Annotated in this window: 206 protein-coding genes, 10 tRNA genes and 38 pseudogenes (2 of these 254 running past the window's edge); 125 read left to right on the top strand and 129 right to left on the bottom strand. The window is 28.3% G+C overall.

Annotated features, from left to right (window positions below):
• The 6 genes and pseudogenes from JJC03_RS18315 to JJC03_RS15190 form a co-directional block, all read right to left on the bottom strand.
• Positions 1-1,250 carry the 5' portion of a M1 family metallopeptidase gene (locus tag JJC03_RS18315; RefSeq protein WP_258931969.1) on the bottom strand. Its footprint begins 82 nt before the window's first position, so only the first 1,250 of its 1,332 coding nucleotides appear in the window; its start codon is at positions 1,248-1,250; the stop codon falls past the left edge of the window.
• Between the two features lie 101 nt (positions 1,251-1,351).
• Complete coding sequence (locus tag JJC03_RS18310; RefSeq protein WP_258931968.1) at positions 1,352-1,606, bottom strand: thioredoxin-like domain-containing protein; 255 nt, start codon at positions 1,604-1,606, stop codon at positions 1,352-1,354.
• Between the two features lie 20 nt (positions 1,607-1,626).
• Positions 1,627-2,181, bottom strand: coding sequence for a hypothetical protein (locus JJC03_RS18305; protein ID WP_258931967.1), 555 nt, complete (start codon positions 2,179-2,181; stop codon positions 1,627-1,629).
• 44 nt (positions 2,182-2,225) lie between these two features.
• On the bottom strand, positions 2,226-2,732 hold the full coding sequence (locus tag JJC03_RS18300) for a hypothetical protein (protein WP_258931966.1): 507 nt from the start codon (positions 2,730-2,732) through the stop codon (positions 2,226-2,228).
• Positions 2,733-3,302: 570 nt separating this feature from the next.
• Positions 3,303-4,687 (bottom strand): annotated as a pseudogene (locus tag JJC03_RS15195) (radical SAM protein).
• Positions 4,688-5,404 (bottom strand): prolipoprotein diacylglyceryl transferase family protein, encoded by a 717-nt coding sequence (locus JJC03_RS15190; protein WP_088399969.1) that lies wholly within the window; start codon positions 5,402-5,404, stop codon positions 4,688-4,690.
• Positions 5,405-5,501: 97 nt separating this feature from the next.
• On the opposite strand from JJC03_RS15190, the gene JJC03_RS15185 reads away from it, so the two are divergent.
• Both JJC03_RS15185 and recG read left to right on the top strand, forming a co-directional pair.
• Positions 5,502-7,121 (top strand): ABC-F family ATP-binding cassette domain-containing protein, encoded by a 1,620-nt coding sequence (locus JJC03_RS15185; RefSeq protein WP_088399971.1) that lies wholly within the window; start codon positions 5,502-5,504, stop codon positions 7,119-7,121.
• Positions 7,122-7,517: 396 nt separating this feature from the next.
• On the top strand, positions 7,518-9,623 hold the full coding sequence (gene recG / locus JJC03_RS15180; protein WP_235873590.1) for an ATP-dependent DNA helicase RecG: 2,106 nt from the start codon (positions 7,518-7,520) through the stop codon (positions 9,621-9,623).
• Positions 9,624-9,642: 19 nt separating this feature from the next.
• On the opposite strand, the gene JJC03_RS15175 is transcribed toward recG, so the two are convergent.
• Positions 9,643-9,978, bottom strand: a complete 336-nt coding sequence (locus JJC03_RS15175) for a helix-turn-helix domain-containing protein (RefSeq protein WP_088399975.1) — start codon at positions 9,976-9,978, stop codon at positions 9,643-9,645.
• Positions 9,979-10,071: 93 nt separating this feature from the next.
• Here JJC03_RS15175 and JJC03_RS15170 point away from each other — a divergent pair, with 93 nt between their 5' ends.
• Both JJC03_RS15170 and JJC03_RS15165 read left to right on the top strand, forming a co-directional pair.
• A complete protein-coding gene (locus JJC03_RS15170) occupies positions 10,072-10,446 on the top strand; it encodes a hypothetical protein (protein WP_088399977.1) in 375 nt (124 codons plus the stop codon).
• 291 nt (positions 10,447-10,737) lie between these two features.
• A tRNA-Tyr gene (locus JJC03_RS15165) sits at positions 10,738-10,818 on the top strand.
• Between the two features lie 128 nt (positions 10,819-10,946).
• On the opposite strand, the gene JJC03_RS15160 is transcribed toward JJC03_RS15165, so the two are convergent.
• The 17 genes and pseudogenes from JJC03_RS15160 to JJC03_RS15090 all read right to left on the bottom strand — a co-directional run bounded on the left by JJC03_RS15160 (position 10,947) and on the right by JJC03_RS15090 (position 24,992).
• Positions 10,947-11,192: a DUF6755 family protein gene (locus JJC03_RS15160; protein ID WP_088399979.1), complete on the bottom strand. Its 246-nt coding sequence runs from the start codon at positions 11,190-11,192 to the stop codon at positions 10,947-10,949.
• A 10-nt stretch (positions 11,193-11,202) separates the two neighbouring features.
• Complete coding sequence (locus JJC03_RS15155; protein ID WP_258931965.1) at positions 11,203-11,553, bottom strand: Rieske (2Fe-2S) protein; 351 nt, start codon at positions 11,551-11,553, stop codon at positions 11,203-11,205.
• The gene (locus JJC03_RS18295; RefSeq protein WP_258931964.1) at positions 11,532-11,711 is read right to left on the bottom strand and encodes a hypothetical protein; all 180 of its coding nucleotides are present in this window, start codon (positions 11,709-11,711) and stop codon (positions 11,532-11,534) included. The genes JJC03_RS15155 and JJC03_RS18295 overlap by 22 nt, the downstream gene beginning before the upstream one ends.
• A gap of 11 nt (positions 11,712-11,722) precedes the next feature.
• Positions 11,723-12,295, bottom strand: coding sequence for a 4Fe-4S dicluster domain-containing protein (locus JJC03_RS15150; RefSeq protein WP_088399983.1), 573 nt, complete (start codon positions 12,293-12,295; stop codon positions 11,723-11,725).
• A 13-nt stretch (positions 12,296-12,308) separates the two neighbouring features.
• Positions 12,309-14,524 (bottom strand): annotated as a pseudogene (locus tag JJC03_RS15145) (molybdopterin oxidoreductase family protein).
• 12 nt (positions 14,525-14,536) lie between these two features.
• Complete coding sequence (locus JJC03_RS15140) at positions 14,537-15,589, bottom strand: MFS transporter (RefSeq protein ID WP_088399987.1); 1,053 nt, start codon at positions 15,587-15,589, stop codon at positions 14,537-14,539.
• An 18-nt stretch (positions 15,590-15,607) separates the two neighbouring features.
• Positions 15,608-17,200 (bottom strand): MFS transporter, encoded by a 1,593-nt coding sequence (locus tag JJC03_RS15135; RefSeq protein ID WP_088399989.1) that lies wholly within the window; start codon positions 17,198-17,200, stop codon positions 15,608-15,610.
• A gap of 18 nt (positions 17,201-17,218) precedes the next feature.
• Positions 17,219-18,690 (bottom strand): annotated as a pseudogene (locus tag JJC03_RS15130) (MFS transporter).
• Between the two features lie 87 nt (positions 18,691-18,777).
• Entirely contained in the window at positions 18,778-19,767 is a 990-nt protein-coding gene (moaA, locus tag JJC03_RS15125; RefSeq protein ID WP_088445287.1) for a GTP 3',8-cyclase MoaA, read from the bottom strand.
• A gap of 3 nt (positions 19,768-19,770) precedes the next feature.
• Positions 19,771-20,682 (bottom strand): bifunctional molybdenum cofactor biosynthesis protein MoaC/MoaB, encoded by a 912-nt coding sequence (moaCB, locus tag JJC03_RS15120; protein WP_088400015.1) that lies wholly within the window; start codon positions 20,680-20,682, stop codon positions 19,771-19,773.
• A 1-nt stretch (position 20,683) separates the two neighbouring features.
• Positions 20,684-21,123 (bottom strand): annotated as a pseudogene (locus JJC03_RS15115) (molybdenum cofactor biosynthesis protein MoaE).
• Positions 21,104-22,195, bottom strand: coding sequence for a ThiF family adenylyltransferase (locus JJC03_RS15110; RefSeq protein ID WP_088445288.1), 1,092 nt, complete (start codon positions 22,193-22,195; stop codon positions 21,104-21,106). Before JJC03_RS15110 ends, JJC03_RS15115 begins: the two are co-directional and overlap by 20 nt.
• Before the next feature lie 11 nt (positions 22,196-22,206).
• On the bottom strand, positions 22,207-22,449 hold the full coding sequence (locus tag JJC03_RS15105; protein ID WP_088399997.1) for a MoaD/ThiS family protein: 243 nt from the start codon (positions 22,447-22,449) through the stop codon (positions 22,207-22,209).
• A complete protein-coding gene (locus tag JJC03_RS15100) occupies positions 22,439-23,026 on the bottom strand; it encodes a molybdenum cofactor guanylyltransferase (protein WP_088445289.1) in 588 nt (195 codons plus the stop codon). Before JJC03_RS15100 ends, JJC03_RS15105 begins: the two co-directional genes overlap by 11 nt.
• Positions 23,026-23,307 carry a TSUP family transporter gene (locus tag JJC03_RS18285; RefSeq protein ID WP_258931961.1) on the bottom strand — a complete coding sequence of 94 codons (282 nt, stop codon included), beginning with the start codon at positions 23,305-23,307 and terminating at the stop codon, positions 23,026-23,028. The genes JJC03_RS15100 and JJC03_RS18285 overlap by 1 nt, the downstream gene beginning before the upstream one ends.
• A gap of 79 nt (positions 23,308-23,386) precedes the next feature.
• Positions 23,387-23,758 (bottom strand): sulfite exporter TauE/SafE family protein, encoded by a 372-nt coding sequence (locus JJC03_RS18280; protein WP_258931960.1) that lies wholly within the window; start codon positions 23,756-23,758, stop codon positions 23,387-23,389.
• A gap of 70 nt (positions 23,759-23,828) precedes the next feature.
• On the bottom strand, positions 23,829-24,992 hold the full coding sequence (locus JJC03_RS15090; protein ID WP_088400003.1) for a molybdopterin molybdotransferase MoeA: 1,164 nt from the start codon (positions 24,990-24,992) through the stop codon (positions 23,829-23,831).
• Positions 24,993-25,221: 229 nt separating this feature from the next.
• Here JJC03_RS15090 and JJC03_RS15085 point away from each other — a divergent pair, with 229 nt between their 5' ends.
• Entirely contained in the window at positions 25,222-28,215 is a 2,994-nt protein-coding gene (locus JJC03_RS15085; RefSeq protein ID WP_165624171.1) for a M4 family metallopeptidase, read from the top strand.
• Between the two features lie 200 nt (positions 28,216-28,415).
• Positions 28,416-30,270: pseudogene (locus tag JJC03_RS15080) on the top strand (DUF349 domain-containing protein).
• 148 nt (positions 30,271-30,418) lie between these two features.
• Here the strand turns inward: JJC03_RS15080 and JJC03_RS15075 are convergent.
• Complete coding sequence (locus JJC03_RS15075) at positions 30,419-30,886, bottom strand: glycosyl-4,4'-diaponeurosporenoate acyltransferase CrtO family protein (RefSeq protein WP_235873589.1); 468 nt, start codon at positions 30,884-30,886, stop codon at positions 30,419-30,421.
• Positions 30,887-31,312: 426 nt separating this feature from the next.
• Here JJC03_RS15075 and JJC03_RS15070 point away from each other — a divergent pair, with 426 nt between their 5' ends.
• The 9 genes from JJC03_RS15070 (at position 31,313) to JJC03_RS15030 (ending at position 38,203) form a co-directional block, all read left to right on the top strand.
• Positions 31,313-31,564 (top strand): acyltransferase family protein, encoded by a 252-nt coding sequence (locus tag JJC03_RS15070; protein ID WP_235873588.1) that lies wholly within the window; start codon positions 31,313-31,315, stop codon positions 31,562-31,564.
• A complete protein-coding gene (locus JJC03_RS19310; protein WP_235874396.1) occupies positions 31,560-32,378 on the top strand; it encodes an acyltransferase family protein in 819 nt (272 codons plus the stop codon). The genes JJC03_RS15070 and JJC03_RS19310 overlap by 5 nt, the downstream gene beginning before the upstream one ends.
• Before the next feature lie 219 nt (positions 32,379-32,597).
• The gene (locus JJC03_RS15060; RefSeq protein WP_165624168.1) at positions 32,598-33,050 is read left to right on the top strand and encodes a DUF2750 domain-containing protein; all 453 of its coding nucleotides are present in this window, start codon (positions 32,598-32,600) and stop codon (positions 33,048-33,050) included.
• A gap of 467 nt (positions 33,051-33,517) precedes the next feature.
• Positions 33,518-34,054, top strand: coding sequence for an SGNH/GDSL hydrolase family protein (locus JJC03_RS15055; protein ID WP_235873587.1), 537 nt, complete (start codon positions 33,518-33,520; stop codon positions 34,052-34,054).
• Positions 33,942-34,754 (top strand): T9SS type A sorting domain-containing protein, encoded by an 813-nt coding sequence (locus JJC03_RS15050; protein ID WP_235873586.1) that lies wholly within the window; start codon positions 33,942-33,944, stop codon positions 34,752-34,754. The genes JJC03_RS15055 and JJC03_RS15050 overlap by 113 nt, the downstream gene beginning before the upstream one ends.
• Before the next feature lie 252 nt (positions 34,755-35,006).
• Complete coding sequence (locus tag JJC03_RS15045; RefSeq protein ID WP_235873585.1) at positions 35,007-36,038, top strand: acyltransferase; 1,032 nt, start codon at positions 35,007-35,009, stop codon at positions 36,036-36,038.
• Between the two features lie 95 nt (positions 36,039-36,133).
• The gene (locus JJC03_RS15040) at positions 36,134-36,472 is read left to right on the top strand and encodes an MliC family protein (RefSeq protein ID WP_235873584.1); all 339 of its coding nucleotides are present in this window, start codon (positions 36,134-36,136) and stop codon (positions 36,470-36,472) included.
• A gap of 278 nt (positions 36,473-36,750) precedes the next feature.
• The gene (locus JJC03_RS15035) at positions 36,751-37,464 is read left to right on the top strand and encodes an AAA family ATPase (RefSeq protein WP_088401136.1); all 714 of its coding nucleotides are present in this window, start codon (positions 36,751-36,753) and stop codon (positions 37,462-37,464) included.
• A gap of 4 nt (positions 37,465-37,468) precedes the next feature.
• The gene (locus JJC03_RS15030) at positions 37,469-38,203 is read left to right on the top strand and encodes a YggS family pyridoxal phosphate-dependent enzyme (RefSeq protein WP_235873583.1); all 735 of its coding nucleotides are present in this window, start codon (positions 37,469-37,471) and stop codon (positions 38,201-38,203) included.
• A gap of 117 nt (positions 38,204-38,320) precedes the next feature.
• Here JJC03_RS15030 and JJC03_RS15025 read toward each other — a convergent pair.
• Positions 38,321-38,973: pseudogene (locus JJC03_RS15025) on the bottom strand (HAD family hydrolase).
• A gap of 92 nt (positions 38,974-39,065) precedes the next feature.
• On the opposite strand from JJC03_RS15025, the pseudogene JJC03_RS15020 reads away from it, so the two are divergent.
• The 3 genes and pseudogenes from JJC03_RS15020 (at position 39,066) to JJC03_RS15010 (ending at position 42,168) form a co-directional block, all read left to right on the top strand.
• Positions 39,066-39,607, top strand: a pseudogene (locus tag JJC03_RS15020) (RNA polymerase sigma factor).
• Between the two features lie 433 nt (positions 39,608-40,040).
• Positions 40,041-40,493 carry a sensor of ECF-type sigma factor gene (locus JJC03_RS15015; protein WP_088399287.1) on the top strand — a complete coding sequence of 151 codons (453 nt, stop codon included), beginning with the start codon at positions 40,041-40,043 and terminating at the stop codon, positions 40,491-40,493.
• Positions 40,494-40,685: 192 nt separating this feature from the next.
• Positions 40,686-42,168, top strand: a pseudogene (locus JJC03_RS15010) (aminotransferase class V-fold PLP-dependent enzyme).
• 104 nt (positions 42,169-42,272) lie between these two features.
• On the opposite strand, the gene JJC03_RS15005 reads toward JJC03_RS15010, so the two are convergent.
• The 3 genes and pseudogenes from JJC03_RS15005 to JJC03_RS14995 all read right to left on the bottom strand — a co-directional run bounded on the left by JJC03_RS15005 (position 42,273) and on the right by JJC03_RS14995 (position 44,550).
• The gene (locus JJC03_RS15005; protein WP_088399283.1) at positions 42,273-43,043 is read right to left on the bottom strand and encodes a patatin-like phospholipase family protein; all 771 of its coding nucleotides are present in this window, start codon (positions 43,041-43,043) and stop codon (positions 42,273-42,275) included.
• Between the two features lie 113 nt (positions 43,044-43,156).
• Complete coding sequence (locus tag JJC03_RS15000) at positions 43,157-43,855, bottom strand: SIMPL domain-containing protein (RefSeq protein WP_088399281.1); 699 nt, start codon at positions 43,853-43,855, stop codon at positions 43,157-43,159.
• Positions 43,856-43,909: 54 nt separating this feature from the next.
• A pseudogene (locus tag JJC03_RS14995) lies at positions 43,910-44,550 on the bottom strand (rhomboid family intramembrane serine protease).
• A 105-nt stretch (positions 44,551-44,655) separates the two neighbouring features.
• Between JJC03_RS14995 and JJC03_RS14990 the strand changes: the two are divergent.
• Positions 44,656-45,525 (top strand): lysophospholipid acyltransferase family protein, encoded by an 870-nt coding sequence (locus tag JJC03_RS14990; protein ID WP_088399277.1) that lies wholly within the window; start codon positions 44,656-44,658, stop codon positions 45,523-45,525.
• Between the two features lie 106 nt (positions 45,526-45,631).
• Here JJC03_RS14990 and JJC03_RS14985 read toward each other — a convergent pair whose 3' ends face one another.
• The 3 genes from JJC03_RS14985 to JJC03_RS14975 all read right to left on the bottom strand — a co-directional run bounded on the left by JJC03_RS14985 (position 45,632) and on the right by JJC03_RS14975 (position 50,559).
• The gene (locus JJC03_RS14985; protein WP_088401338.1) at positions 45,632-46,834 is read right to left on the bottom strand and encodes an IS256 family transposase; all 1,203 of its coding nucleotides are present in this window, start codon (positions 46,832-46,834) and stop codon (positions 45,632-45,634) included.
• Between the two features lie 113 nt (positions 46,835-46,947).
• Positions 46,948-48,408: an aminoacyl-histidine dipeptidase gene (locus JJC03_RS14980; RefSeq protein ID WP_088399275.1), complete on the bottom strand. Its 1,461-nt coding sequence runs from the start codon at positions 48,406-48,408 to the stop codon at positions 46,948-46,950.
• Between the two features lie 174 nt (positions 48,409-48,582).
• Positions 48,583-50,559 carry an alpha-ketoacid dehydrogenase subunit alpha/beta gene (locus JJC03_RS14975; protein WP_088445430.1) on the bottom strand — a complete coding sequence of 659 codons (1,977 nt, stop codon included), beginning with the start codon at positions 50,557-50,559 and terminating at the stop codon, positions 48,583-48,585.
• 172 nt (positions 50,560-50,731) lie between these two features.
• Between JJC03_RS14975 and JJC03_RS14970 the strand changes: the two genes are divergently transcribed.
• From JJC03_RS14970 to JJC03_RS14930, 9 genes and pseudogenes are all read left to right on the top strand, one after another.
• Positions 50,732-51,685: an isopenicillin N synthase family dioxygenase gene (locus JJC03_RS14970; RefSeq protein ID WP_088399295.1), complete on the top strand. Its 954-nt coding sequence runs from the start codon at positions 50,732-50,734 to the stop codon at positions 51,683-51,685.
• A gap of 79 nt (positions 51,686-51,764) precedes the next feature.
• On the top strand, positions 51,765-52,100 hold the full coding sequence (locus tag JJC03_RS14965; protein WP_235873582.1) for a translation initiation factor: 336 nt from the start codon (positions 51,765-51,767) through the stop codon (positions 52,098-52,100).
• Positions 52,101-52,163: 63 nt separating this feature from the next.
• Positions 52,164-53,030, top strand: coding sequence for a nucleoside phosphorylase (locus JJC03_RS14960; RefSeq protein WP_088399270.1), 867 nt, complete (start codon positions 52,164-52,166; stop codon positions 53,028-53,030).
• A gap of 21 nt (positions 53,031-53,051) precedes the next feature.
• Entirely contained in the window at positions 53,052-53,576 is a 525-nt protein-coding gene (locus JJC03_RS14955; RefSeq protein WP_088399268.1) for a GNAT family N-acetyltransferase, read from the top strand.
• 12 nt (positions 53,577-53,588) lie between these two features.
• Positions 53,589-53,921, top strand: coding sequence for a GNAT family N-acetyltransferase (locus tag JJC03_RS14950; RefSeq protein WP_235873581.1), 333 nt, complete (start codon positions 53,589-53,591; stop codon positions 53,919-53,921).
• A gap of 11 nt (positions 53,922-53,932) precedes the next feature.
• Positions 53,933-54,190 (top strand): annotated as a pseudogene (locus JJC03_RS14945) (GNAT family N-acetyltransferase); the annotation flags it as partial.
• Complete coding sequence (locus tag JJC03_RS14940) at positions 54,183-54,722, top strand: hypothetical protein (protein WP_088399264.1); 540 nt, start codon at positions 54,183-54,185, stop codon at positions 54,720-54,722. The pseudogene JJC03_RS14945 and the gene JJC03_RS14940, both read left to right, overlap by 8 nt.
• 19 nt (positions 54,723-54,741) lie before the next feature.
• Positions 54,742-55,588: pseudogene (locus JJC03_RS14935) on the top strand (substrate-binding domain-containing protein).
• Between the two features lie 18 nt (positions 55,589-55,606).
• Positions 55,607-56,559: pseudogene (locus tag JJC03_RS14930) on the top strand (transglutaminase-like domain-containing protein).
• 2 nt (positions 56,560-56,561) lie between these two features.
• Here the strand turns inward: JJC03_RS14930 and JJC03_RS14925 are convergent.
• Complete coding sequence (locus JJC03_RS14925; protein WP_235873580.1) at positions 56,562-57,227, bottom strand: uracil-DNA glycosylase; 666 nt, start codon at positions 57,225-57,227, stop codon at positions 56,562-56,564.
• Between the two features lie 88 nt (positions 57,228-57,315).
• Here JJC03_RS14925 and JJC03_RS14920 point away from each other — a divergent pair, with 88 nt between their 5' ends.
• The 4 genes and pseudogenes from JJC03_RS14920 to JJC03_RS19305 all read left to right on the top strand — a co-directional run bounded on the left by JJC03_RS14920 (position 57,316) and on the right by JJC03_RS19305 (position 60,173).
• Entirely contained in the window at positions 57,316-57,507 is a 192-nt protein-coding gene (locus JJC03_RS14920; protein ID WP_235873579.1) for a hypothetical protein, read from the top strand.
• 197 nt (positions 57,508-57,704) lie between these two features.
• The gene (locus tag JJC03_RS14915) at positions 57,705-57,908 is read left to right on the top strand and encodes a hypothetical protein (protein WP_235873578.1); all 204 of its coding nucleotides are present in this window, start codon (positions 57,705-57,707) and stop codon (positions 57,906-57,908) included.
• A gap of 242 nt (positions 57,909-58,150) precedes the next feature.
• Positions 58,151-58,684 carry an SGNH/GDSL hydrolase family protein gene (locus JJC03_RS14910; RefSeq protein WP_235873577.1) on the top strand — a complete coding sequence of 178 codons (534 nt, stop codon included), beginning with the start codon at positions 58,151-58,153 and terminating at the stop codon, positions 58,682-58,684.
• A gap of 554 nt (positions 58,685-59,238) precedes the next feature.
• Positions 59,239-60,173, top strand: a pseudogene (locus tag JJC03_RS19305) (MBOAT family O-acyltransferase).
• A 126-nt stretch (positions 60,174-60,299) separates the two neighbouring features.
• Here JJC03_RS19305 and JJC03_RS18275 read toward each other — a convergent pair.
• Positions 60,300-60,803: a GDSL-type esterase/lipase family protein gene (locus JJC03_RS18275; protein ID WP_258932635.1), complete on the bottom strand. Its 504-nt coding sequence runs from the start codon at positions 60,801-60,803 to the stop codon at positions 60,300-60,302.
• Positions 60,804-61,093: 290 nt separating this feature from the next.
• On the bottom strand, positions 61,094-61,525 hold the full coding sequence (locus JJC03_RS14895) for a hypothetical protein (RefSeq protein WP_235873576.1): 432 nt from the start codon (positions 61,523-61,525) through the stop codon (positions 61,094-61,096).
• A 168-nt stretch (positions 61,526-61,693) separates the two neighbouring features.
• On the opposite strand from JJC03_RS14895, the gene JJC03_RS14890 reads away from it, so the two are divergent.
• The 4 genes and pseudogenes from JJC03_RS14890 to JJC03_RS14875 all read left to right on the top strand — a co-directional run bounded on the left by JJC03_RS14890 (position 61,694) and on the right by JJC03_RS14875 (position 65,992).
• On the top strand, positions 61,694-62,065 hold the full coding sequence (locus JJC03_RS14890) for a glucosaminidase domain-containing protein (RefSeq protein ID WP_258931959.1): 372 nt from the start codon (positions 61,694-61,696) through the stop codon (positions 62,063-62,065).
• A 176-nt stretch (positions 62,066-62,241) separates the two neighbouring features.
• Positions 62,242-64,409, top strand: a pseudogene (locus tag JJC03_RS14885) (endonuclease MutS2).
• Positions 64,410-64,486: 77 nt separating this feature from the next.
• On the top strand, positions 64,487-64,900 hold the full coding sequence (locus JJC03_RS14880; RefSeq protein ID WP_103715723.1) for a thiol-disulfide oxidoreductase DCC family protein: 414 nt from the start codon (positions 64,487-64,489) through the stop codon (positions 64,898-64,900).
• A 9-nt stretch (positions 64,901-64,909) separates the two neighbouring features.
• Positions 64,910-65,992, top strand: coding sequence for a DUF3810 domain-containing protein (locus tag JJC03_RS14875; protein WP_235873575.1), 1,083 nt, complete (start codon positions 64,910-64,912; stop codon positions 65,990-65,992).
• An 86-nt stretch (positions 65,993-66,078) separates the two neighbouring features.
• Here JJC03_RS14875 and rpe read toward each other — a convergent pair whose 3' ends face one another.
• Complete coding sequence (gene rpe / locus JJC03_RS14870; RefSeq protein ID WP_103715285.1) at positions 66,079-66,741, bottom strand: ribulose-phosphate 3-epimerase; 663 nt, start codon at positions 66,739-66,741, stop codon at positions 66,079-66,081.
• Positions 66,742-66,835: 94 nt separating this feature from the next.
• A pseudogene (locus JJC03_RS14865) lies at positions 66,836-67,814 on the bottom strand (LuxE/PaaK family acyltransferase).
• A 374-nt stretch (positions 67,815-68,188) separates the two neighbouring features.
• Here JJC03_RS14865 and JJC03_RS14860 point away from each other — a divergent pair.
• From JJC03_RS14860 to JJC03_RS14750, 24 genes and pseudogenes are all read left to right on the top strand, one after another.
• The gene (locus JJC03_RS14860) at positions 68,189-69,046 is read left to right on the top strand and encodes a helix-turn-helix domain-containing protein (protein ID WP_088445305.1); all 858 of its coding nucleotides are present in this window, start codon (positions 68,189-68,191) and stop codon (positions 69,044-69,046) included.
• Between the two features lie 54 nt (positions 69,047-69,100).
• Positions 69,101-69,562, top strand: a complete 462-nt coding sequence (locus JJC03_RS14855) for a TlpA family protein disulfide reductase (RefSeq protein WP_088399240.1) — start codon at positions 69,101-69,103, stop codon at positions 69,560-69,562.
• Between the two features lie 221 nt (positions 69,563-69,783).
• Positions 69,784-69,891: a peptide-methionine (R)-S-oxide reductase gene (locus tag JJC03_RS19300; RefSeq protein WP_374226270.1), complete on the top strand. Its 108-nt coding sequence runs from the start codon at positions 69,784-69,786 to the stop codon at positions 69,889-69,891.
• Positions 69,878-70,561, top strand: a complete 684-nt coding sequence (gene msrA, locus JJC03_RS14850; RefSeq protein WP_258932633.1) for a peptide-methionine (S)-S-oxide reductase MsrA — start codon at positions 69,878-69,880, stop codon at positions 70,559-70,561. Before JJC03_RS19300 ends, msrA begins: the two co-directional genes overlap by 14 nt.
• 145 nt (positions 70,562-70,706) lie before the next feature.
• Positions 70,707-71,966, top strand: a complete 1,260-nt coding sequence (locus JJC03_RS14845; protein WP_235874393.1) for a beta-propeller fold lactonase family protein — start codon at positions 70,707-70,709, stop codon at positions 71,964-71,966.
• 21 nt (positions 71,967-71,987) lie between these two features.
• Positions 71,988-72,233 (top strand): antibiotic biosynthesis monooxygenase family protein, encoded by a 246-nt coding sequence (locus JJC03_RS14840; RefSeq protein WP_235873574.1) that lies wholly within the window; start codon positions 71,988-71,990, stop codon positions 72,231-72,233.
• A 52-nt stretch (positions 72,234-72,285) separates the two neighbouring features.
• Positions 72,286-73,011, top strand: a complete 726-nt coding sequence (locus JJC03_RS14835) for a hypothetical protein (RefSeq protein WP_088399232.1) — start codon at positions 72,286-72,288, stop codon at positions 73,009-73,011.
• A gap of 12 nt (positions 73,012-73,023) precedes the next feature.
• Positions 73,024-73,467: a hypothetical protein gene (locus JJC03_RS14830; RefSeq protein WP_235873573.1), complete on the top strand. Its 444-nt coding sequence runs from the start codon at positions 73,024-73,026 to the stop codon at positions 73,465-73,467.
• 150 nt (positions 73,468-73,617) lie between these two features.
• Positions 73,618-73,785: a DUF427 domain-containing protein gene (locus tag JJC03_RS19500; RefSeq protein ID WP_309597809.1), complete on the top strand. Its 168-nt coding sequence runs from the start codon at positions 73,618-73,620 to the stop codon at positions 73,783-73,785.
• A gap of 365 nt (positions 73,786-74,150) precedes the next feature.
• Positions 74,151-74,684, top strand: coding sequence for a uracil-DNA glycosylase family protein (locus tag JJC03_RS14820; RefSeq protein ID WP_309597680.1), 534 nt, complete (start codon positions 74,151-74,153; stop codon positions 74,682-74,684).
• Positions 74,685-74,724: 40 nt separating this feature from the next.
• Entirely contained in the window at positions 74,725-74,979 is a 255-nt protein-coding gene (locus JJC03_RS18965; RefSeq protein ID WP_309597679.1) for a DinB family protein, read from the top strand.
• Positions 74,980-74,996: 17 nt separating this feature from the next.
• Complete coding sequence (locus JJC03_RS14815; protein ID WP_309597678.1) at positions 74,997-75,878, top strand: SUMF1/EgtB/PvdO family nonheme iron enzyme; 882 nt, start codon at positions 74,997-74,999, stop codon at positions 75,876-75,878.
• A 13-nt stretch (positions 75,879-75,891) separates the two neighbouring features.
• Positions 75,892-76,062 (top strand): hypothetical protein, encoded by a 171-nt coding sequence (locus tag JJC03_RS14810; RefSeq protein ID WP_235873572.1) that lies wholly within the window; start codon positions 75,892-75,894, stop codon positions 76,060-76,062.
• A 103-nt stretch (positions 76,063-76,165) separates the two neighbouring features.
• The gene (locus tag JJC03_RS14805; RefSeq protein WP_235873571.1) at positions 76,166-77,389 is read left to right on the top strand and encodes a bifunctional alpha/beta hydrolase/OsmC family protein; all 1,224 of its coding nucleotides are present in this window, start codon (positions 76,166-76,168) and stop codon (positions 77,387-77,389) included.
• 25 nt (positions 77,390-77,414) lie between these two features.
• On the top strand, positions 77,415-77,708 hold the full coding sequence (locus JJC03_RS14800) for a GNAT family N-acetyltransferase (RefSeq protein ID WP_103715282.1): 294 nt from the start codon (positions 77,415-77,417) through the stop codon (positions 77,706-77,708).
• Between the two features lies 1 nt (position 77,709).
• Complete coding sequence (locus JJC03_RS14795) at positions 77,710-78,066, top strand: peptide-methionine (S)-S-oxide reductase (RefSeq protein ID WP_309597677.1); 357 nt, start codon at positions 77,710-77,712, stop codon at positions 78,064-78,066.
• Positions 78,067-78,387: 321 nt separating this feature from the next.
• Positions 78,388-79,155, top strand: coding sequence for an aldo/keto reductase (locus JJC03_RS14790; RefSeq protein WP_235873570.1), 768 nt, complete (start codon positions 78,388-78,390; stop codon positions 79,153-79,155).
• 49 nt (positions 79,156-79,204) lie between these two features.
• Positions 79,205-80,566 (top strand): mercuric reductase, encoded by a 1,362-nt coding sequence (locus JJC03_RS14785; protein WP_235873569.1) that lies wholly within the window; start codon positions 79,205-79,207, stop codon positions 80,564-80,566.
• A gap of 206 nt (positions 80,567-80,772) precedes the next feature.
• Complete coding sequence (locus JJC03_RS14780; protein WP_088445313.1) at positions 80,773-81,318, top strand: hypothetical protein; 546 nt, start codon at positions 80,773-80,775, stop codon at positions 81,316-81,318.
• Positions 81,302-82,770, top strand: a pseudogene (locus JJC03_RS14770) (BCCT family transporter). The gene JJC03_RS14780 and the pseudogene JJC03_RS14770 overlap by 17 nt, the downstream one beginning before the upstream one ends.
• 144 nt (positions 82,771-82,914) lie before the next feature.
• The gene (locus JJC03_RS14765) at positions 82,915-83,859 is read left to right on the top strand and encodes an L-histidine N(alpha)-methyltransferase (RefSeq protein ID WP_088399200.1); all 945 of its coding nucleotides are present in this window, start codon (positions 82,915-82,917) and stop codon (positions 83,857-83,859) included.
• On the top strand, positions 83,856-84,524 hold the full coding sequence (locus JJC03_RS14760; RefSeq protein WP_235873567.1) for an aspartate/glutamate racemase family protein: 669 nt from the start codon (positions 83,856-83,858) through the stop codon (positions 84,522-84,524). The genes JJC03_RS14765 and JJC03_RS14760 overlap by 4 nt, the downstream gene beginning before the upstream one ends.
• 244 nt (positions 84,525-84,768) lie before the next feature.
• Positions 84,769-85,125 carry a VOC family protein gene (locus JJC03_RS14755; RefSeq protein ID WP_235874391.1) on the top strand — a complete coding sequence of 119 codons (357 nt, stop codon included), beginning with the start codon at positions 84,769-84,771 and terminating at the stop codon, positions 85,123-85,125.
• A 185-nt stretch (positions 85,126-85,310) separates the two neighbouring features.
• Positions 85,311-86,138 carry a helix-turn-helix domain-containing protein gene (locus JJC03_RS14750; protein ID WP_235873566.1) on the top strand — a complete coding sequence of 276 codons (828 nt, stop codon included), beginning with the start codon at positions 85,311-85,313 and terminating at the stop codon, positions 86,136-86,138.
• Positions 86,139-86,536: 398 nt separating this feature from the next.
• On the opposite strand, the gene JJC03_RS14745 is transcribed toward JJC03_RS14750, so the two are convergent.
• Together JJC03_RS14745 and JJC03_RS14740 are read right to left on the bottom strand one after the other, a co-directional pair.
• Positions 86,537-86,866 carry a transposase gene (locus JJC03_RS14745; RefSeq protein ID WP_235873565.1) on the bottom strand — a complete coding sequence of 110 codons (330 nt, stop codon included), beginning with the start codon at positions 86,864-86,866 and terminating at the stop codon, positions 86,537-86,539.
• Positions 86,863-87,684: a hypothetical protein gene (locus JJC03_RS14740; RefSeq protein ID WP_235873564.1), complete on the bottom strand. Its 822-nt coding sequence runs from the start codon at positions 87,682-87,684 to the stop codon at positions 86,863-86,865. The genes JJC03_RS14745 and JJC03_RS14740 overlap by 4 nt, the downstream gene beginning before the upstream one ends.
• Positions 87,685-87,809: 125 nt before the next feature.
• Between JJC03_RS14740 and JJC03_RS14735 the strand changes: the two genes are divergently transcribed.
• Positions 87,810-88,364 (top strand): REP-associated tyrosine transposase, encoded by a 555-nt coding sequence (locus JJC03_RS14735; protein ID WP_088445539.1) that lies wholly within the window; start codon positions 87,810-87,812, stop codon positions 88,362-88,364.
• Positions 88,365-88,411: 47 nt separating this feature from the next.
• Here JJC03_RS14735 and JJC03_RS14730 read toward each other — a convergent pair whose 3' ends face one another.
• Both JJC03_RS14730 and JJC03_RS14725 read right to left on the bottom strand, forming a co-directional pair.
• Positions 88,412-89,560, bottom strand: a complete 1,149-nt coding sequence (locus tag JJC03_RS14730) for an IS4 family transposase (protein ID WP_235873494.1) — start codon at positions 89,558-89,560, stop codon at positions 88,412-88,414.
• Positions 89,561-89,854: 294 nt separating this feature from the next.
• Positions 89,855-90,505 carry a DUF3828 domain-containing protein gene (locus JJC03_RS14725; RefSeq protein WP_235873563.1) on the bottom strand — a complete coding sequence of 217 codons (651 nt, stop codon included), beginning with the start codon at positions 90,503-90,505 and terminating at the stop codon, positions 89,855-89,857.
• A 198-nt stretch (positions 90,506-90,703) separates the two neighbouring features.
• On the opposite strand from JJC03_RS14725, the gene JJC03_RS14720 reads away from it, so the two are divergent.
• Positions 90,704-91,852 carry an IS4 family transposase gene (locus JJC03_RS14720; RefSeq protein ID WP_235873562.1) on the top strand — a complete coding sequence of 383 codons (1,149 nt, stop codon included), beginning with the start codon at positions 90,704-90,706 and terminating at the stop codon, positions 91,850-91,852.
• Positions 91,853-91,960: 108 nt separating this feature from the next.
• On the opposite strand, the gene JJC03_RS14715 is transcribed toward JJC03_RS14720, so the two are convergent.
• From JJC03_RS14715 to JJC03_RS14675, 9 genes are all read right to left on the bottom strand, one after another.
• Positions 91,961-92,140 carry a hypothetical protein gene (locus tag JJC03_RS14715; RefSeq protein ID WP_235873561.1) on the bottom strand — a complete coding sequence of 60 codons (180 nt, stop codon included), beginning with the start codon at positions 92,138-92,140 and terminating at the stop codon, positions 91,961-91,963.
• Positions 92,141-92,431: 291 nt separating this feature from the next.
• Complete coding sequence (locus tag JJC03_RS14710) at positions 92,432-92,785, bottom strand: hypothetical protein (protein ID WP_235873560.1); 354 nt, start codon at positions 92,783-92,785, stop codon at positions 92,432-92,434.
• Positions 92,786-92,795: 10 nt separating this feature from the next.
• Positions 92,796-93,107, bottom strand: coding sequence for a hypothetical protein (locus tag JJC03_RS14705; RefSeq protein WP_235873559.1), 312 nt, complete (start codon positions 93,105-93,107; stop codon positions 92,796-92,798).
• 244 nt (positions 93,108-93,351) lie between these two features.
• Positions 93,352-94,302, bottom strand: a complete 951-nt coding sequence (locus JJC03_RS14700; protein WP_235873558.1) for an endonuclease V — start codon at positions 94,300-94,302, stop codon at positions 93,352-93,354.
• Entirely contained in the window at positions 94,238-94,639 is a 402-nt protein-coding gene (locus tag JJC03_RS14695; protein ID WP_235873557.1) for a hypothetical protein, read from the bottom strand. Before JJC03_RS14695 ends, JJC03_RS14700 begins: the two co-directional genes overlap by 65 nt.
• A 3-nt stretch (positions 94,640-94,642) precedes the next feature.
• On the bottom strand, positions 94,643-99,526 hold the full coding sequence (locus tag JJC03_RS14690; RefSeq protein WP_235873556.1) for a hypothetical protein: 4,884 nt from the start codon (positions 99,524-99,526) through the stop codon (positions 94,643-94,645).
• Positions 99,527-99,567: 41 nt separating this feature from the next.
• Positions 99,568-100,584, bottom strand: coding sequence for a hypothetical protein (locus JJC03_RS14685; protein WP_235873555.1), 1,017 nt, complete (start codon positions 100,582-100,584; stop codon positions 99,568-99,570).
• A gap of 69 nt (positions 100,585-100,653) precedes the next feature.
• A complete protein-coding gene (locus JJC03_RS14680; RefSeq protein ID WP_165624426.1) occupies positions 100,654-100,830 on the bottom strand; it encodes a hypothetical protein in 177 nt (58 codons plus the stop codon).
• A gap of 45 nt (positions 100,831-100,875) precedes the next feature.
• Positions 100,876-101,265: an acyl-CoA thioesterase gene (locus tag JJC03_RS14675; protein WP_088401352.1), complete on the bottom strand. Its 390-nt coding sequence runs from the start codon at positions 101,263-101,265 to the stop codon at positions 100,876-100,878.
• 265 nt (positions 101,266-101,530) lie between these two features.
• On the opposite strand from JJC03_RS14675, the pseudogene JJC03_RS14670 reads away from it, so the two are divergent.
• A pseudogene (locus tag JJC03_RS14670) lies at positions 101,531-101,924 on the top strand (glyoxalase).
• 84 nt (positions 101,925-102,008) lie between these two features.
• Here JJC03_RS14670 and JJC03_RS14665 read toward each other — a convergent pair.
• The 5 genes and pseudogenes from JJC03_RS14665 to ric form a co-directional block, all read right to left on the bottom strand.
• A complete protein-coding gene (locus JJC03_RS14665; protein WP_235873529.1) occupies positions 102,009-103,403 on the bottom strand; it encodes a tetratricopeptide repeat protein in 1,395 nt (464 codons plus the stop codon).
• Positions 103,404-103,497: 94 nt separating this feature from the next.
• A pseudogene (locus JJC03_RS14660) lies at positions 103,498-104,704 on the bottom strand (aspartate aminotransferase family protein).
• A gap of 167 nt (positions 104,705-104,871) precedes the next feature.
• Positions 104,872-105,459, bottom strand: a complete 588-nt coding sequence (locus JJC03_RS18960; RefSeq protein WP_309597676.1) for a hypothetical protein — start codon at positions 105,457-105,459, stop codon at positions 104,872-104,874.
• Positions 105,456-106,388, bottom strand: coding sequence for an OstA-like protein (locus JJC03_RS18955; RefSeq protein WP_309597675.1), 933 nt, complete (start codon positions 106,386-106,388; stop codon positions 105,456-105,458). The genes JJC03_RS18960 and JJC03_RS18955 overlap by 4 nt, the downstream gene beginning before the upstream one ends.
• A 375-nt stretch (positions 106,389-106,763) precedes the next feature.
• Positions 106,764-107,489, bottom strand: coding sequence for an iron-sulfur cluster repair di-iron protein (ric, locus tag JJC03_RS14650; RefSeq protein WP_174658974.1), 726 nt, complete (start codon positions 107,487-107,489; stop codon positions 106,764-106,766).
• 201 nt (positions 107,490-107,690) lie between these two features.
• Here ric and JJC03_RS14645 point away from each other — a divergent pair, with 201 nt between their 5' ends.
• The 12 genes and pseudogenes from JJC03_RS14645 to JJC03_RS14600 all read left to right on the top strand — a co-directional run bounded on the left by JJC03_RS14645 (position 107,691) and on the right by JJC03_RS14600 (position 118,028).
• A complete protein-coding gene (locus tag JJC03_RS14645) occupies positions 107,691-108,125 on the top strand; it encodes a c-type cytochrome (protein WP_088397819.1) in 435 nt (144 codons plus the stop codon).
• A gap of 14 nt (positions 108,126-108,139) precedes the next feature.
• The gene (locus tag JJC03_RS14640; RefSeq protein WP_235873554.1) at positions 108,140-109,471 is read left to right on the top strand and encodes a cbb3-type cytochrome c oxidase subunit I; all 1,332 of its coding nucleotides are present in this window, start codon (positions 108,140-108,142) and stop codon (positions 109,469-109,471) included.
• A 74-nt stretch (positions 109,472-109,545) separates the two neighbouring features.
• Complete coding sequence (locus JJC03_RS14635; RefSeq protein WP_235873553.1) at positions 109,546-110,796, top strand: alginate export family protein; 1,251 nt, start codon at positions 109,546-109,548, stop codon at positions 110,794-110,796.
• Between the two features lie 36 nt (positions 110,797-110,832).
• Positions 110,833-112,272 (top strand): annotated as a pseudogene (nirK, locus tag JJC03_RS14630) (copper-containing nitrite reductase).
• A 27-nt stretch (positions 112,273-112,299) separates the two neighbouring features.
• On the top strand, positions 112,300-113,139 hold the full coding sequence (locus JJC03_RS14625) for a formylglycine-generating enzyme family protein (RefSeq protein WP_235873552.1): 840 nt from the start codon (positions 112,300-112,302) through the stop codon (positions 113,137-113,139).
• A 54-nt stretch (positions 113,140-113,193) separates the two neighbouring features.
• A pseudogene (locus JJC03_RS14620) lies at positions 113,194-113,726 on the top strand (SCO family protein).
• A gap of 99 nt (positions 113,727-113,825) precedes the next feature.
• Positions 113,826-114,605 carry a CbbQ/NirQ/NorQ/GpvN family protein gene (locus JJC03_RS14615; RefSeq protein ID WP_088397813.1) on the top strand — a complete coding sequence of 260 codons (780 nt, stop codon included), beginning with the start codon at positions 113,826-113,828 and terminating at the stop codon, positions 114,603-114,605.
• A gap of 3 nt (positions 114,606-114,608) precedes the next feature.
• On the top strand, positions 114,609-114,827 hold the full coding sequence (locus JJC03_RS18265; RefSeq protein ID WP_258931958.1) for a hypothetical protein: 219 nt from the start codon (positions 114,609-114,611) through the stop codon (positions 114,825-114,827).
• Between the two features lie 13 nt (positions 114,828-114,840).
• A complete protein-coding gene (locus tag JJC03_RS14610) occupies positions 114,841-116,367 on the top strand; it encodes a nitric oxide reductase activation protein NorD (protein ID WP_258931957.1) in 1,527 nt (508 codons plus the stop codon).
• 248 nt (positions 116,368-116,615) lie between these two features.
• On the top strand, positions 116,616-117,017 hold the full coding sequence (locus tag JJC03_RS14605; protein WP_258931956.1) for a cytochrome c oxidase subunit 3: 402 nt from the start codon (positions 116,616-116,618) through the stop codon (positions 117,015-117,017).
• A gap of 26 nt (positions 117,018-117,043) precedes the next feature.
• Positions 117,044-117,196 (top strand): hypothetical protein, encoded by a 153-nt coding sequence (locus JJC03_RS18260; protein ID WP_309597808.1) that lies wholly within the window; start codon positions 117,044-117,046, stop codon positions 117,194-117,196.
• 328 nt (positions 117,197-117,524) lie between these two features.
• Complete coding sequence (locus JJC03_RS14600) at positions 117,525-118,028, top strand: c-type cytochrome (protein WP_088397809.1); 504 nt, start codon at positions 117,525-117,527, stop codon at positions 118,026-118,028.
• Positions 118,029-118,239: 211 nt separating this feature from the next.
• On the opposite strand, the gene JJC03_RS14595 is transcribed toward JJC03_RS14600, so the two are convergent.
• From JJC03_RS14595 to rpsF, 47 genes and pseudogenes are all read right to left on the bottom strand, one after another.
• Entirely contained in the window at positions 118,240-119,211 is a 972-nt protein-coding gene (locus tag JJC03_RS14595; RefSeq protein ID WP_235873551.1) for a hypothetical protein, read from the bottom strand.
• A gap of 262 nt (positions 119,212-119,473) precedes the next feature.
• Entirely contained in the window at positions 119,474-119,638 is a 165-nt protein-coding gene (locus JJC03_RS14590; protein WP_235873550.1) for a helix-turn-helix domain-containing protein, read from the bottom strand.
• Positions 119,638-120,060, bottom strand: a complete 423-nt coding sequence (locus JJC03_RS14585; protein ID WP_235873549.1) for a Crp/Fnr family transcriptional regulator — start codon at positions 120,058-120,060, stop codon at positions 119,638-119,640. The genes JJC03_RS14590 and JJC03_RS14585 overlap by 1 nt, the downstream gene beginning before the upstream one ends.
• 21 nt (positions 120,061-120,081) lie before the next feature.
• Positions 120,082-120,297 (bottom strand): hypothetical protein, encoded by a 216-nt coding sequence (locus JJC03_RS18255; protein WP_258932631.1) that lies wholly within the window; start codon positions 120,295-120,297, stop codon positions 120,082-120,084.
• Between the two features lie 222 nt (positions 120,298-120,519).
• A pseudogene (locus JJC03_RS14580) lies at positions 120,520-121,598 on the bottom strand (L-aspartate oxidase); the annotation flags it as partial.
• Positions 121,595-122,161 (bottom strand): quinolinate synthase NadA, encoded by a 567-nt coding sequence (gene nadA, locus JJC03_RS14575; protein WP_088397805.1) that lies wholly within the window; start codon positions 122,159-122,161, stop codon positions 121,595-121,597. The pseudogene JJC03_RS14580 and the gene nadA, both read right to left, overlap by 4 nt.
• A 2-nt stretch (positions 122,162-122,163) precedes the next feature.
• Positions 122,164-123,477, bottom strand: coding sequence for a cbb3-type cytochrome c oxidase subunit I (locus JJC03_RS14570; protein ID WP_088444596.1), 1,314 nt, complete (start codon positions 123,475-123,477; stop codon positions 122,164-122,166).
• On the bottom strand, positions 123,474-123,887 hold the full coding sequence (locus JJC03_RS14565) for a c-type cytochrome (RefSeq protein ID WP_235873548.1): 414 nt from the start codon (positions 123,885-123,887) through the stop codon (positions 123,474-123,476). The genes JJC03_RS14570 and JJC03_RS14565 overlap by 4 nt, the downstream gene beginning before the upstream one ends.
• A gap of 69 nt (positions 123,888-123,956) precedes the next feature.
• Positions 123,957-124,391 carry an RrF2 family transcriptional regulator gene (locus JJC03_RS14560; protein ID WP_235873547.1) on the bottom strand — a complete coding sequence of 145 codons (435 nt, stop codon included), beginning with the start codon at positions 124,389-124,391 and terminating at the stop codon, positions 123,957-123,959.
• A 191-nt stretch (positions 124,392-124,582) separates the two neighbouring features.
• Positions 124,583-126,652 (bottom strand): OmpA family protein, encoded by a 2,070-nt coding sequence (locus tag JJC03_RS14555; RefSeq protein ID WP_235873546.1) that lies wholly within the window; start codon positions 126,650-126,652, stop codon positions 124,583-124,585.
• A gap of 101 nt (positions 126,653-126,753) precedes the next feature.
• Positions 126,754-127,689, bottom strand: coding sequence for a PorP/SprF family type IX secretion system membrane protein (locus tag JJC03_RS14550; RefSeq protein WP_088444598.1), 936 nt, complete (start codon positions 127,687-127,689; stop codon positions 126,754-126,756).
• 22 nt (positions 127,690-127,711) lie between these two features.
• Positions 127,712-130,369 (bottom strand): T9SS type B sorting domain-containing protein, encoded by a 2,658-nt coding sequence (locus JJC03_RS14545; protein WP_235873545.1) that lies wholly within the window; start codon positions 130,367-130,369, stop codon positions 127,712-127,714.
• Between the two features lie 490 nt (positions 130,370-130,859).
• Positions 130,860-130,934: transfer RNA gene (locus JJC03_RS14540), tRNA-Val, on the bottom strand.
• A gap of 34 nt (positions 130,935-130,968) precedes the next feature.
• A tRNA-Val gene (locus JJC03_RS14535) sits at positions 130,969-131,043 on the bottom strand.
• Positions 131,044-131,076: 33 nt separating this feature from the next.
• A tRNA-Val gene (locus JJC03_RS14530) sits at positions 131,077-131,151 on the bottom strand.
• 33 nt (positions 131,152-131,184) lie between these two features.
• Positions 131,185-131,259, bottom strand: a tRNA-Val gene (locus tag JJC03_RS14525).
• Positions 131,260-131,293: 34 nt separating this feature from the next.
• Positions 131,294-131,368, bottom strand: a tRNA-Val gene (locus JJC03_RS14520).
• Positions 131,369-131,402: 34 nt separating this feature from the next.
• Positions 131,403-131,477, bottom strand: a tRNA-Val gene (locus JJC03_RS14515).
• Positions 131,478-131,511: 34 nt separating this feature from the next.
• Positions 131,512-131,586 (bottom strand) — tRNA-Val (locus JJC03_RS14510).
• 84 nt (positions 131,587-131,670) lie between these two features.
• A pseudogene (locus tag JJC03_RS14505) lies at positions 131,671-132,887 on the bottom strand (bifunctional folylpolyglutamate synthase/dihydrofolate synthase).
• Positions 132,888-132,901: 14 nt separating this feature from the next.
• On the bottom strand, positions 132,902-133,570 hold the full coding sequence (locus JJC03_RS14500) for an energy transducer TonB (RefSeq protein ID WP_258931954.1): 669 nt from the start codon (positions 133,568-133,570) through the stop codon (positions 132,902-132,904).
• 102 nt (positions 133,571-133,672) lie between these two features.
• Positions 133,673-134,062, bottom strand: a complete 390-nt coding sequence (locus JJC03_RS14495) for an ExbD/TolR family protein (RefSeq protein ID WP_088397796.1) — start codon at positions 134,060-134,062, stop codon at positions 133,673-133,675.
• Between the two features lie 2 nt (positions 134,063-134,064).
• A complete protein-coding gene (locus JJC03_RS14490) occupies positions 134,065-134,769 on the bottom strand; it encodes a MotA/TolQ/ExbB proton channel family protein (RefSeq protein ID WP_088397795.1) in 705 nt (234 codons plus the stop codon).
• Between the two features lie 193 nt (positions 134,770-134,962).
• Entirely contained in the window at positions 134,963-135,520 is a 558-nt protein-coding gene (locus JJC03_RS14485) for a DUF6642 family protein (protein ID WP_088397794.1), read from the bottom strand.
• A gap of 163 nt (positions 135,521-135,683) precedes the next feature.
• Positions 135,684-136,037, bottom strand: a complete 354-nt coding sequence (locus JJC03_RS14480) for a hypothetical protein (RefSeq protein ID WP_235873544.1) — start codon at positions 136,035-136,037, stop codon at positions 135,684-135,686.
• Between the two features lie 200 nt (positions 136,038-136,237).
• Positions 136,238-136,567 carry a hypothetical protein gene (locus JJC03_RS14475; protein WP_088397792.1) on the bottom strand — a complete coding sequence of 110 codons (330 nt, stop codon included), beginning with the start codon at positions 136,565-136,567 and terminating at the stop codon, positions 136,238-136,240.
• 139 nt (positions 136,568-136,706) lie between these two features.
• The gene (locus tag JJC03_RS14470; RefSeq protein WP_309597674.1) at positions 136,707-137,480 is read right to left on the bottom strand and encodes a DUF5655 domain-containing protein; all 774 of its coding nucleotides are present in this window, start codon (positions 137,478-137,480) and stop codon (positions 136,707-136,709) included.
• An 80-nt stretch (positions 137,481-137,560) separates the two neighbouring features.
• The gene (locus JJC03_RS14465) at positions 137,561-137,983 is read right to left on the bottom strand and encodes a 5-methylcytosine restriction system specificity protein McrC (protein ID WP_235873543.1); all 423 of its coding nucleotides are present in this window, start codon (positions 137,981-137,983) and stop codon (positions 137,561-137,563) included.
• Between the two features lie 23 nt (positions 137,984-138,006).
• Positions 138,007-138,873 (bottom strand): 5-methylcytosine restriction system specificity protein McrC, encoded by an 867-nt coding sequence (locus JJC03_RS14460; RefSeq protein ID WP_235873542.1) that lies wholly within the window; start codon positions 138,871-138,873, stop codon positions 138,007-138,009.
• Positions 138,857-140,311, bottom strand: a complete 1,455-nt coding sequence (locus tag JJC03_RS14455; RefSeq protein ID WP_235873541.1) for an McrB family protein — start codon at positions 140,309-140,311, stop codon at positions 138,857-138,859. Before JJC03_RS14455 ends, JJC03_RS14460 begins: the two co-directional genes overlap by 17 nt.
• A 26-nt stretch (positions 140,312-140,337) precedes the next feature.
• Positions 140,338-140,880, bottom strand: coding sequence for a P-loop NTPase family protein (locus JJC03_RS18950; RefSeq protein WP_309597819.1), 543 nt, complete (start codon positions 140,878-140,880; stop codon positions 140,338-140,340).
• A gap of 84 nt (positions 140,881-140,964) precedes the next feature.
• Positions 140,965-141,945 (bottom strand): hypothetical protein, encoded by a 981-nt coding sequence (locus JJC03_RS14445; protein WP_235873540.1) that lies wholly within the window; start codon positions 141,943-141,945, stop codon positions 140,965-140,967.
• Positions 141,946-142,063: 118 nt separating this feature from the next.
• The gene (locus JJC03_RS14440) at positions 142,064-142,480 is read right to left on the bottom strand and encodes an AAA family ATPase (protein WP_235873539.1); all 417 of its coding nucleotides are present in this window, start codon (positions 142,478-142,480) and stop codon (positions 142,064-142,066) included.
• Complete coding sequence (locus JJC03_RS14435) at positions 142,444-143,442, bottom strand: hypothetical protein (RefSeq protein WP_235873538.1); 999 nt, start codon at positions 143,440-143,442, stop codon at positions 142,444-142,446. Before JJC03_RS14435 ends, JJC03_RS14440 begins: the two co-directional genes overlap by 37 nt.
• 44 nt (positions 143,443-143,486) lie before the next feature.
• Positions 143,487-143,687, bottom strand: a complete 201-nt coding sequence (locus JJC03_RS19290) for an AAA family ATPase (protein ID WP_374226236.1) — start codon at positions 143,685-143,687, stop codon at positions 143,487-143,489.
• A gap of 158 nt (positions 143,688-143,845) precedes the next feature.
• Positions 143,846-144,652 (bottom strand): restriction endonuclease subunit S, encoded by an 807-nt coding sequence (locus tag JJC03_RS14430; protein ID WP_235873537.1) that lies wholly within the window; start codon positions 144,650-144,652, stop codon positions 143,846-143,848.
• Positions 144,653-144,911: 259 nt separating this feature from the next.
• Entirely contained in the window at positions 144,912-145,298 is a 387-nt protein-coding gene (locus tag JJC03_RS14425; RefSeq protein WP_235873536.1) for a restriction endonuclease subunit S, read from the bottom strand.
• Positions 145,295-146,506, bottom strand: a complete 1,212-nt coding sequence (locus JJC03_RS14420; protein ID WP_258931953.1) for an HsdM family class I SAM-dependent methyltransferase — start codon at positions 146,504-146,506, stop codon at positions 145,295-145,297. The genes JJC03_RS14425 and JJC03_RS14420 overlap by 4 nt, the downstream gene beginning before the upstream one ends.
• Before the next feature lie 35 nt (positions 146,507-146,541).
• Complete coding sequence (locus JJC03_RS18250) at positions 146,542-146,865, bottom strand: type I restriction-modification system subunit M N-terminal domain-containing protein (RefSeq protein WP_258931952.1); 324 nt, start codon at positions 146,863-146,865, stop codon at positions 146,542-146,544.
• A gap of 1 nt (position 146,866) precedes the next feature.
• Complete coding sequence (locus JJC03_RS14415; protein WP_258931951.1) at positions 146,867-149,113, bottom strand: type I restriction endonuclease subunit R; 2,247 nt, start codon at positions 149,111-149,113, stop codon at positions 146,867-146,869.
• A 2-nt stretch (positions 149,114-149,115) separates the two neighbouring features.
• Positions 149,116-149,664, bottom strand: a complete 549-nt coding sequence (locus JJC03_RS18245) for a type I restriction endonuclease (protein WP_258931949.1) — start codon at positions 149,662-149,664, stop codon at positions 149,116-149,118.
• A gap of 880 nt (positions 149,665-150,544) precedes the next feature.
• On the bottom strand, positions 150,545-151,243 hold the full coding sequence (locus JJC03_RS14410; RefSeq protein WP_088397785.1) for a hypothetical protein: 699 nt from the start codon (positions 151,241-151,243) through the stop codon (positions 150,545-150,547).
• On the bottom strand, positions 151,237-153,234 hold the full coding sequence (gene ligA, locus JJC03_RS14405; RefSeq protein WP_088397784.1) for an NAD-dependent DNA ligase LigA: 1,998 nt from the start codon (positions 153,232-153,234) through the stop codon (positions 151,237-151,239). Before ligA ends, JJC03_RS14410 begins: the two co-directional genes overlap by 7 nt.
• Positions 153,235-153,297: 63 nt before the next feature.
• Positions 153,298-153,768 (bottom strand): DUF6495 family protein, encoded by a 471-nt coding sequence (locus JJC03_RS14400; RefSeq protein ID WP_088397783.1) that lies wholly within the window; start codon positions 153,766-153,768, stop codon positions 153,298-153,300.
• A gap of 83 nt (positions 153,769-153,851) precedes the next feature.
• Complete coding sequence (gene rplI, locus JJC03_RS14395; RefSeq protein WP_088397782.1) at positions 153,852-154,295, bottom strand: 50S ribosomal protein L9; 444 nt, start codon at positions 154,293-154,295, stop codon at positions 153,852-153,854.
• A gap of 67 nt (positions 154,296-154,362) precedes the next feature.
• Entirely contained in the window at positions 154,363-154,659 is a 297-nt protein-coding gene (rpsR, locus tag JJC03_RS14390; RefSeq protein ID WP_014164395.1) for a 30S ribosomal protein S18, read from the bottom strand.
• A 5-nt stretch (positions 154,660-154,664) separates the two neighbouring features.
• Positions 154,665-155,007, bottom strand: a pseudogene (rpsF, locus tag JJC03_RS14385) (30S ribosomal protein S6).
• Between the two features lie 171 nt (positions 155,008-155,178).
• Between rpsF and JJC03_RS14380 the strand changes: the two are divergent.
• Entirely contained in the window at positions 155,179-155,853 is a 675-nt protein-coding gene (locus tag JJC03_RS14380) for a LytR/AlgR family response regulator transcription factor (RefSeq protein WP_235873535.1), read from the top strand.
• 21 nt (positions 155,854-155,874) lie between these two features.
• On the opposite strand, the pseudogene priA reads toward JJC03_RS14380, so the two are convergent.
• The 4 genes and pseudogenes from priA to nadC form a co-directional block, all read right to left on the bottom strand.
• A pseudogene (priA, locus tag JJC03_RS14375) lies at positions 155,875-158,321 on the bottom strand (replication restart helicase PriA).
• 3 nt (positions 158,322-158,324) lie between these two features.
• Positions 158,325-158,744, bottom strand: coding sequence for a DUF2147 domain-containing protein (locus tag JJC03_RS14370; RefSeq protein ID WP_165624323.1), 420 nt, complete (start codon positions 158,742-158,744; stop codon positions 158,325-158,327).
• 1 nt (position 158,745) lies between these two features.
• Positions 158,746-159,672 (bottom strand): YihY/virulence factor BrkB family protein, encoded by a 927-nt coding sequence (locus JJC03_RS14365; RefSeq protein WP_088397777.1) that lies wholly within the window; start codon positions 159,670-159,672, stop codon positions 158,746-158,748.
• Positions 159,673-159,731: 59 nt separating this feature from the next.
• Positions 159,732-160,589 (bottom strand): carboxylating nicotinate-nucleotide diphosphorylase, encoded by an 858-nt coding sequence (gene nadC, locus JJC03_RS14360; protein ID WP_088397776.1) that lies wholly within the window; start codon positions 160,587-160,589, stop codon positions 159,732-159,734.
• Between the two features lie 300 nt (positions 160,590-160,889).
• On the opposite strand from nadC, the gene JJC03_RS14355 reads away from it, so the two are divergent.
• From JJC03_RS14355 to JJC03_RS14335, 5 genes are all read left to right on the top strand, one after another.
• Positions 160,890-163,169 carry a T9SS type B sorting domain-containing protein gene (locus tag JJC03_RS14355; protein ID WP_088397775.1) on the top strand — a complete coding sequence of 760 codons (2,280 nt, stop codon included), beginning with the start codon at positions 160,890-160,892 and terminating at the stop codon, positions 163,167-163,169.
• Between the two features lie 31 nt (positions 163,170-163,200).
• Entirely contained in the window at positions 163,201-167,652 is a 4,452-nt protein-coding gene (locus tag JJC03_RS14350; protein WP_235873534.1) for a T9SS type B sorting domain-containing protein, read from the top strand.
• 330 nt (positions 167,653-167,982) lie between these two features.
• Entirely contained in the window at positions 167,983-168,477 is a 495-nt protein-coding gene (locus JJC03_RS14345) for an RNA polymerase sigma factor (protein ID WP_088397773.1), read from the top strand.
• Between the two features lie 13 nt (positions 168,478-168,490).
• The gene (locus tag JJC03_RS14340) at positions 168,491-168,730 is read left to right on the top strand and encodes a DUF8845 family protein (RefSeq protein WP_235873533.1); all 240 of its coding nucleotides are present in this window, start codon (positions 168,491-168,493) and stop codon (positions 168,728-168,730) included.
• A complete protein-coding gene (locus tag JJC03_RS14335) occupies positions 168,706-169,131 on the top strand; it encodes a DUF8845 family protein (RefSeq protein WP_508623379.1) in 426 nt (141 codons plus the stop codon). Before JJC03_RS14340 ends, JJC03_RS14335 begins: the two co-directional genes overlap by 25 nt.
• 126 nt (positions 169,132-169,257) lie before the next feature.
• Here the strand turns inward: JJC03_RS14335 and JJC03_RS14330 are convergent, their stop codons facing one another.
• A complete protein-coding gene (locus JJC03_RS14330) occupies positions 169,258-170,247 on the bottom strand; it encodes an aspartate-semialdehyde dehydrogenase (protein WP_088397771.1) in 990 nt (329 codons plus the stop codon).
• A gap of 388 nt (positions 170,248-170,635) precedes the next feature.
• Between JJC03_RS14330 and yaaA the strand changes: the two are divergent.
• Positions 170,636-171,393 (top strand): annotated as a pseudogene (gene yaaA / locus JJC03_RS14325) (peroxide stress protein YaaA).
• Positions 171,394-171,950: 557 nt separating this feature from the next.
• Here the strand turns inward: yaaA and JJC03_RS19450 are convergent.
• The 9 genes and pseudogenes from JJC03_RS19450 to JJC03_RS14280 form a co-directional block, all read right to left on the bottom strand.
• Positions 171,951-172,775: pseudogene (locus JJC03_RS19450) on the bottom strand (IS982 family transposase); the annotation flags it as partial.
• A gap of 424 nt (positions 172,776-173,199) precedes the next feature.
• Positions 173,200-174,672, bottom strand: a complete 1,473-nt coding sequence (gene guaB, locus JJC03_RS14315) for an IMP dehydrogenase (protein ID WP_088445006.1) — start codon at positions 174,670-174,672, stop codon at positions 173,200-173,202.
• A gap of 288 nt (positions 174,673-174,960) precedes the next feature.
• Positions 174,961-175,149, bottom strand: coding sequence for a hypothetical protein (locus tag JJC03_RS14310; RefSeq protein ID WP_088400833.1), 189 nt, complete (start codon positions 175,147-175,149; stop codon positions 174,961-174,963).
• A gap of 17 nt (positions 175,150-175,166) precedes the next feature.
• Positions 175,167-175,352, bottom strand: coding sequence for a signal peptidase II (locus JJC03_RS14305; protein ID WP_088400831.1), 186 nt, complete (start codon positions 175,350-175,352; stop codon positions 175,167-175,169).
• Positions 175,353-175,356: 4 nt separating this feature from the next.
• A complete protein-coding gene (trxA, locus tag JJC03_RS14300; protein ID WP_235873531.1) occupies positions 175,357-175,659 on the bottom strand; it encodes a thioredoxin in 303 nt (100 codons plus the stop codon).
• The gene (locus JJC03_RS14295) at positions 175,652-175,852 is read right to left on the bottom strand and encodes a hypothetical protein (protein ID WP_088400827.1); all 201 of its coding nucleotides are present in this window, start codon (positions 175,850-175,852) and stop codon (positions 175,652-175,654) included. Before JJC03_RS14295 ends, trxA begins: the two co-directional genes overlap by 8 nt.
• 9 nt (positions 175,853-175,861) lie before the next feature.
• Positions 175,862-177,274, bottom strand: a complete 1,413-nt coding sequence (locus JJC03_RS14290; RefSeq protein WP_088400825.1) for an MBL fold metallo-hydrolase — start codon at positions 177,272-177,274, stop codon at positions 175,862-175,864.
• Between the two features lie 30 nt (positions 177,275-177,304).
• On the bottom strand, positions 177,305-178,777 hold the full coding sequence (locus JJC03_RS14285) for an MBL fold metallo-hydrolase (RefSeq protein ID WP_235873530.1): 1,473 nt from the start codon (positions 178,775-178,777) through the stop codon (positions 177,305-177,307).
• Positions 178,778-178,841: 64 nt separating this feature from the next.
• Positions 178,842-179,467: pseudogene (locus tag JJC03_RS14280) on the bottom strand (Crp/Fnr family transcriptional regulator).
• 107 nt (positions 179,468-179,574) lie between these two features.
• Here JJC03_RS14280 and JJC03_RS19445 point away from each other — a divergent pair.
• From JJC03_RS19445 to JJC03_RS14270, 4 genes and pseudogenes are all read left to right on the top strand, one after another.
• Complete coding sequence (locus JJC03_RS19445; protein WP_445297848.1) at positions 179,575-179,679, top strand: hypothetical protein; 105 nt, start codon at positions 179,575-179,577, stop codon at positions 179,677-179,679.
• A gap of 55 nt (positions 179,680-179,734) precedes the next feature.
• Positions 179,735-180,267: pseudogene (locus JJC03_RS19440) on the top strand (class I SAM-dependent methyltransferase); the annotation flags it as partial.
• A gap of 24 nt (positions 180,268-180,291) precedes the next feature.
• Positions 180,292-181,173 carry a class I SAM-dependent methyltransferase gene (locus JJC03_RS19435; protein WP_258931944.1) on the top strand — a complete coding sequence of 294 codons (882 nt, stop codon included), beginning with the start codon at positions 180,292-180,294 and terminating at the stop codon, positions 181,171-181,173.
• 49 nt (positions 181,174-181,222) lie between these two features.
• Positions 181,223-181,597 carry a YchJ family protein gene (locus JJC03_RS14270; RefSeq protein WP_088400817.1) on the top strand — a complete coding sequence of 125 codons (375 nt, stop codon included), beginning with the start codon at positions 181,223-181,225 and terminating at the stop codon, positions 181,595-181,597.
• A 219-nt stretch (positions 181,598-181,816) separates the two neighbouring features.
• On the opposite strand, the gene JJC03_RS14265 is transcribed toward JJC03_RS14270, so the two are convergent.
• The gene (locus JJC03_RS14265; RefSeq protein WP_088400815.1) at positions 181,817-183,076 is read right to left on the bottom strand and encodes a mechanosensitive ion channel family protein; all 1,260 of its coding nucleotides are present in this window, start codon (positions 183,074-183,076) and stop codon (positions 181,817-181,819) included.
• Between the two features lies 1 nt (position 183,077).
• Positions 183,078-183,356, bottom strand: a complete 279-nt coding sequence (locus JJC03_RS14260) for a DUF3817 domain-containing protein (RefSeq protein ID WP_088400813.1) — start codon at positions 183,354-183,356, stop codon at positions 183,078-183,080.
• Between the two features lie 195 nt (positions 183,357-183,551).
• Here JJC03_RS14260 and JJC03_RS14255 point away from each other — a divergent pair.
• The 6 genes and pseudogenes from JJC03_RS14255 (at position 183,552) to JJC03_RS14230 (ending at position 190,779) form a co-directional block, all read left to right on the top strand.
• Positions 183,552-185,091: pseudogene (locus JJC03_RS14255) on the top strand (DEAD/DEAH box helicase).
• Positions 185,092-185,822: 731 nt separating this feature from the next.
• Complete coding sequence (locus JJC03_RS14250) at positions 185,823-186,275, top strand: nuclear transport factor 2 family protein (RefSeq protein WP_088445010.1); 453 nt, start codon at positions 185,823-185,825, stop codon at positions 186,273-186,275.
• A 224-nt stretch (positions 186,276-186,499) separates the two neighbouring features.
• Positions 186,500-187,795, top strand: a complete 1,296-nt coding sequence (locus JJC03_RS14245) for a TIGR00341 family protein (protein ID WP_088400807.1) — start codon at positions 186,500-186,502, stop codon at positions 187,793-187,795.
• A gap of 166 nt (positions 187,796-187,961) precedes the next feature.
• Positions 187,962-189,356 carry a tetratricopeptide repeat protein gene (locus JJC03_RS14240; protein ID WP_235873529.1) on the top strand — a complete coding sequence of 465 codons (1,395 nt, stop codon included), beginning with the start codon at positions 187,962-187,964 and terminating at the stop codon, positions 189,354-189,356.
• A gap of 15 nt (positions 189,357-189,371) precedes the next feature.
• Complete coding sequence (locus JJC03_RS14235) at positions 189,372-190,109, top strand: shikimate dehydrogenase family protein (RefSeq protein ID WP_235873528.1); 738 nt, start codon at positions 189,372-189,374, stop codon at positions 190,107-190,109.
• A gap of 112 nt (positions 190,110-190,221) precedes the next feature.
• On the top strand, positions 190,222-190,779 hold the full coding sequence (locus JJC03_RS14230) for a DUF4494 domain-containing protein (RefSeq protein WP_088397824.1): 558 nt from the start codon (positions 190,222-190,224) through the stop codon (positions 190,777-190,779).
• Between the two features lie 259 nt (positions 190,780-191,038).
• Here JJC03_RS14230 and capA read toward each other — a convergent pair whose 3' ends face one another.
• Both capA and JJC03_RS14220 read right to left on the bottom strand, forming a co-directional pair.
• The gene (capA, locus tag JJC03_RS14225) at positions 191,039-192,076 is read right to left on the bottom strand and encodes a cysteate synthase (protein ID WP_088397825.1); all 1,038 of its coding nucleotides are present in this window, start codon (positions 192,074-192,076) and stop codon (positions 191,039-191,041) included.
• A gap of 49 nt (positions 192,077-192,125) precedes the next feature.
• Positions 192,126-194,183, bottom strand: a pseudogene (locus JJC03_RS14220) (S9 family peptidase).
• 81 nt (positions 194,184-194,264) lie between these two features.
• Here JJC03_RS14220 and JJC03_RS14215 point away from each other — a divergent pair.
• The 7 genes and pseudogenes from JJC03_RS14215 (at position 194,265) to JJC03_RS18940 (ending at position 198,767) form a co-directional block, all read left to right on the top strand.
• Positions 194,265-194,590: pseudogene (locus JJC03_RS14215) on the top strand (YbaB/EbfC family nucleoid-associated protein).
• Between the two features lie 386 nt (positions 194,591-194,976).
• A complete protein-coding gene (locus tag JJC03_RS14210; protein WP_235873527.1) occupies positions 194,977-195,399 on the top strand; it encodes a DUF4377 domain-containing protein in 423 nt (140 codons plus the stop codon).
• 536 nt (positions 195,400-195,935) lie between these two features.
• Positions 195,936-196,720 (top strand): annotated as a pseudogene (locus JJC03_RS14205) (DUF4184 family protein).
• A gap of 127 nt (positions 196,721-196,847) precedes the next feature.
• Entirely contained in the window at positions 196,848-197,240 is a 393-nt protein-coding gene (locus JJC03_RS14200) for a hypothetical protein (protein ID WP_235873526.1), read from the top strand.
• A gap of 77 nt (positions 197,241-197,317) precedes the next feature.
• Entirely contained in the window at positions 197,318-197,488 is a 171-nt protein-coding gene (locus JJC03_RS14195) for a hypothetical protein (protein WP_235873525.1), read from the top strand.
• Between the two features lie 243 nt (positions 197,489-197,731).
• Entirely contained in the window at positions 197,732-198,211 is a 480-nt protein-coding gene (locus JJC03_RS18945; RefSeq protein ID WP_309597673.1) for an LD-carboxypeptidase, read from the top strand.
• A complete protein-coding gene (locus JJC03_RS18940; RefSeq protein WP_309597672.1) occupies positions 198,168-198,767 on the top strand; it encodes a S66 peptidase family protein in 600 nt (199 codons plus the stop codon). Before JJC03_RS18945 ends, JJC03_RS18940 begins: the two co-directional genes overlap by 44 nt.
• Before the next feature lie 237 nt (positions 198,768-199,004).
• Here the strand turns inward: JJC03_RS18940 and JJC03_RS14185 are convergent.
• The 4 genes and pseudogenes from JJC03_RS14185 to JJC03_RS14170 all read right to left on the bottom strand — a co-directional run bounded on the left by JJC03_RS14185 (position 199,005) and on the right by JJC03_RS14170 (position 204,324).
• Positions 199,005-200,173 (bottom strand): annotated as a pseudogene (locus JJC03_RS14185) (MFS transporter).
• A gap of 478 nt (positions 200,174-200,651) precedes the next feature.
• A pseudogene (recJ, locus tag JJC03_RS14180) lies at positions 200,652-202,341 on the bottom strand (single-stranded-DNA-specific exonuclease RecJ).
• Positions 202,342-202,476: 135 nt separating this feature from the next.
• Positions 202,477-202,808, bottom strand: a pseudogene (locus JJC03_RS14175) (HopJ type III effector protein).
• A 91-nt stretch (positions 202,809-202,899) separates the two neighbouring features.
• The gene (locus JJC03_RS14170; RefSeq protein WP_088400773.1) at positions 202,900-204,324 is read right to left on the bottom strand and encodes an L-serine ammonia-lyase; all 1,425 of its coding nucleotides are present in this window, start codon (positions 204,322-204,324) and stop codon (positions 202,900-202,902) included.
• 122 nt (positions 204,325-204,446) lie between these two features.
• Between JJC03_RS14170 and JJC03_RS14165 the strand changes: the two genes are divergently transcribed.
• Together JJC03_RS14165 and JJC03_RS14160 are read left to right on the top strand one after the other, a co-directional pair.
• Positions 204,447-206,369, top strand: a complete 1,923-nt coding sequence (locus tag JJC03_RS14165; RefSeq protein ID WP_088400775.1) for an LTA synthase family protein — start codon at positions 204,447-204,449, stop codon at positions 206,367-206,369.
• Positions 206,369-207,034 carry a dual specificity protein phosphatase family protein gene (locus JJC03_RS14160; protein WP_258931941.1) on the top strand — a complete coding sequence of 222 codons (666 nt, stop codon included), beginning with the start codon at positions 206,369-206,371 and terminating at the stop codon, positions 207,032-207,034. The genes JJC03_RS14165 and JJC03_RS14160 overlap by 1 nt, the downstream gene beginning before the upstream one ends.
• Before the next feature lie 196 nt (positions 207,035-207,230).
• Here JJC03_RS14160 and sucC read toward each other — a convergent pair whose 3' ends face one another.
• Positions 207,231-208,424: an ADP-forming succinate--CoA ligase subunit beta gene (gene sucC / locus JJC03_RS14155; protein WP_088400779.1), complete on the bottom strand. Its 1,194-nt coding sequence runs from the start codon at positions 208,422-208,424 to the stop codon at positions 207,231-207,233.
• 250 nt (positions 208,425-208,674) lie between these two features.
• On the opposite strand from sucC, the pseudogene lysA reads away from it, so the two are divergent.
• Both lysA and JJC03_RS18225 read left to right on the top strand, forming a co-directional pair.
• Positions 208,675-209,879, top strand: a pseudogene (gene lysA, locus JJC03_RS14150) (diaminopimelate decarboxylase).
• Between the two features lie 175 nt (positions 209,880-210,054).
• Positions 210,055-210,201, top strand: a complete 147-nt coding sequence (locus JJC03_RS18225) for an SsrA-binding protein (protein ID WP_088400783.1) — start codon at positions 210,055-210,057, stop codon at positions 210,199-210,201.
• Here JJC03_RS18225 and JJC03_RS14145 read toward each other — a convergent pair.
• The gene (locus JJC03_RS14145; protein ID WP_088400785.1) at positions 210,191-210,703 is read right to left on the bottom strand and encodes an adenine phosphoribosyltransferase; all 513 of its coding nucleotides are present in this window, start codon (positions 210,701-210,703) and stop codon (positions 210,191-210,193) included. The genes JJC03_RS18225 and JJC03_RS14145 overlap by 11 nt on opposite strands.
• 91 nt (positions 210,704-210,794) lie before the next feature.
• Between JJC03_RS14145 and JJC03_RS14140 the strand changes: the two genes are divergently transcribed.
• Positions 210,795-210,868 (top strand) — tRNA-Arg (locus JJC03_RS14140).
• 24 nt (positions 210,869-210,892) lie between these two features.
• A tRNA-Arg gene (locus tag JJC03_RS14135) sits at positions 210,893-210,966 on the top strand.
• Positions 210,967-211,099: 133 nt separating this feature from the next.
• Here the strand turns inward: JJC03_RS14135 and JJC03_RS14130 are convergent.
• On the bottom strand, positions 211,100-211,333 hold the full coding sequence (locus tag JJC03_RS14130; RefSeq protein WP_088400787.1) for a helix-turn-helix domain-containing protein: 234 nt from the start codon (positions 211,331-211,333) through the stop codon (positions 211,100-211,102).
• 81 nt (positions 211,334-211,414) lie between these two features.
• Here JJC03_RS14130 and JJC03_RS14125 point away from each other — a divergent pair, with 81 nt between their 5' ends.
• The 20 genes and pseudogenes from JJC03_RS14125 (at position 211,415) to JJC03_RS14035 (ending at position 230,012) form a co-directional block, all read left to right on the top strand.
• On the top strand, positions 211,415-212,344 hold the full coding sequence (locus JJC03_RS14125) for an energy transducer TonB family protein (protein WP_235873524.1): 930 nt from the start codon (positions 211,415-211,417) through the stop codon (positions 212,342-212,344).
• Between the two features lie 172 nt (positions 212,345-212,516).
• Positions 212,517-213,389, top strand: a complete 873-nt coding sequence (locus tag JJC03_RS14120) for a phage integrase SAM-like domain-containing protein (protein ID WP_235873523.1) — start codon at positions 212,517-212,519, stop codon at positions 213,387-213,389.
• Positions 213,365-213,685 (top strand): tyrosine-type recombinase/integrase, encoded by a 321-nt coding sequence (locus JJC03_RS19280; RefSeq protein ID WP_235874390.1) that lies wholly within the window; start codon positions 213,365-213,367, stop codon positions 213,683-213,685. Before JJC03_RS14120 ends, JJC03_RS19280 begins: the two co-directional genes overlap by 25 nt.
• Positions 213,686-213,688: 3 nt before the next feature.
• The gene (locus JJC03_RS14110) at positions 213,689-214,000 is read left to right on the top strand and encodes a hypothetical protein (RefSeq protein ID WP_235873522.1); all 312 of its coding nucleotides are present in this window, start codon (positions 213,689-213,691) and stop codon (positions 213,998-214,000) included.
• Between the two features lie 52 nt (positions 214,001-214,052).
• A complete protein-coding gene (locus JJC03_RS14105) occupies positions 214,053-214,514 on the top strand; it encodes a hypothetical protein (protein WP_235873521.1) in 462 nt (153 codons plus the stop codon).
• Positions 214,508-215,530, top strand: a complete 1,023-nt coding sequence (locus JJC03_RS14100; protein ID WP_235873520.1) for a hypothetical protein — start codon at positions 214,508-214,510, stop codon at positions 215,528-215,530. Before JJC03_RS14105 ends, JJC03_RS14100 begins: the two co-directional genes overlap by 7 nt.
• A gap of 541 nt (positions 215,531-216,071) precedes the next feature.
• Complete coding sequence (locus JJC03_RS14095; protein ID WP_088391280.1) at positions 216,072-216,302, top strand: DUF2188 domain-containing protein; 231 nt, start codon at positions 216,072-216,074, stop codon at positions 216,300-216,302.
• A 23-nt stretch (positions 216,303-216,325) separates the two neighbouring features.
• Positions 216,326-217,411, top strand: coding sequence for a nucleotidyltransferase-like protein (locus JJC03_RS14090; protein WP_235873519.1), 1,086 nt, complete (start codon positions 216,326-216,328; stop codon positions 217,409-217,411).
• A 1-nt stretch (position 217,412) separates the two neighbouring features.
• Positions 217,413-217,730 carry a TIR domain-containing protein gene (locus JJC03_RS14085; protein ID WP_235873518.1) on the top strand — a complete coding sequence of 106 codons (318 nt, stop codon included), beginning with the start codon at positions 217,413-217,415 and terminating at the stop codon, positions 217,728-217,730.
• Positions 217,718-218,332: an STING domain-containing protein gene (locus JJC03_RS14080; protein WP_235873517.1), complete on the top strand. Its 615-nt coding sequence runs from the start codon at positions 217,718-217,720 to the stop codon at positions 218,330-218,332. The genes JJC03_RS14085 and JJC03_RS14080 overlap by 13 nt, the downstream gene beginning before the upstream one ends.
• Positions 218,333-218,675: 343 nt before the next feature.
• Positions 218,676-218,972 carry a helix-turn-helix transcriptional regulator gene (locus JJC03_RS14075; RefSeq protein WP_235873516.1) on the top strand — a complete coding sequence of 99 codons (297 nt, stop codon included), beginning with the start codon at positions 218,676-218,678 and terminating at the stop codon, positions 218,970-218,972.
• 9 nt (positions 218,973-218,981) lie between these two features.
• Positions 218,982-219,527, top strand: coding sequence for a type I restriction enzyme HsdR N-terminal domain-containing protein (locus JJC03_RS18220; RefSeq protein ID WP_258931938.1), 546 nt, complete (start codon positions 218,982-218,984; stop codon positions 219,525-219,527).
• Positions 219,528-219,825: 298 nt separating this feature from the next.
• A complete protein-coding gene (locus JJC03_RS18215) occupies positions 219,826-221,283 on the top strand; it encodes an HsdM family class I SAM-dependent methyltransferase (protein ID WP_258931937.1) in 1,458 nt (485 codons plus the stop codon).
• Positions 221,273-222,604, top strand: a complete 1,332-nt coding sequence (locus JJC03_RS14065) for a restriction endonuclease subunit S (RefSeq protein ID WP_235873515.1) — start codon at positions 221,273-221,275, stop codon at positions 222,602-222,604. Before JJC03_RS18215 ends, JJC03_RS14065 begins: the two co-directional genes overlap by 11 nt.
• Before the next feature lie 9 nt (positions 222,605-222,613).
• Positions 222,614-223,495, top strand: coding sequence for a DNA replication/repair protein RecF (locus JJC03_RS14060; RefSeq protein WP_235873514.1), 882 nt, complete (start codon positions 222,614-222,616; stop codon positions 223,493-223,495).
• Positions 223,492-224,364, top strand: a complete 873-nt coding sequence (locus JJC03_RS14055) for an OLD family protein (protein ID WP_235873513.1) — start codon at positions 223,492-223,494, stop codon at positions 224,362-224,364. Before JJC03_RS14060 ends, JJC03_RS14055 begins: the two co-directional genes overlap by 4 nt.
• A 25-nt stretch (positions 224,365-224,389) precedes the next feature.
• On the top strand, positions 224,390-225,736 hold the full coding sequence (locus JJC03_RS18210) for a restriction endonuclease FokI C-terminal domain-containing protein (RefSeq protein ID WP_258931935.1): 1,347 nt from the start codon (positions 224,390-224,392) through the stop codon (positions 225,734-225,736).
• A gap of 14 nt (positions 225,737-225,750) precedes the next feature.
• Positions 225,751-226,113 (top strand): hypothetical protein, encoded by a 363-nt coding sequence (locus tag JJC03_RS14045; RefSeq protein WP_235873512.1) that lies wholly within the window; start codon positions 225,751-225,753, stop codon positions 226,111-226,113.
• Between the two features lie 277 nt (positions 226,114-226,390).
• Positions 226,391-229,220: pseudogene (gene uvrA / locus JJC03_RS14040) on the top strand (excinuclease ABC subunit UvrA).
• A 66-nt stretch (positions 229,221-229,286) separates the two neighbouring features.
• Entirely contained in the window at positions 229,287-230,012 is a 726-nt protein-coding gene (locus JJC03_RS14035) for an LOG family protein (protein ID WP_374226235.1), read from the top strand.
• A 175-nt stretch (positions 230,013-230,187) separates the two neighbouring features.
• On the opposite strand, the gene JJC03_RS14030 is transcribed toward JJC03_RS14035, so the two are convergent.
• Together JJC03_RS14030 and lpdA are read right to left on the bottom strand one after the other, a co-directional pair.
• On the bottom strand, positions 230,188-230,502 hold the full coding sequence (locus JJC03_RS14030; protein ID WP_088400148.1) for a rhodanese-like domain-containing protein: 315 nt from the start codon (positions 230,500-230,502) through the stop codon (positions 230,188-230,190).
• Between the two features lie 145 nt (positions 230,503-230,647).
• Positions 230,648-230,686, bottom strand: a pseudogene (lpdA, locus tag JJC03_RS14025) (dihydrolipoyl dehydrogenase); it runs 1,349 nt beyond the window's last position.

Genomic DNA, 230,686 nt, shown 5'->3' with positions numbered 1-230,686 from the left:
TTTTTAAATTTATATTTTTTAAGATAAGCTTTTACTGCTTTTTTAAAATTATTTTCTCCTATAGATTCTTTTAAATAATGTAATGCCCACGCTCCTTTTTTATAAAAACTTAATACACTAGCTTTTTCATTTAATATAGGAATTGTATCTTTTTTTGAATTATTTTGTATTTCTTCTGCATATTTAAGTAGTTCAAATTGAAAATGAGTTTCTCCTAATAAATGTCTTTCTGCTAATAATGCGTAGTAAGTAGCAAAACCTTCTTGTAACCAATGGTGTTTTCCTTCTTTAGCAGTAATAAGATCACCAAACCAATGATGAGCTAATTCATGAGCATTTACATTAACATAACTTTTATCATTAAAACCTATTTTATCTACTACAAAATCTTGAGTAAATAATGTAGCAGTTGTATTTTCCATACCTGCATACAAAAAATCTTCTACAGGAGCTTGTTTATAAATTTCCCAAGGATAACTTAAACCTATTTCATTTTCTAAGAAATCAAAAATTTCTTTTGAATATTTATAAGTATAATCAAATTTTTCTTTGTCTTCATGCTTATAGTATAATTGAATATTTTTTCCTCTTTTTGATTTTATTTTTTTAGAGTTAAATGCTCCTATAGCAAGCATTACTAAATAAGAAGACATTGGTTTTTTCATTTTATATTCCCAAGTCTTATTTGCTTTTATTCCTAGCTGAGTAATTTTTTTGAGTACACCATTTGAGATTACTTCAAAAAAAGGTTGTGCAGAAATACTTAAATTAAATACTAATTTTTCATTTACATTATCAAAACTAGGAAGCCAATGAGAAGTATATTTCCCTTGCCCTTGAGTCCATATTTGATAATTTCTAAATCTGTTATTAGCTTGATTACTAGTAGATAATGGATTAGAATTAACTCCCATATCTACAAAATACATCGTTTGTTTTGGGGTAGCTTGATAATTAAAAGTAATTTTATTTGTCCCTATTTTATATCCTTCAAAAAGAATTAATGATTTATCTGTATTTTTATAATTTACAAATTTTCCATTTATTTTAACCTTTTCAAATTTCATTCTTATAGCATCTATTTTTATAGAATCTACTCTTGAATTTACTTTAAAAATATACTGGCAATTTCCTGAAATTGATTTTGTTTCAAAAGAAGGTGAAAGTTGAGCTTTTAATGAAATAAAATCTACATTAGGAGTTGATTGCCCCCATAAAGTAAAGGAAAAAAGTAAAAATAAGATTAGCATAAAATTTTAATTATTACAATATAAAATATTCTCAATTTTTTGAAATTGTACTTCAAAAAATTGAGAATTTAATTAAGTATTCAACAGTGAATAGAATCAAATTATTTTAAATAATTATCAAATTCTGCATCAAAAATATTTATAAAAGCATTTTTAATTGTTTTATCTTCATTTAAAAGTATAGCTCTGTGTATTTTAGTAATAACCCATTTACTTTGTATATCTTCAAAATTTTTAGCATGAAATTGAGGAATCTCAAAACGATTATGTGCTAAAACTTTTTTCCATTCGTTAGAATCTTTATCTATATTAACGGCTATAAAATTTAGAGAAGGGTTACGCCTCATAATTTCCATTGCTCTTTTATGAGCTAATTTTAAATGAGATTTTGCTTCGGAGCTCCAAAAAAGATTACTGTTTTTTTTGAATTTGTTGGAATTGAATTATAATTATTTCCTTTTGAATCTATTAGTTCTATTTTAGGCAAATATTTATTTTTTGCAAGAGATTGAATAGAGTTAGCTATCTCTTTAATAGCATTTTTACTGCAGGTATCTGTAGAAAGTTTATAATATTCAGATAAAAAAGTTTTATTATTAGAAGTATTTTGATCTTCTAATAAATACATAAATGCTATATTATGTAATACAGAATTTTTAATTGATTTATTTGTAAATATAGAATCTGCTACTTTTAGTCTACCAATATTATTTTTTACAATTAGTGTGTCTTCTTTATTATCACAAGTAATATTATTTAACATAGCTGTTAAATATCCTACAAAAGGAGAAAAATGAGTTAATTTTTGATTATTAAAATCAATTTCTTTTCTATAATCGTAATAGTCTTTTGGAAGTAAATCACATACTTTTTGACTTGTCCTAAACTGATGTATTAAGGGATAAAGTTCTTTTTTTGTTAAATAAGGCATTTCTAACATAGAACTTGCGTATAAATCAAAATCATCATTCCAATCTATTTCTTCCTTTTTTTCATTATAAAAAGCTTTTCTTTTTCGTACTCTTTATTAAGTCTGTATTGAAATCTTTTTAAATGATCATCATAGATATCAAAACTGGAATTTTTATCTTCTTCATTTTTTAAAAATAATTCTATCAAAAAATTATTTTTTTCATCACCTCGTCCACAAAAGGTTAATGAATTATCAAATTCTTGAGCATTTAATCTAATCATTAAACTATCTCCTTTATCTACGTACATGTACTGATATTCCGGTTCATGTCTAAATGTATACATCCCAGTAGTTAAGGTGTCATATTGTACTAAAAAACGATTATTATCATCTAACTCTATGGTATCTATAACTTTATCATCTTTACAGAGATAAAGAAATTTTGAATTAGGATTTATTATTTCACCACCAAAATAAACCATTTCTCCTTTTTCTTCGTTACAAGAAATTATAAAAAGGAATAGAGAAACTATGCTAAAAAAAAGTATTTTTTTATAATGAGCAATCATTTTTTAATATTTATTAAGGCAAAAATATTTTATAATTTACAACTAGCTGTTAATGTATCGTTAAACTTAATTAATTAATAAAAGACCACCAACACAACATCCAAATCCTATGATAAAAGAAATAGTAGAATAAATTAATAGCTTTTTAGCTATTAATTTATAAGGCTCTTTATTTAAAAATATTATTAAAAAAGTCCAACTATAAAAGCAACTATACTAAAGAATTCTATAAATATTATTATGCTAAAAAAAATATCATTTATCATAAATGTTAAATTAAATTAAAGGTCCCACAAGTACTTACTCCTATAATAAATATTATAGTTGAATAGATTATTAGTTGTAATGTAAATTTTTGATCTTCTTTTATAAATAATAAACGTAGCAGTCCTAAAATAAATGGAAAGGGTGCTAAAATAATAGCTAAGCCTGCAGTTAATTCTAAAATTAACTTTAGAATATCTCGTATAGGATTAACTAATAAAATTATGAAACAAAAAATTATAGCTAATAAAATAAATCTTTTTTTATTTTTCATTAAAAAGTATTATTTTTTTAAATTCTTGTCTTCTATATTATCTCTTTTCTTATTCTTTTTATAGATTCATCTCTATAAAATAAATTCATGGTTTCAAAAGGAATTAATTTTCCCTTTTTATCTACTATATGCACACATGATTTTTTTACGGCTCTTACATCAAAATCATGTGCATCCATAAAATTCATTATAATGATTCTAAATAAATTATCATAATGTAAATGATCTGATTTTACTCTTGGTAAACAACACATTAATTCACCTAATTCTTCTTCTGCACAATCTACTGAAATACCTGTACTAAATAAATTTAACATATGGTTTTTAAGCTTTTCATCACTTTCAAAAACAATTGTATTTTTAGAGTTATTTAGAAGATCTTCGGGATTGATAAGATTAGTCATAGGAAAAACTTCACCATTCATTTTCAGAGCGTAAGCCATACAAAGAGCATCAGGATTACAAGGTACAGGAATTAAATCTTGTGGAGTAAATATAGGATATTGTTCATAAATTTTTCTACGTACTTCTGTTAATGTTATTCTTCCTTGATTATCATTATAATTTTCATTTCTTCCTGCAACTTGAGTAGGTTGAAATGTAACACCTCTAACACATTTTTGCTCTAAGGCATATTCTAAAATTTTACCAATTTCATCGTCATTTTCTCCTTTTTGTAAAGTAATTACTAAAGTTGTAGATAAATTAAATTGATTTAAATTTTCAATTGCTTTTTTCTAATTTCTGTTAAATCTTCCCCTCTTAATTTTTTTAATACCTCTGGTTTAAAGCTATCAAATTGAAGGTAAATTTCAAAATCAGGCATATAGGAAGCTAATTTTTGAACAAATGAAATATCTTTTGCAATTCTTATTCCATTCGTATTTACCATTAAATGCTTAATAGGTTTTGATTTAGCTAAATCTAAAATTTCGAAAAATTGAGGATGTACGGTAGGTTCTCCACCTGAAATTTGAACTACATCAGGCTCTCCTTCATTAGCTACTATAGCATCAAACATTTTTTCAATTTCTTCTAAGGTTCTATGATTACCATAATTAGGAGCAGAAGATGCGTAACAAGTAGGACAAGTTAAATTACATCTGTCTGTTACCTCTATTATAGACAAACAAGAATGTTGTTCATGATCAGGACATAACCCGCAATCATAAGGACAACCGTAATGTGTTTTAGTATTAAATTTTAATGGAATTTCTGATTGCTTATTATAATTTCTGATTTGACGATAATATTCTACATCATCAGCAATCATAACTTTTGATTCACCATGTGTTTTACAATGTTTTAGCATCCATACTTTTTCATCTTTAAAAATAATTTTTGCATTACACAGATGTAAACATTCTGGACAAATACTTTGTGTAGTGTCATAGTATATATAATCTCTAGTAGGCATTTAAAACTTTTTTATAATTCTAATGATAAAATGATAATAATAAATAAATATAAAAATAGATATCAAATGTATAACACTTAATCCTAAAAATAAAGGTTCGAAAGGTTTTAAAAATTCTATAAAAAAACGATATAAAAAATAGAGTAAGAAAAAAAGTTTAAACTGATCTCCATTTATCAAATTACTTTTTTGAATCTTATAAAACAAAATAATTAAACATAATAAAAAAATAATTTCATATAAAGCCACTGGATGCCTAAGTTTTCCATCACCTAAATCTATTCCAGTAAAAAAAGATGTTTCTATTCCATAAGTTGGCTCTTTTATTCCCATTCCAAAGCATCCTATTCTTCCTATTATGAGTGCTACTAAAATGGGATACACATATAAATCTCCTGAAGCTTTTTTTTCTCCAATAATTTTTTTGATTAATTCTACTCCTAATAATCCACCTAAAAAACCTCCCGCTACTGTTTTACTTTGAAAAATCAATAAAAATGACATTTTACTAATTAAACTGGGAGTTTCTAAAACAGCAATCACTCTAGATCCTATTAAAGCTCCTATCATAGCTCCTAATAATATCCAAAGTCTATTTTCATCTGATATTATTTTATTTTTTTGTTTAAGATAAAAATAAAAACGCATACCTATAAAAAATGCAAGTATTTCTAATAAATAATGACATAGAGAAGCATTTTCAAAAGGTATTTTCATTTTTTTAAAATTTTCCCGCAATTTATAAAAACTAATAAGTAATTACTAATTACTGATTACTAATTAGTATTTTTGCAACGCTTTAAAAAAATAAAAAATGCTAACAGTTTCAAATTTATCAGTACAATTTGGTAAACGAATTTTGTTTGACGAGGTAAACGTAACTTTTACACAAGGTAACTGTTATGGGATTATAGGTGCAAACGGTGCGGGAAAATCAACATTTTTAAAAATATTATCAGGTGATATAGATCCTACTTCAGGACATGTTATACTAGAACCTGGTAAACGTATGTCTGTATTAAACCAAAATCACAACATGTTTGACGAGCATACAGTTTTAGAAACTGTACTAATGGGAAATAAAGTCTTATATGCCGTTAAAAAGGAAATGGATGAATTATATTTAGATTATAATGATTCAAATGCTGATAGAATAGGTGAATTACAGATTCAATTTGAAGAAATGAATGGATGGAATGCTGATTCTGATGCAGCTACCCTATTATCAAATTTAGGTATTGGACCTGATTATCATTATACTTTAATGAGTGAAATGGAAGGAAAATTAAAGGTTCGTGTTTTATTAGCACAGGCTTTATTTGGAAATCCAGATGTACTTATTATGGACGAACCTACTAATGACTTAGACTTTGAAACCATTGGCTGGTTAGAAAATTTCTTAGCTAATTATGAAAATACAGTATTAGTAGTTTCCCATGACCGCCACTTCTTAGATGCAGTTTGTACCCATGTGTCAGATATAGATTTTGGAAAAATAACTCATTATTCTGGTAACTACACCTTTTGGTACGAATCTTCTCAATTAGCCGCTAAACAACGTGCTCAACAGAATAAAAAAGCAGAAGAGAAAAAAGCAGAATTAGAAGAATTTATTCGTCGTTTTTCTGCAAACGTTGCTAAATCAAAACAAGCAACTTCTCGTAAAAAGATGATTGAAAAATTAAATATCTCAGATATTAAACCTTCTAGTCGTCGTTATCCTGCTATTATTTTTGATCAAGAACGTGAGGCCGGTGATCAAATTTTAAATATTCAAAACTTATCTGCATCTATAGAGGGTGAAGTCTTATTTAAAAATGTAGATTTAAATATGGCCAAAGGGGATAAAATTGTTGTATTCTCTAAAGATTCTCGTGCTACTACTGCTTTTTATGAAATTATAAATGGTAACATGACTGCTGATTCTGGTACATTTGATTGGGGTGTTACTACTAATCAATCATATTTACCTGCTGACAATCATGATTTCTTCCAAAATGATTATACTCTAGTAGATTGGTTACGTCAGTGGGCTAAAACAGAAGAAGAACGTGACGAAGTATATGTTCGTGGTTTTTTAGGGAAAATGATTTTTTCAGGAGAAGAAGCATTAAAAACAGGACGTGTATTATCAGGTGGAGAAAAAGTACGTTGCATGATTTCTAGAATGATGATGCTACGTGCTAATGTTTTAATGTTAGATGAACCTACAAATCACCTAGATCTAGAATCAATTACAGCATTCAATAATTCACTTAAAAACTTTAAAGGCTCCGTATTATTTACAACGCATGACCATGAGTTTGCTCAAACAGTAGGTAATCGTATTTTAGAATTAACTCCAAACGGTATTATTGATCGTTATATGACTTTTGATGAATATCTTGAGGATGATAAAATTCAAGAAATGAGAAAAAAGATGTACGCTCTATAATTTTATAGAATTTAAATTAATAAAATACATCATTTACAATAATACAGCTGTCCGAAGTTTAAAAAATAATACCAAACTTTCGGACAGCCTGATTTTTAATAAGGCTACTCTATAAATAAAAATTAATTCTCACAAACTATAGCATTAATAATTTACTTTTAAAAAATATAATCTTTTTGTAAGTTTATCCTAAAATTCCAAAGATTGAAACCAAAAGCTATTTTTAATTGGAAGAAAAATAAAAAAGATTTTGTATTAGCATTATACAAAAACTAGCAAGCTAATATTGATAAGACAAGGAATCATTTTAAACAGAAAAGTAAATAAAAATTCCGCTCTTTCAACCAATTTTAAAAATAAAAGCCTTTCATAATCTTTTTAAGAAGTTTAATTAAAATGTCATCATTATTAGAAACTCCAATAGAATATTTAAAAGGTGTTGGCCCACAACGCGGGGAGTTATTACGCAAGGAACTTAATATACATAAATATGCTGATTTAATTAATCTTTACCCAAATCGTTATATAGACAGAACACGCTATTATAAAATTAATGAATTAGTTTCAAATAATAGTGAAGTTCAAATTATAGGTAAAATTATTCATTTAAAAACAGTTGAATTTGGTAAAGGCAAAAAACGTTTAGTAGCTTCTTTTGTAGATGATACAGGAGAAATAGAACTCGTTTGGTTTCAAGGTATTAAATGGATTCGTGAAAATATAAAAATTAACACACCCTATGTAATATTTGGAAAAATGAATTCTTTTAATAATCAATTTTCTATGCCACATCCTGAAATGGAATTATTGGAAGAGCACAAAGCAAATTTACGTACTGCAATGCAAGCTGTTTATCCTTCAACTGAAAAATTACAAACTAAGGGGATCTCTAATAAGGTAATCAATAAAATGATGCAACAGCTTTTTATTGAAACTCATACTTTATTTAGCGAAACATTACCTTCTCATCTCTTGGGAGAATTACAACTTATTCCTAAAAATAGTGCATTATTTAATATTCATTTTCCAAAAAGCCAAGAATTATTACAAAAAGCACAATTTAGATTAAAATTTGAAGAACTCTTTTTTATTCAATTGCAATTAATTTCTAAAAATTTAGTACGGAAACATAAAATAAAAGGACATCCTTTTGAAAAAGTAGGTTATTACTTTAATGAAATGTATACTAAATATTTACCTTTTGATTTAACAAATGCTCAAAAAAAAGTATTAAAAGAAATTCGAAATGATTTGGGAAATCCTGCCCAAATGAATCGTTTATTGCAAGGAGATGTAGGCTCTGGAAAAACAATTGTTGCCTTAATGAGTATGCTATTAGCACTCGATAATGGATTTCAAGCTTGTATTATGGCTCCTACTGAAATTTTAGCTACTCAACATTTTAATGGTATTACAGAATTAGCTAAACCATTGAATATAAATATAAAACTATTAACAGGCTCAACTAAAACTTCAGATAGAAAAATTATTCATCAAGAACTAGAAAATGGAAATTTAGACATATTAATAGGAACCCATGCTTTATTAGAAGATAAAGTACAATTTAATAATTTAGGTTTAGCTATTATAGATGAACAACATCGTTTTGGAGTTGAACAACGTAGTAAATTATGGAAAAAAGCTACACTTCCACCTCATGTTTTAGTGATGACAGCTACTCCTATTCCTCGGACTTTAGCTATGAGCTTATATGGCGATCTTGATGTATCCGTTATTGATGAGTTACCTCCTGGTAGAAAACCTATACAAACAGTACATCGCTACGATAGCAATCGTCTGAAAGTATGGAAATTTATGCGTGATGAAATTGATAAGGGAAGACAAATATATATTGTCTATCCTTTAATTCAAGAATCAGAATCTATGGATTATAAAGATTTAATGGATGGATATGAAAGTATTTCTAGGGATTTCCCTCTACCTAAATATGCTATTTCTATAGTACATGGTAAAATGAAGCCAGCAGAAAAAGAAGAAGAAATGAACCGTTTTGCTCAAGGAAAAACAAACATCATGGTTGCTACGACGGTAATTGAAGTAGGTGTTAATGTTCCTAATGCTTCAGTCATGATTATTGAAAGTGCAGAACGTTTTGGATTATCACAACTACACCAATTGAGAGGTCGTGTAGGTCGAGGAGCTGAGCAAAGTTATTGTATCTTGATGACGGGAGTTAAACTAAGCAATGAAAGTAAAATACGAATGGAAACTATGTGTAAAACTAATGATGGTTTTGAAATTTCAGAAGTTGACTTAAAACTTCGTGGACCAGGTGATATTATGGGTACACAACAAAGCGGAGTCTTAAATTTACAAATTGCAGATTTAGTAAAAGATCGTGATATCTTACAATTAGCAAGGCATCATGCAATTCGGTTATTGAAAGATGATCCCACAATGGAAAAACCAGCTCACCAAAAACTAAAGCATGTATTCATAGAATTAACTAAGAAAAAAAATATATGGAATTATATAAGCTAAAGATAAAAATTCAATTTTATTAAAAAGTCTTCATTTTTAATAATCTTTTTAATTCTGCATTTTCTTTCTTCAAATCAATTATTCGCTCCTTTTGCAACTCAATAATATAGTCTAATTTATTGATATCAACTTCTGGATGTTCCATAGATTCACCACGAAATAGCCAATTAGCATCTAAATCAGTAAAAGTATTCAATATTTTGAACATTTTGTCTGTTCCAAAAACTTTTCCATTTTTAATATTACTAATTTGACTACCTGATAGCTCTAATATTCTGGCAATCTGATTAACGCCAAGTCCCTTTGATACTAAATATCTATTAAATCGCACTCCTAAATCTCCAAATTCATTCATTATTTTGTATGATATTCAAAATTTTGTTTATATTTGTCTCGTTGAATTATTCAATAATTATAAACCCCAAAAATAAATTAAATTTAAATCACTATGTCAGATTTTTTAAAACAATTTGGTGAAGACCTGAAAAATAATGTACCAGGTTTTATTGCTGTTGCCGTTTCTGAAATAAAAAGCGGAATTTCTTATTTTACTTTATCTGTTAATCCTAATTTTGATCCAGAATTAGCATCAGCATTTAATCTTGAAGTAGTAAAGGCTAAATTAAATGCTATTAAGGCATTAGGCTTAAATGAGTCTATAGAAGATATTTTAATCAACCTTAAATCTCAGATACATATTATAGATGTTTCAGAAAATAATGAGTATTTTATCTACTTAGCTGTTGATTCTACAAAAGCTAATTTAGGAATGACAAAAGCATTATTAAATAAATATAAGAAAGAAATTAAAGGTAAGATCTAATTTTTTTAGAATATAAAAAACTTATTCAATAAATTCTCTTATAGAATTAAAAAAGGTGTCTAAAACAAAAATGGACACCTTTTTATATTAAAATATATTTTAAATAATTTATTCTATTAAAGCTACAAAGTAAATTATAGTCTTAATAAAATTATTTTAGAAAACCATACAATTATAACATATTGATTAATAAATGTTTACAAAAAAAATAAAAAAACATTAAAAAAAAGCTTGTTTATTCAAAAAACAGCTGTATTTTTGCATCGCAATCAAGCAATCACGGTCATGTGAGGGGAGATACTCAAGCGGCCAACGAGGACGGACTGTAAATCCGTTGGGAAACCTTCGCAGGTTCGAATCCTGCTCTCCCCACAAAAAAACCGATAAATTTAATTTATCGGTTTTTTTATTTGCTAAAATTAAACTTCTATAGAGTAATAAAATTAGAAAATCTAAGAAAAGAAATATAATCATAATTTTTTATCTTACGATAAGATATTTCACCTCTTATTATTACCTAGTGGTAAAAAGTATAGTAAGCCTAAGCCTATAACAAACAAAATAGCTGATGCTATAAATGCTGGAATTAAAATTTCTCTATGATGATCTAAAGCATTATTTAGAGCAGCATATAATAGCCAAATTTGAATGGCTATATTAAGTATTAAAATAAATATAATTGTGGAAAGTATAGCATTTAGTTTTCTTGTATTAGCTATATTTTGCCCTGTTCTAAAGGTACTCATACATATTTTTTTAAGTAGTTTGCGAGTTTATTGCTTTAACAAATAGACTTTCTCCTTTTTCTATTACTGCTAGTTGTGGTAAAGGTCTAGGAGGTGGCCCTGCTAAAACTTCTCCTGTTTTAGCATCAAAGAGACCTTCATGACAAGGACAAATGATTTGACCTGAACCAGGTTTATAATATACAGCACAAGATAAATGTGTACATTTTTGTTCATATGCTCTAAATGTACCATCTTCTAAGTGTATAAGAATATACGGTATATCGCAATCTTTAATTTGAAAAGCTTTAGTTCCTCCTACAGGAATATCATTTTTATTGCATATAAATTGTTCTCCTTCTATTTCTTTTTTGGGAACCAATAAGCTTTTGCTGCTACTAGCCCACTACCTATCATTAATCCCCCTGAAACAAGGGTTAAAAATTTAGCAAAATCACGTCTGCTTACTTGAGTAGCTTCTTGTTTATGAATAGGGAAATCTTTCTTCCAATTTTTGTTTATATTACTTTCTTTTGACATTGCTTAAAGTTTTAATAGATAATTAATTCTGTACGGCCTTTTGGCATCATTAGATTTACTTTTGTTAAGACAACTTCATTTCCAAAAACAAATTTATTAACAGGTGAACTATTAGGTCTTAATCGTTTTATTTCGTCTTTTGTTCCATAAAATAAAGCTCCACTTGGGCATACCGTGGCACACATGGGTTTTTCCCCTATACTAGTTCGATCGTAACACATGGTACATTTCATCATTAGATCATAGGATTCTATTTTTTTAGGAACACCAAAAGGACAAGCCATAACGCAGTTGGAACAACCTATACAGCGTTCTGTATTAGCTGTGTGTACAATTCCAAATTCATCTTTAGAAATTGCATCAGCAGGACATACATTAGCACAAACAGGATCTTCACAGTGCATACAAACTTGTACTGTTGTTTGTATTGTAGTAGCTCTTTCTACATAATTAACATGTATCATAGAATCATGACCATTTGTTTCACATTCTGCACAAGCCATTTCACAAGCTTTGCATCCTATGCAACGTTGCATATCTACAAAGAATTCTTCATTTCTATTAAACGTGGTGTAATTACTCATAATTTCTTATAATTTATTTACTTGCATAAGCTTTTGTAATTGATGAATTAGGAGCTATCTCTTTTAAAGGCTCTAATTTACAAGCTGATACTTTAAATTCAGGAATCTTTGATATGGGGTCTAAAGTTCCAGGTGTAAGTAGATTAGCTGATTTTTCTCCTGGCCAATGGTAAGGAATGAATACAGTATCTTTCCGAATAGTTTCTACAATATTTGCTGGAAATATACCTTCACCTCGGCGGGTAGAAACTTTTACCAATTCGCGTTCTTGAATATTATATTTTCTTGCTAATTCTGGATGTATTTCTAATAATGGTTCTGGATATTGGTCTACTAATTTACCTATTCTTCTAGTTTGTGTACCACTTAAGTATTGTGAAACAACTCTTCCTGTTGTTAATGTAATTGGATATTGTGTATCTGTTACTTCTCCTGGTAATTTATAAGGAGCTGGATTAAAATGAGCTCTTCCATCTGGAGTTTTAAATTTTTTATCTTCCCAAAGTCTAGGTGTACCAGGATGATCATCTGAAGGACATGGCCAAAATATGCCCATGTTTTCTTCTATTTTTTATAACTAATTCCGTAATAATCAGCGGTCCCTCCTTTAGAAGCAATTCTTAATTCATTAAATATTGCTTCACTATTTTCAAAAGAAAATTTATTTTTAACTCCTAACCGATCAGCTAATTCTAGGAGTATTTCAGAATCTTTACGAGCATTTCCTGGAGGAGTTACAGCCTGTCTAATTCTAATTACTCTACCTTCTGCTGAAGTAGTTGTACCATCTTCTTCTTCTTGTAATGATCCTGCTAAAACAATATTAGCGTGTCGAGCTGTTTCGTTTAAAAAGAAATCTATACATACATAAAATTCTAGTTTTTCTAAGGCTTCACGGACATAATTACTATTAGGTAAAGAAACTAAGGGATTAAAACAAATAGAAAGTAAGCCTTTTATTTCTCCTCTGTGAATAGCTTCAATAATTTCATAAGCTGAGAGTCCTTTTCCTGGTAAGTCAGCTTCATTAATTCCCCAAATATCTGAAATATATTTTCTGTGTTCAGGGTTTTCAATATCTCTATTACCTGGTAATTGATCACATTTATGTCCATGTTCTCTTCCTCCTTGTCCATTTCCTTGACCTGTAATGGTAGCATATCCACAATAAGGTTTTCCAATTCTACCAGTAGCTAAAACAAGATTAATACAGCCTAAAACATTATCAACTCCTTTTGAATGGTGTTCAATTCCTCTAGCATGTAATAAAAACGAAGTTTTGGCTTTTCCCCAAAGTTTAGCTGCTGCTTCTATTTTTTCTTTTTTGATACCTGTTATTTGTTCTGCCCAATCTAAGGTATAATCTTTAACTGCATCTATCGTTTCTTGAAAGCCTGAGGTATGATTATTAATAAAATCATGATCAAGCATATCATGATCAACTAAATATTTTAACATAGCTCCATATAAAGCTGAATCTGTTCCAGGTAATACATCAAGATGAATATCAGCGGTACGAGCTAATGGAATTACTCTAGGGTCAACAACTATTAATTTAGCTCCATTATCTCTTGCTTTCCATATCCAATGGGTTAATGTAGGGAATGTTTCACTAACATTAGCTCCAGCTACAATTATAACTTCTGCATGTTCTAAATCAGTATAATTATTAGAGCCTCTATCTAGACCAAAGGCTTTTTTATTACCTGCTCCTGCACTTACCATGCACAAGCGTCCATTATAATCTAAATTTTTAGTTTTAAGTGCTACACGAGCAAATTTTCCAACTAAGTAACTTTTTTCATTAGTTAAAGAAACCCCTGAAAGCATGGAAAAAGCATCATTTCCATACGTATTTTGAATTCTTTTTATTTCAGATACGGTTTTACTCATAGCATCTTCCCAAGTGGTATTAATAAAACCTTTATTTTCTACTCGAAGCATTGGGTTTAATAAACGATCTGGGTGATTATTTTGGAGGTATCTTTGAACACCTTTAGGGCATAATCTTCCTTCATTAAATGGAAATTCTTTCCAAGGGTCAAAACCTACTACTTTATTATCTTTTACTAAAAGTTTAATTCCGCATTGCATACCACAAAAACAACAATGTGTTTCTACAACATCATCTGGTTCATCTCTTCCTATATAACCATCTTTAGGGGCATAATTTAAATGCGGACCAAAAATTTCTATAATTTTTTCTATTGGTATTGGTAATTTTGCCATACTTTTTATTTTTTATCCAAATAAATTTCCACCTTCTTGTCGTGCTTTTAGGTGTGCTTGTGCTATTATAGAACGTTTTCCTTCAGGACTTAAATCTAAATGAGAAGTTCCATCAGGTTTTGAAAAATCAAAACCTAATTTGCGTGTTACTATTTTTAAATCATTTACGTGCAGTTGTGTTGTAAATTCGTTTCTTGTATGTGGACAAATGGCCATTCCTTGCTGTTCTTTTCCTTCAATTTTATAAATATGAGCACCAATTTGTGCTGGTCTTTGAATTATATGAAAAAATTTTCCAAAAGGAATCCATATTAAAAATAAGATTACAGTTACTGCATGTAAGACAGCTAAAAAGTCAAATGCAAAACCTTTCATGAACTGATATGAATAGGTTAAACCTAATCCTGTTGCTGAAATAGCGATGAGTAAAATGAGCGGTAATAAATCACCGTCAAATGTTTGAGTTGCAATTAATCCTGGATTAGTTAGACGTCTTCTTAGATAATATAAAGAACCTAAAATTACTAACCATGAGGACCAGTTTAGTGCATGAAAAGTTAAAAAGGCTATTACTGAACCTAGTCTAAAGGAAAATACTTCAAATCCAAAAAAATGAGCTTGATATAAGTTTATTGTTCCTGGGGCTAGTGTAAAATGAATCCAACCAAAGGTTAAAGGGATAGTAATCATAAATGCAGAAATACAACCTATAGCAATCATAAAGTGCGCTAACCAACGATATTTTCCTCTGGGATAAATAAATTTTTGTAAAACAATATTTCCTATAAATTCTTTTGCTACAAATACTAAATGTTTAAATACTTTACCTGTAAATAAAAAGTAGATTCCGCGCTTAAAATACATCCATGTAGGCGGTCTTTGTAACCAAACTGAAGTACGATATACAATTCCAAAAAAAGCAAATATAGTTCCAAATAAGTAGGTAACTAATGCTGCATCAAAATTTTGTAAATTCCGTGAGCCTAAATAAACTAACACTATGATTAAAATACATGATAGTGTTGCTATTAATAAAGCATTAAAATTTAAATTTTTTAACTTCATATCACTGTTTTATCAGGGTTAACTTGGTCTTTCACAACCTTTTCTATTATAATAATACCAGTTAATACAGGTGGCTAATGCTGTAAATATGATTACGCCTATAAAAAACTCATTAGCTGATCCATTACTTGTAATATTATTACCTATTAATTTTGAAAAAATAAAAGGACCAAATGCTGCAATAGCGGCTGTCCAACCAATTACACCAGCTGCTTGACGTTGATTTTCTGAAAAAATAATAGGATATTGTCTAAAAGTACCTGCATTTCCCATACCTGTAAAGAAGAACATCATAAGAATAACTCCAACAAATGTTGGGAATTGTTCAATATTTGTTGGCGCTAAAAGACCTTGACTTACTAAAACAATACAACCTAATAAGATTCCTATACCTGTAAGTGTTGTTAAAATTGCTCCCCCTACTTTATCTGCTATAAATCCAAAAAGTACGCGTGTTGCTGAACCAATTAGTGGTCCATAAAAAGCATAAGCTAAAGGATCTGGAGCATTAGGAAAGTCTCCATACAAAAATTTAATCATTAAAGGAAAAGCTGCTGATAATCCGGCAAAAGTTCCAAAAGTCATTACATAAGTAATAGTACAAAACCAAGTATGTTTATTATTGAAAATATCCATTTGTTCTTTTATTGAAGCTTTCATAGGAATACTCCTTAAATAAAACCAACTTATAATGGATAATATGATTAATAAGGGAATATACCAAAAGGCAGCAGATTGAATATAAATTTCTTTATGTGTAACTGCTTTATTATTTGGTTCTAATTCGTTTAATATTTTTTCTGCTAATTTAGGATTAGCATTTACAATAGCTTTTATTCTTGCTTTTAGAGGTAATGCTTTAAATATTATTACATTATCTTTTGAATTAATTGTTGTTTTTATTGAATCTAAAATTTTAGATTTTACAATACCAAGAAGTGCTTCTTGTTTTTTAGGTTCTATTTTTTCAAATATAGCCGTTTGTTGTTCAAGACTAGTATTACTTACTATTTCTTTAGCTTCTTTTGTATCAATATTAGTAAATAAGGAAGGGGCACCATATAGTCCCACACTCAAAACAATAGGGGTTACAAATTGAGCTAATGATACACCAAAATTTCCTATACCTGCTTGAATACCTAAAGCGGTTCCTTTCAATCTCTTTGGAAAAAACATATTTGTACTAGGCATATATGATGAGAAATCTCCTCCTCCAAAACCTGTTGTAAAAGCCAATATCATAAATACCCAAAAAGGTGTATTTGTATTCATAACGGCTAAACCAATACCTACAACTGGAATTAATTTTATAAATGTAGCTAAAGCTACTACATGTCTTGTTCCAAAAATTGGTAATATAAAAGTATGTATAATCCTTAAAATCCCTGCTGCTATACCCGGTATAGCAGCTAACCAAAATAATTGGTCTTTATTAAATGAAAAACCTAATCCTGGTAACTTAACTACTATTACGCTCATCATAAACCATGAGGCAAATGATAATATTAAGGATAATGTAGTGATTGTTAGTGTTTTCCATGCTATTTTACTTCCTTTCTGTTCCCAGAATTTTTCATCTTCTGGTTCCCATTGATTTAACCAAGTACTCATAATTACTTTTTTATTTTATTAATGATCGTGTTCTATATCTCTTGAAAATTCAGGTGTTTTTATTCTTAAAATTTTAATAATAGTATTATGCATCCATATCAAACAAATACTTGAAATAATAAAAATAAATATCCAAGAACTTGTCCATAAACCTGTAGTGTTAAGTAAATAACCAAAAATAATAGGACCTAAAAATCCACCTAAACCACCTATAAGACCTACCATACCACCTACTAATCCTACTTGATTAGGAAAATATTCAGGAATATGTTTATATACAGCTGCTTTCCCTATTCCCCAAGCAATTCCTATTAATATGACTAATAGAAGGTATACCCACATATTAGCACTAAACTTAATTTGTGTAATTCCTTTTGCTAATAATTCTTTTTCTTTACTTCTTGATTTTGTTTAATTATAATTTCTTGCCAAGAGGATTTTACTGGTAATAGAACACTTTCTTTTATGTGACTTTCTTTCTTAAGATTTATTTTATGTTCTTTATTATTAATTCGTATACTATTATTATGTATTTGAGCGATTCCATTTGTTGTTGCTAAAACTCCAGGACCATCTGTAGTGATTTCCATTTTAGGAAACATTAGCAAAAAGCTTATAATTACTGATGATCCTAAAACCCAATACATTACTTTTCTAGCTCCAAATTTGTCAGATAAATACCCTCCAAAGGCTCTGATTACTCCAGATGGTAAACTAAACATTGTAGCAAATAATCCTCCTGTTACTAAACTAGTATGATATACATTCATAAAGTTGGGCAATAACCACTGTGAATAGGCTACGAAACAGCCAAAAACTAAAAAATAATAGATTCCAAAACGCCAAACTCTTACTTTCTTTAATGGTTGTAACTGCTCTGATATTGTTTTAGAAGAGGTTTCTATTTTCTTATTCTTAGCAAATACTAAAAATGCTAATCCTATTATTACTAAAACAATAGCATATACTATAGGTAACATTTTCCATCCATTTTGAGCATCTGTTTCTGAAAATTTGTTTAATAATGTAGGAGCAATAAAAGTAGTTATAGCAGCACCTGCATTTCCCATACCAAAAATTCCCAGTGCTCTACCTTGCCATTCTTTTGGATACCATACTGAAGTGTATCCTATTCCTACTGAAAAACTAGTTCCTACCAATCCAAACAAAAAACTTAATATAGCAAATGCAGAGAATGTAGTGGCTGTAGTCAAGGCAAATAAAGGAATAGCACATAAAAATAAAAGAGTTGAAAAAACTATTTTCCCTCCATATTTGTCAGTTAAAATTCCAATAGGTAATCTAAAAATTGAACCTGATAAAATAGGAATACCTAACAACCACCCTACTTGAACTATATTCCAATTAAAAATACTTTTATCAACTAGATATGTTACTAATACACCATTTAATGTCCAACAAGCAAAGCATATTGTAAAGGCAAGTGTATTTAAAAATAAAATTTTGTGTGATTCTTTTAAAGAGCTCATAATACTTTTAATTTTATATAAAGATAAAAATGTCCTATTTGAGTTTGTATGACTTTTATCAGTTATAATTTAGGAATTGATTTTTAATCAACCTCCAATAGTAATCATACTTCTATTTGCTTCAAAATTTAATGGGTTATTAAATGATTCATTTGTTTCAAAGCCTCCTCTGATCTTTTGCTTCAAGCTTATTGATTGTTTTATTAAGGGAATAATAGTTTTCCCTTTTCTTAAAGTTTCTAATAAAGGGGTTTCTAATTTTGAAAATAAACAGTTCTTTAATTTTCCATCTGCTGTTAATCGTATTCTATTACAATTATCGCAAAAAGGATTGCTTACAGCACTTATTATAGCAAAGGATCCTATAAAATTAGCTATTTTAAAGTTTTTAGCTGTATCATTAGGTTTATCATTTTCTCTTAGAATATCTGTTGGATTGTAATAAGTATATAATTTTTCTAAAATTTGATGATAATCAACTAGCTTTTCTCTATTCCATTTATTTCCATCAAAAGGCATAAATTCAATAAATCGAACTTGCACATTAGTGTATTTTGTTAAATTAATAAAATCTATAATTTCATTATCATTAAATCCTTTTATTAAAACTACATTTAGTTTTACATGAAAATTATTTTGAACTAAAAGTTGAATATTTTGGAGAACTTTTTTAAATTCGTTTCTACGTGTTATGGATAAAAATTTATTTTCTTGTAATGTATCTAAACTAACATTAATAGAACCTATTCCTGCTTTTCTAAAAGTTTCAAGATATTGATTTACTAAAATACCATTGGTAGTAATAGTTAATTCTGTATTCAGTAAAGAGAGACGTTCTATAATTTCTTTTACATCTTTTCTTACAAGAGGTTCTCCTCCTGTTAATCTAATTTTATTTATACCAAAATCAACAAATGTTTGAGCAATTAGAACTATTTCATCTGCTGTCATGATATGCCCTTTAGGTGTTAATTTAATTCCTTCAGCAGGCATACAATAAGTACATCTTAAATTACAACTTTCAGTAATTGAAATCCGTAAATAATTATGAAATCGGCCAAAATTGTCAGTAAGCATATTTTATTGATTATGATTAAACCCTTTTATAATTTTAAAAAGATGAAGAATAGATGGAAATACAGCATCAATAGATTCTGCAGCTCCATTAGTTGAGCCTGGCAGTGCCATAATAAGTGAATTACCTTTAAAGCCTACAACGCTTCTGGATAACATAGCATAAGGAGTACGTTGTTGTCCATAACTTCTAATGGTTTCTTCAATACCAGAAATGCGCCTATCTAATAATGGAATTACAGCTTCAGGCGTAATATCACGAGGTGATAATCCTGTGCCTCCTGTTATAATAATTAGATCAAATTCATTAATAAATAAATCTATTACTTCTGATTGAATATCTAAAATTTCATCAGGAATTATTTTGTAAAAAGAAGATTCTAGTCCTAGCTTTTTTATTTTTTCAATAATTATTTTTCCTGCTGAATCTGTTTTTTTTCCTTCTGAAACGCTATCAGAACAGACTATAACTCCAACTTTTAGTTGATAATTAATATTTTTAAGATCTGATTTCCCTCCTTTTTTTTCAATTAATTTAATGTTTTGTATTTCTATTGATTTATCTATAGGTTTCAGCATATCATATACAGTAAGAGCTACTATAGATGCTCCATGCATAGCTTCTACTTCTACTCCTGTTTTATAAATTGTTTTGACTGTAACTGTTATATAAATATTTAGATTTTCTATATGATGTGATACAGAAGTAAATTCTATGGGTAAAGGATGACAATCAGGAATAGCAGTTGATGTGTTTTTTACTGCAAATAGTCCCGCAATTCTAGAGGCTTCGAAAACATCTCCTTTGGGAACTGTTTTATTAATAATAGCCTCTATTGTATCTTGATTTCCTACTTTTACAATAGCTTGTGCAATAGCTGTTCGTAATGAATTACTTTTATGTGTTATATCTACCATTTTATTGATTTTTTTTCCATATATAACTTTGATCCTCAAGAATTTCTTTTCCAAAAATCGGTACTTCCTTTTTATTGCTTCAACTATATACTCTAAAGCTTGATAAGTAATTTTCCTTCTTTGTGCTGAAACAAATACGAATAAACAAATTTCACCTACTTTTACTTTTCCTATACTATGATAAATATGCATGCAGGTTATATTAAATTTTTGAAAAGTATTTTCTCTAATTTCATTTAGTTTTTCCGCTGCCATTTCCTCATATGCAGAATAATCTATAGCTATTACTTTCTTATTTTCAACAAGATCTGCACGTACTTGTCCTAAAAATATTTGATGGGCTCCTATAGTTGTCTTAGTTTGATGTTTAGTAATTGAAGTAGCTATAAATTCAGGTTGAATGGCTCCTTCAATAAATACTTTATACTTTATTGTATTCATTTTCTAATAAATTAAGAATAGAGTTAATTCCTTTTTTTAATTGGCTTACATTTTTAAAACCTAATTCTTTGAGTCTAATTTTTGCGCTAGAACTTCTAACTCCGCTCTGGCATATAAGAATTATTTTTCCATTTTTATCCCAATCCTTACATACTTCATATAATTGGTTTAAAGGAATCAATTCTATAAATTGAAATGGTAACTTAGGTTCTTCATATCTTTCTCTTAAATCTATAAATTTGAATTCTGATAAAGATTGAGACTGACAGGTTTGAATAAATTCTATTCCCGTTAGATCAGCAATAAGAGGAACAGTTTCCTTTAAATTTAGGCCTTTTTGATAACCTAATTTAATTTGTCTTTCATTTTTTAAAAATTCTATTTCAATAGTGTTTTGTAATAATAAATCATAAACCAGTACTCTTCCTGATGCTATTTTCCCTATTTTTAGTATAATTTTAATAACTTCAGACGCTTGCATGGCTCCTAAAATATTAGGTAATACTCCTAAAACACCTCCTGTTACACAATTAGGAATAATACTACTTTCTTGTTCTGGAAATAAACATCTGTAACTAGGGCCATTATCATAATTAAAAACGCTTAATTGTCCTTGGAATTTATGAATAGATGCATAAACAAAAGGTTTTTTTGTAACTAAACATATATCATTAATTAAATAGCGAATTTTAATTTCATCTGTACAATCTACAATTACATCATATTGCTTAATTAATTCGTAAGCATTAAACTCACTTAAATACACTGAGTAACAATGAATATCTAAGTTAGGATTACTCCTTTTTAATACATTTTTAGCTATTTTTGATTTGCTTTGTCCACAATCTTCAAAAGTATATAAAAGCTGTCTATGCAAATTAGTTTCCTCTATAAGATCCCCGTCTATAATACCCAATGTACCTATTCCCATTGCTGCTAAATTTTGCAATACAGGACACCCTAACCCTCCTGCCCCAACAACAAGGACTTTAGCTAATTGTAATTTTTTTTGACCTATTACCCCTATTTCTTCTAAACTTATTTGACGATTATAACGTTTTGAAATCTTCATTTTATTAAATTTTAACCTCCTGCAAATGGTGGAAGTAATGCTATTTCATCTTCCTGATTTATTATATAATTTTTATTTTGAAGTTTTTTATTAATTGCTATTTTAAATAAAATCTCTTCTAAACCTTTATATTTTAGCAATAAATTATCAATCAGCTCAATACAAGTTATTTTATCCTTATCTATAAATATTATTTCCTCTTCCTTATGAGTAATATCTGTAAGTTGACCAAAATATTTGATTTTAATTTGCATCTTTATTCCTAAATTGATTTACAATAGTTTTGTATTCTTCTTTCGTATTAATATTTTGTACTTGATATTCAATCTCTTTTGAAATATCAATTTTTTGCTTTTTAATTTCTTTTAATACTTCTCTTAATTTAAGCTTATCATTTATAATTGCTTTCTTAAATATTTTCTCTAAATCAGTATTATAAACACCTATAAGGGGAATTTCATTTTCCTCATTTCCAAAAATGGTAATACTTGCATTTTTAATAATATGATTTTCAATTAATATCTCTATTAAAGAAGTTGTAATTAAAGGTGCATCTACACTTACAATAATAGTATAGCGTGTTTTAGAACTATTTAAAGCAGTTTGAATTCCACCTACAGGTCCCTTATTTTTTATAAGATCTTCAATAATTTCTAATCTTAATTTTTTATATTCAGGATTAGATGTTACTATTTTAATTGTACTACAAATAGGCTGCAAAGCATTTTTAATATGTATTACAAAAGGAATCTTATTTAGTAATAAAAGTCCTTTTTCAGTTCCCATTCTGCTACTTTTACCTCCTGCTAATATATATCCTTCTATTTCCATTAAATCATTATTAATTTAACAGAAGCAAGAACTAGTACAAAAGATAAAATATATTTTAGGGTTATATTATTAAATTTTTCACTACCGTAAAAAGCACCTAAAGTTCCTCCAAAAAGAACAACTAATATTATACTAGACATTTGTAACGGAAATTGACCATTATTAGCTAAAAAGCCTAAAAATCCTGATACTGAATTAACTAATATGAATAAAGCTGAAACAGCAGCTGTTTCTTTCATTCTCCCCCAGCCTAATAATAAAATTACGGGACTTAAAACCACGCCTCCTCCTATACCTAAAATACCTGATATAAAACCTATTATAGCCCCTATTAAAAGAGCTTTTTAAATTCAATAGGTTTTATTTCTTCCTTTTCCTTTTACCAAAACCTAATAATTTTATTACTACAAATAGTAAAATAATACCTAAAAAAGCTCTATATAAATGAGTATCTATTTTAAAAAAACCTCCCATAAAAGAAAATGGGATTGAAGTAATCGCAAAAGGATAAAACAACCTCCAACGAAATTGTTTTGATTTGTAAAAAAATATAAAAGCAATTGAAGAAACTAATATATTTAAAACTAATGCTGAAGGTTTCATTATTTCAGGTGAAAATGAGAATAAACTCATTAGCGCTAAATAACCACTTGCTCCCCCATGACCTACACTAGCATATAAAAATCCAATAATTCCAATGAGAAGTAAAAATATATTTGGTTCAATATTCATCTTAATTAAAATTTTCTAGAATTTAAACTAATTCACTATCCTAATAAGACAAATTTATCTTTTTGGTATTTTAATTTATATGATAAATATCAACTATAGAATTTGATTTAATTATATATTCGCCAGCATCAACTTTTACAAGAACATTAGCAAGAGCAAAAGTATTAAGCATATTTGAATTCTGATGACTAAGTATAGTTACTGTTTCGCCATTAAAATATGCTTTTAAAAATTGAGTTCTTGAATTTTTAACCTTATAATCATGTGCAATAGATACTTTTCTAAATATATTTGAAACTTGTCCTATCATTTTTTTTATAATAGGTAATACATATATATAATAACAACTAAGTGAAGCAGCAGGATTTCCTGGTAAAGCATACACTATTTTAGAACCTTTTAGTCCTACATATAAAGGTTTTCCTGGTTTTTGATTAACTTTATAAAAGAGTTCTTTTACATTTAAATCTTGTAAAGCATCATATACAAAATCATAATCCCCCACAGATATACCTCCTGAAATAAGTACTATATCATGTCCTAATAAAGCCTTTTTAATAGTATCAGTAGTAAGATCTTGATCATCTTTTATCTTATAAATGATAACATCTTCAGCATAATCTTCTAAAGCTGATTGCAACATTATTCCATTACTTTCATATATTTTACCAAATGTTAATTGACTTCCAATATCAATTAATTCATTTCCTGTTACAATAATTCCTACTGAAGGTTTTTTATAAACTGCAATTTTTGTAATTCCTAAACAAGCTAAAAAACCAATGGCAGCAGGATTCAGTTGAACTCCTTTTGGTAAGGCTATCTTTCCTAATTGTATTTGTTCTCCAATAGGTCTAATATTTTCGTTAAGTTTAGGTAATTCTGATAAAATTAATTTATTATTTTCAATTCTACACTTTTCAATAGGTATAATAGCCACCGTATCATCAGGAACAGCTGCACCAGTAAAAATTTTAACTGCTTGAGATTTATTAAGTTCTAAATAAATATCATCTCCTGCTTTAATCTCTCCAATTATTTGAAATACCAAAGAATTTATGTTATTAACTGCAAAACCATCCATTGCTGACTGTCTGAAAGGAGGCATATCTATAGGTGAAATAATATCCGAAGCAAGTACGTATTGATTAGAATCCTTTAATAAAATTTCTTTTAATAAAGGTTGTATTTCTATTTTCTCTATTTTTTGCAAAGCTTCTTCAACAGATATCATGGTATACAAATTAATATTCAATCATGTAAAAATAGTAAAATACAATTTATTATTCAATGAATAATTTGAATGGTAGTAAGTAAAAAATTATAAATAAAAACTGGATATATCAACTAGAAATTAATTCTTTATAAAAAAGAATAAAATGTTAAAAAAATACAAAAACTTAATTTAAATTTGTTAAAAAATAGAAACTAATATTTTAGATTAATTTATAAATAAGATGGATATGAAAAAAAATTATACCTTATTATTTTCTATATTATCTATGGTTTCAAACTTGCAAGCTCAAGAAAATGCAAAGTTAGATACTAAAAGAGAATATCAGAAAACATTACGTATGGACAAAGGTTCCTCTCGTGAAAAAGCTTTAAATATTATTGAAAGCACATACGGACTAGATAAAAATAACCAATTCAGAATTAGTTCTACAACTTCTGATATTACAGGATTTACACATGAAAGACATCAACAGTACTATAAAGGTTTAAAAGTTGAATTTGGAACGGTTATTACGCATGAAAAAAATGGTTTAGTTGAATCATTAAATGCAGAATTATATAATGCAAAATCATTAGATTTAACACCTAAACTTTCATCTCAAAAATGTTTTGAATATGCTTTAAAGTATGCAAATGCACAAAAATATTTATGGGAAGATATAGAACAATCTAAAGTTGTTGATTATCAAAAACCTAATGGAGAATTAGTTATTTTTCCCGATTCAAATTCAGGAAAAATCTATTTAGCTTACAAATATGATATATATTCTATAAAACCCATTTCTAGAAAAGAAATATATATAAATGCTAATACAGGAGCCCTTTTATATGAAAACCCATTAATAAAACATTTCTATAATAAATTAGCTTCAAAAAATCAAATAGAACAAGTAGGAAAGCAAGTTGAAGGAATTATTCTTTCTCCATCAACTGCATTAGTCACAGCAAATGCTGCTACACGCTATAGTGGTAATAGAAATATAGAAACTACCTTAGATACAAACACAAATAGATATATTTTATCTGATCAAACAAGAGGTAATGGTATTGTCACCTATAACTGTGCTGGAGCTGGTTATACCAATACTCATTTTACAGATAATGATAATAACTGGACTGCTGCTGAATTTCATAATACTGCTAAAGATGATGCAGGTTTAGATGCTCACTGGGGAGCCGAAAAAACTTATGATTTTTGGAAAAATATTTTTAATAGAAATAGTTTTGATGATAAAGGAACTCTTATAAAAAGTTATGTAAATGCAAATTTAACAGCAATAGATCCTACAAATACTTCTAATGATAATGCTTTTTGGAATTCTCAATTTATGACTTATGGAAGTGGAACAACATTTGATGCCTTAACAGCAATTGATATTTGTGGTCATGAAATAGGACACGCAGTATGTGATTATACAGCTCGTTTAGCTTATAAAAATCAATCAGGAGCCATGAATGAAGGATTTTCAGATATTTGGGGAGCATGTATTGAACAATATGCTAAAAATGGCAATCTAAATGCTGGAACAGATACAGCAAGTCCAGGTACACTGGCTGTTTGGAAAATAGGAGAAGACATTGGTGATTCATTACGTTCTATGAGCTATCCGAATACTAAAAGAGATCCTGATACTTTTTTAGGCAGATATTATGCCGATACACAAGATGACAGTGGAGTGGCCATAGAATGTACAACCCCTAATGATTCAAATGATCAATGTGGAGTTCATACTAATAGTGGAGTATTAAATCATTGGTTTTATATTCTAACTGCTGGTAAATCAGGCACCAATAATGCCAGTCAAGCTAATGGTGGTCCAGACGTTTACAATGTACAAGGAATAGGTATGGCTAAAGCTGCACAAATTGCTTATTATGCAGAAAGAGACTACCTAACCCCTAACTCTACTTTTATGGATTGTAGAAATGCTACTATAGCCGTAGCTAGTTCTTTATATTGTTCATCAAGCCAAGAAGTTCAATCCGTTATAAATGCTTGGTATGCAGTAAATGTAGGAAATGCTTATAACTCATTCCCTAATGATATTGTTTTAAAATCATTGAATGGAGGAAATATAAACGTAAATTGTGGTGTACCCTATAGCCCTACTGTTACTTTTGAAAACGGAGGTACTAATGCTATTAACAATGTAACAATTAACTATAATATAGATGGAGGCGCTAATTCTACCTTAAATTGGGTTGGGAATCTAGCACAATGTGAACAAGGAACACAAGCCATCAATATAAATGGATTAACTAGAGGTTACCACATATTGAACGTAACTACTACTATTACAAATGATGGTTTAGCTACTAACAATACTAAATCAATGGTAATATTAGTAAACGATGCTGGATCTATCAATTCTACAAATACCTTTAATACAAATAACGATGTATTAGTTTCAATAGACAAAGGAGGAGCAAATAGTACTGTTTGGGAAAGAGGTTCTATCAATAAAACTAAATTATCAATAGTTGCTACAGGCAATTCACCTGGATATTCTACAAAATTAGTAGGTAATTATCCTGATAAAACGACATCTTATTTAGTTTCTCAGTGCTATAACTTATCCAATTATTCTAATGCTAAAGTAAGCTTCGATATGGCATTTGATCTTGAACCTAATTGGGATATTATTTATTTTGAATACTCAACTAATAATGGAGCAACTTGGACACCTCTTGGTAATATGGGTAGTACTTGGTATAATAGTTCTAGAATACCAGATACAAATGACTGTTTTAATTGTATTGGTAGACAATGGACAGGTGATTATACAACAGCTCCAGCAGGTGGTAATGGTAATAATGGCAATAAACGAAACTATAGTCATAGTTTAGCTGAAGTAGGAGCTGCTAGTAATGCTATTTTTAGATTTACTTTTATAGCTGATGAAGCTTCTAATCAAGAAGGTGTATTTATTGATAATTTCGTAATCCAAGGAACTTTAGCAAATGAGACCAATAATTTTGATAAATTTGAAATCTTCCCTAATCCATCTAATGGTAAATTCGCCATTACGCTATCTACTGATCAAGAGGTAAAAATACAAATATATGATTTAGGAGGTAGAAATGTATTTGAAAAGAAATACGAAGTAAATGGTTCAGAATTTAATAATGAAATAGATTTATCAAACATTTCTTCTGGTGTTTATATTTTAAATATAGAAAGTAAAAATAAAAAAGAGTCAAGAAGAATTATTGTTAATTAATTTTTTTATTTTATCTCTTATAGGCTAACTAAATTATTTAGTTAGCCTTTTTGTTTATAAACATATAAAAATTTAAAAGTGTTTTACTTAAATATTTCAAAAAATTAATTTTAAAAAGGTTTTATACCCCCTATTATTTTTTATTTAATTTTGATTTTATTAACTTGGTCAAATATTATTAACTGTAAATATCCTGCACTATGCAAGAAGAAATGAATGATAACCTGCTGCAAGCAGATGGAAATGACCAAAATCTATCGCAATCACATACTCAATTAGCGATAGAAACCATCGAAAATTTAAATGCAGAAGTAAGTGAAGATAATACATTGGAAGATGAACACGAAATTCCAATGAAAGATTATCATACTATGAGTATGGATTTATTAGTAACAGAATTTGAACAATTACTTTCTGTTGAAAAGGTTATGGCTATTCGTAATCATGTAGAAGAAATAAAGTCAGCTTTTTTATCAAAATATAACCATTTTATTGAAGAAAAGAAAGAAGAATTTCTTCAAGAAAACCCAATTGAAGATTTTGAATACCACTATCCAACAAAATCTAAATTTGATTCTCTTTACAATAATTATAAAAATAAAAAAAATATTCATTTTAAAAACCTTGAAGCTAAACTAAAATCAAATCTTCAAACTAGAATAAATCTCATCGAAGAACTAAAAACATTATTAGCTTCAAATGCTGAAATAAAAGATTTATTAAAACAATTTAATGATATCCGTGACCGATGGAAAAATGCAGGTGCAATTCCTAAAGATAAATATAATCATGTTTGGAATAACTATCATTTCCACGTAGAAAATTTTTACGATTTATTACACTTAGATAGAGAAGCCCGTGATTTAGAATTCAAACATAATTTAGATAGAAAACTTAAAATAATTGATAGAGCTAAAGGTTTATTAAATGAATCAGACGTTTTCAAAGCATTTAGAGAACTTCAATTATTGCACAAAGTTTGGAAAGAAGAAATAGGTCCCGTTTCTAAAGAAAATAGAGAAGAAATCTGGAAAGCTTTTAGTGAAGTAACAAAACAAATGCACGAAAAGCGTGAAAATTTATTCGAGCAACAACGATTAAGAGAAGAAGATAATCTAACAATTAAAAAGATATTATAAATAAGATTAATCAAGTAGCTGAAGAAAAGATAATAGTACACTCTTCCTGGCAAGGTCAGATAAACAAAATAGAATCATTAAGAAAAGCATTTTTTGAAGCTGGTAAAGTACCAACAGAAGTAAACGAACAAACTTGGGCGGATTTTAAAAATGCTGTTAGAAATTTTAATGCTAATAAAAATGCTTTTTATAAAGATATTAAAAAGAGCAACAATCTAATTTAGATAAAAAAAATGCCTTAGTTACTAAAGCTAAAGAGCTAATGAATAACGAAAATTTTGATGAAACCACACCTATTATGAAAAAAATCCAAGAAGATTGGAAATTAATAGGTCATGTTCCTAAAAAGTTTTCAGATACTGTTTGGGCTGAATTTAAAGAAGCTTGTAACCATTATTTTGATAGATTAACAGCTTTTAGAAATCAAAATGAAGCAGTTGAAATTATAGCTTTCGACAAGAAAAAAGATTATTTAGAAGAAATAAAATCCTTTACTCTATCAGGAGATCATAAAAAAGATTTAGATGCTATAAAAAACCACATCGAAACTTGGAAATCATTTGGTAAAGTTCCTTTTTCTAGACGTCATATAGAAGGTAAATTCAATAAAGTACTAGACGGATTGTTTGAAAATTTAACTTCAACTAAACGAGAAGCTGAGATGGTACGCTTCAATAATCGTTTAGAACAATTAAGTCAAGAAGGTCAACATAAAATAGATGGAGAAAAAGTCTTTATCCAAAGAAAAATAGAAGAGGTTCAAAATGAAATTTTTCAATTGGAAAACAATATTCAATTCTTTTCAAATGCTAAAAAAGATAACCCTATGATTATTGAAGTAAAGAAAAATATTGAGCGAAACAAAGAAGAATTAGCAATGTGGAAAGAAAAACTAAAACAAATTCATAACATATAATTCCTTTAAAAATCAAAAAGACTATCTGAAAAGGCTATAAATTAAAGAAGATACATTAAAAAACTGATTTATTTTTCATTTTCAGATAGTCCTTTTATAATATAACAAAGTTTGTGAAATAAGAATAATATAAACTCATACTTAAAATTTATTTTGAGAATTTTGAAATAAATTTATCAATTCGCCTTTTGTTTCGTTGCTGTAATAAAGTTGGACATAAATTCATTAAAATATTTAGAATTAAAATTATTAATGCTAAAATATATTCTTCATTATAAATTTTAATAATTACAAAAATCATAACGAAAAGAAACGCAAATAAATGATCAATTTCAGCTTTAGTCATTTGTTCTCTAATATTTTTGAAATCTGAAATATTTACTTTTCCATTAATTTTTAAATTTGGATTCAAATACTTAAAAAATGTATTTTTTACAATCCATTTCACTATGTTAACCCCCATTATGCTATTTAATTTTTCACTTTTTATAAAATTAAAATTTGATAATCTATTATTATAAAAATTTGTATTTCTTAATATAGAAGTAGTTATCATACCTACAATAAAAGAAATAAAAACTAGTGAAATTCCAAAACTTAAATATTTTAATATCATTTTTTCTAATTATTTTTTATTTGTTTTCTTAATAAAGAGAAAGCTAAGTTAATATTTTAAATCTTATGTTTTAGTGCTCTTTGTGTGACTGTTAGTAAAAAATGAAAATCTATTGACTCATCTATAATTCTATAAGATTATCTCTAGGAAGTCGTTCATCTAAATGACTGTCGTAAATAACTTGGGACTAAATAGTTTCTCTTCCTTACATAACTAAATATACAAAAAATAGTATATTTGAGTTGTGTAACAGGTACAATCGTTTTAGAAAATTTGGGCGTGGGTGCTTAATGGAAGGTTTTGTATATCTGACATATATCCGAATTCAGAGGTTTAAAATAATATAAGCCTAAACTTCACAAAGCAATAGGATGTTCTGGTTCATTATAGCAGCGAATCTTAAAATTTAAAAATAATTATGAGAATATGAAATTACTACCAAATTTGACTGGATTAAGGTTTTTATTAGTCTTTTTAGTTGTTATTTTCCATATACCTCAATTTTGTCAAAATAGAGGTTTCCCTTATTTTAATAATTTATCCATTCTAAATAAAGGAGAAGAAGCTGTATATATGTTTTTTTCTTTAAGTGGTTTCTTAATTATACAGCAACTTTATGTTGAAAAATCAGTTATTTATTCAATCAATCTTAAAAAATTTTTTTTAGAAGAATATTAAGAATATTTCCATTGTATTATTTAGTATTAACTTTTGGATTAATCTATTACAGATTAATTTTACCCTTTTTGGATTTGATTATGAAAATAACTACAATTTAGCTTATGGTATTTTATTATCATATACTTTTTTTCCAAACATATTTGCTTCTTATAGTCCAGGAGGAATCATAGAAATATTGTGGTCAATTGGTATTGAAGAACAATTTTACTTGTTAATTGCTCCTTTAATTTATATTATTCCTTTAAAAAAAATTAATCAAATTCTATTAGTATTTACTATTTTTTTCTTTTTAATTTATTTTTCAGAATTAATCATTTTTTTAAGGAATTATAATATGTTATTTTTCTATTTCTCATTTAGTGGATTATGTTCAATTATGTCTTTAAATAGAAGAATTAATTTTCATTCTTTTAAATATTTATTATTTTTCCTATTTATAATTTATTTTACTACATCAATCTTTCGAAATAATTTAACTGATTTTTATTACCATCTAATAAGTATGATTTTATTTGGGCTAATATTATACAATCTTTCAGAAAAACCTATAAAATTGTTAGAGAATAAATGGATAATCTATTTAGGTAAAATTTCGTTTGGAATTTATATGTATCATTCTATAATGATGCAGTTTGTTGGATTTATTTTTTTGAAATCAAATATACACTTAAAAATCTCAAATCTAAATTCTATAATTATATTTAATATTTTAGTTTTTATTTCAACAATTATAATAGCTCATTTGTCTTTTAAATATTTTGAAAGTTATTTTTTAAAATTAAAAGAAAACTTTATTTTTGATAGAAAATAATAAAACTTTCTGTTCCTTTTTATTATAAACTTTAAGTGAAATAGAATCAACTAAATCCTTTATTTTAAAAGGCTATCGAATATTTTTTGCTTCTATTGACCTAGAATTAAATCCTTATTAATTAAATAATTTTAACTTTATAATTATTTTCTAATGAGCTAGTAAATAATTATAAATGATTAGAAGACAATACAAATTTAAAGTAAAATCCCCCTTTTTATGAAAGATGATATTGAAATTATACAACGTCACCAAGAATTTATTAAAACTATTTGTGAAAATGAAAAAATATATACCTTAACAAAAGAAGAATATTATTCTTTATCTTATACAAATAAATACCAAGATGAAGAAGGAAATCCTATTCAATTACTTTGTGTTTGGAGTAAAAAAAGCTATACAACAATCTGCCAAAATGAAGAATGGAAAAACTATAAAATTGAAGAAATAAATTTAATAGATTTTATAGAAAATTGGTGCATAGGACTTGATTCTAATGGTATGATGGCAGGAACAGAATTTGATCAGAATCTATATGGCTATGAAGCAGACCCTTTAGAATTAATTTTAGAGATCATTGAATATCTAAAAATTATAAAAAAAGAATTACAATTAACCCATTACAAAAATTTAAATGATTTAGCAAAAAAAATAAAAGAAGTATTAGGTTAAATACCTTACATAAAATAACTTTTTAAAATATTAATTTTTTTTAGTTTACAACTTGTGGTAATACTTTTCCTATTTCAAAATTTTTCTTTAAATTGTAAATTAAAATAAATATATAAAAGACTTAAATTCTTCATTTTATAATTTAGCATTTAATCGTTTCATAGAAGTGATTTCTACAAATAACATTATAGAGTATTTGAAAAATTATTAAATAATTAAAATCTTTCATATTGATAAGTACTATAAAATATTTTTTTAAACTAAAAAAAATTGTAATTAAAGTAGTTCTCTTTCATAAGCTCTAAATCTGGTATTTTTTATATATTTGAATTCTCTAAGAAAACAATTTGATTAAAATATAATGGTTTTTCACCATTTTATAGTAAAATGATAATTCTATCAACTTCATTATTAAAATCAATTAAATCATATACTCTTTTCTTAATTAACATTATAAATAATAAAGCATGAAAAAAATAATAATCTTAATCTTCTTCCTATATAATTGTTTTGAATTAATAGCTCAAGAAAAAATATTATTCATTGGAAATAGTATGACTTATTATAATAATATGCCAACATTATTTCGAGATATTGCAAATGCAAAAGGAAAAAATGTTCAAGTACAACAGTATACACAAGGAGGAACAGGATTTATTAATCATGTAAATGATAGAGCTGTTTATAATTTATTTGCTTCTCAAGTATGGGATGCTGTAATTCTACAACCAGGAACTGGAGAATCTGTGGGTGCTTCTTATAGAATACAAGAAACCATTAGTAGAGGAAAACAACTGATGGACTCTATAAAAAAATACAGTCCTTGTTCTAAAATATTATTGTATGAAGTATCAAATGGTATTGCATCAAATCCTAATGGAAATGGAAACTATGACAACTATTTTGCCATTCAAAAAAAAAATAAAAGATTCAATAACTGCAATTGCACGTGGTTTAAAAATTCCTTTTGCCCCAGCAGGAGAATGTTTCAAAGAACATTATAACACTAATAAAGACCTATTATTACATGGTACTTATAACGACGTACACCCAGGACTAAAAGGTTCATACCTAGTTGCCTGCTCTATTTTTAATACATTATATCAAGAAAATGTTTCTCCTTGTAATTTTTATGGAGGCGTTGATGATGTTACAGCAACTTATCTGCAAAGAATATCGGATAATGTTATTCTTAAAAACAAGCCAAGTTGGCTTATTAATACCTATAATTTATATACAAATTTTTCATTTGTAACTAATGGAATGAATATAGAACTAAAAAATGAATCCAGTAATTATGATTCATTATCTTGGAATATTAATAATGAGCATAGAACAAATGATCTATCACCGACTTTTAATTTCACATCTACAGGGGCTAAAAATATTATATTGACAACCCATAAAAATGGTTGCTCAGAAACTATAACTAAAACTATTCAAATTTCACCTTTAGGTCTAGATGAAATAATTGATTCTGACTATGAATACTATCCTAATCCAGCAAAAGATTTTATATACATAGAAACAAAAAAAAATTCTCAAGTTAAATTCAGTATTATAGATTCAAACGGAAAAATTATGGTTAGAGAACAAAACTTAGAAAAAAATAATATTGATATTCGTTCTCTAAATACTGGCTTATATCTAATCCTTCTTAATCAAGAAAATACAATTAGTAAAATTAAACTAATTAAACATTAAAAATTTGCTTCAGATAGAGGCTGTCCTAAAAGTAAAAAATCAATACACAGTTTGTCACTCCTAAGTAAGGAGAAGTTTCATAATCAGTACTATGTAATTTATTCCTTTGGTCGAAATGAACAAGATTTCGGACTTTTTGGACAGCCCCATCTAAATATTCTAATATTTAAAATCCTTTTTCTTTACTCCATACACTTTTACTCTTTCCTTTGCTACAAATTTTAATATATTTGAGAAAGAAATATAAAAAGAATGAAAGAAGATAATGAAAATCTATATTGGATAACTTCATTAAGAGTTTTAGCTACATTTAGCGTAATTTTTTTACATACTTCAGCAGAAATATTATATCAGTATGGAAAAACTTCTAATGCAAATTGGTGGATTGGTAATATTTATGACAGTTCTGTTCGATTTTGTGTTCCTATATTTTTAATGATTTCTGGTGCTTTAATTTTATCAAAAGACTATAAAAATATCACAGAATATTTAAAAAAGAGAGTTTTAAGAATAATATTTCCTTTTTTATTCTGGAGTATCGTTTATATTTTTATAAATAATTTTCTATATTTTTATAAAGAAAATTTAACTTTCATAGATATTTTAAAATTTACATTAATCAAGTTAAAAATAGGTGCTAGTTTTCATTTATGGTATATATACATGATAATTGGGCTCTATTTATTTTTCCCTATTATAAAAAGTTGGTTAAGTAGAGCAAATGATAACGAAATAAAATACTTTATTGGAATCTGGTTAATTACCATATGTATTAAATTACCTATTATAAATACATTCATTCCAAATATTGAAATAACATATTTTTCAGGCTACATAGGATTTCCTATTTTAGGATATTATCTTAGTAAAAAAAAATTAAACCTTAAAAGAAAGAAAGTAATCTATATCATTTTAATCGTAATAGGTCTTCTAATTACAATATTTGGAACATATTTTGCCACTAAATATAAAGGAACATTTTATGAAGGCTTTTATGATTATTTAACCCCCAATGTCTTATTCATTTCTATTGGAGTCTTTTTATTTTTTAAAGACTTTGTAACTGTAAATTCAAAAATAATTATCTTTTTTAATAAGTATAGTTATGGTACATATTTAGTTCATATTTTAACAATAATAGTGTTACAAAAAGCAGGAGTTTCCTACGCTTTAATAAACCCAATGTTAGGGATTCCCATAACCAGTATAACGTGTTTTATTATTTCAACACTAATTATTTGGGGCGTAAATAATTTACCTTTTGGAAAATATATATCTGGATAAAAAATAGATCTATCTTTAGAATTACAACTTTCTAAACTAAATAAAACAAATTTTAATAAATTAAATAAAATGGAAAAAAAATCTTAACAACTATTATGCTAACTGCATTATTTTTAGGATCTTGTAATAATAAAAAGCAAGAAATTATAGAAGCAACACCAACGCTAGAAGCAAAAAAGATAACAGATAATATTATTTCTGGAAAAATAGCAGATAAAGAAGGGAAAGTATTAGAATATACATTTGATAATTCTAAGAATACTGCAACTCTAAAACTTAATGGAGAAACAATTGAGTTAGTAGCAGATACCACAGCATCTGGCTCACACTACAAAAATGATCATTATGAATATTCTGAATGGCATGGAATAACAAAAATACAAAAAGATGGAAAAGTAATTTTTCAAGCAGGTGAAGAAACTATGCCTAAATAAAAACTAGAATTCAGATTATAAAAAATTTTTTATTAAATTTTTATTTTAAATAAAAGCGACTTTAAAGTTAAAAGTCGCTTTTAAAAAATATATATTACTAAAAATAAATAACTTAAGCACTTTTAATTAAATTATAAATTTCACTTTTTAAATCACTCTATTTTAATAACATTTTTTCTTCTGTATTCTTTTAAAAACATAGTTTTAAAGAATCTAAATCTATTTGTTTTTGTTAGTTTTCCTAACTATATTTGAATCATTATTTTTTTATTAAACAAATGAATTTACATAATCTTCTAATAAACGACAAAGAGCAAATACTATTAAAGGATATATTTCTAGACAAAGCCAACAATAAAACTATTGAACAACTTATAAAAGAGCATACTTATTTTGATGAATTAAATAAATATGGATTACCCATAAACAATAAAGTTCTTCTTCATGGCAGTTCAGGATGCGGTAAAACAATGACTGCTAAAGCTATTGCGCAAAGTTTAGGTAAAAATATTTTAATATTAAATTTAAGCAATATAGTTTGTTCACGTATAGGTGAAACATCTCAAAATATTAAACAAATTTTTGATAAAGCAGCTAAAGATAATGCTGTATTATTTCTAGATGAATTTGATCAAATTGGCAAAGCAAGAGGAAATGATGATAAAGATGTAGGAGAAATGAGAAGATTAGTAAATACCATTATACAACTTATAGATTATTTTCCAAACAATGCTTTATTAATATGCGCTACAAACCATCCTGAAATTATTGATATCGCGTTATTAAGACGTTTTCAGTTACAAATAAGCTTTAGAATCCCAGAAAAAGATATTTTAGATGAATATTACGATCATCTCATATCTGAATTTCCTAAAAATTTACAAAGTGTAGAACGAAAATACAATATATCTTTTGCAGAAGCTAGAGACCACACTTACACAATTATAAAATCAATATTGATTGAAACTTTAGAAAAACAACAACAAAAATAAATTTATGACTGAAGAAATATTAAAAAATATAGCTATAATAAAAGAACGTATAAATAATGCTTGCAAAGAAAGCAATAGAAATCCTGATGAAATTAAACTACTCTTAGCCACTAAAACAGTTTCAGCAGAACGCATAAAAATTGCATTAGAGGCAGGAAATAAATTAATAGCTGAAAACAAAGTACAAGAGTTAAAAGAAAAACATGAATCATTAAGAACTCTTTCCCCTATAAATCATTTTATAGGACATTTACAAACAAATAAAATAAAAGATATTTTAAAATATGATGTTAGTTGCATACAATCACTTGATCGATTAGATTTAGCACAAAAATTACATGAAAGATTAAAATTAGAAAACAGATGTATAGATGTATTAATACAAATAAACACATCACAAGAGGAAAGCAAATTTGGAGTTGCTCCTAATAATGCTATCAACTTAATAAAAGAAGTGGCCCAATTTGATACTTTAAAAATAAAAGGATTAATGACTATAGGCTTATTTAGTGCTGAAACAGATAAAGTTCGTCAATGCTTTCACTTACTTAAAGATATTCAGCAAAAAATAATAGCATTAAATATTCCAAACGTAGAAATGAAAGAACTTTCTATGGGTATGAGTGGAGATTTAGAAACGGCAGTAGCAGAGGGAGCAACTATAATAAGGATAGGTACTGCAATATTTGGACAAAGAATTTATCCTGATAATTATTACTGGAATGAAAATGAAAATTAATATTTAATCTACACTATAATCTCAAGATATTATCTTGCAAATAAATGAGTTATAATACATTTTCAACCCCCTCCCACTCCTACTTAAAACTAATAGTATGATCTATATTCCTTAAGATTAACCTATAATATCTTTTAAAAAGTTAAATTCATGAAAATGCTGAATAACTTCATTAGCCAAAGACAAATCTTGTAGCTTTGAGTTAACACTATGATAACCTACACAATAAATTCCTGCAGCATTAGCTGCACGTACTCCATTAGTACTATCTTCTATAACTATACAATTCTCCTTAGGAGCTATTGAAAGTGAAGCAGCATGCAAAAATATAGCAGGATCTGGTTTAGATTTGGGAAAATCTTCACCACTTACTTTATGTGTAAAATATTTATTTAAATCAAATCGGTTAAATACTCGATTTATTGTACTTTTGAAGCAGAAGATGCTAATATAAGTTGTATATCTTCAGCGTATAACTTTTTTATTAATTCTAAAACACCTTCAATCAACTCTAAATCAGGTTTTGTATCAAAAGCTTCATTAAAAAGTTCTCGTTTTCTTAATACCAGTGTTTCTACATCATGCTCTAAATCAAAATTTTCTTTTAATTTTTGAAAAACATTTCGTGTAGAATTTCCTGTAAAAGAAGCGTACATAGACTCCGAAACGGTTATAGACAACTCTTTAAAATGCTGATAGTAAGCATACTTATGAACAGGCTCCGTATCTACAATTACACCATCCATATCAAAAATAACTGTTTTAATCATAAACTCTAATTTGTTATCAAAGATACAAAGCCTTTTATATTAAAAATTAAACCTTTTTAAATATCTTTAGTCTAATACCAAACAACAATACTTTGAGAGACGAAAAATTATTTTTAACAGAGCTTTTAAACCCTAAAACTCAAAACGAAGCATTTAGGAAGTTAATTCGTGAGTATCAAAAGCCATTATATCATCATATTAGAAATATGGTATCAGATCATGATGATACTGATGATATTTTACAAAATACTTTTATAAAAGTCTTTCAAAACCTTAAAAATTTCAAAGGAGAAAGTAAACTTTATTCATGGATTTATAGAATTGCTACGAATGAAGCCCTTACTTTTTTAAATAGTAAAGCAAAGAAAAAGGATTATCTAATGACGAATTAAAAGAAAAAATCATACAAAAATTAGAGGCAGATACACATTTTGATGGAGATGAAATTCAATTAAAATTACATAAAGCAATAGCCACTCTTCCTGAAAAACAACAACAAGTATTTAAAATGAAATATTTCGAAGAATTAAAATATGAAGAAATTAGTGAAATATTAAAAACTTCTGTAGGCGGATTAAAAGCATCCTACTTTCATGCTGTTAAAAAAATTGAAGATTTTTTAAATTCAAATTAAACCTTTTACTCATAATTTTGTCTTATTAATATGAAACGCATTTACCTAAATAATCACCCAAAAATTAACTCCGGCTATAAAGTACCTGATGATTACTTTTTAAATTTAGAAGATCGTATAATGTTGGAAATTAATCAAAAAAAGAAGTTTCAAATATTTTTTCTCTTCGGAAAAAAAGAAATATTTGGTTTTATGGAGTTGCCGCTACAATCCTTATATCTCTTTTCACATGGATTTATTTTAATCAAATAAATAATTATACTGTAAATTCTACACAAGAATACTTAGCCTATGCAGATGATGTAACTACTGAAGATTTAGCTGATTATCTAACAACTGAGGATTTAACAGATTTAGAAAAAGAAATTACACCTATAGATCATCAAACTGTTATTTATTTAAATGAATACTTAAATTAATTTAAAAAAAGATTATGAAAAAAATAATTACAGTCTTCATAATAATATTAAGCCAATTTACTTTTGGTCAAGGAAGAGAAGAAAAACTTGAAAAAATAAAAGCATTACGTATAGCTTTCATATCAGACCGTCTAAATTTAAGCCCAGAAGAAGCACAAAAATTTTGGCCCATATTCAATCAATTTGATGATAAACAATTTGAACTTCAAAAGCAAAAAAAGAAATTAATGCACGAATTAAATGCAGAAGGAGTTAATAGTTTATCTGATAAAGAACTACAAAACCTAATGGATCAAGAAGAAAAAATTGAAAATGAAATGAGACAAAATAAACGATCATTAGTTAAAAATTTACAAGGTATTATACCTAACCAAAAAATAATTCAATTAAAACAAATCGAAATAGAATTTAAACAAAAATTACTTAGTCAAATAAAAGAAAGAAAAGAAAGAAAATTTGAAAGATAAACCTATTTAGCTCTAAACTAAACATTATAGTCTTTCAAAACAAATACAATTATAAAACTTCAAAATAAAAACTAAAATTTATCCCAAGTTTACTCTTTATTCCAAATAAAGTTTCATATTCATTAATGATTTTTTTAAAACTCTATTTCAAAATAAGTAAATAATGTATATTTGAAACCAAATAAGAAACAAATGATTACAACCGAAAAATCTACACTAGAACAATATTTTTTAAAATTTAGAGAAAATATTGTAGGAATTAATCAAGAATTTGATTCTCCTTTTGGAAGAAAAAAAATCATTTATACTGATTGGACTGCCTCTGGAAGACTATATAAACCTATTGAAGAGAAAATTTTAAAAGATTTTGGTCCTTTTGTAGCAAATACCCATACAGAAACTACGGTTTCAGGGACTGCTATGACCATGGCTTATCATAAAGCGCGAAAAATCATAAAAAAGCATGTAAATGCTGATGAAAATGATGTGTTAATTACAGATGGTACAGGAATGACAGGTGTAGTTAATAAATTTCAAAGAATTCTTGGGTTACGAATTTGCGAAAACTTAAAAAGTTATACTAATATTCCTAAGGAAATAAAGCCTATTGTATTTGTCTCACACATGGAACATCATTCTAATCAAACATCTTGGTTGGAGACTATTGCTGATGTGGTTATAATTCCAGCAAATCAAGAAGGTCTATTTTGTTTAGAAAATTTTAAAAAAATAGTATCACAATATAAAGATAGAAGTTTTAAAATTGCTTCTATAACCTCCTGCTCTAACGTTACAGGTATTAAAACTCCTTACCATGAAGTAGCAAAAATAATGCATCAAAATGGAGGTGTATGTTTTGTAGACTTTGCTTGTTCTGGACCCTATGTAACAATTGATATGCACCCTGAAGATTCAGAAGCCTATTTAGATGCAATTTTCTTTTCTCCTCATAAATTTTTAGGAGGTCCTGGAACTTCTGGTGTTTTAGTTTTTAATAAAAATTTATATAAAAATAATGTACCTGATTGTCCTGGAGGAGGTACTGTATCATGGACTAATCCATGGGGAGAACATAAATACATAGACAATATAGAAGACCGCGAAGATGGAGGAACCCCAGGTTTTCTTCAGGTTATAAAAACAGCATTAGCTATCCAATTGAAAGAAAAAAATGGGAATTGCTAATATTTTAGAACGTGAAAAAGAAATTGTTGAATATATTTTTAAAAAATTAACAAAACAACCCAATTTAACAATTCTAGCGGAAGAACACAAAGACCGATTAGGTGTTATTTCATTTTATGTAGATAATTTACATTATAATTTAGGTGTAAAAATATTAAATGATCGTTTTGGTATTCAGACTCGTGGCGGATGTAGCTGCGCTGGAACTTATGGCCATTACTTATTACATGTTGATCAAGACAAATCTAATGCTATTACTTGTAATATAGATTCTGGTGATTTAACCGTAAAACCAGGATGGATAAGAATGTCTATTCACCCTACTACAACCAATGATGAAATTCAATTTGTATGTGATGCAATCTGTTCTTTAGCTCAAAACCATCAAGAATGGTCTAATGATTATGATTATAATCCTAAAAGCAATGAGTACACTCATAAAAATCCACAAGCTATTGACAATTTAATCAAAAACTGGTTTGAACTATAATAACTGATATAAATAAGAAATTGTCTGGAGATATCATTTATATATCTATCTTTAGACAATTTCTTTTTTATGCTTTATCCCTTTTATTTTTGAGATACAAAATTTTAAATTTGTTTAGAAAACGTTTTTTGAGCTTCTTTATATCCTATTGAAAAAATTTCATCCATTTTTAATTTACTTGTCTCAAAAGTACCAAATTTAGATAACTCTTCTGGTTGAATAAGCCAATCACAATTAGCAAATTTATGAATACTGGAATTACCAAAAAGTAAATCAAAAGCGCGAGCTGTTACTGATCTAATAGAGGTTAGATCTTTTGATTCTATCTTTTGTATTGGGCTAACGTAAACCCCTATGCAATAATCACATCTTCCTTGTAATAAGTCCGTTGGAAAATGGTTTAAAATGCCTCCATCACTATATAATTTCCCTTCAAATTCATATGGTGAAAAAACACCAGGGAATGAGGAAGAAGCTAAAACAGCATCTACTATACGTGTTTTTTCATCAAAAATTCTTAATTCTCCTTTGACCAAATCAGTTGCTGTTATATGAATTTTAATAGGTAAATCACCGATTTTTAAATCTTTAAAAATCTTATAAAAGTATGTTTCAAATGCATTCCCATCTATTAAACCTGCTTTAGAAAATGTAAAATGTCTCCAATGAAAAAAATAAATAGACCTAAAAAAGTCTAAAATTTCTATAGGAGATTTTCCTACTGCATACAAAGCGGCAATAATAGCTCCTGCACTAGTTCCTGAAATAATTTTAGGTTTCATGCCGTTTTCATCTAAAAAATGTAATACTCCAGCATGAGCTAAACCTTTGCTTCCTCCACCAGAAAGTACTATACCTATGTTTCTTGAGTTCATTTTTACAAAAAAGAAGTGTCTAAAATTATAAATTAATTATTCTATATGTAAAACTGATTTACGAAAAAACAAAATAATAATCTATATTTTTAGACACATATATATTCAAGTCTTTATTCAATAATAAAAGTAGTTTGTACATTTACTACTACAGCCATTTCACCCACAGCCAAAATTTCTTTACTTCCTGTATCTTGAAGAGCTTCATTCATCATAGCTGCTTTATACATAGGCTGTGCTTGTGGATAATAAGTAGATGAATTATCTGTTATTAAAAGAAGCTTTCCAACTTTTTGTCCTAATGCAGATACAAAATCTTCTGCTTTTTGTTTTGCATTCACCATTGCTTTTTTACGAGCTTCTCTTTCTAACTCTTCTAATTTAGAAGTTTTAAACTCAACATTTCTAATATTGGTTATTCCTGTATCAGTAATACCTAACATAAAATCACTATATTTTTTAATATCTTTTAGCAAAATAGTGATGGTTTGACTAGCAAAAAAATTATATTTCTTTTTTTCATAATCATAATTCTTACTAAGATTTACATCTGTTGTTTGATAATCAGAAGCAGGAATATGATATTCTTTTATGTATTGAATGAGTTTAATAATAGTATCATCATTCATTTTTTTTGCAGTAGCCGCATCCTTACCTGTATTTTCTACTCCTAATGTGATTAAGCATTGATCAGGAACTACCTTAATTTTTCCTTCTCCAGAAACATTTACTTGTGGAATTTGTTGTTTAAATTCTTGTCCTTGTATCATAAAAGTAATTAGAAATAATAATGAAGTGATTAATTTTTTCATTGCATATAAGATTTAAATTTTACATTTTTAAAATATATTACAAAATTTATGCCATTATAATTTTTCCATTTTTGTTAAGAAAAAAAGAATAAGTATAGGAATAATTAATAAAATAATCATTTTAAAACTTGTAATTAGAATTGTTGGTTCTATCAGTACTGTAGATAATAAGCCTCCTATTGCTCCTCCAAAATGGGCTTCATGTCCTATATTATCATTTTGAGCTTTCATACCATAAATTGAATATAATAAATATCCAATACCAAAAACGTATGCAGAAATTGGAATTGGAATTAAAAAAGGTATAAATTCATTTCAGGATTTAATAATATTGCAGCATATAATATTCCTGTTACCGCACCTGAAGCTCCTTTAGCGGTATAACCTAAATCATTTTTATGATAAACCATAACTAATAGACTTCCTGAAAGTAAACTTACCATGTAAATTATTAGAAATAAATATGATCCAAAATAATTGATAACAATATCTCCAAACATGTATAGAGTAAACATATTAAAAAAAAGATGCCCCCAATCACTATGCAAAAAACCAGAAGTAAAGATTCTTATTTGTTCTCCTGAACGAATTCTCCCAATATTAAATTCATATCGATTGGAAAAGCGATAATCTGTAAAACCTTTATAACTGATAAAAACGATAATACCTATTAACAACAATAATATTAAATTCATTAGACTTATTTTTATTAGCAATATACTACATTTTATAATAATAGTAAATAATGAAACTCTTTATTAAATAAATTTAATGAACTATATTTGCCTTAAAATATTAAAATGCAATTAGTCGTTTATCTACTTTTATATCCTATAATTTGGTTAATATCAGTACTTCCCTTTAGGCTATTATATATTTTATCTGATAGCATTTATTATATTATTTATTATATAATTGGATATAGAAAAAAAACTGTACGAAGAAATTTGCTCATTGCATTTCCTAATTTATCTTTTAAAGAACGATTATCTATAGAAAAAAAATCATATCAACATCTTTGTGATATGTTTCTAGAAATGATTAAAACATTAAATATTTCTTCGGAAGAAATGGATAAAAGATATCAGTTTACAAATTTAGAAATATACAATCAATTAGAAGCACAACAAAAAAGTGTAATCATTATGCTAGCTCATTATGCTAGCTATGAATGGTTAATAGCAATGAACAAATATCTTAAATTTGAAGGTTTTGGGGTATATAAAAGAATTAAAAACCCTTACTTTGACCGCTTAGTAAAAAGAATACGTTCTAAATTTAATGCTACATTAATAAGTACAAAAGAAACTTCTAAAATTATTGAAAATAATACAAAAAACAATATATTGGCAGCATACGCATTTATTAGTGACCAAACCCCTAAAGCATCGAGTAATATGCACTGGTATAATTTTATGGGTAAAGAAACTCCTATACATTTAGGAGCAGAAATATTTGCTAAACGTTTTGATATGAATGTTTTATTTTTAAAGGTTAAAAAAACAAAAAGAGGTTTTTATGAAGCTACTTTTGAGATTTTAGCAGATGAAGTAAAGTCTATTCCAAATTTTCAAATTTCAGAAAACTTTATCAAAAAAGTAGAAGAACAAATTTATCAAGCTCCTGAATATTACATGTGGACTCATAAGAGATGGAAGCATACTAGATAATACCAATAAAGGTTGTCAAATTTGGCAACCTTTATTGGTATTGATAGTAACTATTTTTTGACACTATCCTACAAAGTGTGTAAGTTAAAAAGTTTAGGCTTGGATTTTATAATCTGAGCCTTTTTTCAAATATAAGATTAAATTGGTTTAAAACAATACCCCAATTTTGTATTGGCATCGACCATTTTTTAGTTGCTTCTTTTAAGGCAAGGTAAACCGATTTTATTACCGCCTCATCTGTTGGAAACGACATTTTGTTTTTGGTGTACTTGCGAATTTTCCCATTAAGATTTTCAATTAAATTTGTGGTATAAATAATTTTGCGGATTTCTAACGGGAAGTCAAAAAAGATGGTTAATTCGTCCCAATTTTCCCTCCAAGATTTGATAGCATATCCATATTTAGATTCCCATTTTTGAGCAAAATCTTCTAGAGCTAACTCGGCGGCTTGTTTTGTTGGTGCTGTATAGACTAGTTTCATGTCGGTTGTAAATTGCTTTTTATCTTTCCATACGACATATCTACAAGCATTTCTTATTTGGTGAACCACACAAATCTGTGTTTGTGATTCAGGAAAAACAGAACGTATGGTTTGAGTAAATCCGTTTAAATTATCGGTAGCCGTTATTAAAATATCTTCCACTCCGCGGGCTTTTAAATCGGTTAAAACACTCATCCAGAAGCTTGAACTTTCATTCTTACCTAACCACATACCAAGAACTTCTTTTCGTCCTTCATGATTAAGTCCTACTGCTAAATAGATAGTTTTATTGATTACTTTTGAGTTTTCACGAACTTTGAAAACAATTCCATCCATCCAAACAATTAAGTAAACTTCATCTAATGGTCTGTTTTGCCAGGTTACTATCTCACTTGCTACTGCATTAGTAATTCTTGAAATGGTAGAAGTTGAAATGTCAAAATTATACATTTCTTTGATTTGCTCTTCAATATCACTAACACTCATTCCTTTAGCATAAAATGAAATGATAACATTCTCTAAACCATCAATAATATTATGTCTTTTAGGGACTAAAACAGGTTCAAAACTACCTTCTCTATCTCTTGGGACTTTAATTTGATCTTCTCCAAAGGAAGTCTTAATCTTCTTGGTTCCATGACCATTACGATAATTGCCGTCAGAGGTTTTTTGATGTTTTTCGGTATCTAAGTGAGCATCTAGTTCGGCATTGAGCATGTGTTCTACTGCTCGTTTATGCATTTGCTTAAAAAAGGAAGATAAATCTTCTCCATTTTTAAAGGATTTAAAAAAATCCTTGTTGTTTAATAAGTCTTCTTTGTCTATCATAACTATGTAAATATATAAAACGTTAAAAAGTTATTTCCGAAAAATTTTAGCTCTTTTAAGCGAGCTAATTTTTCAGAATAACTTTTTAACTTACACAGTTTGTGTTATACTGCCTATTTTTGAGGAATATTCTGTAAAATTTCTAGAACAAATTTCCAATACTTTTGAGCAGAAGAAATACTAGCTCTTTCATCAGGACTATGAGCTCCTTTAATTGTTGGTCCAAAGGAAATCATATCCATCCCTGGATAATTAGTCCCTAAAATCCCACATTCTAAGCCTGCATGACATGCTACCACATGCGGTTTTGAACCATTTTGTTTTTCATATACAGAAGTCAAAACATCTAATATTGGTGAATTAACATTTGGAGTCCAACCTGGATAAGAGCCAGAAAAAGTAACTTCACAACCAAATAACTCAAAAGCTGAACGTAATGCGTTAGCTAAATCAAACTTAGAACTTTCTACCGAAGAACGTGTTAAATTTTGAATAGATATTTGACCTTCTTTTACTATTATTCTTGCAATATTATTTGATGTTTCTACTAAATCAGTCATATCAGGACTCATTCTATACACTCCATTATGAGCTGCATAAATAGCGCGTAATAAGCCCTCCTGTACTCCTAAATCCATTACCTTAGCTGGTAAATCTGATTTTTCAATTACAATTTGAAGATTAGGCTCCATTGTTTTGTATTCAGATTTAATATCATTGATTACCTCTTGCATGTCAAATACAAAAGCTTCATCATACATACCTGCAATAATTATTTTAGCAACGCTCTCGCGTGGAATAGCATTTCGTAAACTTCCTCCATTAATTTCAGCTATTTGAAGGCCAAAATTTTCAAAACCATCAAATAATAGACGATTCATAATTTTATTTGCATTTCCTAACCCTCTATGTATATCCATTCCTGAATGCCCGCCTTGTAGTCCTTTTACAGTAATTGTATAACCTACAGATCCTTCTGGTATTTCTTCTTCATGATAATCACGTTCCGCAGTTACATCTACTCCTCCTGCACATCCTATATCTATTTCATCATCTTCTTCTGTATCTAAATTTAAAAGAATTTCTCCAGATAAAAGACCTCCTTTTAAACCTAAAGCTCCTGTCATTCCTGTTTCTTCATCAATTGTAAATAAAGCTTCAATAGCAGGATGTGCAATATCTGTACTTTCAAGTATTGCCATAATAGTAGCCACTCCTAAACCATTATCTGCACCAAGTGTAGTACCTTTAGCTCTTACCCAATCTCCTTCAACATACATTTCAATACCTTGTGTATCAAAATCAAAAAGGGTATCATTATTCTTTTGACAAACCATATCTAAATGCGATTGCATTACAATGGTTTTTCTATTCTCCATTCCAACTGTAGCAGGCTTTTTAATGATAACATTACCCACTTCATCTTTTATTGTTTCTAGACCTAACTTTTGTCCAAAATCCATCATAAAAGCAATCACACGTTCTTCTTTTTTTGAAGGACGAGGCACCGAGTTTAGATCGGCAAACTTGTTCCAAAGAGTTTTGGGTTCAAGGTTTCTTATTTCTTGACTCATCTTGTTATTATATATTTATAAAGTGTCAAATTTACGAAGAATGATTTTTTATTGTATAATAAAGATTATAATTTATCTTATTCCATGATTAAAACATACTATAACTAAATTTTATTTTATGAAGAAATATCTATTATTTAAATTATGAATCTTGTTAAAACCTTAAATGAGTCATTAATAAGCTAAAAGTTTCTTTAACTCTTCTTCAAAACGTATTTTTGGTAAATATTGATCTTCTAATGATTTCATAAAAGGAATTGCACTTTCTAAACTTCCTACTCTAGAAACGGGAGCATCTAAATATTCAAAACAATTTTCCATAATTAATGCAGAAATATCACTAGCTATACCTCCAAAAAGTGTATCTTCTTGCAATATAATAGCTCTATTTGTTTTCTTTACTGACTCATAAATTGTTTGAACATCTAATGGTTGAAGTGTTCTTAAATCAATCAAATCAGCAGATATTTCAGGATTTTTATGAAGTGTTTCTAAAGCCCAATGAACACCAGCTCCAAAACTTATAATTGTAATATTATAGCCTTCTTTTATTAAGGAAGCTTTACCAAAGGGTAATGTATAATATTCTTTTGGTACATCTTGATAAATAGAACGATATAATATTTTATGTTCAAAGAACATAACAGGATTAGGGTCGTTAATAGCAGTATTCAATAAACCTTTTGCATCATAAGGAAAAGCAGGATAAACGACTTTTAAACCAGGTGTTTTAGTAAACCATGCTTCATTCGTTTGAGAGTGAAAAGGTCCTGCTTGAGTTCCACCACCACAAGGCATACGTACTACTACATCTGATTTTTCTCCCCAACGATAATGTTGTTTTGCTAATAAATTAACTATTGGGTTAAAACCTGTGGAAACAAAATCTGCAAATTGCATTTCTACAACAGCTTTATAACCATTAATAGATAAGCCATTTGCGGCAGATAGTATTATACTTTCACAAATAGGAGTATTTCGTACCCTGTCCTTTCCAAACTCTGCAAAAAATCCTTCTGTAATTTTAAAAGCTCCCCCATATTCAGCAATATCTTGCCCCATAAGGACTAAATTTTGATGTTTATTCATAGATTGTTTTAACGATTCTGAAATAGCATCTATAAAACGAATATTTTGCACTTCTGAATTAGATTCTATGTTATCAAAATCAAACGGCGCATATACATCATTTAATTCTTCTTCTAAACTAGCAATTATAGCAGGTTCTCCCTGAACTTTAGACCAATTTAAATCAATTTCTTCTTTAATTTCTTTGTGAATTATATCATCTTCTTCATCTGATAATACCATAGTTATTTTCAGATACCTTCTATAGTTTTCAATAGGATCTTTTTCAGCCCAATATTGCATTAATTCTTGAGGTACATATTTAGTACCACTAGCCTCTTCATGTCCTCGCATTCTAAAGGTCTTGCACTCTATTAAAACAGGTCGAGGATTTTCAATCATTGATTCTTTTAATTCAGATATTAAGTTGTATACTTCAAGTATGTTATTACCATCTATTATATAACTTTCAATTCCATAACCTTTGCCTCTATCCGCTAAATTTTCACACTTATATTGCTCAATCGTTGGGGTTGATAGTCCATATCCATTATTTTCAATAATAAAAAGAACAGGTAACCCCCAGACAGCTGCTAAATTTAAAGATTCATGAAAATCTCCTTCTGAAGTTGCTCCTTCACCAGTAAAAACAGCAGTAACTTTATGATTATCTGATAATTTATTAGCTAAAGCTATACCATCAGCTACTCCCATTTGTGGACCTAAATGAGAAATCATACCTATTATTTTATAGTCTTGAGTACCAAAATGAAACGATCGATCTCTTCCTTTTGTAAAACCATTTAACTTCCCTTGCCATTGAGAAAACAATCTTTCTAAAGGAATTTTTCTAGTTGTAAAAACCCCTAAATTACGGTGCATAGGTAATACATATTCATCCTCGTTAAGAGCAGCTGTAACACCTACAGCTATTGCTTCTTGACCTATTCCAGAAAACCATTTTGACACCTTTCCTTGTCGGATCAAAATCAACATTTTCTCTTCTATTAATCGAGGTTTCAAAAGTTGCTTATAAAGAAATAATAAGGCATCATTTGTTAAATCTTTCCTTTCAAAATTCATAATTAATTTAGTTAGCTTTCTCAAAAATAAAGATTAAAAATTCAGTAAAACTGACAAAAGTTAGTTTTTTTATAATTGTTAATAACTTTTATTAAAGAATCAAACTTTTTATATTTACTTTTGTTCTATCAAGGTATTATACCAATTGAAGTTATTAACAAAAACTAAGACAATGCAAAAAATTCCTAGTGTTGACTTACGTGATTTCCTATCGGATGACCCGGTACGTAAACAAAAATTTGTAAATGAAATCGGAAAAGCCTACGAAGAAATTGGTTTCGTAGCATTAAAAGGTCACTTTTTAGATGACAAATTAGTTGAAAATTTATACGGCGAAGTACGTAATTTCTTCGAATTACCATTAGAAGTGAAATCAAAGTATGAAATTCCAGGTATTGGAGGTCAAAGAGGCTATGTATCTTTTGGAAAAGAGCATGCTAAAGGTCGTTCAGCTGGTGATTTAAAAGAATTCTGGCATTTTGGTCAGTATGTATCAGAAGGTTCAAAATGGGCTGGAGAATATCCTGACAATGTTGTGGTAGAAGAATTACCTAAATTTAATGAAGTAGGTAAAGAAGCTTTTCAAATGTTAGAAAAAACAGGAGTTTACGTATTAAGAGCTTTAGCTTTATATGTAGGTCTAGATGAATTTTATTTTGACAACTTCATAAAAGACGGAAACTCTATCTTAAGACCAATACATTATCCTCCTATTACTGATGAACCTAAAGATGGTGCTGTACGTGCAGCAGCTCATGGGGATATTAACTTGATTACTTTATTAATGGGTGCTCAAGGTAAAGGATTACAAGTTCAGAACCACGCAGGTCAATGGATTGATGCTATTGCTCAAGATGATGAATTAATGATAAACGTAGGTGACATGCTATCACGTCATACTAACAATAAATTAAAGTCAACTATTCACCAAGTAGTGAACCCTCCAAGAGAATTATGGGGTACTTCACGTTTCTCAATTCCTTTCTTCATGCACCCTGTAAGTAATATGTCTTTAAATTGCTTACCAGAATGTATAGATGAAAAGAATCCTAAATTGTTTGAAGATATCACGGCTGGTGAATACTTAAACGAGCGTTTAGTTGAATTAGGATTGTTAAAAAAATAATTTAATCACTAAAGTATTTAAAATTGAGAGTTAAAGATTTTAATTAATTTTTAATTCTCAATTTTTAATTTTCATCAAAATGGATTTACAGGATCAATTAAAAAAACTATTCCCTGATCATACACCTTCTAACGCTAATGAACCAATTGAAGAAGAAAAATCTCACGAACTCTTGATTCAGAAGGAACCTATGATTTGTAAATATGAAAAGAGAAAAGGAAAACCTATTACAATCATAGCAGGTTATGAAGGTCAAGATGAAGATTTTAAACTTTTAGCTAAAGAAATAAAAAACAAATTAGCTGTTGGAGGAAGTTTTAAAGACGGAGAAATCATCATCCAAGGTGATTATCGCGATAAAATCATGAACATCTTAAAAGAAAAAGGATTTAAAGTAAAACGTGTTGGTGGTTAAATCCAGTTGAGAAATTGAAAATTAATTTTCAATTTCAAACTAATAATTTCAAATTCTAAAATTATGATCAAAAATTCAGAACTCATATTAAATCCTGATGGTAGCGTTTATCACCTTAATTTAAAACCATCAGATATTGCACAAGATATTATTATTGTTGGTGATCAATACCGTGTTGAAAAAATTACTCAACATTTTGATTCAATAGAATTTTCAACGCAAAAAAGAGAATTTAAAACTCAAACAGGAACTTATAAAGGAAAACGCATTACAGTACTATCTACAGGTATAGGACCTGATAATATTGACATTGTAATGAATGAATTAGATGCTTTAGTAAATATTGATCTAGAGACCAGAAAAATCAAAGAAAATCTAACTTCTTTAAACATTATTCGTATCGGAACTTCTGGTTCATTACAGTCTGATATACCAGTTGATAGTTTTGTACTATCTAAGTATGGTCTAGGCTTAGACAATATGCTTCGCTCCTATTTAATTGATGAAATTACAGAAAATGAAATAGAAGATGCTTTCATCAAACAAACTAACTGGGATATGCGTAAAGGAAAACCTTACGTAATTGCAGGAAGTGAAGCCTTAGAAAAACGTTTAGAAAGTGATAAAATTTTCAAAGGTTTCACAGGAACAGCAGGCGGATTTTATGGTCCTCAAGGACGTGTACTTCGCTTAAACATACAAGATCCTGAATTAAATAAAAAAATGGATTCTTTTAACTTTAATGGAACACGTATGACTAATCTTGAAATGGAAACTTCAGCTATTTATGGATTAGGAAAACTTTTAGGGCATAATTGCTTATCCTTAAATGCTGTTATTGCAAATAGAGCAAATGGCACTTTTAGTGAGGATCCTTACAAAGCAGTAGACTCCCTAATCATCTATACTCTAGATAAATTAGCACAATAATATCTACTTTATCCCAGACAAATGCTACCAAAACTAGAAAGTAAACGATTGATCTTTAAACCTTTTGAAATGATTCATGCAGAATCATTATTTGAAATGGATAAAAATCCTAATGTCCATAAATACCTATGGCAAGAACCTGTTCAAAATATTGAAGAAGTCAAAGATGTCATTAAAAAACTCTTAGAGCAATATAAACGAAATAAAATAGGAAGGTACAGTACCATTTTAAAAGAAACTGAAGAATTCATTGGGTGGACTGGTATTAAATTTGTAGATGATCATACAGAAAATGGTAACACTAATTTCTATGATTATGGTTATAGACTAGATGAGCGTTTTTGGGGTAAAGGATATGCTACTGAAGCAACAGAATTCTGGTTAGAATATGGTTTTAATCAAATAAAATTAAAAGACCTACACGCATACACTCATTTTGAAAATATAGCTTCTAATCATATTTTAAAAAAATGTGGATTCAAATTCATAGAAACATATATTGCTGAAAATAACGTGGCATGGAATTGGTGGAAAATTATTAAATAAGTTATTAATTGAATGGATTTTATTTTAGAAACATCTAGGTTAATAATGCGACCTTTAGAAATTGAGGATTTGGAAATATTACACAAAATAGATTCTAATCCAAATGTACATGAATATTTATGGAATGCTCCTGCAACTGATATCAACCAAACAAAATTTGTTATAAATTCTATTTTGAGTCAATACATTAAACACAAAATAGGCAGATACGGTATTATACTCAAAGAAACAAATGAGTTTATTGGTTGGGGTGGTCTAAAATTTAACGAAAACACAGTCAACAATCATCAAGATTTTTACGATATTGGTATTTGTATTTCACAAGAACATTGGAGTAAAAATTAGGTTTTGAAGTATTTCAAGCTTGGATTAAATACGCATTCAAACATCTTAATTTGCCTAAATTATACGCATATACGCAAACAAAAAACCATAGTAGCAATAAAATGGCTGAAAAGATTCACATGCGTCTAACAAACGAATTTACATACGATAACCAAAATTGGAATTGGTATGAGCTTGGCACCTTAAAATATGATATGATTATTACTAAACAAATAATTAATGATATAGAAATTAAAATTTCACCTGTTTTCACAAATAATAATGAATAACTTGAATAATTGGTTACGTGATCATAACATCTCTACTTGGGAAGAACTTACTGCATATGTTCAAAAAATTCCATACGGAAGAAATAGTGCTCGTAATGATTTTTCGCTTGTATTAATTGAAAATAAAGGGAGCTGTAGTTCAAAACATGCACTACTTAAAACTTTATCTTCAGAGTTCAATCGTGAAAATACGGAACTAGTTCTAGGTATCTTTAAAATGAATGGAACAAATACTCCAGTTATAAAAGAAATTTTAGAAGCACATTTTATTGATTATATACCTGAAGCACATTGCTATTTAAAAATAAATGGACTATACCAAGATTATACAAATAAAGATGCTCTTTATTCTAAAATAAAAGAAGATATCCTTAGTGAAGTTATAATCGAACCAAACCAAGTAATCCAATATAAAATTGATTACCATCAAGCTTTTTTAAGAAATTGGATTCTTGAAACGAAACAAAATAAAACATTTGAAGAAATTTGGCATATTCGTGAAAAATGTATTGCTAAATTATCTAAGAACTAAATAATTCTTTAATTTAAATATGAAAACAGTAAGAATTGTTGGAGTACCAGAACATTTTAACCTTCCATGGCAATTATGTATAGAAAATGGAGAATATGATCAAGTAGGAATTAATTTAGAATGGAGCGATATTCCCGAAGGAACAGGCAAAATGTGTCAAATGCTACGTAATAATGAAACTGATCTTGCCGTAATTCTAACAGAAGGAATAATAAAAGATATTTCGTTAGGAAATGATAGTTCGATCATTCAATTATACGTTCAATCTCCCTTAAATTGGGGAATACACGTTAATGCCTCTTCTAAATATAATCAATTATCTGATTTAAAAAAATACTACAAGTGCTATTTCAAGAATAGGTTCAGGCTCCCATTTAATGAGTTTTGTAAATGCTAAACAACAAAATTGGGATTTAGATAATTTAAATTTTGAAATAGTAAATACCATTGAAGGAGCTGTTGAAGCCTTAAAAAATGGTAATGCTGACTATTTTTTATGGGAACGTTTTATGACACAACCATTTGTCGATCAAGGTATTTTTAGAAGATTAGGTGAATGCCCTACTCCTTGGCCTTCTTTTGTAATTGCTGTACGAAATGAGTTTTTAAAAAATAACTCCGCTACTCTAGAATTAATTTTAGAAATCATAAATAATACTACTATAGAATTTAAAGATATACCTAGTATAGACAGAACATTAGCAGCTCGTTATAATCAAAAATTAGAAGACATCCAAGAATGGCTTAAGCAAACTAGATGGTCACAAAGAAAAATGGATCAAAAAACTTTTGATAAAATTCAGAATCAACTACTAGAATTTAACTTAATAGAAAAAAAATTATCCTTTGAAATGATCGTAAAATAATAAGCTTTTTTACGTGATATGAAAATGACTACAAATTCTCTTAAAGCCCTTTATTATCAATACAAGGATCGGCTTTCATTACCAAAGCCTTGGGATCATGTAGTCATTTTTATTTTAAGTCTATTATTAACACTACCAACTTTTATAATCGTTCATCATAATTTCAAAGAAACTGATTGGGAAATTCCTTTTGATCGTATTTTTATGTTCATAAGCATTGCCCTAATCTATTATTTTATATTTCAAAAAATAAAAAAGTAATTATTATTTGTATTATTATTTATATGCTTACTTTATTATATGGAACTTTATTTGGTAATTATGGTTTTTACCTCTTATATGATGATTACCGGTCTATGATGTACACAATGGATGATAACCCTTATCCTCAAGATATTATAATCAATAAATTACTTCCTTTTCCTAATAAATATAAAGTATTAAAAGCCATTGACTTTAATAATCCAAAAGTGCGCAATTTTGCCGTTTGGTCTACCACTCAAAATTTTAAAAATGTATCACATTTAAAAGATTTTTTTGAATATAGAACAACAATACAGTGTTTTGCTGTTTTTAAAGAAATAAAAAAAAGATGGAATTATGTAAATGATCCTCAAGGAAATAACTACATTGCTAGTGCATCTGAATCAATTGAACATTTTTCAGGTGATTGTGATGATCACGCCATATTAATGGCAGCGGGCATTAAAGCTGTTGGTGGTATTCCTCGCTTAATACATACTGATGCTCATATCTACCCCGAAATGTTTATTGGTACTAAAGGAGATCTTGAAAAAATAAATTATTTAATACACGAAGTTCTTTTTATTCAAGAAAGCAAAAATAAACCCTTGCATTATCATATAGATGAAAGAGGTTATATTTGGCTTAATCTTGACTATACCGCTAACTATCCTGGAGGAAAATTTATGAGCGAAGCTATTTTAGGTCAATTAACACTTGATAACTAAAACTACCACTTAATTTCTTCTTTATTAATAGATTTCAAGTAGTCATTCGTTTTACTAAAATGCCTATTCCCAAACCATAATCCACGATTAGCACTTAAAGGAGATGGATGACCTGTTTCTAAAACACAATGTTTAGTCCTATCTATCTTTGCTCCTTTTTTCTTTGCAAACCCTCCCCAAAGTAAAAAAACGACATTTTCTTTTTCATCTGATATTTTTTGAATAACAGCATCTGTAAATAATTCCCATCCTTTATTCTGATGGCTTCCAGCTGTGTTTTCTCTTACAGTTAAAGTAGCATTTAGGAGTAAAACACCCTGTTCCGCCCAACGTTCTAAATTTCCTGATGAAGGTATAGAAATTTTTAAATCTGATTCAATTTCTTTAAATATATTAATCAAAGAAGGAGGAAAAGAGACACCTTCATTTACAGAAAAACACAACCCATTAGCTTGTCCTAAACCATGATAAGGGTCTTGCCCTATTATCACTACCTTTACATCATCAAAATGGCAATGATCAAATGCTGAAAAAATTTGACTTCCTTTAGGAAAACAGCGTCCTATTTGATACTCATTTTTAACAAAATTAATAAGATTTTCAAAATATGCTTTATTAAATTCTTCTTTTAAAATTTCTCTCCAAGAATTATGAATTTTTACTTCCATTTTTTTCTTACAAAAATATTAAAACTTATAGACTTATGATAACTTTTCCATACTTTTGCCCGGTTTTATAGAATATCAAATAACACTAATGAACAGTAATAATAAAGTATTTATATTTGTATTATCAGTTACATCTGCTTATTTTGGACTTTCCTATTTCTCAAAAAATATTGTTGAATATTATCCTAGTTTCAAAAATGTAGATTTATTTACTGATATACAAAGTGATAAGATAGTCAATCTAAATAATCAAAAAAGAAGAAAAATCAAAATAGTTTAATAGATTCCATTCAGAAACAAGACAGTACCTTTACTGTTTTTGAAAGTTATAATGGAACTAACATTACAGATTTTGATGCTGATAATAATAATTTTGTTTTTGAAAACTTATCTAAAAAATTAGCAGAATTATATCAGAATAAAAAGGCAAAAATCAGAATAGCTTGGTTTGGGGATAGCCAAATAGAAGGTGATTTAATGACTCAGGATATTAGAGAAATGTTGCAAGAATATTTTAATAAAAAAAAGGGTGTAGGGTTTGTCCCTATAAACTCTATTTCTTCTGATTTTAGAAGAACTGCTACCTCTAAAACATCTGGGATTTTTGAAACTTTTAATTTTAAACAAAATCCTGAGAAAAATGTTTTCTTATCTGGCTATTCTTTTTTAGTCCCGATTTAGATATTACTTTACGAAATAGAATTAAAAAGGATAGTACACAAATTCTTGAAAAATGGTTATTATTTGGTAAAGGAAATGATATTTCTATCACTCACAATGGTGTTGAAACGAATTATCATGCAAATGAGGCTTTCAATAGAGTTTTACTAGACAAATCAACATCTAACGGAATACACTTTAAAGCTAAATTTTCCAATACTCCTATTTATGGAGTAAGTTTTGAACCTGAAAATGGTATTGTATTGGATAATTTTTCTTTTAGAGGAATCACAGGAGTTGAGCTTGACAAAATTAGTACAGAACTATTACAAAAACTTAATCAAGAAAATTATTATGATTTAATAGTTTTTCAGTATGGAGTTAATCTAATGTTTAGGCCTAATGATGTAAACTACGATTATTATTATCAAAAAATGACTCCTTTAATTAAAAAATTCAAAAAGGAAATGCCTAAAACAGATTTTTTAATTTTTAGTTGTTCAGATCGTGCTTTTAAATACAACAATGAATGGAAATCTGCTATAGGAATAGATAGTTTAATAAAAACACAAGCTAGACTATCTTATGATAATAAAATTCCTTTTTACAATCTTTTCCTTTCTATGGGAGGAAAAGGAATTATGAAAAAATGGGTTGATACTATCCCTACAATGGCAAGTAAAGATTATATACATTTTAACAGTAGAGGATCTAAAGTTGTAGCCAAAACTATATTTAAATCAATTCAAAAAGAATTTGATAAAGTAAAAAATAAAAAACAAAAAAATAAAAACTAATTATCTAAAATGTTAACTTTCGATTTCAATAAAATAATCGATCAGCTATTCTATGATCCTAAAAACCCACTACTTTTTAACAGTGGTTTCTTCGTATACTTTTTTTTAGTTTTCATAATTTGTTATTATATCCTAAGAAAAAACTATTTAGGCAGGGCCTATATTTTAAGTTTTTTTTCGCTTTATTTTTTCTACAAAGCAAGTGGCAATTTCGTTTTTTTAGTAATAGGATCAGCTGTTGTTGACTATCTACTTTCAATTGCCATATATAAAGCTAGATCTAAAGCAACCTTAAAAAAACTATTACTAATTATTTGTATTATTTTTAATCTAGGACTACTATTTTACTTTAAATACACTAATTTCTTTATTGAAATTATAAATAGCCTAAATCTAACTCAACTTGATCCTGTACATATATTACTCCCTATTGGTATTTCATTTTACACCTTTGAAAACATTAGTTATGCAGTAGATGTGTATAAAGGAGAAATAAAACCAGAAGAAAATATTGCAAATTATATTTTATTCTTATCCTTTTTCCAAAATTAGTTATGGGACCAATTGTTAGAGCTAAGGATTTTATACCTCAATTAAAAAATGATTATTATGTTAGTTCTGAAGATTTTTCAAAAGGCTTTTACTTAATAGTAAGTGGATTAATCAAAAAATTAATTATTTCTGATTATATCACACTTAATTTGGTAAACTATATTTTTGATGGTCCTCACTTACATAATGGTTTTGAATGCCTTATAGCTTTGTATGGATATGCTATTGTAATATATTGTGATTTTAGTGGATATAGCGATGTTGCCATTGGTATTTCTAAATGGTTAGGGATTACTATTCCTCCTAACTTTGAATCTCCTTATCAAAGTACTTCTCTTACAGAATTCTGGAGAAAATGGCATATTTCCTTATCCTCTTGGTTACGTGATTATTTATATATAGCCATGGGAGGAAATAAAAAGGTAAATTAAGAACAAACATTAATTTATTTTTAACAATGCTTATTGGTGGATTTTGGCATGGAGCAAGCTGGAATTTTATTATTTGGGGATCTTTACATGGTTTTGGCTTAATCATTAATAAATTTTGGACTAAGATAACTTCTAAAATTAATATTCTACCTAAATTCGTTTCTAAACTTATCTTTGGCCTCATAACATTTCATTTTGTATGTTTTTGTTGGATCTTTTTTAAAGCAGAGAATTTAGAAACTTCTTTGACTTTTATAAATCAAATTGTAAATCAGTTTAGTTTTGAAGGAGCAGAAGAATTCATAATAAATTATAAACAACCTCTACTAATGATTGTTATAGGATATTTAATACACTTAATACCTAACAATTGGAGTGAAAAATATATTAAAATACAAACAAAACTTCCGTTAGTTTTTAATATGATTATTATGATTTTATTTATATTCTTGTACTCTTATTTTAAAAGTTCTGAAGCTGTAATGCCTATTTATTTGCAATTTTAATAATTTAGATAGCTTAAAATAAATATAAATCCCCTGTTTTTAGCAAGACTTGTCTAAAAACAGGGATTTTTTATAAAGAAAAATATTACGATATTTAAAGTTAAAAATATAAACTAGTAGATATTTTTAATTTTTATTAGTCGTAGAAAGTGAATTTAAGTAATTATTCCAGCTTTTTGCAAATGCTTCTACAAATAAATAACCTTGTAACTCATATCCTCTTCTAGAATAATGAATAAGATCATTTCCTAAAAGTTGATTTCTTGTAAACTCACAACTTCCTTGCAACCCATTTGATATTTCAAATAAATCCCACAATGCAATTTGATTTTCAATACAATAATCTCTAATTGCATCAGAAAAATCTTTAAGCTTTTTATTTGGTACTACTTTTTTATAAAAAGAAATAGGAGGTGTAGACAATATAAAAACTGCATCAGGATTAAAAGTCTTTATTTTTTCAATAGTTTCTTTTATAGAATCTATAAAACTTTCTGGAGTTAAAACAATATTTTGTGCTTCATTTGTTCCCATAGATAATATATAGCAATCAGATTTTATATGCTTAATTTGATCCCAAAATAAAGTCTCTGAATTATAATCTGAAAACTTAGCACCATTTACTCCTATAGTACTATAAATAATTCCTTTATCTATAGAGTTTTCTAAAAAAACACCATATAATTTTGTACAAATAGAATCATTACATACAATATTAAAATCAGAACGGAGATTATTAAATTTAAAATCTAAAACACCATCCTTAATACTGCATTTTGCTGTATCTTCTACTAAATTTATATTTTTAATTTCACTATTAGTAAATAAAGTGAGTTTATCAAATTTATGAAATGCTTCTATTCCTCTAAATTTAAAATTAATAAAAGAATTAGGTTCTGTAGATTCTATAGCAAAACCACTTATACCGCAAGGTACCTCTGGATTTTTTTAATTAGTCTACTCCCTTTCCAGTTAGAATTTGAGCTAAAAATCAGATCTGATGGCGCATTACTTTTAGCCAATTGATAAGGAAATATCAAACCTCTACCTGCATTACCAAAAAAATGTTGCAACTCAGTACGTATAATTTTAGTAGCCATATCAGCTTGTATATGTGAATCTCCTATATGAACAAATGAAACCTGTTTTAAACTATCATCTTTCAATTTTAAAAGTTTAGCAAAAAGAGGTCTTAAATGATTTTCATTTATAATTATATTTTTTTCAAAATCTAAATCTATTTTAGGATATAAAGAATCTGTTTTTTTATATTGAAATAGCAAGGCATTTTGTCCTGAAACAGACTGTAAAACAAAAAAAATAAATAAAAAAACAACCTTATTAAAAGACATAAAATATTAATTCTAAGTTAATTTGTTGATAAAAAGCACATTTAAAAAAACTTTTTTTTAAATTTGCTCCCTACTTCTTAAAAAAGAAGTAATAAAATTATTAATCATTTGGCAAATTTGGTCAATATTTTAAGTAATACCAACTTAATTATAAAGAAATTTATGCTTATGAAAAATCTAAAATTTTACTTTTTATCTGTCCTTACCTTTCTTAGTATTTGTAGTGGATATTCACAAAATGAATCATATATAAAAGAATATGGTGAAATAGCAGATAAATTATCATTTGAATTTGGAATACCTAGATCTATTATTTTAAGTATCGCTATAGTAGAATCAGGGTATGGAAATAGTAAAGTTGCTAAAAAGTTAAACAACCACTTTGGGATAAAAGGAAAAAATCAAGTAACCTGGTCCAGTTTCAAACAATATTCAAGTGTTGAAGATTCCTTTAGAGATTTTTGTCTAAAAATGGCATCAAAGAAATTCTATATGAATCTAAAAGGCAGTGATGACTACTTACTTTGGTTAAAAAAATAAGTCTAACAGGATATTCAACCAAACCAACTCTTTGGAGAAATAAAATTAAAAAAACAATTTTAAAGCATAATTTGCATTAAAAATAACTTTAACAGTTTTTATTTAAAAGGGGATTGAAAATTCAATCCCCTTTTTTTGATTTAAATTGTAAATTTGTGACTACATTAAAAAATAAAATGATCTCGATTAACAATAAAACTTTACAAGATTTAGAATTTCAAACGGTCTTAGAAACCATTTCAGAATATTGTATAACCGAAATTGGTGTCAAAAAAACATTAAACATAACACCTTATAAAAATAAGGAAGAATTAATGGAAGTCCTATTACAAACTTCTGAATACCGTTCTTCTTTTGATAATAACAACGCTCTACCTAGTCATAATTTTGAGCCTATAATAAATGAATTGAAATTTTTAGCTATTGAAGATAGTTTTTTAGAAGCGTCTAGCTTTAAAAAAATTCATTCATTAGCAGAAAACACAAATGTTCTATTAAATTTCCTAAAAAAGTTTGATGATTATTATCCTGCACTATATCGTAAAGCTAGTCAAATAACTATTACAAAAGAAATTACAAAATCTATTGAAACTGTTTTTGATAAATATGGTGAAATAAAAGATGATGCTACTCCTACTCTATTAGAAATTCGTAGAAATATGAATTTAGTTCGAGGAAAAGTTAACCAAAGTTTTGGAATGGCATTAAGTCAATACAATTCATTAGGCTATTTAGATGAAATTCGTGAAACTGTAGTAGAAAATCGCAGAGTATTAGCTGTACAGGCTATGTATAGAAGAAAAGTAAAAGGCGCTATATTAGGTAGCTCTAAAACAGGTAGTATTGCTTATATTGAACCTGAATCCACGCTTCGTTACTCTCGCGAATTAGCTAACTTAGAATATGAAGAGCGAGAAGAAATTATTAAAATTTTAAAATATTTAACGAATACAATCCGTCCCTTCCACGGATTATTAACAGAATATCAAGATTTTTTAAGTGATATAGATGTAATTTCTGCTAAAGCAAAATATGCTTTAAAAATAAATGGTTTATTACCAACAATTAATGATCAAAGAAGAGTTTTCCTAAGAGAAGCCTTTCATCCTATATTACTTTTAACGAATAAAGAAAAAGGGAAAACAACGTATCCGCAAACCTTTGAATTTGATGAAACCAAGCGAATCGTAATTATATCAGGTCCTAATGCTGGTGGAAAAACTATTTCAATGAAAACAGTAGGTTTACTACAATTAATGTTACAATCAGGTATGTTAATTCCTGTACATGAACGTAGTGAAACATGCTTGTTTGATCGAATTTTAACTGATATAGGAGATAATCAATCTATTGAAAATCACCTAAGTACCTATAGTTATCGTTTGAAAAACATGAATTATTTCTTAAAAAAATGTAATTCTAAAACTTTATTTTTAATTGATGAATTTGGTACTGGATCTGATCCAGAGCTAGGTGGTGCGCTAGCAGAAGTTTTTTTAGAAGAATTTTACCATCGTGAAGCTTTTGGGATTATAACAACACACTATGCTAACTTAAAAATGTTAGCAAATGAATTACCAAGTGCTACAAATGCTAATATGCTTTTTGACGAAAAATCATTAGAACCTATGTATAAATTAATTATAGGTCAAGCAGGAAGTTCTTTTACCTTTGAAGTAGCACAAAAAAATGGAATTCCATTTGGATTAATCAACCGTGCAAAAAGAAAGTAGAAGGAAGTAAAATACGATTTGACAAAACAATTTCTTCCCTTCAAAAAGAACGTTCTAAATTAGAAAAAACTTCTCAAAATCTTAAAGAAGAAGAAAGTAAAGCACGTGAAGAAAGTAAAAAAATGGTAACTATCAATGCTAAAATTCAAGATAAATTAGAACGTTATCAAGAACTATATGATAGTAATCAACGCTTGATTTATATGGGACAAAAAATTGATGATATTTCTGAAAAATATTTCAATGACAAAAATAAAAAAGATTTGATTGGTGAATTTTTGAAAATGGTAGAAATTGAAAATTCAAAACGTAAAAAAATTACTTTAAAAGAGAAAAAAGTAAAAGAAAAAGTTGAAAAAGAAATCTTAACTGAAGTAAAAACAAAAATAGAGGAAATTAGAGAAAAGAAAAAAGAAGAAAAAATCAAAAAGAAGGAAATCGAAGAAAACAAACCTAAAGTAATACTTAAAGTAGGTGATCGTGTTCGTATGATTGATGGAAAATCAATAGGTACAATAGATAAAATTGAAAAAAATAATGCCATTGTAAATTATGGAATTTTCACTTCAAAAGTAAGCTTAGAACAATTAGAATATATACAACCTAAATAATAATTAATAGTACTATCTTTTCTAAAATTAAGATTAATAAGATAGTGTAAAATAAAAGAGGACTTAATTAAAATAAAATGGAAAAATTACCGCAAAATAAACAAATCATACTTTTTGATAGCATTTGTAACCTTTGTAATCACTGGGTACAATATATTATTCAAAGAGACAAAAATGATACTTTCCGTTTTGTTTCTTTACAATCTGAATTAGGAAAAGAAATATTAGAATATTTAGGAATTGCTAAACGAAATATTGACAGTATTGTACTATACGTACCTAATAAAGCGTATTATTATAAATCAGAAGCTGTTCTAGAAATTGCTAAAAATTTGTCTTATCTAAATAAATTATCTCTTTTAAAAATTATTCCAGTCCCATTACGGGATCCTGTTTATGATTTCATAGCAAAAAATAGATATAAATGGTATGGTAAAACAGAAAGCTGTATGATTCCTTCTCCAGAAATAAAATCTAAATTTATTGATTAACTAAAACAAATGAAGCCCTTAAAAATCAACAAAATACAATATCATAAAAATAGTTTATTTTTAGTATTTTTTATAGCTCAGATTTTATTACTACAAATATTGTCTAAGTTTCCTGCTACTATTGAAAAATACTATAGTAATGGTTGTTATCCTATAATTTCAAACCTAAACAGAATCATTTTTGGATGGCTACCTTTTTCTATTGGTGATGTTTTTTATGCCTTGATATTATTCTATATATTTTTTTGGTTTTTAAAAAACCAAAAAGATTCTTGGATCAATAAAGGAAGGACTATTTTTAGGTCTTTTGTTATAGCTTATTTTTTATTTCATCTTCTTTGGGCTTTAAACTACTACCGTGTTCCTCTTTATGAAAAAATGAATTTAAAAACTGATTATACTGAAAAAGAACTAATAGATTTTACCAAAAAGCTTATTAATAAAAGTAATCAGCTTCAGCTTAAACTGACACACAACAGAAATTTAAAAGTAATTAATCCTTATATAACAAATGAAATTTTTCAACTAGCACCTTTAGGATATGTTAATCTAAACAAAAAACATTCTTTTTTTATCTATAAAAATCCTAGTATAAAAAAATCTTTATTTAGTTACCCTTTAACTTATATGGGCTTTGGGGGTTATCTAAACCCTTTTACAAATGAAGCTCAAATAAATAGCAACCCTCCTAATTATAATTTGCCCGCTATTGTTTGTCATGAAATGGCTCATCAAATGGGGTATTCTAGTGAAAGTGAATGTAACTTTATTGGATTTTTAGCATCTATTAATAATACGGACTTATACTTTCAATATGCTGGTTATACCTATGCCCTGCGTTACTGTTTATCTAATATTAATTCTAAAAATGAAACGCAATTAAAAAGTATATTGGAAACAATTAATCCTGGAGTCTTAAAAAATTTTCAGGAAAGTGAGGATTTTTGGTTAACACATGAATCCATTATTAATAAAGGTTTTGAATTTTTCTATGATCATTTTTTAAAACTTAATCAACAAAAAGAAGGTATGCAGAGCTATAGTAAGTTTATAGATTTATTGATTAATTATAAGGATAAAGAAATTTTTTAGTTTTATATACATATAATATCAAATCCTAAATAATCTGTATAATCATATTTAGGACTTGATAAACACATACCTTTAAAATTCTTTATTTATTTACTAACCACTTCTTTAAGTTCAACTATTGTTTTTTGAGGATTATTTGAATTAAATACAAAACTTCCAGCAACTAAAACATCTGCACCTGCTTCAACTAATTTTTTTGCATTTTGAGTAGTAACTCCTCCATCTATTTCAATCAAAGTAGAAGCTTCTTTTCTTTTAATTAATTCTTTTAATTTTTTAATTTTAGAATAAGTATTTTCTATAAATAATTGCCCTCCAAAACCAGGATTTACACTCATAATACAAACTAAATCTATATCCTGAATTACTTCTTCTAATAATGCAATATTAGTATGAGGATTTAGAGCTACACCTGCTTTCATACCTTCTGATTTTATAGCCTGAATAGTTCTATGCAAATGTACACAAGCTTCTAAGTGCACTGTTAAAATATCAGCTCCTAGTTTTTTAAAAGTAGAAATATAACGATCTGGATCTACTATCATTAAATGTACATCAATTGTTTTTTTAGCATGTCTTTTAATTGCTTCTAAGACAGGCATTCCAAAAGATATATTAGGTACAAAAACGCCATCCATGATATCTATATGAAACCAATCAGCTTCGCTAGTATTAATCATTTCAATATCTCTTTGTAGATTAGCAAAATCAGCAGCAAGAATAGATGGAGCAATAAGTGTTTTTTTCATTTTATAAAAATTATTGTGTTGTTTTAGCAGTTATTGAAGTTTATTAATAATTAGATCTTTCTATAGGACTGCATATGAAATAGTATTATAAAGATTATATGACCATTAAATTACAACCTCTAATATCTGAATTATCAAATCGTCCAAGGATTTCAAAAGAATTGTGATCTATTATTTTCCCTAAATCTTGGGTTGCTATAAATGAGCATGAATTTATATTCGCAAGATCAATTATATTAACCCCTCCCACTTTACCATCAGGAAGTAATGTTAAGGCATCTTCGGAATCTCGAATCATAATTTTCATCCATGCAGGACATTCGAAAATTCCGTTTCCTAAAGAATATGCTTGAGATAATAACTCTGTCATACCGTATTCTGAATGCACTACAGGTACCCCAAAACCATCACAAAGCATTGTATGTAATTCTTCTCTAATAATTTCTTTTCTACGTCCTTTCATACCACCAGTTTCCATGATGATAGTATTCTTTAAATTAAATTTATGTTCTTCTATCAAATCTAATAAAGCATAAGTTACACCTATCAACAAGATATTATGTCCTTCTTTATCCAATCTAATTAATTTTTCTACAAGCTCTTGATAATTATTTAAATAAAAACCACTTTCTGTATTATTAGATAGCTGAATTAAATCATCTACCATATAAATTAAAGAGGATCCTTCTCTTTCTAAATAAGATGGCAATAATGCTAAAATAATATAATCTTCTACATTACCATAAAATTGTTTAAAAGCTTGCCTATAACTTTTTTCGTAAAATGATAAATCTGTAACACAATGTTTACTAGTAGTCATACCTGTAGTACCACTACTTGTAAAAATCATTTGTATATCATCTCCCGAACTTAAAATATCATTTGATTTAAAAAACTGAACGGGTAAAAAGGAATATCTTGTATCCTTTTTACATTAGTTACATCCTTTTTAATAAAGAACAAAACCTTTGGTAAACTAAATTATTATTATACTGAAAACGAAAAATTTTTAAAGTAAGCTTTTCGAATTCTTTTTTAGAACTAATTTCAAATATATCGCTAGATGTATACATATCTCCAAAATTACATAAAAATAAAAGAGTTTACCTTAAATCTGATGTATAAAAACTCACGACAAATTTAAACTTAATTTTAATAATTCATTAATGTAACTGTATAATCTCATTTTATATATAGGGTATCATAAGTAAATATTTCTTTATACCTCAGATTATTAAACTTTTATAAATCATATTAAAAAATACAAAATGAATTATAATCTTTAAAATTAATCAAAACATAAAATAAAAATAGTTATTTCATTAGATACGATATCAAAGGAAATTTAAACAAATAATTAGGATTTTTTAATAACTATCAAAAATAATAATAAAGATACCTTGCACATATAAAATAAGATTTAAATAAAAAGAAAGGTATATAAAACATGTACAATAATGGAATGAATTTTCCGATAACAGACCTATTGTCATTCTCAGAAATAAAAGCAAATGATTCTGAATATTTCAACATTAAGTTTTCTAATGAATTTATAATAATTTGGACTGAATCTGAAATAAAATTAAAGATTGATAATAAAGAAATTCAATTACCAAAAGATTCTATTTTATTTGTTAATGATATAAGCACAATTGAAATAAATAAAAAGCCTAATATCAAATATTTAACATTTAAAAAAGACTTCTTATTTAAATATAAAACTTCAATTAATACAGAATATTTCACTAAACTTTTTTATAATACAAATGCCAATACAATAATACATCTTTCCCCTAATAGTAAAAAAGATGATCATTTTAGACAAACTTGGCAAATCATTGGATACCTATCTAAAAATGAATCAAAATGTTGTCCTTCTATTGTATTAAATCTACTTGAATACATTTTAATTTTTGGTGTATATAAAGTAAAAATGATAATGCCTAACAATTTACAATTAGAGTACGAGGTATTAATACTAAGAAAGTATCACATATTAGTAGAAGAAAATTATAAAGACATAGCTACTGTAAAGAATTATGCGGAGTTACTTAATGTATCACCTAAAACATTGTATAATATTTTTAAAAAATACAATTTAGGTACACCTTTTAAAAAAATTAAAAATAGAAGAGTTTTACAAATAAAGATACTTTTAGAAAATACTGAAAAATCAATCAAAGAAATTGCGGAAGAGCTAAACTTTAGTGACATACATTCACTTAGTAGTTTTTTTAAATCAGAAACGGGACTTGCTCCTTCATTATTTAGAAAAAACATATTAAAAAAAGGAAATAAATTCTAAAGGAACAAACGAATTAGAAAGATTAACACTTTTAATTAATAAGGATAAACTATTATGATACTAAATGAAAAAATAAAAGATTGGACTTTATTATCAATTAATGATACTATAAAAATCAATACCGTCGATTTCTACAAAGGAAAGCCTCTTGTTATACTTTTTTTTAATCTAGGATGTCCAGGATGTAAAGGAAGAGCTATTCCTTTTGCAAATTGGTTAAATATTGAATATAAACACAAAATTAATGTTGTAGGTATTCATACAAATTTTGAAGGGGTAGATTTTTCAAATCAACAACTTATTGATTGTAAATCTGAATTTTATATAAATTTTGAATATTTCCGTGATGCTAATTATAATAGCACCTTTATAGATTATCAAGCAGGGGGAACACCTCACTGGATAATTACGGATGAAAACCTAAATGTTATTTATTCCATTTTTGGTTCAGATCCTAACAATGCTCTTTTAAGAATAGACTTAAAAATTCAAGAGCTTTTACATAATAATAAATAGTTTTTAATCTTATTATACAATAAAGTAATGCTAAGGTGGCTTGATATTATAAAGTTTGTAACTACAGGTAATCCTATACCTGATAAAAGAATAGAAAAAAGTGATCAGGAATGGAAAAACATTTTAACTAAAGAACAATATTCTTTTACTAGAAAAAAGGCTGGTGAAAAAAACTTAACTCAGAGTCGCCTAGTTTTTTTGAAGCAGAACAATATAACTGTATTTGTTGTAATACATTACTGTTTGATTCTGATCAAAAACTAAACAGTAATAGTACGTTACCTATTTTTAGCCAACCTATAAAAAAAAAATACAATTGCTTATCATAAAGATAGATCCTTCGGATTCTATCAAATAGAGGCTACTTGTAATACTTGTGATGCTCATCTAGGACATGTATATCGAGATGATTCTGTGTCTGGTAGTTTACGTTATTGTATAAATATAATAGCATTAAAAAGAATTAATCATAATCTAAAAAAAGCAACTTTTGGTGGCGGATGTTTTTGGTGTACTGAAGCTGTCTTTGAACAACTAAAAGGAGTTGAAAAAGTAGAAAACGGCTATAGTGGAGGAAAAATCTCTAATCCAACATACCGTGAAGTTTCTTCTGGTATTACAGGTCATGCAGAAGTAATTCAATTTACTTATAATCCTAATATTATCTCATATGCTGATTTAATAAAAATACACTTAACTACACATGATCCCACAATAACAAATACACAAGCTACTGGTACAGATAGTCAATATAGAAGTGTAATTTTTTATAGAAGCAAAGAAGAAAAAGAAACTGCTATGAAGGTTATAAAAGAAATACAAGAAAAATTAGAAGATCCTATCAATACTGAATTAGTAATGTTTAAACATTTTTTTTTAGCAGAAGAATATCATCAAAATTATTACAATAACAATAAAGATAAAAATGTTTATTGTTCTGCTATCATAAATCCTAAATTAAGAAATTTTAAAAAATTATACCAAGACAAACTAAAATGAATAGATCTAATTAAAAATGAATAACAATGATGTTTAAATTATCAATAAAAAATAAGTATAGTCTTATCATTATTACTCTACTTTCAAGCATTCTTATTAGTTGTAACAAGAAAAAAAACAAAATCATTTCAAAAAAGAAAAAACAATAGTAGGATATGTCTATACTTCAACAAACGGAGAAAATGATAATCAAATTATACAATTAGCACGGTTTTCTGATGGAACATTAGAAAAAGAAAAAGTATATCCAACAGGTGGTAAAGGAGGTTCTAATAGTTCTGCGCCTGTTAATGGTGATTATGACAGTCAAGGAGCAATCCAGATAATTGATAATTATCTATTAACTATTAATACTGGTGATAATACTGTATCTGTTTTTAACCTAGATAGAAAAACTGGGAATCTTAAAAAAAATGATATTGTAACATCTCATGGTCAAAAACCTGTTAGTATAACATATACTAAAAGTAAGACAGAATCAGATACGTATTGGGTAGTGGTCGCAAATCAATGGGGAATTCCTACAGCTCTTTATGATGGAGATAAATATATTGAACTTCCTAATAAAGACTTTTTTAAGCAAAACTTAAAATCAAAAGACTTTTCTGATAAAGATAGAAATATATCACTCTATAAATTTAATACCAAAACAGGAAAACTGACTTTTAATAAATTATTAGATAGCTATAAACGCTATTGGGGTGGTCCTGTACAAGTCATTTTTAGTCATAGTGGTAATCAGTTAGCACTAACAACTTGGGGAATCCCCCATTTTTTAACTGAAGATCCTAATCCTAAATTTGTTAAACCGAGTCAAGTAATTGTTTATGATTTTAACAATGGACAAACATCAAACAAAAGAATTTTTGAAGAAGAAGGTCTTATTGGTGCAGTAGGTTTTAATTGGAGCAAAAAAGATAATCTATTGTATGTAACTTATTTTAATCCTATAAAGACAAAAGACAATCAAGGATTAGTAGTTTTAGAAATAACCCCTTCTAAAATTAATAAAGTTAATGGATACGAAACAGGTGCCTCTTCTGATATAGATGAAGCTTGTTGGTCAGCAGTTTCTCCCGATTATAAATATTTTTATGCTGTAAGTTTTGGAACAAATGTAATTACTCCCTATAAACTAGATGAAAATGGAAATATAATCAAAATTCTTCCTTATACTACTGTAAAAAATAAAGACCATTATCCTGACTTAAAAGATATGTATATAAGTCATAATAATAAATATGCCTATTGCTTAGGCTCATTTCAAACTTTTACAATAAAATATTTCTCCATTCATAATAAAGGACTACAACATACTGGTGAATACAAAGTAAAATATACAAAATCTTACCAAGGAAAAACAGGAAAATTTAACTTCCAAGGTTTTGTAGGTTATGACATATAAACGATTTTAATTATTAAACAAATGATAGTAGCGGCATTTAAATTTAAAGTAAACCCTAAATTTCAAGAAGAATTTAACAAACTATATCAACATGCTACCACCTATGTTAGCCAAATTGATGGTTACGAAGGACATGAAGTCTTTAATGGACAAAATGAATATAATATGTTAGTAGTATATTTCAGAGATAAAGAATCTTTTGAAAGTTGGGACAAACATCCTGAACATAAAAAATATAAAGAAAGAGGTAAAAAGACCTTTTTTTAAATTATGACGTAGCGGTGGGTGAAGTGTTTGAAAGGAGTATTAAATAATAAATATGATTTTCAAAAAAAATAATGTAGACATTTATGCTAAATGGATTTTGCTATTTGGTGCTTTACTTACTATCATACTACCATTTAGTATATCTACATTAGGTATCAATTTTTTAGGTAAATACGGAACCGTTGGAGATACTATTGGAGGTATAACCTCACCTATCTCTCAATTTATAGGATCTATACTTATTTACTTAGCACTAAAAGCACAATTAGATGCTAATAAAATAGTTCAAGAACAAATAGATGAAGATAATAAATTATCTTTAATTAAACATGATGTAGAGCAAATACATGAACTCTACATATTCTTTCAAAATAATATAAAAAGTTTTAGTTATGAAAGAATAGCCTATCAAAAATCTCAAATTATTTATGGAAAAAGAGCTATAAAACTATTTTTTCAAAGTTTTGAAACCATTTCAATCGATGTACATTCTGATACAGAAATATTAAAAATAGATGGAGTTAGAGAAATACTAAGTATTATAAATAGTGCTAAATTAATATTGCAAAAAATTAAAAAATCAGATATTTCTGTAGAAGACAAACAGTTTTATTTTACGATTATATACCACGAATTAGTTTTTAGCATTTTTCCAGCACATGAAATTGAAAATGAAGATCCATTAGCTTTAAAAAAATGTCAATCATGTAACCTATATCATCATAACTTTCCTCCTCTTATTTTTCATAAAATACAAGATTTAAAAAACGAACTCTAAATAGTTATCACCATGAACAAAAAAGAATTAAAGAAGTTTTTAATTGAAAATGAAACATATCATATTCATAACTCAGAACAAAATCTAATTGATTTTGTAAAAGGTACAATGCTTAACAGATATGATGTAATTGATCAAGATGACCAATCACATCATAGACAAGAAGAACAATTAAGAAAAAAATTAGACTTCCAAGTACATGAACACGAACATCATCTAGAAGAAATTAAAGCTTTATCATTTGAAAAATCAACAAAAGTTGAACCAGGAGCAGTCATTAAGGTTAATGATAATTACATGGTTATTGCAACTGCTGATGGAAAATTTAATTTTAATGGAAAAGAATTCTTAAGCATTTCTTCTAAAGCCCCTATTTATCAATGTATAATGGGAAAAAAAAGGGGAGATACATGCAACTTCAATGGTAACAACTTCATAATAAACGAAATTTACTAAAAGATATTCATAAAATATATTAAATTTAAAAGAGAACATGAAAGCAATTTATAACGATATAATAATAGCTGAAAGTAACGAGACAATAGTGATTGAAGGAAATCATTATTTTCCACCAGATAGTCTAAAAAAGAATATTTTAAGGAGAGTATCACGCATACCACTTGTCCTTGGAAAGGATTAGCTTCTTACTATACTATTAAAATAGAAGACATAGAAAATAATGATGCTGCTTGGTACTATCCTAGCCCATCTCCGCTAGCTGAGAGTATAAAAAACTATGTTGCTTTTTGGCGTGGTGTAAAAATTGAAGAATAATATGTATAAAATAATTAGCCTTGGTACTATTAAAGCCTTAGTAAAAATTCCTATAACGATTTAAAAACAGAAAAATATTCAATGTATCTTGGAATTTATGGTGGTGAATAAAACATTAAAACCGTTACTTATAGTACTAATAGCTATTTTAATTTATACTTATTTCTAAGTTATATTCATATAGTTTCCATAAGTACGAATAAAAAATTTTAAAGATTACTCATTTAATGAATTATCAGGTTTAATAAATAACATTAAAAACTTATTTAATACAACAAATAAAAATTAATGGTTATTCTAGGTCAAAAATATATCATAACTCCTGATTATGACATTAAGCATATATATAAAACAGTATTTAAAATATGTTAGAAAAATTAAAACAAGATATAGATACCTGCCTTATCTGCAATGCTTTTTTGCCTTATTCGCCTAAGCCTATTTATCAAATTAATAGTAATGCTAAAATATTAATTATAGCACAAGCTCCTGGACAAATAACACATGAAAAAGGAATTCCTTTTGATGATTTGAGCGGAGACACATTAAGATATTGGTTAGGGGTTAATAAAGAACAATTCTATAACCCTAATTTATTTGCAATAGTACCTATGGGATTTTGTTTTCCGGGAAAAGGTAAAACAGGTGATTTACCTCCTAGAAAAGAATGTGCTCCACAATGGCATCATAAAATATTTGAACACTTAAAAAATATTCAACTAACTATATTAATAGGAAACTATTCTCAGGAATATTATCTTAAAAACGCCCCTTATAAAAATTTAACAGATCGAGTATTTCACTATTCCCTCTTTTTACCAGAATATTTTCCCCTAGTTCATCCATCACCATTAAACTTTAGATGGCATACAAAAACAAATGGTTCAAAGAAGAAATAGTCCCTGAATTACAAAAAATCGTTGCAAAAATATTATTATCATGACTAAAACCCTAATAGATAAATTTTTAAAAATTCGTACTTATTCAGAAGAACTGTGTAAGCCTCTTGTTACTGAAGACTATTCTCTACAACCTGTTGAATTTGTATCTCCTCCCAAATGGCATTTAGGACATACCACTTGGTTTTGGGAAGAATTCATACTGACTCAATATGTAAAAAATTATAAAGTGTACAATCATAATTTTTCCTATTTATTTAATAGCTATTATAATAATATAGGAAAAGAATTATAAGACCTTCACGTGGATTAATGACTAGACCAACAGTAGAAGAGGTATATCAATATAGAACCTATGTAACACAACAAATGATACATTTTTTAGCAACGAATCCTTCCATTGAGATTTTAGAAATTATTAATGTAGGTATAAATCATGAAGAGCAACATCAAGAACTTTTTATTTATGATATAAAATATATTTTTGGTAATCAACCCTTATTTCCAGCATATAATAGTGAATTTCAAACTGATGTTGAAAACAAAGAATCTAAATTCATAAAAATTGAAGAAGGATTATATACGATTGGTCATCAAGGTCATACCTTTTGTTTTGATAATGAACTAGGAATTCATAAGGTTTTTATTCCTTCTTTTCAAATTTCTTCCAATTTAGTTACAAATAAAGAATACATTCAATTTATAGAAGATAAAGGATATCAAAATTTTAATTTTTGGCATGATGAAGGCTGGCACTGGATAAACCATAATAAAATAGAAAGTCCTTTATACTGGCATAAAATGAATGATGAATGGTATCATTATGATCTAAATGGTTTACAAAAAATCAATTTAGAAGAACCTATAAAACATATCTCATTTTATGAAGCATTTGCTTTTGCTGAATATAAAAATATGCGACTTCCTACTGAGTTTGAATGGGAAATAGCTTCAGATAAATTTTCATGGGGAAAACTCTGGGAATGGACTTCTAGTGCATATCATCCTTACCCTAATTACAATAAAGCACCAGGAGCATTAGGAGAATACAACGGAAAATTTATGATCAATCAAATGGTTCTTAGAGGAGCATCAATTGCAACACCTAAAAATCACAGTAGAAAAACCTATCGAAATTTTTTCCATCCAAATATGAGATGGCATTTTTGTGGATTACGATTAGTTAAAAAATAATATTTTAAAAAATATGGAAAAAGATCTAATAATAAATAAATTAATTCATAATGGTTATACTGTAGATTTAACTTTACAAGATGATTGTTTGTATTGTGCTAACACTGACACTCTTTACATTTTAAACTCTTTTACTGTAGATCAAGAAATCACATTTTCTGATCATAATAATAAAAAAGAATAATTAAAGCTGTAAAATCTGACGAATTCAATTTTAAAGGTTACTACATAATATGATTAATAAATCATTTAAAAAGAAATACAATAATAAAATATTATTCTAAGATATGAACAAAATAAAACTTGAAATAGAAAATAAAAAAGGTTTATTACTATCTGCCCAGTTATATATACCTATTTCTGGAGTAGTAAATAAGATTGCTATATTTGCTCATTGTTTTACTTGTTCCTCCTCCTTGGCTGTTGTAAAAAACATTTCAAATGAACTTACACATTCAGGGATTAGTGTTTTAAGTTTTGATTTTACTGGACTAGGACATAGCGAAGGAGATTTTAGCGAAACTAATTTCTCTAATAATATTTCTGATTTATTAGATGTTAATAATTATTTATCAAAACACTATACAGCCGCTTCAATTTTAATCGGACATTCATTAGGAGGCGCAGCTACCATCATTACGGCTAATTTATTACCTAACATTGAAGCAATTGTTACTATTGCAACGCCTTCATTTGTTAAACATATAACTCAGCATTTTTTAGATGCCGAAGAAACCATTATACAAGTTGGGAAAGCAAATATTTCTATAGGAGGCAGACCTTTTGCTATTAAAAAACAATTTATTGATGATTTAAAAAAATATGATTTAGAAGATGAAATACAAAAACTTAGAAAACCTCTTCTTATTATACACTCACCACAAGATAATATTGTAGAAATAGAAAATGCTGCTAATTTATATCATAAAGCAAGACATCCTAAAAGCTTTATCACCTTAGATGGTGCTGATCATTTAATAACCAATAAAGAAGATGCTTATTATGTAGCTAATATAATAGGCACTTGGGTAAAAAGATACATTAATATTCAAAATTCTATAAAAACTACCCTAAAATCTACACAAAGTGAACAAGTATTAGTGCATCATAAACCTGAAGAAGGATTTTTAAATCATATTTATACAACATCTAACTATATAAAAGGAGATGAACCTGTAGCATATGGTGGTACTGATTTAGGTCTTTCTCCATACGAACTACTCAGTGCTTCTATTGGATCTTGTACCTCCTTAACATTAAAACTCTATGCAGAAAGAAAAAACTGGGATTTAAAAGAAGTATATGTATATCTTTCTTATGATAAGAAACATGCCTCAGAACTAGGTTTAGAGATAGATGATATGGGAAAATTAGACCACATAAATAAAAAAATAAAATTAATAGGAAATCTAACGTTAAAACAAAAAGAAAAACTAAAAGAAATAGCTTCTAAATGTCCCGTTCATAAAACAGTAAGTAATATCGTCTATTTTTCTACAGATTTAATTTAAAAATATCCTAAAATTAATAAAAGTCATGCAATATATTTTTTTAAAAAACGACTCTTTAAAAAGATTTGAAGTTACCATTCAAAATAGTACAGCTTATACAGAATTTTATATGATGTCTGAAAAAATTTGCCTAACACATACCTTAGTACCAGACGAATTAACTGGAAAAGGAATAGGAAAATTATTAGTTGAAAATATTTTAAATTTTGCAAAAGACAACCGACTAGAAATTTATCCTTTTTGCCCATTTATTTCCTCTTATATTAAAAAAAATGAACAATGGATGCCTTTTGTTTCAAAAGGTTTTAAATGGAATTAATATGAACTTAGAAAAAATAGGGTTTGGTGGAAGTTGCCACTGGTGTACTGAAGCCATTTTTCAATCATTAAAGGGAGTTGAAAAAGTAAAGCAAGGCTGGATTCGATCAAAAAATCAAAATCAAAATTTTTCTGAAGCTATTGTGCTATATTATGATCCAAAACTCATATCATTACCTTTATTAATAGAAATCCATTTACATACACATAGTTGTACCTCAAATCATAGTATGAGAGAAAAATATAGATCTGCAATCTATTATTTTAATAAAAATGATAAAGAATATGCTCTTAATACTATAAAGCAATTGCAAAAAGATTTTCAAGATAAAATTATCACACAAGTCTTACCTTTTTAGAGTTTAAACTTAACGTACAAGAGCAACTAAATTATTATCATTCTAATCCTGAAAAACCCTTTTGTGAAAATATAATTAATCCAAAATTACGTTATTTAATTAAAAATTTTTCAAAAGCAATTAATACTGAAAAATTAAAACATCTTAATCCTTCTGACATTGGCTTAGGTACCGCTGCTGTAGGTAGACCTCTTTACATAAATGTACACAATACAAAAATAAAAGACCATAATAATATATTAAAATATAAATTAAATGGGGTAGAATTTTTAAATAAAGCGCATTCATTAGGAATAACTCATTTTGACACTTCTCCCAGTTATGGTATTGCTGAAGATATGCTTATCAATTTTTAAAAAAAATAATTCTCCTTTTATTACTATTTCTACAAAATGGGGCTATACATATGTAGCAAATTTTAACGAAAATGCCATTCAACATGAAGTAAAAGATCATAGCTATCAAAAACTAATAACTCAATGGGAAAAATCAAAACAACTCCTTCCTCATTTAAAAATCTATCAAATTCATTCTGTTACTCATGAAAGCAACGTTTTAGAAAATAACACCATACTAGAAGAACTCTTTCAAATAAAAAAACAATACAATATAGAAATAGGTTTATCAACCAGTGGTCCTTATCAAAAAGAAGTAATTAAAAAAGCATGTCAAATTACAGATAACAATCTCCCATTATTTACCTCTTATCAATTTACCTATAATATTCTAGATCAAAGTATAATAGAAATCAAAGATTTACTAATTAATAAAAAAGTAATTATAAAAGAAGCTTTAGCAAATGGAAGATTACTTTCCAAAGAATTTAAACACTACAATTTAATAAGAGAAAGACTTATTGAATTAGCTCAAAAACACAAAACTTCCATAGATGCTATAGCAATACGATTTTGTATGGATAGTTTTCCAGGAAGTATCACACTAAGTGGAGCTAACTCAATAGAACACCTTATTTCTAATCTAAAAGCAAAAACATTTGAATTAACACAAGATGAAATAAAATTATTAAAAAAATATACTCTAGATCCAACAGATTATTGGGAAGAAAGAAAAATACTAAAATGGAATTAAACTTATATAAATCTTATTCTATACTCTTTAAATCTTACATAATATACAAATGAAAAATTACGATTATATAATTATTGGTTCAGGTCAAGCAGGAACCCCACTCACATTTTCATTAGCTAAAAAAGGAAATGTTGCACTTATTGAAAAAAACAAAATAGGAGGAACTTGCTTAAACTATGGATGTGTCCCAACAAAAACATATATTGCTAGTGCTAGAAGAGCTTGGGATGCCATTCATGGAGAAGAATTGGGTATTGAAATCCCAAGTGGTACTATTACCAACTTGTCTAAAGTAAATGAAAGAAAAAACAAACTCATCAATAATTCAAGAAATGAATTAGAGCAAGCAATTCAAGAAAATCCTAATATAACTTTATACAAAGGTGAAGCTAAATTTTTGACTAATTATGAAATTAAAGTTAATGGAGAAATAATAACCGCAAAAAATATTTTTATTAATGTAGGAGGAAGAGCTTTAGTTCCTTCTGAATTTCAACATATTCCCCATTACACCAATATAGAATTACTAGAAGAACAAAAATTACCCAAACACTTAATCATCATAGGTGGAAGTTATATTGGACTTGAATTTGGGCAAATGTTTAAAAGATTTGGTAGTAAAGTCACAATAATAGAACGAGGATCTAAACTTATAGGAAAAGAAGATGAAGAAATTAGTAAAGCAGTAGAAGAAATACTAAAAGCAGATGGAATTGAATTTATTTTTAATGCTAATACTATAAATGCAGAAAAAAATGAAGACAATTCTATCACAGTAATTACAAAATCAGATGGAACATGTGTTACAGGAAGTCATGTATTACTCGCAATTGGTAGATTACCTAATACAGATTATCTAGGTTTAGAAAATACTTCAATACAAGTAAATAACAAAGGATATATCAATGTAAACGATTATTGTCAAACCAATGTAGAAGGCATTTTTGCTCTGGGTGATTGTAACGGCAGAGGAGCTTTTACACATACTGCATACAATGATTATCAAATCGTAGAGAACTTTCTATTAGGTAATAAAACCAGAAAAATAAGTGATCGAATCACTACCTACGGATTATTTATAGACCCTCCTCTTGGAAGAGTAGGAATAACAAAAACTGAAGCTCAAAATAAAGGTTATGACATTTTAATAGCACACAGACCCATGACTAAAATAGGCAGAGCAAAAGAAAAAGGAGAAACATTTGGCTTTATGGAAGCCATCATTGATGCTAAAACACAACACTTCTTAGGAGCTTGTGTCTTAGGTATTGGAGGAGATGAGCTTATTAATGGCTTTACAAACTTAATGTATGCTAAACAACCCTATACTGTATTTAGAGACGGAATTCATATCCATCCAACAGTAAGTGAACTTATTCCTACAATGCTAGAAAAGTTAGTTCCTTTATAAAATAAAAAGGGAAAAATTAATAAATATTAATGTAATATACACAATCAATATCATCGAATAGTAAAATAACTTTGAACAAAATATAAGAGCATATTTTTACAAAATTTGAATATAAAATGATCATTAATATGTTATTTATTTCGACAAAAGATATTTAGATAAACTTATACTATCATATACTATGAATACAATTAAATTTTAGAAATATGAAATTAAATGAAAACAACTTACTAGGCGCAGTAAAAGAATTACAAGAAAAAGGTTATCAAAATAACTACGAAATACAAGATCAACATCTTATTTGTACCAATACTAATAAAAAATTAGTTTCAGACGAATTTAAGGTAGAAAATGGTTACCAATTTGAAATTACTGAAAATGCTATTGATTCACAATATTTATTTACTATAAATGATCTAAATACAGGTCAAAAAGGTTTACTAATAGATTTAATGGGCGAAAACTATTATAATAACTCTACAATCTCAAAAAAATTAAATATTCCTTTAGAAATCTATATCTGTCATGATGAACTACCAATAAAATATGGTATGAGAAAAATTTTTAAAGAAGAATTTAATAACAACCCTGATTATTTTGAATTAAGAAAAGGCTATAATGATATGCCTGCATGTCCTTTTGGCAACAGTTTTAAAGCTCTTGGATATGATAAAATAAAAAAAGAATATGTATGGCTCGTAACTAGTATTATAAAAGATAAAAGACTAAAAATAAATGAATATACTAAATAAAATAATAAAAGAGCATAAATTATTCCTTTCTGCTTTTCTTTTTAGTCTTTTATTTTCTTTAATAGGATTATTATTTCCCAAAAGTATAGTAAACGGACTCTCTTTTATTAATATTTTAATTCTTTCTAATTTTAGTAGATTTTATCAATATTTAGGGCTAATTATCGTAATTATATCTATTATCATATACTGCATACCGTTTAGTAAAAATAAGCTAGGAACAGAAAAACCAGAATATTCTTTTTTTTCATGGATCGCTTTATTATATAGTACCGGTATGGGATCAGGTCTTTTACTAAGAGCTGTACAAGAACCTACATATTATTTACAAAATTCACCAGTACAAGGAATAGAAAAAAATCTTTAGCATTACAATATGCTTTTTTCCATTGGGGGCTTACTCCTTGGGCAATGTATAGCCTTTTTGGCTTAATTATTTCCTATGGATTATATATACAAAAAGAAGAAAATTTTTTGGCCGCTATTACCCATTTTATACAAAATAAATTTATCAAATCAGCTATTCCTATTTTTATAATTATCATCACAATTGTTGGTGTTATTGCATCATTAGGATTAGGAACAGGTCAATTTATAGCTGGTGTTAATTATTATTTTAAATGGAATTTAGGCTATACTCCTCTACTTATAACAGCATTATTCATAGGATTAATTGGGACATTATCTGCACTCACAGGTATTTCAAAAGTTATAAAATACTTAGCTGATTTTGATGTAATAGGCTCTCTAATATTAATGTCTTTTATTGCTTTCTTTCTCAATTTTAATGATTTTATAGCAACCATGATAACTGCTTTTAAAAGGTATATTTTACATTTCTTTGAAATGAGTTTATCAATCGGAAATTATCATACTTCTAAAGATTTTACTAATAATTGGACCGTTTTTTATTGGGCATTTTGGTTAGCATGGGTTCCTTTTACTGGAATTTTCATTGCAAGGGTTTCTAAAGGACGAACCATTAAAGAATATATTATTGCAACCATCTTCATACCCGCTATGGCCAGTATGATTTGGTTTTCTGTATTTGGAAATAGTGCTTTTAATAAAATAAAAAACCTTTCCGATACAATCTTTAACAATGTTTTTACCTCATTATTTTTGTTTTTAGAACAATATCCTTTCAGTAGTATTACCATTTTACTAGCAATTATACTTATTTTAATTGCTATTATAAATTCTGTAGACTCTGCTATATACGTACTTTCTATCTTTAGCGATAGAGGTAATGAAAATCCTTCCAAAAATCATAAACTTTTATGGGGAACGATAATAACCTCTACTTCTATTGGATTAATGGCTCTAGGTACTGATGATTTATTAAACGCAATAAGTAATTTATTAATCATTTTTGCCCTTCCATTTAGTATATTATACAGTTATTTAATTTCAATTTTCTTAAAGCAATATTTTAAAAAAAATAAAAATTGAAAAACAATAAGTAGTACATACAAAAATATCTAATTAAATCTAAAACACTGTAAATAAAACTTCAACTAGTAATTAATATTAGCATCACGATTATTCTATCAATTAAATTTTTAAAAGAGCTCTATTTCAAAAAAAGATTATAACATGAACGAACAATTTAAAAAAGATATTCTAGAAGGATTACTAAACCCTACACAAAAAAGTGTGCCCTCTCGCTATTTCTATGATAAAAAAGGAGATGCTTTATTTCAGCAAATTATGGCTCTTCCTGAATATTACCTTACCCGAGCTGAAATGGAAATTTTTGAAAGAAAAACAGATGAACTAATTAATAGCCTAGGTTTTAATAATCAAAATAAATTTGATATAATAGAATTAGGAGCTGGAGATGGTACCAAAACCGTTCATTTATTAAAAGAACTAGTAAACCGTACAGTTAATTTTCAATATATTCCTGTAGATTTTTCATTAAATGCACTACAAGGCATTGAACAATATTTAAAACAAGAAATTCCTACTTTAATAATAAAACCTAATCATGCAGACTATTTTCAAGCACTTAAAAATTTAAAACAAAGTAATAGAATTAAAATTATCTTTTTCCTTGGTTCTAGCATTGGTAATCTAGATGATGAAATGGCTACAGAATATATTTATCAATTAGGATCTCATCTTTCTAAAGGAGATAAAATATTATTAGGTGTAGATCTCAAAAAAAGCATCGAAATTATTTTACCAGCATACAACGATAATCAGGGCGTTACAGCAGAATTTAACCTTAACTTATTAGATAGAATTAATAAGGAATTAGGCGCTAATTTTGATCGATCAAAATTTATACACCATCCTATTTACGATGAAAAAAAAGGAATGGCAATCAGCTATCTAAAAAGTTTATCCAATCAATCTGTAACAATAGATAATACTACCATTTATTTTTTAGCAGAAGAATTAATACATACTGAAATTTCTAGAAAATACGACGATGAAGTAATGCGTAAAATATTATCTAAAACAGACATTCAATGGGAATACAAAATTACGGATTCTAACAACTTTTTTGCAAATTATATTTTAGAAAAAAAATGAAACATAAATTAGGCATATTGGGCTTAGGATCTTTTTCTACATTACATTATATAGAAGAGCTAAACAATAAAAGTTTAGAAAAATTTGGAGGATATAACACTTGCCCTTTCATAATGATTAATACAAACTTTAATCAAATTAATACTTATTTACCAGATCAAGAAACAGAATTAATTAAGAATCTACTCCCCTATTTATACTCCTTAACCTTACTAAATATAGAATATCTAATAATTCCTAATATTACGATTCATAGAGTTTTAGACAAAATTTTAAAAACACACAATTTTAATTTTACAATCATCCATCCCATTAAACTACTACTACACAAATTACTTGAAAAATCAATTACAGAAGTAATTATATTAGGTAGTCTATATACCATGCAAGGAACATATATCCAAAATTTACTTCAACAAAACGGAATAACAAGTATTAAATTAAATAAAGAATATCAAAAAAAGATAGACAATTTAAGAAAACTAATTTATACAACCCAAAACAAAAATACTTCACTCTTAGAAGAAATTATACAGAAATATCCTAATACTTATTTTATTTTGGCCTGTACTGAATTATCCATTCTAAAATATAAAAATCCACATATCATAGACCTTAGTGATTTACAAATTAGTAAAACTATTAAATTAGTAAACAAGCATTAATAGATTATATATCAAATATATAACTTATTATTAATTCTATTTCTAACCTAACACATAAAAGATTAAATACTTTATTTTTAAAAAGGAAAAATAAACAAATTAATAGGCTTTTTTATAAGCTTGATCTTTTCAAAAAATTAGAATTTTGCGATAAATACTAATAATTATTTTAGTTAAACCTTTTAATTTTTTTATACTATGAACGCTAAAGTCATTCATCCAGCATTCCGTACTTATGATATAGATAAAACGGTTTGCATTTTACAACAAATATTTTGGTTTTAGATTAGATGCTTCTGCAGATTTAGGAGACCTTACACTTAATTTCCTAAAAGATTCAGGAAACCAAGTAGAATTAGAATTTACAGTTTTTAAAAACCCTAACATGACTACAGGTATGGAAAATGGTGGTTTTGATCATTTAGCTATTTCGGTTGATGATCTTCCTACATTGCATAAAATGATGACTGAAGATGGATTAGAACCAACTGAATTAATGGAAGTTAAATTAGGAAATGTTGTTCTTGCCAAAGTCTTTTATGTAAATGACCCTAATGGTTACAAATTAGAAATGGTACAAAGAGAAGGTCGATGGGCATAAAATGATTTAAAAAGGATTATTTATTAGATCCTCATCTTAGCCAGAAGTAGTTTTACCAATTACTTTTGGCTTTTATTCTTAAAAATACATTTCAAATTGTAGATCTAAAAATTCCAGTATTACAATATAAAATTAAAACGAAAACGGTATATTAGATCCGTAATATAATACAAATTAATTTTTTTATGATTTTCAATGGAATTTTAGATGAATATCTATTTGTATCTGAAATCGTTCCAGAACGCAAATATATGTTCAATAAAGATTTAAAAACCAGTTTGACTATATTATGGAATACTGGTTCTAAATTTGATCTTACTATCGATAATATTCCATATGAAATTAATACTAATTGCTTTGTGTTTTTAACTTCCTTTCATAAAATTAATGAATTTGATTTTGAAAAATTAAGAGTAATTCAATTCAATCAACCTTTTTATTGCATAGAAAATCACGATAGTGATGTTGGGTGTAAAGGGTTACTATTTTTTGGAGCATCTAGCGTACCTAAAATAGCAGTAGAAGAAAATGCTTCTGCATTTGACTTACTTTGGAAAATATTTGAAATGGAAATTGATCAACATGATCAATACACCTTAGAAATGCTCAAATCACTTTTAAAAAGATTTTTAATTCTTTGTGTTAGAGTTTATAAAAAACAAAATTTTTCTCTTAAAGAAGACTCTAAAACAATTGGTTTAATACGTGAATTTAACTTTCTGGTAGAAAAACATTATAAACAACATACAACCGTTGCTGCATATGCTGATATGCTATTTAAAACACCAAAAACGTTATCTAATTTATTTAAAAAACATATTGATAAAACACCACTAGAAATTATTAACAATCGTCGTCTTTTAGAAGCTAAAAGACTACTTAATTACACTCATTTACCCATCCAAGAAATTGCTGATGAACTTTCTTTTAATGATATACAATCATTCAGTAATTTTTTTAAAAACAAACAAATTTATCACCTACTGAATTTAGAAATACTACAGCTAATATGAACTAATTACACTGTAAAAGCATGGCACTTTATCTTTATCTATAGATCTCATATAATTTTCCTTTAAAGGTAGTTATTCTTTCTCAAAAATATGTAAAGTATTGTCCGTTCGGGCCGATTGAGATGTAATAACCACTACTTGATCTGACAGTTCTAAGTTAAATTTTACTTGTCAGATGATTTGTAATTTCATTTCCCTGCGGGGTTTTTCAATAGAAAGAAAAAAATACTTAATGAAAATATTAAGTTTAGAATCAAAAATTTGTAATACCTACCAAAACCTTGATAAATTAAAACTATAAAACAAAAAGCAACTCGTAAAAAAGTTGCTTTTTTGTTTATTTACTTGTGTGTCCTACTGTTGTGGGCACAGAATGCAATTCATAAGTGTTCGAAACCTTATCCTGTATTCATTATGTCATTAATTTTATCTGGATTTCCTCCACATTTGAGTACAATATCTTTCATTATTAACACTTCTAATTCATTTGCAAATTTTAGTTTTGGTATTTTATATCCTTTTAATTGATTTAACTTTTTATAAACAGTCAAAAGTATTACTGTAATTAATGTCATATACATTACAACTCTAATCCTGTTTGTATTTCTAGACATTAAATGACTAAAATTCAAATTTTGTTTGATAAATTTAAAAAACACTTCGATTTCCCAACGTTGTTTGTATATATCAACTATTTCTTTAGAAGACAATTCTTTACTGTTACTCAAAAAATAAAAAACTTCTTCAGTTTTTTTTCTTTGGCAATAATCAGGCGTAAAAACTTTTCAGTTTTTTTACTTCTTTCATCAAATAATGTTACTTCTAAATCTTGTTCAATAATTAATCTTTCCGTTTCATTTTCAATAATTTTAAATTCATTTATTGTTTCAAAACGATCATAATTGTTAAGGCGAGTTACGAAAACTAACTCTTTATCACTAAACTCATCAAAGGTAGATCTAGCTTGAAGACCTCTATCAAAAACTAAAATATTATTAGCATTTAATGGACATTCATTTATTAATTCCTTTAATGCAAATTCTTCTGAAAGAAATTGTTGTTCTGTAAATACTTTTGAATGAATTGGCACATTTGAAAACGCCATACTAAATTTTATATATTTCTTGTCTCCCTTTTTATTAAGTTTCATTCCTTCCATTAATAATTTTGAAGAAATTGTTACCATAGTGGAATCAAAAGAAATGATATTGTGTTCTTTCTTTAAATATTTATCTTTGAATTGAGAAAGACAACTATTAAAAATGGCTTCAAAGTAATCAGGATTAATATTTACTAATCTATCCCTAATTGAATTGTATTTAACTCCTTCATAGCTAGTATTAGCGATGCCTTTAAAGGCTAATGAATGATAGAATTCTTCCATAACTCGAACACTATTCTGTCGAACATTAAGCATCGAAAACAATAATAATTGAAACATCGTTTGTCCATCGAGCTTCTTAACTTGATAGTCTACTTTGTATTCTATTGACAATCGTTCTAATTCTTCTTTTGGTATGTAATTTAAAACTTCTGAAACTTTCATAGTTTCTTGTAAAATTACAAATTTTAAGGTTTCGAACACTTATGAATTGCATTCTGTGCCCACAAAGAGTTTCAGAAAAGCATAACAAATTTGTATTTTTACTTAGAAATATAAAAGTGCAAAGCATGTCAACAAAATATAAAGCCACCACTACAGAAGACTGTTATTTTATTACAATTACAACTGTAGGTTGGGTTGATGTTTTTACAAGATTAAACCAAAAACATCATATTATTGATGCTTTGAAGTATTGTCAAAGCAATAAAGGACTCGAAATATATGCCTATTGTATTATGACCAACCATATACATTTACTTTGTAAAGCTACCAACGGGTTTGTGTTAAGTGATGTGATGCGGGATTTTAAAAAATTTACATCCAAGAAAATCATTCAAACTATAATAGAAGAAACCGAAAGTAGACGCGAATGGATGTTAGAATATTTTAAAAAGTCATGCGATCATTTAAAGAAAAATCAAACCTATAAAGTATGGCAAAATGGCTATCATGCAGAGCATGTTTATAGTAATGCATTTATCAAGCAAAAACTGGAATACATCCATTTTAATCCAGTAAAAGATAAGATAGTTGCACATCCAGAAGATTATTATTTTAGTTCTGCAAGAAATTATGCTGACTTAGAAAACGAACTAGACGTAATTCTTTTATATTTGTTTTGAGTCTCATTGTTGTGGGCACAGATTATAAATCATAAGTGTTCGAAACCCTATTTTGGTTTGAAAATATCCTCAACTTGATTTGGGTTTCCACCGCATTTTTCCACAATATCTTTGATGATTAATACTTCTAACTCGTTAGCAAATTTTAGTTTTGGTATTTTGTACCCTTTTAGATTGTTTAGTTTTTTATAAACTGTCAAAAGGATCGCCATTATCAAAGTCATATACATAACAACCTTTATTCCGTTTAGATTCCTAGAAATCAAATGACTAAAGTTTAAGTTTTGTTTTATAAATTTAAAAAACACTTCAATCTCCCATCGCTTTTTGTAAATATCGACAATCTCTTTAGAAGTCAGGTCATTACTATTACTTAAAAAATAGAATATTTCATTACTTTCCTTTTCTCTTGCAATGATTAACCTTAAAAATGAAGTTGTTTTTTTATTTCGTTTATCAAACAATATGACCTTCAAATCTCTTTCAATATATAATCTTTCTGTTTCGTTTTGAACTATTTTAAATTCCTCAACTATATCAAATCGAGTATAATTATTAAGACGAGTAACAAAAATAAAATTCTGGTTATTAAAACTTTCAAATGCACTTCTTGCCTGAAGTCCGCGGTCAAAGACCAATATATTTTCTGGACTTAGGGGACATTCATTTATCAAATCTTTTAAAGCAAAATCTTCAGAAACGAAAGCTTGTTCTGTAAATATCTTTGAGTGTATAGGAACATTCGAAAAAGCCATACTAAATTTCACAAATCTTTTATCTCCTTGTTTGTTAATCTGCATTCCTTCTTCAAATAATTTAGAAGAAATACTGACTAAAGTAGAGTCGAAAGCAATGATGTTGTGCTTTTTATTAAGATATTTATTTTGAAATTGTTTCAAGCAACTTTTGAAAATTGCTTCGAAATAACACGGATTTATAGTAACTAATCGGTCTCTTATCGAATTGTATTTTACTCCGTCAAAACTATTGTTTGCAATACTTTTAAATGCTAATGAATGATAAAATTCCTCCATAACCCTCAGGCTATTATTTTTTACATTTAGCATTGAAAAAAGTAAAAGTTGAAACATCGTTTGCCCATTGAGCTTTTTAACTTGGTAATCAACCTTGTACTTTAATGATAATCTTTCTAATTCCTCTTTTGGAATATAATTTAACACTTCCGAAACTTGCATAGTTTCTTGTAAAATTATAAAATTTAAGGTTTCGAACACTTATGAATGCAATTCTGCGCCAACGTTTGCGCTGAGACTCACTTTGTGTCATTCCTGCGCGATCGGGAATTCTGCGCCAACGTTTGCACTGAGACTCACTTTGTGTCATTCCTGCGCGATCGGGAGAAGTAAAAAACTTCTTCCCCTTCGCAAGATTTATTGTGTTATTCTAACATAAAGTTATTGAATTATACGCAAAAAATAATCGAAAAGTTTAGCAATTATTATTTGGAAAAACCATAGTTATCGGGGGGGCTATTTAATTCTCAAAAGACTATCGTTTAAAATATTAACAATTTCAATTTTACCTAATCTGTTTTTAGCAAGTTTATATTCTAGCCTGACTTCTCCATCTTCTTCAAAATTAACAAAAGTCACAACAAAGATTTCAGCTTCTTTGGTACAATTAATTGTTTTTTTAATACTTACCCCATCATAATCTTGAGCTTTAATGAATGGATCATAATCTAATTCTAAATTTTCAGGATTTGAATTTAAACTATTTATCTTATCATTAATTTCTTTAGACAAAAACTCTTTCTGATCAGAAAAGCTAAAATTTTTGTTCTCATCGTAGTAAAATTTGTTGTAAAATTTTTTTAAAAACTTTACTCCTTCATCAATACTAACTATAGTAGTATCTTTTAAATTACTTTTATCGTTTACACTTTGCTGTTCTAAAATTTTTCCCTTTGAATTTTTGTTATTGTAATCATCTTTAATTTCACCTTTACAACAGATGAATAATATTGGAACTATTAATAAAGATTTTTTTTCATATTTTAGTTTTTGATTCTTCAAATGATGGATCCTATATATTGCGTAAGTATTCGCTTTAATGTATTCTGCATGAACAAAAAATGAGCGTTGCTTAAAGTCTGAAACCCATTTTTTTCCATTATACATAGCAATATGACCATATGGTTTCTTATCAGTCTTTTTAAACACAGCAATATCTCCTTTCTCTAAATCAATATCGTTTATATTTTTACTTATTACTTCAAAATTTTTATTCTCAAGTTTTCCGCTTAAATAATAACTTGTGGCATGACCTCTTAACCATAAGTGTTCGAAACCTTAAATTTTATAATTTTACAAGAAACTATGCAAGTTTCGGAAGTGTTAAATTATATTCCAAAAGAGGAATTAGAAAGATTATCATTAAAGTACAAGGTTGATTACCAAGTTAAAAAGCTCAATGGGCAAACGATGTTTCAACTTTTACTTTTTTCAATGCTAAATGTAAAAAATAATAGCCTGAGGGTTATGGAGGAATTTTATCATTCATTAGCATTTAAAAGTATTGCAAACAATAGTTTTGACGGAGTAAAATACAATTCGATAAGAGACCGATTAGTTACTATAAATCCGTGTTATTTCGAAGCAATTTTCAAAAGTTGCTTGAAACAATTTCAAAATAAATATCTTAATAAAAAGCACAACATCATTGCTTTCGACTCTACTTTAGTCAGTATTTCTTCTAAATTATTTGAAGAAGGAATGCAGATTAACAAACAAGGAGATAAAAGATTTGTGAAATTTAGTATGGCTTTTTCGAATGTTCCTATACACTCAAAGATATTTACAGAACAAGCTTTCGTTTCTGAAGATTTTGCTTTAAAAGATTTGATAAATGAATGTCCCCTAAGTCCAGAAAATATATTGGTCTTTGACCGCGGACTTCAGGCAAGAAGTGCATTTGAAAGTTTTAATAACCAGAATTTTATTTTTGTTACTCGTCTTAATAATTATACTCGATTTGATATAGTTGAGGAATTTAAAATAGTTCAAAACGAAACAGAAAGATTATATATTGAAAGAGATTTGAAGGTCATATTGTTTGATAAACGAAATAAAAAAACAACTTCATTTTTAAGGTTAATCATTGCAAGAGAAAAGGAAAGTAATGAAATATTCTATTTTTTAAGTAATAGTAATGACCTGACTTCTAAAGAGATTGTCTATATTTACAAAAAGCGATGGGAGATTGAAGTGTTTTTTAAATTTATAAAACAAAACTTAAACTTTAGTCATTTGATTTTTAGGAATCTAAACGGAATAAAGGTTGTTATGTATATGACTTTGATAATGGCGATCCTTTTGACAGTTTATAAAAAACTAAACAATCTAAAAGGGTACAAAATACCAAAACTAAAATTTGCTAACGAGTTAGAAGTATTAATCATCAAAGATATTGTGGAAAAATGCGGTGGAAACCCAAATCAAGTTGAGGATATTTTCAAACCAAAATAGGGTTTCGAACACTTATGATTATAAATCTGCGCTAACGATACCGCTTAGATTTTGTTTGCGTATATCTGAGCGATCAGGATTGGGCGGGAGCGAGAGAAAGCTTGCAAATCATTCCTCCATCTTACTCAAGACTACTTGCTCTTTCAAATAATCAATAAATGCCCATTCAAACTCATCTACAGTCATTATATAACCTGTTTGCTTTTCTTGTTCTTCTATAACTTCATAAAATTTTAATCGATGTTTTCTGTAATTCTCTTTAAAACCGAATAAAACATTATAATTCACAACATAAAAGTTTCCCCAAGGAAGCTTATCTATTCTCAGATTTTTTATTTCTTCTTCCCGAATTGAAGTATTTTCAATGTTTTCATCAGGGATATTTTTTTATGTTAAATTTAGCTCTTATGGCTTCAAATAACAAATCTCTTATAAAAAAAGTAAAACTCATATTCTCAGTAAAATAATAATTTTTTTCAGTAATATGATAGATAATAGGGTTTTCTGAGCGACTATCAATAAACCCCAAACTAAACCAACGATGGTATTGTGTTATGAAAATTATTTTATTAATGTCAATTATGTCTTTAAAATAAAAAAATCATCGTCACTATTGTCTGCATAATCAAGAAATCCTTCATCTCTTAGAATTATTTGTTTGTAATTCTCATTAACACCAACAAACATAGCTTCTTTTATGTCTTTTATTGTCATATCAAAACATTCATCAGTTTTTCTGACTTTTATTTTCCTGCCAAATAAAATCAAAAAAGCATACAATGTCACTGGAAATTCAATTTGATGCTCTTTTTCAAATTGATGTATAACAGTTTCATCTAAACCTTCAACTTCATCAACTAATGTTAGTTTTGTATCTAATACAAACTGTTTCACAGATTCATAAAATGAAATATATTTCTCTCCTCTTTTCATAATTATTTTTTTAATAAATAACTCCGTGCTTTTCTTTTACTTCAACTCCTGCTTTAATTTCATTACATTTACCAATAATAGCTTCACAAGACTCACAAGGGCTCATTTCGGTAGTAATATTAATTTTGACTTTTGAGCCACCTAAAATTTGTTCGACATACTCCTTTCTATCTGCTCCATTAGGTATTTTAATATCTTTTTCACGAGCCAAACGATCCATAAAATATTCAAATATCTTAGCCTCACTATCTTGTCCTCCACCAGATATTGCATAAAAACGATTATTACTAGCTGTTGGTGTGATTGTTTTGTTTGTACCCAAAAAACCATAGTTATCGGGGGCTTAAAAATAAAAATTGAAGATTAAATACAATGTCATTATTTTAAAATCTTTTATTTTCATTGCGAGACCATCTTAAAGAATATTAAAAAAATATTAGATGCAAACTTACAAGAAGAGTTTTTACTGTTTTTAACAGAGAAATGCCATTTATAAATACCTATAAATTTTCATCTCAAATTTAACATTTTTTTATTTGTTTTTATCATAGAATGAGGGAATGACGTTAGTACAATTTAATGATACCATATTCATTAGGTTCATCGTTCATAAAATCAATCCTGAATTGTTTAGGTAGATTTTCCCTTCCAATTTCAATAGCTATTTCTAATACCAAAGGAAGTCTTGTTGTTTTAGTTGTTTTTAATACCCAATCTACACTTGTTTCTAAAGAAATTTTATGTCCTAAAGAAACATAGACTGGGCTTAAATTTTCTTTTGTACGAAGGGCTTTACCAACAACAATCGCATCAAATATTAATTCTAAATAATCTCCTCTATTATAGCCCAATTCTTCTTTTTTACAATATCCAACTAATCTCTTTTTAGCACAACCAATAGTTGGTATATCAAGTTGAATACCTAAAAAAGTAGCCAAGCCCATATTTTTTGGATGTTCAATACCATGTCCATCACAAAAAACAAGCTGGGGTTTTATAGATAATTTTTCAAAAGCTTTAATTGTCCACACTGTTTCATTAAACCCAAAAATATCAGGTATGTGCATATTAATCTTATCCTCAGTATAAACTGCCTGATCCACAATTTCTTGACTATCTACATTCATTACGGTTACAACCGCTACTATTTTTTGGGTTATGTCATGATAAGCTACACTTACCCCTCCGATAAATTGTATGGCTGTTGGCAGTTGATCCTCATTTATGGCTTTCCCAATTTGTTCTTCTTGCCAAACAAATTTTTCCATAAAAGTATCAGGAACAGTTTTACCTAAATATTTTTGCATATCTTGACTAACTAAATACGCATTCATAACTTTAGTATATTTAACTTTATCAATTGACATATCTATAAAAGTATTCAAACTATATAAGTCATATTGAACTTCAAAATATTCATCTAGGATATTTTGATTCTCATTTAATATATTTTCATAATTCAAATCTTCTCTTGAAAAAAAAAACAATAAGGCTAGCATTAATAGATTTCGCTCCATTTTTACAATTAAAATCATCAATAAAAAAATCATTTTGATAGCTCAAACTATAAATAGAAATATTACAATCTATGTTACTAAATGCAAAAAAAAACCTTTCTTCTCCATATATATATATATGAATAGTTCTAGATACTTGATTATCATTTGAATGATTACTAAAATAAATTCCATGAGGTATTCCACCGCAAAAAAATTTTCTTCCATAATATCCTATTTCATTTGAAAAGGTCTCTTTAATTCCTGAAAAGAATTCATTACTATTTTTCAAAAGCTTTTTATCTACATCATCAATTAAAAATTTTTCAAATTCTTCTTGAGGGTATAATCTCTCCATAATCTATTCATTTTTAATAAAGTTGACACCTTGTGTAATGTAAAAACAATGTGGACAAGTACTCATATGTTGATGATCATCAGAATTTTCAAAATTTTTAGCCTTAATTTTAACTATTATCATAATATTCAAAGCTTGAATATCCTGAACACTATTAATAGTTTTTCCTTTTATAAGTTCATTTAATATTTGAACTTCAGTATGAATTCCTGGTCTTTGAGCTACATTTATTTTTCTTTTAGTTATGCGACCTCCATATAATTTTTCGAATAAATTACCATCATTACCATCAGAACAATCTTTTCTTATAAAGTCCATATAATCGAGATGTTTTTTTAAGAATGGATGTAATGTGTTGATATAATTTTCATAAGCTACTTCATTATTCTCAATTAAATCACCATTAAAAAACTTTCTATTATATCTTAAAATTATATTTCCTGAAGGTAAATTTCCGACTCCAACAATTTTTGCATCAAAATCATTTTTAATCATACCTGAAGGAGGAATTATACTATCGTTTGAATGAATTAAAGGATGAAATATGTGGTCTATCGTATTAGCTAATTCTGCCTCTCTAGCGCCCATACTTCTAATTGCTTCAACATTTGTTAACCAAGAAATATGATTTTTTCCATGATATGGTTTCACTATTTTAAAATAATCTCCATTATCTTTCCAATAATCAACTAAATAGACTTTTGATTTTAAAATGGCCATTCCTCCTTCAGAAATTCCCTCAAAATCATCCACAAAAACTTTTTGTTTAGCAGTAGTAAGAGCGAGTACTTTATTTAAAACAGCTATATCAATACCTTTTGCACATAGTTTATGCACTGCAGTTGAGTTTTGAGTATTAGAAGCAAGTTGTTCAAGTTTTTTACACAACTCACTTTCTTTTGTATTACCAATTTTATCAGGACAAAATGTGCATTTAGGATTAATATTATTATTAGCTGGATCTTTATCCTCACTATATTCATAGATATGATAGCCATCTACTGCCGCCTTAACAAAATTAATCTTAATCTGATTATTAATTAGAGTAGCTAAAATATTATCTTGTCCTACATTGAGAATTATAAATTTTCCATCTACTGCTTGAGCAGTAGGTGATGTTCTAATACTTACTACACTCTGATTATCAAATGCTTTTACAATTTCATCAGATTTTGACGTTATAGTACTCTTTATGGCATCAGTTATTTGTTCTGTTTTTCCTGAAAGGTTTAAGACCGTTTCAATTTTATTTGCATTATTTGATAATTGTAAAATATTATCTGTGGCATTAACATTTAAGTTCAAAGTAAGAACAGTGGCTAAAAAAGTTTTTTTGAACCCTGTGTTTATTTTAGAAATGTAATTACTAAATGTTTTTCCTCTGTTTAGTAAATTTAAGTCAGTAGGAGCATTTTTAAATATATTTCGCAACTGATTGAGTCGTTCTCCAAAAACAGAATTCTGAAAGGTATTAGCTCCACTAATAGCAGTTTCGAAAGCATTATAACTTTTTGCAAAATTGTTAAGTTTTAAAATATTATAGCCTGTAACTGCAAGGTTAGTAACTGCTCCTGCTCCATCAATCATACTATAAGTAGTATAGGTAGTGTCCCAAGCTTTATAAAAACTACTTTGTTTAAAACTAGGATCAGCACTAGCTACAGATGTCATGTAGGCATCAATAGAGCCAACTGCAGTACCAACTGTTGAAATCGTGGCAAGTACTCCTGCTAATGACGTTCCTCCTGAAAATGGTGTAGCTAAAACACCTGTAGTAATCATTATTGCATTTCCAAACTGTCTCAAATTTTCTTCTTTACTTTCTTCTTGTAAAACAGCTTGATAAGCAAATGCAGCAATTGCTGGCATCACTATCTCTTTTTTGACTTGTAAACCAAATTGATTTTCTATACCACAAATAATAGTTACAGGTTCAAAAGGATCATAAGTTTCATTATAATTAAAATATTTGTATAGACTTGCCGTTGATGGTGGATTATTAGGGTCATAAATTTTAGGAGATAAATCCGTCATCATATATTGATTATAAAAACGAAGCCTACTATTCTCTAAAAATTCTAACTTAGTATCTTGAATATTAATCTCACTCGAATTATCTATTTGCAACGTAATATCTTTATTTCCTTTACCTAATATATAAGGTTGCATTCCTGGATAATAATTAGAAATAGCTGGTTGATTATCAAATTTAAAGGCTTGTTTAACGGTTAGTGGAACATTTAATTGATCATAGTATTTTATTACCCATTTACTAACTTCTAAATAAATCTCGGCTACTTGATTCATTTCGACATCATTTCCAAAACCTGCGGTAGAGCTTCCAAAATCGTATAACTTCCTGATCCATTCAAAATTGTTCTCTCTGATTTTTTTCAAAAGATTTAATTGTTGATTTTCAGGAGTGTATTTGATCAAATCTTTGATGAAAAAATAATCGCATCCTGTGTTTTCACACATGCTGATCTCTAAGTCACTGTCATCAGTCGCCTCGTTGAAATATTTAGATAATATTTTAAACCTCAAAGACTCTTCCATTTTTTGTATTGAACACAGAGTGATATTAGCTTTAAAAATAGGTTCTAAATCTTTGATTTTATTATTTGGTTTGTTAACCGATTCAGCTATGTTTAATAATTGCTTTTGAATAACTACTTCATCCGCAATGTTACATGACACATTACTATCATCTTTAGCCAATGTCCATCCCGCAAGGGATTGATTAAGCTTACTATTATCTAAAGGATTACATTCTAAAGGTAATGAGGCATTTAATTTTGATGCTAAGAAATCAGCTAAAACTTTATTCGTATTATAATCTACAGGCAATTTAGATTTACTCAAAAATAATTTTCTAGCTGGACAATCTATTAAATTAAGAAAAAATAATATTTCTGGATCATCTGCTTTAGTTTCCACACAAAAAACAGGCTCAGTATTTGCTATTTTAACAAATACTTTTTTGTCTGAATTCCAACTTAAACTAGAAGTGTTCACATAACGATCTTTATCCCAATAATAAAATCTTTTTGTGGATATTAGTTCTTTCTCTTTCTCAATTACAACAAAACCAGGTACAGTACCTGTAGGTATATTTTTGTCCTTTGGTTCTAGAACTATAGACGATTGCTCTATATTAACAATTTTGAAATTAGGAGTCATTACACATTTTGAGAACTCCCCCTTCGTACTTCCATCCAACACATACACCCCAAACTTAGGATGGCTAATGCGCTGCCAGTGTACATACGGTAGTTTAGTACCTGCGGTATAATCCATTAACCAAGGGGTATTACTATTTTTATTACCTGTAGCATACTGTTCCCATGGGTGTTCTAGCTCGAATACGCCGTGCCCCAGTTCGTGTGCCATAACGGAGGTTATATTACTATTCGGTTTTGTTTCTTGGGCAGCTGTATCTGTAAATACGAATCCAAACTGGGAATGACGTGGCATAAAACCAGCTATAGGTCGGCTTGGGGTAATCCCCTTGGTTACAAAAATGTAAAATTCGTCTTTTTGTGGTTTATTATCTTTTGTATAACTTTTTACAAATGCATCTTGATCTTCTGATAGCTTTTCTAAAAGGGCATCTTTACCACATTCAAGAGTGTTTTTAGTTACGGTATATTCCTTTGCTTTGGTCACTTTAAAGGAAACCGCAGCATCTTTATAAAGTGCGTTTAATTGGGTTTCTATGTCTTCGGGTATAGCCGCTCCGTTTACGGGTATTAGGGTTAGGTTAACGGTAGGTAACTGTTTTATGGGGATAATTTTACTTGCTCCTATGAGTTTGTTTTTACCATTAGCTTCTGTGCTTTTTATGATAGCCATGAGTTCTACAACAGTGGAAGAGTCAAAAACAGGTACTTCTAGGGTGACTCTGGTTTTGTTACCTTCGGGTTGTGGCGTTCCTACTGTTTTGGCTTGTACCCCGTTGCTATTAAAAACAATATCGCTAACTTTTATCTTACTGTCGTTAATTTCAATTAGTGCATCGATAAAATCGGTACTCTTGCTTCCTTTGCCATCATTTACGATTCCTTTGTGATAAAACGCGTATGATGTATTACCATCATTTAGTTTTTTGTATAATTTTTGTATGGTATCATGGGCATTTGCGGGTGCGGTATCGTCGGCAAATTTACTTTGGCTGGAACGCATAAAATAAACCCGTGCTCTCGTAGATGAAAATGAAGTGACAGTACCGTTAGAAGCTACTCCTTCGGTATTAGAAGCATTAGGCACAAATCCTGCTCCTTCGGCTAGTTGGGTTACTTGTCCTTTTTCTGGGTCTACTGTATAGGTGTTTCCTTTAACATCTTTTATTATTACCAGTTCTCCTGGGTCATGCTCAAAGGTTTTGATTTGTCCATCAGGGCTAGTTATGGTAATAGCATTAGCTGTTACGGTTATATTTTTAGGATCTTCGATTAGAAAATCAACTGAAAAATTATGCTCTTCTACATCAGGGGAGAAACCATCAAAAACATTTTCTATTTGATCATAAATTGTTCCGACATCCAGAATGTTTTTCCATTGAGGATCGTAAAGTGCTTTGATTTCTCCTTTTATTAATTTAAAGTCGGTATTTAATACGATATCTTTAAATTCAACGCCTATTTTAACTGAAGAAAGGTAAGGAACGGTGGTATAGCCTTTTCCTGTGTAGGTACCGGTACCGGTTACTTCGGTTAGTTTTATGGCAAAATCACCTGCCATTATTACTTGATCATTAGGCAGTTCTTTGGTAAAGTTTGTTTGATTGGTTAGATTGATTTGGGGTTGAATTCCACAATTTATTGCAGCAGTATTGGTGGTAGGTTGCTTGAAGCTGGATGGGTTACTATACATGGTAACTCCTGCCATACAAATACCGCCTACTCTAAAATCATAGGTAGCTCCTGGTTCTAGATCGTATAGGGTGGCTTCTTGGTTATAGTGTGCTGTTTGAAACCATTGGGGGCTTCCTTTTTTCTGTATTCAACTACGTAATCTAAATGTTTGGGGTCGTATTGCCAGGTTATCTTGGCTTGGGTGGCATTAGCAGAAGTCGCTAAAACGAATTTAGGGTACTCACAATCCCCTGGATATAGAAAATCAAATATCTCGCTATTACCGTTATTATTAAAAACGGCTTTGTCTCCAAAGCCTGGTTGTGAAAGGGCTTGTACACGCCAAGCGTATTTTTTGCCTTCTATAAGTTGTGGTAATGATGGATCATAATGTAAAACCGTATTAGTAGTTTGGGTGGAATATAACGGCTGTCCGATTAAAAAGGCTTGATTGGAGGGCGTTTGTGTATTTAATAGCTCTACTAATTCGAATTTATATTCTATATTGGTCGCATTGATATGACGCGGTGTCCAAGAAAAAATAATATTTTGAGGATTCTGAAATTGAACAATTTCATGATTGGTTGGACGATTTAGAAAAGGGGGTTCGTTGTAAATGAAATAGTAGAAAGTACATGATTTTTTTGAAATTTTCTGATTGGTTATAAAATCAAATACTTCCGCACAAAAGTTATAGCTCCCTTGGGGTAAAACTTCACTATAGCTCTGAGGGCTTATTCCTTGCAGGTTTTCTAAACGAAAGTAGGGTTCTAAATCAAGGTTGGTCAGGTTTAGGGTTTCGCCACCATTTAAAAATAAAGGCATAGCACCGTTTACCACCGGAGTGGATTGGGCTTTTATTCCATTACCTTCTATATATATTTTTAGTTTTACTTGTCGATTCACCACATTTAAATCAGCAGTAAATAAATTTAATAAGTATTTTGGACTGGTAGCTGTTCCATAAGCGGAAATGGTAGATGGATAAGGTGGTACCACGCTACTATTAAGCTGCACTGGATATACTTGGGCTAAAGACAATACACTTACTAGGAGTGCTATCAGATTTAAATAGGATTGTCTAATTTTCATTTTGTATCTTTTCTTAAGAGAACTTTGTCTTTTTTTGAGGTTTATCTTGTATTTTCTAAATTTATATCTCTATTCTTTTTCTATTTTTTTCTTATAAGCTTTTAAATAGTTATTTAAAAAAATAAATTGAAATTCGTTTGTCTGTCTTGATTTTTCAACTTTCTTAAGAAACTGTTCATAATAGAGCTTTTTATTTGTACGTGCTAATTCAGCTAATAAATCCTCAAATCTTGAACTTTCTAACATATTGCGTAGATTTATTTGTGATAGTATGAAATAGTCTTTTTTACTTTAAACATTTTTTTCGTCTAAAGCTAAATCAGACTGCTTTTTACCGTGATTAGCTGGTTGACCGAAACTATCTAAATTAACCATTGTAATAGAATCTACTGTAATAATAGTAGCTTTTGTCATAATATTTTTTACTTCACATTTCATTGTTATAGATGTTTTTCCAAACTTAACAATATCTAAACCTATTTCTATAATATCACCTTGTCTGGCAGAGCTCATAAAGTTGATTTCAGACATAAACTTCGTAACTATTTTATTATTTTTCAAAATAACAATTGAATAGAGTGCAGCCTCGTCATCTATCCATGATAATAATTTTCCTCCAAAAAGAGTTCCATTTGCATTTAAATCTTCTGGTCTAACCCATTTGTGTGTCTTATATCTCATGATTAATTTTAAATAAAAGTAAATTTAAATATTTTCAAATAATTTAAAATTAATTCTAACTATTTATTGATATTAGGTCATTTTTCTTGTAAAAATATTGGGTTAAGAATAATCTACATATGATGTAAATCAACTTTTAATTTTAATATTCTAGTATTTATAAAAATAGTTATCAATGACAATTTACAATAAATTAACTAATAACTTTTGAAAGGATTTTCTAAATTATAAAGGATTTTTTACTAAATTTAATAAAAAAGTAAAGATGGAAACTCGTGACAAACAACTTCTTATTTTAAGAGGTGACATCATAGGAAACATAAATATTCAGTCTTCTTCGGAAGAAATATTTCAGAATACTACCCTCCGTCCTATATTAAGGTTACAGAACGATTTATTTATTCAAGCTTTTATTAATTATGCGGTAAAACAAAAAAATGTTTTTTTACACTTTCTACTGAAAAAAATCAAGTTACATTGAAAATGTGATTCACAAAGATATTAAGTTTAGAAATTCTTTGAAAGGAATGATAATTGGTTTATTTACAGTTGATGAATATACGGAATATATTAAAAACTCATCTCAACTAAACAAGAGAATGATGAATTTACTAATCGAACGATTAAAAAGTAATATTCAATTATTAATAGTAGTTTAGTAGAATTTTATTGTAACTATTTTTAAAATTTTACATAAAACAAATTTTTAAAAAGGGGATCCAAAAATTTGGATCCCCTCTTTATTATTTGTTAAATTTAATTATTGTTTCTTGTACTATTTGTAATTCAAATACAGTAGGAAATAGTTCTTCTAATATACTTATCATTTTGAGATTGTGATGTAAAGCATTTGTTAAATGATAAAGACCTTTGGTTAGGTTATTAGTTGTATAGTATAAGCCTGCTAATCGATATTCTATTTCATAATGATCAGAAAATAGGGTATTAGCTTTTACTAGGGTTTCGATAGCGGCTTGGTACTCACCAATAAATAATTGAGTGTCGGCCCAAAATAAAATAGTATCTAATTCTGTATCACCTAATTCTACTGCTTTTTTGTATCCTTCTTGTGCTTCTTCAAATAATGATAGTTCTTTATTTATGGCTGCATAACGTTTCCAATAGAAAGGGTTTTCTGCATCTATACTAAGGGCTTTATTAGCATAATAAAGTGCTTTTTGGTAGTTTTCTTGTCGGATATAAAAATCTGTTATAGCAATCCATCCTTTATCTAGAAGGGGGTCTTCATGAACAGTTTGATTATAATAATTTAATGCTTCTGTATTATTTCCTAATTTTTCAAAACATTTACCTATTCGTAATAAAGCATAAGAGGTAGGATCTTCTAATCGAATGGTTTCTTGATAATTCCAAATAGCTTCTTCATAGCGTGCTAAACGCTCTAATGCTTTGGCTTTTTCCATGAAGGCTCCCATGAATTGATCGTCAATAACTGTTGCATAGTCAAAGGCTATGTAGGCATCTTGATATTGTTGTATGGTAAAGTTTAATCTACCTAATTGATGCCAAGCTATTTCGCTATAAGGATTTACTTCTATATAGTTTTTTAGGAATGAAATGGCTTCTTGGTATTGTTCTAAAAATTCAAAACAGTAAATAACATTATACAGTCCTGATTGTTCTTGGGGTTCTTCTTCTAGACAAGCAATAAAATGTTTTTTTGCTAATTCTAGTTCATCCATAAATAAATACTCCATCCCTAAGAGGTTATGAACATCAGCATAGTCATCTGTATATTGTAGGGCTGTTTTTAGAAATTCAACGGCTTGTTTATGATCATCTCTTTTAGAGCAAATATTTGCTTTTTGTATGAAGACTTCTTCATTTGTGGGTTCAATAGCATATAGATCATTGAGTAGCTTTTCAGCCTGTTCAAGTTTGTCTTCAAATATTAACATTTCAACTTGAACTAACTTTAATCCAAATGATTTAGGGTGTTGTTCTAGTCCTAATTTTAATGCTTTTTTAGCTAAACTAGGTTTACCAATATCCATATAATGGAGGATAATATCCTCAAACTCTTCTGAATCAAAAAACAAAACCTTATTGGTTTTTAACATTGATTCAAATTTTGATAAGGATAAACTATAATCTTCTTCATCGTGACTCAAATGCATACTCCTAAGTTTTATTATCCTTACTAAAAGTAGTAAAGTTACGTTTATAATTAGTTGGAAAATCTTTTGTTTTAAACAATTTAATTAATAAAATTTAGACTTCTTTAATGTTCTTTTTTGTACAATCTATCTCATTCATAGCATCAATAATAATGCCACAGCCTTCTATTATTTCTTCATCTGATAAGGTTAAAGGAGGCGTTACGCGTATTGCACTTCCTTCAAATAATAACCAAAAAAGAATTAACCCTTTTTCTTGGCATTTAAAAATAACTTGATTTGTAATTTCTGGGCTATCTGTCATAATAGCTAACATTAATCCTTCACCTCGTACCTCTTTTATTAGTGGATGGACCAACAATTTACGAAATAATTGTTCTTTTTCCAAACATTGAAGCATTAAATTACTTTCTACTAATTCTTTTAGGGTAGCTAAACTAGCTGCTGCTATTACAGGATGTCCTCCAAAAGTTGTAATATGTCCTAATTTTGGATTTTCAGTTAACAAATCCATATGTTTTTCATTAGCTGTAAAAGCTCCAACGGGCATTCCTCCTCCCATTCCCTTCCCCATAATTACAATATCAGGAATAATATTGTAATTCATGAAGCCAAATAATTTACCTGTACGCCCAAAACCGGGTTGAATTTCATCTAAAATCATAAGTGCTCCTACCTCATCACAACGTTTACGCACTTTTTTTTAAAAAATCATTTTGAGGTTGAATAAATCCAGCACCTCCTTGAATTGTCTCTAATATGATACCAGCTGTATGTGTGGTAATTTTTTGTAAATCTTCTTCATTATTAAATGTTATAAAATCTACATCTGGAATAAGTGGTCTAAAAGCTTGTTTTCGTTCTTCAAATCCCATAACACTCATTGATCCCATTGTATTTCCATGATAAGCATTATAACATGAAATTAACTGACTACGCCCTGTTACTCTTCTGGCTAATTTTAAAGCTCCTTCTGTTGCTTCTGTCCCTGAGTTTACTAAATATGTTTTGTTTAACTCAGAAGGCATATTTTCTGCAAGTAGTTTACAAAATTCTATGGCAGGATCTTGTGCGTACTCGCCATAAACCATAACATGTGCATATTTATCCATTTGGTCTATAACAGCTTGTTTAACACGTGGATGCTGATGTCCTAATGTACAGGCTGAAACTCCAGCTACAAAATCAAGGTATTTTTTTCCTTTTGTGTCATATATGTAAGAACCTATTGCATGAGATACTTCCATTCCTAATGGGTAAGGTGAAGTTTGTGCTTGGTATTTATAAAAATCTTTTAACATGTATTATAATCTAAATGTTCTAAAATAAGTTTTAAAAAATAAAAGAGTAATAGATCTATTCAAAACTTTTTTATTTTTTAGAACTCAATTTAACTTTTTCTTTCTTCTGTTTGATTTTGTTATGCCTATCAAATTCTAATGTTTCTTTACTAGGTGCTAATGGTAAATTAGGCTCTTGTGCTTTTTTTTTGAACTTCTGCTTTGGCTTTAGAATCTAGTTCTAATTCTTCTTTTGGAAAAATATCTTCTAATTTTAAAATTTGTTCCTCTTCTCTCCAAACAAAACCTTTTAATTTTCGAGCGTTTTCAGGTAGTTCGTCTTCCGGATAAATTTCACCATCAGGATTTGTGAAGAATGTAACACTTTCTATAGTGTTTCCTTCTCCCATTAACATATTAATTTTGCTACTTACAGTTTTATTTATACCTATTAGTTCTTGTTTATCATTTCGCATGTAGTAAATAACTTCTGTATTTTTAATTAAGTCAACTTCTTTCAATTTATTATTTATAAATTTACCGTATAAGTTAACACCTTTTACTTGATTAAATCCATTACCAATAGTGTCCTTTGAAATGATAAAAGCATTATTAAATACTTTTAAAGAGTCTACTTTTTTAGCAATTGTATCTGATATAATATGTATAAGGTCACCTGTAAGCTGTCTTTTTCCATTCCAAAATATAGGTTTTCCTATCATTTGTGTAAGTCCTTTCTTTTCATTAAAATGAATAGAATCACACTTACCGCTCATATCTTTTTAAAAAAACGAGCATTATTATACCCTCTAATGATACGATTTTTAGTTTTTCCTGTTACTACAATACGTTTTGCATGAAACCAAACTGAATCTTTTTCAAATAAACCTGAAACTAATGCTTTTTTAGTAATATACATAGAATCTTTTTTCTTATATACCTCAGCATAATGTCCTCTAATTATAGTTTTGTTAATGGTATCTGTTACTTTTACATTATTACGAGCACGTGCAAAATCATTTTTCCGATCATAATAAAGATCTTCTCCTTCAATTATTCGATCTCTATATTTTATTTTTGATCCTCGTTGTAACTTTCCTTCATCTTTTTTGGTATCGTAAAAACCTTTAGTAGTATAGATTGTATTATTAGCAGACGCTATAGTTGATGGGCCAAAAACATAAGCATGACCAGAATTAGTATAGTAATCAAGATGATTGGTACGAATCGTGTGGGTAGGATTATTTACTGTAACAGCTGTTTTAAACTCAAACTTTTTTTCGTTTAAATGATAACGTCCTGATTTACTAGTTAATGTGTTTTCAGCATCACGAATTGTTCCATAAGTATTATAATAAGCCTGCTGGGATTTACGATCAAAATTAATAGTATCAGTAGTTACAGTCATTTTAGGGTCTGTCATTACGACATTCCCTGTAGCGAAAGCAAACTTAGTATTTCCGTTATATTCTGCATAACGACTAGACATAGTAAGTGTGTCTCCTTGCACTAAATTAACATTCCCAAATGCTTTTACATAATTCTGTTTAGTAAAATGATATGCTTTATTACAAGACATACGCACTCCTTGGTGTAAAATACGTACATTGCCTGTAAAAACAATTGCCCCTGGTATTTCTGTTTCGGATTTATCTAAAAAATCAGCTCCTTCAATTATAATTTGTTTACCCGTTTCAACTGGCAAAGTTTCTATTGGACTAGTTATTTGAGCTGTTGTAATTTGAATACTTAAAAAGTAATTACTATAAGTATTTTGGATAATATAGAATTCAAAGTGTTTTTTCTGCCAAAATTAATTAATTATGACAATTTGAGTAATAATATAATCATAATTTTTTTAGGCAATTACTGTTCTTTTTAGCTTTTATATCTATTGGTAAAAATTATACACAATTGAAGAAATTAATTAACATGACTATTCTTATTTAAAATAAAATTTTATCAAGGTAATTAAATAGGTTTTTTATAATCTAAGAAGAGAGTACTTCCCTATTTATTGTTATACTAAGGGAAAACTACAGACTGTAAATACTCATACAGACTGTAGTAGTAGTATTTTTTAGTAAATTAATTTTTCTTCTAATTGCATGGCCGATGGGAAAAGTATGTTATTTTCAAGATGAATATGTTTATGTAAATCTTCTTCAAATTCATTAAGCATTGCGTAAGTCACTTTATACGTATTACATGCTCCTTGAGGAGGTGTATATCTATTAGTAAGTTTGCTAATTTTATCAAATCTATCTCCTTCATTCTCATGTTCGTGTTTCATCATTTGAATAGGATTATTCACTGTCATAAAACTAGGTGTAGTAATTTTTATATCATTATTAGCGGCTGATACCATTTTTTTGATAAAAGGAAAAAGAATTAATTCTTCTTTTTTCATATGTTGGCTCAAATCATTTGAACTGGCAACAAAAAGATCTCGTATTTCAAAAAGATCTGGGTTTTTAGTTCCATGAACTTGACAAATTTTATTCAAAAGCTGCATTATAACAGGTATTTTTTCTTCTACATAGGTATGATGCTTTTCTTCAATATAATCTATTAACGTATCTAATGACATTGCTTTAAAATTATTTGAATCAATAGTTAAATTTCTATCCAAGGAGTTCAATTCTTTAATTAAGATATCTTCTTGAATTCCTACTGTATTACATACTTCCTTAATCGTTCTATTTCCTTTACAACAAAAATCTATTCCATATTTTGAAAAAATTTGAGCTGTTCTATAGTCTTCTGCCACGTAATCACCTATTAATTTATGTTCTATGGTATTCATTTTATAACTTTTATAATTAATTATTCGAAGTTACTTTATAAGTATTTTTCTTTTTATGACCAGAATCATAGAGTAAAAAATCTTGATTAAAAAGCATTTGTATGACAAATATCATATATAGTTAACGAAATGTTAATGAAATTTGTTATTCAAATAAGATAAAAATGTCTCATTAATAATAATTTTAAAAGAAGAAGAATTATGCTATCAAAATCACAAGCAAGAATGTTTTTTTTGGGAGGCACATTAGTAACGTTTCTAATTTTTATTGGATTAACGATCTATTCATTTTCCCCAAAAAATGATCAAACAAACTATACTAAAATAGACTCAAATGTAGTACGTGGCAAAGAAATTTGGGAGTCTAACAACTGTATGGGATGTCATACAATATTAGGTGAAGGGGCTTATTATGCTCCTGAGTTAACAAAGGTTATTGATAGACGAGGTGAAAATTACGTTAAAGCAGTCCTAATGTCTCCTATACCTTGGGCTCCTAACGGTAGAAAGATGGTAGCATATAAAATGAGTCCTAAAGATGCTGATGCTATGGTAGCTTATCTAAAATGGATTGGAGGCATTGATCTAAATGGATATGACAAAGTAGTTTCTCCTTTATCAAAAATTAATAATTAATAAAAATAATTAAAATGAAATATAAATCACAAAAAGTAGCTTATTGGTTTTTCGCCTTATGTATGCTGTTATTAATACTTCAAATAATTTATGGTTTTGTCATGGGTTTTGCACGAATTGGTCTAGATGGATTACATGATATTATACCTTTTAACACTGCTAGAGCTGTACATACTAATCTACTAGTAGTTTGGCTACTAACAGGTTTTATGGGAGCTGCTTATTATATAATTCCAGAAGAAGCACAACGAGAATTAGTAAATGTAAAATTAGCTTACATTCAACTAATATCTTTAGCTATTGTGGGCGTAGTAGCTGTAGTAAGTTATCATTTTAATCATTGGGAAGGTAGAAAATTCTTAGAAATTCCTAGAGAATTAGATTTTTTAGTAGTTATAAATGTACTCTTATTCTTAGGTTTAATATTAACAACTTTATTTAAGGCAGAAAGAAAGACAACTACGGCTTTGGTCTTATCAATGGGATTATTGTTTGCAGCATTATTATACTTACCAGGTATGATTTGGTTTGATAGTCAAGTAATGGATTCTTTTTTCCGCTGGTGGGTAGTTCACTTATGGGTAGAAGGCGTTTGGGAATTAATTATGGGAGGTATATTATCCTTTTTATTAATTAAATTAACTGGAGTTGACCGTGAAGTAATTGAAAAATGGTTATATGTTATTGTAGGTTTAACCTTCTTATCTGGTATACTTGGTACAGGTCATCATTATTATTATATAGGCGTAAATAAAATTTGGTTAATTATAGGCGGTATTTTTTCAGCTCTTGAGCCTTTGGCCTTTTTAGGTATGGCATTGTTCGCTGTAAATATGTATAGAAAAGGTGAAAAAAAGCATCCTAATAAATTAGCATTGTACTGGACTTTAGGATCTGCTATTGTTTCTTTCATAGGTGCAGGCTTATTAGGTTTTGCGCATACTTTACCTCAAACAAATGTATATACACACGGAACTTTAGTAACTGCAATGCACGGACATTTAGCCTTTTGGGGAGCATATGCCATGATAGTATTAGCAATTATTAGTTATGCAATTCCTAATCTTACAGGGAGAAAAAGATATGATTCAACTACGGGTAGAATGGCTTTTTGGTTATCAAATATTGGAATGTTAGGAATGACAACAGCTTTTGGTGTAGCTGGTGTAGCCCAAGTATATCTTGAAAGAAAATTTAAGATGGAATTTATGACTGTTCAAAATGAAATAAGTGTTCATTTTATAGTATTACTGTTGTGTGCAACATTATTTACCATTGGAATATCATTATACATCTATGATTTTGTTAAACATGGCAATACAAATGATGAAGCAATAATTAATTAAACTAATTTATTTTTTTAAATCTCTAAAAAACTGACAATTTAAGAATAGTCGTTAACAAATAAATTTTAAATAATATGAAACCTGTATATTTAACAATTGCCGGATTATTCTCTTCTTTGGCTTTTTCCCAACAATTTAATGTAAATGCTGATTTAAGAGCACGATTAGAAAATAGAAATGGTTATGGCACATTAAAGCCTTTTAATGAAAAAGCTGCAACTTTTATTTCTCAAAGAACTCGTATCACATTTGACTATAATTATAATAATATAAAACTGGTTGCTTCACCTCAAAATGTTAGAACGTGGGGAGATGTTTTAACAAATTCGAAAAGTGATACAGGTATAAATTTTCATGAAGCTTATGGAGAAGTAAAAATAAATGATAAATTTTCATTTAAACTGGGCAGACAAGAAATAGCTTATGATGATCAGAGAATTTTTGGTAGCATAGACTGGGCAATGCAAGCAAAAAGTCATGATGCTCTTCTATTTAAATTTAGTCCATCTATTAAGCAAATCATACATTTAGGTATTGCGTATAATGCCAATAAGGAAACTAACTTTAAAGAAAATTATATTCCTTCACAATATAAATCACTTCAATATGCTTGGTATAATGGGAGCTTTAAAGATTTAAATTTAAGCTTATTAGTACTAAATAATGGAATGAGTTATTTAAGCAATGGAGAGGAAAAAATAGATTATAGTCAAACATTTGGACCTAGATTAGTTTTTAAACGAAATAATTTAAGTATTGATGGTGCTACTTATCTACAAACAGGAAAAATAAACGCTAATAATATAATGGCTAGCTATTTTTCAGCAAATATAAATTACAAATTTATTCAAGCTTTTCTGGCAGGATTAGGAATTGAATACTTATCAGGTAAAAACCAAGATGATACTAGTACTGATATAAAATCATTTAATCCTTTACATGGTACCAATCATAAATTCAATGGATACATGGATTATTTTTATGTGGGAAATCACATCAATAATGTTGGACTAACTGATTTATATATAAACTTTCAATATGAGAAAGATAAGTTTTCTGCACGTCTTACCCCTCATTACTTTTTATCAAGTGCAAACATATATCAATTAGGAGAAAAAAAAGATAATTATTTAGGTACTGAAATTGATTTTACTGCTTCTTACAAATTATTAGAAAATGTAACAATAGACGGAGGATTTTCTCAAATGTTTGCTACGAATTCTATGGAAATAATAAAAGGTGGTAATAAAAATAATGGTAATAATTGGGCTTTTTTATCCATAAAAATCAATCCTAATTTATTTAACACAAGCTTAAAAAATTAACCCTAATACAAATACAAAACTTTAAAAATTCACATTATGATTAAACGCTTAATATTCTCGGCCTCTTTAGCCAGCTTATTACTTGTTGGCTGTAAGAAAGACTCTGGTAGTTCATCTATAGATCCCACATCAATTGAAGTAGAAGGAGAACCCATTCAAGCTGAATTAACGGCTCCTCCTTTTGTTCCAAAACCTGTAGGAGACAGACCCGCCAAAAAAACTCATTGTTAATATGGAAATCATTGAAAAAGAGGGTGAAATGGCTGATGGTGTAAAATATGTTTACTGGACTTATGGTGGTTCTGTGCCAGGAAGCTTTATTAGAACAAGAGTTGGGGATGAAGTTGAATTTCACTTAAAAAATCACCCAAATAACAAACTACCCCATAATATAGATTTACATGCTGTAACAGGTCCTGGTGGTGGTGCAAAATCATCTTTTGTGGCTCCTGGTCATGAAGTTACTTTTTCATTTAAAGTATTAAATCAAGGTTTATATGTATACCATTGTGCCACTGCTCCTGTAGGTATGCACATTGCAAACGGTATGTATGGATTAATACTCGTAGAACCAGAAGGAGGTTTACCCCCAGTTGATAAAGAATACTATGTAATGCAAGGCGATTTTTACACAAAAGGAGCAAATGGTGAAAAAGGATTACAACCTTTTGACATGGCTAAAGCAATTAAAGAAGAACCTGATTATGTAGTGTTTAATGGTAAAACAGGATCTTTAGTAGGCGATAATGCTTTAACAGCAAAAGTAGGTGAAAGAATCCGTTTATTTGTAGGTAATGGTGGTCCTAACTTAGTTTCTTCTTTCCACGTAATTGGTGAAATATTTGATAATGTTCATATAGAAGGAGGAACAACAATTAATCATGATATACAAACTACTCTAGTACCTGCCGGTGGTGCCGCTATTGTTGATTTTAAAGTTGAAGTTCCTGGTACTTTAATTTTAGTAGATCATTCTATTTTTAGAACTTTTAATAAAGGTAGTTTAGGTATGATTAATGTTACAGGAGATGATAATAAAAAAGTATATTCTGGAACACAATCAGATCAGGTATATCTACCTGAAGGAGGTACTATTCAATCTATGCCTAACGAAAAAGTAATAAAACCTACTAAAGCTGTTACTCTATCAGAACGTATTGCTGATGGTAAATCAGTATATGGAAAAACATGTTTTGCTTGTCATCAAGCTAACGGAGAAGGATTACCTAATGCCTTCCCTCCTCTTGCTAAATCAGATTTCTTAAATGCTGACATTAACAGAGCTATTGAAATTATATTAAAAGGTAAAACAGGTGAAATAACAGTAAATGGTAAAAAATTCAATAGTGTTATGACTGCTCAAACACTGACTGATGAAGAAGTAGCAAATGTTCTTACCTATGTATATAGCCAATGGGGTAATAGCAAAAAGAAGTTACTCCTGCTATGGTTACAGCCGTTCGAGCAAAAAAATAACAACAAAATATTTTAATTATTAATTCTATGAATCGTTTATATTTCCTTTTAACCTTAATTATTTTTATTTCTTGTCAGAAAAATACAGACTCAGAAACAAATGGAAATGTAAACAAACCATCTATTTCTACTCTAAAAGATATATCTTTTGGAGTAGAAACACCGATGGTGTATATAAAAGGTGGAGCTTATATTCCTCTTTATGGAAAAAATGGAAAAAAAGTAGGTGTTTCTAATTTTTACATAGATGTCTACCCTGTGACTAATAAAAACTTTTTAGCTTTTGTAAAAAAAAACACTAAATGGCAAAAATCTAATATAAAAAAAATTTTTGCGGATCAAAACTATCTTAAAAATTGGAAATCAAACACTCAAATTGAAAATATCAATAAACTTAACTACCCTATTACAAATGTTTCTTGGTATGCCGCAAATGCTTATTGTGAATGCCAAGGCAAACGTTTACCTACTGTTGATGAATGGGAATATGTAGCCATGGCTGATGATAAACTACCTGATGCAAGAAAACAAAAATCATACAATCAATTAATACTAGATTGGTATGAAAAACCTCAAGCATTTGATCATGAAGTGGGACAAACATTTAAAAATTATTATGGTGTATATGACTTACACGGATTAGTATGGGAATGGACTGCTGATTTTAGCTCCATCCTTCTAACAGGAGAATCAAGAAATGATGTGACCACTGATAAAAATTTATTTTGCGGTAGTGGTTCATTAAATGCTTCAGATCTTATGAATTATGCCGCTTTTATGCGATATGCTTTTAGAGGTAGTATAAAAGCTAACTATGCCATACAAAACCTTGGTTTTAGATGCGTAAAAGATTCTATAAAAAAATAAAATTTCAAATATGAAAAATTTAGTACTGATACTTAGTTTTCTTTCATTACTAGGATGCAAAAAGCAGAAACAAAAGCAGAAAATAATGCCATATCACAAACATCTATTTTTAATCTAACTAGCGAATGGAAGACTCAAGATAATAAAACTATTCATCTTCAAGATTTAAAAGGAAAAGTTACAGTAATGGTTATGATTTATACTACTTGTAAAGCTGCTTGTCCTAGATTAGTAGCTGATATGCGAGATATTGAATCCAAAATGCCTAAAAATAAATTAACTGATCTAAATTTTGTTCTTGTCAGTATAGATCCTGAAACGGATACTCCTGAAAGATTAAAAAAATTTGCAAAAGAAAATTTAATGGATGCTTCACATTGGACTTTCCTACAAGGTAACACAAATACTGTTCAAGAATTTGCCAATGTACTTGCAGTAAAATACAAAAAAATCTCTCCCATGGATTTTTCACACTCAAATATAATCAGTGTATTTAATAAAAAGGAGAACTTGTTCATCAACAAGAAGGATTAGGTGTAAATAATAAAACTACAATAAATAAAATTATTGAAACCTTAGATAACTAATTTTCAAAACAATCAAACGGAATCTTTATACCCTTCTACATACGCTCATACCTTATTTTTACAAATTGGGTTAAGATTCCGTTTATTTTTCCCTAAACTATGAAAAATTTAAAACCATATTATTTTCCCGTGGGTAAAGAAGAAGATGTCTTTACTCACGCTTATCAAAACAAAATTCCAGTTTTACTAAAAGGTCCTACTGGAACTGGCAAATCAAGATTTGTAGAATATATGGCTCATAAACTTGATAAAAAATTCTTAACTGTTAGCTGCCATGAAGAAACCTCTTCTACTGACTTAATAGGAAGATTTATTATAAAAGGTGCAGAAACAATCTGGATTGATGGTCCATTAACTACTGCTTTAAAAAAAGGCTATATACTTTATCTAGACGAAATTGCTGAAGCTCGTCCTGATGTAATTGTAGCGATACATTCATTAACAGATCATAGAAGGGAGCTTTTTATAGATAAATTAGGCGAAACCTATAAAGCACATGATAACTTTATGATTGTTGCTTCTTTTAACCCTGGTTATCAAAGAGGTTTTAAAGAATTAAAACCTTCAACTAGACAACGTTTTATTGCTTTATCTTTTGAATATCCTGAAAGCAAAATAGAAACAGAGATCATTGTTAACGAAACAGGTATTGATAACGATACTGCTAAAAAAATTGTAACAATAGGCAACAAAATTAGAAATCTAACCGAGCTTGGTTTAACAGAAACCGTTTCAACAAGATTACTGGTTGATGCTGCTAAACTCATTCATTCAGGGTTACCTAAAAGATTATCGATACACACTGCTGTAGTAGAACCTTTAACAGATGATTTACAAACGACTCAATCCTTAAAAGATTTGTGTGACTTAATGATATAAAATATGAGTTTAGATTTAGACGAAATAGTATTTGGATTTGTAGCAAAATACTTTAAAAAATCTCAAAAAAAAGCATTAGAATCTGATACAAATGCAGTCTTTTTAAAAGATATTGCTCCTCGACTAACTCTTATAGCTAATGCCACTAGTGGAAAATCAATTAATATTTATCCAGCTGAAAAAGAAGGAGGTTATAAAAATAATAACTTTTTTTTTACCTGAATATTTTAATCAATTGGATTCATATGAAAAAAACCTTTCCTTTTATTTTTTTAGGGTTTTATACCTCTCAATACAACAATCATTACAACTTAATTGGAATGAACCTGAAAATGATTTAGAAAAATCACAAAATCAAGCTAATATAGCTTCTGCTAAAATACTTCCTCTTCTTTTTGAAAATTATCCTAAAACTAAAAGTATTCATACCCTTTTATTAGACTATTTTAATTATAAAAATCTAGAAAATCCACATTTATATTGGCTCTATGGAAAATTTATGTTTGCAGAAGAAGAAAAAAATATTGAACAACAAAATACTATTGATACTAATAAAACAACTACAAAAATTGATGAGGTAAAAACAACTCTAAAAACTGTGGGAGTTGAAGAAATAAAATCGCTCCAAATAGATACAAAACAACAGGAAGATGATGTATTAAATCATAGTTTTGAAAAAGTAGAAACAGTTGATGAATTCTATGGAAATTGGAAAAATTTTAATGGTGAAGATGAATTAGAAGAACATAATGATGCACTAGAAGAAATAAAAATGCGTTTTACGGTACGAGTAAATGATACCGCACATTCTATTTATCAATCTGATTTTATTGAAAACTTAACAGTAGCTGAATCAGGCGAAAAAGATGAAAAAGGAACTTTTTTATATTATGACGAATGGGATTTTTCTAAATTAAAATACCGTTCTAATTTTTGTAAAATATATCCTAAACTACAACTAAAAACAGATGAAGGTTACTACTATAATACTATTAAAAACTATAGTTCAATCTTAAACGGATTAAGAAAATCATTAACCAACGTAAATAATAAATTATTACAACAAAAAAGACAAACACAAGGAAATGAATTTGATATAGATGCTTTAACTGATTTGTACGTAGATGTACATACTAAAAAAACATCATCAGAAAACATCTACTTTTCAAATAGAAAAAAAGATAAAGACATTTCTATTTTATTATTACTTGATGTCAGTTTGTCTAGCGATAGTTATGTAGATGGAAATCGAGTTTTAGATGTTGAAAAAGAAGTTTCCATCTTATTTGGTGAAATTCTACATGAATTTAATATAGATTTTTCAATAGATAGTTTCTCCTCAAAAACTAGAAATCACATCAATTATGTTACTCTAAAAGATTTTACTGAAAATTGGGAAATAGGTAAAAAAAGAATTGGATATACAAAACCAGGTGGTTATACACGTATAGGTGGAGCTATAAGACATGCTGGTAATAGATTGAAAACACGCAAAACTAAAAACAAATGGATCATCCTAATTTCTGATGGAAAACCTAATGATTATGATAAATATGAAGGAAAATATGGTATAAATGATGTAAAACAAGCACTAAAAGAACTATCTACAAATAAAATAAATTCATATGCACTAACTATTGAAGCACAGGCTAAATATTACTTACCTCAAATGTTTGGTCAAAACCATTTTCAAATACTAAAAAATCCTATAGAATTAATTAATGCTTTAGCTTATTTATTTGATAAAATCAAAAGACAATAGTTCCTTTCAAAAATACCTTTATTATGAAAACTTATTTATTAAAATATTCTTTTTAAAAGGACTTTTAAGCAAATCTTTTAAAAAAAATACTGGTTGTAAAACGGCCTCTTCTCTTTCTAGCTATCATAAAAAATCATATCTAGTCAATTTAAATTCTGTTGAAGAAGTAAAAAGAACTTATTAACAATAAATTAAAAATTATTAGTACATCACATAATATAGAAAAAGGACAAGTAAATTTTTTATAAATGAAAAATACAACAACAAACTATAAAGATTTCTATTACCCTCCTGGAGGTATTCTACTATGGATAATTATTATACTAGAAATTATAACCTTTGGTATGGCTATTATAGCTATGAATTACAGCGCACAAGAAGAAATAAAAATATTTAGTGAGTCTTGTTTAAAATTAAATAATGACATAGGATTAATTAATACTATTATACTACTCACCAGTGGCTTTTTTATGGCAACTTCTGTTAATTATGCTAAAAAGAGCGATCACAAAAAATTTAATTTGTATCTAAAAATTACCATGTTATTAGGTGTTCTTTTTTTAATCTTAAAAAGCTATGAATATTTTGAAAAATTAAACCATAATATTAATCTAGATACCAATACCTTTTTACTTATTATTGGCTACTAACCGGTTTTCATTATTTACACGTTGTAATAGGCTTATTAATCCTTTTAATTATTTATATAAAAAGTAAGAAAACATCTTTAGCTAAAAATCTTTTTGATATTGAAGCTTCAGGAGCATTTTGGCATATGTGCGATCTCATATGGTTAATCTTATTCCCTGCCTTGTATTTAATTTTTTAATTATGGAAAAACACTTAATCAAGTCTTACGGTACTTTACTAATATTGACTTTTTTAGCATTTATTTTACAATTCATCAAAGTAAATCCTATTGGTAAAATTAGCTTTATCATGTTCCTTTTTTCTATAAAATTTTTATTCGTTGCATTTCAATTTATGGAATTAAAAAAGCAAATATTGCTTGGAAACTTATTATTATAACCATTCTAATTTTAATTGTATTACCTGTCATTTTAATTAATATTTAAAATATAAATAGCAGTTTGTGATTAAAATCATAAACTAAAAATATTAGAATAATGAAATTTGTTAAACTTAAAATTTAAATTATGAAGAAATTTATTGTATTAGCATTTACTCTAAGTTTAGTTATTGCTTGTGGAAAAAAAAATAGTCAAGAAGAAGATTTTTCAAAACCTGTTAATGAACCTACCGTTTCAGAAGGTACTATAGAAGCAACTCCTCAAACGACTGAAGCAAATGGAGAGTATGATGCACAAAAAGGAGAAGGTAAATATGATAAAGTTGAATTAGGAGCTAAAGTTGATCAAAAAATGGCTGCTGAAGGAGAAAAAGTTGCTGGATTAAAATGTACTTCTTGCCATAAATTAACAGATGAAAAACTAATTGGTCCTGGATGGAAAGGAGTAACACAAAGAAGAACTCCTGAATGGATTATGAATTTTATTAGTAATCCCGACCCAATGATTGACAAAGATCCTGAATTAAAAAAACAATTAGAAGTTTGTAAATTACGTATGCCAAATCAAAATCTTACAGATACAGAAGCTAGAAATATACTAGAATACATGAGAAAAAATGACGGAGCATAAATATCCTCTTTCTATAATGATATAAAAATAAAGCCATACTCCAAAAGTAAAAAATCAAATATATAACCTGATAATTACTTATTAATAACAAGAGGGGATCTAAAATTATACAATTTAGCCAGTTATACTAAACAGAGAAATCTTATAATATTAATTATAAAACTCCTACTATCATCAGGATGACAAGCTTTACGCTGATTTTAGCCCCCTCTTACAATTTGCTTTTATTTAGACTAATCCCTTCATTGTTTTTATCACCGCTAATTGTCTGTGAAACTAGTAGTAACATTATTCCCATTACTATCAATAAGGAAATATAAACTAAAACTTCATTTGTAAAAGGTAAATAAATATTGAAATATGGTAACCCTCCTTGAGTAAATAAAAAAACTTGATTTAAAATTACACCTATACAAAATATTATAAGACCTAATTTAGTATTTTTTCTTAGATGAAATAGTTTATTAATACACATAAAAGCTAATAAAAATAAGGTAACTATACATAAAAATATTAAATGTAGATAGCCTATTACTATTGTCCTATTACCATAAACAAACAGTCTTAATTCGTCTATAAATAAACCTATTTGCAATATAAATTTCAAAGTGGTTGCTATAAGTACTATTAATAATATTCCTCTTAAAACTAAAGATAACTTTTTATATTCATCTTTAAAGGATACAATAAATATATACTGCATTTTTAACCAAAAATAAAATTGTAAAAAAGTAAAAATAGCTGTTAGGATGAATATCCACTTGGGTATTTCAGCCCAAAGTATAGATAACATATAAGTTAAAATACAAGATATAGAAAAGATATAAAAATATTTTTTAACTTGTTTTGCTAATTTGTTATTTAATGAAAGCCTGCTAATAAATAGACCAATAATAGTAAAGAAAAACCAACCATTGTATTGAAAATGTAAATAAAAATAAATTGAAAAATAATAAAAATTCTCATGTATAGTTTTGGCAGCTAACATATAAGCCAGAAAGAGAGTTCCCAAAGAAGAAATAAGATTAAAAAACAAACCTCCTTTAATCCATAAATTTGAAAGAGTCCCTTCTCTATAATCTTTAAAAAAATAATACGTAAATAAATAGGTTATAATAATAGACAATGTTGATAATATGATTGAAATTAATCCATAACCTTGTACTATAAACGAAAAAAGCATTCCATAAGAACAAATTAAATTAGATATAAGTAGTACATTATACTTTTTATAAAATCCTTCTTTTTGTGATAAGATTATTAAAAAAAATAAAGTTTGGCTAATCCAACCTGAAAAAGCAAAATGTGAATGTGAATGAAGAAGATTTTTTTGTTGGAAAAAGGAAATTCAAAAGCAATCTTATAACGCATTAGAGTTCCTAAAACAGCAACAATGAACAAATTAAAAATCAAAATAAATACCCAATTCTTACTCGTAATTTTCATTAAAAATAAATTTTGTGATTAATAATTTCTATAATTCCTGATTTTTTAAGCTTAGAACAAGCACGAATTACAGTTTCTACTCTAAGTCCTGTAAAATTTGCAATCTCTTGACGAGTAAAAGGAATAAAAATTTTTTCATTAATATTCTCTGGCTTTTGAATCATTAAAAAGATATTATTTTCTGTTCAGTATTTTGATTAATAATATCCTTAGATGATTTAGCTTTACCTATGATTCTTTTAGACAAAATTTTAATAAATAATATTTGTAATTCTGGCATGTCCTCTAACATTCTAAAAAAATTTTTCTTAGAAAGTTTTAGCAAAATGCTATCTTTTATACAAGCCGCTGTAGTTGGATAATTTTCTTCAATAAACAATGGAGGTTCACCAAAACTTTGACCACTTAAAAAATATCCTTGTACAAATTCTTTACCTTCTTCATTCCTATTAAACATTCTAACGCTTCCATTTATAATAAAATAAAAAAATAAAGCAGATTCTCCTTCGTTAAAAATTACTTCATTTTTTTTAAACGTTTTTTCTATTGCTCCATATTTTATAAACTCTTCATAATACTTAATCATATTGCTTACAACTAAATTTACTTAAACTTTTAAAAAACTACCATAACTTTTTTTCCGTTTTAAAGACGCGGAAATAATTAACTTTCCTATGGTTATCATATTTCTTATTTCACATAAAGGTGCTGATATTATATTTTGTTGAAATTTTATTTCTATCTCTTCACTCCATTTACATAATAATCCTTTAGCTTCTTTTAAATCATGATCATTTCTTATAATACCTGCATTTTCTCTCATTAATAACTGTAATTCTGTCTCTAAACTATTAAGAAAAGTTACAGATAAATCACTTTGCTGAAGAGGACGTAAATCATCAAAATTAAAATTATGTGTTAGTTTATTTAACGAGGCTGTAGAAATACTTTTATAAATTCTGTTAGAATAAACTAAAGCTTCTAATAACGAATTTGAAGCTAATCTATTAGCTCCATGTAAACCTGTCCTAGAACATTCACCACAGGCATATAAATTTTCAATAGATGTTTTACCATTTATATCTACATCTACTCCCCCACATACATAGTGTTGTACGGGTAATACTGGAATCCAATCTTTTACTAAATTTATATAATTTTTAATACAATAATTGTAAATTGTAGGGAATTTATTTTTTACTTCATTAATATTCAAATGAGTACAATCTAAATACACACATGATTGATTTGTTCTTCTAAGTTCTTCAAAAATACCTTGAACAACAATATCTTGAGAAGCAAGTTCTCCTCTTTCATCTATATTAAGTAAAAATCTTTTTCCCTGTTTATTTCGTAAAAATGCACCAACTCTTCTTAAAGCTTCTGATATCAGAAAAATTTCTGTTGATTCAGGTTTGTAAAAAGCAGTAGGGTGAAATTGAATAAATTCCATGTCTTTTATTTTTGCTTTAGCTCTATAAGCCATTGCTATACCATCTCCTGTTGAGATCATTCGATTAGTTGTTTGACCATATACTTGTCCAATGCCTCCTGTTGCTAAAATTGTAAATCCTGAAATAATGTTTAATATTTCACCTGTTTTCTCATTTAATACATAGTATCCATAACATCTATTACTTTCTACTAATAAATCAATAGCTAAATGATATTCTAAAACAGATATATTTTTTTGTTTTAATGTTTTATTAATTAAAGTTTTTTGAATTTCTCTTCCTGTTTGATCTTTTTATGTACAATTCTGTTTTCTGAATGTCCTACTTCTTTCCCCAAGTTGAATTCTCCATTTGAATTCTTATCAAATGATGCTCCCCATTTTAGTAATTCTTCTAATCTTTTAAGACCTTCTTTTATTACCATTTCTACTACTTTCTTATCACATAATCCATATCCTGATTTTAGTGTATCTTTAATATGTTTTTCAAAAGAATCATTAATAGTATCACTTACTATAGCTACACCTCCTTGTGCATATTTTGTATTAGATTCTTCATCAGATGATTTTGTAATAATTGTTATTTTTCTTTCTGGAAAATGTTCTGCTATTTTTAATGCAAATGTTAATCCTGCTACACCTGATCCTATTATTAAATAATCCGTTCTCATATACAATATTTAACTCTATCTAAAGACTTCTTTTGCTTAGATACATAATCAATCCTATCTGAAATTGATCGTATATATTTTGCTATTTGTAATATATGTGTTTCAGATTCAGAAAGTGTTATTATTTCAGCATCAGAATAGTTTTTATATAAAGCAATTAGTTTTTCTAAAGAAAAAGATTCATGAACTATACAACTTTCATCCCAGAGCAGCATTTTTCTATCTGTTTCTTCTACAAAATACTCACCTTTTTTTTGATCAAATACAAAAATAAGAGGACTACCTTGTAGTATAGATTGATTTTTTTTTATAATATTAGATGAAGAAAAAACAATATCACTTAATACTTTTATTTCAGTAGAGCAATTAATATATTTAATAACAATACGATCAGGATTATTAAAAATAAATTTACTACAAGTTTTCATTGGACCAGAATCAGCAAGAAAGCGACCTTCTCCTAGATAATCAACTATTTCTTTATTATGATAATAATGAGATAGAATAACTTTCTTTTTTTTTCTTTTAAGTAAAATATTATCTATTAATTGTCTATAATTCATTTTTATAAATAGATAATTTGATTTATTTTTTTTATCAGAGGAATCACTATTAATAAGAGTCCAACAAAGAGTCCAACACCAGCTACACTAAAAGAAATATAAACCCATAATAAATTTTGATGTAAAGTAGAAAAAGAATTCATTCCATTATTTTGCACCCAATACGATTTGTATATACCTGCTATAATTAATATAATCCAAAAGAAGAATAATGAATAATCAAATATTTTATATCCTATATATTTGATATCAAAATTTGAAATTGTAATAAATTCAGATATTATATAAAGTACAGAAGCTAATAATATAGATGTATTGATACCTATGGTAGTCCCCATAGCATGTGCAACTGTTATATGAGTTCCGTGAGTGTATAAATTAATAGCTGGAATTGATACTAAAAGAGCTAGTATTATATTCAAAAAAATCCATTTATCTGTTAGTTTTAAAAATTGATATGATAATAAATGTTGTTTTTTTATATCTATTGTAACTGATTTTTTCCATTCGTAGATAATATTAAATAATACGATCCATTCGGTCATACTTATTACATAAGCAAAATATCTTATCCAGCGTTCCGTGGGTACGATATAAATATGATGCGCCCAACCAAACATTAAGTTTGTCAACCCTAAAAAGTAAAAAAAGAAATAATTAAATTTTCGACCAATAGAGTCATCATGCTTAATCTTAGACATTAAATATATTGCAGTACCATAAATGAGCATATTCCAAGCTCCTACAAATGAGCCTCCTGCTTTCCATTGAATAGTTAAACTTTTAATAAAATTAGAATTTACACTAGGAATTAGCCAAGAATAGGCCTCTAGTAAATGATAAATCATAAAAATTATACCCGTTCCCCACATCCAATAGTAAACAGGCCAATTATCAAGTTTCTTTATTAATGTTTTATAGTAATTTATTCCAAAAATCACCCAGCCTAAAAGTATAGGTATTATTAAAAAAGGAGGAAATTCTAGATATTCTTTTCCACCAAAATTTCCTAATAAGTAAGAAATCAATATTAAAATCCCTGCTCCTAAGAAAATAATAAAGTGAATTTTTAAAAGTATATAAGAATAAATTGGTAAGTCTTTTGATATATAATAATAAACCCCACCAGTTCCTGTTAAAATAATCCAAGCTATTACACAAACGGTGTGCATAGACCTTAAATGTGAAAAGGGAACAATAGCTTTTATAAACTCTGGTATTACATATTGAATACTAGATAACAGTCCCAAGAAAATTCCTAGAATTAAAGAAATTAATCCGAGTAAAATAAATAACAAGCAAATTTTATTTCTCATTTTTCAGCATAATTTTCAACCCAACCGCTTTTAGAAACAAGATGATTATTTGTTATATAAATACCTGTTTTATCAATTTCTTTTAGAAAAATTATAATTTCTCTTTTTTCTTTTTCTGTAAAATGAAATTTAGGCATTGTCTTGATCCCACTATTCAAAATAGATTTAATATAATTTTCTCCTTTATTAGGATTAGAATAGATATTTGTTAAATCAGGTCCTAAATAACCTCCTAAACCATATAATTGATGACAACTTATACAATTATTTTCTTGCCATAACTGTTGGCCTCTTTCTGCCATTTTTGATAATTTATCTGCTGATTTTGAGTTATAAACAAGATAATTATATTTTATAAAAGCTAAGAGTAAAAAAGTAATGAATATAAAATATATTTTTTTAATAGGCATTTGAGTGTTTTTAATAAGACAAAAATATCCTATTATCAAATACTACTTTATGACTTTTGTCATTAGACTCTAATATTTTAAAAATGTATTTCCAATTTTAATTCCAGACGCTAGCTCTTCTAAGTTTGTATTTTTAAAAACACATAATAGATCGGATTTTATATCTTTAAACTTGTCATGAAAAGGGCAAGGATGTTCTTCTGAACAATCTTTTAATCCTAGTCCACATCCTTTAATTACAGAATCACAATCTAAAGCTTCAATAATTTCTAAGAGTGTAATTTTTTTTAATTTATTCTTTTCTATATAGAATCCTCCCCCACTACCTTTAGATGAAGAAACGATATCTTTACGAACTAACTTTTGCAAAATTTTAGCAGTAAAAGCCATCGGAGAATCAATTTGATCTGCTATCTCTTTTTGACTAATTTTCTTATTAATTACAGATTCAGAAGCAATAAAAATAGTTGCTCTAATTCCGTATTCGCAAGTTTTAGAAAACATATTTTTTTATGTAAATTTATCTATAAAAAATGAAAATTAAGAAAATATTTGTCATATTAATAGTATTTATTTTTTTTCATTAAAACTATTAAAATCTATTAGTTCTACTAATTACAACTATATAATTTAAACAAAAAGCCGTTTCTAATTTATATTGAAACGGCTTTTTATCTATAATTTATACTTAAGTTTTACAAATCTTTAATAACAAATTCACTCCTACGATTTAACTCATGTTCTTCTTCTGTACAAGATTCTTCAGTAGGACATTTTATAACAGGCTGACTTTCTCCATATCCTTTTGCTATAATACGTTTAGCATCTATTCCTCTATCTATAAAATAGTCTTTTGTAGAAGTTGCTCTATTTTCAGATAAAATTAAGTTATAGGTCTTTCCTCCTCTAATATCAGTATGTGAACCAATTTCTACCACCATATCCGGGTATTTTTTCATCAGATCAATTACTTTATCTAATACAGGTTTAGAATCACGACGAATATACCATAAATCATAATCAAAATAAATTGGATCTGTTTTAATAACTAATTTATCTTTTTGAGCTACAATATCTTTTTCTTTTGCTAATATTTCTTTTAATTTTTCTTTCTTCTTCTCTTCCGCTATTACTTTTTCTTTTTCTTTAGCCTCTTCTTCTGCTTTTTTCTTTGCTTCCTCTACTAGAGTTTGTTCTTCTTGAAGTTTAACTAAAGATTTTAATTTCATAGAAGCATCATTTTCTTTATTGCGTTCTTTTTGAATTAATAAAGAACGTTTTTCTTCTAGATAGCCTTCTTTTGAAGCTTTTACTATATATTCTTTTTCACATGCAACTGTGAATTTAAATTTGCCATAAGCATCTGTTGAAATAGCTTCTATATCTTTTTTTTCTATTAAATCGTATAAGACAAGCCTTGCTCCTTCTAATGGTAAAGCTGTATTTATATCTGTAATTATACCCGTAATATACTGTTTACAATCTTCTATAATAAGAGGTTTTATTTCTGATAACGAATAAAGATCATCACCTCCTTTTCCTCCTTTTCTATTAGTTGAAAAAAATCCTTCTTTTGTATTAGAATTAATGTTAAAGGCAAAATCATCTACTCCTGAATTTATAGGCAAACCGACATTAATGGGTTTAGAAAAATTTTCATTAGTAATATTGGAAACATAAATATCTAAAGCCCCAAAACCAATATGTCCATTAGAAGAAAAATATAATTTATTATCTTTTGAAACAAAAGGAAATTGCTCACGACGAGTTGTATTTATTTGATCGCCTAAGTTTTTTGGTATCCCAAATAGTCCTTCATTAATTTCAACACTATAAATATCAAAAGAGCCTTTACTACCTGGCATATCAGATGAAAAATAGAGCGTTTTTTCATCTGGACTTAAAGCTGGATGAGCTGTAGAATAATTAGGGTTATTAATAGGTAGTGAAGTAATCTTATCCCATTTACCATCCACTAATTGAGCTCTATAAATGTGTAATACTGAAATCTCTTGGCTATTTTTAGCCCTTTTTCCATTTTTCTTTGTGTAATTTTTAGTAAAATACATAGTCTTTCCATCTGCTGTAAAAACAGGTGTCGCTTCGTGCATTGGTGACTTTAATTCTTTTGCAAAATAATGTACAGTAGAATCTTTTGCGTGAATATTACTTAATGGAACAGAAACTAAATTTAAATACGATTCATTATTCCATTTATATATTTTATCTAAAAAACCTGTTTGATTTTTAGCAGCTGCATATACTAATTGATCATTGTAAATAACTGCACCAAACTCTGATTTATCAGTATTAATTTCTAAATTTTTTATTTTAAAACGCTCCCCTATTGCTATAATATTTTCTAATAGTTTGAGATCTTTCTCAAATAAAGCTAGCTCTGTAGATTTTCCCCTTTTAGTATAATAGTCTATTAGAACTTGATTGGCTTCTGCATAATTTGCTGTAGCTTTTAATGATTCTGAAAAACGAAAATAATATTCTTCTGATAGATCTTTTCCATAATGTTTAATTAAAAAACGATAATATCGTTGTGCACTTTTAAGATCATTTATAAAATAATAACAATCTCCTAAATTCTGAATAACTTCTTGGGATCTATTTTCAGCTACTAATTTTTCATATAATGGAATTGCTTCACTATAGTAAGTTCTATTAAAGTATTTTTTTGCTCGTTCTAAATTATTTTCTTGGGCAAATCCAAATGATGAAAATAAAAGAATTGATATATATAATAATCTTTTCATAAATTTATTTTTTATATTCCAGCCACAACATATTTAGATTATTCTCAAACCTTTGTTTAGCTATAACCTCTCTTATTAAAAGCTTTAATACGATTTTATTTTTAAAAGAATCGTGGCGATTTATCGTACCCTCTTCCTAATAAATCTAAATTAAAAATTAAGAATACTTCATGTGTACCCGAATTAAAACGTCCTAAATTAGATAATGTATGATCATATGAATAACCTAATTTTAAACTTTTAGTGGCATTGATAGCCATTAAACCACTTATAGCATCATGTAATCTATAAGAAGCTCCTAGCTCAAAACGGTTATTATATAAAGCATTTGCCGAAATATCTAATGATAATGGGGCTCCTTTCACTATTTTTGCCATAGTAGCTGGTTTAATTTTCCACATATCACTTATATTAAATACATAACCTGCAGTAGCAAACAAATGCAATTCTTCTGATCCTAAAGCATTAATTCCTTGACGCTCTTCAATGTGTTTAGTGGGTAATACATTAGGCGCTGAAATACCGATATAATACTTATCAGTAAAATAGTAAGCTCCAACTCCTAAATTGGGACTAAAAGCATTTATATTATTATTAAAAGCTTGATCAGAAGCTGTATTTCCTGTTTCCAATCTAAAACCATTAAAATTAGTAGTTAGATTTGTAAAACCCGCTTTCATCCCAAATGATAATCTTTGACTATTTTCAAACTCAAGTATATAAGCAAAATCAGCATAAAAATTATTTTCCTTTTTAGCTCCACCTCCCACATCATCTGTAATTAAAGAAACTCCAACTTCTATTTTTTTATTCAAAGGCATATGAGCAAAAGCCGTCATAGTCTTAGGAGCGCCAATAGCGCCAACCCACTGTGAACGATATAAAACACCTAAATCTAAAACAGATTGTTTAGCAGTGGCATATGCTGGATTTACCACACTCATATTATACATATAATGTGTATATTGAGGGTCTTGCTGGGCAAAACTTGTTAGACTAATTAATAATAAATAGACTTTATATATATTGTTTTTCATTTACTTGTTGCTTTAATGAATATTAACGATTCAGATATAAACGTCCTTGTTTTGACGGAATATTATCTTTATTGAAGTTAATTAGATAAAAATACACGTCATTAGGTACTACAGCATCAAATAAATTAGTTGAAGCTGAATTTTTACCATCCCAATTTTTATCTTTATTCCCTTTGAATAATAAATTACCATATCTATTATAAATTTCAATAGTGTAATTAGGGTAAACAAATTCAATATTAGGTATATGAAAAGTATCATTTAAACCGTCTCCATTAGGAGAAAAACCATCAGGAATAAAGAAATCTTCAGGAACATTACATTCTGTTAATAAAACCGTTACGACTAAAGCATCTTTTGATTTACATCCGTATATTGAATTCGTATTAAATCCATAATAAGTCATTCCTTCTTGTAATATAGTAGAAGAACTCATTATACTACCATTTACTAAGGCATCACGCCATTCTATTTTTGAAGGATTATTTGTTCTATTAGATAAATCATAAATTGTGGGTTTATCTAATCCACAAAAAAGTTCTCCTTTTTGATTTAATATAGGCACATCAACAACATCAATCCTTACATTTACAGGCACTCGTTCTGTCTCACAGTGTGTTACTAAATTAACTTTAGAAACATAATATTTACCTGTTTTCAACATAGATGTATTAGATAACGCTACAATGGATAAATCTGAATTGTACCATATATATTCACTTCCTTGTGGTTTTAAATTTAATATGGTTGCATTTTCATTTTCACAAAAAACTTGATCTGATACAATGGGTAATTCTGGGTAATCATAAATTTTAAAAGTATGTATAATATTACTCAAAGGAAGTCCACAAGTATTATTTAGGTTTATTAATTCAGTTAATAATATTGTTGTAACTCCTGTATTAAGTAATAAATTTTTAGGAAGTATAAATTTTGCATTTCCTGAAACTACATCTAATGTTACTTCATTATTTACGGAATTATTTGCTCCGCTAAGATTATACAATAATTTTATACGTTGTAACGATTCTAAACCTGTAATAACTACTTCTACAGATTTATCCTTACAAACATCATTAACTGATATGGCTAAATTAGTGATGATAGGCAAAGGCTTTACCTTAAATAGAGTTCGTAAATCTATTAATTTTAAACAACCTGTTTCATCATTAATAATACTAGTAATGATCATTTCTGTATCTCCAGCATTTATTAATAAATGATTAGGAATTATAAAATTAGCTAGTCCTCTTATAATATTAATTTTGGCAAATTGATTAGTAGCAGTATTAGCCCCTGTTAAGTTATATGTAATAGAATAAATTCCATTTTCTAGTAATGAAGCATTATTTATAATAGCATCTGCATTATGATTTTGACAAACCTCATTTACAGTTAAAATTGCATTTTCTATATTAGGTAAAGGATTAATTTTAACTGCTCTTGATTGATTTATAAAATTACTTTGGCAAATTCCTAACGTTTTAGTATATATTACTTTCATAATAGTAACTAAATAAGTATTTGGGTTATTAAATACTTCATTAGGTATATTAAAATTAGCAACTCCATTTTTAAAAGGAACAACTATTTCTTCAGGATTAAGATCTGAAACTTTATAGGTAACAGTATAATTACCATCTGGCATTAAAACAGGTTTTTGAGATAAAGCAACATTAAACAAAGTTGTAGGAACTTGATCTATACATCTTTTATCAGGAGTAACTGTAAATGATAATTTTGAATAATCTATATAATCTTCTATTTTTATTGTAAAAGTTGATGTTTTTTTAAAACATATTGGATTAGTAGGATACACTTCATAAGTAAAAGAATAAATCCCAGCTCCAAATTTGTTATAAATCTTTTCAATATTGATAAAAGAGTCTGTTAGAGATGTCAATTCACCTGTATTATTATCATCATACCATCTTCCTCCTTGATCCTCTCCTTCTAGCCTATCAAACAAATTTAAATTACGATAAGTAGAAAAATCTTCATTACTACAAATACTAAGAGGTAAAGGAGTTCCCGAATTGGCTGGGGGATAGACTGTTAATTCTGCTGTAATTCTACTGGCAGGGCATTCAGTTATTTCGTTTACGGTATAAGAAAATGTGTAGGTTTTAGGTGAATTTAATTTTTCAGATGATGCATCAAAAAAATTAGAGCTAACTCCTAAACCATTTGTTTCGTTAACCCAAACACCGTTAAATTGAGGTCCTATATTAGAACCCGTTCCATCAAATAGTCTAAACAAATTATAAGAAGCATCATCCCCACAAGTTGTTCCTTTTGGACCCGGAACACCTGTATAATTTCCTACCGTTACTTCTACAGTACCTGTGTTATCTACACATCCAGAAACATTGGAAACGGTATAAGTATACGTATACTTACCACTTTTTCTAATTTTTTGAACGTTCAAGATACCTGTTACCGGGTTTAATCCTCCTGATAATTCATCATCTGACCAAACCCCTCCTCTCATAGGATTACCTCCTAATAAAGAAAATAGATCAATAGTTTGACTATTTAAATTAGCAATATCACAAACAGTAATAACTCCTAAATCATTTCCAGCACACTGAGCTTTTGAAGTTTGATTAGGTAGAATTACAAACACGAATAGGAAAACTGTGGGAGCAATTTTCCAAAGAATGGGTAAAAATCTCTTCATTTTCTACGAAAATTTATACAAAAGTATGTATTGTTAGCTTTTTTAGTTGCATTACAGATAAAAATCGACAAAAAACACTTTTAATCGGTAAAAAACACTTCCTCCAGAAGAAAAAAGAGACAAAAATTACAATAATTAAATCTGACTAATTATTTCTCACTCAACTAAAAAATGTTATAGATCTTAATTTTACGTGAGTACAACTTCTATTTTTAAATGTTTCTAAAATTAGAATCGACATCAATACATTTAATAGTATAGAATCAAAATTTTTAAAATATGTAAAAATAAAACTTAAACAAGACCCTTTAAATATCAAACTCACGTGAATTCAATATAAATTTACAAATAAAAATTCGTTAAAGTTTAATATTATAAAAAAAAGGCTACAAAATATTTCAACTCTTGTTAAAAAAGGTGATTAAAAAAAGGATATAGGTAGTTAGGAATACTAAAAAATAAAATAAGTGTAAATTTCATGATTTTTTTGTGGGCGATAAGGGATTCGAACCCCTGACCCCCTCGGTGTAAACGAGGTGCTCTGAACCAGCTGAGCTAATCGCCCGATAAATCATTGAACGTTGTCTTTCGACTTTTTGTGGGCGATAAGGGATTCGAACCCCTGACCCCCTCGGTGTAAACGAGGTGCTCTGAACCAGCTGAGCTAATCGCCCGATAAATCATTGAACGTGTCTTTCGACTTTTTGTGGGCGATAAGGGATTCGAACCCCTGACCCCCTCGGTGTAAACGAGGTGCTCTGAACCAGCTGAGCTAATCGCCCGATAAATCATTGAACGTGTCTTTCGACTTTTTGTGGGCGATAAGGGATTCGAACCCCTGACCCCCTCGGTGTAAACGAGGTGCTCTGAACCAGCTGAGCTAATCGCCCGATAAATCATTGAACGTTGTCTTTCGACTTTTTGTGGGCGATAAGGGATTCGAACCCCTGACCCCCTCGGTGTAAACGAGGTGCTCTGAACCAGCTGAGCTAATCGCCCGATAAATCATTGAACGTTGTCTTTCGACTTTTTGTGGGCGATAAGGGATTCGAACCCCTGACCCCCTCGGTGTAAACGAGGTGCTCTGAACCAGCTGAGCTAATCGCCCGATAAATCATTGAACGTTGTCTTTCGACTTTTTGTGGGCGATAAGGGATTCGAACCCCTGACCCCCTCGGTGTAAACGAGGTGCTCTGAACCAGCTGAGCTAATCGCCCAATAACTCAAGAAGTGTACCTTCCGTTATTGTGGGTGCAAATATAAGATAGTTTTTTTGTAAAACAATAAAAAAGTAAAGAAATTTATATAATTTCTGCTACCACAAATGTACTACCTCCTATATAAACTAAATCTTCAGGAGTGGCTAACTCTTTAACTCGCTTATAAGATTCTGAAACAGAATCTACTAACTCATTATATATTAAACCATATGATTCTGCACTTATTTTTAATTTTTCTGGATCCAAACCGCGTTGAACATTTGGTTTTGTAAAAATATAATATGCGTTTTTAGGGAAAAGAGGTAAAATATCGTCTAAATCTTTATCATTTACTACTCCTAAAATAAAAAATAAACGATGATATGATTCTTTTTGGAGTTGATTTAATACAATTTTTAATCCATGGCTATTATGAGCTGTATCACAAATAACTTTAGGATTTGAATTTAATTGTTGCCAGCGTCCTAATAAGCCTGTATTTTGCACAACATTTAATAATCCTTTTTCTATTTGTTTCTCAGTAATAATAAAATATTCCTTTAGAATTTCTATTGTTTGTAGAACCGTCTTTTTATTTTGTTTTTGATAATCTCCTAATAATCCGCAATCATATTCTTTAAATACGGTATCGGAAGCAAAATAAATAGCCGATTTTTCTTTTTTGCTTTGTTTAAAAAAACAGTTTTAGTCTCAGGTAAATATTCTCCAATTACTACAGGAATAGCTTGTTTTATAATCCCTGCTTTTTCAGTGGCTATAGCATCAAATGTATGACCAAGAAACTGTATATGATCCCGACCTATATTTGTTATAACGGATACTAAAGGTGTAATTATATTAGTAGAATCCAATCGTCCTCCTAAACCTACTTCTATAACAGCAACATCTACTTTCTGATCAGTAAAATATTGAAAAGCTAATCCAACTGTCATTTCAAAAAAACTCAAATGATGTTGTTCTAAGAATGATTTATTGTTCTGAATAAAGTCTACTACATAATTTTCTGCTATTACGACTCCATTGATTCTAATCCGTTCTCTATAATCTTTTAAATGAGGTGAAGTATAGAGCCCTACCTTATAACCTGCCTCTTGTAAAATAGATGCCAACATAGAGGAAGTTGAACCTTTTCCATTCGTTCCTGCTACATGAATTGTTTTTATTTTTTTTTCAGGATTTCCTAAATGATTAGCTAATAAGATAGTATTTGTTAAATCTTTTTTATAAGCTGTAGCACCTTGTTGCTGATACATAGGAAGTTGCTCAAACATCCATTGAATCGTTTCTTGATATGTCATATAAATAAGGGCGTTTATTGTCCTATTTCAAAATTAAAAACTATAAAACCTATTTGTCTCTCCGGAGCCTGTTGATCTGCATACCACTTGAATGCTTTTGCAGCCTCTAAAGCTGGATTAACCAAACAAGGATGTGTATTAGTTGTTCCTTTTACATAATTAGCTAAAACAACCTGCCCTCCTCTATTTACTATCACTTGCACAACTACTCTTCCACTTTCATTACAATCTTGTACTTTTCTAGATTTAGAGGCTAAACTTCTCCCTTTTAATCCCCAACCTGATCCTCCTACTCCTGTACCTGATCCATAAAATGAGTTTGCATATCTGCTTCCTGTTGGATCTCCTTTATCACCAGAAGTATTATCATCGCCATGTGATCCTTTATCACCTGTTATTTTAGGACCATTAATCAAACTAGATAAAACATCATCTGTGGTTTTACTTGGTCGTTTAGGTTCTTCTTTTTCTTCTATAATTTCTTTTTTAACTGTTGTTTTTTTTATAACAGGAGCATCACTCATTTCGTTATTTAAAATATTTTCTTCTTGAGTTACTCTAGAAGATACTACTGTTTTTGGTTGTGGTGAAGAGGTTATTTTATTTTCTGGTTGTTCTTCTCCTTTTCCCATTTCAGTAGTACCAAAATTAATTGCTATCCCATTTTCTGGGGGTGGATCCATGTAAGTCAACCCAAAAAAAGGAATAAAAAAAGTAAGATAATAAAAATTGCCGAAGTTAGGGCAAATGATTTTTTTTCTTCTGGCGTTTCTAAAAACAACATATTATTTAGGTCTTACAGCTAACACTATTTTTATCTGATTCCGATTGGCTATATCCATAACATATACCGCTTTTTCTATAGGCACTCCTTCTGCTACACGAAGTATAACGGATTTATTTTCTTTACCGAGCAGTGTTATTAGTTTTTCTTCTATTTCGTTTTCAGCAATCGCCTGCTTATCAATATAGTATTTTTTATCTTTATCTATACTGACTGATATACTTTTATTATTATCTGTTTTTCCTTTTGCTTTTGGCAAAACCAAATCTAAAGCGTTAGTCGTAACCATTGTAGATGTTAACATAAAGAAAATTAACAACAAGAATACGATATCTGTCATAGAAGACATATTAAACTCAGCTGAAACTTTATTTCTCCCTCTTAAATTCATAACTATCGTTCATTTAACAAATCTAAAAACTCAACAGCATTTAATTCCATCTGATGCACTACTTTATCTGTCTTTACAACTAAATGATTATAACCTACATAAGCTATTAAACCTACTATTAAGCCTACTACTGTTGTCATCATAGCTGTGTAAATACCTTCTGCTAACATTCCTACTTCTATTTGTCCTCCTCCACTAGCCATTTTATGAAAAGCCATAACCATTCCTACAACTGTTCCTAAAAAGCCTGTCATAGGACCTGCTCCTGATAATGTAGCTAACATGCTTACATTTTTTTCTAATTTATACACTTCGAGTTTTCCTGCATTTTCTATGGCTGTATTAATATCTTCTAAGCGATTTCCAATTCGTGAAATTCCTTTTTCTATTAATCGGGCAACTGGTGAATCTGTAGCAACACATAATAATTTAGCTGCATCTAATCTACTATTTGTAATATGATCTTTAATTAACAACATGAATTTATCATCTATTTTTGATGCTTTATTAATTGCCATAAGTCGTTCAAAATACAAATACAATGCAAAAAACAACATAACAAATAAAGACAACATGATGATTTGACCAACTAATCCTCCTGAAGTCAATAATGCCCATACAGATAACGTTTTTTCTACTGGTACATTTTCTTGATTAATTTTGCTAACATTTGTGGCAAGTGAATCCACTTGAAGAAATATACTCATATATTTTTTTTATTTTAAACGATTTTATTTTGAAATAATTGTTTGGTAAATATAAATGAATTTGATTTAAACTTAAAAATCTTTCTAAAAGCTGTATTAATAAATACTTAAAATACATTCTTTTTAAAGATTCTTTCATTTGTTTTTAAAATATTTTATTATTTGTACGAAATGGCTTAGATAGAACTTAAAACTAATAATACATCCTGAATCCTAGGGTTTGACAAAGGGTATATTGCTCTTCAAACAAGGCTTCAGCTAACTCAATAACCTCGTCAATTTCTTCTGTAAGTGAAAAATATAAATTATCAAGTTGTGTACTCAAGACAGGTATTGTATTTACATAACCTGAAAGAGCCTTAGCTCCTGTAACATCTAAAAAATACTGAAAAGTTTCTTCCTCTAAGTTCAATGGAAATGTATTAGCGAAATGAATTATTTTTCCTTTTAATTTTCCTTCAAAAAATTCTGCTATTTCCTCAAAACTATAATAATAGTTATCAATTTTTAGTTCATTCGTTCTTCCTTGCATGACTAAATAAATAACAGCATAATCTTTAAAATGTCTATCTTCATATAATAAGGTACTAATACTTTCTTCAAATCCTTCTATACTATCAAAGGTTTTGTAAATATTAGTCATCCCGTATTGGAAAGCTAAATTTTCCAATGAATTCAGAATAACACTTGGTTTTTCTTCCGTTATATCTATAACAGATTCTAGGCAATAAATATGGTGATTTTTAAACATTTATTCTTTTTTTAAACCTTGTTTAGGTAAATTTATCCAATTATGAATTCGTTTATTTTAATTAATTTTTGTTTTTATTTATGAAAAAAGATATTTTTTTTTACATCATCAAAAACTATAACCTCCTCATTTCTAACTAATTTTATAGACTAAGAAGTAATTTCTAAATAAAATGACCAAGGGTACATCCATAACGTTTATTCATTGATTGAATATAAGCATTAAATAAATATCCTAATTGTCTTGATAGATTTAATATTTTAGATTTTTCCATATTTACTTTATTAATAGTAATCTTCTCCATTTCTTTTTTATCTTTTATTCTGATAAGAAAATGGAAATGATTTTTGAGTAAACGCCAAGCATAAGTTTCAGCTATTGAGTTAACATATTTAGAATACAAATTTAAAAAATGTTTATAATTTTCAGATTTGAAAAAGATATTGCAACTGTTGTTTCCGTAATTATAAATATGGTAATACTGTCGATATTCGATAGGTTGAATAAACTGTGGCATGATTATTTTTTACATGGTATTTATGTTTACTAATTTCAACATTTTATTCTATTTTCAAATAGAAAAGAATATTTTTTGTTCTTTTAAGATCAGTACTTTCACCTTTCAAAAATTCCTTGTACTAAAAAAGAGAGTCTTTCAAATTAAAAAATATTATCTCAAAATTGCTGAATAAAGTACCTTATCAGGGTCTTTCGCTGTCATAATAGGTTAAATAAACTTTTCTTACTTAAATCTTGAACCCAATCACTAACCTCAACATCAAACCATTCATAAAAAGTCTTTATATCTCTTTTTTGAGGCCAGTCTTCTTGATTTGTCAAAACGCTTTCTAATTCTTCTTCAAATACTTGTTTGAAATATTTTTTTAAGTGTGCTTCTGCATTATCAAAATCCGGATTGGTAAGATAGGTGTGTGATTCTCCTAAAATGTCAACCTCCATAAGTAACTCAGGTGTTAATGCATTAGCCCAGTCTACAAAAGGTTGTTTTGCACTAACTGTTATTGCGGAACGATTGAGGATTTTCATTGCTTTTATTATTTTAAAACTTGTTTTATCAAACTCATGATATATTCCAAATTCGAAGTATCAGAAACAACTAGTTCATAATCACCATTGCCCCAATGTCCTGTTTCAGAAACATCCTTAGTTATCCCTTTAGGATCATCTAATTGTCCTTTTTAAGATTGATAAATAATTTCAACCCTTTTTTTAACAAAACTATGTCAGTGATGTTTTTATCTTTTTTGAAGGCGATATAGAGTTTTTTAGGTACAATTTCTATATCATCAAATAAATTTAAAATAGCATTTTTATAGGTTTCATATAATTCTACTATTTCATCTATTGCGCCATTCAAATGGTCTTCCTCGGTATAGACTTTGATTTCAGCTGTAACCGATTTAATTTTATCGTTTTGTTTGGTTACAGGTTTAATGCTTTCCGCAGCTCTGGTTTTCTTGATCGGGTTGATACTGATAATGTCGTTTTCAAAACGCTTGATTTCCCATAACTCGATTGCAATATCTTTAAAGTTTGTTGCTAAACGTTGATTCTCGGTAAAACTAGGCGAAACAAACACAACGCGAGTTTGCGACCAATCTACCGTACTGCTGTGTAAGTTTTTGTTCAAGGTTTCATTATAGGTTAATACAAAATCAGCCTTATTTTCCAGCATCAAACTCAAATAGGTGAACCCTTGATCCACGACACTTACATTTTTTTCTCGTTTGTATTCGATAATGATAAAAGCTTCCGACTGCGCATCATACGCCAATGTATCAATCCGTTTTCCTTTTATAGTGAATTCACTCTTGACAAACTCTAATCCAGTAAGTAACGTCAAGTTTTGCTCAAAAAGATTTTGAATCTCCCGTTCTAGTTTAAACGGTTTTTCTGTTAAAGTTTGTAGTTGTAATTTGTTGATTTGATATAGATTCATTTGTTTTTCTTTTAAAGGCAATAAAATAGTTAATTAAAGTATAGTAATTCTAAGATAATTATTATTAGGCTCGACGATATTTACTCACTATCATTTTTCAATACAGGTAATGCTATCCCTATTTTATAAAAATTAACATACTCTTCCACTGACACATAATTAAAACCATCATTTATAAAATCTTTTCTATCAGAAAATTGATCCGAATAGATTATCAAACAATCAATCACTTCTTTGTGTTTATTTTCCATGCCTAACGCTTTGTATATAGACTTCATTCTAGCATAACCACTTACTTGTCGTATATCATCAATACTAATATTAGTATATGAATATCTTTGTTTGTATTTTGCGTCGACTACCATTTGATATTTACCATCTTTAGAATTTAAGATAAAATCAGGTTCAAGACCATTGAATTTTTGATGATATTTAACCTCATTTTTATCTGGGAAGATTTCTTTTAATTTGGCAAACACATACAACTCAAACAATTTACTCATATCGATCCAAAAAGGTGGTGTTTTTATTCTTTTTCTTGAGTATTAGAAATAGTATAACCAAACCTTTTTAAGATAAGTTTCGCTAATTTTATAGCTTCTTCATATTCTTTATAAAATGCATTAGTCTTGGTATGTTTTACATCGTGAAGATTCACTTCTTCCGAAACAAATTCAAAGGCTGGATTGATGTAATTAAATATTACGGTAGTGTATTTTTCCGATTGCAGATTTTTAATGTTAGGCAAATAGCGCTGAACAAATACCAGTGCTTTTTTTAATAATCTATTTTCCAAGCCGTTTAAACCAAATTCATCATAATTGCAATAGGTATGTAGTGGTTTGTTTTTAACTAGGTTTTGTTTGATAGTTTGGCTTATTAATACTTTGCCCTTTACTTTAGCATATAAGTTGTTCTCAACTTTATAATACGATTTTTTTAATCCTTTACGAACTATTTCTTTAACTAAACTTAAAAACTGAACTACTAGCAAAGGTGTTAAAAAATCTTGCTGTTGTTCAATTTCAATATAATCCTTATCCCACTTTAGCTCAAACAAATTATCAAGATGTTTAGCTGATTCTGAATGTTTCAAAGCCGAAAATAGCATTGCTAGATAATCTATTTGATCTGTACGTTCTTTATTAAGTTTAGGCTCAACACAAATTGCCTTTTGGTTTTCAATCAACCAATCGACACCAATGTAATAATTAGTTTGTATTTTTCTAGTATGAGCATTAATTTCAAAACATACCGACTTTTCATTTTGCAAAAACAAAATGGGAGGAGGAATTACAGGCACATCACATTCTTTTGCTATTTCATCTTTAAAATAAGAATGATGATGCTCAATAAAATAATTGCTATCAGATGTTTTAAGAAACAAGTCCATTTATACTCTTTTTGACCTCATCATTTTCTAATAAAATCCCATCTTTAACATATTCCTTTAAAATAGGAACTACCTCATATTTTAACTTTAGTTCGATTTGTTTGTTTTCATCTGGAAGTTTAGTACCATCAACTTTTTCTTTAGTTATAAAATAACTATGTCCTAGCATAACCTCCTCTGGTTTAAAATCAGAAGACAAATGTTTTGAAGGTTTAAAAATAGGTTCTTCCCAGTTAACCTCGTCAAAATTTTCAATAAACAAACTACAAACAGTTTTAAATTTTTCTTTGGCTTTTTCTCCTATAGGATTAATGGTAGGTAACACATCCACAAATCCAAAACGTCTTCGTATGGCGTAATCTATATGACCAACACTTCTGTCGGCGGTGTTCATAGTGCCAATGATGTATAAATTTTCGGGTAGAATCAATTCCCTATTTGGCTCATCTTCTATCGTAGAAATATCATAAATACTCTCAACTTTTGCCTCCTCATAATTATTTTTATCATAGATATAACGATATTCTAAAGCGTAAATTAGTTCACCTAGGACTGATGCTAGGTTAGCTCTGTTAATTTCATCAATAATTAAAACATATCTTGCACTAGGATTATCTAGTGCTTCTTGAGCAAGTTCAGCTAAAATTCTATTTTCTACTTTATAATGTACATCACCTTTTTCATTAGTTTTTGCAGAAATACCTCTTACAAAGTCTTCATAACTATAAGCTGGATGAAATTGAATTATTTTATATTTACCATTTATAACTACTTTATCCCCCTGAAATTCGATATTACCTTTTAAACCGAATGTATCAAACAAAAAATACATAAATTCATAATTAGTTACATCCTTTTTGAAGTGTTCTTTTTTTGCTAAGAACAATGTTTGTAATTTTTTATTTTTTTCTATATAATTAAGATTTGAAAAATCAACATCAAAAAGTTTAAGTGCATTGTTTAAACATTCTTCACTGTTAATAGGGAAATATATTTCTGGATAGTAGGTGTTTAAAATTTTTAAAACAAAGTTTCTTCCTATTTCAAAATTTACACCATTCTCAAATTTTTGGTTGACTACTTTATCTAACTCTACGGCCATCATTTCCATTGCTCTAGTATCTGAGCTTTCATTTTCTAAAAAACCACTTTTAATATATCGATCTTCACGTGGTCGAAAATATATTTTACCTTTATTTGCCTGACCATTATATTTCCCCGTTGCATTTAGTTTATATTCTAGCCAATAACAAAATCCATCTTTTTCAGGTCTGCCTAAAGCATAATTTTCTAAAGATAAATTAATGATTTCAGTAGGTTTAAATTTTTCTCTAAATTGATTAAGTAAAAAACTAGTGATATTTCTATGATTTTGCCTATCTGTATTTAAATCAAAGTTTTCAAAAAATTTATCAATGGCATCAATATAGCTTATCATTTTTTCTTCATTGGTAAACTTTTTTGCTATTTTTTTGCCAACCTCGTTTTACCCGTTCCTGGAGGACCTTGCAAAATGATTTGCTTTTTGTATTCAAGCAGTTGAATTTTATCTTGTAACTTTATGTTTTCTTCCTTATTTGCAAAAGCGTTTTCAATTGTATCCATTACTTTTTTATCAAATTTATTATGACTTTTTAATTCATAAATAGTCCCAGGATTATTAGATTCAAAAAAGGCATTATTAGAATTTAATTCTATTTTATTTTCAAGTATATCATTCTCATAAAGTAGGTAATCGACTTTTCTGTAAAATACTTCGTTTGTTTCTTCAAACTCTCTTGGAGAATTTATGATGCCTATTAAATATAGTGTTCTGTTATCTTTAGCTCCTTGAGCTATAATAACACAATCATTTTCTGAAACTGATTTTTCAAAACGTTCGCCTAACTTTTTATCACTTCCATAACCGACAAATACCTTATTCTCCTCTTTTGATTTTTTTAACCAATAGGCGGTATTACCATCGTTTAAAACGTTTGGAGAAACTACCCAATATCTTCTTTTCATAAATGATATTAATTATTACTATTTATATGTAATTATTTGCCTCAATCTGGGCTCTAGCTAAAACGGAATCTCTTAGGAATCCATCTAAAACTGGCTTTCTAATAAATGAAAGTTTAAGCTTTTCATCTTTTCTAATGCTTTAAGACAAGCAAGCTTTCTATCTTCTTCAGGGATGTGAGCCATTTCAGCATCATTAACAAATTCCCAATAAAAGCGATACCATTTCTCTATTCTTCCTTTTACAAAATCGCTATATCTAGTATCAATATCATAAATATTCCTCCAAGATTGTATTTCATCAACTTTACCATCAGGGCTTGAATAAGTGATGTTCCAAATAATATCCTCTGGATTTGCATTGTCTGTGGTAATTGTAAATGATACAGATAATTGTTTGTGATTAAAATCAAACGGATAAAATAAACGTCCTGTAGATAATGCAACGGTATCTTTATCACCTTTAACATCAAATGAGTTACATTCTTTACAACATAAAATTAAATTTTCAAAATTCACTGACGAAAAAGGATATAATGATTTTGGTAAAAAATGGTCATATTGATCTCTTGTTTTACTTTCTGCCATTTTTAACTCACCAATTCCGCAAGTTGGACAAAGGGTTGTATTTTTATTAGTTCTTCTAAATTCATTAAAATGATCTAAAAGTGTAGTATGAAATTTATCCCTAAATGCATTACCATCTAGTACCTGATCGTACAAATTCAAGAAAAAATCTCTTAATAATTTCCTTAAACCTTTAACATTGCTATCAAGTATGATTGGTAAATAACCACCAGAACATATTAATTCGATATTGTTACTGTCTTTAATTTGATTACAAATAGCGGTTCTAATTGTTTGATCCAATCTTCTTAGAACATTATAAATATTTATTAATTGTTCTTTTACAATTTTTGGGTGTCTTCTAACTATATCATAAAAGTCAAGGCCAAAAAAAGCATTATCAAATGGACCTGTTTCATGTTCAATTCTTTCAAAGAACTGAATAACAAAGTCATTTAACATAATATGACTACTAATTAAATACTTGTAACTATTTATCATTCCGGTTTATTCAATTCGTTTTCTTTTAGTATTAATTCTCGAAATAATAAGACTTTCTCGACCGATTCACCTAAAACTCTCGCTTCCTCCTTAGCTGCCAAAATGTCTTCAGGGCTGTTTAAAGGCATTTTTTTATTCGTTCAATAATTTCTAACGAAAGTTTAGAGATAGATTCTTTTTTCTCAAATATTTCTTCGGTCAATATGTTGGCTGAAGTTCCAAAAGTTCTTATTCCTTTTTTCTTAGCAGTTTGATGCTCTACTTTTTTATCCTGCTTATCAAAAATGATAACATTCTCTGGTTGGCAATCAGATATTATAAATGGAGAGTGCGAAGTTATAAATAAGTCTCTCCTATTATCAAGTAAACTTGATTCATCTTGTTTTAGACAATCCCTTAATGTTGAAATGAAATTTGAACGCCAACCTGGATTAAAATGAGTTTCTGGCTCGTCTAATAAAAATAATGAATTTGTATCTCTAAATAATAGACAAAGCCCTATAGAATGAATAAACTGGTACTCTCCATCGGACAAAGATTTCGTATAAATAACTTCATCAACTTTGTCCTTTTTAAAACAACATTTTTAAATCTAAAGATTCTTTCTTCATCATATGGAAGCGGAATTACATCTTTATTAATATAGATGTTTTTTGAATGATAAACTTTTTGTTTTATTTTCTTTGGTGTTTTGTAATTATTTAAGTTCAATAAAACTTGAAAAGTTCTAAATAGCTCAAAAGCATCTTCAGCAAAATGAAATTTAAAAGCTTCTCTACATTCCTTATCTACAAAATAATCTAAAATCCATTCTTTGGTATCATAATTATAATATGAAGTAGTACTACAAGCTTTAAGTCTTTCAATTGATTTATCAATCAATGACGTTAATTCACGTGTAATTTTATTTTTATCTTTCTTATCTTCTAATGGAATTGTTCTGAAAACATCATTGTGAACTTTTTCAAATTTATCAACTTTTATAATTAATCTAAATGATTTTATGTCATCGAGACCAAGTTCTTCTTTGAAAGGTTTAAGAGATTCTTTTTCTCTTAATAGATAAATTGACAATAAAATAGCTTGATTGTAATATTCATCTAGATATACAAAACGACTTTCGGGTTTTATGTAATCTAAATCTTTAGTTAATCTATACAAATATTCATCAAATTGTATAAATCTCATTTTAAAAAAAGGAAGATTAATAATTTGATTTTCACCTGATGAATAGGCTACAATAAAATCAGGCAAAAAATCTTTAACCTCTATCCGTTCAAGTAAAGTAGTTTCAATTCCAACACATTCTTTCCGATTTAACCAATGTACTTCTGGAGATTTATCAACTTTCTTTATAATTTTTATATGAGCATCATAGCCAATATTATATGTAGAACTATAATGTTTTCTAGAGTAGTCCCCTTTGATATAATAATAATATTCTAATTCAAAAGCGTCAGGATTACAACTTTCTGCAAAAAAACCCTCCGTATGCACTTTCTTAAATTTTCCCTCTCCATTAAAACCTTCAGGTTTAAAATCTAAATAAATACATTCGATGTGATAAAAATTTCAGCTAAAACTTCGAGAATATTTGATTTTCCTGAGCCATTTCTGCCCACCAAACAGTATGGCATAAAATCCCATAACTTATCTGAATTGTATTCATTTAGAAAGTCTATTTCAAAACCTGATTGAAGGCTTCTAAAAGGAGAATGTAATTTAAGACTTTTTAATTTCATTGATTGATAGTTCTAGTTGATTGGTATTTGGATTATATTTTTGTTTTAAGAATGATTTTTTTTTGCTAATTCTTCAAAAATATATTTTCTCCAATCTTCAAAGTCAAAAAAGCCACCACGTTCATAAGTCATTTTATTATAAATTTCTTCAAGTTTTTTTAAATCAATGGAGCTATCATGAAAGATTTTTTTAGTATAAACTCTTTGTCTTCTATGTGGTTTTCAATACTTCCATATTTTGCTACAATATCCTCAGGAATACCATAATATTCATCAAGAGTCATATCTTTTATATCTTTTTCTGTATTCTGAAAAACTGGAGGGCCTTCAACTTCTTTTGGAGGCTCTAAAGAACCCGCAACTGGTGTTTGTATATCACAAATCTGATCTTTCCTTTTACTATATTTTTCAAATGTTTCGAAGATCATTTCATTTTCTTTAAACAACTCCCCCTTAAAAGCCTTTTGACTCAAAACCCCATACATATTTTCCAACTCATGTAAACTAGCCTCATACTCCTTTTTTAAACTTTCTACTTTTTCTACAATTGTTGCAAACTTATTTTGAAGTTCGATAGGCGGAATTATTACTTTAAAATTTTGTAATTGTTCCTTTGTTATGGCTTGCATTATTGCACCACCAAAAGAACCTATTCCTAATAATTTTTTCTTAACATTTTCTGAAATTAAAAAATTGCTTAAAAATTTAGGATTTAATTTTTCATGCATTGGTCTTATAATCGAAACGTGTTGATTAACTCTTGCTGGTAATACATCAACAGGTACAACTGTACACCTACATATAGACGCCCCAGTAATATTAAATAAAACATCATTTTTTAAGACTTCTACGTTTTTAAGTTTTTCTGCTTGGTTATCATTTATGAAAGCTAGATTTTCATATTTAAATTCATTGTCATAAATATTCAAACTTCTGATTAAAGAAATACCCTCTGATTCATACATTTCCTTACCCCCCTAGGAGTTGCTCCACTTCCAATTTTTGAGGTACATTTTTTTAGTCCTAACTCATCCCATCCCCTTTCATTTTTAACAGGATCCCCAAACATCTCCAAAAAAGTACTCTTTAAAAACTCGTCTAAAAGGTCAATACTCTCTTTTCTTTGTTTGATTAAGTTTTCAGCTTGGGTAAGTATTTCAACAATGGTTTTTTGATTATTAATTGATATTTCAGGTATTTCAATTTTCTTTATTTGATCTGTGGTTAAATTTTGAAAAATAGCGCCAACTGCATTTTTTTATTTGCAAGTTTGAAATAGTTTAGAAAATAGAATAAATATGTTTTTAAAATTTTATTTTCATTTAAATTTCTTAAACCAACAAAACCATCATGAATACATGCATCAACAGCTAATATGCAAGGTCTTCCAGGGTCACCGCTAACAGCAATAATTACATCTCCTTTTTTCATCGGACGACTTTTTTTTGCTCCTTCTTCAGTTAAAAAATCTATTATTGGAGTAACATATTTTCCATCTCTGGTTACATCAGCAATCATTAATCGTGGTACATTTCCACCAAAGTATTTTGGATCACCTTGAGGTCTTGGACTACTACCTCTAACTACATCACAAAGTTCGCCTAATTTCATGATATTAATTCTTTTAGGTCATTTATCCCTTTTGATATTGTTGCTTCAAGTTTTTCAAGTTTTTCAAAGATTATTTTTGGTTCCTCATAAATCACTTCTTCATAAATTTCTTTTCTGTATTTATTAAAACTTAAATCATATCCATTCTCTACAATTTCTTGTTTTGAAATTGAAAAGAATAATTCTTCACGTTCCTTATCAGTACTGGCTGTAAATGGTTTTTGACTATATTGTTTAAGAATATCTTGCAAGTCGCTTTTGTCCGTTTTATTACGTTTGTCATCTAAGGTATAGCCATCGTTCTGCATATCGTAAAACCATACATTGCTCGTCTCACTACCTTTCGTAAAAATTAAAATAGCCGTACTTACTCCTGCATAGGGCTTAAACACCCCGCCAGGCATTGAAATAACTGCTTTCAATTCGCTTTTTTCTACCATTATTTTACGACATTCTACAAAAGCCTTTCCGCTACCAAATAAAACCCCTTGCGGTATTACTATGGCAGCAGTTCCTCCCATTTTAAGCATATTGTAAATACGTTCAATGAAGAGTAATTCGGTTTTAGTAGTGTTTAGTTTTAAACTTTCGTTAATGTCACCTTTGTCAATATTTCCAGTAAAAGGTGGATTGGCTAGAATAATGTCAAATTGAGCATCTTCGTTATACGATTTACTCAAGGCATCTTTGTAGTCAATATTGGGGTGGTCTATACCGTGCATCATCAAGTTCATTAATCCCAAACGGACCATTGTCGTATCAATATCATAACCGTATAATGAATCTTCAACAATATGTTTTAAATTTTCATTTAAAGTAGCAGATACCGTGGCGCGCATAAAACCATCTTCATCAGGTTGCAAAGCAGTTGGGTTTTCTTTTCTAACCAAATCGGTCAAAATGTATTGGTAGGCTCCTAACAAGAAACCTGCGGTACCGCAAGCAGGGTCGGCAATGCGTTGTCCTAATTGTGGTTGTACCAAATCGTTCATTAATTTAATAATGTGACGAGGGGTTCTAAACTGTCCGTTTTTACCTGCACTGGCAATTTCACCTAACAACATTTCATACACATCTCCTTGTATGTCTTGAAACGCATGACCACCCTCTACAGCATCCTTTTCAATTTCTACAAAAATCTCCTCAATAATTTTAATAGCTTCAACTAATAAAGAAGGTTTTGGCATAATAAAAACGGCATTTGCCATGGCTTTAGTAAACTTAGAACCGCCTTCAAATTCTTTTAAAAAGGGAAAACTTTGGTTTGTACGTGCAATAACATTTCTTCGGCAGGCATTCGCTTGAAATTACGCCAACGTAAATCTTGTTTATCTACTTCATCTATACTGCCAGGTACTTTGAACATTCCTACGAATTTTAAGTCATAGGCTTCTCCAGTAAATTCGGCATCACGTTCACGTTTGGCTTCCAAATCGTCCATTTGTTTCATAAAAATCAAATAGGTAATTTGTTCTATGGCAGTAAGCGGGTTACTGATTCCGCCACTCCAGAAGTTATTCCAAAGTCGGTCAATTAAGGCTTTTAATATTGGGTTTGTTTGTAGCATATTATGCAGCTAATAATTTATTAGTAAGGTTTATAATTTCTTCTATTTCGTTAGGTTTAAATACACCCCGAATGCCTTCGGGATGCAACATCGTAAATGGCGATTCTATCAAATTGCGTTTGTTGAGTTCGCCTTTTTCTATGATGTATTTTTTGAGTAAATCTAAAAACTGCAATTGTCTTGCAGTTAAATAGGTATGCGCTTTTACATATTCGGCAAAAGCATTGGAGACTGTTTCAGGAAACGATTCTAATATTTGTATTCCAAGAATATGTTTAATGAATTGTACCAATTGCGCTTTTCGATGTGAATACACCCTACGCAATAAATCAACTGTGATGTGGGGATGTTCTTCGTGCAAAACTTCTGCTAAACTAGCCGATTCTTCTTCGGATATTTCCTTACCTTGTTTTAGTTTTTGTAATATTGGGTTTTCATAAACCAGTTGATTTACCGTTTGTTCTACTAATTCACGGTATTTAGCAATACTTAAGGCTTCGTGTTGCGGTCCAAACTCTACATATTCTTTGGCATATACTTCGTCTTTGAAATTGTATTTAACTGTACCTAATGGCATCACTGTTTCTCTAAATTTCATTAGAGGTGCTAGTTTTATGATGAGTTCATCAAAGCGTGCTTCGGTTATGGTAGCCCAGTAGTTATTGGTTTGGGATTTTCTAATGAGTTCAGCTTCTCTGGCAATAGTACTTATGGTTAATGGCAATTCACTTATTTCTTCAATGATACTATCTTTTAAGGCTTCAAACTTTTCTTTTTCTTCGCATAAATGAGCCAATGAAACTTCAACTATGTCTTTTTCAAAACGCATCGCTTTAAAGTCTACATCAGAAACTGTTCGCATTAATGGCTTCACCACCAATCGCAAAAAATCTAATTTATCAGGAGTTAATAGATTCCAAAAACTATCCTCTTCCAATCGTTGTAATTCTGATTGAGCATCTAAAATCACAATAGAGTTTTTGGGTAAGGATGCAATTTGTTTACGCAATTTGACTATTTCATTTACTACTATCGAAGTTTTTTGTAATTCTTGTGCTTTTTCTATTTTATCTAATCGAATGCCAAACAATCGAACCGGCAACGGCATAGATGACGGCGTTTCGCGACCTCTTGGATTGATTTTGAAATATTCAAAATTATCCCAACAATCCAAAATCAAGAAGTTGTCTTTATGCGTACACCAAGGTTTCATTTTTGTTGGTTCTATTAAACGAGTACCCCGTCCAATCATCTGCCAAAATTTAGTATACGAATACACAGGTTTTGCAAATACTAAATTTACTAACTCGCGAACATCTATACCCGTATCGAGCATATCTACACTGATGGCAATTCGGGGTAAATTGTTATGGGTAAATTGGTCAAGCAAACCACCTTTTCCGTACACTCTTGGGTCGTCACTCACTAATACTTTTGCTAATTCCCCATGATATTCAGGATAAAAAGCATCGAACAATTCCTCTATGCGTCGGGCATGTTTCTTGCTCGAACAAAAGAAAATAGTTTTTCCTGGTAATACACCATCAGCATCTTTGATGCATTCTTCCATAAATTCCCGAACGATCAAAGCATTTGTCCCTTTATTAGTAACAGATTTCTCGATGTCCTTTCCTTCAAAGTTAATTTCGGCAACTTCTTTCCCTTCAAGAATTAATTTCTTTTGGTCTTCTAGCGAAATGGTTCGTTTATTGATACCTTGCTCTAAGAATTTAGTTTTAATTTTCATTACTTGAAAATTACTCAAGTAAGGCGGAATGTTATTTACAGCTTCTTCATAAGAGTACGCAAATGTAGGTACACCATCTTCACATTCAAATAATTTAAAGGTATTATGGTCAATAACATCAGTAGGAGTAGCGGTTAATCCTAAGGTTATGGTATTAAAATAATCCAAAATTTCTTGGTAGGTATTATAAATACTACGATGGCTTTCATCAATAACAATCAAATCAAAAAAATGCGGACTTAATGAGTTCTCTTCATCACGAATCACATTCAACATAGTGGGATAAGTAGAAACATATATCCGTCTGTCTTTAGCAATTGATTTTTCTCCAATCTTTGGCCATCTTGGTTCGTTGGGTAAATGTTCTTTAAATGCTTCTAAAGTCTGGTCACGCAAAGCAATTCGGTCTACTAAAAATAAAACGCGTTCTGCCCAACCGGCTCGCATCAAAGCATCGACTAAGGCAATACAAGTTCTGGTTTTACCTGTTCCAGTTGCCATTACTAATAAGAACTTTCTTTTTTCTTTTCAATCGCTTCCATTACAGCACGTATGGAGCTAATTTGATAATCACGACCAGCAATGGAGGTATTGATTAATTCACTAGCAAGAGGTTTTCTTGCTTTACGAATATATTGGTATCTTTCTAAATCGTCACGAGTAGGGAAACCGTGTACCTTTTTAGGGGGATAATTCTCTAAATCCCAGAAGTAAATATCATAACCATTCGTATAAAAACAAAAAGGTAATTCGCCTCCTTTTTCTTTTTGAATATTGTAGCAATATTGTTTGGCTTGCTCTTTACCAATATTGGCATCAACTAATGATTTTTTTGCTTCTACAACTGCCAGAGGTTTACCGTCTTTACCTAATAGCACATAATCGCTGTATTGATTTGTTCCATAAGGTGTATGAGGTTCATTTACTTGCTCTTTTGAAGGTACTTGAATAGTATACTCGCTAACTACTTGTGTGAGATCATTGATATTCCAACCCGCTTGTTTTAAGCGAATATCTATTATTTCTTTTCTAGTTTGGTTTTCGTTTTTCAAGTTTGGGATTATTTCTCCAAAACTAACTATAAAAATACATTTATCCAATGACCTAAAATAAGGGATATGATTTACTTTATAACGGACTTAATAAAACAATACATTTTCTAAAAAAGAATTACAAAAGAATATTACTGAAGGTTTAAAGGAAAAAAATGTCGAATATTTGAAAATAGTATAATACTAAATCAAAAATAAAATCGGTTTTAATTCTATAGTGTAAAAAACGGTTTCACTAAACATTTGATTAATATACTCTATTTAAATAATTAAAAATCAAATTATTTAAGATCAATAAGTAAAGTAATTATTTAGATAATAAAAAATATTTACATAAAAAATAGAAATAAATATAATATCCTTTTTCTATATAAACTATTTGATATTTACTACATACTATTATCTAATAATCAAATTTTTTAATATTATGATTTTGTTCTACTAAACTAATAATTTTATAGAAATGTTTTTATTCCTTTAATCTAACTAAAATAAAAAAACTTGTTCTTTTACTTATTAAGGATTTATCTCATCCAATCCTTTTGAAATTTGATTATTTATTGTAATACAAATTAGACGTATAATCGTTCCTTGTTTTTTTAAATACTTCTGATGGAATAGTATCATATTTCTAATTTAAAAACGAATAGAAATAAGTTTTATGTTTTATTGTAACAGGGTAATCATTAATTTAAAAAGACTTTCAATTAAAACTATAAGTAATTAAATACAACACATTATTTTATTTATCAATATTATACACTATTTTATTTAAAGATTTTATTGATATAAAATTCGCTTTAGTTATTTTATTTAACTCAAAAACATTAGCAAACAAAATAACATAAAGCGATCTTTTTAAAACAAGTCTAATTATGTATTATAATTCATTTCTTCTTATTTCTCTAAAAAAATAAGGTCTTGCATTAATAAAATATTCAACAATAAAAAAATAGGAAATAACTCTAAATATAAATTTTATACATTTAAAAACAATGGTATGATCCATTTTTACCATAACTACATATACAATATCTGCCATAGCAGAAAAAAGAATAGCTATTAAAATATTATTAAAACGAAGGTTATTAATCACTAAATAATTATAAGCACAAATTGAAATTAAAAAGGTTAGAACCGTTCCGTAGACCACAATAGCTATAGAATATTTCATATCTTCAAATGCTAAACCATTTAACAAAAAATAAGTTAAAACCATTAAAGAAAGAGTTCCTATTAAGGAAAAATTAAAAGCTTTTTGATTAAATCCTATCCGCTTTGCTTCCTTTACTACTAAAAATAGTATTAATAAATAAGGAAACAGATCTAAACTCATATTAAAAAATCTGATAAACTCAAAATTAAATAAAGTGAGTGCGTCAGTAAAAAAATAAATGATAAATATTAGTGATACATATAGTATATTTTGTTTTTCTTCTACAGCTAAATAACGAGCCATTAAGGCAGGTATAATAACAGGCTTAGATATAATTAACAAAAACTCATTACCTAATAACATAGCTATAACAGATAGAAAACAAGCTAGTAGATATACATATAAAGGTGCATTCTTTAGCATAACATTGTAGTAAACTCTTCTTCTGATAAAATTGTTATTCCTAATTGTGTAGCTTTTTCTAATTTAGCGGGCCCCATATTACTTCCTGCTACTACATAATTAGTTTTAGAAGAAATACTACTTCCTACTTTTCCGCCATTATTTTCTATTAATTGTTTTAATTCATCTCTTGAAAATTTTTCAAAAACACCTGATACTACAAAAATTTTCCCTTTAAATAAATCAGAAGTTATGGTAGAGGCTGACTCTTCTAATTCTAACTGTACTCCATAATTACTCAAACGATCTAAAATGGTTAAATTGTCTTGATTCTCAAAAAATTCAATTACACTCTGAGCTATCTTAACTCCTATTTCATCTACCGTAATTAGTTCTTCCAAAGTTGATTTTTGAAGATTTTCAATTGATTTATAATGCTTTGCTAATTTTTTTGCAACGGTTTCTCCTACGTAACGAATACCTAATGCATATAAGACACGTTCAAAAGTTATTTCTTTTGATTTTTCTATTCCTGCTAATAAATTATCTGCTGACTTATCTGCCATTCTATCCAAAACAACGATTTGATCTTTCTTTAATTCATATAAATCTGCATAATTAGAAACTAATTGATTTTTAAATAATAATGCAACTGTCTCTCCCCCCAATCCTTCTATATCCATTGCTTTTCGGGATATATAATGTTGTATTCTTCCTATGATTTGAGGTGGACATCCGTAATAATTAGGACAATAATGTTGAGCTTCTCCTTCTTTTCGGATCAGTTCTGTTTGACATTCTGGACAATGGGTTATATAAGTTGTTTTAGTTGAGCTAGCAGAGCGTTTAGATTCATCTACTCCTACAATTTTAGGAATAATTTCTCCTCCTTTTTCTACAAATACTTCATCATTTATTCTTATGTCTAGTTTTTCTATCTGATCTGCATTATGTAAAGAAGCTCTTTTTACAACAGTACCTGCTAGTTGTACAGGTTCTAAATTAGCTACAGGGGTTATAGCTCCTGTTCTTCCTACTTGATAAGAAATAGAATTTAATTTAGTTATTACTTGTTCTGCTTTAAATTTATAAGCTATTGCCCAACGTGGAGATTTAGCAGTATAACCTAGTTCTTCTTGCTGATCTATACTATTTACTTTTATAACTACACCATCGGTTTCATAGGGCATTTCATGACGATGAGTATCCCAATATTCTATAAATTTAAAAACTTCTTGCATAGAACCTGCCAGCTTAGATTGTGTAGGTACTTTAAACCCCCAGTTTCTTGCTTTTTCTAAACCTTCAAATTGAGTTAAAATAGGCAAATTATTCCCTATTAAAGAGTACAATAAACAATCTAAGGGTCTTTTCGCTACTTCTGCACTATCTTGTAATTTTAGACTTCCAGAAGCTGTATTTCGTGGATTTGAATAAGGTGTTTCCCCTATTTCTATTAACTCCTGATTCATTTTTTCAAACCCTGCAAATGGTAAAATAATTTCACCTCTAATTTCAAATTTTTCAGGAAAATCACCTTGAAGTGTTAAGGGAACTGCTTTAATAGTTTTTACATTATGCGTTACATCATCTCCCTGAAAACCATCACCACGCGTTACAGCACGTAATAATTTTCCATCTTCATAAGTAATACTAATAGAAGCACCATCGTATTTCAACTCACAAGTATATTGAACAGGTCTATTTCCAAGTAGTTTTTGAATTCGAGTTTCCCAATCTAATAAGTCTTCCTTTGAGTAAGAATTATCTAAGGAATACATGCGATATTCATGTTGAACAGTCGTAAAGTTTTTAGTTACAGATCCTCCCACTCGTTGGGTAGGAGAACTAGGGTCATTATATTCTGGATGATTTTCTTCTAGCTCTTGAAGTTCTTTTAATTTTATATCAAATTCATAATCTGATATAGTAGGATTATCTAAAACGTAGTAATTATAATTATGTTGATTTAATTCATTTCTAAGGGCTTGAATTTTTGAAAAAATATCCATAAAAAGGGCTATTAAAGTAATAAAATACTAAAATAGCCATTTAATTATAGTAAAGCAAAAAAATTACTCAATGATACCATTTATCTGCATATAGAGCTGCCCATCACTTAAAATACCACCTTGTTCTATAAGTCCAAATAGCTCTTGATTACGTTCTTGTTTGTACTCTTTTTTTCCACGCAAAAGCTCTACATTTTCTGTAAACAAATGATCACCTAACCATTTTAAGCCATCATTTGTTAAAAAATCTACTTCTGTATTTAAAGCTTTTATGACTATAGTTTGTATAAAGTATTCCTGACAATGAAACAAAAAGATGTGTCTTTTTGAAAAATGTTCTATAAACTTAGCATTATTTAATACCCCTTCCCATATTAGATCAGAAAAAACATCTAATTCTTGCTCTGCTACTTCAGTATTATGTACTTTTAACTGATCCCACTCTGCTTTATCAATTTGCTGAGTAGCCAAAAAATTGGCAAATTCCTGATGTAGGGAATCAAATTGTTCTTTGGTAAGTCTCTTGTATTTCAAATTAATAAAATTTAGTTATTATAATAGTAAAAGTAATAAAAAAAGTCCCAAAAGGGACTTTAAAAAATATATCGTTTTTAAAATTAAGCTTGTTCAGCAATAATTTCAAATGGTAATTCAACGATAACTTCACGGTGTAAACGAACAGTAGCACTGTATTTACCAATTCTTTTAACTACACCTGAAGTGATGAATTTTTTCTCGATAGCGTGACCATTTTTTTCTAAAACTTGTGCTAAATCAGCATTTGTTACAGATCCAAATAATTTTTCACCACCTGCTTTAGCAGTAATTTTGATATCTAAAGCTTTAATAGCTTCTGCTTTAGCTTTAGCATCTGCTACAATTTTAGCTTCTTTATGCGCTTTTTGCTTTAAGTTTTCAGCTAAAACTTTTTTTGCAGATGGAGTAGCTAATACTGCAAATCCTTGAGGGATTAAGAAGTTACGACCGTAACCAGGCTTAACTGTTACGACATCATCTTTAAATCCTAAATTTTGAACATCTTGTTTTAAGATAATTTCCATGTTGTTGTCCTTTTTATTTTAGAAGTTAGGTTCCTATGTTAGGAAACCAACAACTTTATTTAAATTATTATTTTAATAAATCCGCTACGTATGGCATTAAAGCTAAGTGACGTGCTCTTTTTACCGCTACAGATACTTTTCTTTGGTATTTTAAAGAAGTTCCTGTTAAACGACGAGGAAGGATTTTACCTTGCTCATTTACGAATTTTAATAAGAAATCAGCATCTTTATAATCTACATACTTGATTCCTGATTTTTTGAAACGACAATATTTTTTTTGTTTGTTCGTATCAATGTTTAAAGGCGTTAAATATCTGATATCTCCGTCTTTTTTTCCTTTTGCAGATTGTTCAATTGTAGACATATCAATTAAGCTTTTTTAGTTTTTAACTTCTCTCTTCTTCTCTCAGCCCAAGCTACAGCGTGTTTATCTAAACTTACTGTTAAGAAACGCATAACGCGCTCATCACGTCTGTACTCAACTTCTAAACCAGCTAAAACTTCACTAGAAGCTTCAAATTGGATTAATTGGTAGAATCCTGATTTTTTGTTTTGGATTTCGTACGCTAATTTTTTTCAATCCCCAATCCTCTTTAGCAACAATTTTAGCACCTTTTGAAGTTAAAAAATCTTCAAATTTGCTTACTGTTTCCTTTACCTGAGTTTCAGATAAAACGGGATTCAAGATGAAAACAGTTTCATAATGATTCATAGTAATAAAATTTATTTGTTATAAAATTGGATGCAAAAGTAATAATAATATTCAGAACGGCAAATATATTATTGTTTTTTTCGACAAAACGACTGATTTTCACGAAAATAATTTGACAGTAAAAAAAAATAAACTATTTTTAACCGTCCAATCTATTTTAAACTGTTTCCAATGAAGTTGAATTGTATTGTGGTAGATGACAGCTCTATCCAAAGAATTTTAGTGACTAAACTAGTAGAAGCACATCCAAACCTGAATTTAGTAGCCGAATTTTCAAATGCTGTTGAAACTAAAGGGTCCTTAGCCGTAAATGAAGTAGATTTACTATTTTTAGACATAGAGATGCCTATTATTAATGGTTTTAATCTATTAGACGGTTTAAAAGAAAAACCTCAAATTATCTTTATTACAGCTAAAGCCGAGTATGCGCTAAAGGCTTTTGATTATGAAGCTACTGATTATTTACAAAAACCACTTACCAAAGAGCGTTTTAATATAGCAGTCAAAAGAGCAATGGATTTACACATGCTCAGAAAAGATCATAATGCAGAAGAAGAAGGAGAACATATCTACATTAAGAGTAATTTAAAAAAGCTGAAAATATACACTGCTAAAATAAAATGGATTGAAGCTTTTGGAGATTATGTAAAAATCGTAACCGAAGAAGATAGCCATCTTGTTTTATCTACAATGAAATCTTTTGAGAAAGATCTTTCCAAAGAAAAATTTATTCGTGTACACAAATCATTTATCATTAATATTGATAAAATAGAAAAATTTAACAGCAAATTTGCTGAAATTGGTGTAACAAAAATACCTTTAAGCCGTAATAAAAAGAAGAGTTAATGCGTGTATTAGAGGCTTAATCTAGTTTACATCTACATTAACTCCTACTCTTATAGACCTATAAACGGGAACTGATTCAAAACTATTCAGTATTTTCTGAATAGTTTTTTTTGTACTCCCTAAGTGTTTATCTTGTGGAATTTTAACTAAAATGGTTCGTATATATTCATTTCTAATTTTACTAATTGGTGGCTCTTCAGGTCCTAAAACGGGCATATCTAAATTTTGTTTCATAACTTGATATAACCACATAGAACCTTCTTTTAGTTTTTCAAAATCTTTATGCTTTAACGTTAACTTAATTAACTTATAGAAAGGTGGATATTTATAAATATGTCTTTCATACAACTGTTCTTTATACATACCTAAATAGTCATGTTCTGTGACTTGTTGTATTGTATTATGTATGGGGTTATAACTTTGTATAACTACTTTTCCTTTTTGTCCCCCCTTCCTGCTCTACCTGCTACTTGTGTCATCATTTGATAACTCCTCTCAAATGCTCTAAAATCAGGAAAATATAACATGTTATCAGCATTTAATATTCCTACTAATGATACGTTATCAAAATCCAATCCTTTAGCTAGCATTTGTGTTCCTACTAGTATATCTATTTCTCTATTTTTAAAACTATCAATTATACGTTCAAATGAATATTTTCCTCGAGTTGTATCCTGATCCATTCGTTTGATATTTTTTGTTGGAAACAAACTGGCCAGTTCCATTTCAATTTGTTCTGTACCAAAGCCTTTTGAAGTAAGATCAATACTAGAACAAGCATGGCAATTAGTGGGTTTTGCTATGTTATAACCACAATAATGACATCGTAATTGATTTTTAAATTTATGATAAGTAAGACTTACATCACAATGTGGGCATTGCGGAATATGACCACAAGTCATACATTCTAAGACAGGAGAATACCCTCTTCTATTTTGGAAAAGAATAATTTGTTCACTATTATATAATGCTTCTTGCATTTTATCAATAAGTACTTGACTAAAATGTCCTGTCATTCTTTTACGAAAATAACTATCTTTTAGATCTACTAAAATAATTTCAGGTAAAACAGCATTTCCAAATCGTTCAAAAAGCTCTACTAAACCATACTTTCCTTTTTGGCTATTATAATAAGTTTCTAAACTAGGAGTAGCTGATCCTAAAATTACTTTTGCTTTTAATTGATGAGCTAAAATAATAGAAGCATCTCTAGCATGATAACGAGGTGCTGGATCTACTTGTTTAAAGGTTTGTTCATGTTCTTCATCTACTATGATTAAACCTAAATTTTGAAAAGGTAAGAATAAGGCTGATCTAGCTCCTATTACTACCTTTGCTTTATCTGAATTTACTAATACATGATTCCAAACTTCTACCCTTTCATTATTTGAATATTTAGAGTGGTAAACAGCTATTTTATTTCCAAAATGTTTTGTTAGCCTTCCAACTAACTGAGTAGTTAAAGCTATTTCAGGTAGTAAATATAAAACTTGCTTTTCTTGTTCTAAATATTTTTCTATAATCTTTATATAAACTTCTGTTTTTCCAGATGCTGTTACACCATGTAATAAGCAAACCTCTTTTGTTTTTAAAGTTTCTAAAATTTGATCGTGTGCTTGTTGTTGAGCAATACTTAAACTAATTTTATTTTCTTTTATTTCATCAAAAGAGATACGATCTTGCTGCAATAAATATTCTTCAAAAATTTGTTTATCTACTAATGTTTTTAGAATACTAGCTGTTACCTTAGAAAATTCAATTAATTCTTTCGCTGCTATTGGCTTTTTTTTAACAGCTATTAACTGAAAATAACTTAAAACTAATTCTTTTTGTTTCTGCGCATTTTTTAAAATTTGTAATAATTCTTCTAATTGATCTGTTTTATCAAATCGTTCTACTAAACGAACGTATTTCACCAGCTTAGGTTTGTATTCTTCAATCATTTCTTCCTGAAGAATTAAAATATCTTTATCTAATAAAGATTGAATAACTGAAAATACTTTCTTTTTATTAAGAATAGCTGTTACTTCTGATATTTTTAAAGCAGTTTGATTAGAAAGTGCTTCTACTATTAAAAATTCATCATCTGACAAATTAGATGTATCAGACACTTGCTTTTTTGCAGAAATTACGGTTTCGCTTTCTAGTATTAACGCTGATGGTAATGCGGTTTTATAAACTTCTCCTAAAGAGCACATATAATAACTAGCTATCCATTTCCAAAACTCGATTTGAATAGTTGTTAAGATAGGTTTTTGATCTATAATTAGATGAATTTGTTTAGCTTCATACAAAGTAGGTGCTAAATGGTGTTTATTAATAGTCAGTGCGGTGTAAAACTTACTTTTTCCAAAAGGAACAGCAACGCGCATACCTATTTGTATAAAAGAAAATTCCGCTTCCGAAACTTCATATGTAAAAGTTTGTGGAAGCGAAACTGGTATAATAACTTCTATAAAATAGCGCATGAATTAGATTCTTACCCAAGTTTGTGAACGTCCTATAAGAGAAATTCCCATGTAACCTCTTACTGTCAAACGATCTTTACTATTTAGTTTTATGAAGCATTTATATACATTTCCTGATTCAGGATCTGTAATATTTCCTCCGTTGTATTCTTCTCCATCTTTTGAAAGCCCTTTAATAATCAATAAACCTAAAACTGGTTTATTTTTATCAGCACCATCACATTTTTCACATTTTCTGTCACGTTTTGTTGGATCTAGAATTTCAATTACTTTTCCAAATACTTTCCCATTTGATTCAAAAATTTCAACTACAGACTTTGCTTTTCCTGTTTTATCATCAATAGTTTTCCATTTACCAAAAACAGATTGAGCATTCATTTGTAAACACCCGAATAATAAAGTTAAAAGTGCAATTTTTTTCATTTTATTTAATTTTTTTAAGTTTTCGTATGGATGCATCTAATTCAAAACCTAATAACAAGACCATACAGTTAATCCAAAGATAAAAAAGGAATACTAAAAGTGTACCTATTGAACCATAAAGTTCATTATATTTTGAAAATTTAACAACCCAAATACCAAAAAAGTAGGAAGATACTACAATTAATCCTGTTGTAAAAACAGTACCAATAGTTATAAGTCGCTTTTTTTTAGACTGCTTAATGCCGTATTTGAACAAAATAGCTGTTGCTAACAAAATCATAATAATTACAAAAGAATATCTGCCCATTTCTATCAAAGATATTTTTTCAGAAACTCTAGAGTTCAGAACATCTTGTATAATGGTCTTTTGAATAACTATTTCTAAAAATATAATAGCAGATACGGTTATAATAAGAATAGTAGTAAGTATTAATGAAATAAGTAAGGCTACAAAATACTGTCTAAAATAAGGCCTTTTTACAGTAACATGTAATGAGGTTTCAAAACCACTCATTACTGCATTTACTCCATTAGTCATTAAAAAAACAGATAAAAACACCCCCCAAGAAAGCAATCCTGTCTGGCTATTATTAAGAATATCTTTAATAATATTTTCAATAGCATCAAATGTTGTTGGTGGTACATTATCTCTCACAAATACTAAAAAGTCACTTTGAAAGCCTTTAATAGGAATATATGGAATTAAATTTAAAATAAATAAGGCAAAAGGAAATAATGCCATAAAAAAACTAAAAGCAATAGCAGCTGCTCTATAACTAATACCCCCTTGAAGAATTCCTACTAAATAAAATTCTACTAATTCATAAAATGATAATCCATTTAGCCAAGGTAATTTTATATTATCTAAAACAACTACCAACTGTTTAGCTAATGGTATTTTTAGAAGTATGTCTTTTGTATTTTCCATTTTTTGAACTTTCAATGTAAATTAATGAATCTGTTTTATTCTTAATTTCCCTACAATACTTATACAGCTTTTAGAGATAGGTCCATATTATATACCGAATGAGTTAAGGCTCCTGATGAAATATAATTAACTCCACACGCTGCGTATTCTCTTATCGTCTTTTCATTAATATTACCAGAAGACTCTGTTAAACACTTATTTCCAATCATTTGAACAGCAGTACGAGTGTCTTCAAAATTAAAGTTATCAATTAAAATACGGTAAACGCCTTCAGATTCTAAAATTTCTTGTACTTCTTCTAAATTACGAGCTTCTACAATAATTCTTAAATCTAAATCATTTGCTAATAAATATTCTTTCGTTTTAGCTATTGCTGAAGTAATACCTCCTGCAAAATCAATATGATTATCTTTTAACATAATCATGTCATAAAGGGCAAAACGATGATTTTCTCCTCCTCCTATTTTTACAGCCCATTTTTCACAAGCTCTAAAACCTGGAGTAGTTTTTCGTGTATCTAAAACTTTTGTTTGAGTACCTTGTAGTAATTGTACATAATGATTTGTTTTAGTAGCTATTGCACTCATACGTTGCATAGAATTAAGCACTAAACGCTCTGCTTTTAAAATAGATTGTGAACTCCCCTTAACATACAAGACAATATCTCCATATTTTACTGGAGTTCCATCTTGAATTAAAATTTCTATTTCTAAGGTAGGATCTACGTAATTAAAAATCATTTTGGCAAATTCTACTCCTGCAATGATTCCTGCATCTTTAACTAAAAGTTTTGCTTTACCCACTTCTGTAACAGGAATACAAGCTAAAGAACTGTAATCTCCTGGTCCTATATCTTCTCTTACTCCTTTAGCTATTATATCAATAAGTTCCTCTTGAAACTGTTTTTCTGAAATCATGTTTATTTATATTAAAAGAGGCTAAAAATAATGCAATTTTAGCAAAAAATGAATTAAAAATTAATCTTTCCTATCTAATAAAATTTTCTTTTTAAATAAAGAACATTTATTTTCAATGACTTAAGTTATATTTTAGTTTTTTAAACTTTAACAAATCTACTTGCTACGTAAATTTTACTAAAAAGATCTTTAAAACAACGCATTAAATAATATAAAACACTATTATTCAAACACTTAAAAAATCATTATTAGTTTGGTTAAGTATTTAAGTTTTTGGAAAGTTTAAAGTATATTAGCTCCATGAAAAATTACCTTTTAAAAACTATTTTATTTTTTATAATAAGTACAACCTATTCACAATATATAAATGTAAATGACCAATATACCGCTAATGAGTTAGTAACTATTTTTTTAGGTGGAGCAACATGTGGTAGTGTATCCAATGTTTCAATAAATGGTGGTAATAATTTTGGAACTTCAAGCATTGGATATTTTGATCGTAATAACACTTCCTTTCCTTTACAAAATGGTATTATATTAAGTACAGGCAAGGTAATAAATGCCATAGGTCCTAATACTGGTAATGTATCCGATGGATCTACTTCTTGGCAAGGTGATAATGATTTAATGCAAGCTCTAGGTATTAATAATACTTTTAATGCTTCTGTACTAGAATTTGATTATATTCCCTTCACAAATAAAATTTCATTTGATTATATTTTTGCATCAGAACAATATCTCTCAAATCCGTCTTCAAATCAATGTGGTTATACAGATGGATTTGCTTTTTTAATAAAACCTAATAATAGTAATCAGAATTATCAGAATATTGCACTAGTTCCAGGAACAAATACACCAGTAACGGTACAAACAATTAGAGGAGAAGGAACAATTTGTCCAAAAAGTAATGAGCAATATTTTGATCGTTTTAATCCATTTAATTCTCCAATTACTTTTAATGGCCAAACTAAAATTTTAAAAGCTGAATCTTCCGTAATAGCAGGTAATTCTTATCACATTAAACTAGTCATCGCAGATCAAGGAAATGAAAAATATGATTCAGCTATTTTTTTAGGAGGCGGCTCTTTTCAAAGTGAAATATTCTTAGGAGACCATCACACAATAGCATCTAAAAATCCTTATTGTTCAGGAGATATAATAGAATTAGACGCTACACAGTATGGCACTAAAAACACCTATACTTGGTATAAAAACAATGTAAATACAGGAGTTCATACCGCTAAATACACAATTATAGACAACACAAATACAAATGAAGTTGAATATCGAGTTGAAGTTATGCTTAATGGAGTTTGTCTTTCTAAAGGTAGTACTAAAGTACAATTCTCAAACCTTCCTAACTTAACCCCTCAAAATTTAATAGAATGTGATTTTAATAAAGACGGTAAAGGTTTTTATGATTTAACAAAACTAAATCAGACATTAACGCATAACGATCCTAATTTAAAAATTGTTTTTTCTGAGAAATCAAATGGAACTCCTATTACAGATTTAAATTACTATCTATCTTCCCCTAAGACTATTTTTGCTAAAGTCAGTAACACTTATTGCTCAAATGAAACAACAATAAATCTTCAACTTTCAGGAATTACTCCTACTAATAAAGTTTATACTAAATGTGATGAAGATGATAAAAAAGATGGTTTTACTAATTTTATATTAAATCAAGAACTACTACCTGTTATTCTTCCAAACACAACTAATTATCCAGAAATAAGTTTTTATAAAAATATCAATGATGCTGAGAAAAAAACATTACCACTAGCAAATAATTTTACCAATACAATACGAGATGAACAAAAGATTTATGCTCGAATTGATCAAAATAATATATGTGATAACCTAATTGAAATAACTCTTAAAGTAAATTATATTAATTCTGATACAATAGAAAACAAAAATCTAATTATTTGTAAAGGTGAAACTTTAAAAATTGAGGCTCCGACAAATTATACAGGTTACCTTTGGAACACACTCGCAACTAGTTCTCACATTATTATAAATCAAAAAGGAATTTACACAGTTGAACTCACTAATTCAGAAGGATGTAAAGCGACTAAAAAATATGTGGTTCAGGAATCAGCTCCTGCAACTGATATAAATGCAGTAATTACTGATTTTTCAAATTCTAATTCATTAGAAATTTCTTACACCTCTAATGGTGGAGAGTATGAATTTTCAGTAGACGGTATTCAATACCAAAACTCTAATTTCTTCACGAATCTTGAACAAGGAGAATACCAAATTTCAGTTAGAGATAAAAACGGATGTGAACCAACTCCTCATCAAACAGTTTATATATTGGATTACCCTAAATTTTTTACTCCTAACAATGATGGATATAATGATACCTGGTATATTAAAGACTCTAAATTTAAAAAAGTTATTGAAGAAATAGAAATTTTTGATCGTTATGGTAAATTATTAAAACAATTAACCCCTAATCAATCATGGGATGGAACTTATTTAGGAATTAGTGTACCTTCAGATGATTATTGGTTTACCATAAAACTTTACAATAATAAATCTATTAAAAATCATTTTAGCCTTAAAAGATAAATGATTAGTTTTGCCTGTTTATTTAATTTCAATGAAGGCAAGACTTTTAATACTATTTCAATTAATTGCATGTGCAGTAAATGCTCAATTTAGTAAAACACATTATTTACCTCCTGTTTCTTCCGGAGAGATAGTTGCGGGAGATCAATATTTGTACATATCAACACCTAGTAAATCTCCTGTTAGTTTTACGATAACAGAACTAGGTCGCAACACTATAACAGGAACTGTTACCCGAGATTCTCCTTATACTCACAAAATAGGAAAATATAACAATACACAGGTTCATGTAGACAATTTTAATGTACACAAAGTTCTAAAAAATAAAGGATATATTATAGAAGCGCAAGATTTAGTTGCTGTTTCTATAAGAATACGATCTGAAAACACTTTTCATGCTAGCTCACTAGTTTCCAAAGGAATAGCAGCATTAGGTAAAGAGTTTAGACTAGGCGCATTTTTAAATGATCATATTCCTGTATATGATAATTCTCATTATACTTTCGCATCTATTCTTGCTACTGAAAACAATACAAGAGTTAAATTTAGTAATATAAAACCAAATACAAATTTAATCAACAATAATGAAGGTAATACTCCTAGTGATGTAATATTAAATAGCGGTGAAAGCTTCGTTATAGCACTACAAGGATCTAAAACCCAACCTCGCGACGCTCTTATTGGTACCTTAATATCTGCTGATAAACCAATTGCAGTTAATAGTGGTTCATTTGCAGGTTCTAACGGAGACTCTAACAATTTAGATATGGGATTTGATCAAATTGTTTCAGCTGAAACAATTAATAAAATTGCTCCTGAAATGATTAATGGAACAATACCCAACTCTACTGAATATATTTTTATAAAAAGTGATGGATGGGATCTTGCAGAAAGAATATTATTAATTGCCCATAAAGACAATACTGAAATTTTTTTAAATGACAAGAATAACCCTGACTACATATTAAAAGCAGGCGAATATATAACATTAGATGGTTCTCAGTTTACTTCAAATGGTAATTTATATATAAAATCAACTAAAAATATTTTTGCATACCAATCTGTAGGTTCTTTACAAAATTATAACTATGGAGGAAGTAAAGATTATGCAAATCAAGAGATGTTTTTTGTTCCTCCCTTAAGCTGCCAAACACCTAACAATATAAATAATATACCATTCATTAACAAATTAGGATATAATACATTTAATGGACGCATAACTATTGTAACAAAAGCAGGGGCTACTTTAACTTTTAATATAAATGGCATTGATTATGATATAAAAAATCTTCCTAATAGTGAAATAAACGGACCTTATCCAGTTAATGGAAATTCAAATTATGTTACTTATACAATAAAAGGTTTAACTGGTAATGTTGGAATTTTTTCAACAGGAGAATTATATACAGCTGCTTATGGTGATAACGGTGCTGCTACATTTGGAGGATATTATTCTGGTTTTACTTTTAAACCTGAAATTGCGCTAAACAAAATATCTGAATCTGGAAATAATTGTATTCCTAATATTAGACTTGAAATAAGTACCGCTTCTTCTTTTGACACATTTCAGTGGTACAATCAAGATGGTCCTATTTTAGGTGCTAATACAAATACTTACATACCAACTAAACCAGGATATTATAAGGTAAGAGCGGGTATTTCTAGCTGTGGAGTTTTTGCTCCATTAGAATCTGATATTATACCTGTTAGTAACTGCCCTGACAACAATAATGGATTAATAAACGACAACATTGATGTTGATTTAGATAATGATGGTATTTTAAATTGTATAGAATCTTTTGGTAACCAAGTAATCAACACAAGCGTTAATGCTGGTACAATCCCTTTTAGTCTAACAAATTATACAACTCAAACCATTATTGATGGTAGTAGAACCTCTACTCCTTTTATAGGTAATCCTAATGGAAATATTATTACAGAAGTAGAAAAAGGAAAACAAAATAGTGTAAATTACCATATTCAATTTAACCAACCTACTAGTATTGAAATAAATTATCCTAACAATATTACAGCTAGTGAATATTTAAACGGTGAAACAGAATACATAATTAATAGTGATATCAACAGAACTTTAACAGTCTTAAATCCTGATAATCAAATATTAATTGACACTAATTTTGATGGTATCTATGAAAATGGTGTAAAACAATTTTCTTCATTTGAAATTCGTTTTAGACGTAATGGTAACACTCCTTTACAATCAGGATTAGGAACTTTTAAAATAGCAGGAAAAAACATTAATGAATTAAAAATTAAACACAAAAACCTATCTGATACAATTGTAGCTAAATCAAGTCTTAACATACTCGCTTCTTGTGTATCAAAAGATTCTGATGGAGATACAATTCCCGATAAAGAAGATATTGATAGTGACAACGATGGTATAAATGATCTAATAGAAGCACAAAACAATACGCCTATTACGATCTCAAATACAGATACTAACAATAATGGTTTAGATGATGCTTTTGAACCTGGATTAACTCCTTTTGATAATGATAAAGATGGAATTCCTGATTACCTTGATTTAGATTCTGATAATGATGGAATCCTTGATTCAGAAGAAAATTTTACGGATTTTGATCATGATGGTATTGGTAATTATCGAGACTTAGACTCTGATGCTGACCAATGTTTTGATGTAAAAGAAGCAGGATTTATGGATACCAATACAGATGGTATACTTGGTGATATTACACCTCCACAAGTAGACAATAAAGGTAAAGTTCTAGGTTATTTAGGTTATACAAAACCTAATCCTATTTACCTACAATTTAGCTCAATAATCATAACTGATCAACCAAAATCAGGAAAAGGATGCACTCTAGAAAGTACTAAAATTTCTATAGCCTCAAATGCTGATAAATTCCAATGGCAAATTTCTACAGATAATGGTATAACTTGGAATAATTTATCAAATACTGGAAATTATTCAGGAGTAAACACTAATGAACTTGAAATAAAAAATTTATCAAATACAATGACAAATCATTTATTTAGAGTTCAATTAAATAGTTCTGGAAATGCTTGTAATCTTTTTTCAAGTAATACAGGACTCTTAATATACCCTCTTCCTACATTAAAAAACAATCAAAGATTAATTCAATGTACTGCTTCTACGAATGGAATCGCACAATTTAATTTAGATAAAATTCAAAGCTTCATTTCTGATAACTACATAAATGAAACCTTCAGTTATTTTCATACACAAGCAGGTGCATTTACTAATAATATAAATGATCAAATAAAGAATTATGAAACTTATACAAATAAAACTCAATCATTAGAAATTATTTGGGCTAGAGTCCGTAACTCTAATAATTGTTTTAATATAATTCCTTTTGAAATTTATATATCAACTGCACAAGCACCTTTTACCATACCTGAAACTATTATTACACAATGTGATGATTATGTAGATGCAAATAATAATGATTATGACGGAATAACTACATTTGATTTATCTAAAAATTACAATGGTATATCATCTCAATTCAACAATCCAGATATAGACGTTCTATTCTATAAAAATGAAAACGATTATTATCAACAATATTCAAACGGTAAATCATTAGCTATTGAAAAAACTAATTTTAGTAAATATAGAAACATACTAAAAGGAAGTGATAAAATATGGGTTCGAGTAGAAAATAAAATTACTAAAACTTGCTTAGGTGCACCTGTATCATTTGAATTAAAAGTAGAACCGAAACCAAATATTGATACAAATAGTTCAGGTCTTTCAAATACTTACACCTGTACAGATGATCCTAATTTCAATGTTATTTTACGATCAGGTCTTTTAACAGGAAGTAATCAACAAGATTTTTCTTATGAATGGTCAAAAGACGGTCTTTTACTTCCTTTTAATACAGAATCTATCTCTGTAAATCAAACAGGTATTTACACTGTAAAAGTTATTAATAAAACACCTTCAGCTTGTTTTTCAGAAAGAACTATTAAAGTAATGGAATCTAATACCGCTAAACTTAATGGCTCCCCTATTATTCAAGATTTAGTAGATAATAATTCTGTTACAGTAACTGTTTCCGGTAATGGAGAATATGTATTCGCTCTAGATGATATAAACTCTTCTACTCAAAAAACAGGGCGTTTTGAAAATTTAATACCAGGTATGCATAGGATATATGTTATTGATTTGAATGGATGTAAAACATTAGAAATACCTTTTTCTATCCTAGGATTCCCTGCTTTTTTCACTCCTAATGGCGATGGATATAATGACTATTGGAATGTAATAGGAGCTGATTCTATATTCAATTCTGATGCAAAAATTCTAATCTTTGATCGTTTTGGAAAACTATTAAGAGAAATCTCTCCCCTACAACCAGGATGGGATGGGATGTATTTAGGCAAACCTGTTCCTGCCGATGACTATTGGTTTACTGCACAATTAAAAGATGGCAGAATTAGTAAAGGGCATTTTTCTATTAAAAGATAAAGCAAATAACTTTAAATAATCATCTTAACCCTCATAAATAAAAATTATGAGGGTTTATTTTTTAATAAAAATCCCGCTCTTTATCAAACTAATTTTATGAAAACATTATTTTTTAATTATTAACTAATCATACTAAATTCAAAAAGCTATAGTAAGATCTAAAATTAGGATAGCATATATTATAATAAAGTAGCTACAAAGGTCATATTCCATCTAATACTCTTAGAATTTAGAATATATAAACTTAATCACATTAAACTATTTTAAAATAGTAAAAAAACATACGTTCAAACTGTAACAATTCATAAAAACTACCAACTAATAGGCAGTATGAATACTGAATTAGAAAAATCATTTGTGAGTCAACTAAAAGATAACCAAAATTTGGTTCACAAAATTTGTAGGCTTTATACCCAAAATGAAGAAGAACACAACGATTTATTTCAAGAAATTACAATTCAATTATGGAAAGCATATCCTCAATTCAGAGGGGATTCTAAGTTTTCAACTTGGGCTTATAGAGTAGCTCTTAATACAGCCATTACTTTATATAGAAAATCTTCCAAATCAATTCGTACTGTTGAATTTGAAACTGGCAGACACTTTGTATTACAAGAAGACTATAATTATCAGGAAGAAGAAAATTTAAAATTACTCTACAAAGCCGTATATCAACTTAATGATATAGAAAAAGCACTTGTATTTATGTACTTAGAGGACAAAGATTATAATGAAATATCAGAAACCTTAGGTATAAGTGAAGTTAATGCTAGAGTTAAAATGAATCGTATCAAAACGAAATTAAAACAAATAATTAATCCGTAACGATAGAAGGAAAATGGAAGAATTGGATTTATTAAAGAAAAATTGGAATAATACAAATAACTTTCCAAAAATGAGTGAAGAAAATATTTATGCTATGATACATAAAAATTCTTCTTCAGCTGTTAAATGGATTTTTATCATCAGTGTAATTGAATTTTTATTAGGTATTATATTAAGTTTTTCATTTTCTTTAAATAAAAATAGCAAAGAAGATATTTTTTTAAAAAAATACATTTATCTGAATTTTACCTAAATATTATAACTGGTATTTCCTACATAGTTATATTATATTTTATTTACAATTTTTATGTATCATACAAAAAAATAGAAGTACTCAATTCTACTAAACAATTAATGAAAAATATTTTTATTGTCAGAAAAATTGTTAAACAATATATTGTTTTTAATCTAAGTCTTTTTAGTATTATACATTCTTATTTATTTGGTTATGGTATATACATAGGAATTTCAGATGAGTTTCAAAATTCTGGAAATCAAGTAAATGAATATACAATCCTAATAATTTCTATTATTATATCTTTTTTACTAACTGGTTTAATGATTGGTGTTTTCTTAATAATTTACAATTTTTTATATGGTAGATTGTTACGTAAACTGAAGAAAAATTACCATGAACTCCAAAAAATAAGCTAGATTTCCATTTGAAAAAGAAGAAATTAATAAAATCCGTCTCATATCCTATAAATTAAAAACCCGTTTAATGGCTATTTTGCTCAAAAAACGGGATTTTTATTTATTATGTGTAACTTATTAATAAACTTAAACTAAATTATTAGCCATTAGATATTCTGCGATCTGTACAGCATTAGTTGCCGCTCCTTTTCTTAAATTATCAGCTACAATCCACAAATTTAATGTATTAGGTTGACTTTCATCTCGACGAATTCTACCTACAAAAACATCATTTTTCCCCTCTGCATATAAAGGCATTGGAAAAGTAAAAGTATCTATATTATCTTGTACAGTTACTCCTGACATTTCATGTAAAATAGCTCGCACCTCCGATAATTCAAAATCTTTTTCAAATTCTACATTTACAGCTTCACTATGACCTCCTACTACGGGAACCCTTACAGCTGTAGCTGTAACCGCAATTGTTTTATCATCTAAAATTTTTTGAGTTTCACGAACTAATTTCATCTCTTCTTTTGTATAACCGTTTTCCTCAAAAACATCACATTGTGGGATTAGATTACGATGAATAGGATATTTATAAGCCATTTCTTCTTTTATACCTGCATATTCATTTTCTAACTGCCTTACTGCTTTAACCCCTGTTCCTGTAATAGACTGATAAGTAGAAACTATAACACGCTTGATATCATATTTTTTATGTAAAGGTGCTAAAACCATTACCATCTGAATAGTTGAACAGTTAGGATTGGCAATAATCTTATCGTCTTTAGTTAAAACATTTGCATTGATTTCAGGAACTACTAACTTTTTAGTAGGATCCATACGCCAAGCAGACGAATTATCAATAACAGTTGTTCCAACTGCTGCAAATTTAGGAGCCCATTCCTTAGAAGTCTCTCCTCCAGCAGAAAAAATAGCTATTTCAGGCTTCATTTCAACCGCTGTTTGCATTCCAACTACTTTATAGGATTTTCCCTCAAATTCTATTTCTTTTCCAATTGATTTTTCAGAAGCCACAGGAATTAACTCTGTGATTGGAAAATTACGCTCTGCTAAAACTTGCAGCATCACCTCTCCTACCATACCGGTAGCACCTACAACAGCTATTTTCATTGTCTTTGTCTATGTTTAATTTTTGTTGAACAAATGTACATAATATTTACTCTCAATCTATTCAGAATCGCTATTTTATAGGAATTTCTTAACATTTAAAAAAAGTAAAATAACACATTTTTTCACCCTAAAGTTTTAATTACAAATCACCGTGAAATTACAAACAATCACCTTTCTATTTGTTAAAAAAAAACATAATAAGTCCCTCTTATACTAATAATAAAATTTAATAGAGAATATAAAGCCTCATTATTACCAAAAACAAAAAATACATAAAACTGAATAATCCTTCATTATCCTATCTTAAAATAAAAAAAAACAATTCTAAAATTGTTTGTTAACTATATTTAGAACTATTTTTGTCATCAAGGTATTAAAAAAAATTATAATGAAAATTATTATATCCCCTGCAAAATCGCTAGATTTCGAAAAAAAATTACCCACTGACCAATTTACTCAACCTTCATTTTTAAATAAATCAAAAGAAATAATTGAAGTTTTAAAACAATTAACCCCTAATGATTTATCTAATCTAATGAAAATATCTCCAGCACTAGGAGCATTAAATTGGAATAGAAATCAAGAATTTCAAATACCTTTTACCCAAAAAAATGCCCGTCCCGCAGTTTACGCTTTTAATGGAGATGTATATCAAGGCTTAGATGCTTACTCTATAAGCGAGCAAAAGATAGATCAATTACAAGACAAACTTCGCATACTATCAGGTCAGTATGGTTTATTAAAACCTTTAGATTTAATTCAGCCTTACCGATTAGAAATGGGAACAAAACTAGGTATAGGCGACAAAAAAAATCTTTATGAATATTGGAAAGAAACATTAACCGAAACTCTAAATAACGAATTAAAACATGATGAGTTATTTATTAATCTTGCAAGTAATGAATATTCTTCGGCTATCAATCTAAAAAAAATTAAAGTTCCTGTTATTGTCCCTGAGTTTAAAGACTATAAAAACGGACAATTAAAAGTAATTTCTTTTTTGCTAAAAGAGCACGTGGCTTAATGGTTCGTTATATTATTGATAATAATATTGAAATACTTGAAGATCTAAAAGGTTTTAATTACGATGGTTATTCTCTTGACGCATCACTTTCCACGGATAGTAAATTAGTCTTTACGAGATAAATAATTTCTAATCTATTAAAATTTATTGTTAAAGAAAAAGAGCTATATTTTTATACATTACAAAAAAATAGACACTATTTGAGCGCATTTTCATGAAAATAGAAATCAAGTATGATTATACATTTAAATTAGAATACATAGAATGGGTTATAATTAAACATTATTCTCGAAAGTATGTTTTATCTAGAAATGACAATAAAATAAGATAGACTATTGTAAAGCATTCAACAAAGAGGATTTATTACCTTAGAAAAATAAAAAATCCTTTGAATTTTAAACTCAATAAAAATGAATTTCTTTCTGTACAAAAATCTTCTTTAAATTAGTACTTCTTTCATTCACTAGTTACTAAATATCTACTAGAATTCGCTAATTTTAAAGTTGAGAACATACCATTTCAAAACTAAAAAGAGACCATGCCTATGAGTAATCATAAATCTAAAAGACCTAAATCAGATAAACTCTCCATTAAAAGAGAAACTTCTTTAAGAAATAAAGCTTTATGTTGATAAACTAAATAACGATGTGAGTTCTATATAAAATTATTAAAAAAAGATTCATTGTTTTGTGTCAACAAAATTATTTTTTAGTAATGTTTTCTCTCTGCAAAATTATAAGCAATTAGAGCTGAAAATATGTTATTGAAGTAGTCTGTTTGAGAGTAATTTCTAGAATGCTCGACTTGAAAAATCCTTTTTAATGAGGCAGATATTCTTCCAATGATTGCTCTTTTTATAAGATGAAAAGCATCTTGAATTCGAGTTACTAATTTGTTTTTATATTCTTTTGTAACTTGGTCACAAGATGAATTCTGTTTTCAAAAAGTGATTAAAAAAGTTCTTTAGATAAATATCCTTTGTCTCCCAATAGTTTTCCGTGAAGTTTATCAATAAAACCTTTCATTTTTAGAGGATTTGTATCGTGTGCATTTGTTGGAGTAAGTATAAAGTCTATAATTGCTCCACAATCGTTCGTTATAACATGGAGATTGAAACCCAAGAACTAATCAAGAGAGCATTAACCTCTTAGGACTATTTCTTTAAATACTTATGTTGTCCAATTCTTCTTTTATCACATACTCTCAATGGGGTAAAATCAACAAATTTAATTCCTGTACAGTTTGCCAAACCTTTTGTTTTTAAGTAAATCATCATTGGCAATAAATAAAGATGATTTTAGTTCAACCATTTTATTATAACTCACTAAATTTAAAAATTCTTTTATTAGAAATCTGCATACATATTCAAGATAAAATGTTTAAAATTTTTATATCCAGAAATGTAAAAAAACTTGAATTGTAATTATTTCTGAAAGAGATAAATTCGATTTTCTAATGCGCTTTTTTCATTAGAAATCATTTCATTTTTCCAGTTAGGAACAAAAAATAATTGATATTTTAGTTAGCGAAAGCATAAATAATTTTTTAATATTTACTTAATAATCGAATATTTAAATCTGCTAACTTTTACTTTTTTATATAATTATTTTATGATAATTATATCTAATTCACGTTAAATATTAAAAAGTTACAAACCTTGATTCAAGAAGCTAAAAGTCTCAAGTTACAAATACAATTATTTAAAATTTCTTTAAAACATTTAAATCTAATTTTTCATATAAAAAATTAGTATTAAGCAATTAAAAAGGAAATAAAGCAATATATACAATGACCATTTCCAATTTAAAAAGAATGAGCCTGATAAAATACCAAGCTCATTATTATCAAAATTAAGTTTAGATTTATCTAAAATTTTGGACACAGTCTATTTTTTGCCCATATATTGTATCAGTTTTAAATAAATTTTATTAACGTGAATAGTTAGGTGCTTCTTTTGTGATCGTTACATTATGTGGATGACTTTCGCTAATTCCACTTGATGTAATTCTAACAAATCTACCTTTTTCTTGTAATTCTTCTACACTAGCAGCTCCACAATATCCCATTCCTGCACGCAATCCTCCAATAAATTGAAGCATACTCTCATTTAACTCTCCTTTATAAGGTACTCTTCCTACAATTCCTTCTGGTACTAATTTTTTAACATCATCTTCAACATCTTGAAAATAACGATCTTTAGAGCCTTGCTTCATTGCTTCTACAGACCCCATACCACGATAAGATTTAAACTTTCTACCTTCAAAAATTATGGTCTCTCCTGGCGATTCTTTAGTTCCAGCTAATAAAGAACCTAACATAACAGTAGAAGCACCTGCTGCTATTGCTTTAGGAATATCTCCTGTATAACGTACTCCTCCATCAGCTATAACAGGAATCCCAGTATTCTTTAATGCTGCTGCTACTTCTAAAACTGCTGAAAATTGTGGAAAACCAACACCTGCTACTACACGAGTCGTACAAATAGAACCAGGTCCAATACCTACTTTAACGGCATCAGCCCCATTTTCCACTAAATATAAAGCGGCTTCTGGTGTAGCAATATTTCCAACCACTACGTCTAGTTCTGGAAATTTATTTTTTACCTGTTTTAAAACCTCAACTACTCCTTTAGTATGACCATGCGCTGTATCAATAATAACAGCATCAACACCCGCATTTACCAAAGCTTCTGCTCTTTCTACAGCATCTGCTGTAACTCCTAAAGCTGCAGCTACTCGTAAACGCCCATATTTATCTTTATTTGCATTGGGTTTTTGGGTAAGTTTAGTAATATCTCTGAATGTAATAAGACCTATTAATTTATTTTCTGAATTTACAACAGGTAATTTTTCTATTTTATTGCCTTGTAAAATTTCTTCTGCCTTTTCTAAAGTTGTTCCTTCTGGTGCTGTAACCAAATTTGTAGAAGTCATTACTTCCGTAATACTTCTATGATTATTTTTCTCGAAACGTAAATCTCTATTTGTAACAATTCCTTTTAGTTCACCATTTTCATCAACAACGGGAATACCTCCTATACCATATTCTCTCATGGCATTTTTAGCATCTCCTACATTTGCTTTAAGATTTAATATTACCGGATCAATAATCATCCCACTCTCTGCTCTCTTTACTTTACGAACTTCTGCTGCTTGTTGTTGGATTGACATATTTTTATGCAAAACTCCTATTCCTCCTTCTTGAGCCATAGCTATTGCCATTGCACTTTCAGTAACTGTATCCATAGCTGCCGAAACGATTGGCACATTCAATGTAATATTTCTAGTAAATTTTGTTTGAATACTTACTTCTCTTGGAAGTACTTGTGAGTAGTTAGGGATAAGCAATACATCATCGTAAGTTAACCCTTCACCGATAATTTTAGTTGTGTGTGCGTTCATTGCAATTTACGATTAAATTGCGAACAAATATAAGAAATTAACTGTAACTTTTATCAATTAATTAAATTTTCTATTAGTTCTATATATAAAAATTGTATTTATCTAAAACTTATTTAGGATTCATAAACAGAATCTTAATAACGAAAAATGTCCGAAAAGCAGATAAAATATGATATAATTTATTTTTTCTTTTCTTTGATTTAAAAATGAGAAAATAAACTAAAGATCATTTTACTTTTCGAACACTTTTTAAAATTTATTGTTCTTTAATTTAAGAAATCTTGACAATTATGCTTTTTTCTCAGCTTTTTTTGTGCAACAAGCTTTCTTTTCTGAACAAGATTTTTTATCATCTTTAGAACAAGTTTTTTCAGTTTTTGCCTTTTTGTCTTTCTTTTCTTCTTTTACTTCTTGTGCAAATACACTAGATGAAAATACAAATGCTACTACTGCTACTGATGAAATTAATTTTTTCATAATAAAATTTTTAAAAGTTATTTTTTTGATTCAATTACATTACCTATTAAACCTCCTAAAATAGCACCATATAAACTACTATTCAAAGGCCTAGAGGTAATAAAACAAGTTCGCGATACACAACCTACATGGTAATAATAAAGATAACTTGCTATAAGACCAAATATACTACCTAAAATAGTAAGAAAATGCTTCTTTAACATAATTTTATAAGCTTTCCTCTTTTATATTTTTTATTATTTCATCTTTTTGAAGTAATCCTGATTGACGCCATACCGCTTGTCCTTTATTAAAAAGCATTAAAGTAGGTACTCCTCTAACTTGATAACTAGCTGCTATTTTTTGATTTTTATCTACATCAATTTTTATAATACTAATTTCATCTCCTAATAGTTCTTTTACTTCTCTTAATACAGGAGCTAACATCTGACAAGGGCCACACCAAGTAGCAAAAAAATCAATTAATACAGGTTTGTCTTTATTTATTATATTCCGAAATGAATCATTCATGATCTTTATTTTTGAATTGTATTTGACAAGCATTTGAGTTACATCCAAAATTAAAAAGTGCCTGGAATAAAAAAAACATGGCAAAACCTAAAAAAATCCATTGACGAGTCTCTACTGCTTGAAATATTAAAAAAATCCCTAATGCTAAGCGAAATAATCGAATTATATTCCAATTTGAAAAAAATCGTTTCATACTTTTAATTTAATACACTTTACTTTGACAAATAAAATCTGTTTTAGGCAAATTAGTTTTTGAAATAGCTGAAAATCCTCCTTCAACTTCGGTAAAATTTCGATAGCCACGTGCTTGAAGTATTGATGCTGCAATCATGCTACGATATCCTCCTGCGCAATGTAAATAGAAGTGTTCTCTAGGATTAATTTCATTTATCCAGTTGTTAATATAAGCTAATGGTCTATTATAAGCTTCTTCTAAGTGTTCTGCTTGGTACTCATTTTCTTTACGAACATCAAGTATTTTATCCGTTTTTAAATTTACTTTTTGAGCAAATTCTTGAGTTGTTATTCTATTAACTCTGTCTGTTTCCTTACCTGAATCTTTCCATGTTTTCAATCCTCCTTTTAAATAACCTAGAAGATTATCAAAACCTACTCTACTCAGTCTTGTAACAGTTTCTTCTTCTTTTCCCTCTTCACAAATTATAAGTATAGGTTGATTTACATCAGCAACTAGAGTACCAACCCATGGAGCAAAATCACCTGTTATACCAATATTAATGGATTGCGGAATATGCTCTAAACAAAATATAGAAGCTGGTCTTGTATCTAGAATAATAGCATTATGAGCATCTGCTAAATCATTAAATTCTTTAGCTAATAAAGGTGTTAAACCGTTATTTAATACTGTTTCAAATGATGTATAACCTTTTTTATTCATAGCTACATTCATTCCGAAATATGCTGGAGGGGGTGTTAAACCATCGAGTACTTCTGCTATAAATTCAGTTTCATCCATATCAAAACGAAGAGCATAGTTATCATGCTTTTGCTGTCCTATAGTAGAAACGGTTTCCTTGCTCATATTTTTACCACAAGCACTTCCGGCTCCATGAGCTGGATATACTATTACATCATCAGCAAGTGACATTATTTTATTTCGTAATGAATGAAATAAAATAGCCGCTAGCTTTTCCTGAGTCATATTAGCTGCTTTTTGTGCTAAATCAGGTCTTCCTACATCTCCAATAAAGAGGGTGTCTCCTGAAAAAATAGCATGATCTTTACCTTTTTCATCTATTAAAAGATAAGTTGTACTCTCCATAGTATGTCCTGGAGTATGTAAAACTTTAATGGTTATATCTCCAATTAAAAATGTTTGTCCATCTTCTGCAATAATTGCCTCAAACTCGGGACTAGCAGTTGGTCCATATATTATAGGAGCACCAGTAGCTTTACTCAAATCCAAATGTCCTGAAACGAAATCAGCATGAAAATGGGTTTCAAAAATATACTTTAAAGTAACATTATCTCTTTCAAGACGATCTAAATAGGGCTGTATTTCCCTTAAAGGATCTACTATTAAAGCTTCTCCTTTAGAGGTAATATAGTAGGCGCCTTGGGCTAAGCAACCTGTGTAGATTTGTTCTATCTGCATTATTATCAATTTGTTTTACAAAAGTACTATTTATTTTTTTAACAAATAGTGATAATAGTTACAAACCTTTACTCTAATAAAATTTTTAAAGCATACAGCTTTGAATATAGTAATCAGATAATGGTATACCGCTCTTTTTATAGCATTAAAACCATCTTCAATCTCTATAAAATTTGTGATTCCATTTTTGTATAACATGGAGGCTGCCATCATACTACGATATCCTCCTGCACAGTGAATATAAAAAGGATATTTATTCGAAATTTCATTCAAACGCAGCTCTAATGTATGAAGAGGAATATTAATACTTCTTTTTATATGTTGAGAATTATATTCGTTAACCCTCCTTACATCTATTACGACTGATTTTTCGGATAAAACATTCGTTAATTCTGTAGCGGTTATTCTTTTAATTGTATGAAAAAATCTATTGGATTTTTCCCATATTTTAAATCCTTCTTTTAGGTAACCTATCGTTTGATCAAAACCTATTCTAGACAGACGAACAATTGCTTCTAGGGGTTGATTTTCATTTTCTGTAATTAGTATTATTTTTTGCTGAATATCAGGAATCAACTCTCCTACCCATTGGGCAAAATTTCCATTCAATCCAATATTAATACTTTTAGGTATAAACCCTTTTGCAAATTGATCTGCATCTCGAACATCTAGTAACAAAATTGCAGGGTCTTTTATTATTTCTTCAAATTCTAGAATATCTATTTCTTTGTGACTTCTGTTTATTACTGAATAAAGGCTTTCATAACCTTTAATATTTAATAATACATTTTTAGGAAAATAAGAAGGTGGTGGCATTAATCCTTCTAATACTTCTTGCACAAAATCATCTTCTGTTAAATTAAGATTTAAAGCATAATTTACCTTTTTCTGATTACCTAGTGTATCCGTGGTTTCTTTACTCATATTTTTACCACAAGCACTCCCTGCCCCATGATTTGGGTATACTATTAAATGATCAGGAAGGGGTAATATTTTATCACGTAATGAATGATAAAGTAAGCGAGCTAATTTATCTTGAGTTAATTCTGTCATAACATGTTGTGCTAAATCAGGTCTACCTACATCGCCTATAAAAAGAGTATCTCCTGTAATAATTCCTTTTTCTAACTGATTTTCATCAATTAATAACAAGCAAGAACTTTCTAAGGTATGACCAGGTGTATGAATTAGTTTAATAGATGATTTACCAAATAAAAAGAGTTCATTATCAAAAGCAATATGACATGGATATCCCGTTTTGGTAGTGGTAGGTCCAATTACAATGGTTGCATCTGTAGCACGAGCTAATTCTAGGTGACCTGAAACAAAATCAGCATGAAAATGAGTTTCAAAAATATATTTTAAAACTACTCCATCTTTTTCTAAACGATCTAAATAAGGTTGTATATCTCTTAAAGGATCTATAATGACTGCTTCTCCTTCTGAAACTATATAATAACAAGCTTCAGCTAAACATCCTGTGTAGATTTGTTCTATTTTCATACAATTTTATCAAAGAGACAAAGGTAGAGTGTAAATCAAAAAAAAGGCTGACAAAAGTCAGCTCTTAAAAATTGATTTCGATATGGCTTCGATATAATTTAACTAAACCACGTTGTTCCATTTTTTTAGCAAACGTGATACGACTTCTCTAGATGTATTTAACTCAGAAGCAATTTCTTGATGAGATAATTTTACATCATTACAATTACAAGCATCTCTATGCCTTTTTAAATAAAACTCTAAACGTTCATCCATAGCTTTAAAAGCTATATTATCTATAACTGTTAAAACTTCTTCAAAACGACTTCTATAGGTTTCTATAACAAATTCATACCAAGAACGATGCTTACTCATCCATTTCTCCATCAAAGCAAGAGGAATCATGATAAGTTCTGCATCTTCTACTACTTTAGCCATCAGAGCACTTGTTTCTTCTTTAGTAGCACAAATCATAGAAATAGCACATGCTTGTCCTGGCTGAAGATAATACATAAAAAACTCATTTCCTTCATCGTCTTCACGATATAGTTTTATCTTTCCTTTCACTACTAAAACTGTATGTCGAATAAATTGACCTGAACGCATTATGGTTTCACCTGCTTTCATATTTTGTATATAGGCATTTTCCTCTATTTCTTCTATTAATTGAGGATTAAAACTAGGAAAATTTATCTTGATTATATCTTTCATAAAAACTAAAAAAAAGTGACACAAATATAAGTTACTTATCTGAGCTTTTAAATTTAAAAATTCATTAAAAATTACTACTTTGTGCAAGTAAACTTAATAAACTAATAATGAACACAACAGAATTGAGAGAATCCATTTTTAGGCATTTAGATGGTATTGTAATTTTACCTATAGCTGCTTTACTTAAAGAAAAAAAATTACAGATTATATAATTGATAAAAAGAAGTTAGTCTAGATAAATTAAAGGAAGATTTTAATTTAAATGAAGGTTACTTAAATATTGCTCTTAGAGCTTTAGCTTCACAAGGATTTATAAATTATTTTGTAGATAACAATCAAAATAAAGTAACTATAAAAGTAAATGATATAACAGCATTAGCTTTTTCTCAATTCTTTTTATACGATGACATAGCGCAAACATTATTTTTAACAGATGTTTTTACATCTAATAGTATTAATGAACATATCATTTCAATACTAGCACCTTTATTTGAAAAGTTTAAAAAAATAAACAGTCAACCTATTGATCTAAATTCTGAAGTAGGAAAAATTCAATATCAAATCATTAAACATTTAGAAGGCTTTTTAGTAGGTCCTTTAATTGTAAATCTGGGCATGACCGGTATGTTTCATAAATACTTTATGGAAACTTCTTTTAGTCCTGACGAATTTCATAAAGCCCCTGAAGCTTTTACCGTCATGCTAAACTTCTTTACTTCCTTAGGCTGGTTTACCGAACGAAAAGGTAAATATCAATTTACTGAATCAGGTCTTTTTATGCTAAAAGAGCCTCTGCTTATGGAGTAACAGTTTCTTATTTACCAATGCTAAAAAATCTTGAAACACTATTATTTGGAAATCCTAATAAATTACGAGATATAGCTATTAATGACACTGAAATTCATGTAAATAGAGAAATGAATGTTTGGGGAAGTGGAGGTGCACACAATACTTATTTTAAAGTAATTGATGAAATTATCATAGAATTATTTAATCGTCCTATTTCTGAGCAACCCAAAGGTATTCTAGATATGGGATGTGGCAATGGTGCTTTTTTACAACATATTTATAATGTCATAGAAAGACAAACAATGCGTGGTAAAATGTTAGAAGAATATCCTCTTTTTTTAGTGGGAGCTGATTATAATCAAGTAGCATTAAAGGTAACTAGAGCAAATTTAATCAAAGCAGATATTTGGGCTAAGGTAATTTGGGGTGATATTGGTAATCCTGATTTATTAGCAGAAGATTTAAAAGAAAACTATAATATTGATTTAAATGAACTATTAAATGTTCGAACTTTCTTAGATCATAATAGAATTTGGAATAATCCTAAAAACAATTATAATATAACAAGTACTTCTACAGGCGCATTTTCTTTTAGAGGAAAACAGTTATCAAATAATGATGTAGAAGCAAACTTATATGAACATCTAGAAAAATGGGCTCAGTATGTTCATAAATTTGGTTTACTATTAATAGAACTTCATACTGTAAACCCTAATATTGTTTCTAAAAACATAGGAAAAACACCAGCCACAGCTTATGACGTAACACATGGTTTATCAGACCAATACATATTAGAGATTGAAGAATTCGTTAAAACAGCTAAAAAGGTTGGTTTACATTCTGACGAACGTTTTATGCAACGCTTTCCTAATACGGAATATGCTACAGTAAGTATTCATTTACTAAAAGGTAAATAATTTTGCTAAAAAATATTAAATTTAAATAAAGTAACGATTTAAAAATAAGATGAATAATTGTTTTTGTGGATCAAAAAAAGTATTTCAAGAATGTTGCGAACCTTTTATATTAGGCATCAACAAACCTAATACCGCAGAAGAATTAATGCGATCTCGTTATACTGCTTATTGTACTCATCAGGTAGACTATTTATTTTACACTACCCATATTAGTACTCGAAAATTTTACAACAGAAAAGAAATTTTAGCTTGGGCTAGCCAAAATAATTGGTTAAAATTAGAAATTATTAAAACAACAGAGCAATATGTTGAATTCAAAGCATATTACATAGATGCTAATTTTCAATCACATTGTCATCATGAAAAATCTACTTTTAAAAAACAGGGTGAAATATGGTATTATCTAGAGGGAAAAGTAGGTTAATTTTTTTAATAAGCAAGGCTATCTAAAAGATTTTTAAATTCTTTTTACTTTATCAAGTCTCACATATAAAATATTTTATTATAAAAGCTTAAACTTACTTAATACTAGAATAAAGTTAAAACTGTAATATAACCTCTATCTTTTAGATAGCCTCTTCTATAAAGCAATTAGATTAAAGAAGGCTATCTAAAAAATATAAATTTAAATTAGATTTCAATTTTATGATTCTAAATTATTTTTTCCAGCTGGTAATTCAAAAATTTGTAGATCAAAATAAATTACGGAAGCTAAAATATGATCAAATATATCACTCATAATATATTCATAATTTTCAAAACGCTTGTCATTTGAAAATGCGTAAATTTCTAAAGGGATACCTTGATGGGTTGGTTGTAATTGTCTACAAAGCAAAATCATATCTTTATTTAAACCAGGATAATTTTCCAAATACTTTGTCAAATACTTCCTAAACAAACCAAAGTTTGTCAGATTTCTTCCGTTAATAGACAAACTTTTATCGATTTCGTGTAATGAATTATGTCTTTTAATATCAACTTGTTTTTTTTCAATATAGCTTGTAAGCAATTGTATTCTCTTAAATTCTTCTAACTCTTCTTCTCTAATAAAACGAATAGAATTAGCCTTAATTAAAATATGTCGTTTAATCCTTCTTCCATCTGAATTAATCATACCGCGCCAATTTCTAAAACTATCTGAAGTAAGGCTGTAAGTAGGAATAGTTGTAATAGTATGATCAAAATTTCTAACTTTTAAAGTAGTTAAATTTATTTCTACAACATCTCCATCTGCACCAAATTTATCCATTGTAATCCAATCTCCTATCCTAATTAAATCATTTGCTGATACCTGAACAGATGCCACAAAACCTAAAATAGTATCCCTAAATATTAATATGATTAACGCAGATACCGCTCCTAATGTTTTAACTAATGTATCAGTACTAACATTAAAAATTTTAGCAACTATTATGATAATACCTAATACCCAAAGCATAATCATAATAACCTGAACATAACTATCTATTGGTTTATCTACATATTCTGCTTTTGTTTTTAAATGGTCTCTTATAGCTTTTAACGTAGAATTCGTAATCCATAAGGTTAACAATACAATATAAACCCCTACCAATCGCCCAAAAATAGTTTCCCACGAAGTAAAATCATTTAATATAATAGGAACCGTTTTGTAAATATAAATTAACGGAATTAAATGTGACATATATTTTGCTGTTTCATTAGAAATCAGCAAATCATCAAATTTAGTTTTAGTTCGTTTAGCCACTACTGCCATTCCTGTAACTAAAACAAAACGACAAAATAAGTATATTGTATAAACTATAAAACTAAGAATTACAATATTTATGGCTAAACCAAGATAGGAAGCCAATGTATCATTAAAATCTAATTTTTTAAAAAATTTATAACACCAACCGAATATTTTTTCAGTTTTTTCAAGCATATTACTTTAAATATTTTTTTTCTACATAAAATGTCCCAAAAGGAATTAAAGAACCTAACAAAACAACCCCTGTCGTTTTTAAACCCCATTTCATCTGTCTTTTTAAAAGAAATGTTAAGAGTACATAAAGAATAAAAAGAACTCCATGACTCATCCCTATAGGAAATAAGAGGAGCTTATACAATTTTAAATCCAAAGGCTTTATCATCAACATATTCAACATAATAACTATGTATGAAACACCTTCTAGTAACGCAATATTTCGAAAGAATTTAAGCATTTAAAAATCTATTTTAAATTAAAAAAATTATACTTGGTTTACCCTCTATTTTTTTGCAAAGTAAAGCAAAGTTTAGCAGGTAAACTATAATCAATATCGTTTTTAGAAAGTTAAAATTTATATAAAATTAATTTCTAAAAAAAAATATCTATAAACAGTTTTTTAAATGTAATTTTGCAAAAATTTCAAAAAGGTATGATGCAAAGCGATATAGAAACGGTCTTGGAAGACAAAAAAACACTCTACGATTATCAATCACGCGATATCAATACCATTTTTGACAGAATGGATAATACGTCACCTAATTATCGTCTTTTATACCAATTACCTACAGGTGGAGGAAAAACTGTTATATTTTCAGAAATAGTACGTCGCTATATAGAAATACATCAAAAAAAGGTAGTAGTACTTACACACCGCATTGAATTATGCAAACAAACCTCTAAAATGTTAAGTAATTTTGGTGTACAAAATAAAATCATTAATTCAAAAGTAAAAGACCTCCCTGATCAAGATGATTTTTCTTGTTTTGTTGCTATGGTAGAAACTTTAAAAAATCGTTTGAATGATGATTTATTAGAAATTGACAATGTTGGATTAGTTATTATAGACGAAGCACATTATAATTCATTCCGAAAATTATTGAATCGTTTCAAAAATTCTTTTATTCTAGGTGTTACAGCTACTCCATTAAGCTCTAATATTGAACTCCCTATGTATGAAAACTATAAAGAACTCATTGTGGGAGATCCTATTAGAAAATTAATCGAAAATGGATTTTTAGCAAAAGCTACGACCTATAGTTACGATGTAACACTATCTAGCTTAAAAGTAGGTATCAATGGTGATTATACTGTCAAATCATCTGATGAACTCTACTCACAACTAGATATGCAATCTAAACTATTGAGTGCTTATGAAGAAAAATCAAAAGGTAAAAAAACCTTAATTTTTAACAATGGTATCAATACTTCTTTATATGTATATGAAACATTTAAAAAAGCAGGTTATGATATTCGTCACTTAGATAACACAACCAGTAATGAAGAACGAAAAGACATACTAAAATGGTTTAAACATACCCCTAATGCGGTACTTACTTCTGTAGGTATTTTGACTACAGGTTTTGATGAACCAACTGTGGAATCTATCATCATTAATCGCGCTACTAAGTCTTTGACTCTTTATTTTCAAATGATTGGTCGTGGTTCTAGACGTTTGCCTAATAAACATGAATTTAGCATAATAGATTTAGGGAAATAATGCTGCGCGATTTGGTCTATGGGATGATCCTATAGATTGGCAACATATTTTTAAAACACCTGAATACTACATAGAAAATTTACGTAGTGATGCTGAAATTGAGCGTTATTTCAAATATGAAATGCCAGCAGACGTACGCGAACGATTCAAAAACACTTTGGATGTAGAATTTGATATAGAAGAAGAATTTAACAAAGCCATCGCTAAAAACTTACGTCCAAAAGTAGTCATTGAAGATTCTATCTTAAATCATGCCAGTATGTGTGTAGATAATGCTGAAGAATTAAACGAAGCAAAACAATTAGCAAAATATCTCATAGAGGATATTGAATATAGAGTAAAAATATTTTGTCGATGTCTGGCGAATTCTACAAAAAATTATAGAGAATGGCTTGTAGATGATTATAAAACTCGCTTACAGGTAGCCATTGGCAAATTATATCGTGAACGCCTTTTTGCTATGGAAGATTAGTTAATTTTTTACGTTCAATTTAAAACAAGAGCTTCTTTGAATATTCTAAAGAAGCTCTTGCTTATTTACTCAATTATAATTTTATAACCTATACCTCAAGTAAAGTTTCTTGTTAATAACTTGTTTAAAAATTATACTATCTACAAATTGTGTCTATTCATAATCAAACAAAAAATAGACAAAAAATCGCTATTCACACTTTACAAATAGCCTTAAACGTATTCTTTATAACTTAAGATCTAACAAGACCTTAGATTCATTATTCTGTTAGAAAAATAGATAATAGAGCTATGATCAATAAATAGTACAAAAATTCTTTTTCATTATACAAAATTCACTTTACTCCTTTGACAGAAATTTTAGTTCATTTTTATCTAATCAAAGTATCTATCTTACTTAGATTTGGTAAAGCCTAATTGAAATAATCATTATACTACAAAGTTATACTATACTAATAATGAATAAACCGCTAAAATATTATGTAAAAAAATTACATAAAAAATCTCAAACATTCATTTGTCCCTAGTATATTCCTACAGATTATAAAATACAGGAATCTTTTTTACTATTAATACCTAGTCTTTGACTATCAAGTTTAGTTTGTTCTTTATCTTTTTCTATTTCCTTAATTTTTGGGCATTTAATAGAAAACTCTTATTTTGCAAAAATATATTTCACAGTCGCATGACTATATTTTCATCTAACTATAATAAAATTCAATTAAAACAATAATGAAATTACAGAATCTACTTTTTATTTTTTCTATTTTTTCCATTTCTTCACTATCCTACGGACAAACCAAACAAGACAGTTTAGAAATAAAAAAAGTAGCTTTAGATTATATTGAATCACAACATAATCCTAATCCTTCACAAATGGAACAAGCTTTACATCCTAGAATGGTAAAAAGAACCTTTTGGAAAGACAAATCTACAGAAAAAGATTTTCTAAGAGAAACTACTACTGAATCTATGGTTTTATTAGCTGAATCATATAATAAAAAAGGAAATAAATTCCCTAAAAATCCTAAAAAAGATATTATTTTTTTAGACGTTTCAAATCGCATTGCTTCTTTAAAATTAATAGCAGATGAATGGATAGATTATATGCACATAATAAAACTAAATGGAAAGTGGAAATTAGTAAATGTTCTATGGCAATATCATGATATAAATCAACATTAAATATCTTTTAAAAATAGAATTATAAAACTCAATAAATAATTAAAATAAAAAAGTATAATATATTTATAATCAAATTATAAAATAACTTTACTTAAAGCTTAATTTTATTTATTTTTTTAAAAAAATTACACCTATTTTGTACCCATTAGTTTTTGCTTTATATTTACATAAAGCTATCTTTATTAGTAAACAAGCAGCTAGAATTTATAAAATAAAACAAGCAAATGATTGAGAAAAAAATTTATGACTTTATCAACTTAAATAAAGGCGAAGAAAAACAAGAAAAAGTTTTAGAAACTGTAAAATCTAATATTTCATTCAGAGGATCTAACTTATGGACATTAGCTTGTGCAATAGTAATAGCCTGCGTGGGTCTAAATGTAAATTCTACAGCGGTAATTATAGGAGCAATGCTCATTTCTCCTCTTATGGGACCTATAGTTGGAGCTGGTTTTTCTTTAGCTATTTATGATTTTGAGTTATTAAAAAAATCTGCTAAAAATTTATTAATAGCTACAATACTAAGCCTAACTGTAGCTACAATTTATTTTTATTTTAGTCCCTTTAAAGATACAAATTCTGAATTATTAGCCAGAACATCTCCAAATATTTATGATGTAATAATTGCTTTTTTTGGAGGTTTAGTTGGAGTAATTGCTATTACAAGAGTAGAAAAAGGTAATCCAATACCAGGGGTAGCTATTGCCACTGCATTAATGCCTCCTCTTTGCACAGCTGGGCATGGACTGGCTATTAGTAATTTTTCATATTTTCTAGGAGCTATTTATTTATACTCAATCAACTGTTTCTTTATTTGTATTTCAACCTTTTTAGTTCTTAAATACCTCAATTATAACCCCATAAAAACACTCAATCAAAAATTTGAAAAACAAATTCGTTATGGAATTTCAATTTTAATTTTAATCATGATAATTCCAAGTTGCTATATGGCATATAGCTTACTTCAAGAAAATAAATACAACCAAAAAATAGAAGATTTCTTAACACATGAATTAACAAATAAAGGATATACTATTATTTATAAAAAAACTATATATAATACCAATCCAAAAACAATAGAACTTGCTTTTTTGAGTAAAAAATTCAGTAAAAACGAAACTAAATTATTAAATGAAAAACTTTCTAAATACGAAATAACAAATACCGTAATAGAAATTAAACAAGATCCTAAAGATTTAAAAGATGAAATTTTAAATGAAATCGGGATTCGAAACAAAACATCCGATCAAAAAGATCTTTTAATAACTAAATTACAAAAAGAATTAAACGAATATAAAATTTCTAATAATGAAACTCTAGAAGAAATTGCTATCTTATTTCCTGAACTAAAAAATGTATCATTAGGAAAACATCTCATTAATACCAACACAGATAGCACCAAAACATTTATTGTATTGTTATACGAATGTGATGATAATACGATAGATACAAAAAAAATAAAAAAATGGCTGAATCAAAAACTACAAACACAAGACATTGAATTAGTTAAAAAACAATAGAAAGCTGTGGCATTATTATTGATGCTATGAATGAGATAGATTGTACAAAAAAAGAACATTAAAGAAGTCTAAATTTTATTAATTAAATTGTTTAAAACAAAAGATTTTCCAACTAATTATAAACGTAACTTTACTACTTTTAGTAAGGATAATAAAACTTAGCAGTATGCATTTGAGTCACGATGAAGAAGATTATAGTTTATCCTTATCAAAATTTGAATCAATGTTAAAAACCAATAAAGTTTTGTTTTTTGATTCAGAAGAGTTTGAGGACATTATCCTCCATTATATGGATATTGGTAAACCTAGTTTAGCTAAAAAAGCATTAAAATTAGGACTAGAACAACACCCTAAATCATTTGGGTTAAAGTTAGTTCAAGTTGAAATGTTAATATTTGAAGACAAACTTGAACAGGCTGAAAAGCTACTCAATGATCTATATGCTATTGAACCCACAAATGAAGAAGTCTTCATACAAAAAGCAAATATTTGCTCTAAAAGAGATGATCATAAACAAGCCGTTGAATTTCTAAAAACAGCCCTACAATATACAGATGACTATGCTGATGTTCATAACCTCTTAGGGATGGAGTATTTATTTATGGATGAACTAGAATTAGCAAAAAAACATTTTATTGCTTGTCTAGAAGAAGAACCCCAAGAACAATCAGGACTGTATAATGTTATTTACTGCTTTGAATTTTTAGAACAATACCAAGAAGCCATTTCATTCCTAAAAAACTATATAGAAGTAAATCCTTATAGCGAAATAGCTTGGCATCAATTAGGTAGATTAAACTTTACCATACAACAATATCAAGATGCCTACATAGCCTTTGACTATGCAACAGTTATTGACGATCAATTCATGGGAGCCTTCATGGAAAAAGCCAAAGCATTAGAGCGTTTAGCACGCTATGAAGAAGCTATTTGGAATTATCAAGAAACCATTCGATTAGAAGATCCTACCTCTTATGCTTTATTACGAATAGGTAAATGTTTTGAAAAATTAGGAAATAATACAGAAGCATTAAATTATTATAATCAAACTGTTCATGAAGACCCCCTTCTAGATAAAGGATGGATTGCTATAACAGATTTTTATATCCGACAAGAAAACTACCAAAAAGCACTTTATTATGCTAATAAAGCCCTTAGTATAGATGCAGAAAACCCTTTCTATTGGAAACGTTATGCAGCCATAAATAAAGAACTATCATTATTTGAAGAAGCACAAGAAGGATACAAAAAAGCAGTAGAATTAGGTGATACAGAATTAGATACCATTTTATTTTGGGCCGACACTCAATTATTTATTGGTGAGTACCAAGCCGCTATCGAAACCCTAGTAAAAGCTAATACCCTATTTTCTGATCATTATGAAATAGAATATCGATTAGCAGGCTTATACTATACAACTAATAACCTAACCAAAGGTCTTTATCATTTAACAAATGCTTTACATCACAATCTCAAAATGATAAGTATATTAGAAGAACTATTTCCTACTGTATTTGAATTACAAATAGTACAAGAAACAATAATTAAATTTAACAAATAATAAATAACATAACTAATGAAAAAATTAGGTCTATTAGGTAGAAATATTTCATATTCTTTTTCTAAAAATTATTTTAAAGATAAATTTCAGAATGAATCCCTAACATCCTTTTTTTCATATGATAATTATGATATTCAAAAAATTGATGAATTCAAAAACATAATTATCAACGAACCAAATCTTATTGGTCTAAATGTAACAATTCCTTATAAAGAAGAGATAATTCCTTTATTAGATCGACTCTCAGAAACAGCAAAGTATATAGGAGCTGTTAATACTATTAAAATCAATTCTAAGAAAGAACTTATTGGTGATAACACTGATTTTTACGGCTTTCAAGAATCACTTATTCCTTTACTTTGTGACCATCATAAAAAAGCATTAATACTAGGCACAGGGGGAGCTTCAAAATCTATTGCTTATGCTTTAAAAAATTTAGGAATTGAATATCTATTTGTTTCCAGAAAACAATCACTTAATACAATTAGCTATAATGAATTAAACGCTTCTATTATAACGGAATACAACATTATTATTAATTGTACTCCACTAGGAACCTATCCTAACATTAAAGACTGCCCTTCAATTCCATATGAATTTATAACATCAAATCATTTAGTGTACGACTTAATTTATAATCCAGAAAAAACTACTTTTCTAATAAAAGCGAAAGAAAAAGGAGCTATTATCAAAAATGGATATGAAATGCTTGTACTACAAGCGGAAAAAGCTTGGGAAATTTGGAACCAATAAAGCATATTAAAAATATCCTAAAAATTGTTTATAAACTAAGATACATATCTACTTAAACTTCTTATTATTTAGAATTAAAAAAGTACATTTGCCCTCCTTAAAATATATAATTATGAGCGCAACTTGGTACGAATGCAAAGTAAAGTTTAGAAAAATAGATGAAAATGGTGTTCAAAAAGTTACAACAGAGCCATATTTAGTAGATGCTTTATCTTATACTGAAGCTGAATCTAGAATTACACAAGAAATGATGTCTTATCTGAGTGAAGAATTTAAGATTACAAACATTAAAGTAGCAAACTATGCTGAAATTCATCCTTTTGAAAATACAGACCGATGGTTTCGCTCAAAAGTTTCCTTAATAGCTTATGATGAAGAAAGTGGTAAGGAAAGAAAAACTAACTTATACTTATTAATACAAGCAAACGATGTACGTGAAGCTTACGATAATACACAACTTGCGATGAGAAATACAATGGGAGATTACACTATTCCTGCCATTTCAGAATCCCCTATTGTAGATGTATTTCCTTATTTTAGCGGTGATGAAAATGATTTAGAAGCAGTAGAAAGATTTAATAAACTAAAAGCATCAAAACCAGAAGTTAACACTGAAATCATAGACCATATGGAGTTTGAAAATGAAATTATATCAGAGTATCAAGAATAATTATATAATAGCCTAGGAGCTTTTATATCCTTTTAAAGTCAAAAAGAAGAAAAGCTCTAAAGCACCAAAAAAGACCTTCATTTTAGTTTGCCCAAAATTCGCTCTAATTGATTAAAGTCGGATACAATTTTAACTTTATTCTATTAGAGCGAATCAGATTATATAATGCCACTAAGCAAATGAGAAGTTAACATAAAATCCTTATATTTTGGCATTATCACTTAAAATAGGTCAAGGCAATAAAAATTAAGTCTATTTCTTATTTAATAAATTCTACTTTTTGATCCTCTGCATTCACACTATCAAAAAAACCTTGAGATCGCATCCATTCATCATTATAAACTTTACTCATATAACGTGATCCATGATCTGGTAATATGGCTACTACTACGCTATTTTTATCAAATTCCCCTTCTTCATTGTATAGTCTAATAGCTTCTAAAACAGCTCCTGATGTATAACCTGCAAAAATTCCTTCTGTTTTTGCTAGATTTCGAGACATATGCGCACTCTCCTCGTCTGTAACTTTTATAAAACAATCTATAATATCAAAATCAGTAGCTGTAGGAATTAAATTTTTACCTAATCCTTCTATTTGATAAGGGTAAATTTCTTCTGAATCAAATTCTTTAGTCTCATGATATTTTTTTAATACAGAGCCATAAGCATCTACTCCTAAAATTCTGATATCAGGGTTTTGTTCTTTTAAAAATTTTGCAGTACCAGACAATGTACCTCCTGTCCCTGAACACGCAATAATATGAGTAACTTTACCATTTGTTTGTTCCCAAATTTCTGGACCTGTTGTTTTATAATGTGCTTCAATATTTAATTCATTAAAATATTGATTAATATAAATAGATCCTTTGGTTTCTTCATGTAAGCGCTTTGCAACATTATAATAAGAACGTTCATCATCTGCTGAAACATGAGCAGGACACACATATACTTTTGCTCCCATACTCTTTAGCATATCTATCTTATCAGGTGATGATTTTGAACTTACGGCTAAAACACAATTATACCCTTTTATAATACTAACCATAGCAAGACTAAATCCTGTATTACCAGAAGTAGTTTCTACTATCGTATCACCGGGCTTTAAAATTCCTCTTCGCTCTGCTTCTTCAATAATGTATAAAGCAATCCTATCCTTTGTAGAATGTCCTGGATTAAAAGCTTCTACTTTAGCATAAAAATTTCCTTTAAAGGAATTCGTTATCTTATTTAATTTAATTAAAGGCGTGTTTCCTATTAATTCTAGAATAGAGTTATAAGCCTTAATTTCTGTCTCCATACAGTTTATTAATTTTTTCTGGATAATGAACTACAAAGCTATTAATTTTTTATCGTTTGATTCCCTCTAGTTGAAACAAAAACGAAAATTCTTTTGCTATTTCTTTTAAAGCTTCAAATCTACCCGAAGCTCCACCATGTCCTGTATCCATATTTGTGTCTAAAAATAATAAATTTTTATCTATTTTAGTTGCTCGTAACTTAGCAACCCATTTAGCTGGCTCCCAATATTGCACTTGAGAATCATGCAAACCTGTTGTTACTAACATATTAGGATATTCTTTTGCTTCTACATTATCATAAGGTGAATAGGATTTCATATAATCATAATATTCTTTATCATTTGGATTTCCCCATTCATCGTATTCTCCCGTTGTTAAAGGAATAGAATCATCTAACATAGTAGTCACTACATCTACAAATGGAACAGCGGAAATAATTCCATTATATAATTCTGGATTCATATTAATAACGGCTCCCATTAATAAACCTCCAGCAGATCCTCCTTCTGCGTACAAATGTTGAGCTGAAGTATAATTATTTTCAATTAAAAATTTGGAACAATCTATAAAATCAGTAAAAGTATTTTTCTTTTTAATAATTTTCCTTCTTCATACCAAGGGCGACCTAAATCCTCTCCTCCTCTTATATGAGCAATAGCATAAATAAATCCACGATCTAATAAACTCAAACGAGTTGTTGAAAAAGTACAATCCATTGAATAACCATATGAACCATAAGCATATTGTAATAAAGGACTTTCTCCATTAAACTCAGCTTCTTTTCTGTAAACTAATGAAATAGGAACTTTTACCCCATCACGAGCTGTTGCCCATACTCGTTTTTCTTCATAATTATCCTTATCAAATTTACCCCCTAAAACTTTTTGTTCTTTTTTAATTTCTTTTGCTTGTGTACGCATATTAAAATCAATAATAGAAGAAGGTGTTTTTAAGGATTGGTATCCATAACGTAGAATTTCTGTATCAAAATCAACATTAGTTGTAGTATAAGCTGTATAAGTTTCACTATCAAAAGGAAGATAATACTCTTCTTCTCCACTCCATGGTATTATACGTAATTGTGTTAATCCATTTGAACGTTCTTCAACTACTAAATAATCTTTAAAAATTTCAATATCTTCCAATAAAACGTCCTCTCGGTGCGCTAAAACATCTACCCAATTATCTTTTGAAGTAGCTATCTCAGCTGTCTTCATAAGTTTAAAATTAGTTGCTTTATCCTTATTCGTTAATATATAAAAATACTCTCCAAAATGCGAAATTGTATATTCTAAACCACGAGTACGTTTTTGAAACATTAAAAAGGTTCATCTGGTGTATTAGCATTTAAATATTGATATTCAGTCGTCATAGTACTTTGAGAACCTATTACTAAATATTTTTTTGATTTTTCTTTGTAAATATATACACTAAAAGTTTCATCTTTTTCTTCAAAAACTAATACATCTTCAGAAACATCAGTTCCTAATTTATGCTTATAAATCTTATTAGAACGAAGTGTTACAGGGTCTTTAGTTGTATAAAAAATTGTTTCATTATCATTAGCCCAAACAGCCCCTCCTGTGCAATTCTCTATTTTATCTGCTAAAATTTCACCCGTTTCTAAATTTTTTATTTGAACTGTATAAATACGACGGCTTATTGTATCTACTCCAAAAGTAGCAAACTTGTTATTAGGACTTACACTTACACCTCCTAATTGAAAATAGGCAAATTTTTTTGCCATTTCATTACAATTAAATAAAATTTCTTCAGGAGCCTCTAAATCACCTTTTTACGTGAATAAATAGGATAATCTCCTCCTTTCTCAAAACGTGTAATATACCAATAACCATTATACAAATACGGCACTGAGGATTCGTCTTCTTTTATACGTGACTTCATTTCTTCAAACAATTCCTTTTGAAAATCTTTTGTCTCAGCAGTCATTTGTTCATAATACGTATTCTCAGCATTTAAGTAATCTATTACCTCTTTATTTTCTCTATCATTTAACCAATAATAATTGTCGATACGTATATCATTATGAATTTCTAATTTATGTGGTACAATTTTAGCCACAGGAGGTATAATGGTATTTGACATTTTTATATTTTTTGAATTGCAAATTTACACTTTCATAAATGAAATTAGTAAGTTTGTACCTAAATTAAAACTAAAAAAATTATGTTTGGAGATATTATGGGCATGATGGGTAAATTAAAAGAAACCCAACAAAAATTGAAGATACTAAAAAACGTTTAGATACTGTTTTAGTAGATGAAAAAAGTAGTGATGGATTATTACAAGTAACCCTAACTGCTAACCGCCAAATAAAAACCATCGCAATAGATGATAGTCTATTAGAAGACAAAGAACAATTAGAAGACTATTTAGTAATGGTTTTAAACAAAGCTATTGAAAAAGCAACTGCGGTAAATGAAGCGGAATTAGGTGCCGTTGCTAAAGATGGAATGCCTAATATTCCTGGAATGGATGGATTATTTAAATAAACTTAAAATAACCGACACTATCCAATAAAGGTCTCATAACTTTTAAGTTTATAAGAGACCTTTATTTAGATACACAAAAAATACAATTAACTTAAATACTTTTTTCTTATTCTGAACTAAAAACCTCACTTACTTTTTTTTTATCTTGACAATAAACAAATCAAGTAACCTTTCAAAATGTTTTAGGATCATTTTTATCTTATTTTAAATATACTGCTCTTATCTAATAATTTTCCTAAAATATACTAATTTTTATTCTTACTAATATCTTTGGCATCCTTTTGGATAGCATTTCATTAGAACTATACAACGAAAAACTTATGCAATAAAGTTTTCAACAAGTATTATAGATTATAAAGATAATTAAACCTTTAAAACAATTACTAATGAAACAAATCATCTTAACTACAATTACAATACTTGCATTTACATTAATGTCTTGCAAAACAATAAATAATACGAATAAAAAAACCATTTACATCTCAGCAGAAACTAAACCTTGCTCTACAGGGTTAATGGAAACTCAATGTATGTTAGTAAAATGGACTAAAGATCAAAAAGAATGGGAATATTTTTATAGTAGTATACAAGGTTTTAAATACGAAATAGGGAATGAATATGAATTAATCATCAAAGAGGAAAAAATTAAAAATCCTCCTGCGGATGGATCTAGTATAAAATATACATTAATAAAAGAAATTAGTAAAAGAAAAATGGTTACAACGAGTTCACAAAAATTGAAAAAACCTTTTACATCTACCCATATTTTTACAGCTTTTTTGACGAAATTAATTTTCACCAATGTCTAGGAAGAACAGCTCTATGCCCTGATAAATGCGGACAATCTGGAAATATTGCTAATTTTAGAGTAAAGGAATACAAAAATTTGATAGTTAATGGTCAAGCAGGCACTGAAAAACTAAAAACATATCAAATTTTAATTAGTGATTTCAATAAAAAGATATAAATGAACCATTTACAAAAGACATTAAAACTTTAAAAAAGGAGATCTAGTAACCATTCATGTAGAATATGTATATAATACCACACTTTCTAGTGTTAAAACTGTAGAAAACATTATTAGTATAAGTAAAAATTAAGAAAACAGATTAAAACTCTATTTTTCAAAATGATAAAAAGATATCCGAAAATATAAAACAGTAAGCTACTTTACTATTTACCATTCCTCCTATTTTTAAATAAGAAAGAATTATTTTTTTATCATTTAAATAGGTTTTAAAAATTTACAATTACATTACTTTTTATATTGTTAAATCTGATCAAAATAAAAATACGTTAATTAATACAACTGATCATATAGTATTACTATACGAAATATACAAAAATGCCATTTACATTTTCGCATCCAGCAATTGTTTTACCTCTGCCTTTTTTTCAAAAAAACAATTTTCAACAACAGGTCTTATAATAGGAAGCATGCTTCCTGATTTTGAATATTTTTTACGTATGAAAATTAAAAGTACTTATAGTCATACATTAGAAGGTATCTTCCTTTTTGATTTACCATTAGGAATCCTACTGACTTTTATTTTTCATAATATCGTTCGTAATAGTCTATTAGATAACTTACCAGCAATATTAAAATCAAGGCTTTCAATTTTTATTTTTTTTAACTGGAACAAATATTTTAAGACAAATATAATTATAGTTTTATCATCAATTCTCATTGGTATAACGTCTCATATATTTTGGGATAGTTTTACACATCAACAAGGATACTTTGTAAAAATAATTCCCTTTTTGACAAGCACAATAAAATTATTAGGGGAAAAAATTTATATTTTTAAAATATTACAACATTTAAGCAGTATAACTGGAACCCTTTTTATCTTCTTTACTCTTTATAAACTTCCTAAAAATAAAATAAAAACGAAAAATATAAGTTTAAAATATTGGGCAATTTTTATAACTATTATATTAGTAATCACATTAACAAGGATTGTATATGGAATGAATATCAAAGAATATGGGAATTTAATTGTAACAAACATAGCTGCTCTGTTAATTTCCCTTATCATAACTCCTTTGATTATTAACAAGAATAATTATTTTTTTAAAAAACTTTTTATACTCTTTATTCAACCTATTTTAATTTTTTATACAATCTAATGTATAAAATTTTACACTAAACTTTAACTATTAAAAATGCAATTTTTAGGGTTAAATGACCTTTATACCATTATTAATTGTATAAAAATCATATATTTGATATAATAACAAACTTTATTTAGATTGTATGCAAATAGATTTTAGTGAATACATACAACAAAGAATTGAATTCTACGAAAGTTTTAAAAAAATACAGATTAACGATCTCCAATTCAGTTCAAAAATTCATATCAGTAATAATGTTTTTAAGAATATCAATTTAGACTTTGAAGACTTTATTTTAAGAAGAAAACAAAAAGAGAGAGTATCATCTGAGGAAAATAAAATTTTTAAAGAAAAACTTATTTCTTTATATCCTAACTTTAAGGAAATTTCTAACTGTGATAATCCTGCTATTTATTGGTTTAAAATCAAACATATAAGCTATTCAAATAATAAAAAACTACTTGAAAAATTCATAAAAAAAGAAAAACGAAAAATGGTTGGTGGTCAAAACCTACAAAAGACCTTGAAAATCTAACAGAATATTTATATTTAGGAAAAGTAGAAAAAAACTTATTTAATAGATTTATACAACATCTAGGATTAGGTCATAAAATGACTTCTTCACTAAAACTTAATCAATGGTTCAATAATATCGACTCTGTTGATTTAGAATTTCAATTTTTAGAATTAAATAAGGAAGAAATAAGATATTTAGAAGATATTGAAAATTTTCTTTGGAGAACATTTAATCCATTAATTGGAGCTGAACCTAGGATTAAATAAGTATATTACTGTTAATTTTTATTTTAAAATACTTAGTAAGCTTCAAAAAATTTGATACTAAATCAAATTATAGTTTAAACTTGTAAGATTGTATATTATCTATTTTTTACAGTATAAATAAAAAATATAGTAAATATCTTTAAATAATTCTAAATAAAATTTTTGAGGTAAAATTTATAGATTTGTTTTAATCTATAAAACTCAATAAATGATGAAACTATATTTTATCTAAAAAAGTTACAAATGAATTTAATTAAACCTAAACAGCTAAAAAAAGGAGATAAAGTAGCTACTATTTCACTTTCTTGGGGCGGAGCTGGAGAAATCCCGTATAGATACGAACAAGGTAAAAAACAAATTGAAGAAATATTTGGTCTAAAAGTTATTGAAACAAAAAATGCTTTAAAATCAGCAAAGTGGATTTATGAAAATCCAGAAGAAAGAGCAAATGATTTAATGGATGCTTTTAAAGATCATTCAATCAAAGCAATTATTTCAAATATAGGGGGTGAAGACAGTATTCGTATTTTACGATATATAGACATTGAAGTAATTAAAAAAATCCAAAAATTTTTATTGGATTTTCTGATTCTACAATTATTCATTTTTATGCCTAAAGGCAGGATTATCTACATTTTATGGTACTTCTACTCTAGTTGGTTTTGCAGAAAATGGCGGTATGCATCCATACCAAATAGAAGATTTAAAAAGAACTTTATTTAATGAAAATTCTATTGGTCAAATTTTACCAAATAATGAAGGTTGGACTTCTGAACGACTTGAATGGTTTGATCAATCATTACTTCATACAAAACGTAAATTAGAGATCAATTCTGGATGGAATTTTTTACAAGGAAATAACATTACAAGAGGAAAACTTATCGGTGGATGTGTAGAATCCCTTGAAATGCTAAAAGGAACGGCTTACTGGCCCAAACTAAAGATGTTTGAAAATGCTATTTTATTTTTAGAAACGTCTGAAGTTACATCAAGACCTGAATATATAAGATGCTGGTTAAGAAACTATGCTGAACAAGGTATTCTTAAAATTTTAAAAGGTATTATAGTAGGCAGACCTTATGATAATAAATTTGCAGACGAATATGATAATGAAATAAAAAAGGTATTACTTGAAGAAAAATTAACAGATTTAGCGGTAATAACACAGATGGACTTTGGACACACTTGCCCTACTTTTACACTTCCTTTTGGTGCAGAAGCCGAAATAGATTGTATTAATAAAAAATTTACAATATTAGAAAGCGGGGTAATAAAATGAGTTCATAAAGATTTTTAAATTTTTGAAGAAAACAAACTCTTTATTGATTATTAAACTAAATTCCCTAATGTTTACTGGTATGATATAGGGTTGTCGAAAAAGTAAAAAATGAATGTACTATTTCTAACTCCTATGGAGGAAGAAATTAGATAATACTATTTCTTCCTCCGATCAAGATTACAAACTTTTTGGTTAATTTGTTTCAATTATAAAATAATTGAAACAAATACGCTGTACTTATTTATCTATATCTAAATTTCTGAATTTAGAAGAACTTAGTGCCATACTCCCTACCACTATTAATGTCATGATTCCACCAAAGACAACAGCATTTACCGTTCCCATTAACTTAGAGGTAAATCCACTTTCAAATGCTCCTAACTCATTAGAAGAACCAACAAATATTGAGTTAACAGAAGAAACTCTACCACGCATTGTATCTGGAGTATACAATTGAAGTATAGTCGATCGAATAACTACTGAAATGCCATCTGTAACACCACTTAAGAATAATGCAATAACAGACAACCAAAAATGAGTAGATAAACCAAAAACTATGATACAAATTCCAAAACCAAAAATAGCCCATAATAATTTTTTCCCTGCTCGATGATTTAAATCAAAATGAGTTGCTAATAACATCGTAATAAGTCCTCCTATAGCAGGAGCAGCTCTTAATATTCCAAATCCCTCGGATCCTACTTTTAATATATCTGTTGCAAAAATGGGTAACAATGCTACTGCACCACCAAAAAGAACAGCAAACATATCTAAGGATATAGCATTTAAAATTGTCTTATTACTAAAAACAAAAACTAATCCTTCCTTTAAACTTTCATAGACTGTTTCTTTTTTTGCGCATTTAAAATTGGTTTAGGGGCTATTTGAAAAAGTGCTAGTAAGCCTATTAGTATACATAGTAATACAATCCACATAGCTCCATAAACCCCTATCCATCCTATTAAAAAACCAGCTAATGCAGGTCCAATCGTAGCTGAAATTTGCCAAGTAGAACTACTCCAAGCTGCCGCATTAGATTTTTCAGAATTAGGTACTATTAATCCTAATAAACTAAATATGGAAGGAAAAATAAAAGCTCTGGCTACTCCTCCTAAAAAGACCAAAACATAAATGCCATAAAGAATTTTTGTACTAGTAAAAAAAGGGCTTATTAAATTCGTTAATAAAAATGAAAGGACAAATAGTCCTGTATAACAACCTAATAGCATTTTCCTTTTTTCATTTTTATCCACTATATGTCCTGCAAATAAAGCTAATGTAATAGCAGGAATTACTTCCATTAAACCTATAAGTCCTAATGACCAAGGATCCTTTGTTATCTTATATACTTCCCATTCTACAATAATAAACTGCATAGACCATGCTAGTACAATTGCTAATCGCATAGCTAAAAACCATCTAAACTCTTTAATTTTTAAGGACGAATAAGGATCCTTTTTCTGTACTTTTGACACTGTATATTAATTTATTAATTATGTTTCCTTGATATAAAAAATTAAAAACTATTTTTTATTTACCTTAATTCTATTCCTCTATCAAATTATTTATTATAACTAATTTTAACTTTTTCTAAAAGATCAAATTTTCTAACATTACAAGACAATTAAATAAATTCTTTTTGATGTATCAAAAAGAAAATCGGGTTAATGAATAACCCATTTTGTGTTTCCTATCTAAATTTTTGCTCACAGAACTTATTTTCTTTTTTTCTAAACTATCTCTTTAAATAAATAACAATTTAAAACTTAATCAAAATCAAATAATTAAATTGGATAAGCCAAAAAACGTAAAATGCCAAAATCTTTTATTTATTTATTGAGTGATCTTCCTTAAAATTTATAAAATATTTAATTATGATTCTCATTATCTTAAATCACGTAATCGAAGTTGTAAAGAAACGGTACCATTCCATTCATTTTCTTCTATAGAATATACAGCATCAAATCTTCTTAAATGATTAGTAAGGGCATTTTTTTTACCAATTCCAAAACCTATTGCACTAAAGCTATCGCTCTTATTTTGTTTAACAAAAAGGCGAAGGTGCTCTTCATTTTGTCCTACTGCTTTACCATAACCTGTATCATAAATAGATCTAGACATAAAAACAGGTGTCATATTTTCAGGACCAAAAGGCTCAAATTGTTTTAAAATACGCATTAACTTAGGCGTTATATCAGCTAACTGAATTTCAGCGTCTATACTAATTTCTCGAGTTAATAAATCTGGATGAATGGATTCTTTAACAGTCTTTTCAAAAGCTGTTTTAAAAGCCTTATAATTTTCTTCTTTCAGAGTCATACCTGCAGCATACATATGTCCACCAAACTGCTCAAGGTGATCAGAACAAGCTTCTAAAGCATTATAAATATCAAAATCTTTTACAGATCGTGCTGAAGCAGCTAACTTGTCTCCACTTTTAGTAAAAACTATGGTTGGTCGATAATAATTTTCTACTAAGCGAGATGCCACAATACCTATTACTCCTTTATGCCAATTTTCATTATAAACTACAGTAGAAAAACGATCTATTTCTTGATTTTTAAGTATCTGATCAAGTGCTTCTTCTGTTATTTGTTTATCTAAATCTTTCCTATTAGAATTAAAAATTTCTATATCTGCTGCACATTGAGAAGCTTGTAACAAATCAAATTCTGTTAACAATGCCACAGCATAATTTCCGTGCTTAATCCTTCCAGCTGCATTTATTCTCGGAGCAATAATAAATACTACATCTGAAATGGTTAATTCTTTTTTCTTTAAATTTAAAATCAAAGCTTGTATTCCTGGTCTAGGAGAACTATTAATTACCTCAAGACCAAACTTAGCTAAAACTCTATTTTCTCCTGTTATGGGTACTATATCTGCCCCAATAGCAGTAGCTACTAAATCTAAATACGGTACTAAATCTTCTATTGTTTGCCCCCCGATTAGAAGCTAATGCTTGTATTAATTTAAATCCAACACCACAACCACATAACTCTTTATAAGGATAAAAACAATCTTCTCTTTTAGGATCTAAAACAGCTATTGCATCAGGTAAATTAGATCCTGGTCTGTGGTGATCACAGATAATGAAATCAATTCCTTTTTGACTAGCATATGAGACATGATCAATAGATTTAATACCACAATCTAAAGCAATAATTAAACTAAAATCATTATCCTCTGCAAAATCTATCCCTTGGTAAGACACACCATATCCTTCTGTATAACGATCTGGAATATAAGTAGCCACGTAGGGATAAAAACTTTTTAAATAAGAAGAAACTAAGGAAACGGCAGTTGTACCATCTACATCATAATCACCAAAAACTAAAATATTTTCATTTCTGAGTATTGCCTTTTCTATTCGTTCTACAGCCTTATCCATATCCTTCATGAGATAAGGATCATGTAAGTCAGACAAAGAAGGTCTAAAAAACTTCTTAGCCTGATCAAATGTTTCTATTCCTCGTTGTATTAAAAGTGTCGCTACTATAGAATTTACTTGTAGGGCTTCTTGTAAGGCTTGTATTTTTTCTTGATTTGGCTTAGATTGTAGAGTCCAACGCATAAAATTATACTTATGATGTTATATCAAAACTAGATTTGTTTATGTTTTAAATAAAAAGGACATTATAGTAATTAGGTATAGGCATTTATTATGTTTAAAATTCTATACTAGAAAAATTACTATGCTCTTTTACTCTTAAATTAATTGAAGAGGATCTTTTTCAAATTTAATTTCATCCCATCCAAATTCCATAAAATTTCGAATATTTTGATGATCAATAGCATCTGGTGTGTCTAATACATCTTGATAAAACTTACCAAAAAGTTGTAGTGTTTGTTCTTTATCTAGTTGATGTAAAAGAGCGAAAAAAATATTTTGCAAGAACCATTATTTTGACCTTCTTCATTTAACTGGTTCCCATTTTTGAAAGCTGTTGGAGTAAACACATAATTAGCATCAATATGCGCAATTACTTCTTCAAAAGTAACATTTTCTTGTTTTATTATTTTTTGAATTAAAAGATCCATTAGTATATATTTTTTTAGAAAGTCAAAGATAAAAAAAAGAGACTAACCTTATGATGAGTCTCTTTTACTATTTAATAAGTTAGATAAATTTTTAGCAATCTGCCATATTTACAGCTATAGCTAATCCTCCTTCGGAAGTTTCTTTGTATTTATTATTCATATCTTTAGCGGTTTCCCACATAGTATTTACTACTTTATCTAAAGGTACTTTTGCATTTTTAGGATCTGTTTCTAGTGCTAATTCTGCTGCATTTATTGCTTTAATAGCCCCCATTGTATTACGCTCAATACAAGGAATTTGAACAAGACCTCCAATAGGATCACAAGTAAGTCCTAAATGATGTTCCATTGCTATTTCAGCAGCCATTAAAACCTGCTCTGGCGTTCCTCCCATTACTTCACACAGAGCACCAGCAGCCATAGCTGAAGAAACTCCAATTTCAGCTTGACATCCACCCATAGCGGCTGAAATTGTAGCCCCCTTTTTAAAAATAGAGCCTATTTCACCTGCTACCATCAAAAATTGTTTAATTTGATCTTCATTCGCTTGGTGGTTTTCTATTACCATATAATACATTAACACAGCGGGTATTACTCCTGAGCTGCCATTTGTAGGTGCTGTAACTACGCGTCCTAAAGAAGCATTTACTTCATTAACTGCTAAAGCAAAACAAGAAACCCATTTAAGTATTTGTCTAAATTTCACCTCTGTTTTACGTATCGTTTCTAACCATTCTTGTGGTGAATTATAGTGTGCTACACCAATCAAATTTTGGTGCATATCAAAAGCTCTTCTTCTTACATTCAATCCTCCTGGTAAGATACCTTCTGTATGACAACCAATATACATACATTCTAACATCGTATTCCAAACTCTTAATAATTCAGAGTGAATTTGATCTTCAGAACGAATTGATTTTTCATTATCATACACTATTTCAGAAATTTTCCGATTTTGTTCCTGACAATAATTTAATAATTCCGTTGCATAATTAATGGGGTATGGAAAAGATTTTTTTACTTCTTCCTTTTCTTTAGCGGATTCTCTTTCCTCTTTTACTACGAATCCTCCTCCTATAGAATAAAAGGTTGATTCATATTTTATATCCTCATAAAAAGCCGTAAAAGTCAATCCATTAGCATGAAAAGCTAAAAAGTTTTTATTAAAAATGATATCTGTTTGAGGATTAAATTTTACAACAAGTTCATTTGCTAATTTTAATTCATTAGAATTATTAATATGATGAATTATACCTTCAATATCTTGAACTGGAATATATTCAGGATCTTGCCCACTAAGACCTAACATTACTGCTAAATCCGTTGCATGTCCTACTCCTGTTAATGAAAGAGATCCATATAAATCAACTTGTATCTTACTTATTTTATTAAGAATGTTTGCTTCTCTAATCTCATTTAAAAATCGTTCAGCTGCACGCCAAGGTCCTAAAGTGTGTGAACTTGAAGGTCCAACTCCTATCTTTAACATATCAAATACTGAAATACACTCTTCCATAATTTTTAAATTTAGCACACAAAGATAAGGTTCCTATCGCTTACAAAAAAGCGTTAATTTTTTAAAAAATATAAATAGAGATATGATTTTATCAACTACTTTTGTCCTAAAATACTACTACAATGATCAAACACATTAGAACTCAAGAATATAAAGCCTTAGCATACAGAATATTACTTGTATATGCTTTTTACTCCTTAGTTCGAATTCTTTTTACACTTTTTAATCTAAAATTTTTAAAAATAGATTCCTTAAGTCAATTCTTAAAATTAGCATTCCACGGATTAACTTTTGATACGACAGCCATAATTTATGTTAACTCACTATTTATCCTACTATCCGTTTTACCTCTTTGGATTAATACACGTAAAGGCTATCAAAAATTATTATTTTACGTATATTTTACAACTAATTTTATTGCATATGCCACTAACTTTGTTGACTTCATCTATTATAAGTACATCTATTCAAGAACAACTATTGCTATTTTAGACATTGCTAAACACGAATCTAATAAAGGTAATATGTTTTTCAGATTCATTGTAAGCTATTGGTATGTGTATCTATTATTCTTTATTATTGCTCTTATTTGGATTAAATTATACAAACTAGTTAAAGTTCAAGAAAAAAATATCCAACATAACTGGAAATACTTTTTAACTTCAAAAGTTGCACTTATTCTTATTCTTATTTTATCAATAGGTGGTATTCGAGGTGATTTCAAAAAAAGTACGCGTCCTATTAATCTTATAGATGCTAATCAATATGCTACCAAACCACAGCATGCAGATATCATCTTAAACACACCATTTGCATTAATCCGTACCTTTCGGACTACTACTTTCCAAAAAGTTAATTACACAGTTAGTAATACTATTTTAAAAAATAAAATACAACCTATAAAACAATATCATAATTACAATTCTAGTAAACCTAATATTGTTTTATTTATAACCGAAAGTTTTGGTCGTGAATATTGGGGATGTATGAATAAAAATACTACTATCCCAGGATTTAAAACATACACTCCTTTTTTAGATGAATTAGCAAAAAACAGTTTAATCTTTACTAATGCCTATGCTAATGGAAGTAAATCTATTCACGGAATGTCATCCGTAATTGCTGGTATTCCTTCTTTCAGAGATGCCTTTACTTCTTCTCCATACCCTAATCAAAAAATACAATCATTAGTTTCTTGTCTAAAGGAATTAGGCTATGACACTTCTTTCTTTCATGGAGCCCCTAATGGCTCTATGGGATTTATGGGATTTGGAAATATTTTAGGTTTTGATCATTACTATGGAAAAACTGAATTTAATGATGACACTCAACATGATGGAGTATGGGGAATTTGGGATGAGCCTTTTATGCAGTTTATGAAAAAAACATTAGATCAAAAGAAAACACCTTTTTTCAGCACCATATTTACTGTTTCCTCACACGAACCTTATATTATTCCTAAAAAATATGAAGGCAAATTTCCTAAAGGAACAATCCCTATTCATCAATGCGTTGGATATACTGACTATGCCTTTAAACGCTTCTTTGAAGAAGCAAAAAAGCAACCTTGGTTTAAAAATACTATATTTATCATAACCGCAGACCATACAAATCTAACTGCTTATCCTGAATATGATAAAATTGTAAATAGACAAGCTGTTCCTATCCTTATTTACAAACCTGATAGCAGTCTAAAAGGTGAAAATACTGATTTTGCACAACAAATAGATATTTACCCTACTATATTAGATATGATTGGGTATTCAAAACCTTTTAGAAGTTGGGGAAGATCTTTAGTTAGCAAAACAAACATTGTTCCTTTCACAATAAATTTTAATGGTAATAGCTATCAATTACAAAGAGGAAATTATATTTGTACTTTTGATGGAAATCAAAACATAAATTTTTATGATAAAAATGATAAAGCTCTTGAAAAAAGAATTACTACTAAGCCTAATCAAGAAATGTTAGAAACGGCTGAAATTTGTAAAGCTTTAATTAAAGATTACTTTGATAGAATTATAGACAAAAAATTAGCGCAATAATGAAAAAGAAAATAGCACTATTTATAACAATATTAGGAAGTATTATAGGTGGAAAATATGTATACGATATGCACCTAAATCACAACTTTGAAACTATTACAGAAGGAAAAGTATACAAAAGTGGTGTAATACCACCTGATGAAATAGATGATTATGTAAAAAAATATAAAATAAAATCAATTGTTGACTTACGATTTCCTGGAACTGAAGATTTAGAAAACAACCCTGAAGTCCCTTCTGAATTAACAGCTGAAAAGCAAGCTATTTCTAAAATTCCTGGAGTAAATTATTACAACAATGGTTCCGATCAAGTTCCTACAAAAGAAAATCTACAAATATTTTATAAAATCATGGATAATCCTAAAAATTATCCTGTGCTAATTCATTGTTATCATGGAGTAGGTAGAGCAGAATTATATTCAGCTCTTTATAGGATAGAATACGAAAATTGGGATAAAGATAAAGCCCGTACCTCTACTCGAATGTTAACTAAATATTCCTCTTTTGATTTAGGGAAACCAAAGGGTGATTTCCTTCATAGTTACAAAAAAGAGATACAAATATTACAAATAAAAAGTAATTTTCCTCTTCAATATAATTTAACTCGAGCTAAACTCGAGTTTTTTTATCTACATTACGAAATAATTTTAGAAATAAATATATAGATCTATCTATTAAAAATATAACTTCTTTATTTTATTAACCTATCGAAAATACAAAATGTTATTATTTAAGTCCTCTATTTATTAAAAAACATTATGATACAAATTGTTTAAAATACCTAAACATTTTGACACAAAAAAGGGTATCCAAAAATATCGGATACCCTTTTTCTGTATTTTAAAATAAAAATCTAAAAAATTAAGATAAAGCTACTTTTACTTGATCTGCTGCTTCTTGGAATTGAACTGCTGATAAAATTGGCATACCTGAATTATCAATTAATTCTTTTGCAATTTCAGCATTAGTTCCTTGTAAACGCACGATAATAGGAACATTAATAGCATCACCCATATTTTTATAAGCATCAACTACACCTTGTGCAACACGGTCACAACGAACAATACCTCCAAAGATGTTAATCAAGATAGCTTTTACATTTGGATCTTTTAAAATAATACGGAAAGCTGTTTCTACACGCTTAGCATCTGCTGTACCTCCTACATCTAAGAAGTTTGCTGGCTCATAACCTGCATACTTAATTAAATCCATAGTAGCCATAGCTAAACCTGCACCGTTTACCATACAACCTACAGTACCATCTAAATCAACATAATTTAATCCTGCTTCTTTAGCTTCTACTTCAATCGGACGCTCTTCAGTAATATCACGCATTTCAGCTAAATCTGCATGGCGGTATAATGCGTTGTCATCTAAAGACACTTTTGCATCTACAGCCATAATTTTATTATCAGACGTTTTTAAAACAGGATTGATTTCAAACATAGATGAATCAGAACCTACGTATGCTTTATATAAAGCATCCACAAATTTTACCATTTCTTTAAAAGCCTCGCCTGATAAACCTAAGTTAAAAGCAATTTTTCTTGCTTGAAAACCTTGTAAACCTACAGCTGGATCTATTTCTTCAGTAAAGATTTTATCTGGTGTATGTTCAGCCACTTCTTCAATATCCATACCTCCTTCAGTAGAATACATAATCATGTTACGACCTGTTGCTCTGTTTAATAATACAGACATGTAAAACTCTTTTGTTTCACTTTCACCTGGATAGTAAACATCTTCTGCCACTAAAACTTTATGAACTCTTTTTCCAGTTGGAGGTGTTTGAGGAGTTATCAAGTCCATCCCTATGATTTGACTTGCTAATTCTTTTACTTGATCTAAGTTTTTAGCCAACTTAACACCACCACCTTTACCACGACCACCAGCATGGATCTGTGCCTTAATCACATGCCATCCTGTACCTGTTTCATCTGTAAGTTGTTTTGCCTTAGCAACCGCTTCCTCAGCATTGTTTGCTACATAACCACGCTGAACACGTACTCCGTAGCTTGCTAATATCTGTTTCCCTTGATATTCGTGTAAATTCATAATATTTCTTTTGACTTTTATAAAGTGGCACAAAAATAATAATTTTCAAAAGAAAAATATAATTCAAATCAACTTTTATTTACAGTTATTAAATATTAAGCCTCTTTAATTTTAGAATCTTAAAACGAATATTTTTTTAGAATCGCAATATAAAAATGTTATAAAAAAAAACATTTTGTTGTTATTTTATTTTAATTCTTCATTTTTTTCTTCAAAAAGAGAACTTTTTACTTTTACCAAAATTTTAAAAATGGAAGAATTTAATTTATTACAAATCGAACAATTATACGGTGCACCTGTATACGTTTATCATGCAGAAAAAATTGAAAATCAATACAACCGATTAAACAATGCCTTTTCTAAAGTTCAAAAACTTCAAATAAATTATGCTGTTAAAGCTTTATCAAACCTTTCTATTTTAAAACTATTTAATAAACTAAATTCAGGATTAGATACTGTTTCTTTACAAGAGGCACAGCTTGGTTTATTAGCTGGATTTACTCGGAAAAAATAATTTTCACACCTAATGGTGTTTCATTACAAGAAATAGAAACCGCAGCTGAGTTAGGAGTTCAAATTAATATTGATAATTTATCCATTTTAGAACAATTTGGCAGTAAACACCCAAATATACCAGTATGTATACGGATAAATCCACACATAATGGCAGGAGGTAATGCAAATATATCTGTAGGACATATTGATAGTAAATTTGGAATATCTATACATCAGTTACCTCACATACTTAGAATTGTAAAAAATACAGGTATGCATATCAATGGGCTACACATGCACACTGGTTCTGACATTTTAGACATAGAAGTTTTTCTAGAAGCAACTGAAATATTATTTGAAACTGCAAAAAATTTTACTGAATTAGACTTTATAGACTTCGGAAGTGGTTTTAAAGTTTCTTACAAAAAAGGTGATATCGAAACAGATATTGAAGAATTAGGCAAAAAACTAAGTAGAAGATTTAATAATTTTGAAAAAGAATACGGAAGAGAACTAACCCTAATGTTTGAACCAGGAAAATTCTTAGTTAGCGAAGCAGGAACCTTCTTAGCAAAAGTAAACGTTGTTAAACAAACTACCTCAACTGTATTTGCTGGGATTGACTCTGGATTCAACCACTTAATACGTCCGATGTTTTACGGATCCGAACATCAAATTGTAAATATTTCTAATCCAAAAGGTAAAGAACGATTTTATACCGTTGTAGGATATATATGCGAAACGGATACTTTTGCAACTAATAAAAAAATATCAGAAATTAAAGAAGGAGATATTTTAGCTTTTAAAAATGCAGGTGCTTACGGATTTACGATGGCTTCTAATTACAATTCACGCTTTAAACCTGCCGAAGTACTATGGAAAGATCAAAAAGCGCATCTAATACGTCAACACGAAACTTTAGATGACTTGACAAAAAATCAAATTTTAATTGATTTTTAAAACAATTCTTCTTTAATTAAAGTAACTTAAATGATTAAATATCTTCGACTATTTTTTACAAATTAATCGAAGATATTTTTTAGGCCAATACATTCTATGTGATATGAATAGGTAAAATGACTTCAATATAAAACCGAGAGATAAACAATAATTTAGTATTTTTGCCCAAAAAAGCATGTACACAATTTTAGCAAAAATCAATAAAATCATCCTACCTAGCTTTAGCAAACAACAATTAGATCTTGCGAAAGCGAAAAAATGGCAATTAGCAATACTAGCTTACCGATACTATGTTACAACTAGAGCTCTCTCTAGTAAGTAACAGCAGAAAATATTGACTTCCCTTCTAGCTTATTACGTCCATTCAAAAAAGTTAATTCCATAAGAAAATTACACTGAACAACTTCTCCTCCTAACCTTTCTACTAATTCACATACTGCTTTTGCTGTACCTCCTGTTGCTAATACATCATCATGAACTAAAACCCTCTCTCCTTTTTCAATAGCATCAATGTGCATTTCCAATACATCTTCTCCATATTCCAGTTCATAACTAGCAGAAATGGTTTTATAAGGTAATTTATTTTTCTTTCTCACAGGAATAAAACCAACATTTAACTCCTGAGCTAACATCATCCCAAAGAAAAAACCTCTAGACTCTACTCCTATTACCTTGTCTATTTTAATATTTTTTAACTCTGACAAGAGCTTTTCTAAGACTTCTTGCCTCGCTAAGGGGTTTAATAGCAGAGGTGTTATATCTTTAAACAAAATTCCTTCCTTCGGAAAGTCCTGAATATCACGGAAATACTGATTTAAACTCATTTTTTTATAAATTTTATTTTGCAAGATAAAGAAAAGTTTCTATATTTGCACCCGCAATCAGGAAGTTAATATACGAACTGATTGATTTAATGGCCTCGTGGCGCAACTGAATAGCGCATCTGATTACGGCTCAGAAGGTTACAGGTTTGAATCCTGTCGAGGTCACAAAATAAAATAAAAACTCATAATGGCCTCGTGGCGCAACTGAATAGCGCATCTGATTACGGCTCAGAAGGTTACAGGTTTGAATCCTGTCGAGGTCACGAATTTTAAGAGTAAAAATCTCTTAACCCAAATTAAAACCCGCTATTTGCGGGTTTTTTGTTGGACATTAATGGACTTTAAAGGACAATATTGGACAACTTTATTCCCCTAATTATTCCCCTCTGTAAAATTTCATAAATCTTTGAAGAATTCAGCCAAAGAAATTTGGTGTATTTCTAATACCTTAATTAAGGTCTTTAATGTAATATTCTGACCTGATTCTATTCTCCAATATTGAACTCTATTTAGTTCGTTTTCAAAGGCAAATGTTTCATAACTCGTATAACCCCTTGATAATCTGAGTTCTTTAAGCTTTTGAGATATTTCCTTGATTTTTAAATCTATATTTCTGTCTAAATTTTCCATAGAGTGGAAAATTGGAAATAATGTCGCTTAAAATTTACCGCATATATTATACAAATTGTTATCTTAGCTGAAATTTTTAGTATGGATAGAATATTTTTTTCAGCATTATTTGTAATACTATTTGTAAATAATATAATTGGACAAAAGGTTAGTAATAAAGTTGGCGATTCAATTTATGGGGATTTTAATGGAGATAAAAAATTTGAATATGCTTTTAGAAAACTTATAAAAAAAAGGGGTGGAAATCCTGTAGAAAATGGAAGCCCAAGCGAATATGAAATTAAGTTTAGTGATAAAAGTATAAAGCCTATTAATGTAGGTTGTTGTTGGTTTAAATTAATAAACGAGGGCGACCTAGATAATAATGATTCTGATGAAATTTCTATAATACAATCTCCCATGAATGGTTGTATTGGATATATTAAAACATATTCTATAAAAGACGATAAAAAGACTGATTTAATTAACTCATTCAGCATGTTCATTTGTGCTAAATTAACCGACGATGAACTACAAAAATTAATTGTACTTGAAAATAATATTGTTTACTACCACGAAGCTGACCCGAATGATGAAAATTTATTAAATGACAACGGGGATAAAATTATTTTTGAGCGATTAAAAAAGATAAAAGCTTTTGAAAATAAACCTAAAGTCAAAAAGACTAATGATGTTTTAAATAGATTAAAATCTAATAAAGATAATACTAGTTCAGAGAATGGAACTGGTAAAGGAATAGAAGAAATTTCTTTAGCTAAAAGAAAAATAATCCTAAAACCTAATCCTGAATATAATTGTAATGAGCAAGGTAAAATAGTTGTAGAGATTACTGTTGATAAAGATGGAAATGTGATTAAAGCCTATGTTGGTGCTAAAGGAAGTACTAATTTTTCAAAATGTCTATTAGAAGCATCTAAAGAAGCTGCTTTAAAAACTAAATATGAACCACTAAAAAATGAAAATATAAATCAAATAGGTTACTTAACTTATAATTTTTCTTTTAGAGATTAAAACCTCCTTAACTTCTTTAAAATAAGCGACTTTGACTAGGTCGCTTTTTTATTACCCAAAATCAAAGTGTTAACGATATGTTAAATATGTGAAATCGCCAAAAAAAAATTGATTTCCGAGTATTAAGTAAAGAAAACAGTTTGAATTATTAATTATTAAATTTTAAATACCAATGAAAAATTCGTTTTCGGTTAAAGCTATTTTAAGAAAAGAGCAACCAAGAAAAGATGAAACTGGAAGATGTCCTATTAACTTTCAGATTATTTATCGTGGTGGAAAAACTAAAACACCATCGGGAAAATTAATTCACCCTAGTTTATGGGACGAAAAGAAAAAATGCCCAAAAGATTTATTATTAAAAAATGTTCTTATGAAAGAAGAAAGTAGAATTTACAAGATTCTTTTAGAAATGGAAAATAATGATGAAGTATTTACAAAGGAAACTATCTTGAAGAAAATTAAAGGAGAAGATAAAGTCAAAATCAATAACGACTTTTATTTTCATTTTGATGAAATTCTTAAAAATAAGTTTGCTATTGAAGATATAGCTATTGGTACCCAAAGACATTATAAACAATTAAGAGATAGGTTAAAATTGTTTAGACCAAAACTTACCTTAGATGAAATTGATACAAGTTTTTTTGATGATTTTATCTACTTCTTAAAAGTGGATTTAGAATCAGGCAATTCTGGAACTAATAACTATGCAAAGTATTTTAAAACCATTTTGAAGAAATTAGTTTTAGATAAAAAAATAAAGGAAAACCCGAGTATAAACTTTAAAAAATTATATGAAGAACCACGAATAAATTTTTTAAATCCTGAAGAATTGCAAAGATTAAGAAATGCTGATTTAAAATTAGGAAATTTAACTAAAGGATTAGAATACACAAGAGATTTGTTTTTGTTTAGTTGCTATACAGGATTGAGAGATTGCGATATTAAATCTTTAAAGAAAAAAGATATTATTGATAAAAAGGAAATAATAAAAAGGCAAATTAAAACTAAAAAGAAGTTTCGATTCCCTACAATGATTATTGGATAGAAATATTAAAAAAGTATGATTTTGATAAAAAGAAAGACAATGAGTTAGTATTTGAATTAAAGAGTAATGCAGTATTAAATAGACATTTAAAAATAATTGGAAAAATTGCTAAAATTAAGAATAAAATTAATTTCCATGACGGACGTCATACGTATGGTTCAATACTAGCCTTAAGAGGAATGCCGATTAATTATATCTCTAGTGCTATGGGGCATCGAAGTATAAAAACAACTCAAATTTATATGAATACTGATAAAGATACTTTAAGCAAATTAATGAAAAACGTAAAATTTTAATCTATGGAAACTAAAATACAAATAAATCAAAAATTAATAAAAAGAAAAATTCTTGAATTGGCTAAAACAAAGAAAGAACTGAGTATTGAAAAAGGTAAAAATATGGCTGAAATAGTTAAGGTAATGAAACCAAAATTACCAACCGATATTTTGGATCTAGATGATATAAAAGAGCAATATGGATATTCTAAAAAAACTATTTATAGATACCGATGTAAAGGTTTAAAATATTCTAAATGCTCAGAAAAAGGGTATGTTCATATTGTTAGAAAAGATTTAGAAGATTATTTAAAAAAAGACATGTATGGTGTGTAAAAAAGTCAATTAAAAATAAACTGAAATAGTATTAACTAAAAAAAATAAAAACATGATAAAATATAATATATCCTTTTATTCTAAAAATTATTATCCAAGTGAAAAAATAAAATGGATAAGAGATAACTCATCTGATACTAAAAATTTGATAATTTTCAAGGCTTGTTTGTACAATAGTATTAAGAAGAAAAAATTATATCCATTAACGCTATGGACTATATATAATGAAATTGATAATTCTTGTGTTTTATTAATTGGGGGAGGTAAACTAAAATTTTGGTTCCATCAAGAATATGTAAAAGATGAATTAACAATAGATGAGTATGTAGAGTGTGCAAAATTATTACATACTGAACTTGATTTTAATTTTAACTACAGAGAAGAAAGGTTCAGCGTTGCAAAAAATGTACTTCTATTTCATAAAAATAATGAGTATCGATATTATTTCAATGACTTTTATCTAAGTGATAAAAAGTTAGATGAATTTGAAAAAATGATATATAGAATATGGTAGATAAAATTAAATTAATGGCTGAAAATTTTAATCCCGACTTCATTAAGAAAAATTTTAGATGGAAAGAGATTGAAATTGACGAAGATGAGTTTACAGAACTCGACTTTGAATTAAATAGATATTTACAGACTAATATAACTAAAAAATCAAGGATGTTTAGTTTAAGAATGCTATTGACCGAAAATTTAAAAACTGGTACTTATTCTTTATCAATAAACGGAAGTATTAGAAAATGGTATTTTAACAAAAACTCTCGAAAAGACCTAAACTATTACGAATTTATTGATTGTATAGAAATATTGGGTTGTAAACTTGGTTTAAAAAAAGGTGAAATCTGGAGAATGTTTAAAGTTACCCAATTGGAAATTGGAATTACATTATTATTAAAATCGTTTACCAATGACATACTAGATTGTTTTGTAAAATATCGAAATGCAAAAAGAGATGATAATAATGTAACCAGTATCTACTTTAGATTTACTAATTACGATTCGGTAATTTATGATAAATATCTTGAAATTTTAGGTAAAAAAGAATTGACTGATTTGGATAAAAATATTATCAGTAAATATCTATTGTTAAGATTTGAAATAGATATTAATAAAGTAAGTATTCCAACTTTTAAAATGAAATATCACGAATTAAGTTCATTGAAATCCAATTGGAATGAATTACCTAACGAACTTAATAAATATCTAAATGCGATTAAATTTATCGATACTATTTCAAAGAAAGAATTTATCAATGAAAATAATAAACCGAAAATGTCTAAAATTGATTTTATAAATTGGAGTCTTTACTCCTACATGAAAATTACTGGAATACATAAGACAATAATGGACTTTAATGAAAAGGTTTTGCCAAATAATAAATCTAAACATTTTAATGATTTAATGAATATATACAAATCGTATATTATCAGCGAAAAGGATTATAAGGCTATTATTTTATATGAATTAAAGAAGAAAACAGATAGGTTGTATAATAAGGGTAATATTCGATATATAAATACCTAATATAAATATAACAAGGTATATAATAAATAAAATACCCTTTTAGAGCCAAATTAAATTGATAAATAAGCCAAAGCGGAGATAAGTTAACAAGGTCATTTACTTTCTCCGCTTTATTTGTATTTAATTTAATAAATGAATGATTTTTTAGGCACTTCTTATAGTTTAAAATATAAATACTCTTAGTTATTAAAAATCTTTACTTAAACTGCCGTAATTGATTTTTTTATGACAAAAAGTACATATTGTTTAAAAAAAACTTGTCATAAATTAAAACTATTAAAATATTGATAAAAGATATGACAAGTTGTCATTTTTATCTTGTTGGCACTATACTTGTTAAAATTTTACTAATAAAAAAGTCCTAACCTCTGACCGATAGGACTTTTGAAAATATATTCAATGGACGGTTTTAAAAGAAAAGGTGAAGCCGTCCTTTTATTTGTGGGTGCGAAAATACTACTTTTTTTTACTTCTACAAACTTTATCGTCCTTTCTCGGAAATGTAGCACCGATTGCTACTTAATTTTAATTCTATTAACCGATGGAAAATTTTCATTTAGTCCATGAAGATGGCGTGTACAAACTAAAAAGAGAGAATGCTGAAAGAGCTTCTAAAGTAATTGATTCTAATAAGCAAGATGCTATTAGCCAATCAAAAGATTTTATTGTTAAACAAGGTGGGGGTTCTTTGAAAATCCATAAAAATGATGGTGGATTTCAAGAAGAAAGGACTTATCCTAAATCTAATGACCCAAGAAAAAGTAAAGGATAGTAAAACCAATTAAAGTAGTATTTATGCAAAAAAATTACGCTGATTTAGTACAAAGAGTAAAAAGTAGAAGTAATCCCGATTCAATTAGAGAAACTGAATTATTTAGTAAATCATTTAATGAAGATTTTAGAGGGTTAGGAATACCCTATTCAGAAGTTTTTGAATATGTAAAAAGAGCCATGCAAGGAGTTGAATCAGAATATACTGAAAGGACGATTGAGGCTGGAAATAAAATAAAAGAACATCTTAAAAGGAATAATTCAAGTTTGGACTATAAATTCCAAGGTTCTGTTATGTGTAATACACATATAAAAGGTCATAGTGATATTGATTTAGTACAAATAACAAATTCTTTCTACTCTCATGAACCGATTGTAAAATTTAACGAAAAATTTACGAGTTCATCTTATTTAACCCTTAGTCAAAAACAAAACTTATTAAGTGTTATTAATGGTACTCCATATAAAGACGATGTAAGGGATAACTTGAGAAAAATAAGACTTGAAGCTGAAACTGTTTTAACTTCAACTTATAAATATGTTGATATTACAAAATCTAAATCTATTGAAGTAAATCCGACAAATCCTGATAGACTTGTAGATGTTGTAACTGCATCTTGGTATAAAAATGTAGATTCTGTATTAGACAATGATGTTGATAAAAACGGTATTCAGATATATGATAAAGAAAAAAATTTAAGACTTCCAGTTGATTTTCCTTTCCTTAAAATTCAATTATTGAATGGAAAAGATAAATCTGTAAATGGTCGCTTAAAAAAAATGATTCGTTTTTTGAAAACTATCAAAGCTGATTCTGAATATAATTTGAAAGAAATATCAAGCTTCGATATTAGTTCAATTTGTTATAATATACCTACTTGGAAATATTCTGACAAGCCTTATTATGAATTAGTAATTGTCCTTTACTCTGAATTAAAGAAAATTATTGAAGATGAGAATTATAGAAATTCAATAAGGTCTATTGATAATACAGAGTATATTTTTAAAGATAAAAATGAAAAGTTACGTTTGTTGAGATTAATTTTTAACGAATTACTCCCAATTTATCAAGATTTATCACCTCAAACTTCATTCACTAAATTTTTGTAAAATGAAAAAAAAGCTATTCATAGGCAGTTCATCAGAAGAAATTGAAACTGCTAAAACTGTACAAAAACTTTTAGAAAATGATTTTGATGTGGTTATTTGGAATGAAAATTTATGGGATAAATCTGTATTTAAACTAAATAATAATTTTTTACATGATTTATTAAAAGCTCCTTTAAAATTTGACTTTGGAATTTTAATTGGTTCTCCTGATGATAAAGTGGAAGTACGAGGAAAAGAATATTTACAAGCCAGAGATAATATTTTATTTGAGCTTGGTTTATTCATTGGTAGATTAGGATTAAAACGATGTTCTTTTTAGTACACGAAAATGTAAAAGAGTTGAGTGATTTAAGTGGAATTTTTATTTCTAAATTTAATGATAAAAATTTAGTTCATAAAGTAGATGAAATAAAACGAGCTTTCTTATCCGTTGAATTAGATACTTTTAATTTTTTCCCATCTAATACTTTGGCTTATGGTTATTTTGAAAATTTTATCAAAGCAATTTGTGCTAAAATTATTGAGGATGGAAAATTAAAAGTGAAAGACGTTGAATATGAGCGTTGTAAATTTGAAATATTAGTACCAAAAAAAATTGATGAAAATATTAATCTTCAATTTGAAAGAATTAAAAGAGAGGTCGGAGTTGAACAGGTACAAATTGAGTGTATGGGAAGACCTAGACCATTCCAAGTTAATAGTAAATTGTTAGAATCAGGTGAATTATTAATTGTTGATTTTCCTTCAACACTAACAGGGATAAATTATGCTATAAAAGAATTATTACCTGACGAATATAGAATTTTTGGGGAAGAGTATGAGAATATCCTAAATAGAGAATTGGAAAAATTTGTATTTACATTAAATGGTTTAATAAAGAAAAATTCATTCCAAGATTTTATAGAGATTGTTAGAGTTTAATTTTATCATTTCGTAATTATTTTAAATCAAAGGATAGATTAATTTGTGCTGATTTTGGTCTTTTTATTTGATTTTATGGTTTATTAAAGTAAAAAAACCAATTCTATACTTTGAAGAAATAAAAATTGGTTTAAATGATTAAAAGAGTTATTTGTTATATGACAAAACAAATCGTTTTTTTTAAATTCATAAATATAAAATTACTTTTAGTTCAGCCCCATTTGGTTAAACACCTTTTGGGGCTTTTCATTTTAAGCTTTTATTGAATTATACTAAACGTCCTACTTCATGTCTTGTTTTAATGGAATTGTTTAACGATATTTGACAAGTCAATTTTTGTACTATGTCAAATCAGTTTGGAAATAAAGTAAAAGAACTTCGTGTAAAAAATAATTTATTTCAGAAGCATTTAGCTAATGCTCTAAATATTGATACTCCCTTGTATAGTAAAATTGAAAGAGGAGAACGAAAGGCTAAAAAAGAATATATTCCCATTCTTGCTAAAATCTTAAAAACTAGTATTGATGATTTAACGACTGTTTGGTTAGCCGATCAGGTACTTGATGTTTTAAAAGATGAAAAATTAGCTAATAAAGCACTTAAAGAAGTGTCTAACAATATAAAACAATTAAAAAAATAAATTCTTTTCATGGAAATTGAAATTAAAGATAATAAAATAAAAGCTCCATTAAAAGGAGATAATGTTTGGTTAGAAGCAACACCAGAAGAAATTATTCGCCAAAAATTTATTCAATATCTAATTGATGAATTGGGTTATAATTATAACCAAATGGCTCAAGAATTAAAAGTAACAAATTCCCAACGAGGTACTGGAAGAGCTAGTGCTGATATTGTAATTTGGAAAACTGCCGAAGCTAAAGATAATAACGAATTAGCTTCAATTGTTGTTGAGTGTAAATCTGATAATGTAACTATTCAACCAGCCGATTACTATCAAGGTTTAAATTATGCAACTTGGGTAAGTGCTGATTTTTTTATTACTCATAATAGTAAAGAAACGAGATGCTTTCAAGTTCATAAAGAAAAAATACCGAAAAATTTAGGTACGGAACTTTCAAGAATACCATCTGCCGAAGAATTGTTAGATGATAAAAAAGAGAGAAACTATTTCAAGATGAAAAGGTATTTGAAAAAGATGAATTTGCTAAACTATTACATCAATGTCATAATGTAATCCGTAATAATGATAAGCTTTCACCCGAAGCTGCATTTGATGAAATTAGTAAAATTCTATTTACCAAAATTGTTTTTGAACGTGAGAATAGAAATATAAATAATCAGGATAGTATTTTTTCTAAAAAAGAATTTGAACGTTTAGAGAACGAATATAATCTCCATACAAGACCTTATTTAGATGGTGTAGATAAGAATACGGATTTCATGCAGATTATTTTCCGTAGAACTAAAAAAATTATGAAAAAGATGCTCTTTTTAGTGATAATGATAACATCAGAATTAGAAAAGAAAGCTTTTTGTCTATTGTAGAAAAATTACAAGTTTATAATCTTTCCAAAACTTCTGATGATGTAAAAGGTATTGCTTTTGAGAAATTTTTAGGAACAACCTTTAGAGGAGAATTAGGTCAGTTTTTTACACCTCGTACCATTGTAGAGTTTATGACCGAAGTTATAGACCCACAAGAGGGAGAGCGAATTTGTGACCCATGTAGTGGTTCAGGTGGTTTTTTAATAAATGCTTTTGAATATGTCCGTGAAAACATAAAAAAAGATATTGAGTTACAAAAAGAAAAGATTAAAGAACAATTCTTTGATGAAAAATATCTTAAAGCAAGTGATAAAGAAAAAGAAAAGGTTGAAGCTAAAGTTGATAAAATTTTCAAGCAACTCAACGAAGAATTAAATCTTGACAACGATAAAAGTAGATTATATCATTTATCTCATAAATGTATTTTTGGTACTGATGCTAATCCTAGAATGGCGAGAGTTTCTAAAATGAATATGATTATGCACGGTGATGGTCATGGAGGAGTTCATCACAATGATGGTTTACTTGATGTAAATGGAATATTTGAAGAACGATTTGATGTTATTTTAACTAATCCACCTTTTGGAGCTAGAGTTGATAAAGAGTTGAAAATTACCGAAGAAGACAGCTTAAAAAGTAAACCTCATTATCAAGATTGGTTAGCTATGTATCCTAACTATGAAAAAATTATCAATGCAAGAGAAAAGGATATTAAAGATAAGAAAAAAATTGTAGATAAATATGATGTTGGTAAAATAAGTACACTAACAGAAATTATGTTTATGGAGCGTTGTATTAGATTACTTCGCAAAGGTGGACGATTAGCAGTTGTTCTACCTGAGGGGGTTTTAAATACTTCTAACCTACAAAAAGCGAGAGATTATTTTGAAGGCAGAGCTAAATTGGTTTTGATTACTTCTATACCGCAAGATGTATTTATTGCTAGTGGTGCAACAGTAACAACTAGTTTAGTTTTCTTAAAAAGATTTACAGATGAAGAAGAAAAATTATGGAAGAAAATAAATCTTAATGCAAATGCAGAAGTAAATGATAAATATAAAAATGAAGTTGCTTCCATAAAGGAGAAATTAGGTTTTCGTGGAAAAGAATCTCTTAATTCAGAAGTGAAAAAGGCACTTAAAAATCAATTAAAAGAAATTGAATACCTAATAGAAAATGAGATTAAAGCATTAGTTAAAGAACGGTTTAATTATTCCGTACCATTAGCGGAAATTACAAAAGCTGGTATTGATAGTAAAGGTGCTAAAATTGATAATGAATTACCAAATCTTAGAGATGAGTTTACCCAATATAGAAGACAAGTTCAGTTGTGGGAAACTAGAAAAGCATTCAATTTTGAATATAAAATTATCAATGATAGAATCATAAGAATCCGAAAAGACGAGAATGGTAACAGTATAGAAGAAGTTTTTTATGATGAATAATATCAATAAATATAAATATTTGAATTTTTTCGATTTTCATTCTTTAATAACTTGGGATGTAAAAAAAAATATATTTGAAAGTAAACTTGAATTTGAAAATTCTGTAAAATTATCGGAAATATTAAAAATCCATAGAAAACCAGTAAGCCGTAAAGAGGTAGAAAAAAATCAGTATCAAATTATTTCAAAAATTGATTTTGGAGGTAATTTATTTTTGAGAGAGTTTGATGAAATAAAGAACTACAAAGGAAATTTATTTGAAGTCCCGAAAAATTCAATTATTTATTCAAAAATAAATGTTAGACACGGTTGCATATATTACAATGATTTAAAACCTTTTGTTGTAAGTAATGAATATCCTTGCTTTATATTTAATGACAATATAATTAATGCTGATTTTTTAATACTATTACTAAGAAGTAGTTATTTCAAAAAACAACTTGATTCTTTAAAAGTTGGGGTAGGTAAAGCTAGAGTAAAGATTGAAGAATTTTTAAGTGTAACAATTCCTCTTCCTAGTATAGAAGAACAAAAAAAATTAGTTGAGGACTACCAAAACAAGAAACAAATTGCCGAGCATTTAGAAAATGAAGCTAAAAATTTAAAAAATGAATTAGATTACCAGTTAGGTATTTCTAATATTAAAATTGAATCTAATGTTGGTAAATTAAATTTTGTTGATTTTAAGTTAATTGAGAAATGGGGATTAGACCAAATTTTTAAATCTCACACAAAATATAACGGTAAATTCAAAACCGTAAAAGTTATTGAAATTTGTAGCGTTAGTAGTGGCGGAACTCCATCTCGAAATAACAAAAGTTATTATAATGGTAATATTCCTTGGATAAAAACAGGAGAGGTATTGGATGACGTTATTTTTGATACAGAAGAGAAAATTACATCGGAAGCAATTAAAAATAGTAGTGCAAAATTATACCCTAAAGGAAGTCTAATAATCGCAATGTATGGTCAGGGAAAAACAAGAGGACGAACAGCAAAACTAGGCATAGATGCGACAACAAATCAAGCTTGTGCGGTATTATTTAATATAAACAATGAAATTGTAATTACAGACTACCTTTGGATTTACCTTATGAATGAGTATGAAAGAATGAGAGAACTTGCAACTGGTAATAATCAACCAAACTTGAATGCGGATATGATTAAAAATTATCCTGTTGTAATTCCTCCGATGGACATTCAATTAAAAATTATTGAAGAATACAACATCATTAAAAATAAGCAAAACCAAAATTTACAAAATGCGGAAGCTTTGAGAAAAGAAGCTATTATTAATTTTGAAAACGCTATTTTCAATTAAAAAGGTTATATGAAATTATTAAGGCTATCAGTAAATGGATATAAAAATTTAGGGGCAAACACAGTTTTTAATTTTGAAAATTGTAGTAATTACGTTGCTTTAATAGGTTTAAATGGTTCTGGTAAAAGTAATATACTAGAAGCTATTAGTAAGATTATCCATAGTTATTATTACAAGCAACCAATTCCTAATATTGCTACTGTTGGAGGTTTTGAATTTTTATTAGAATATGAAAAAGATGGTAATATAATTCGATTACAAAACAACCAAATTTTTGTAAATAATAGACTAAGACAAAAAAGCACAAAACAATATTTACCAAGTCAAGTTATTGCGTGTTATAGTGGTGAAGAATTACGACTTTGGGAAGATATTTTTTCTAAACCATATTTACAATATTTCAATAAAATAAAACTGAACTATTTAGATCAGAGATTACGATTTATTTATATCAACAAATATTCTTGGGAAAGTGCGCTTTTGACTTTATTATGTCATGAACAAAGTATTGATTACATAAAAAATTTATTGGGAATAAACGATTTACAAGATATTGATATATCGTTTGATTTTTTTGATGATTATGATACTCGCAAAGAAAAATACTCAATTAGTAATACTAGTGAATTAACTATTCCACAGTTTACTGATAGGATCAAAAATGAACAAGAATTAGATGCTAATTTAAAATTAAAAGTATCACAAATTTCAAGTATCGACCTTGGAAATCTACAAAACGAAAATCATAATAATGAATGGTGTAGAAAATTATTTGATTTCTTGTTTTTAGCAACAATGCCAAAAAATAAGAAAATTATAAAAAGAATAAATATTGAGTTCAATAACAAAGATGTTCGCAAATTAAGTGAGGGAGAAAAAAATTATTATTGATAAAATGTATTTCTTCTGTTTTAGCTGATAATAATTCTATCGTATTATATGACGAACCTGATGTTTCACTTCATATCAGTAGAAAAATAGAAATAAAAAATCTTATTGAAAATAAAAATCATTTTACAGTTTTAACTACTCATTCACCTAAACTAATAAAAGAATTAGAAGAAGAAAATGTTTTCATTGTAAATAACAATAATGCCAGTGTAGAAGTTATCGATACTGATACAATAAGAAATATTGAACATATTACCGATAATGAATTTTCTTTTATTGATGCAACATTAGCGATTGGCTCAAAAAAGCCTTTACTACTTGTAGAAGGCAAAGGAGATGTAGATTATATTAATAAGGCAATTGATATTTTAGGCGAAAGAAACAATTTAGATATTGATATATTACATTTTGGAGGTGCAGCTAATGCAAAAAGTTTTCTTGATGAATTATTAAAAAGTATTCCGCAAAATAAAGAAATTATAATTCTATTTGATAGAGATGATGCGGGGAAAGATGGAATGAAATCTTGTATAAGATTCTCACGTGGAAAAGCCAATGAAAATACTTATAGAAAGAATAATTGTTTTTATTTAATGTTGCCTAAAACAGTAACACATAATGGAGATGATTTTTTAATTGAAGATTATTTTCCTAATAATAAAAAAACTGATATTGCTAGTAATTTAATTACATCAGCAAATGGAGCATTTAATAATTTCCCTAAAGATTTAAAACAAAAAATTAAAGATGAGTTGAGCAGGTCGATTAATTCATACATCGTTCAAGACCTTGAAGGATTTCAAACATTATTAGATAAACTTAAAAGTATAATTAGTAAACAAGAAATTTTTCATAATGAAGAAAATTAAAATTTGGCTTTAAAATAATAAAAGAATGATAATTAAAGATAAAATACAACAAATACAAACTATTTGGGATGATTATATAAAAACTAATCGTACTGTTATTGATACAAAGGGTAATGAGTTAGTTAATATTGATGATGCAAGACGTTTAGCTATTATAGAACTTAAAAAATTTATTGAAGATTTTCAAAATGGAAATTCTAATATTTATGAGTTTAAAACTAATGTAGATAGCTATAATAAAAGAAATAATCTTTGGGGGTTTACAGCTACAAAAGGGCAAATGTTTTTTAATCAGTTAGTAAAAAATAACGAATCGAATATTGAAAGTTTGACAACTCTTTTGAAAGAATGTATATCTATTCCAAAAACTTTAGAAAATGCATTGTCTAAAATAGAAGTATTAGAAAAACATTGTTCTTTAATTTACAATAAAGCGAAAGATAAAAGAAAAGTCCCAAATCCAGGCTCTGTATCTTATTTTCTATCCTATTTTTGGCAAATACAAGATGAAAGTAAATATCCAATTCTTTATACTTCTTTGATTAATGCTTATACAGAATTGGGGCTTTGGAAAGAAAACGAAAATCAAGTTGAAGCATACAGATATTTTTATGCTTTAAATGAGGAAATAAAAGATGTTCTAAAGACTTATACAGGTAAAGAAAAATCGAATTGGGATGCCGAACACGCTTTTTGGAATTTTAAAGGAAACCCAAATAAACCTATTTCTACATCAACTAAAAAGGAAAACAAACCTATTATGGAGGTAGAGATAGAAAAAGAAAAAATAATCGCTATAAATGCTTCTTTTGAGTTGTCAGATTATTTAATACCTAAAGTGGCAAAACTAGTTGAATTAGGAAGTGAAACTGATAAATCAGCATCTTCAAAAGGAAGTGCCTACGAAAAGTTGGTTGCTGAAATATTTAAACAATTAGATTTTGAAGTAGAAACTTTAGGACAAGGAAGCGGTAGAAATCCTGATGCAATATTAAGACATAGAGAAGAAAATACGGCTTTTCTTGTAGATGCTAAAGCCTATTCTAATGGCTACAGTTTAGGAATTGATGATAGAGCTATAAAAGAATACATAAACCATTATTGTCCAAAACTACAAAAAGAGGGTTATAAAAAAATTGGATTTATAATAGTTAGTAATTCGTTCAAATCTAACTTTGATAGTTTTATTAATGAAATTACTTGGAACACAGATATTAAAAGATTTATTCTATTATCATCAGAAGCCTTATTATATTTATTAGCTTTCAAAACAAAAGATAGAATTCCACCAGCTACAATAATTGAAACTTTAGTAAGTCTTGGAAATCCAATAGAAGCTAAAAATATAATTGAAGAATTTGATGATGTATAATTAAAATAAAATTTATGTATCAAGTTTATGATGATATGTCAGAAGCCGAATTATTGGTTTGTGATTATTTAAAACAAATGCGTGTATTTTGGATTTATGAGCAACCAGTATTCTTATCTGATAATGCAAATAGACCTAGAATTTTTGCACCTGATTTTTATTTACCTGAATTAGGTATTTATATCGAAGTTATGGGAAATCCTCATTTACCAGATTACGAAAGAAGAAGTTTAATTTATCAAAAAAATAATATCCCTATTATTTTTATAGCTCCTTTTCACGATAGAAATTGGCAAATGAAAATTTTTGATTTTATAGAAAATGTCCATCAAGAGAGATATGAAAAAGTAAAAAGAATCCGTGCCAATATTTTTTAATTAAATAAAGTAAAGCAAAAAATTAGTTTTAATGAGTTTTCCCCTAATTATTCCCCTTGAATAATTTACAATTTGTAAAAATGTAGTAAATTTGTGGAGTGAAGGCTTAAAGTTACGACCCTGTCGAGGTCACAAAGCTCAAACTAAGTTTGGGCTTTTTTATTTCAAACCTATTATCTAGCAACTTAATAGATAACGAATCTTTAACAAATTTTAAAAATACATTACAACATGTATTTAACCCAAAAGAATTACCTTTGTGTTTTGCTTAAAATTTATGCAACATACAGAGGAAACAATTGAAATCATAGGCGCTCGAGCGCATAATCTAAAAAATATAGATGTTACCATACCACGCGAAAAATTAGTTGTTATCACTGGTTTATCAGGTTCAGGAAAATCATCACTAGCATTTGACACAATTTACGCTGAAGGACAACGTCGTTATGTTGAAACCTTTTCTGCTTATGCTCGTCAATTTTTAGGAGGATTAGAACGACCTGATGTAGACAAAATAGATGGTCTTTCTCCTGTAATTGCAATCGAACAAAAAACAACAAGCAAAAGCCCACGTTCTACAGTAGGAACCATTACTGAAATATACGATTTCTTACGTTTGCTATTTGCTCGTGCTGGCGACGCTTACAGTTATAATACTGGAGAAAAAATGGTTTCTTACTCTGATGAGCAAATTAAAGATTTGATTTTCGAAAATTTTAATGAAAAAAGAATTAATATTCTAGCTCCCATTATTCGCGCTCGTAAAGGTCATTATGCAGAATTATTCCAACAAATAGCAAAACAAGGCTTCTTAAAAGTACGTGTTAACGGAAAGGTTCAAGATATTGTGGCAGGAATGAAACTAGATCGTTACAAAACCCATGATATTGAAATTGTTATTGATAGATTAGCCATTAACACTTCTTCTGATAGCGAAAAACGATTAATGGAAAGTATAAAAACCGCTATGCATCATGGAGAAAATGTCTTGATTATTTTAGACCAAGATTCAGGAGAAATTAGATATTTTAGTCGAAACTTAATGTGTCCTTCAACTGGAATATCCTATCAAAATCCAGAACCTAATTTATTTTCTTTCAATTCCCCAAAAGGTGCTTGCGAAAAATGCAACGGATTAGGAACTGTAAATGAAATTAATCTAAAAAAAATCATTCCAGACCCAAAACTTTCAATTAAAAGTGGAGGAATTATAGCAATAGGCGAATATAAATCATCTTGGATTTTTAAACAATTAGAGACCATTGGTGAAAAATTTGGTTTTAAATTAACTGATCCTATTGAAAAAATTCCTTCTGAAGCAATGGATATGATTTTAAATGGCGGAAATGAGAAATTTGCTATTACATCAAAAACAGCAGGAGTAACTAAAGAATATAAAATTGAATTTGAAGGAATTGCTAATTTTATTAAAAATCAACATGACGAAACAGAATCTACTTCTATAAAACGCTGGGCTAAAGATTTTATGGACGAAGTAAACTGCCCAGAATGTCATGGTTCTCGCTTAAAAAAAGAAGCTCTCTATTTTAAAATAAATAATAGGAATATTCAAGACCTATCTAGTACTGACATATCTGATTTAAGCGAATGGTTTAACAACTTAGAAAAAGATTTAACAGACAAACAAAAAGTAATTGCTTCTGAAATTATTAAAGAAATAAAGACTCGCTTACAATTTTTAGTAGACGTTGGCTTAAATTATCTTTCCCTTGACAGAAGCTCAAAATCACTTTCAGGAGGTGAGGCACAACGCATACGTTTAGCCACACAAATAGGATCTCAGTTAGTTGGCGTATTATATATTCTAGACGAGCCAAGCATTGGCCTACATCAAAGAGACAATGAAAAACTAATCCGTTCATTAGAACAATTACGAGATATAGGCAACTCTGTTTTAGTTGTAGAACACGACAAAGACATGATTGAAAGAGCGGATCACGTGATTGACATAGGTCCTAAAGCAGGACGATACGGAGGACAAATCATAAGCCAAGGAACACCACAAAATTTACTAAAAGAAAACACTATTACCGCACAATTCATGAGCGGTAAAATGAAAATAGAAATTCCCTCAAGACGACGAGAAGGAAATGGAAAAAAATAAAACTTACAGGGGCAACTGGAAATAATTTAAAAAATGTTTCTGTGGAATTCCCTTTAGGTAAATTAATTTGTGTAACAGGAGTTTCAGGATCTGGAAAATCAACTTTAATCAACGAAACCCTTTACCCTATTCTGAATCAACATTTTTTTAATGCAGTAAAAAAACCTCAACCATATAAAAAAATTGAAGGCTTAGAACATATAGATAAAGTTATTGACATAGATCAAAGCCCTATAGGTCGTACTCCTAGATCAAATCCTGCTACTTACACTGATGTATTTTCAGAAATTCGATCCTTATTTACACAAACACCAGAAGCACAAATCAGAGGATATAAACCTGGACGTTTTAGTTTTAATGTAACAGGTGGACGTTGCGAAACTTGTGAGGGAAGTGGAGTTCGTACTATTGAAATGAGTTTTTTACCTGATGTATATGTAGAGTGCGAAACCTGCCAAGGAAAACGTTTTAATAGAGAAACTTTAGAAATTCGTTATAAAGGAAAATCTATTTCAGATGTACTAGATATGACTGTAGATGAAGGTGTAGATTTTTTTGAAAATATCCCTAAAATCTATAGAAAAATAAAAACCATTCAAGATGTTGGGTTAGGATATATCACTTTAGGCCAACAAAGTACTACCCTTTCTGGAGGCGAAGCACAACGAATTAAATTAGCTACAGAGCTTTCTAAAAAGATACAGGTAATACTTTTTATATAATGGATGAACCTACAACAGGGTTACATTTTGAAGATATCCGTGTATTAATGGATGTAATTCATAAATTAGTAGAGAAAGGGAATACTGTTTTAATAATAGAACACAATCTAGATGTAATAAAACTAGCAGATTATATTATAGATGTAGGATATGAAGGAGGAAAAGGAGGCGGTGAGATCATAGCAAAAGGAACCCCTGAAGAAATAATTAAAAATAAAAAAAGTTATACTGCCCAATTTTTGAAAAAAGAATTATCTTAGTCCGCCGATTTTTCTAAAAAATTATAATAATAACTGAGTCTTTTACTTAAGACTCGCAATAATAAGATGATGAAAGAAGTATTTTCAAATGAAGACGAAAGAATCCAAGACAAACTAAAACAAAAAACTTGGAATGAGATACGCTCAAATGACTCTTGGGCTATTTTTAAAATTATGTCCGAATTCGTAAATGGTTACGAAGCAATGGCTCGTATAGGTCCTTGCGTATCTATTTTTGGGTCAGCAAGAACAAAACCAGATGACAAATATTATGAATTAGCAGAAAGAATTGCTTATAAAATTACTAAAGCTGGATATGGAGTTATTACAGGTGGAGGTCCTGGTATTATGGAAGCTGGTAACAAAGGTGCTCATCGTGGAGAAGGAATATCAGTAGGATTAAACATCGAACTTCCTTTTGAGCAACACTATAATCCATATATAGACAAAGACAAAAATTTAAATTTTGATTATTTCTTTGTTCGTAAAGTAATGTTTGTAAAATATTCTCAAGGTTTTGTTGTAATGCCTGGTGGTTTTGGAACATTAGATGAGCTTTTTGAGGCAATCACATTAATTCAGACTAAAAAAATAGGTCGTTTCCCTATCATCCTTGTTGGTACAGAATTCTGGAGCGGATTACTTGATTGGATTAAAAATGTAATGATTGACAAACAAAAAAATGCGAATCCTGAAGACATGAATTTAATCAAAATTGTAGATACTGAAGATGAGGTGGTAGAAGCTTTAGACAATTTCTATAAGAAATATAATTTATCTCCTAATTTTTAATCTAAGATCAATATTTAAAAAGTCCAATTTTGAAAATCAAAACTTGGGCTTTTTTATAAATAACAAACCTATTTTTTTCATACTCTTAGGACAAATTGTTTTTTACTATAATCAACAGATACAAAAAAAGCTACCCTACTAAGAATAGCTTTATAAGAATATTATAAAAAATATATTATTTCAACTGATCTACTGGTCCATCCCATTCTGAAAAGCCTCCAATCAGATTATAGGTTACATTAAACCCCATCTGATTCATTATACCACATGCTTGAGCACTACGTCCTCCTGCTTTACAATAAACGTAATAATTTTTAGATTTATCCAGTTCTTCTACTTGATAAATAAATCCTTGACCTTTGTAAATATCAATATTAATAGCATTAGGAATAACTCCTTCCATACATTCATCTGCTGTACGCACATCTAATACTACTGCATTATTGTCTTGTTGCAATTTAGCCCACCAATCTTCTTGTGTTAAATTCATATAATATTTCTTTTTATCAAATTTAAAAAAGATCTGTAAATTTTCAATTAAAAAGACTAAAACTTTCTTTATCTATGCTTTTGTTTAAATAAAAAAGTCGCTGTTTTTAAATTAGCGACTTTTTATATTTTTTATTTGATGAAATCTATAAATGGATAACTTCTCCGTAAGCATCTGCAACTGC

This window comes from Flavobacterium oreochromis (assembly GCF_019565455.1).
GTDB classification, from domain to species: domain Bacteria; phylum Bacteroidota; class Bacteroidia; order Flavobacteriales; family Flavobacteriaceae; genus Flavobacterium; species Flavobacterium oreochromis.
Note: the sequence above shows the minus strand (reverse complement) of the source record. Positions and strands in the feature narration are given on the sequence as shown.

Excerpts from the sequence above, each read along its gene's own strand:
- JJC03_RS14700 (WP_235873558.1), bottom strand. The coding sequence starts at position 94,302 with ATGGAGCGAAATCTATTAATGCTAGCCTTATTGTTTTTTTTTTCAAGA.
- JJC03_RS15170 (WP_088399977.1), top strand. The coding sequence starts at position 10,072 with ATGTCAGATTTTTTAAAACAATTTGGTGAAGACCTGAAAAATAATGTA.
- JJC03_RS19290 (WP_374226236.1), bottom strand. The coding sequence starts at position 143,687 with ATGAAATTAAAAAGTCTTAAATTACATTCTCCTTTTAGAAGCCTTCAA.
- JJC03_RS14455 (WP_235873541.1), bottom strand. The coding sequence starts at position 140,311 with ATGATAAGCTATATTGATGCCATTGATAAATTTTTTGAAAACTTTGAT.
- JJC03_RS14345 (WP_088397773.1), top strand. The coding sequence starts at position 167,983 with ATGAATACTGAATTAGAAAAATCATTTGTGAGTCAACTAAAAGATAAC.
- JJC03_RS14410 (WP_088397785.1), bottom strand. The coding sequence starts at position 151,243 with ATGCTAAAGAATGCACCTTTATATGTATATCTACTAGCTTGTTTTCTA.
- JJC03_RS14265 (WP_088400815.1), bottom strand. The coding sequence starts at position 183,076 with ATGCTTGAAAAAACTGAAAAAATATTCGGTTGGTGTTATAAATTTTTT.
- JJC03_RS15015 (WP_088399287.1), top strand. The coding sequence starts at position 40,041 with ATGAAAAAAATAATTACAGTCTTCATAATAATATTAAGCCAATTTACT.
- JJC03_RS15160 (WP_088399979.1), bottom strand. The coding sequence starts at position 11,192 with ATGAGTACCTTTAGAACAGGGCAAAATATAGCTAATACAAGAAAACTA.
- trxA (WP_235873531.1), bottom strand. The coding sequence starts at position 175,659 with ATGAATGATTCATTTCGGAATATAATAAATAAAGACAAACCTGTATTA.
- JJC03_RS14500 (WP_258931954.1), bottom strand. The coding sequence starts at position 133,570 with ATGGATCCACCCCCAGAAAATGGGATAGCAATTAATTTTGGTACTACT.
- JJC03_RS14355 (WP_088397775.1), top strand. The coding sequence starts at position 160,890 with ATGAAAAATTACCTTTTAAAAACTATTTTATTTTTTATAATAAGTACA.
- JJC03_RS14250 (WP_088445010.1), top strand. The coding sequence starts at position 185,823 with ATGAAATTACAGAATCTACTTTTTATTTTTTCTATTTTTTCCATTTCT.
- JJC03_RS14145 (WP_088400785.1), bottom strand. The coding sequence starts at position 210,703 with ATGAGTTTAAATCAGTATTTCCGTGATATTCAGGACTTTCCGAAGGAA.
- JJC03_RS14430 (WP_235873537.1), bottom strand. The coding sequence starts at position 144,652 with ATGTATGAATCAGAGGGTATTTCTTTAATCAGAAGTTTGAATATTTAT.
- JJC03_RS14475 (WP_088397792.1), bottom strand. The coding sequence starts at position 136,567 with ATGAAAATCCTCAATCGTTCCGCAATAACAGTTAGTGCAAAACAACCT.
- JJC03_RS14310 (WP_088400833.1), bottom strand. The coding sequence starts at position 175,149 with ATGAAAAAATTAATTTCATCAGTAGCAGTAGTAGCATTTGTATTTTCA.
- JJC03_RS14230 (WP_088397824.1), top strand. The coding sequence starts at position 190,222 with ATGAGCGCAACTTGGTACGAATGCAAAGTAAAGTTTAGAAAAATAGAT.
- JJC03_RS14305 (WP_088400831.1), bottom strand. The coding sequence starts at position 175,352 with ATGTTAAAGAAGCATTTTCTTACTATTTTAGGTAGTATATTTGGTCTT.
- JJC03_RS18945 (WP_309597673.1), top strand. The coding sequence starts at position 197,732 with ATGAATTTAATTAAACCTAAACAGCTAAAAAAAGGAGATAAAGTAGCT.
- JJC03_RS14290 (WP_088400825.1), bottom strand. The coding sequence starts at position 177,274 with ATGCAGATAGAACAAATCTACACAGGTTGCTTAGCCCAAGGCGCCTAC.
- JJC03_RS15150 (WP_088399983.1), bottom strand. The coding sequence starts at position 12,295 with ATGAGTAATTACACCACGTTTAATAGAAATGAAGAATTCTTTGTAGAT.
- JJC03_RS14295 (WP_088400827.1), bottom strand. The coding sequence starts at position 175,852 with ATGAAACGATTTTTTTCAAATTGGAATATAATTCGATTATTTCGCTTA.
- nadC (WP_088397776.1), bottom strand. The coding sequence starts at position 160,589 with ATGATTTCAGAAAAACAGTTTCAAGAGGAACTTATTGATATAATAGCT.
- JJC03_RS14730 (WP_235873494.1), bottom strand. The coding sequence starts at position 89,560 with ATGCAAGTTTCGGAAGTGTTAAATTATATTCCAAAAGAGGAATTAGAA.
- JJC03_RS18250 (WP_258931952.1), bottom strand. The coding sequence starts at position 146,865 with ATGCTACAAACAAACCCAATATTAAAAGCCTTAATTGACCGACTTTGG.
- rpe (WP_103715285.1), bottom strand. The coding sequence starts at position 66,741 with ATGAAAAAAACACTTATTGCTCCATCTATTCTTGCTGCTGATTTTGCT.
- JJC03_RS14415 (WP_258931951.1), bottom strand. The coding sequence starts at position 149,113 with ATGGCAACTGGAACAGGTAAAACCAGAACTTGTATTGCCTTAGTCGAT.
- JJC03_RS14635 (WP_235873553.1), top strand. The coding sequence starts at position 109,546 with ATGAAACCTGTATATTTAACAATTGCCGGATTATTCTCTTCTTTGGCT.
- JJC03_RS14815 (WP_309597678.1), top strand. The coding sequence starts at position 74,997 with ATGACTAGACCAACAGTAGAAGAGGTATATCAATATAGAACCTATGTA.
- JJC03_RS14555 (WP_235873546.1), bottom strand. The coding sequence starts at position 126,652 with ATGAAAAGATTATTATATATATCAATTCTTTTATTTTCATCATTTGGA.
- JJC03_RS15000 (WP_088399281.1), bottom strand. The coding sequence starts at position 43,855 with ATGAAAAAATTAATCACTTCATTATTATTTCTAATTACTTTTATGATA.
- nadA (WP_088397805.1), bottom strand. The coding sequence starts at position 122,161 with ATGAATTATAGACAATTAATAGATAATATTTTACTTAAAAGAAAAAAA.
- JJC03_RS14680 (WP_165624426.1), bottom strand. The coding sequence starts at position 100,830 with ATGTTAGAAAGTTCAAGATTTGAGGATTTATTAGCTGAATTAGCACGT.
- JJC03_RS14470 (WP_309597674.1), bottom strand. The coding sequence starts at position 137,480 with ATGAATCTATATCAAATCAACAAATTACAACTACAAACTTTAACAGAA.
- JJC03_RS15035 (WP_088401136.1), top strand. The coding sequence starts at position 36,751 with ATGAATTTACATAATCTTCTAATAAACGACAAAGAGCAAATACTATTA.
- JJC03_RS14240 (WP_235873529.1), top strand. The coding sequence starts at position 187,962 with ATGCATTTGAGTCACGATGAAGAAGATTATAGTTTATCCTTATCAAAA.
- JJC03_RS14045 (WP_235873512.1), top strand. The coding sequence starts at position 225,751 with ATGTATCAAGTTTATGATGATATGTCAGAAGCCGAATTATTGGTTTGT.
- capA (WP_088397825.1), bottom strand. The coding sequence starts at position 192,076 with ATGGAGACAGAAATTAAGGCTTATAACTCTATTCTAGAATTAATAGGA.
- JJC03_RS14860 (WP_088445305.1), top strand. The coding sequence starts at position 68,189 with ATGTACAATAATGGAATGAATTTTCCGATAACAGACCTATTGTCATTC.
- JJC03_RS14965 (WP_235873582.1), top strand. The coding sequence starts at position 51,765 with ATGGATTTACAGGATCAATTAAAAAAACTATTCCCTGATCATACACCT.
- JJC03_RS15045 (WP_235873585.1), top strand. The coding sequence starts at position 35,007 with ATGAAAGAAGATAATGAAAATCTATATTGGATAACTTCATTAAGAGTT.
- JJC03_RS14685 (WP_235873555.1), bottom strand. The coding sequence starts at position 100,584 with ATGAAAATTAGACAATCCTATTTAAATCTGATAGCACTCCTAGTAAGT.
- JJC03_RS14490 (WP_088397795.1), bottom strand. The coding sequence starts at position 134,769 with ATGAGTATATTTCTTCAAGTGGATTCACTTGCCACAAATGTTAGCAAA.
- JJC03_RS15190 (WP_088399969.1), bottom strand. The coding sequence starts at position 5,404 with ATGAAAATACCTTTTGAAAATGCTTCTCTATGTCATTATTTATTAGAA.
- JJC03_RS14495 (WP_088397796.1), bottom strand. The coding sequence starts at position 134,062 with ATGAATTTAAGAGGGAGAAATAAAGTTTCAGCTGAGTTTAATATGTCT.
- JJC03_RS14380 (WP_235873535.1), top strand. The coding sequence starts at position 155,179 with ATGAAGTTGAATTGTATTGTGGTAGATGACAGCTCTATCCAAAGAATT.
- JJC03_RS14985 (WP_088401338.1), bottom strand. The coding sequence starts at position 46,834 with ATGATAGACAAAGAAGACTTATTAAACAACAAGGATTTTTTTAAATCC.
- JJC03_RS15140 (WP_088399987.1), bottom strand. The coding sequence starts at position 15,589 with ATGAAGTTAAAAAATTTAAATTTTAATGCTTTATTAATAGCAACACTA.
- JJC03_RS14480 (WP_235873544.1), bottom strand. The coding sequence starts at position 136,037 with ATGCCACAGTTTATTCAACCTATCGAATATCGACAGTATTACCATATT.
- JJC03_RS18280 (WP_258931960.1), bottom strand. The coding sequence starts at position 23,758 with ATGAATATTGAACCAAATATATTTTTACTTCTCATTGGAATTATTGGA.
- JJC03_RS14445 (WP_235873540.1), bottom strand. The coding sequence starts at position 141,945 with ATGATAAATAGTTACAAGTATTTAATTAGTAGTCATATTATGTTAAAT.
- JJC03_RS18305 (WP_258931967.1), bottom strand. The coding sequence starts at position 2,181 with ATGCCTTATTTAACAAAAAAAGAACTTTATCCCTTAATACATCAGTTT.
- JJC03_RS18255 (WP_258932631.1), bottom strand. The coding sequence starts at position 120,297 with ATGAGAGAAAATGCAGGTATTATAAGAAATGATCATGATTTAAAAGAA.
- JJC03_RS18940 (WP_309597672.1), top strand. The coding sequence starts at position 198,168 with ATGCATCCATACCAAATAGAAGATTTAAAAAGAACTTTATTTAATGAA.
- JJC03_RS15090 (WP_088400003.1), bottom strand. The coding sequence starts at position 24,992 with ATGATATCTGTTGAAGAAGCTTTGCAAAAAATAGAGAAAATAGAAATA.
- JJC03_RS14875 (WP_235873575.1), top strand. The coding sequence starts at position 64,910 with ATGAAGCCCTTAAAAATCAACAAAATACAATATCATAAAAATAGTTTA.
- JJC03_RS14465 (WP_235873543.1), bottom strand. The coding sequence starts at position 137,983 with ATGAGTAAATTGTTTGAGTTGTATGTGTTTGCCAAATTAAAAGAAATC.
- JJC03_RS14195 (WP_235873525.1), top strand. The coding sequence starts at position 197,318 with ATGACTTCTTCACTAAAACTTAATCAATGGTTCAATAATATCGACTCT.
- JJC03_RS18220 (WP_258931938.1), top strand. The coding sequence starts at position 218,982 with ATGGAAATTGAAATTAAAGATAATAAAATAAAAGCTCCATTAAAAGGA.
- JJC03_RS14365 (WP_088397777.1), bottom strand. The coding sequence starts at position 159,672 with ATGGAAAATACAAAAGACATACTTCTAAAAATACCATTAGCTAAACAG.
- JJC03_RS14990 (WP_088399277.1), top strand. The coding sequence starts at position 44,656 with ATGCAATTAGTCGTTTATCTACTTTTATATCCTATAATTTGGTTAATA.
- JJC03_RS14750 (WP_235873566.1), top strand. The coding sequence starts at position 85,311 with ATGATTTTCAATGGAATTTTAGATGAATATCTATTTGTATCTGAAATC.
- JJC03_RS14270 (WP_088400817.1), top strand. The coding sequence starts at position 181,223 with ATGAATAATTGTTTTTGTGGATCAAAAAAAGTATTTCAAGAATGTTGC.
- JJC03_RS14940 (WP_088399264.1), top strand. The coding sequence starts at position 54,183 with ATGAATAACTTGAATAATTGGTTACGTGATCATAACATCTCTACTTGG.
- JJC03_RS14565 (WP_235873548.1), bottom strand. The coding sequence starts at position 123,887 with ATGCCTATTAAAAAAATATATTTTATATTCATTACTTTTTTACTCTTA.
- JJC03_RS14925 (WP_235873580.1), bottom strand. The coding sequence starts at position 57,227 with ATGGAAGTAAAAATTCATAATTCTTGGAGAGAAATTTTAAAAGAAGAA.
- JJC03_RS18225 (WP_088400783.1), top strand. The coding sequence starts at position 210,055 with ATGTACACAATTTTAGCAAAAATCAATAAAATCATCCTACCTAGCTTT.
- JJC03_RS15070 (WP_235873588.1), top strand. The coding sequence starts at position 31,313 with ATGAAATTACTACCAAATTTGACTGGATTAAGGTTTTTATTAGTCTTT.
- JJC03_RS14920 (WP_235873579.1), top strand. The coding sequence starts at position 57,316 with ATGAACAGTAATAATAAAGTATTTATATTTGTATTATCAGTTACATCT.
- JJC03_RS14645 (WP_088397819.1), top strand. The coding sequence starts at position 107,691 with ATGCTATCAAAATCACAAGCAAGAATGTTTTTTTTGGGAGGCACATTA.
- JJC03_RS14740 (WP_235873564.1), bottom strand. The coding sequence starts at position 87,684 with ATGAAAGTTTCAGAAGTTTTAAATTACATACCAAAAGAAGAATTAGAA.
- moaA (WP_088445287.1), bottom strand. The coding sequence starts at position 19,767 with ATGCTTACTGACAATTTTGGCCGATTTCATAATTATTTACGGATTTCA.
- JJC03_RS14035 (WP_374226235.1), top strand. The coding sequence starts at position 229,287 with ATGATGAAAGAAGTATTTTCAAATGAAGACGAAAGAATCCAAGACAAA.
- JJC03_RS14880 (WP_103715723.1), top strand. The coding sequence starts at position 64,487 with ATGGAAAAATTACCGCAAAATAAACAAATCATACTTTTTGATAGCATT.
- JJC03_RS14710 (WP_235873560.1), bottom strand. The coding sequence starts at position 92,785 with ATGAAAAGAGGAGAGAAATATATTTCATTTTATGAATCTGTGAAACAG.
- JJC03_RS14245 (WP_088400807.1), top strand. The coding sequence starts at position 186,500 with ATGATTGAGAAAAAAATTTATGACTTTATCAACTTAAATAAAGGCGAA.
- JJC03_RS14125 (WP_235873524.1), top strand. The coding sequence starts at position 211,415 with ATGGATAGAATATTTTTTTCAGCATTATTTGTAATACTATTTGTAAAT.
- JJC03_RS14350 (WP_235873534.1), top strand. The coding sequence starts at position 163,201 with ATGAAGGCAAGACTTTTAATACTATTTCAATTAATTGCATGTGCAGTA.
- JJC03_RS15055 (WP_235873587.1), top strand. The coding sequence starts at position 33,518 with ATGAAAAAAATAATAATCTTAATCTTCTTCCTATATAATTGTTTTGAA.
- JJC03_RS14895 (WP_235873576.1), bottom strand. The coding sequence starts at position 61,525 with ATGTCTTTTAATAAGGTTGTTTTTTTATTTATTTTTTTTGTTTTACAG.
- JJC03_RS14890 (WP_258931959.1), top strand. The coding sequence starts at position 61,694 with ATGAAAAATCTAAAATTTTACTTTTTATCTGTCCTTACCTTTCTTAGT.
- JJC03_RS14060 (WP_235873514.1), top strand. The coding sequence starts at position 222,614 with ATGAAATTATTAAGGCTATCAGTAAATGGATATAAAAATTTAGGGGCA.
- JJC03_RS15185 (WP_088399971.1), top strand. The coding sequence starts at position 5,502 with ATGCTAACAGTTTCAAATTTATCAGTACAATTTGGTAAACGAATTTTG.
- JJC03_RS14545 (WP_235873545.1), bottom strand. The coding sequence starts at position 130,369 with ATGAAGAGATTTTTACCCATTCTTTGGAAAATTGCTCCCACAGTTTTC.
- JJC03_RS14560 (WP_235873547.1), bottom strand. The coding sequence starts at position 124,391 with ATGTTTTCTAAAACTTGCGAATACGGAATTAGAGCAACTATTTTTATT.
- JJC03_RS15085 (WP_165624171.1), top strand. The coding sequence starts at position 25,222 with ATGAAAAAAAATTATACCTTATTATTTTCTATATTATCTATGGTTTCA.
- JJC03_RS14725 (WP_235873563.1), bottom strand. The coding sequence starts at position 90,505 with ATGTATAATGGAAAAAAATGGGTTTCAGACTTTAAGCAACGCTCATTT.
- JJC03_RS14095 (WP_088391280.1), top strand. The coding sequence starts at position 216,072 with ATGGAAAATTTTCATTTAGTCCATGAAGATGGCGTGTACAAACTAAAA.
- JJC03_RS14790 (WP_235873570.1), top strand. The coding sequence starts at position 78,388 with ATGGTATTGCTGAAGATATGCTTATCAATTTTTAAAAAAAATAATTCT.
- JJC03_RS14130 (WP_088400787.1), bottom strand. The coding sequence starts at position 211,333 with ATGGAAAATTTAGACAGAAATATAGATTTAAAAATCAAGGAAATATCT.
- JJC03_RS14585 (WP_235873549.1), bottom strand. The coding sequence starts at position 120,060 with ATGATTAAGTATTATGAAGAGTTTATAAAATATGGAGCAATAGAAAAA.
- ligA (WP_088397784.1), bottom strand. The coding sequence starts at position 153,234 with ATGGATATTTTTTCAAAAATTCAAGCCCTTAGAAATGAATTAAATCAA.
- JJC03_RS14425 (WP_235873536.1), bottom strand. The coding sequence starts at position 145,298 with ATGAAATTAGGCGAACTTTGTGATGTAGTTAGAGGTAGTAGTCCAAGA.
- JJC03_RS14330 (WP_088397771.1), bottom strand. The coding sequence starts at position 170,247 with ATGAAAATAGCTGTTGTAGGTGCTACCGGTATGGTAGGAGAGGTGATG.
- JJC03_RS14420 (WP_258931953.1), bottom strand. The coding sequence starts at position 146,506 with ATGGCAAATGCCGTTTTTATTATGCCAAAACCTTCTTTATTAGTTGAA.
- JJC03_RS14100 (WP_235873520.1), top strand. The coding sequence starts at position 214,508 with ATGGTAGATAAAATTAAATTAATGGCTGAAAATTTTAATCCCGACTTC.
- JJC03_RS14085 (WP_235873518.1), top strand. The coding sequence starts at position 217,413 with ATGAAAAAAAAGCTATTCATAGGCAGTTCATCAGAAGAAATTGAAACT.
- JJC03_RS14980 (WP_088399275.1), bottom strand. The coding sequence starts at position 48,408 with ATGAGTCAAGAAATAAGAAACCTTGAACCCAAAACTCTTTGGAACAAG.
- JJC03_RS14120 (WP_235873523.1), top strand. The coding sequence starts at position 212,517 with ATGAAAAATTCGTTTTCGGTTAAAGCTATTTTAAGAAAAGAGCAACCA.
- JJC03_RS14590 (WP_235873550.1), bottom strand. The coding sequence starts at position 119,638 with ATGATTCAAAAGCCAGAGAATATTAATGAAAAAATTTTTATTCCTTTT.
- JJC03_RS15040 (WP_235873584.1), top strand. The coding sequence starts at position 36,134 with ATGCTAACTGCATTATTTTTAGGATCTTGTAATAATAAAAAGCAAGAA.
- JJC03_RS14090 (WP_235873519.1), top strand. The coding sequence starts at position 216,326 with ATGCAAAAAAATTACGCTGATTTAGTACAAAGAGTAAAAAGTAGAAGT.
- JJC03_RS14200 (WP_235873526.1), top strand. The coding sequence starts at position 196,848 with ATGCAAATAGATTTTAGTGAATACATACAACAAAGAATTGAATTCTAC.
- JJC03_RS14675 (WP_088401352.1), bottom strand. The coding sequence starts at position 101,265 with ATGAGATATAAGACACACAAATGGGTTAGACCAGAAGATTTAAATGCA.
- JJC03_RS14765 (WP_088399200.1), top strand. The coding sequence starts at position 82,915 with ATGAACGAACAATTTAAAAAAGATATTCTAGAAGGATTACTAAACCCT.
- JJC03_RS14165 (WP_088400775.1), top strand. The coding sequence starts at position 204,447 with ATGATCAAACACATTAGAACTCAAGAATATAAAGCCTTAGCATACAGA.
- JJC03_RS15060 (WP_165624168.1), top strand. The coding sequence starts at position 32,598 with ATGAAAGATGATATTGAAATTATACAACGTCACCAAGAATTTATTAAA.
- JJC03_RS14955 (WP_088399268.1), top strand. The coding sequence starts at position 53,052 with ATGCTACCAAAACTAGAAAGTAAACGATTGATCTTTAAACCTTTTGAA.
- ric (WP_174658974.1), bottom strand. The coding sequence starts at position 107,489 with ATGAATACCATAGAACATAAATTAATAGGTGATTACGTGGCAGAAGAC.
- JJC03_RS14160 (WP_258931941.1), top strand. The coding sequence starts at position 206,369 with ATGAAAAAGAAAATAGCACTATTTATAACAATATTAGGAAGTATTATA.
- JJC03_RS14340 (WP_235873533.1), top strand. The coding sequence starts at position 168,491 with ATGGAAGAATTGGATTTATTAAAGAAAAATTGGAATAATACAAATAAC.
- JJC03_RS15030 (WP_235873583.1), top strand. The coding sequence starts at position 37,469 with ATGACTGAAGAAATATTAAAAAATATAGCTATAATAAAAGAACGTATA.
- JJC03_RS14570 (WP_088444596.1), bottom strand. The coding sequence starts at position 123,477 with ATGAGAAATAAAATTTGCTTGTTATTTATTTTACTCGGATTAATTTCT.
- JJC03_RS14640 (WP_235873554.1), top strand. The coding sequence starts at position 108,140 with ATGAAATATAAATCACAAAAAGTAGCTTATTGGTTTTTCGCCTTATGT.
- JJC03_RS18950 (WP_309597819.1), bottom strand. The coding sequence starts at position 140,880 with ATGAAAAGAAGATATTGGGTAGTTTCTCCAAACGTTTTAAACGATGGT.
- JJC03_RS14065 (WP_235873515.1), top strand. The coding sequence starts at position 221,273 with ATGATGAATAATATCAATAAATATAAATATTTGAATTTTTTCGATTTT.
- JJC03_RS14785 (WP_235873569.1), top strand. The coding sequence starts at position 79,205 with ATGAAAAATTACGATTATATAATTATTGGTTCAGGTCAAGCAGGAACC.
- JJC03_RS14615 (WP_088397813.1), top strand. The coding sequence starts at position 113,826 with ATGAAAAATTTAAAACCATATTATTTTCCCGTGGGTAAAGAAGAAGAT.
- moaCB (WP_088400015.1), bottom strand. The coding sequence starts at position 20,682 with ATGGTAGATATAACACATAAAAGTAATTCATTACGAACAGCTATTGCA.
- guaB (WP_088445006.1), bottom strand. The coding sequence starts at position 174,672 with ATGAACGCACACACAACTAAAATTATCGGTGAAGGGTTAACTTACGAT.
- JJC03_RS14235 (WP_235873528.1), top strand. The coding sequence starts at position 189,372 with ATGAAAAAATTAGGTCTATTAGGTAGAAATATTTCATATTCTTTTTCT.
- JJC03_RS14800 (WP_103715282.1), top strand. The coding sequence starts at position 77,415 with ATGCAATATATTTTTTTAAAAAACGACTCTTTAAAAAGATTTGAAGTT.
- JJC03_RS14690 (WP_235873556.1), bottom strand. The coding sequence starts at position 99,526 with ATGGCAGGAGTTACCATGTATAGTAACCCATCCAGCTTCAAGCAACCT.
- JJC03_RS14260 (WP_088400813.1), bottom strand. The coding sequence starts at position 183,356 with ATGCTTAAATTCTTTCGAAATATTGCGTTACTAGAAGGTGTTTCATAC.
- JJC03_RS14735 (WP_088445539.1), top strand. The coding sequence starts at position 87,810 with ATGTCAACAAAATATAAAGCCACCACTACAGAAGACTGTTATTTTATT.
- JJC03_RS14030 (WP_088400148.1), bottom strand. The coding sequence starts at position 230,502 with ATGAATTTAACACAAGAAGATTGGTGGGCTAAATTGCAACAAGACAAT.
- sucC (WP_088400779.1), bottom strand. The coding sequence starts at position 208,424 with ATGAATTTACACGAATATCAAGGGAAACAGATATTAGCAAGCTACGGA.
- JJC03_RS14285 (WP_235873530.1), bottom strand. The coding sequence starts at position 178,777 with ATGAAAATAGAACAAATCTACACAGGATGTTTAGCTGAAGCTTGTTAT.
- JJC03_RS14950 (WP_235873581.1), top strand. The coding sequence starts at position 53,589 with ATGGATTTTATTTTAGAAACATCTAGGTTAATAATGCGACCTTTAGAA.
- JJC03_RS14840 (WP_235873574.1), top strand. The coding sequence starts at position 71,988 with ATGATAGTAGCGGCATTTAAATTTAAAGTAAACCCTAAATTTCAAGAA.
- rplI (WP_088397782.1), bottom strand. The coding sequence starts at position 154,295 with ATGGAAATTATCTTAAAACAAGATGTTCAAAATTTAGGATTTAAAGAT.
- JJC03_RS14975 (WP_088445430.1), bottom strand. The coding sequence starts at position 50,559 with ATGAATTTTGAAAGGAAAGATTTAACAAATGATGCCTTATTATTTCTT.
- JJC03_RS15105 (WP_088399997.1), bottom strand. The coding sequence starts at position 22,449 with ATGCAAATTAAAATCAAATATTTTGGTCAACTTACAGATATTACTCAT.
- JJC03_RS14810 (WP_235873572.1), top strand. The coding sequence starts at position 75,892 with ATGGAAAAAGATCTAATAATAAATAAATTAATTCATAATGGTTATACT.
- JJC03_RS15075 (WP_235873589.1), bottom strand. The coding sequence starts at position 30,886 with ATGATATTAAAATATTTAAGTTTTGGAATTTCACTAGTTTTTATTTCT.
- JJC03_RS15100 (WP_088445289.1), bottom strand. The coding sequence starts at position 23,026 with ATGGAAATAGAAGGATATATATTAGCAGGAGGTAAAAGTAGCAGAATG.
- JJC03_RS14170 (WP_088400773.1), bottom strand. The coding sequence starts at position 204,324 with ATGGAAGAGTGTATTTCAGTATTTGATATGTTAAAGATAGGAGTTGGA.
- recG (WP_235873590.1), top strand. The coding sequence starts at position 7,518 with ATGTCATCATTATTAGAAACTCCAATAGAATATTTAAAAGGTGTTGGC.
- JJC03_RS14460 (WP_235873542.1), bottom strand. The coding sequence starts at position 138,873 with ATGGACTTGTTTCTTAAAACATCTGATAGCAATTATTTTATTGAGCAT.
- JJC03_RS14855 (WP_088399240.1), top strand. The coding sequence starts at position 69,101 with ATGATACTAAATGAAAAAATAAAAGATTGGACTTTATTATCAATTAAT.
- JJC03_RS14915 (WP_235873578.1), top strand. The coding sequence starts at position 57,705 with ATGACTCAGGATATTAGAGAAATGTTGCAAGAATATTTTAATAAAAAA.
- JJC03_RS14595 (WP_235873551.1), bottom strand. The coding sequence starts at position 119,211 with ATGCTTTTTTCGTTTATAGTACAAGGTTATGGATTAATTTCAATCATA.
- JJC03_RS15110 (WP_088445288.1), bottom strand. The coding sequence starts at position 22,195 with ATGAAGATTTCAAAACGTTATAATCGTCAAATAAGTTTAGAAGAAATA.
- JJC03_RS14720 (WP_235873562.1), top strand. The coding sequence starts at position 90,704 with ATGCAAGTTTCGGAAGTGTTAAATTATATTCCAAAAGAGGAATTAGAA.
- JJC03_RS14805 (WP_235873571.1), top strand. The coding sequence starts at position 76,166 with ATGAACAAAATAAAACTTGAAATAGAAAATAAAAAAGGTTTATTACTA.
- JJC03_RS14605 (WP_258931956.1), top strand. The coding sequence starts at position 116,616 with ATGAAAAATACAACAACAAACTATAAAGATTTCTATTACCCTCCTGGA.
- JJC03_RS14780 (WP_088445313.1), top strand. The coding sequence starts at position 80,773 with ATGAAATTAAATGAAAACAACTTACTAGGCGCAGTAAAAGAATTACAA.
- JJC03_RS14760 (WP_235873567.1), top strand. The coding sequence starts at position 83,856 with ATGAAACATAAATTAGGCATATTGGGCTTAGGATCTTTTTCTACATTA.
- JJC03_RS14075 (WP_235873516.1), top strand. The coding sequence starts at position 218,676 with ATGTCAAATCAGTTTGGAAATAAAGTAAAAGAACTTCGTGTAAAAAAT.
- JJC03_RS14550 (WP_088444598.1), bottom strand. The coding sequence starts at position 127,689 with ATGAAAAACAATATATATAAAGTCTATTTATTATTAATTAGTCTAACA.
- JJC03_RS14795 (WP_309597677.1), top strand. The coding sequence starts at position 77,710 with ATGAACTTAGAAAAAATAGGGTTTGGTGGAAGTTGCCACTGGTGTACT.
- JJC03_RS18965 (WP_309597679.1), top strand. The coding sequence starts at position 74,725 with ATGACTAAAACCCTAATAGATAAATTTTTAAAAATTCGTACTTATTCA.
- JJC03_RS14600 (WP_088397809.1), top strand. The coding sequence starts at position 117,525 with ATGAAGAAATTTATTGTATTAGCATTTACTCTAAGTTTAGTTATTGCT.
- JJC03_RS14835 (WP_088399232.1), top strand. The coding sequence starts at position 72,286 with ATGATTTTCAAAAAAAATAATGTAGACATTTATGCTAAATGGATTTTG.
- JJC03_RS14820 (WP_309597680.1), top strand. The coding sequence starts at position 74,151 with ATGTTAGAAAAATTAAAACAAGATATAGATACCTGCCTTATCTGCAAT.
- JJC03_RS14960 (WP_088399270.1), top strand. The coding sequence starts at position 52,164 with ATGATCAAAAATTCAGAACTCATATTAAATCCTGATGGTAGCGTTTAT.
- JJC03_RS19435 (WP_258931944.1), top strand. The coding sequence starts at position 180,292 with ATGCTAAAAAATCTTGAAACACTATTATTTGGAAATCCTAATAAATTA.
- JJC03_RS18295 (WP_258931964.1), bottom strand. The coding sequence starts at position 11,711 with ATGTCAAAAGAAAGTAATATAAACAAAAATTGGAAGAAAGATTTCCCT.
- JJC03_RS14970 (WP_088399295.1), top strand. The coding sequence starts at position 50,732 with ATGCAAAAAATTCCTAGTGTTGACTTACGTGATTTCCTATCGGATGAC.
- JJC03_RS14625 (WP_235873552.1), top strand. The coding sequence starts at position 112,300 with ATGAATCGTTTATATTTCCTTTTAACCTTAATTATTTTTATTTCTTGT.
- JJC03_RS15175 (WP_088399975.1), bottom strand. The coding sequence starts at position 9,978 with ATGAATGAATTTGGAGATTTAGGAGTGCGATTTAATAGATATTTAGTA.
- JJC03_RS14485 (WP_088397794.1), bottom strand. The coding sequence starts at position 135,520 with ATGTTTAAAAATCACCATATTTATTGCCTAGAATCTGTTATAGATATA.
- JJC03_RS14830 (WP_235873573.1), top strand. The coding sequence starts at position 73,024 with ATGAACAAAAAAGAATTAAAGAAGTTTTTAATTGAAAATGAAACATAT.
- JJC03_RS14105 (WP_235873521.1), top strand. The coding sequence starts at position 214,053 with ATGATAAAATATAATATATCCTTTTATTCTAAAAATTATTATCCAAGT.
- JJC03_RS14110 (WP_235873522.1), top strand. The coding sequence starts at position 213,689 with ATGGAAACTAAAATACAAATAAATCAAAAATTAATAAAAAGAAAAATT.
- JJC03_RS14695 (WP_235873557.1), bottom strand. The coding sequence starts at position 94,639 with ATGGAGAGATTATACCCTCAAGAAGAATTTGAAAAATTTTTAATTGAT.
- JJC03_RS19445 (WP_445297848.1), top strand. The coding sequence starts at position 179,575 with ATGAACACAACAGAATTGAGAGAATCCATTTTTAGGCATTTAGATGGT.
- JJC03_RS15005 (WP_088399283.1), bottom strand. The coding sequence starts at position 43,043 with ATGAACTCAAGAAACATAGGTATAGTACTTTCTGGTGGAGGAAGCAAA.
- JJC03_RS18265 (WP_258931958.1), top strand. The coding sequence starts at position 114,609 with ATGAGTTTAGATTTAGACGAAATAGTATTTGGATTTGTAGCAAAATAC.
- rpsR (WP_014164395.1), bottom strand. The coding sequence starts at position 154,659 with ATGTCTACAATTGAACAATCTGCAAAAGGAAAAAAAGACGGAGATATC.
- JJC03_RS14080 (WP_235873517.1), top strand. The coding sequence starts at position 217,718 with ATGTTCTTTTTAGTACACGAAAATGTAAAAGAGTTGAGTGATTTAAGT.
- JJC03_RS18300 (WP_258931966.1), bottom strand. The coding sequence starts at position 2,732 with ATGATTGCTCATTATAAAAAAATACTTTTTTTTAGCATAGTTTCTCTA.
- JJC03_RS18310 (WP_258931968.1), bottom strand. The coding sequence starts at position 1,606 with ATGGAAATTATGAGGCGTAACCCTTCTCTAAATTTTATAGCCGTTAAT.
- JJC03_RS14210 (WP_235873527.1), top strand. The coding sequence starts at position 194,977 with ATGAAACAAATCATCTTAACTACAATTACAATACTTGCATTTACATTA.
- JJC03_RS14665 (WP_235873529.1), bottom strand. The coding sequence starts at position 103,403 with ATGCATTTGAGTCACGATGAAGAAGATTATAGTTTATCCTTATCAAAA.
- JJC03_RS18210 (WP_258931935.1), top strand. The coding sequence starts at position 224,390 with ATGATAATTAAAGATAAAATACAACAAATACAAACTATTTGGGATGAT.
- JJC03_RS18960 (WP_309597676.1), bottom strand. The coding sequence starts at position 105,459 with ATGAGCGGTAAGTGTGATTCTATTCATTTTAATGAAAAGAAAGGACTT.
- JJC03_RS15135 (WP_088399989.1), bottom strand. The coding sequence starts at position 17,200 with ATGAGTACTTGGTTAAATCAATGGGAACCAGAAGATGAAAAATTCTGG.
- JJC03_RS15050 (WP_235873586.1), top strand. The coding sequence starts at position 33,942 with ATGACAACTATTTTGCCATTCAAAAAAAAAATAAAAGATTCAATAACT.
- JJC03_RS14370 (WP_165624323.1), bottom strand. The coding sequence starts at position 158,744 with ATGAAAAAAATTGCACTTTTAACTTTATTATTCGGGTGTTTACAAATG.